Source organism: Pseudomonas sp. RP-B7 (assembly GCF_059803535.1).
In genome coordinates, this window is sequence record NZ_JAPFHC010000004.1 from 1 (window position 1) to 219,738 (window position 219,738).

195 protein-coding genes, 3 tRNA genes and 2 pseudogenes are annotated in these 219,738 nt (G+C 60.6%); 102 read left to right on the top strand and 98 right to left on the bottom strand.

The features are described 5' to 3' along the window. Nucleotides 1-151 precede the first annotated feature (151 nt). The 8 genes from OPU96_RS05800 to OPU96_RS05835 all read right to left on the bottom strand — a co-directional run bounded on the left by OPU96_RS05800 (nucleotide 152) and on the right by OPU96_RS05835 (nucleotide 7,046). The gene (locus OPU96_RS05800) at nucleotides 152-2,269 is read right to left on the bottom strand and encodes a TonB-dependent receptor family protein (protein WP_498558829.1); all 2,118 of its coding nucleotides are present in this window, start codon (nucleotides 2,267-2,269) and stop codon (nucleotides 152-154) included. Nucleotides 2,270-2,420: 151 nt separating this feature from the next. Next, the gene (locus tag OPU96_RS05805) at nucleotides 2,421-2,690 is read right to left on the bottom strand and encodes a hypothetical protein (RefSeq protein ID WP_192296449.1); all 270 of its coding nucleotides are present in this window, start codon (nucleotides 2,688-2,690) and stop codon (nucleotides 2,421-2,423) included. Nucleotides 2,691-2,805: 115 nt separating this feature from the next. Then, nucleotides 2,806-3,702 carry an aromatic amino acid DMT transporter YddG gene (gene yddG / locus OPU96_RS05810; RefSeq protein ID WP_192296450.1) on the bottom strand — a complete coding sequence of 299 codons (897 nt, stop codon included), beginning with the start codon at nucleotides 3,700-3,702 and terminating at the stop codon, nucleotides 2,806-2,808. Between the two features lie 144 nt (nucleotides 3,703-3,846). Further along, nucleotides 3,847-4,527: a hypothetical protein gene (locus OPU96_RS05815; protein ID WP_192296451.1), complete on the bottom strand. Its 681-nt coding sequence runs from the start codon at nucleotides 4,525-4,527 to the stop codon at nucleotides 3,847-3,849. Between the two features lie 165 nt (nucleotides 4,528-4,692). Further along, entirely contained in the window at nucleotides 4,693-4,989 is a 297-nt protein-coding gene (locus tag OPU96_RS05820) for a putative quinol monooxygenase (protein WP_498558830.1), read from the bottom strand. Between the two features lie 259 nt (nucleotides 4,990-5,248). Beyond that, the gene (locus OPU96_RS05825; RefSeq protein WP_226456338.1) at nucleotides 5,249-5,632 is read right to left on the bottom strand and encodes a hypothetical protein; all 384 of its coding nucleotides are present in this window, start codon (nucleotides 5,630-5,632) and stop codon (nucleotides 5,249-5,251) included. Nucleotides 5,633-5,715: 83 nt separating this feature from the next. Continuing rightward, nucleotides 5,716-6,249, bottom strand: coding sequence for an ATP-binding protein (locus tag OPU96_RS05830; protein ID WP_498558831.1), 534 nt, complete (start codon nucleotides 6,247-6,249; stop codon nucleotides 5,716-5,718). A gap of 164 nt (nucleotides 6,250-6,413) precedes the next feature. Next, complete coding sequence (locus OPU96_RS05835) at nucleotides 6,414-7,046, bottom strand: hypothetical protein (RefSeq protein ID WP_498558832.1); 633 nt, start codon at nucleotides 7,044-7,046, stop codon at nucleotides 6,414-6,416. A 99-nt stretch (nucleotides 7,047-7,145) separates the two neighbouring features. Between OPU96_RS05835 and OPU96_RS05840 the strand changes: the two genes are divergently transcribed. The 3 genes from OPU96_RS05840 to OPU96_RS05850 all read left to right on the top strand — a co-directional run bounded on the left by OPU96_RS05840 (nucleotide 7,146) and on the right by OPU96_RS05850 (nucleotide 9,861). After that, a complete protein-coding gene (locus tag OPU96_RS05840; RefSeq protein ID WP_305391066.1) occupies nucleotides 7,146-7,583 on the top strand; it encodes a GNAT family N-acetyltransferase in 438 nt (145 codons plus the stop codon). A gap of 180 nt (nucleotides 7,584-7,763) precedes the next feature. Continuing rightward, the gene (locus OPU96_RS05845; RefSeq protein WP_226456342.1) at nucleotides 7,764-8,651 is read left to right on the top strand and encodes a nitrilase family protein; all 888 of its coding nucleotides are present in this window, start codon (nucleotides 7,764-7,766) and stop codon (nucleotides 8,649-8,651) included. Between the two features lie 13 nt (nucleotides 8,652-8,664). Then, on the top strand, nucleotides 8,665-9,861 hold the full coding sequence (locus tag OPU96_RS05850) for a hypothetical protein (RefSeq protein WP_498558833.1): 1,197 nt from the start codon (nucleotides 8,665-8,667) through the stop codon (nucleotides 9,859-9,861). 80 nt (nucleotides 9,862-9,941) lie between these two features. On the opposite strand, the gene OPU96_RS05855 is transcribed toward OPU96_RS05850, so the two are convergent. From OPU96_RS05855 to OPU96_RS05865, 3 genes are all read right to left on the bottom strand, one after another. Continuing rightward, nucleotides 9,942-10,367 (bottom strand): GNAT family N-acetyltransferase, encoded by a 426-nt coding sequence (locus tag OPU96_RS05855; protein ID WP_226456344.1) that lies wholly within the window; start codon nucleotides 10,365-10,367, stop codon nucleotides 9,942-9,944. A gap of 27 nt (nucleotides 10,368-10,394) precedes the next feature. After that, nucleotides 10,395-10,670: a hypothetical protein gene (locus OPU96_RS05860; RefSeq protein WP_498558834.1), complete on the bottom strand. Its 276-nt coding sequence runs from the start codon at nucleotides 10,668-10,670 to the stop codon at nucleotides 10,395-10,397. Between the two features lie 104 nt (nucleotides 10,671-10,774). Continuing rightward, complete coding sequence (locus OPU96_RS05865) at nucleotides 10,775-11,332, bottom strand: YuaE family lipoprotein (RefSeq protein ID WP_463983608.1); 558 nt, start codon at nucleotides 11,330-11,332, stop codon at nucleotides 10,775-10,777. A gap of 606 nt (nucleotides 11,333-11,938) precedes the next feature. Between OPU96_RS05865 and OPU96_RS05870 the strand changes: the two genes are divergently transcribed. The 7 genes from OPU96_RS05870 (at nucleotide 11,939) to OPU96_RS05900 (ending at nucleotide 23,557) form a co-directional block, all read left to right on the top strand. Continuing rightward, nucleotides 11,939-14,368: a winged helix-turn-helix domain-containing protein gene (locus OPU96_RS05870; RefSeq protein ID WP_498558835.1), complete on the top strand. Its 2,430-nt coding sequence runs from the start codon at nucleotides 11,939-11,941 to the stop codon at nucleotides 14,366-14,368. Between the two features lie 171 nt (nucleotides 14,369-14,539). After that, nucleotides 14,540-16,624, top strand: a complete 2,085-nt coding sequence (locus tag OPU96_RS05875; RefSeq protein ID WP_192296460.1) for a hydantoinase/oxoprolinase family protein — start codon at nucleotides 14,540-14,542, stop codon at nucleotides 16,622-16,624. A 13-nt stretch (nucleotides 16,625-16,637) separates the two neighbouring features. After that, on the top strand, nucleotides 16,638-18,296 hold the full coding sequence (locus OPU96_RS05880; protein WP_498558836.1) for a hydantoinase B/oxoprolinase family protein: 1,659 nt from the start codon (nucleotides 16,638-16,640) through the stop codon (nucleotides 18,294-18,296). Between the two features lie 64 nt (nucleotides 18,297-18,360). Further along, on the top strand, nucleotides 18,361-19,251 hold the full coding sequence (locus OPU96_RS05885; protein WP_226456348.1) for a hypothetical protein: 891 nt from the start codon (nucleotides 18,361-18,363) through the stop codon (nucleotides 19,249-19,251). A gap of 33 nt (nucleotides 19,252-19,284) precedes the next feature. Beyond that, on the top strand, nucleotides 19,285-20,106 hold the full coding sequence (locus OPU96_RS05890; RefSeq protein WP_226456349.1) for an aspartate/glutamate racemase family protein: 822 nt from the start codon (nucleotides 19,285-19,287) through the stop codon (nucleotides 20,104-20,106). 21 nt (nucleotides 20,107-20,127) lie between these two features. Beyond that, complete coding sequence (locus OPU96_RS05895; RefSeq protein ID WP_192296464.1) at nucleotides 20,128-21,471, top strand: MFS transporter; 1,344 nt, start codon at nucleotides 20,128-20,130, stop codon at nucleotides 21,469-21,471. A gap of 142 nt (nucleotides 21,472-21,613) precedes the next feature. Then, on the top strand, nucleotides 21,614-23,557 hold the full coding sequence (locus tag OPU96_RS05900) for an avidin/streptavidin family protein (protein ID WP_498558837.1): 1,944 nt from the start codon (nucleotides 21,614-21,616) through the stop codon (nucleotides 23,555-23,557). Here the strand turns inward: OPU96_RS05900 and OPU96_RS05905 are convergent. Beyond that, the gene (locus tag OPU96_RS05905) at nucleotides 23,554-24,957 is read right to left on the bottom strand and encodes a heavy metal sensor histidine kinase (protein WP_498558894.1); all 1,404 of its coding nucleotides are present in this window, start codon (nucleotides 24,955-24,957) and stop codon (nucleotides 23,554-23,556) included. The genes OPU96_RS05900 and OPU96_RS05905 overlap by 4 nt on opposite strands. Further along, nucleotides 24,954-25,625: a heavy metal response regulator transcription factor gene (locus OPU96_RS05910; RefSeq protein ID WP_192296466.1), complete on the bottom strand. Its 672-nt coding sequence runs from the start codon at nucleotides 25,623-25,625 to the stop codon at nucleotides 24,954-24,956. The genes OPU96_RS05905 and OPU96_RS05910 overlap by 4 nt, the downstream gene beginning before the upstream one ends. A gap of 147 nt (nucleotides 25,626-25,772) precedes the next feature. Here OPU96_RS05910 and OPU96_RS05915 point away from each other — a divergent pair, with 147 nt between their 5' ends. After that, nucleotides 25,773-26,276, top strand: a complete 504-nt coding sequence (locus OPU96_RS05915; protein WP_498558838.1) for a GlcG/HbpS family heme-binding protein — start codon at nucleotides 25,773-25,775, stop codon at nucleotides 26,274-26,276. Between the two features lie 10 nt (nucleotides 26,277-26,286). Continuing rightward, the gene (uraH, locus tag OPU96_RS05920) at nucleotides 26,287-26,697 is read left to right on the top strand and encodes a hydroxyisourate hydrolase (protein ID WP_226456352.1); all 411 of its coding nucleotides are present in this window, start codon (nucleotides 26,287-26,289) and stop codon (nucleotides 26,695-26,697) included. Nucleotides 26,698-26,754: 57 nt separating this feature from the next. On the opposite strand, the gene OPU96_RS05925 is transcribed toward uraH, so the two are convergent. Then, on the bottom strand, nucleotides 26,755-27,915 hold the full coding sequence (locus tag OPU96_RS05925; protein ID WP_226456353.1) for a cytochrome P450: 1,161 nt from the start codon (nucleotides 27,913-27,915) through the stop codon (nucleotides 26,755-26,757). A gap of 74 nt (nucleotides 27,916-27,989) precedes the next feature. On the opposite strand from OPU96_RS05925, the gene OPU96_RS05930 reads away from it, so the two are divergent. The 3 genes from OPU96_RS05930 to OPU96_RS05940 all read left to right on the top strand — a co-directional run bounded on the left by OPU96_RS05930 (nucleotide 27,990) and on the right by OPU96_RS05940 (nucleotide 29,690). Then, nucleotides 27,990-28,757 carry an ArsR/SmtB family transcription factor gene (locus OPU96_RS05930; RefSeq protein ID WP_498558839.1) on the top strand — a complete coding sequence of 256 codons (768 nt, stop codon included), beginning with the start codon at nucleotides 27,990-27,992 and terminating at the stop codon, nucleotides 28,755-28,757. Between the two features lie 142 nt (nucleotides 28,758-28,899). Further along, the gene (locus OPU96_RS05935; protein ID WP_498558840.1) at nucleotides 28,900-29,439 is read left to right on the top strand and encodes a hypothetical protein; all 540 of its coding nucleotides are present in this window, start codon (nucleotides 28,900-28,902) and stop codon (nucleotides 29,437-29,439) included. A 53-nt stretch (nucleotides 29,440-29,492) separates the two neighbouring features. Next, nucleotides 29,493-29,690 carry a hypothetical protein gene (locus OPU96_RS05940; protein ID WP_226456356.1) on the top strand — a complete coding sequence of 66 codons (198 nt, stop codon included), beginning with the start codon at nucleotides 29,493-29,495 and terminating at the stop codon, nucleotides 29,688-29,690. Between the two features lie 70 nt (nucleotides 29,691-29,760). Here OPU96_RS05940 and OPU96_RS05945 read toward each other — a convergent pair. Then, nucleotides 29,761-29,851 (bottom strand) — tRNA-Ser (locus OPU96_RS05945). A 152-nt stretch (nucleotides 29,852-30,003) separates the two neighbouring features. On the opposite strand from OPU96_RS05945, the gene OPU96_RS05950 reads away from it, so the two are divergent. Continuing rightward, nucleotides 30,004-30,675, top strand: a complete 672-nt coding sequence (locus OPU96_RS05950; protein WP_192296518.1) for a Bax inhibitor-1/YccA family protein — start codon at nucleotides 30,004-30,006, stop codon at nucleotides 30,673-30,675. A 62-nt stretch (nucleotides 30,676-30,737) separates the two neighbouring features. On the opposite strand, the gene murB is transcribed toward OPU96_RS05950, so the two are convergent. Genes murB through OPU96_RS05990 form a run of 8 tightly spaced genes read right to left on the bottom strand, consistent with a single transcriptional unit; the run spans nucleotide 30,738 to nucleotide 37,559 of the window. Beyond that, a complete protein-coding gene (gene murB, locus OPU96_RS05955) occupies nucleotides 30,738-31,757 on the bottom strand; it encodes a UDP-N-acetylmuramate dehydrogenase (protein ID WP_305391077.1) in 1,020 nt (339 codons plus the stop codon). Then, entirely contained in the window at nucleotides 31,754-32,218 is a 465-nt protein-coding gene (locus tag OPU96_RS05960) for a low molecular weight protein-tyrosine-phosphatase (RefSeq protein ID WP_226456358.1), read from the bottom strand. Before OPU96_RS05960 ends, murB begins: the two co-directional genes overlap by 4 nt. After that, a complete protein-coding gene (gene kdsB, locus OPU96_RS05965) occupies nucleotides 32,218-32,982 on the bottom strand; it encodes a 3-deoxy-manno-octulosonate cytidylyltransferase (protein ID WP_498558841.1) in 765 nt (254 codons plus the stop codon). Before kdsB ends, OPU96_RS05960 begins: the two co-directional genes overlap by 1 nt. After that, nucleotides 32,979-33,164 (bottom strand): Trm112 family protein, encoded by a 186-nt coding sequence (locus OPU96_RS05970; RefSeq protein WP_192296522.1) that lies wholly within the window; start codon nucleotides 33,162-33,164, stop codon nucleotides 32,979-32,981. Before OPU96_RS05970 ends, kdsB begins: the two co-directional genes overlap by 4 nt. Nucleotides 33,165-33,188: 24 nt before the next feature. Beyond that, on the bottom strand, nucleotides 33,189-34,199 hold the full coding sequence (gene lpxK, locus OPU96_RS05975; RefSeq protein ID WP_226456359.1) for a tetraacyldisaccharide 4'-kinase: 1,011 nt from the start codon (nucleotides 34,197-34,199) through the stop codon (nucleotides 33,189-33,191). Continuing rightward, nucleotides 34,199-34,627 carry a flagellar polar localization protein PocB gene (pocB, locus tag OPU96_RS05980; protein ID WP_192296524.1) on the bottom strand — a complete coding sequence of 143 codons (429 nt, stop codon included), beginning with the start codon at nucleotides 34,625-34,627 and terminating at the stop codon, nucleotides 34,199-34,201. The genes lpxK and pocB overlap by 1 nt, the downstream gene beginning before the upstream one ends. Continuing rightward, entirely contained in the window at nucleotides 34,624-35,259 is a 636-nt protein-coding gene (gene pocA / locus OPU96_RS05985; RefSeq protein WP_185706715.1) for a flagellar polar localization protein PocA, read from the bottom strand. Before pocA ends, pocB begins: the two co-directional genes overlap by 4 nt. Before the next feature lie 47 nt (nucleotides 35,260-35,306). Beyond that, entirely contained in the window at nucleotides 35,307-37,559 is a 2,253-nt protein-coding gene (locus OPU96_RS05990) for a DNA internalization-related competence protein ComEC/Rec2 (protein WP_498558842.1), read from the bottom strand. Nucleotides 37,560-37,694: 135 nt separating this feature from the next. On the opposite strand from OPU96_RS05990, the gene OPU96_RS05995 reads away from it, so the two are divergent. Further along, the gene (locus tag OPU96_RS05995) at nucleotides 37,695-38,210 is read left to right on the top strand and encodes a DUF2062 domain-containing protein (RefSeq protein WP_192296526.1); all 516 of its coding nucleotides are present in this window, start codon (nucleotides 37,695-37,697) and stop codon (nucleotides 38,208-38,210) included. On the opposite strand, the gene OPU96_RS06000 is transcribed toward OPU96_RS05995, so the two are convergent. Both OPU96_RS06000 and OPU96_RS06005 read right to left on the bottom strand, forming a co-directional pair. Continuing rightward, on the bottom strand, nucleotides 38,196-39,584 hold the full coding sequence (locus OPU96_RS06000; RefSeq protein WP_305391079.1) for a sensor histidine kinase: 1,389 nt from the start codon (nucleotides 39,582-39,584) through the stop codon (nucleotides 38,196-38,198). The two genes, OPU96_RS05995 and OPU96_RS06000, sit on opposite strands and share 15 nt — an antisense overlap. After that, nucleotides 39,571-40,299, bottom strand: coding sequence for a response regulator transcription factor (locus OPU96_RS06005; RefSeq protein ID WP_498558843.1), 729 nt, complete (start codon nucleotides 40,297-40,299; stop codon nucleotides 39,571-39,573). Before OPU96_RS06005 ends, OPU96_RS06000 begins: the two co-directional genes overlap by 14 nt. A gap of 205 nt (nucleotides 40,300-40,504) precedes the next feature. Here OPU96_RS06005 and OPU96_RS06010 point away from each other — a divergent pair, with 205 nt between their 5' ends. The 4 genes from OPU96_RS06010 (at nucleotide 40,505) to OPU96_RS06025 (ending at nucleotide 45,250) form a co-directional block, all read left to right on the top strand. Beyond that, the gene (locus OPU96_RS06010) at nucleotides 40,505-43,258 is read left to right on the top strand and encodes a response regulator (protein WP_192296529.1); all 2,754 of its coding nucleotides are present in this window, start codon (nucleotides 40,505-40,507) and stop codon (nucleotides 43,256-43,258) included. 89 nt (nucleotides 43,259-43,347) lie between these two features. Further along, nucleotides 43,348-44,337 (top strand): 2-hydroxyacid dehydrogenase, encoded by a 990-nt coding sequence (locus tag OPU96_RS06015; RefSeq protein WP_226456363.1) that lies wholly within the window; start codon nucleotides 43,348-43,350, stop codon nucleotides 44,335-44,337. A 71-nt stretch (nucleotides 44,338-44,408) separates the two neighbouring features. Then, nucleotides 44,409-44,849 carry a hypothetical protein gene (locus OPU96_RS06020; RefSeq protein WP_192296531.1) on the top strand — a complete coding sequence of 147 codons (441 nt, stop codon included), beginning with the start codon at nucleotides 44,409-44,411 and terminating at the stop codon, nucleotides 44,847-44,849. Further along, nucleotides 44,846-45,250, top strand: a complete 405-nt coding sequence (locus OPU96_RS06025; RefSeq protein WP_226456364.1) for an META domain-containing protein — start codon at nucleotides 44,846-44,848, stop codon at nucleotides 45,248-45,250. Before OPU96_RS06020 ends, OPU96_RS06025 begins: the two co-directional genes overlap by 4 nt. A 141-nt stretch (nucleotides 45,251-45,391) precedes the next feature. Here the strand turns inward: OPU96_RS06025 and OPU96_RS06030 are convergent, their stop codons facing one another. Further along, entirely contained in the window at nucleotides 45,392-45,853 is a 462-nt protein-coding gene (locus tag OPU96_RS06030) for a TlpA family protein disulfide reductase (RefSeq protein ID WP_192296533.1), read from the bottom strand. A 115-nt stretch (nucleotides 45,854-45,968) separates the two neighbouring features. Between OPU96_RS06030 and arsC the strand changes: the two genes are divergently transcribed. The 3 genes from arsC to OPU96_RS06045 are packed head-to-tail and all read left to right on the top strand — an operon-like array spanning nucleotide 45,969 to nucleotide 47,321. Continuing rightward, nucleotides 45,969-46,322: an arsenate reductase (glutaredoxin) gene (arsC, locus tag OPU96_RS06035; protein WP_192296534.1), complete on the top strand. Its 354-nt coding sequence runs from the start codon at nucleotides 45,969-45,971 to the stop codon at nucleotides 46,320-46,322. Next, nucleotides 46,319-46,933, top strand: coding sequence for an NAD(P)H:quinone oxidoreductase (gene wrbA, locus OPU96_RS06040; RefSeq protein WP_192296535.1), 615 nt, complete (start codon nucleotides 46,319-46,321; stop codon nucleotides 46,931-46,933). The genes arsC and wrbA overlap by 4 nt, the downstream gene beginning before the upstream one ends. Next, on the top strand, nucleotides 46,917-47,321 hold the full coding sequence (locus tag OPU96_RS06045; protein ID WP_192296536.1) for a DUF2069 domain-containing protein: 405 nt from the start codon (nucleotides 46,917-46,919) through the stop codon (nucleotides 47,319-47,321). Before wrbA ends, OPU96_RS06045 begins: the two co-directional genes overlap by 17 nt. A 138-nt stretch (nucleotides 47,322-47,459) precedes the next feature. Here the strand turns inward: OPU96_RS06045 and OPU96_RS06050 are convergent, their stop codons facing one another. Further along, nucleotides 47,460-48,131: a DNA-3-methyladenine glycosylase I gene (locus OPU96_RS06050; protein ID WP_192296537.1), complete on the bottom strand. Its 672-nt coding sequence runs from the start codon at nucleotides 48,129-48,131 to the stop codon at nucleotides 47,460-47,462. A gap of 67 nt (nucleotides 48,132-48,198) precedes the next feature. Continuing rightward, nucleotides 48,199-49,023, bottom strand: a complete 825-nt coding sequence (ttcA, locus tag OPU96_RS06055; RefSeq protein WP_192296538.1) for a tRNA 2-thiocytidine(32) synthetase TtcA — start codon at nucleotides 49,021-49,023, stop codon at nucleotides 48,199-48,201. Between the two features lie 313 nt (nucleotides 49,024-49,336). Between ttcA and OPU96_RS06060 the strand changes: the two genes are divergently transcribed. Both OPU96_RS06060 and OPU96_RS06065 read left to right on the top strand, forming a co-directional pair. Beyond that, nucleotides 49,337-49,939, top strand: a complete 603-nt coding sequence (locus OPU96_RS06060; protein ID WP_226456366.1) for a Yip1 family protein — start codon at nucleotides 49,337-49,339, stop codon at nucleotides 49,937-49,939. Between the two features lie 128 nt (nucleotides 49,940-50,067). After that, the gene (locus OPU96_RS06065) at nucleotides 50,068-50,562 is read left to right on the top strand and encodes a SprT family zinc-dependent metalloprotease (protein ID WP_192296540.1); all 495 of its coding nucleotides are present in this window, start codon (nucleotides 50,068-50,070) and stop codon (nucleotides 50,560-50,562) included. A 102-nt stretch (nucleotides 50,563-50,664) separates the two neighbouring features. Here OPU96_RS06065 and OPU96_RS06070 read toward each other — a convergent pair whose 3' ends face one another. Continuing rightward, nucleotides 50,665-51,846: a CaiB/BaiF CoA transferase family protein gene (locus OPU96_RS06070; protein WP_498558844.1), complete on the bottom strand. Its 1,182-nt coding sequence runs from the start codon at nucleotides 51,844-51,846 to the stop codon at nucleotides 50,665-50,667. 157 nt (nucleotides 51,847-52,003) lie between these two features. Here OPU96_RS06070 and tusD point away from each other — a divergent pair, with 157 nt between their 5' ends. From tusD to OPU96_RS06100, 6 genes are all read left to right on the top strand, one after another. Continuing rightward, a complete protein-coding gene (gene tusD / locus OPU96_RS06075; protein WP_192296542.1) occupies nucleotides 52,004-52,396 on the top strand; it encodes a sulfurtransferase complex subunit TusD in 393 nt (130 codons plus the stop codon). A gap of 1 nt (nucleotide 52,397) precedes the next feature. Continuing rightward, entirely contained in the window at nucleotides 52,398-52,748 is a 351-nt protein-coding gene (tusC, locus tag OPU96_RS06080; protein ID WP_498558845.1) for a sulfurtransferase complex subunit TusC, read from the top strand. Further along, nucleotides 52,748-53,026, top strand: coding sequence for a sulfurtransferase complex subunit TusB (gene tusB / locus OPU96_RS06085; RefSeq protein ID WP_192296543.1), 279 nt, complete (start codon nucleotides 52,748-52,750; stop codon nucleotides 53,024-53,026). The genes tusC and tusB overlap by 1 nt, the downstream gene beginning before the upstream one ends. Further along, the gene (locus OPU96_RS06090; RefSeq protein WP_192296544.1) at nucleotides 53,023-53,358 is read left to right on the top strand and encodes a TusE/DsrC/DsvC family sulfur relay protein; all 336 of its coding nucleotides are present in this window, start codon (nucleotides 53,023-53,025) and stop codon (nucleotides 53,356-53,358) included. Before tusB ends, OPU96_RS06090 begins: the two co-directional genes overlap by 4 nt. Continuing rightward, nucleotides 53,355-54,356, top strand: a complete 1,002-nt coding sequence (locus OPU96_RS06095; protein ID WP_305391084.1) for a glycosyl transferase family protein — start codon at nucleotides 53,355-53,357, stop codon at nucleotides 54,354-54,356. Before OPU96_RS06090 ends, OPU96_RS06095 begins: the two co-directional genes overlap by 4 nt. An 88-nt stretch (nucleotides 54,357-54,444) precedes the next feature. Continuing rightward, complete coding sequence (locus OPU96_RS06100; protein ID WP_226456370.1) at nucleotides 54,445-55,440, top strand: glutathione S-transferase family protein; 996 nt, start codon at nucleotides 54,445-54,447, stop codon at nucleotides 55,438-55,440. Nucleotides 55,441-55,544: 104 nt separating this feature from the next. On the opposite strand, the gene cysG is transcribed toward OPU96_RS06100, so the two are convergent. Genes cysG through OPU96_RS06130 form a run of 6 tightly spaced genes read right to left on the bottom strand, consistent with a single transcriptional unit; the run spans nucleotide 55,545 to nucleotide 63,047 of the window. Beyond that, nucleotides 55,545-56,939, bottom strand: a complete 1,395-nt coding sequence (cysG, locus tag OPU96_RS06105) for a siroheme synthase CysG (RefSeq protein ID WP_192296547.1) — start codon at nucleotides 56,937-56,939, stop codon at nucleotides 55,545-55,547. Continuing rightward, entirely contained in the window at nucleotides 56,940-58,220 is a 1,281-nt protein-coding gene (gene serS, locus OPU96_RS06110) for a serine--tRNA ligase (protein ID WP_192296548.1), read from the bottom strand. A gap of 16 nt (nucleotides 58,221-58,236) precedes the next feature. Then, nucleotides 58,237-58,611 carry a fluoride efflux transporter CrcB gene (crcB, locus tag OPU96_RS06115; protein ID WP_065872076.1) on the bottom strand — a complete coding sequence of 125 codons (375 nt, stop codon included), beginning with the start codon at nucleotides 58,609-58,611 and terminating at the stop codon, nucleotides 58,237-58,239. Further along, complete coding sequence (locus OPU96_RS06120) at nucleotides 58,611-59,933, bottom strand: replication-associated recombination protein A (RefSeq protein ID WP_305391085.1); 1,323 nt, start codon at nucleotides 59,931-59,933, stop codon at nucleotides 58,611-58,613. The genes crcB and OPU96_RS06120 overlap by 1 nt, the downstream gene beginning before the upstream one ends. A 27-nt stretch (nucleotides 59,934-59,960) precedes the next feature. Continuing rightward, on the bottom strand, nucleotides 59,961-60,584 hold the full coding sequence (lolA, locus tag OPU96_RS06125) for an outer membrane lipoprotein periplasmic chaperone LolA (protein ID WP_498558846.1): 624 nt from the start codon (nucleotides 60,582-60,584) through the stop codon (nucleotides 59,961-59,963). 54 nt (nucleotides 60,585-60,638) lie between these two features. Next, complete coding sequence (locus OPU96_RS06130; RefSeq protein WP_192296551.1) at nucleotides 60,639-63,047, bottom strand: DNA translocase FtsK; 2,409 nt, start codon at nucleotides 63,045-63,047, stop codon at nucleotides 60,639-60,641. 498 nt (nucleotides 63,048-63,545) lie between these two features. Between OPU96_RS06130 and aat the strand changes: the two genes are divergently transcribed. The 3 genes from aat to infA all read left to right on the top strand — a co-directional run bounded on the left by aat (nucleotide 63,546) and on the right by infA (nucleotide 65,312). After that, on the top strand, nucleotides 63,546-64,229 hold the full coding sequence (gene aat, locus OPU96_RS06135) for a leucyl/phenylalanyl-tRNA--protein transferase (protein WP_192296552.1): 684 nt from the start codon (nucleotides 63,546-63,548) through the stop codon (nucleotides 64,227-64,229). A gap of 56 nt (nucleotides 64,230-64,285) precedes the next feature. Next, the gene (locus OPU96_RS06140; RefSeq protein ID WP_226456373.1) at nucleotides 64,286-64,993 is read left to right on the top strand and encodes an arginyltransferase; all 708 of its coding nucleotides are present in this window, start codon (nucleotides 64,286-64,288) and stop codon (nucleotides 64,991-64,993) included. A 100-nt stretch (nucleotides 64,994-65,093) separates the two neighbouring features. After that, the gene (gene infA, locus OPU96_RS06145; RefSeq protein ID WP_002553999.1) at nucleotides 65,094-65,312 is read left to right on the top strand and encodes a translation initiation factor IF-1; all 219 of its coding nucleotides are present in this window, start codon (nucleotides 65,094-65,096) and stop codon (nucleotides 65,310-65,312) included. A 203-nt stretch (nucleotides 65,313-65,515) separates the two neighbouring features. On the opposite strand, the gene clpA is transcribed toward infA, so the two are convergent. Continuing rightward, nucleotides 65,516-67,786, bottom strand: coding sequence for an ATP-dependent Clp protease ATP-binding subunit ClpA (clpA, locus tag OPU96_RS06150; RefSeq protein ID WP_192296554.1), 2,271 nt, complete (start codon nucleotides 67,784-67,786; stop codon nucleotides 65,516-65,518). Between the two features lie 29 nt (nucleotides 67,787-67,815). After that, nucleotides 67,816-68,184 (bottom strand): ATP-dependent Clp protease adapter ClpS, encoded by a 369-nt coding sequence (gene clpS / locus OPU96_RS06155; RefSeq protein ID WP_005789091.1) that lies wholly within the window; start codon nucleotides 68,182-68,184, stop codon nucleotides 67,816-67,818. A gap of 218 nt (nucleotides 68,185-68,402) precedes the next feature. Between clpS and cspD the strand changes: the two genes are divergently transcribed. Next, a complete protein-coding gene (gene cspD, locus OPU96_RS06160) occupies nucleotides 68,403-68,675 on the top strand; it encodes a cold shock domain-containing protein CspD (RefSeq protein ID WP_305391087.1) in 273 nt (90 codons plus the stop codon). Between the two features lie 81 nt (nucleotides 68,676-68,756). Here the strand turns inward: cspD and icd are convergent, their stop codons facing one another. Next, entirely contained in the window at nucleotides 68,757-70,013 is a 1,257-nt protein-coding gene (icd, locus tag OPU96_RS06165; RefSeq protein WP_226456374.1) for an NADP-dependent isocitrate dehydrogenase, read from the bottom strand. A 493-nt stretch (nucleotides 70,014-70,506) separates the two neighbouring features. Here icd and OPU96_RS06170 point away from each other — a divergent pair, with 493 nt between their 5' ends. The 22 genes from OPU96_RS06170 (at nucleotide 70,507) to nuoN (ending at nucleotide 96,739) form a co-directional block, all read left to right on the top strand. Continuing rightward, nucleotides 70,507-72,732, top strand: a complete 2,226-nt coding sequence (locus tag OPU96_RS06170; RefSeq protein WP_226456375.1) for an NADP-dependent isocitrate dehydrogenase — start codon at nucleotides 70,507-70,509, stop codon at nucleotides 72,730-72,732. A gap of 200 nt (nucleotides 72,733-72,932) precedes the next feature. Continuing rightward, nucleotides 72,933-73,379, top strand: a complete 447-nt coding sequence (locus OPU96_RS06175; RefSeq protein ID WP_226456380.1) for an NUDIX hydrolase — start codon at nucleotides 72,933-72,935, stop codon at nucleotides 73,377-73,379. Nucleotides 73,380-73,438: 59 nt separating this feature from the next. Then, nucleotides 73,439-74,563 carry a tRNA 2-thiouridine(34) synthase MnmA gene (gene mnmA, locus OPU96_RS06180; protein ID WP_498558847.1) on the top strand — a complete coding sequence of 375 codons (1,125 nt, stop codon included), beginning with the start codon at nucleotides 73,439-73,441 and terminating at the stop codon, nucleotides 74,561-74,563. Then, nucleotides 74,560-75,183, top strand: coding sequence for a high frequency lysogenization protein HflD (gene hflD, locus OPU96_RS06185; RefSeq protein WP_176999529.1), 624 nt, complete (start codon nucleotides 74,560-74,562; stop codon nucleotides 75,181-75,183). Before mnmA ends, hflD begins: the two co-directional genes overlap by 4 nt. Before the next feature lie 125 nt (nucleotides 75,184-75,308). Then, complete coding sequence (gene purB / locus OPU96_RS06190) at nucleotides 75,309-76,679, top strand: adenylosuccinate lyase (RefSeq protein ID WP_010209589.1); 1,371 nt, start codon at nucleotides 75,309-75,311, stop codon at nucleotides 76,677-76,679. An 84-nt stretch (nucleotides 76,680-76,763) separates the two neighbouring features. After that, nucleotides 76,764-77,930 (top strand): ribosomal protein uL16 3-hydroxylase, encoded by a 1,167-nt coding sequence (locus OPU96_RS06195; RefSeq protein ID WP_226456382.1) that lies wholly within the window; start codon nucleotides 76,764-76,766, stop codon nucleotides 77,928-77,930. Next, nucleotides 77,923-78,345: a GNAT family N-acetyltransferase gene (locus OPU96_RS06200; protein ID WP_192296561.1), complete on the top strand. Its 423-nt coding sequence runs from the start codon at nucleotides 77,923-77,925 to the stop codon at nucleotides 78,343-78,345. The genes OPU96_RS06195 and OPU96_RS06200 overlap by 8 nt, the downstream gene beginning before the upstream one ends. Nucleotides 78,346-78,576: 231 nt before the next feature. Next, nucleotides 78,577-79,311: a secretin N-terminal domain-containing protein gene (locus OPU96_RS06205; protein ID WP_226456383.1), complete on the top strand. Its 735-nt coding sequence runs from the start codon at nucleotides 78,577-78,579 to the stop codon at nucleotides 79,309-79,311. Between the two features lie 490 nt (nucleotides 79,312-79,801). Continuing rightward, entirely contained in the window at nucleotides 79,802-81,127 is a 1,326-nt protein-coding gene (gene aceA / locus OPU96_RS06210) for an isocitrate lyase (protein ID WP_016969250.1), read from the top strand. Nucleotides 81,128-81,790: 663 nt separating this feature from the next. Continuing rightward, on the top strand, nucleotides 81,791-82,204 hold the full coding sequence (locus OPU96_RS06215; protein ID WP_003219575.1) for an NADH-quinone oxidoreductase subunit A: 414 nt from the start codon (nucleotides 81,791-81,793) through the stop codon (nucleotides 82,202-82,204). A 10-nt stretch (nucleotides 82,205-82,214) separates the two neighbouring features. Next, nucleotides 82,215-82,889 carry a NuoB/complex I 20 kDa subunit family protein gene (locus tag OPU96_RS06220; RefSeq protein WP_012724951.1) on the top strand — a complete coding sequence of 225 codons (675 nt, stop codon included), beginning with the start codon at nucleotides 82,215-82,217 and terminating at the stop codon, nucleotides 82,887-82,889. Nucleotides 82,890-82,962: 73 nt separating this feature from the next. Continuing rightward, nucleotides 82,963-84,747 (top strand): NADH-quinone oxidoreductase subunit C/D, encoded by a 1,785-nt coding sequence (gene nuoC / locus OPU96_RS06225; RefSeq protein ID WP_192296564.1) that lies wholly within the window; start codon nucleotides 82,963-82,965, stop codon nucleotides 84,745-84,747. A 2-nt stretch (nucleotides 84,748-84,749) separates the two neighbouring features. Then, nucleotides 84,750-85,247 carry an NADH-quinone oxidoreductase subunit NuoE gene (nuoE, locus tag OPU96_RS06230; RefSeq protein WP_192296565.1) on the top strand — a complete coding sequence of 166 codons (498 nt, stop codon included), beginning with the start codon at nucleotides 84,750-84,752 and terminating at the stop codon, nucleotides 85,245-85,247. Next, nucleotides 85,244-86,599, top strand: coding sequence for an NADH-quinone oxidoreductase subunit NuoF (gene nuoF, locus OPU96_RS06235; RefSeq protein WP_135307454.1), 1,356 nt, complete (start codon nucleotides 85,244-85,246; stop codon nucleotides 86,597-86,599). Before nuoE ends, nuoF begins: the two co-directional genes overlap by 4 nt. A gap of 134 nt (nucleotides 86,600-86,733) precedes the next feature. Next, a complete protein-coding gene (gene nuoG, locus OPU96_RS06240; RefSeq protein ID WP_305391090.1) occupies nucleotides 86,734-89,448 on the top strand; it encodes an NADH-quinone oxidoreductase subunit NuoG in 2,715 nt (904 codons plus the stop codon). Then, entirely contained in the window at nucleotides 89,445-90,452 is a 1,008-nt protein-coding gene (gene nuoH, locus OPU96_RS06245; protein WP_017137518.1) for an NADH-quinone oxidoreductase subunit NuoH, read from the top strand. Before nuoG ends, nuoH begins: the two co-directional genes overlap by 4 nt. 11 nt (nucleotides 90,453-90,463) lie before the next feature. After that, the gene (gene nuoI / locus OPU96_RS06250) at nucleotides 90,464-91,012 is read left to right on the top strand and encodes an NADH-quinone oxidoreductase subunit NuoI (RefSeq protein WP_003174725.1); all 549 of its coding nucleotides are present in this window, start codon (nucleotides 90,464-90,466) and stop codon (nucleotides 91,010-91,012) included. 9 nt (nucleotides 91,013-91,021) lie between these two features. After that, a complete protein-coding gene (gene nuoJ / locus OPU96_RS06255) occupies nucleotides 91,022-91,525 on the top strand; it encodes an NADH-quinone oxidoreductase subunit J (protein ID WP_003174726.1) in 504 nt (167 codons plus the stop codon). Nucleotides 91,526-91,527: 2 nt separating this feature from the next. Continuing rightward, nucleotides 91,528-91,836, top strand: a complete 309-nt coding sequence (gene nuoK / locus OPU96_RS06260) for an NADH-quinone oxidoreductase subunit NuoK (RefSeq protein WP_003174727.1) — start codon at nucleotides 91,528-91,530, stop codon at nucleotides 91,834-91,836. Then, nucleotides 91,833-93,686, top strand: coding sequence for an NADH-quinone oxidoreductase subunit L (nuoL, locus tag OPU96_RS06265; protein ID WP_498558848.1), 1,854 nt, complete (start codon nucleotides 91,833-91,835; stop codon nucleotides 93,684-93,686). The genes nuoK and nuoL overlap by 4 nt, the downstream gene beginning before the upstream one ends. Before the next feature lie 49 nt (nucleotides 93,687-93,735). Further along, nucleotides 93,736-95,268, top strand: coding sequence for an NADH-quinone oxidoreductase subunit M (gene nuoM, locus OPU96_RS06270; protein ID WP_010209575.1), 1,533 nt, complete (start codon nucleotides 93,736-93,738; stop codon nucleotides 95,266-95,268). 7 nt (nucleotides 95,269-95,275) lie between these two features. Then, complete coding sequence (gene nuoN / locus OPU96_RS06275) at nucleotides 95,276-96,739, top strand: NADH-quinone oxidoreductase subunit NuoN (RefSeq protein WP_192296567.1); 1,464 nt, start codon at nucleotides 95,276-95,278, stop codon at nucleotides 96,737-96,739. A 398-nt stretch (nucleotides 96,740-97,137) separates the two neighbouring features. Here nuoN and OPU96_RS06280 read toward each other — a convergent pair whose 3' ends face one another. Next, nucleotides 97,138-97,890 (bottom strand): outer membrane beta-barrel protein, encoded by a 753-nt coding sequence (locus OPU96_RS06280; protein WP_226456387.1) that lies wholly within the window; start codon nucleotides 97,888-97,890, stop codon nucleotides 97,138-97,140. A 133-nt stretch (nucleotides 97,891-98,023) separates the two neighbouring features. Continuing rightward, on the bottom strand, nucleotides 98,024-98,851 hold the full coding sequence (locus tag OPU96_RS06285; protein WP_226456388.1) for an arylamine N-acetyltransferase family protein: 828 nt from the start codon (nucleotides 98,849-98,851) through the stop codon (nucleotides 98,024-98,026). 120 nt (nucleotides 98,852-98,971) lie between these two features. Here OPU96_RS06285 and OPU96_RS06290 point away from each other — a divergent pair, with 120 nt between their 5' ends. Together OPU96_RS06290 and OPU96_RS06295 are read left to right on the top strand one after the other, a co-directional pair. Next, nucleotides 98,972-99,208 carry a DUF6555 family protein gene (locus tag OPU96_RS06290; RefSeq protein WP_226456389.1) on the top strand — a complete coding sequence of 79 codons (237 nt, stop codon included), beginning with the start codon at nucleotides 98,972-98,974 and terminating at the stop codon, nucleotides 99,206-99,208. A 79-nt stretch (nucleotides 99,209-99,287) separates the two neighbouring features. Beyond that, the gene (locus OPU96_RS06295; RefSeq protein WP_192296570.1) at nucleotides 99,288-99,809 is read left to right on the top strand and encodes a DUF3087 family protein; all 522 of its coding nucleotides are present in this window, start codon (nucleotides 99,288-99,290) and stop codon (nucleotides 99,807-99,809) included. A gap of 1 nt (nucleotide 99,810) precedes the next feature. On the opposite strand, the gene OPU96_RS06300 is transcribed toward OPU96_RS06295, so the two are convergent. From OPU96_RS06300 to OPU96_RS06310, 3 genes are all read right to left on the bottom strand, one after another. Next, on the bottom strand, nucleotides 99,811-100,929 hold the full coding sequence (locus OPU96_RS06300) for an MFS transporter (protein ID WP_192296571.1): 1,119 nt from the start codon (nucleotides 100,927-100,929) through the stop codon (nucleotides 99,811-99,813). A gap of 67 nt (nucleotides 100,930-100,996) precedes the next feature. Further along, nucleotides 100,997-102,364 carry an MFS transporter gene (locus tag OPU96_RS06305; RefSeq protein ID WP_305391092.1) on the bottom strand — a complete coding sequence of 456 codons (1,368 nt, stop codon included), beginning with the start codon at nucleotides 102,362-102,364 and terminating at the stop codon, nucleotides 100,997-100,999. Nucleotides 102,365-102,466: 102 nt separating this feature from the next. Continuing rightward, nucleotides 102,467-103,327 (bottom strand): Dyp-type peroxidase, encoded by an 861-nt coding sequence (locus OPU96_RS06310; protein WP_498558849.1) that lies wholly within the window; start codon nucleotides 103,325-103,327, stop codon nucleotides 102,467-102,469. A 139-nt stretch (nucleotides 103,328-103,466) separates the two neighbouring features. On the opposite strand from OPU96_RS06310, the gene OPU96_RS06315 reads away from it, so the two are divergent. Both OPU96_RS06315 and OPU96_RS06320 read left to right on the top strand, forming a co-directional pair. Continuing rightward, nucleotides 103,467-105,083, top strand: coding sequence for an NADP-dependent glyceraldehyde-3-phosphate dehydrogenase (locus OPU96_RS06315; RefSeq protein ID WP_498558850.1), 1,617 nt, complete (start codon nucleotides 103,467-103,469; stop codon nucleotides 105,081-105,083). A 166-nt stretch (nucleotides 105,084-105,249) separates the two neighbouring features. Next, the gene (locus OPU96_RS06320; protein WP_226456393.1) at nucleotides 105,250-106,311 is read left to right on the top strand and encodes an FUSC family protein; all 1,062 of its coding nucleotides are present in this window, start codon (nucleotides 105,250-105,252) and stop codon (nucleotides 106,309-106,311) included. A gap of 52 nt (nucleotides 106,312-106,363) precedes the next feature. Here OPU96_RS06320 and OPU96_RS06325 read toward each other — a convergent pair whose 3' ends face one another. Together OPU96_RS06325 and OPU96_RS06330 are read right to left on the bottom strand one after the other, a co-directional pair. Further along, nucleotides 106,364-109,768, bottom strand: coding sequence for an immunoglobulin-like domain-containing protein (locus OPU96_RS06325; RefSeq protein WP_305391095.1), 3,405 nt, complete (start codon nucleotides 109,766-109,768; stop codon nucleotides 106,364-106,366). 289 nt (nucleotides 109,769-110,057) lie between these two features. Beyond that, on the bottom strand, nucleotides 110,058-110,810 hold the full coding sequence (locus tag OPU96_RS06330; RefSeq protein WP_192296577.1) for a TetR/AcrR family transcriptional regulator: 753 nt from the start codon (nucleotides 110,808-110,810) through the stop codon (nucleotides 110,058-110,060). A 357-nt stretch (nucleotides 110,811-111,167) separates the two neighbouring features. On the opposite strand from OPU96_RS06330, the gene OPU96_RS06335 reads away from it, so the two are divergent. Genes OPU96_RS06335 through OPU96_RS06350 form a run of 4 tightly spaced genes read left to right on the top strand, consistent with a single transcriptional unit; the run spans nucleotide 111,168 to nucleotide 115,752 of the window. Beyond that, complete coding sequence (locus OPU96_RS06335; protein WP_498558851.1) at nucleotides 111,168-111,875, top strand: ABC transporter ATP-binding protein; 708 nt, start codon at nucleotides 111,168-111,170, stop codon at nucleotides 111,873-111,875. Next, the gene (locus tag OPU96_RS06340; protein WP_498558852.1) at nucleotides 111,872-113,071 is read left to right on the top strand and encodes an ABC transporter permease; all 1,200 of its coding nucleotides are present in this window, start codon (nucleotides 111,872-111,874) and stop codon (nucleotides 113,069-113,071) included. The genes OPU96_RS06335 and OPU96_RS06340 overlap by 4 nt, the downstream gene beginning before the upstream one ends. Further along, on the top strand, nucleotides 113,064-114,527 hold the full coding sequence (locus OPU96_RS06345; RefSeq protein WP_192296580.1) for a TolC family protein: 1,464 nt from the start codon (nucleotides 113,064-113,066) through the stop codon (nucleotides 114,525-114,527). Before OPU96_RS06340 ends, OPU96_RS06345 begins: the two co-directional genes overlap by 8 nt. After that, on the top strand, nucleotides 114,517-115,752 hold the full coding sequence (locus OPU96_RS06350) for an efflux RND transporter periplasmic adaptor subunit (protein WP_305391096.1): 1,236 nt from the start codon (nucleotides 114,517-114,519) through the stop codon (nucleotides 115,750-115,752). Before OPU96_RS06345 ends, OPU96_RS06350 begins: the two co-directional genes overlap by 11 nt. A 132-nt stretch (nucleotides 115,753-115,884) precedes the next feature. Here the strand turns inward: OPU96_RS06350 and OPU96_RS06355 are convergent, their stop codons facing one another. Genes OPU96_RS06355 through OPU96_RS06385 form a run of 7 tightly spaced genes read right to left on the bottom strand, consistent with a single transcriptional unit; the run spans nucleotide 115,885 to nucleotide 123,027 of the window. Then, nucleotides 115,885-117,282: an FAD/NAD(P)-binding protein gene (locus OPU96_RS06355; protein WP_498558853.1), complete on the bottom strand. Its 1,398-nt coding sequence runs from the start codon at nucleotides 117,280-117,282 to the stop codon at nucleotides 115,885-115,887. A gap of 12 nt (nucleotides 117,283-117,294) precedes the next feature. Beyond that, nucleotides 117,295-118,062: an ABC transporter ATP-binding protein gene (locus tag OPU96_RS06360; protein ID WP_192296583.1), complete on the bottom strand. Its 768-nt coding sequence runs from the start codon at nucleotides 118,060-118,062 to the stop codon at nucleotides 117,295-117,297. A 3-nt stretch (nucleotides 118,063-118,065) separates the two neighbouring features. Continuing rightward, nucleotides 118,066-119,406, bottom strand: coding sequence for an ABC transporter substrate-binding protein (locus OPU96_RS06365; protein ID WP_498558854.1), 1,341 nt, complete (start codon nucleotides 119,404-119,406; stop codon nucleotides 118,066-118,068). 19 nt (nucleotides 119,407-119,425) lie between these two features. Beyond that, the gene (locus OPU96_RS06370) at nucleotides 119,426-120,475 is read right to left on the bottom strand and encodes a branched-chain amino acid ABC transporter permease (protein WP_226456400.1); all 1,050 of its coding nucleotides are present in this window, start codon (nucleotides 120,473-120,475) and stop codon (nucleotides 119,426-119,428) included. Between the two features lie 4 nt (nucleotides 120,476-120,479). After that, on the bottom strand, nucleotides 120,480-121,361 hold the full coding sequence (locus OPU96_RS06375; RefSeq protein ID WP_192296586.1) for a branched-chain amino acid ABC transporter permease: 882 nt from the start codon (nucleotides 121,359-121,361) through the stop codon (nucleotides 120,480-120,482). Continuing rightward, nucleotides 121,361-122,131, bottom strand: coding sequence for an ABC transporter ATP-binding protein (locus tag OPU96_RS06380; protein WP_498558855.1), 771 nt, complete (start codon nucleotides 122,129-122,131; stop codon nucleotides 121,361-121,363). The genes OPU96_RS06375 and OPU96_RS06380 overlap by 1 nt, the downstream gene beginning before the upstream one ends. Then, on the bottom strand, nucleotides 122,128-123,027 hold the full coding sequence (locus OPU96_RS06385) for an AMP-binding protein (RefSeq protein WP_305391099.1): 900 nt from the start codon (nucleotides 123,025-123,027) through the stop codon (nucleotides 122,128-122,130). Before OPU96_RS06385 ends, OPU96_RS06380 begins: the two co-directional genes overlap by 4 nt. A gap of 327 nt (nucleotides 123,028-123,354) precedes the next feature. Between OPU96_RS06385 and OPU96_RS06390 the strand changes: the two genes are divergently transcribed. Continuing rightward, nucleotides 123,355-124,233, top strand: a complete 879-nt coding sequence (locus tag OPU96_RS06390; protein ID WP_498558856.1) for a DUF6252 domain-containing protein — start codon at nucleotides 123,355-123,357, stop codon at nucleotides 124,231-124,233. Between the two features lie 66 nt (nucleotides 124,234-124,299). On the opposite strand, the gene OPU96_RS06395 is transcribed toward OPU96_RS06390, so the two are convergent. From OPU96_RS06395 to OPU96_RS06410, 4 genes are all read right to left on the bottom strand, one after another. Continuing rightward, nucleotides 124,300-125,694, bottom strand: a complete 1,395-nt coding sequence (locus tag OPU96_RS06395; protein WP_498558857.1) for an LLM class flavin-dependent oxidoreductase — start codon at nucleotides 125,692-125,694, stop codon at nucleotides 124,300-124,302. After that, a complete protein-coding gene (locus OPU96_RS06400) occupies nucleotides 125,694-126,020 on the bottom strand; it encodes an acyl-CoA dehydrogenase (protein WP_192296590.1) in 327 nt (108 codons plus the stop codon). The genes OPU96_RS06395 and OPU96_RS06400 overlap by 1 nt, the downstream gene beginning before the upstream one ends. Nucleotides 126,021-126,031: 11 nt before the next feature. Further along, nucleotides 126,032-127,228 (bottom strand): SfnB family sulfur acquisition oxidoreductase, encoded by a 1,197-nt coding sequence (locus tag OPU96_RS06405; RefSeq protein ID WP_498558858.1) that lies wholly within the window; start codon nucleotides 127,226-127,228, stop codon nucleotides 126,032-126,034. A gap of 154 nt (nucleotides 127,229-127,382) precedes the next feature. Further along, on the bottom strand, nucleotides 127,383-127,946 hold the full coding sequence (locus OPU96_RS06410) for a helix-turn-helix domain-containing protein (protein ID WP_226456405.1): 564 nt from the start codon (nucleotides 127,944-127,946) through the stop codon (nucleotides 127,383-127,385). A 92-nt stretch (nucleotides 127,947-128,038) separates the two neighbouring features. Here OPU96_RS06410 and OPU96_RS06415 point away from each other — a divergent pair, with 92 nt between their 5' ends. From OPU96_RS06415 to OPU96_RS06445, 7 genes are all read left to right on the top strand, one after another. Beyond that, nucleotides 128,039-128,968: a DMT family transporter gene (locus tag OPU96_RS06415; protein ID WP_226456406.1), complete on the top strand. Its 930-nt coding sequence runs from the start codon at nucleotides 128,039-128,041 to the stop codon at nucleotides 128,966-128,968. A gap of 299 nt (nucleotides 128,969-129,267) precedes the next feature. Next, nucleotides 129,268-132,189, top strand: coding sequence for a monovalent cation/H+ antiporter subunit A (locus OPU96_RS06420; RefSeq protein WP_192296595.1), 2,922 nt, complete (start codon nucleotides 129,268-129,270; stop codon nucleotides 132,187-132,189). Further along, complete coding sequence (locus tag OPU96_RS06425; protein WP_003192163.1) at nucleotides 132,189-132,533, top strand: Na+/H+ antiporter subunit C; 345 nt, start codon at nucleotides 132,189-132,191, stop codon at nucleotides 132,531-132,533. Before OPU96_RS06420 ends, OPU96_RS06425 begins: the two co-directional genes overlap by 1 nt. Then, on the top strand, nucleotides 132,530-134,212 hold the full coding sequence (locus tag OPU96_RS06430; protein ID WP_192296596.1) for a monovalent cation/H+ antiporter subunit D: 1,683 nt from the start codon (nucleotides 132,530-132,532) through the stop codon (nucleotides 134,210-134,212). The genes OPU96_RS06425 and OPU96_RS06430 overlap by 4 nt, the downstream gene beginning before the upstream one ends. Then, nucleotides 134,209-134,697: a Na+/H+ antiporter subunit E gene (locus OPU96_RS06435; protein ID WP_192296597.1), complete on the top strand. Its 489-nt coding sequence runs from the start codon at nucleotides 134,209-134,211 to the stop codon at nucleotides 134,695-134,697. The genes OPU96_RS06430 and OPU96_RS06435 overlap by 4 nt, the downstream gene beginning before the upstream one ends. Beyond that, nucleotides 134,694-134,972 (top strand): K+/H+ antiporter subunit F, encoded by a 279-nt coding sequence (locus tag OPU96_RS06440; protein ID WP_105522735.1) that lies wholly within the window; start codon nucleotides 134,694-134,696, stop codon nucleotides 134,970-134,972. Before OPU96_RS06435 ends, OPU96_RS06440 begins: the two co-directional genes overlap by 4 nt. Next, nucleotides 134,969-135,307, top strand: a complete 339-nt coding sequence (locus tag OPU96_RS06445; protein ID WP_192296598.1) for a Na+/H+ antiporter subunit G — start codon at nucleotides 134,969-134,971, stop codon at nucleotides 135,305-135,307. The genes OPU96_RS06440 and OPU96_RS06445 overlap by 4 nt, the downstream gene beginning before the upstream one ends. Nucleotides 135,308-135,536: 229 nt before the next feature. On the opposite strand, the gene cysS is transcribed toward OPU96_RS06445, so the two are convergent. Both cysS and OPU96_RS06455 read right to left on the bottom strand, forming a co-directional pair. Further along, on the bottom strand, nucleotides 135,537-136,925 hold the full coding sequence (cysS, locus tag OPU96_RS06450; RefSeq protein WP_192296600.1) for a cysteine--tRNA ligase: 1,389 nt from the start codon (nucleotides 136,923-136,925) through the stop codon (nucleotides 135,537-135,539). A 43-nt stretch (nucleotides 136,926-136,968) separates the two neighbouring features. Then, nucleotides 136,969-138,669: a glutamine--tRNA ligase/YqeY domain fusion protein gene (locus OPU96_RS06455; RefSeq protein WP_498558859.1), complete on the bottom strand. Its 1,701-nt coding sequence runs from the start codon at nucleotides 138,667-138,669 to the stop codon at nucleotides 136,969-136,971. A 259-nt stretch (nucleotides 138,670-138,928) separates the two neighbouring features. On the opposite strand from OPU96_RS06455, the gene OPU96_RS06460 reads away from it, so the two are divergent. Next, complete coding sequence (locus tag OPU96_RS06460; protein WP_010209496.1) at nucleotides 138,929-139,432, top strand: peptidylprolyl isomerase; 504 nt, start codon at nucleotides 138,929-138,931, stop codon at nucleotides 139,430-139,432. Then, nucleotides 139,429-140,178, top strand: coding sequence for a UDP-2,3-diacylglucosamine diphosphatase (gene lpxH, locus OPU96_RS06465; protein WP_498558860.1), 750 nt, complete (start codon nucleotides 139,429-139,431; stop codon nucleotides 140,176-140,178). The genes OPU96_RS06460 and lpxH overlap by 4 nt, the downstream gene beginning before the upstream one ends. Nucleotides 140,179-140,339: 161 nt before the next feature. On the opposite strand, the gene OPU96_RS06470 is transcribed toward lpxH, so the two are convergent. The 15 genes and pseudogenes from OPU96_RS06470 to OPU96_RS06540 form a co-directional block, all read right to left on the bottom strand. Further along, complete coding sequence (locus OPU96_RS06470) at nucleotides 140,340-143,666, bottom strand: ImcF-related family protein (RefSeq protein ID WP_498558861.1); 3,327 nt, start codon at nucleotides 143,664-143,666, stop codon at nucleotides 140,340-140,342. Further along, nucleotides 143,653-144,789 (bottom strand): KPHS_23130 family T6SS system protein, encoded by a 1,137-nt coding sequence (locus OPU96_RS06475; RefSeq protein WP_498558862.1) that lies wholly within the window; start codon nucleotides 144,787-144,789, stop codon nucleotides 143,653-143,655. The genes OPU96_RS06470 and OPU96_RS06475 overlap by 14 nt, the downstream gene beginning before the upstream one ends. Next, on the bottom strand, nucleotides 144,786-145,049 hold the full coding sequence (locus tag OPU96_RS06480; protein ID WP_305391106.1) for a PAAR domain-containing protein: 264 nt from the start codon (nucleotides 145,047-145,049) through the stop codon (nucleotides 144,786-144,788). Before OPU96_RS06480 ends, OPU96_RS06475 begins: the two co-directional genes overlap by 4 nt. Next, the gene (locus OPU96_RS06485) at nucleotides 145,049-147,367 is read right to left on the bottom strand and encodes a T6SS phospholipase effector Tle1-like catalytic domain-containing protein (RefSeq protein WP_498558863.1); all 2,319 of its coding nucleotides are present in this window, start codon (nucleotides 147,365-147,367) and stop codon (nucleotides 145,049-145,051) included. The genes OPU96_RS06480 and OPU96_RS06485 overlap by 1 nt, the downstream gene beginning before the upstream one ends. Then, a complete protein-coding gene (gene tli1a / locus OPU96_RS06490) occupies nucleotides 147,355-147,858 on the bottom strand; it encodes a Tli1a family immunity protein (RefSeq protein WP_498558895.1) in 504 nt (167 codons plus the stop codon). Before tli1a (OPU96_RS06490) ends, OPU96_RS06485 begins: the two co-directional genes overlap by 13 nt. A gap of 137 nt (nucleotides 147,859-147,995) precedes the next feature. Further along, nucleotides 147,996-150,320 (bottom strand): T6SS phospholipase effector Tle1-like catalytic domain-containing protein, encoded by a 2,325-nt coding sequence (locus tag OPU96_RS06495; RefSeq protein WP_498558864.1) that lies wholly within the window; start codon nucleotides 150,318-150,320, stop codon nucleotides 147,996-147,998. Beyond that, nucleotides 150,308-150,799: a Tli1a family immunity protein gene (tli1a, locus tag OPU96_RS06500; RefSeq protein WP_498558896.1), complete on the bottom strand. Its 492-nt coding sequence runs from the start codon at nucleotides 150,797-150,799 to the stop codon at nucleotides 150,308-150,310. The genes OPU96_RS06495 and tli1a (OPU96_RS06500) overlap by 13 nt, the downstream gene beginning before the upstream one ends. A gap of 138 nt (nucleotides 150,800-150,937) precedes the next feature. Next, a pseudogene (gene tli1a, locus OPU96_RS06505) lies at nucleotides 150,938-151,446 on the bottom strand (Tli1a family immunity protein). A gap of 80 nt (nucleotides 151,447-151,526) precedes the next feature. Beyond that, nucleotides 151,527-152,048, bottom strand: a complete 522-nt coding sequence (gene tli1a, locus OPU96_RS06510; protein WP_498558865.1) for a Tli1a family immunity protein — start codon at nucleotides 152,046-152,048, stop codon at nucleotides 151,527-151,529. Further along, nucleotides 152,045-152,794: a toxin Tle1 chaperone Tla1 gene (tla1, locus tag OPU96_RS06515; protein ID WP_498558866.1), complete on the bottom strand. Its 750-nt coding sequence runs from the start codon at nucleotides 152,792-152,794 to the stop codon at nucleotides 152,045-152,047. The genes tli1a (OPU96_RS06510) and tla1 overlap by 4 nt, the downstream gene beginning before the upstream one ends. 15 nt (nucleotides 152,795-152,809) lie before the next feature. Then, on the bottom strand, nucleotides 152,810-155,203 hold the full coding sequence (locus OPU96_RS06520) for a type VI secretion system Vgr family protein (protein ID WP_498558867.1): 2,394 nt from the start codon (nucleotides 155,201-155,203) through the stop codon (nucleotides 152,810-152,812). A gap of 192 nt (nucleotides 155,204-155,395) precedes the next feature. Continuing rightward, nucleotides 155,396-156,925 (bottom strand): DHA2 family efflux MFS transporter permease subunit, encoded by a 1,530-nt coding sequence (locus OPU96_RS06525; protein ID WP_498558868.1) that lies wholly within the window; start codon nucleotides 156,923-156,925, stop codon nucleotides 155,396-155,398. Beyond that, entirely contained in the window at nucleotides 156,925-158,124 is a 1,200-nt protein-coding gene (locus OPU96_RS06530; protein ID WP_305391112.1) for an HlyD family secretion protein, read from the bottom strand. Before OPU96_RS06530 ends, OPU96_RS06525 begins: the two co-directional genes overlap by 1 nt. Nucleotides 158,125-158,139: 15 nt before the next feature. Then, nucleotides 158,140-159,591 carry an efflux transporter outer membrane subunit gene (locus tag OPU96_RS06535; protein WP_498558869.1) on the bottom strand — a complete coding sequence of 484 codons (1,452 nt, stop codon included), beginning with the start codon at nucleotides 159,589-159,591 and terminating at the stop codon, nucleotides 158,140-158,142. Beyond that, on the bottom strand, nucleotides 159,588-160,061 hold the full coding sequence (locus OPU96_RS06540) for a MarR family winged helix-turn-helix transcriptional regulator (protein ID WP_226456416.1): 474 nt from the start codon (nucleotides 160,059-160,061) through the stop codon (nucleotides 159,588-159,590). The genes OPU96_RS06535 and OPU96_RS06540 overlap by 4 nt, the downstream gene beginning before the upstream one ends. A gap of 444 nt (nucleotides 160,062-160,505) precedes the next feature. Here OPU96_RS06540 and OPU96_RS06545 point away from each other — a divergent pair, with 444 nt between their 5' ends. The 3 genes and pseudogenes from OPU96_RS06545 to OPU96_RS06555 all read left to right on the top strand — a co-directional run. Then, entirely contained in the window at nucleotides 160,506-161,210 is a 705-nt protein-coding gene (locus OPU96_RS06545; RefSeq protein ID WP_498558870.1) for a fimbrial protein, read from the top strand. 54 nt (nucleotides 161,211-161,264) lie between these two features. Beyond that, nucleotides 161,265-161,477: a hypothetical protein gene (locus tag OPU96_RS06550; RefSeq protein ID WP_498558898.1), complete on the top strand. Its 213-nt coding sequence runs from the start codon at nucleotides 161,265-161,267 to the stop codon at nucleotides 161,475-161,477. Continuing rightward, nucleotides 161,408-163,768 (top strand): annotated as a pseudogene (locus OPU96_RS06555) (fimbria/pilus outer membrane usher protein); the annotation flags it as partial. The gene OPU96_RS06550 and the pseudogene OPU96_RS06555, both read left to right, overlap by 70 nt. 113 nt (nucleotides 163,769-163,881) lie before the next feature. On the opposite strand, the gene OPU96_RS06560 reads toward OPU96_RS06555, so the two are convergent. The 3 genes from OPU96_RS06560 to OPU96_RS06570 all read right to left on the bottom strand — a co-directional run bounded on the left by OPU96_RS06560 (nucleotide 163,882) and on the right by OPU96_RS06570 (nucleotide 169,995). Then, entirely contained in the window at nucleotides 163,882-167,553 is a 3,672-nt protein-coding gene (locus OPU96_RS06560) for a translocation/assembly module TamB domain-containing protein (RefSeq protein ID WP_498558871.1), read from the bottom strand. Beyond that, on the bottom strand, nucleotides 167,553-169,280 hold the full coding sequence (locus OPU96_RS06565) for an autotransporter assembly complex protein TamA (RefSeq protein WP_226456419.1): 1,728 nt from the start codon (nucleotides 169,278-169,280) through the stop codon (nucleotides 167,553-167,555). The genes OPU96_RS06560 and OPU96_RS06565 overlap by 1 nt, the downstream gene beginning before the upstream one ends. 64 nt (nucleotides 169,281-169,344) lie before the next feature. Beyond that, nucleotides 169,345-169,995, bottom strand: coding sequence for a GNAT family N-acetyltransferase (locus OPU96_RS06570; RefSeq protein WP_192296614.1), 651 nt, complete (start codon nucleotides 169,993-169,995; stop codon nucleotides 169,345-169,347). A 170-nt stretch (nucleotides 169,996-170,165) separates the two neighbouring features. Here OPU96_RS06570 and xthA point away from each other — a divergent pair, with 170 nt between their 5' ends. Then, nucleotides 170,166-170,978, top strand: coding sequence for an exodeoxyribonuclease III (xthA, locus tag OPU96_RS06575; RefSeq protein ID WP_192296615.1), 813 nt, complete (start codon nucleotides 170,166-170,168; stop codon nucleotides 170,976-170,978). Between the two features lie 352 nt (nucleotides 170,979-171,330). Further along, the gene (locus OPU96_RS06580) at nucleotides 171,331-172,662 is read left to right on the top strand and encodes a substrate-binding domain-containing protein (protein ID WP_498558872.1); all 1,332 of its coding nucleotides are present in this window, start codon (nucleotides 171,331-171,333) and stop codon (nucleotides 172,660-172,662) included. Nucleotides 172,663-172,786: 124 nt separating this feature from the next. Here OPU96_RS06580 and OPU96_RS06585 read toward each other — a convergent pair whose 3' ends face one another. Next, on the bottom strand, nucleotides 172,787-174,016 hold the full coding sequence (locus OPU96_RS06585; protein WP_226456421.1) for an acyl-CoA dehydrogenase: 1,230 nt from the start codon (nucleotides 174,014-174,016) through the stop codon (nucleotides 172,787-172,789). A gap of 151 nt (nucleotides 174,017-174,167) precedes the next feature. Between OPU96_RS06585 and OPU96_RS06590 the strand changes: the two genes are divergently transcribed. The 3 genes from OPU96_RS06590 (at nucleotide 174,168) to OPU96_RS06600 (ending at nucleotide 176,517) form a co-directional block, all read left to right on the top strand. Continuing rightward, nucleotides 174,168-175,103: a LysR family transcriptional regulator gene (locus OPU96_RS06590; protein WP_192296618.1), complete on the top strand. Its 936-nt coding sequence runs from the start codon at nucleotides 174,168-174,170 to the stop codon at nucleotides 175,101-175,103. A 105-nt stretch (nucleotides 175,104-175,208) separates the two neighbouring features. After that, nucleotides 175,209-175,601 (top strand): MerR family transcriptional regulator, encoded by a 393-nt coding sequence (locus OPU96_RS06595; protein ID WP_017737716.1) that lies wholly within the window; start codon nucleotides 175,209-175,211, stop codon nucleotides 175,599-175,601. Between the two features lie 16 nt (nucleotides 175,602-175,617). Beyond that, entirely contained in the window at nucleotides 175,618-176,517 is a 900-nt protein-coding gene (locus OPU96_RS06600) for a hydroxymethylglutaryl-CoA lyase (RefSeq protein ID WP_305391125.1), read from the top strand. Nucleotides 176,518-177,189: 672 nt separating this feature from the next. Here the strand turns inward: OPU96_RS06600 and OPU96_RS06605 are convergent. Then, the gene (locus OPU96_RS06605; RefSeq protein ID WP_498558873.1) at nucleotides 177,190-178,833 is read right to left on the bottom strand and encodes an AMP-binding protein; all 1,644 of its coding nucleotides are present in this window, start codon (nucleotides 178,831-178,833) and stop codon (nucleotides 177,190-177,192) included. 152 nt (nucleotides 178,834-178,985) lie between these two features. Between OPU96_RS06605 and OPU96_RS06610 the strand changes: the two genes are divergently transcribed. The 4 genes from OPU96_RS06610 to OPU96_RS06625 are packed head-to-tail and all read left to right on the top strand — an operon-like array spanning nucleotide 178,986 to nucleotide 184,511. Continuing rightward, entirely contained in the window at nucleotides 178,986-180,149 is a 1,164-nt protein-coding gene (locus tag OPU96_RS06610; RefSeq protein ID WP_226456424.1) for an isovaleryl-CoA dehydrogenase, read from the top strand. 11 nt (nucleotides 180,150-180,160) lie between these two features. Continuing rightward, nucleotides 180,161-181,768, top strand: a complete 1,608-nt coding sequence (locus OPU96_RS06615; protein WP_498558874.1) for a carboxyl transferase domain-containing protein — start codon at nucleotides 180,161-180,163, stop codon at nucleotides 181,766-181,768. A gap of 14 nt (nucleotides 181,769-181,782) precedes the next feature. After that, nucleotides 181,783-182,589, top strand: a complete 807-nt coding sequence (locus tag OPU96_RS06620; RefSeq protein ID WP_192296623.1) for a gamma-carboxygeranoyl-CoA hydratase — start codon at nucleotides 181,783-181,785, stop codon at nucleotides 182,587-182,589. Then, the gene (locus OPU96_RS06625; RefSeq protein ID WP_498558875.1) at nucleotides 182,586-184,511 is read left to right on the top strand and encodes an acetyl/propionyl/methylcrotonyl-CoA carboxylase subunit alpha; all 1,926 of its coding nucleotides are present in this window, start codon (nucleotides 182,586-182,588) and stop codon (nucleotides 184,509-184,511) included. The genes OPU96_RS06620 and OPU96_RS06625 overlap by 4 nt, the downstream gene beginning before the upstream one ends. On the opposite strand, the gene OPU96_RS06630 is transcribed toward OPU96_RS06625, so the two are convergent. Continuing rightward, on the bottom strand, nucleotides 184,508-185,143 hold the full coding sequence (locus OPU96_RS06630; RefSeq protein ID WP_192296625.1) for a LexA family protein: 636 nt from the start codon (nucleotides 185,141-185,143) through the stop codon (nucleotides 184,508-184,510). The two genes, OPU96_RS06625 and OPU96_RS06630, sit on opposite strands and share 4 nt — an antisense overlap. A 131-nt stretch (nucleotides 185,144-185,274) precedes the next feature. On the opposite strand from OPU96_RS06630, the gene OPU96_RS06635 reads away from it, so the two are divergent. Continuing rightward, nucleotides 185,275-185,625 (top strand): DUF6124 family protein, encoded by a 351-nt coding sequence (locus OPU96_RS06635; RefSeq protein ID WP_498558876.1) that lies wholly within the window; start codon nucleotides 185,275-185,277, stop codon nucleotides 185,623-185,625. 152 nt (nucleotides 185,626-185,777) lie between these two features. Here the strand turns inward: OPU96_RS06635 and OPU96_RS06640 are convergent, their stop codons facing one another. Then, nucleotides 185,778-185,990 carry a hypothetical protein gene (locus tag OPU96_RS06640; protein ID WP_192296627.1) on the bottom strand — a complete coding sequence of 71 codons (213 nt, stop codon included), beginning with the start codon at nucleotides 185,988-185,990 and terminating at the stop codon, nucleotides 185,778-185,780. 102 nt (nucleotides 185,991-186,092) lie between these two features. On the opposite strand from OPU96_RS06640, the gene OPU96_RS06645 reads away from it, so the two are divergent. Continuing rightward, nucleotides 186,093-187,244 (top strand): M14 family metallopeptidase, encoded by a 1,152-nt coding sequence (locus tag OPU96_RS06645; RefSeq protein WP_498558877.1) that lies wholly within the window; start codon nucleotides 186,093-186,095, stop codon nucleotides 187,242-187,244. On the opposite strand, the gene OPU96_RS06650 is transcribed toward OPU96_RS06645, so the two are convergent. Together OPU96_RS06650 and OPU96_RS06655 are read right to left on the bottom strand one after the other, a co-directional pair. Then, a complete protein-coding gene (locus OPU96_RS06650; protein WP_498558878.1) occupies nucleotides 187,228-187,773 on the bottom strand; it encodes a cytochrome b in 546 nt (181 codons plus the stop codon). The genes OPU96_RS06645 and OPU96_RS06650 overlap by 17 nt on opposite strands. Continuing rightward, on the bottom strand, nucleotides 187,770-188,852 hold the full coding sequence (locus tag OPU96_RS06655) for a catalase family peroxidase (RefSeq protein WP_305391131.1): 1,083 nt from the start codon (nucleotides 188,850-188,852) through the stop codon (nucleotides 187,770-187,772). Before OPU96_RS06655 ends, OPU96_RS06650 begins: the two co-directional genes overlap by 4 nt. 171 nt (nucleotides 188,853-189,023) lie before the next feature. Between OPU96_RS06655 and OPU96_RS06660 the strand changes: the two genes are divergently transcribed. The 4 genes from OPU96_RS06660 (at nucleotide 189,024) to OPU96_RS06675 (ending at nucleotide 192,845) form a co-directional block, all read left to right on the top strand. Continuing rightward, on the top strand, nucleotides 189,024-189,530 hold the full coding sequence (locus tag OPU96_RS06660) for a sigma-70 family RNA polymerase sigma factor (protein ID WP_498558897.1): 507 nt from the start codon (nucleotides 189,024-189,026) through the stop codon (nucleotides 189,528-189,530). Continuing rightward, nucleotides 189,527-190,264, top strand: coding sequence for an anti-sigma factor family protein (locus OPU96_RS06665; RefSeq protein ID WP_226456429.1), 738 nt, complete (start codon nucleotides 189,527-189,529; stop codon nucleotides 190,262-190,264). The genes OPU96_RS06660 and OPU96_RS06665 overlap by 4 nt, the downstream gene beginning before the upstream one ends. A 156-nt stretch (nucleotides 190,265-190,420) precedes the next feature. Further along, nucleotides 190,421-191,491, top strand: coding sequence for a cell division protein ZapE (gene zapE, locus OPU96_RS06670; RefSeq protein WP_498558879.1), 1,071 nt, complete (start codon nucleotides 190,421-190,423; stop codon nucleotides 191,489-191,491). Nucleotides 191,492-191,543: 52 nt separating this feature from the next. Continuing rightward, the gene (locus OPU96_RS06675; protein ID WP_498558880.1) at nucleotides 191,544-192,845 is read left to right on the top strand and encodes a protein kinase; all 1,302 of its coding nucleotides are present in this window, start codon (nucleotides 191,544-191,546) and stop codon (nucleotides 192,843-192,845) included. Nucleotides 192,846-192,905: 60 nt separating this feature from the next. Here the strand turns inward: OPU96_RS06675 and OPU96_RS06680 are convergent, their stop codons facing one another. Together OPU96_RS06680 and OPU96_RS06685 are read right to left on the bottom strand one after the other, a co-directional pair. Further along, nucleotides 192,906-193,613 (bottom strand): YebC/PmpR family DNA-binding transcriptional regulator, encoded by a 708-nt coding sequence (locus tag OPU96_RS06680; RefSeq protein WP_498558881.1) that lies wholly within the window; start codon nucleotides 193,611-193,613, stop codon nucleotides 192,906-192,908. 99 nt (nucleotides 193,614-193,712) lie between these two features. Further along, on the bottom strand, nucleotides 193,713-194,570 hold the full coding sequence (locus OPU96_RS06685; protein ID WP_498558882.1) for a LysR substrate-binding domain-containing protein: 858 nt from the start codon (nucleotides 194,568-194,570) through the stop codon (nucleotides 193,713-193,715). Between the two features lie 111 nt (nucleotides 194,571-194,681). Between OPU96_RS06685 and OPU96_RS06690 the strand changes: the two genes are divergently transcribed. From OPU96_RS06690 to OPU96_RS06700, 3 genes are all read left to right on the top strand, one after another. After that, on the top strand, nucleotides 194,682-195,803 hold the full coding sequence (locus OPU96_RS06690) for a 2-aminoethylphosphonate--pyruvate transaminase (RefSeq protein WP_498558883.1): 1,122 nt from the start codon (nucleotides 194,682-194,684) through the stop codon (nucleotides 195,801-195,803). Continuing rightward, entirely contained in the window at nucleotides 195,800-196,627 is an 828-nt protein-coding gene (gene phnX, locus OPU96_RS06695; protein ID WP_498558884.1) for a phosphonoacetaldehyde hydrolase, read from the top strand. Before OPU96_RS06690 ends, phnX begins: the two co-directional genes overlap by 4 nt. A gap of 233 nt (nucleotides 196,628-196,860) precedes the next feature. Next, nucleotides 196,861-197,418 (top strand): cytochrome b, encoded by a 558-nt coding sequence (locus OPU96_RS06700; RefSeq protein WP_498558885.1) that lies wholly within the window; start codon nucleotides 196,861-196,863, stop codon nucleotides 197,416-197,418. Here the strand turns inward: OPU96_RS06700 and OPU96_RS06705 are convergent. Together OPU96_RS06705 and OPU96_RS06710 are read right to left on the bottom strand one after the other, a co-directional pair. Beyond that, nucleotides 197,408-198,292, bottom strand: coding sequence for a 1-aminocyclopropane-1-carboxylate deaminase/D-cysteine desulfhydrase (locus tag OPU96_RS06705; protein ID WP_498558886.1), 885 nt, complete (start codon nucleotides 198,290-198,292; stop codon nucleotides 197,408-197,410). The genes OPU96_RS06700 and OPU96_RS06705 overlap by 11 nt on opposite strands. 42 nt (nucleotides 198,293-198,334) lie before the next feature. Next, nucleotides 198,335-200,374, bottom strand: a complete 2,040-nt coding sequence (locus OPU96_RS06710) for an oxidoreductase (RefSeq protein WP_498558887.1) — start codon at nucleotides 200,372-200,374, stop codon at nucleotides 198,335-198,337. A 212-nt stretch (nucleotides 200,375-200,586) separates the two neighbouring features. Between OPU96_RS06710 and OPU96_RS06715 the strand changes: the two genes are divergently transcribed. Both OPU96_RS06715 and OPU96_RS06720 read left to right on the top strand, forming a co-directional pair. Beyond that, nucleotides 200,587-201,717, top strand: a complete 1,131-nt coding sequence (locus OPU96_RS06715) for a carbon-nitrogen hydrolase family protein (protein WP_498558888.1) — start codon at nucleotides 200,587-200,589, stop codon at nucleotides 201,715-201,717. Beyond that, nucleotides 201,714-202,748, top strand: coding sequence for an AraC family transcriptional regulator (locus tag OPU96_RS06720; protein WP_192296642.1), 1,035 nt, complete (start codon nucleotides 201,714-201,716; stop codon nucleotides 202,746-202,748). Before OPU96_RS06715 ends, OPU96_RS06720 begins: the two co-directional genes overlap by 4 nt. An 8-nt stretch (nucleotides 202,749-202,756) precedes the next feature. Here the strand turns inward: OPU96_RS06720 and OPU96_RS06725 are convergent, their stop codons facing one another. Continuing rightward, nucleotides 202,757-202,936 carry a hypothetical protein gene (locus OPU96_RS06725; protein WP_305391137.1) on the bottom strand — a complete coding sequence of 60 codons (180 nt, stop codon included), beginning with the start codon at nucleotides 202,934-202,936 and terminating at the stop codon, nucleotides 202,757-202,759. 129 nt (nucleotides 202,937-203,065) lie between these two features. Between OPU96_RS06725 and OPU96_RS06730 the strand changes: the two genes are divergently transcribed. Continuing rightward, complete coding sequence (locus OPU96_RS06730; RefSeq protein WP_498558889.1) at nucleotides 203,066-204,070, top strand: transketolase-like TK C-terminal-containing protein; 1,005 nt, start codon at nucleotides 203,066-203,068, stop codon at nucleotides 204,068-204,070. An 18-nt stretch (nucleotides 204,071-204,088) separates the two neighbouring features. Here OPU96_RS06730 and OPU96_RS06735 read toward each other — a convergent pair whose 3' ends face one another. After that, entirely contained in the window at nucleotides 204,089-204,541 is a 453-nt protein-coding gene (locus tag OPU96_RS06735; protein ID WP_226456440.1) for a MarR family winged helix-turn-helix transcriptional regulator, read from the bottom strand. Nucleotides 204,542-204,686: 145 nt separating this feature from the next. On the opposite strand from OPU96_RS06735, the gene aceE reads away from it, so the two are divergent. After that, on the top strand, nucleotides 204,687-207,347 hold the full coding sequence (gene aceE / locus OPU96_RS06740; RefSeq protein WP_498558890.1) for a pyruvate dehydrogenase (acetyl-transferring), homodimeric type: 2,661 nt from the start codon (nucleotides 204,687-204,689) through the stop codon (nucleotides 207,345-207,347). A gap of 1 nt (nucleotide 207,348) precedes the next feature. Here aceE and OPU96_RS06745 read toward each other — a convergent pair whose 3' ends face one another. Beyond that, nucleotides 207,349-208,128 (bottom strand): DUF2242 domain-containing protein, encoded by a 780-nt coding sequence (locus OPU96_RS06745; protein ID WP_192296646.1) that lies wholly within the window; start codon nucleotides 208,126-208,128, stop codon nucleotides 207,349-207,351. An 89-nt stretch (nucleotides 208,129-208,217) separates the two neighbouring features. Further along, a complete protein-coding gene (locus OPU96_RS06750) occupies nucleotides 208,218-209,117 on the bottom strand; it encodes a LysR family transcriptional regulator (RefSeq protein WP_498558891.1) in 900 nt (299 codons plus the stop codon). 115 nt (nucleotides 209,118-209,232) lie between these two features. On the opposite strand from OPU96_RS06750, the gene OPU96_RS06755 reads away from it, so the two are divergent. Beyond that, the gene (locus OPU96_RS06755; protein ID WP_498558892.1) at nucleotides 209,233-210,390 is read left to right on the top strand and encodes an MFS transporter; all 1,158 of its coding nucleotides are present in this window, start codon (nucleotides 209,233-209,235) and stop codon (nucleotides 210,388-210,390) included. Nucleotides 210,391-210,438: 48 nt separating this feature from the next. On the opposite strand, the gene OPU96_RS06760 is transcribed toward OPU96_RS06755, so the two are convergent. The 8 genes from OPU96_RS06760 to OPU96_RS06795 all read right to left on the bottom strand — a co-directional run bounded on the left by OPU96_RS06760 (nucleotide 210,439) and on the right by OPU96_RS06795 (nucleotide 219,609). Next, nucleotides 210,439-212,313 carry a SurA N-terminal domain-containing protein gene (locus OPU96_RS06760; RefSeq protein WP_498558893.1) on the bottom strand — a complete coding sequence of 625 codons (1,875 nt, stop codon included), beginning with the start codon at nucleotides 212,311-212,313 and terminating at the stop codon, nucleotides 210,439-210,441. Nucleotides 212,314-212,541: 228 nt separating this feature from the next. Continuing rightward, on the bottom strand, nucleotides 212,542-212,814 hold the full coding sequence (locus OPU96_RS06765; protein ID WP_003174819.1) for an HU family DNA-binding protein: 273 nt from the start codon (nucleotides 212,812-212,814) through the stop codon (nucleotides 212,542-212,544). Nucleotides 212,815-212,965: 151 nt separating this feature from the next. Beyond that, nucleotides 212,966-215,362, bottom strand: coding sequence for an endopeptidase La (gene lon, locus OPU96_RS06770; RefSeq protein ID WP_192296650.1), 2,397 nt, complete (start codon nucleotides 215,360-215,362; stop codon nucleotides 212,966-212,968). Nucleotides 215,363-215,537: 175 nt separating this feature from the next. Then, the gene (gene clpX / locus OPU96_RS06775; RefSeq protein ID WP_003238279.1) at nucleotides 215,538-216,821 is read right to left on the bottom strand and encodes an ATP-dependent Clp protease ATP-binding subunit ClpX; all 1,284 of its coding nucleotides are present in this window, start codon (nucleotides 216,819-216,821) and stop codon (nucleotides 215,538-215,540) included. Nucleotides 216,822-216,932: 111 nt separating this feature from the next. Beyond that, the gene (gene clpP / locus OPU96_RS06780) at nucleotides 216,933-217,568 is read right to left on the bottom strand and encodes an ATP-dependent Clp endopeptidase proteolytic subunit ClpP (RefSeq protein ID WP_071487154.1); all 636 of its coding nucleotides are present in this window, start codon (nucleotides 217,566-217,568) and stop codon (nucleotides 216,933-216,935) included. A gap of 91 nt (nucleotides 217,569-217,659) precedes the next feature. Next, entirely contained in the window at nucleotides 217,660-218,970 is a 1,311-nt protein-coding gene (tig, locus tag OPU96_RS06785) for a trigger factor (protein ID WP_226456446.1), read from the bottom strand. A gap of 399 nt (nucleotides 218,971-219,369) precedes the next feature. Then, nucleotides 219,370-219,445: transfer RNA gene (locus OPU96_RS06790), tRNA-His, on the bottom strand. A 79-nt stretch (nucleotides 219,446-219,524) separates the two neighbouring features. Continuing rightward, nucleotides 219,525-219,609 (bottom strand) — tRNA-Leu (locus tag OPU96_RS06795). Nucleotides 219,610-219,738: the final 129 nt, after the last annotated feature.

Below are 219,738 nucleotides of genomic sequence, written 5' to 3' on the forward strand. Positions count from 1 at the left end.
TAGCGGTGTTGGCTGAACCACCGCTTTCGCGGGCAAGCCCGCTCCCACAGGTGATTGGTGTTGATGGATAGTGAGTGCTCGGCTGGAGATCGCCCAGGCACTGCCAATCCCCTGTGGGAGCTGGCTTGCCTGCGATGACGGTCTGTCAGCCTCAGCGCCAGCTCCAGGACACGCCGGTGTAGATGCCGCGACCATCGCCCGGTGTGGAACGCGCCATGTCTGCGCCCTTGTCGTCGTAACCCGGCGTGACGGTATTGGCGTAGCGACGGTTGGTGAGGTTGCGCAGGTCAACCCAGGCTTGCCAGTCGTGCTTGGGGGCGTCGTAACCGAAGGTTGCACCCAAGAGGGTGTAGGACGCAGCCGTGTAGGAATTGGCATAGTCCACTGCCACTTTTGACGAATGCTCGGTGTTGAAGCTGGTGTAGAAACCGGTCGGATGGCTGTAGCGCAACTGCCCCTGGTAGTAGTGCCTGGGGATACCCGGCAAGGTGTTGTCGCCGAAGCGCTCATCGTCGCGGTAGTGGAAGTCGCTGAAGGTATATGCCTGGCGCAGGTCGAGCTTGCCACTGCCGCCGCCGTCCCACAGCGGGCTGAGCAGGCTCAGTTCGATGCCTTGGTGGATGGTCGGGCTGGCGTTGTTTTCGGCGACGATGGCGTTGGTCGTGGCAGTCTGCGCCTGGGTTTCGACGGTGAGCAGTTCGTGGCGCACTTCGGAGCGGTACAGCGCCAGATCCCACTGGCCGAACCAGTGTTCGCCACGCCCACCGACTTCCAGGGTGGTGGCGGTCTGGTTTTTCAGGCTGACACCTTCGCGCTGCAAGCCTGTAGCCGCGCCGCTGTGGTCGGGAAAGTACTTGTTGGAACCCCAGATCATCGACCACGCATGCGGCGGCTCCACCGAGCGGCTCAGGTTGCCGTAGACCTGCAATTGCGGCGTGAAGTCGTAACGCAGGCCGACCCGTGGTGCGTAGTCCCAATCGTGCTGGCTCAGCGGTGCGTGGGTCTCTGGGTAAGTGACTTCGGTTTCGCGGCGGGTATAGATTGCCGCGAGGCCGGTGGTCAGCCACAGGTCCGGCACCAGCTCCATCTCGTTGCCGATGTGCAGCACGGTGTCGGAGCCCAGGTAGCTGTAGTCGCGGGTCTTGGTGCCGGGGGCATAGGTTGCGGTGTTGCCGGCCGGTATACGCACGTATTCCGCGCCACCGTTATTGGGCATCGCCTGGGTAGTACGCAGGCCGATGGTGGTCTTGCTGTCGTGCCCGAACAGCGTGTCCTGGCGGATGTAATTGAGGGTGCTGCTGATGTCGGTGTAGGCGACTTTCAGGCGGATGGTGCCTTCGCGCAGGTCCATCGGGTAATCGTGGTAGGCCAGGCCGAATTCGACGCGGGAGTTGTCGTCCAGCTGCAAGGTGGTCTTGTTGGCGATCCAGGTCGAGCCCGGTTGCAGGCGCTTGGAGTCACGGGCGGCGTTGAGGCTGTTGGCGGCACGGGGGTCGTGGCTGATCTGGTCGCGCGTCAACTTGCCGGGGGTATCGTTGGTGGTTTCGCGGTAACGGATGTAAAAACGCGTTTCCAATTCCGGGCTGAAGCGGTAGCCGAAGTTGGCGGCGAAGCCTTTGCCGGTGGCTGCGCTCTGGCGTTGGTAGCCGTCGGATTCGGAGTCGGTGAGGCTGATGTAGTAGTCGGCATCCCCCAGCACCTGGCCCGAGCTGATCTCGCGCTGGGCGTAACCTTTGCTGCCCACTTCATAGCGCAGTTGCAGTTTGGGCGCATCGTAGCCGGTGCGGGTCACGTAGTTGACCGCGCCCCCCAGGGCCAAGGCGCCCTGGTCGAAACCATTGGCGCCGCGCAGCACTTCGACGCGGCTTTGCCACAACGGGTCTTTCAATTCATAGGGCGTGCCGCCGGGGCCGGTCAGCGGCAGGCCGTCGAACATTTCATACAGGCCCGAGCCATGGGCACCGGGGCTGCGGTTCAAGCCCGAGCCACGGATCGACAGTTTGATCCCTTCGTTGTTCGCTGCCTTGGCGTACACCCCGGCCTGGTACTTGAACACGTCCTCGTTGGTGCTCACCCTGCCCTGCTGCACGCTGTCCATGTCGATGTAGTTGGTGCCGCCCGGCACGCTCTTGAGCTGGGCCTCGGCGATTTCGCCAGCGCTGGCTTCGCTGCTGGTGACTTCGACCGGGGCCAGTTGCAGACCTTCGGCGTGCACCAGTGAGCCAAAGGTCAGGGCAGCGAAAAGGAGCGGAGGTTGACGCAGCAACATGGGGTGGGTCCTTGGAAATCGGGGAGGCGAAAATGGCGGGGCCCAGATGGGAAGACAAGGATCGCGCTCAAGTCACGCCTGATTAACCGGGTATTTACCTGTGGCGTACAAGCGATCAGCAATGGCGGCCTGTCAGAAGGAAAGGATCGATCTAACCGCGGCTGAGATTCAGCGTCTGCAACAGCTCATCGGCCTCTGAACCGGGAGGAAACCGCAAACCATACATTTCATCGGTCGCCAAAATCTCGGCCAGGGTGTCGTGCAACTGCGCCTCTGTCGGCGATTCCCGCAGCAGTTTGTGCGCGGGCAATAACAACTCCGCAGAAACGCCTTGAACGCTCGCGGCATTGATGACGGCAAACAGGATAAATCGCAGGCGAATCTCGCGATCAGTCGGCCAACGCGTTTTTTGCTTACCCAAGGCAGCCACTCATGTTTAAGAAAAGTCCGAGGCTATTGCCGAGCCGAGAGCGTTTCAAGCAGCGTCCGTGCACTTAGGCCCGTTCCTACACTGGAAAGCGAAACAACGTACTGGCTCAGGCCGTTGAACGCGCCCGCGTTGCCTGCCAGCACATCAGCGAGCCCAGCGTTACCAGGACTGCGCCTTGCCAGAACTGTGCAGTGAGATGCGCACCCAGCCACACAGCGGCAAATGCCGAAGACAACACCGGCGCAGAGTACGAGGCAGTGGCGAGCAACGTCAGGTTGCCGCGCAGTATTCCGACGTTCCACAGCGCATAACCGCCGGCCATGGCCACACCGGCCGCACCCAGTTGCAGGCTGCCATTGAAAGTGAATGCCGGCAGCACTTCGCTGCTCAGCGCGTATTTCAACCAGAGCACACTGGCGGCCAGGATGAAAAACAGCATCACCAGATTTTGCCCGCCGGCGTAGCGTCGGGTGACATTGCAGTAAAGCGCAAAAGTGACTGCACAGCCGAGCGCGAGGCTATAGCTCAGGGGGTTGCTGTTCACATTGGCGACGATGGTGGCCAAGGCCAGGCCATCGCCGCTCACCACCCACACGATGCCGAACAACGCCAGCACGGTGCCAGGCAGGATCAGCCAACGGGCCTTTTGCCCATTCATGACGATGGCGAGCAGTACGGTCAGGCATGGCCACAGGTAATTCACCACACCCAGCTCAATCGCCTGGTTGTGATTGCTTGCGTAACCCAATGCCAGCGACAGGCACAATTCGTACGCCACAAACAGCGCACTGCCCACAATCAGGTAGAACCAGGAGGTGGCGCGCACCCGCGGCCGTCCCAGGAACATCACCAGCAGCACCGCTCCCAGTGTGTAGATCAACGCCGCACCGCCCAATGGGCCGAACAGTTCACTGACGCTGCGGATAAGCCCGGCGGCGGTACTCCACAGGAGAATCGCTACCAAACCGCATGCAGTGGCTGCACGCTCGCTGTTGATCTGCATTGAGGCCTCTTGGGCAAAGCGGATGGGGTGCTAGGCGGCTGAAACCGTCTATCACGGGGCAATTGGACATTTTTAGCCACAAGGATGTAAAGCAAGACGAGGATAACGCCATGCTTTTTCCCTGCTATGGCGTACGCATGTGGCTCACTGTACCGGCAGAAAATTCATCAGCAACAAGCTCTGCGCATAGTTGACCCCGATCCGCCGGTAGCGCTCATCCAGCAGTTGGGTCAACAGGTCGAGGCGCGCGACGACCTTGCCAAACTCCACGGCAAAACTGAGGTTGCTGCCCTCCTCCGAGATTTCGTTGGAGAACAGCAGCAACACGCCATTGGCATCCTGGCGCTGGCTGAGCAGCCAGGTGGCCTTCTCGATGTTGCGTGCGGCGTTGCTGACGAATTGCGGGTTGATTGAATCGGTGAGGTAAAACTCGGTGCGCCCGCCGTGGGCGGTAACGATCATGCTGCCGATGGCATAGATAAACGCACCGACACGATCGCCGCGAAACTCCGGGCTCAAGGAGTAGCTCAACGCCGCCAGGTCGCGCCGCTCGCCAAGGGCTGGCAACGGGCGACGGTTTTCGATCGCCAGGCGGATTTCCCGGGCCGCGCTCACCGCATCCGGGTATCCCGATTGCCGCCATTGGCTGGGGTTGCGCAGGTAGAGTTTGTTCATCAGCAAATACAGACTTTGCAGATTGGCGCGCATGCCCAGCGTCGCCATGCGATCAACGCTGGTCTGAAAGAACTCATCCGGCTTGCCGTTGCTCAATTGCTTGGCCACATCTCGCGCCTGCTGCTGGCTGCAACCGACAGTACAGAGCATGAACGCGGCAGCCAGTAGCAGAGGCTGACGCGTCCAGCGACGCTTGCATGAAGTAAACAGACGAACTATCGGCACCAGGTCTCGCTCTTGTGACCACAGGGAGTATTTATGTGGTGGGGTCAGAGATAGAGCGAGGAAATGCAAAAAAGTGCGATAGGCGCTTGCTTAAACAGCGGCCTCAAGCAAAAAGACCGTGGAAGGCCCGGCGCGGAACGTAGGATTGTGCCGGCTCGCCGCGATCATATGGGGCGTGGCGTGGTGGGCTTCGAGCGCAGCTTTGGACGCCCACTTCTCGATCAGCACGAAACTGTCCGGGTTGCCGGAGACGGGGTGCAGGTCATATTGAATACAGCCTTGCTCGGCCCTGACCAGCGGCGCCAGTTGCGCGAACGCTGCCAACTGGTCCGGCCCGCGGCCGGGTTGGGTCTGGATAATCACGACAAGCCGTACTTCATCTGACATGGATAACACCCTTCACTGTGGGAAAAATGAACCGACACAGTACGCCAGCTGACCAGCGAGGCACAGTCCTACAAAAAAGCTCGTATTGCAGGCTTTCCTTTCACGCCGTTTTCACAGACGGAGGCTTATGGTTAATCCAGCTCCTAATGAACATCCCTTTAGCCCGTGCCCCCATCGCGGGCTTTTCTTTGTCTGGGATTTATCAGGCAATGTGCGGCAGCGCCGCGAGCCGGCTGGCCCATCAGCGGCGGATGGCGGCCTACGGTTCCTTGCTCGATGGAAGCGAGGTGACCAGGCCTACGCAGCGATTCAGCATCTGGACGCCGAAGGCTTCGGAAACTGCCACGTGCTCTTTTTCGGTGTTGGCAACCTGAACATTTTTTGCCTCTCGAATGAAATAGGCTCGCATCTTTTTTTGCTCATCGGAGGGCTCAGAGTAGGCGTCATCAGGGTAAGTCGGCGTGGGTTCCCCCTTCTGCCTGGCGTACATCACCAAAGTGCCGTCGTTCTGCCAGGTCCGACAGAACGCGATTTCGCCCTCGGTCAACTTGATCTTGTCTCCGTCGCTGCTCCACGCCCAGGTGTTGGAAGCGCAAATCAGGCTGGTGCCGGCGAGCAGGAGGCTGGCGGTCAATCGTTTCATCGGGTGTGATCCTTCACGGTAGAGGGTCGATGCCATCGCGGGGCGCAGTCGTTCGGACCGCGTGTTCGACAGTGGGTTCCGGGCTAACGTGGCAGCGCCTGGATGACATCCGCCGCCATCTTTTGCGCATCCCGCGTTCCATCAATGCGCAACACCTGCGCCGTTTGCTCCGACAGCCACCTCTCGTGCCACGCGCGGTTGCGCCCTGAAAAGCCCGGATCGTCATACTGCGAAGCCCACTCCCGAAAGGCCACATGGATCTGGTGCATGTCGCCACCGGGCGCGATCCGATCGCCAAAGTGCTGTTTTTCACGGGCCGCCAGGCGTTCGAGACGAACGGGCGTGGGTGTCACCACGAACACGATCAGGTCGACAGCAGCCATCAGGGCGTCGCCCCAGCCCATGCAGGAACCGGTCAACAGCCAAGCTTCGCCACTGAGTGTTTGCTGAATCAATGACACACGTTCATCGGCGGGTCGCTTGGTCGTAAACGGCGGGTTTGTGGGCATCCAGTAGAAGTCATCGACGTCGACGTGTTGCACATCGAGCCGCGTGGCAAGGTTCTGGCCCAGGGTGGTGACACCTGCGCACGAGGCGCCAGTGATGTAGATCCGCATGTTTTCCTCCGTGAACGAGCGACCAGCCTACTGCAGATCGCCGAGGGGGATTGTTCACGGCTAACTACGCGATCCACTTTCGCACGCCTATCAAGGTTCGTATCGCCTTAGAGGCGTTTGAAAAGCCGAAATGGAAAACCCGTAAATGGATGGATGTGCTTTGCTCATTTGTCCAGATTCAGTAGTTCGTGCATCCGTTCGCCGATGATTCCCCGCAACCACTTCGCATGAAACTCCATGTTTTCCAGAGAAGTGCCCTGCGCAAACCGGAACTCGAATACCTTGTTCTTTTGTCCCTGAAACACCACGCTAAAATGGCCATCGCGGTCAAACGCAGCGACCACATAGGGGCAGATGTAAATAATGTCGCTGAATGGCACGCGCCATTGAGTGGGTTTACGTCCGCGCCGAGTGACCGTGAGGGTCAGCAGTCGCTGGTTTTCGTCGAACGTGAAGGCCTCCACGCTAGGCTCAGAAAATATCCACGCAAAGACCAAGCCCATAAGCACGACAAAACCAAGCAGGAACAGGATGAACGACGACGTTGTGAAACTCGACTCATCCCCGGATGGCACGTCCTGCATCGCGCCGAGCCCGACAAAAAGCAGTATCGCCAGGCAGAAGGCCGGCAACAGCATAAGCACCGCGCAGCAGAAGCCCAAAATGGCCGAACCGGTGTTGCTAATGGTCAAGAAGTCCGGACCGCTATGCCAAACAGGCGGATGGGCGGCGGTGCTTTCAGTGCTTGGTGCGGCAGGAGGTGTTGCGAAGTGATCAGGTGGACGTTGACGGTTCATCCAGCAGGCTCCAAGGGTGCGGCGTAGACATTTTCGCTGCACTAGCACCGATATATGTAAGGATACTTTCCATCACACGGATGAAAAAAGGAAGACGCCATGGAAGCAGTAGTCCGGCTTGCCAAACTTGCCGATGTCGATGCGATTTTCAAGATTCGAACCAGCGTTCAGGAAAATCACTTATCTGAAGATCAGTTAGCGGATATGGGGATAACACCTGAAGCCATAAGTCAGGCAATTTCAGAGACTCCGTGCGCTTGGGTCGCGCAGGTCTGTGGTGTTCCAGTAGGTTTTTCGATGGTCGATATTGAAGATGGCTGCGTATTCGCGGTCTTCGTCCTACCGGAATTCGAAGGGTACGGGTTGGGACGTAATCTGATGCACAAAGCAGAGTCTTTCCTGTTTCAACGCCATCAGAAGATATGGCTAGAAACCGCTGAAGCAAGCCGTGCGAGCGGATTCTATAGAAACCTTGGCTGGCAGCCCGTGAAGAATCTAGGGCAAGGGGACATTCGTTTTGAGAAGCAACGGAAGTAAAGCCTGCAAAAGATCAAGATTTTACTCTTGACGACTACCCGAGCTACCAGACCCAGCCTTTATGGCAAGAGCCTACATCTCTAGCGGAAACAGACTACTGACGAGCACACCGAAAAGACCTCCTACTTAAGCATCCGCCTACCGTAGCGGAGCCATAACAATAAAAAGAGGTCATGATCCATGAACGAAGCTACCAGTCTCGCCCGCGTCGCCGTTGTGCAATTCGATCCGCAAGTCGGCACACAAAATCGCCAGTCCAACCTCGCCAACAGCCTTAGCCTGGCCCTGCAAGCGGTGAACAATGGCGCCAACCTGATTGTGTTGCCGGAGCTGGCCAATACCGGTTACCTGTTCAGCAATCGCCAAGATGCGTTCGAGCATGCCGAGTCCATTCCGGACGGCCCAAGCATCCGAGCCTGGATGGATTTTGCGCGAGACCGGCAGGTATACCTCGTCGCCGGGCTGGCGGAGCGCGAGGGCATGCAACTGTTCGACACGGCGGTGCTCTTGGGCCCGGATGGTTTGATCGGCAAGTACCGCAAGGCCCACCTGTGGAACAAGGAAAAGCTGTGGTTTACGCCGGGCAATCTAGGTTTCCCGGTGTTTGAGACGCCCATCGGCCGCGTCGGCTTGCTGATTTGCTGGGACATCTGGTTCCCTGAAGTCCCTCGCATACTGACCCAGCAAGGCGCCGACATCATTTGCAGCTTGAACAACTGGGTGTGGACTCCGCCGCCGCTGTTCGATGAAGCGGGCAAATGCATGGCCTCCTACCTGACCATGACCGCCGCCCACGTCAACAACGTATTCATCGCCGCTGCCAACCGGATCGGTGAGGAACATGGGGGGCGGTACCTTGGTTGTTCGCTGATCGCTGGCACCAACGGTTGGCCAATCGGCAAAGTCGCCTCGCCGAATGAGCAGGCCATTTTGTATGCCGACATCGATCTGTCCAGCGCCCGCAGCGCACCGATCTGGAATGATCTGAACGACCTGCAGCGTGATCGCCGCATCGACCTGTATGACGGCATGCTCGGCTATCGCCACCACCCGTGCCTGCCACGTTGATGGGGGCAGGATCATGGACTTTATCTCGACGAAACCGTCATCAGACTCGGCTGCTCGCCATCTAACGATCCTGATTGCTTTTACACTCGTCACCATCGGAACGATCACCGCACTGTCGGTGATGTATTCATCGTCCGCGCCGGGCTACTGGCCCGCCTATAACGACATGGTAGCCGGCCTGCCTTCACCGACTGCCTGGTTGCGCTGGGTGGTCGGTGATGTCAGCGAGGTGGCGTTTTACAAACATGAGTTTGCATCTATAGGCTTGCTGCTTGGCGGTGCATTCGGTTACTGGACCAGCCGTTACGCCCAGCGCTGGCAGGGTTTCAGCATCAGCTATGGCACGGGTCTTTGGCCTTGGCTGGTGACTAGCTCATTGCTTGGGCTCTTGCTGAGCAATGCACTGTGGGGCTGGACGGTTAGTTCCGAATCCTGGCAGCCCACGTTTGCGGCATTTGTGTCGTTACCGGCGGCCATGGTGTTGCTGTTTGGAGGTGGCTGGAAGGTCACACTGAATGGTGCCCTACTCGGTGCGACTCTAGTGACGCCAAGTTGTCTGTTGTTCGTGAATTACTTATGCCTCCCGTTGGGATTGCCGGTGGTGATCGGGAATGTCCTGGGTATGGCACTGGGCAGCGTGGCGGCGTTTTTGCTGTGTCGGGCATTGCCAGGGTTGGTTAGCCGTAAACCTGAGAGCAGGGTCAATGTCCCCCCTACCACGACCGTTGCTCCACCGGACTACGGAGTTCGCTGGACATTGCGCCGAGTGTTGGCCGACTTTTCGGAAGCGCCGTTTTTTGGCAATGAATGGGCGAGCCTGGGGTTGCTCGCCGGGGTTTTGCTGGCCTATGCGTTGAATCCCTTAAGCCCTGCCTACGGGTCGGGATGGTTGCCCCATTTGGTCACGGGTCAGGCGCTGGCCTCACTGCTGGGCGTCCTGTTGTGGCGTCAGCAATGGCGAAAGCGTGGGTGGTATCCGACCTATGTGCCGTTGGTGTCCGTAGTACCTGCGGCGGTGTTGACCCATGGAGGGAGCGCGAGCGTGATTGTGCTCAGTGCTTTGCTGGGGGCGCTGATCGCACCGCCATTGGCCTGCGCGATTGCCGGGAGGCTGCCAAAGCACATGCATCCGTATATTGGCAATGTGTTGTCGATGGCGATCAGTACCGTGTTGATCGTGCCGGTAGTTGGTGCTCTGACTGCTAACTGACTCTGGGGAAATGACGGGTGTCTTTGTCAATGCACTCGTCATCCGGAAGGTCTCAGCCTGCCTGGAAAAACCGGGCCGATTCAATCAAATCGCTTCTGCATAAAAAACCGGCTGTATCCAGCGACGGGATAATCCTTAAGTTCTCCAAATAGGCTGAAGCCCAAGCGGCGGTAAAAGTCCGGAGCCTGGAAAGAGAATGTGTCCAGCCAGATACCTTGGCAGCCTTTCTCACGCGCCTGAGCTTCCGCCCTGGCCATCAATTTTGCGCCCAGACCCTGCCCTCGCGCCGCTTCGGGCACCACCAGCAATTCAACGAATAACCACTGTCCAGAAATTCTCGCGTATAGCCCACCTTGAGTGGCGCCCACGTCATCCTTGATTAAAAGCGCAAACTTTTCAGTTTCGATAAGGCCCGCTTGGGCTTGGTTGTATTCTTTCAATGGCGCCAGAATCGCCTGGTAGTCGACCTCTTGCGGCGCGTCATTCAGCTCTATCCGTAAGCCCACGGTGTTCTCCATTCAAGTAGTTTGTGGTTAAACGACTGCCCAACCATTGCTCCGGTTGCGTTTCGACGACACACGCGAAAAAACAATTACGAAAACCAGAGAAAGGAGACAGGGGAGATACGCATCCAGCATCCGCTGGTGTGCAGTTCCCACGACATTCGCCCGAAAACGCGCAAGCGGATTCCAGATATGGGCGATGCCAGCGGCATTGGGAGAAGCCGCCTGACCTCTCTGGACCAAGAAGCCGATCAGGCGCTTATATTTACCCGCCAATTCGGCAGCAGCGAAGGCACTCTGCGTCATTGGCGCTTAACCGTGCGATTCCCGTGAGGCGAACATTTCATCAGAGATGGAAACCTTTCTAGTGCTTCCGTGACTGGTAAAAGACGCCTCCGAACATCAAATCGTTATTTGGCTTGGCGAAGCACAAGCTCTGACAGACGGGTCTTAACCCGGAAGCAGAATTCACGGATTTGAAATTGATAAGCCGGCATAACCATGTAGTTCAAATCAGGACCCAGCGAGTCTTTGATTTCCATGTATTTTGCAGTCTTGGCCGCAATGCCTTGGTATTCCGCTTCGTATTTGGCGTAAGACGCTTTGTTGTAAACCTTCAAAACATCCAACTCTTTACGGCATTGCTCAGCGCGATTTTGGTTCAAGTTTGTTTCAGAGTCTGACTGATCGGCCTCAGCAGAAGCGTGGGCTTGCGCGTCAGCACTGGCGGCGGGTGCAGCCTCATATCGCACAGTATAGGGTGTCGAAGGTGCGGCTTCAGGTGGTGCTTGTTGAACTACGGCAGGAGGCGGCGTCACTTCTTTAGGTTTTTCTGGAGTTTTCGTAGCGCATCCCGAGAGGGCAAGTCCTACCACTACAACGATGCCACACATTTTATCCATCGGTTCCACCAAAAAGTAATTACGGCTGGCTGAGTCGTTAGGTTCTGGGTAAAAGTAAAAACTCACTCAATGATCGAGTGTAAATTTTCTACCAGCCTCAAGGCGCTCAGCCCCTCTTCCTTGAGTACACAGATGAAGGATAGTAGTAAAAAAACAAAGACATGACGAGAAAAAGCTCGCCAGAAAAGCCACAGAGTTAGTGGGACATTTTCGGTGGGACCAAGCTGCGCATATACCCTGATTGCATCGCGCCTGGTTCCCACATTTGCGAGCATCACCATCGTCAGTGATCGGGGATGGTGGGCGTCCACGACCACGAGTCTGCAAAGTGTCTGGAGAATTCGGGGCGATTTACTTAGAAACTGCGGGTAACACAGTCAATCAACAACTCGCGTAGTTTGCTGTTAAAACGGCCCCAACAGCTCTTCATCGGTGCGCCTCACCATGAAACAACAGTCCCCCGCTCATTCATCCAATGCTTGGTATTGGATCGGTAAACTCACCCCTCCACAGCCAATGCTCACCTCAGTTGTGCGTGAGGCCTTGCTGGCTTCCATGCAAACGAACGCCCTTGTCCCATTGACACTGCTGACGGCCCCCGCTGGTTACGGTAAAACCACGCTGCTGATGCAATCGCACGCAGCCATACGGCAGCAGACACCCAAGGCAATAGTGGCCTGGTTGTCACTGGACGAGTCTGACGCAGACCCCAATCGCTTCCTCGCGTACCTGATCCTTTCGCTGGACCATGCCGGTGTTGCGCTGGCGCACTTGCCGCGCCTGGCAGCCTTGCAAGCCTTGGATGTACAACCACAACGCACGATCCAGGCGCTACTGCGCGCGCTTGCCGAGGAAGATCGGGCGATCACGCTTTTTTTGGATGACTATCACCTCGCCGCCAGCCCGGAAGTGAGTTCGATACTAGGTGTATTAACAGAGCAAGCTGCGTCGGGCTTGCGTTGGGTGGTCGCCAGCAGGACCCGTCCGGACTGGCCGCTGTCACGCTGGAAAGCCAAAGGCTGGGTACACGAGATCAGCGCCCGGGAGTTGATCCTGTCCTTGCACGAGGTGCGTGGCATTCTAGGCAATGGATTGGATGAGAACGACCTATGTCGCGTACACATCGCGACCGAGGGATGGGCCGTGGCAGTGCAATTGGCACGCCTCTGGCGTACCAGCATTGACGGCTCGGTGTATGGCTTGACAGCGTTCTCCGGGGGAGTGACGGACGTTGCGAACTACCTCACCGCGCATGTATTCAACAGCCTGTCCGCGGACTGCCAATCACTGCTGCTGCAGACCTCTTTGCTGCAACGGTTCAATGCCGATTTGGCAGATGCGGTGCGCGGCCGCCATGACAGCGCAGACCTCTTCAGGCAACTATCGCACCTCGACACGCTACTGATTCCCCTGGACCCCGAACGCCAGTGGTTTCGCTATCACGCATTGCTACGTGACTTCCTGCGCTTGCGTATCGACAGTCATCAAGCCCAGGCAATTCACCGCGCCGCCGCACATTGGTTGGCGCAGCAACAGGACTGGAGCCAAGCCATTCATCACGCGCTCAAGGCGGGGGACATCCCACTGGCGGTGAACCTGGTGGTCCGCGCAGGCGGCTGGGAACTGGTGCTGCACCATGGCATTCGTTACGCCCAGGGTTTGTTGAGTCAGTTCGACGCCGTTACCTGCAATACCCAGCCGGACCTCCTGCTGCTCCAAGCCTACCTGCACGCCAAGCTGGGCGATCACAAATTGTCCACACAGCTGTTGCACCTGGCCCGTGGCACGGTGGTCGGGGATGCACGACTGGCCCGAGACTTTCATGTTATCCAAACCTTGGCGAATGCTTACCAGGACTGCTTTGAGTGCCTTGATGCTGATGTTACGACGTTCCATAGCAGCCCCTATCCCCTTGACCAGACCCTCGCGCAAGCCACGCTGGAGTGCGTGCACGCACTGGCGGACCTGACGCGCGGCGAGTTGGTTTCGAGCCTGCGCACCATCAGGGACGCTCACGTCAAAATGCGCGTGATCGCCAGCCCGCGTGGCGAAAACTACTGCCGGATCCATGAAGCCCAGGCCCTGGCGTTATCAGGGTCTATCAACGAAGCCACTACATTGGTGGACGAGGCCCTGGCATTTGCCGACGGCCATTTTGGTCAGGAGAGTTCGCTGCGGGCCCTGGTCGGCTGCTTCAAGGCACGCCAGCTCTATTGGCAAGGTACTTGGTCCGAAATCCAGCCGTGGCTGGACGACGGCTGGGCTGCATTGGAACACGCCGATGGCTGGCTCGATGTGGTTGCGATGACGGCGGAGGTAGCGTGGCGTTCGCGGTTACGCAGCCATGGGTTGCATGCCGCACTGCAGGAGTTGGACCATGCCGACCACCTGGCGCACGCGCGCCAGTGGCCACGGCTATTGCGTCTGGTACAGGCCTGGCGCATCGATGCCCAGGTACAGAGTGGGCAACTGCATGCCGCTCGCCAAGCGCTCCTGCAGGCCAATCTGGAACAGATTGCAGGTCAGCGCGAAGACTGGCGTAGTCAGGAAGCTGCCAGCCTGGCATTGGGCCGCTTGCGGTTGCTCAGCGGTCACTCGGGCGCCGCATGGACCGACCTTCAACGAACCGCTGAAGAGATGGAGAACAAAGGTCTGCGTCTACCCGCCTGGCGCTTGAGGTTGATGGCCCTGGCCGCGGCGAAAAACGGCCGGCAGCTCCAAGCAGAAGAACTCGACATGGCCCTTGCCCCGATCATGCAGTACGCCCTGCCCGGCCTGTTGCTGGAAGTCGGCCCCAGCCTGCTGCCGGCACTGGAGGCCTACCCCAAACCCACAACACTACTGACCACAGCCATCACGCGACTGCGCGGCTGGCGCTCGCACCCAACGCCGGCGCACATGGCCCTGAGTGGCAAGGAAGCGCAGATACTGGAGCTGCTTGTCAGCGGTCAATCCAACAAGGCCATCGCCCTCGCCCTGGACATCTCCGAGAACACGGTAAAGTTCCACCTCAAACACCTGTTCGCCAAGCTGGGCGTGGACAACCGCACCGCGGCAATCAGCGCTGCAATACGCCAAGGGCACCTCGACACCACTTTCTAAGCCACCAACCCACCCAGGCGGGTAGGTCTTGCCACCTACCGGCCTGCGACCTACCCGCCCCATCTGTGGCCCCCCGCCCAGCGCCCTGCCTAGCATCGTGACCATCAGCAATGAGGGGCGCCATGCCGTCCTTCTCCTGCTTGCGCCAAGACACGACCCAGGAGACGAACCGTGCAGAAAAGCCGAAAAACCGTACGCGTAGCCACCGATGTGGGCGGCACCTTTACTGACCTTGTGTACTTCGAAAGTGATCCCGTCACCGGCCAGCAGACTCTGCGTACGGCGAAGGTGGACACCACGCCACCGAACTTTGCCCAAGGCATTCTCAATGTCATCAAAAAGGCACGGGTAACGCTTTCGGAAGTCGACTTCCTCGCCCACGGCACCACTGTTGTCATCAACGCGCTTACCGAACGGCGTGGGGTCAAGACCGCGCTGATCACCACCCGAGGCTTTCGCGACATCCTGGAAATTGCCCGGGCCAACCGCCCAGACTATTTCAACCTGAAATGGGTCAAACCTGCGCCGTTTGTGCCGCGCTACCTACGCCGGGAAATCACCGAGCGCCTGCACACCGACGGCCGTGAGCGCGAGCCTGTAATACTCGATGAGCTGCCCGCCATCATCGACGCCTTGCGCGCCGATGGCGTGCAAGCCATTGCTATTTGCCTGCTGCATGCCTACGCCAACCCCAGCCACGAGCAGGCGGTATTGGCCGAAGTGAAGCGGCTGTGGCCTGAAGTATCGGTGGTCGCTTCACATCAGATCACCCGTGAATGGCGCGAGTACGAGCGCTCCAGCACCACCGTGCTGTCGGCCTACGTGCAACCGATAGCGGCGCGCTACCTCGATGAACTGGAGGCGGGTCTGCGCAGCGCAGGCTACGAGGCGCCGCTGTATATCATGCAGTCCAATTGCGGCGTTGACAGTGTGGCCCACGCCAGGGACATCCCGATCACCATGGTCGAGTCCGGGCCGGCCAGTGGTTTCTGGGCGGCCGCCGAGTTGGGACGCTTGATTGGCGAACCCAACTTGCTGGGGCTCGACATCGGCGGCACCACGGCCAAATGCGCACTAATCCGCGATGGCCAGGTCGCGATCAAGACGGACTACTGGATCGAACGAGACCGCCTCAATGCCGGTTACCCCATCATGGTGCCCGTGGTGGACCTGGTGGAAATCGGCAACGGCGGCGGCTCCATTGCCTGGGTCGACGGGTTTGACAAGCTGCATGTCGGCCCGCAATCAGCGGGCGCTCTGCCCGGCCCGGCGGCGTACGGTAACGGTGGCACCGACATCACCACCACGGATGCCAACCTGGCACTCGGCCGGATCAACCCGGCGTACTTCTGCGGCGGCGAAGTGGTAGCCGACCTACAAGCAGTAGCGGACGGCTTCAGCCTGCTCAGCGAACGCTTGGATCTGCCTGCCGATGAAATTGCCCGTGGTGTGGTGCGCCTGGCCAATAACAACATGGTCAACGCCCTGAAGCTGGTGTCGCTTAGCCGTGGTCACGATCCCCGGGACCTGACCCTGATGGCCTTTGGCGGCGGTGGCGCGCTGCATGCGGTCGCCTTGGCTCAAGAGCTGGGCGTCAAAAAAGTCATCGTCCCGCGCGGCGCCTCGGTGTTTTCAGCCTGGGGCATGACCCTGTCGGACTTACGCCGCGACCTGTTTATCAATCGTTTTGTCGACACCACCCAGCCACAGGCACAGGCGCACACCCAGGCGTTCCTGAACGAACTGATGGCCTCGGCCCGCGAGCAGTTCATCGCCGAGGCTGTGCCCCCGGAGCGGGTCGAATTGAAGGTCAATTGCAAGCTGCGCTACCAGAACCAGGAACACTCGGTCGAAGTGCCGCTGGACGCCGATGAACACCTCGAACGTGACTGGGCACACATCGAGCATCGTTTTCATACCCTGTACGAACAGCATTACACCTACTGCCTGGACGCTCCCGTGGAGATCGTCGGCTTCCACCTGGTCGCCATCGCGCAAATTGACAAGCTGATTCCCGAATCGCTTGCAGTGACAGGGCGAACGCTTGAGGCCGCACGCAAGGGCCACCGCGTCGTCGACTACGCAACCGATGGCATCCACGACGCGGCCATCTACGACTACGCCCTGCTGGAACCCCAAATGTGTTTCCACGGCCCCGCCATCATTGAAGACGCCGGCACCACCGTCGTCGTTCATCCACAAAACCGGGTGCATGTGGATCGCTTCGGCAATCTGCACATCACGATCAACGGCTGACGGGAGTCTCGCCATGCATACGCTCGACATCTTCACCCGAGACATTATCCAAAATTCGCTTCAAGCCATTGCTGACGAAATGTTCGTAGCGATGCGCAAAGCTGCCATGAGCCCCGTCATTTATGAAGTGCTGGACATGGGCACCGGCATCACCGACGCCAATGGCGAGATTGCCAGCTCCGGCGCAGGTATCCCGGCCTTCGTAGGCGTGCTGGACAAGGCCGTCAAACAGATCTTGCTGCAACATGCCCGCCCAGGGGAAATCGAAGACGGCGATGTGTTCATCTGCAATGACCCCCACGGTGGCGCAGTCACTCACCTGAACGATGTGGTGCTGGCCATGCCCGTGTTTGCCGAGGGCAGGCGCGTGGCCTGGACCGCGAATATCGCCCACTGGAACGATGTCGGCGGCATGGTCCCCGGGTCGATGTCCACTGAGGCTACCGACATCTTTCAGGAAGGGCTGCGCCTGTGCTCGGTCAAGCTGATCAGCCGTGGCCAACCGATCCGCTCAGTGCTGCAGATACTGCGGGCCAACACGCGCATGCCGGATTTCATGGAAGGCGATCTATGGGCTGGCGTAGCGGCGGTGCGCGGCGGGGCCTTGCACCTGCGTGAGTTGACCGCCAAATACGGTACTGACCTGTTTTTGCTGGCGATGCAGGACTTCATGGACCTGGGCGAAAAGGTATCGCGCAAAGCCCTGGCCGAACTGCCCAATGTCAACCTTTCTCTGGTGGAGCCGCAAGACGACGGCAGCCTGTATTCGGTGTCGGTGCAGATCCATGACCGTGCAATGACCGTGGACCTGCGCGACAACCCCGACCAGTGCACCGGGCCCACTAACCTCAGCCGGGATGGCGCGGTGGTTGCCGCCCAAATGGCGTTCAAATCCCTGACTGCCCCGCAAGGCATTACCAATGGAGGCACGTTCCGGCCGTTGAATGTACTGACACGCCCCGGTTCGCTATTCGATGCGCAACTGCCCGCCGCAGAGGGGTTTTACTTTGAAAACCTGATTCGCGTACACGATCTGATCTTGCGCTGCCTGGCCCAGCATTTTCCCGACCGCTTGCCGGCGGGCAATTTCTCTTCGGTATGCGCCACTGTTATCGGCGGCCGGCATCCGGATACCGGTCGGCTGTTTACCCTGGTGGAGCCGGAAATCGGTGGTTGGGGCGCCGAGCCCGGACGTGACGGCAACAACGCCGTTTATTGCGGCCTGCATGGCGAGACCTTCAACTGTCCAGTGGAAGTCTGTGAGGCCCGTTACGGCCTGTATGTCGAGCGCATGGCGCTGAATGACGAACCCGGTGGGCACGGCCAGTTCCGCGGCGGACGAGGCATCTGCATCGACTATCGCGTACGGGCCGATGACAGCTTTCTGACCTGTGGTTACACCCGCTCGGTCGTTCCACCCTGGGGCCTGCAACAGGGCCAGGATGGCACCCCCAATTACGTCGAAGTGCTGCGCGGCGACAACCCGCCGGAACGCTACGCCATGGCCAGCAGCATCCCTCTCAATGCCGGCGACCTGGTGCGGGTACGCACGGGGGCCGGCGGTGGCTACGGCGCACCCGCAGCCCGTGACGCGGCGGCCGTGCGCGACGACTTGAAGAATGGCTACCTCGACGCGCAAACCGCCCGCGCCGTGTACGGCGTCATGCCCTGATCCCAATACACCGCCGTGCGGCGGCTTTCCATGCGTTGACCTACAACAATAAGAGAGAACCGTCATGTTGCAACTTCCACTCTCGCGCTTCGGCGCTGCGTGCTCGCTGGCGTTGGTGTTGGGCAGCAGCCCTTCAACCCAAGCCGAACAATTCATCGGCTTCGGTCAACCAGGGCTGCCGGGACGCTGGGCTTTGGAAACCTTCCCGGTCTTCAACCGCAACACCGACGGCAATGTACGTGCCGGTGGCAATACGGTGCTTGCGTACTTTTCCGAGACCGGTTTTACCGACACCACCCGCGACCAATTGCAGTTCTGGGTCGGCGCCGTTCCGGGATACGCCAGCACCAACGACGCGAAAAACGTCAGCCCCTGGGGCATCGCCTCACCCAATCTCGGCTTTGCCTACTACTACAACGTGGTCGAGCCCGCCAGCGCCTATGGTTCAGAGGACTACACCACGTTCTGGACCAACCCGACGCTGACGGTCGAGTTCCCCAACGGTAACAACGAAGTTGCCGGTTACGGTGCCTTTGCCAACCGCTATGCGCTGAGTTTCAGCCTCGCCAATTACCTGCGTGTCGGAAAATTCGCCGCGACCTTCACCCCAGTTGGCATCCATTACGCCGCACGTAACCGCAACACCACAGATCTCGGCAGCGGCGATCCCAAGCGCTTGCAAGGCGGTGTCAGCCTATGGCTGGCCAACGTCGCCGCCGGCTACCTCGTCACCGATGACCTGTGGCTGGGCGCGCATCACGTCTACCACATCAACAATCGAACAGCCTCGGACTATGCCGAGTCGCGGGTTGGAAAAATCGGACCGTCGATGACCTACACAGGCTTTTCCCAACAGGGACTCTACCTGTCTGCAAATCTGAATTTCGACTACTACCACAGCGCCAACCTGCCCCATTCCAATGAGCTGACCATGGCGCTGGTGAAGTTTTTCTAGCGCCAATTGGCCCCCTATCCGAGGAAATAACCGATGCAAACCCCAACCCCCACTCCCCCACCACACGATGTGCCGGTGACAGTGCGCTGGCTTAACCCGATTGGTTGCTCGATGTTCGACGCACCGATCGCCGAGTTGCTGCACGGCATCAAGCACCCCTCGACACACCTGGAAGTGGTGTCGTTCGATATGCAGCCCAGCCCGACACACCTGGAGTACCGGGCCTACGAGGCAATGACCTACGAGCGCACGGTACGCATTGCCCGCGATTGCGCCCAGCAAAACATCGATGCCCTGGTGATCGGCTGCTTCTACGATCCGGCCCTGGAGGATGCCCGGGAAATCTCCGGCAACTGCCTGGTGGTTGCTCCCTGCCAGGCCAGCCTGCAGATCGCCGACCAACTGGCTAACCGTTATTCGATCATCGTAGGGCGAGATAAATGGATGGAGCAAATGCGCGAGCGCGTTCGCGGCTACGGCTCGGCGGATCGACTCGCCTCTATGCGCGCGCTGGGCATGGGCGTCGATGAGTTCCAGAAAGACCCGGCCCTCACCCGACGCCGAATCATTGAACAAGCGTTTTTGGCGGTCGAGGAAGATGGCGCGGAAGCGATCATTTTGGGCTGCACCATCGAATTCGGTTTCTTCGAACAGGTGCAGCGTGAGGTCGGCGTACCTGTGATCGACCCGGTGGTCGCCGCGTTCAAGATGGCCGAAGCCATGGCGGGGATGAAGCAGCGCTTCGGCTGGAGCCCCAGCCGTGTCGGCAGTTGCGAGCCTCCACCGGAAGCCGAAATCAAAGCCTTTGGCCTGTTTCAGGGCCCGGTGCCCATCGGTAACCGTGTGCAAGCCTAGCCCTTACTTGGAGCAATCCCTATGAGCGACGTCACGCCAATGCCCGCACAAGCCAACTACACCTCCACTCGGCAAGTGGGCGATGTATTCAGAGACGTACCCCTGACCCGCGAGCACCTCAAGTGCTGCTTGGCGCTGTTTTTTGTGTTCGCCATTGAGGCGTGGGAGATGATGATCATCGTCTACACCGCGCCGCTGATCGCCCAGGATTTTTCCCTGGATGCACTTGCCGTCGGCCACCTGATCGGCGCCATGTTCATCGGCATGCTGTTGGGCTCGTTAGTCTGGGGCAAGCTCGCCGAACGTATCGGCCGCAAGGGCGCGGTGGTCTGGAGCCTGGCCATTTACGGCGTGATCTCGTTGGCGAGTGCGTTTGCCCCCGACTACGCCTCGCTCTACGCGTTACGGCTGTTCTCGGGCGTGGCCGCAGTTGGCATGATGGTGGTGACGTTTGCTCACTATCAGGAGCTATTGCCCGTGCGCCATCGCGGCGCGCTAACCGTGTACCTGGCCTCGGGATGGCCAATCGGCATGCTACTGGCACTGGGGGCGACCGTATGGCTGATGCCCTATGGTTGGCGCACAATCATTGCGGTGAGTTCACTGGGTGGGTTGTGGGCTTTGGTGGTGGCGCTCTGGGTGCCGGAGTCGCCGTACTGGCTGGCCAACGCCAAGCGCCAAGCGCAGGCCCGAGCGGTCATCACGCGATTAAGCCGAGGTACCGTGCAAGTGCCTGAGGATTGCCTGCTGCAAGTGGACCAAACGACGTCAGGGCGCCAGCGGGAGCTGTTTTCACCGGCGCTGTTGAGGATCAGTGCGTTGCAGATCCTGGTGAATTTTACGTTCTCCTGGGGTTACTGGGGCTTGCAGACCTGGCTGCCGACGCTGTTGCAACAACGCGGGCTGAGCCTGCCGCAAAGCTACGGTTTTATTGCACTGTCGGCACTGTGCATGATCCCCGGCTACATGGCGGCGTCGTGGCTCACCCATCGTTATGGCCGCAAACACGTCATTATCGGTTTCATCAGTGCCTCGGTGCTCGCTGGCTACGGCTTTGCCAACGCTCAAAGCCTGGAAATGCTGTACCTGAGCAACTTCGCCCTGGCGTTCTTCAGCCTGGGGGCATGGGGGGTGTGGGGCACCTGGATCGCCGAGCTGTACCCGACCCCATTGCGTACCATCGGTTACGGGTGGGCGATTTTTGCGCAACGCGTGGCCAATATCCTGGCACCGTCTTTGATCGGCGCACTGGTGGCTTACGGCGCCTCCTTCAATATGACCACCACCTTTATCAATGCCTTCATGCTGGTAACCGTGTTGCTCGCACTGTTCATTCCTGAAACCGAGGGCAAGGCGTTGGATTAGCACAATGCCCATCGTGCTTTCAGGCATATGTGATCCATCGTGACTGACAGCCCACGCCCTGCCCCCTGCGTTTGAATAACCCCAGACCTCGAGCGGGTCATCCAACCGGATGCCCCATCAAATTGCAGACACGGAATTCACTATGGACAGTCAACAATGGAGTGACGGATTCACCTTCACCATGCAACGCGGTCCCTTTCAGAACAACGGCGCCACACCTTGGTACACCCGTGTACAGGTAGGCACACCAGGGCAATCCCTGAAGGTGTCGATGGACACCGGAACCAATATCACCTGGATAACCTCCAGCCTGTGTTCGCCCGACCGATGCCAGCACTTCAGCGCAGGCCGGTTTGACCATCAGGCGTCCAGCACCTTCACCTTTACGGATTGCCTGCAACGGCCCTACAGCTTCGGGCCCTGGGGCACGATGCAGGTAGAATCCGGTTCGGATGTATTGACTCTGAATAACACCGCATTGCCCATTCAACTTCTACTGGCGGCAGACTACACCGGAACGCAGTTTCGCCAATTGGACTGGGACGGCGGCATGGGCTTGCCCAGCAGCAGCGCCTATGTCGACGGGAAAAGCTCGTTTGTGTTTCAGGCGTTGATGAATGCTGGAAAAATCGATCCCCATCAACCCTTCGTTGCCTTCGACTGGGACCCTGCTTCGCGTCGGGGCGTGTGCCAGATGGGGGCAGTGGATGCGGCTAAAACCCATGGTCCGCACCTGTTTCTTCCGTGGTCGCTCTACAGCAAAGTGCGTGGTGTGGAATACACCTGGTCGACTCCGCTGACGTCCTACACCGTAGGCGGCGACGTTTTGGCCAGGAACGTAACCTTCGCGCTGGACTCTGGCTCATCCCGATTCAAAGGGGATGACCGGCTGATGCGCCAGACCCTTGAGCGTATTGCCCAGGGCGGCAGTCCAACGGTCGTCCTGGGCTTCGCCGATGGCGAAATCACCCTGGGTGCCGACCTGTACAACGTTTTGATCGAGGACGGTCCAGACAAGGGTAAAACCCTTCCTCAATTCGAGCCGCTGGGACTGACCGACCTGGTGTTGGTGGGTTCGCTGGTGATGGAGTATTGCTACACCGTCTATGAGTATCGTGTGGTGCAATGTCGAGCAGGCACTTACTCACTCGCGCCGGTTGGGATATGGCTGTTTAACCGCCCGCAGGGGCCCCAGATTATCAGCCGCTCATCTTCACGGCGCTTTGAGGCAAAGCCGCGCACGCTTGTCAGTGGAAAGCTGGTGCTCCGCCCGCCCCTAGCGACTGCCCATACAGCGCCGCCGCTTTGCGCCGCTGGCACCTGGAAAAATGACTACGGCTCGACAATGACGTTGACGGTCACCGGCAATGTCATTACCGGTTCGTATCAGTCATCCACGGGCTCAACGGGCCGATACGCAGTGACGGGTTATCAAGCGAGTACAAGTCCTTCACGGGAAAAAGGGCTACCTGTGGCATTGGCTATAGACTGGCACTCGCTGGATGAGCAGCAGGCCGACCCGAGCTGGCATTGGGTGTCGGGGTTGTGCGGACAGCTCCATCGGATCGCAGGCGAGGATCGGCTCAATCTATCGCACGTGCTCATCGCCACCGAAGATTTTCCCGATCTGGCTAAACAAGGAGCGTATCTGGACAAACTGAGCTATCGACGGGTTGCAGATGAGGCCATAGAACTACGTCCTATCACCCCCACCTTGGCTTCGGAGCACGACAACCGGTTAAATGGCACTTGGATGGCAGTGCAAGGATATAACCTGAAACTGCACGTTAGAGCGTCAAGCCAGCATGCTTTAGGTTGTGTCAGCGGCACGTTGACGACGCCTACCGGGCGGGTCGAGGTATCCGGTTTTACTGACATCAACGCGAACTCGGGCGGGCTGTCACGGCAATCGGTAAGCCTCGCCGCACCGCAAAAGAGCGGTGAAGCGGTACTGGCCCTGGCCGGTTCGCTGGATCTTCAAGTGGATGAATTGACCTTGCTGGCGCTGCTCACGTCATCCAAAACAGCGTCACAACGTTATGTGCAAACACAGGTCCAGTCGATCATGTTCAGGAGGACTCACTAAATAATCCGCTTGGATTCAACCTGGCTTGCTACCGGGCCCATTGGAGGAAACTCCAAACGAAAGCTCGTTCCGGATGAATTGCTGTCTACGCTGACCCGACCACCATGCAACTGCATAATTGAGCGAACGATGGCTAAACCTAGCCCACCAGAATCGTCCGGCTGACTACGTGACGGATCGCACCGATAGAAGCGCTCAAACAGTCGAGGGAGATGCTGCGCTGAAATCGGCTGGCCTTGGTTATGCACGATAATTTCAATCCTGTCCCCTAAAGCCATACTGCTAATGGTTACCGGCGTAGCAGGAGAGCCATAACGCAGTGCGTTGGCCAGCAAGTTGGCCAGTGCTCTGCGGATCAAAGCAGGATCAGCACGCAATTGATCATGGGCCTGATTGATCAGCGCGACATCACGTTCTTGCGCAACACCTTCAAAATACTCACACAGTTGCTCCACCAGGTCGTGCAGGTTGATAAGCTCATCACTGACACATGCATGCGATTGCTCGGTGCGCGCGAGAAACAGCATGCTATCGACCATTCGCGCTAGACGCTCATACTCTTCCTGATTCGAAACCAGCAAGTTTTGATAGTCTTCGATTGAACGACAATGCCTCAGGGCCTGCTGGGTGTGCCCCATCAGATTGGTGAGCGGAGTGCGCATCTCATGGGCGAGATCCTCCGAGAATCGTGATAGCTGGGCGAACCCCTCTTCGAGGCGTGCAAGCATCTGGTTAAGCGCTTGGCTGAGTGCTTGTAGTTCACTCAGTTCGTTGAACTCATCCAGCCGCAGATGCAGATGGTGTACATCAATTGCGGCAGCGCGCTTCGCCAGTAAGCGCACAGGTCGTAAGCCTCGCTGACTTACCCACCCGCCGAGCACAAAAGCCAGCAGCGCACCGACCGACATCGCGAGCCAGAGCTTGAGTCGGTAAGCCCCCAGCATCTGCTCGCGCTCGCTCAACAACTTGCCAGCAATCAGGGTCAAGCCGCGATCACCTTGCATGACATGCTGCCAGGCAAAGCGCACTGCCACCGAAGAGTTACCGTCACTCAACTGAGCCTGGGCTACAGCCGGTAACGCGGGCAAGCTCATGCCGACGGGGTTGATTTCGATCAGCACCTGACCTGTGTCATCGATGATCCACAGCAAGTTGTCGCGATTGCCCAGCATATTTTCGTATAGCTTGGGCCGCTTTCTGAGTTGCTCGACGCTGATACTGTCGTTGATCAACGCATGCATCCGCTCCAGGCGCCCGAGCAGGGCCTGGTCATCGCGCCAAGCGATTTCTCGCTGTAACGACTGATAAAGATAAAAACCAATGGACCCCAGCAGCAGCGCACTGACTAACGCGAACATGAGCGCCAGGCGCAAGCTCAGGTTACGCGCAAACAGTTTCAGGATTGCACCTCAAGCATGTAACCGATGCCACGCACTGTATGTATCAACTTTAGTGGGTAAGGATCGTCAACCTTGGCGCGCAGTCGTCGGATGGCGACATCGACCACATTGGTATCACTGTCAAAGTTCATCTGCCAGATTTGCGAAGCAATCGAGGAACGCGATAGCACCTCTCCTTCCCTACTGACTAACAGGTGCAACAGGGCAAACTCCTTGTTGGTCAGGGTCAGGCGTTCACCCTGGCGCGTGACCTTACGGCTCAACAGATCCACGCTCAGGTCTGCAACCAGGAACTGTTCGACCTCACGGGGCGGCCCCCTGCGCAGGAGCGTACGTACACGCGCCAATAACTCGGCATAGGAAAAGGGTTTGACCAGGTAATCATCGGCCCCTGATTCAAGCCCCTTGACCCGATCCTCCACAGAGTCCCTAGCAGTTAGAAAAAGCACCGGGGTTTGCCACTTGCGTCGAATAATCTGAAGCAATTGCCAACCGTCCAGGCCCGGCAGCATGACATCCAGGATGATCAAGTCGAACTCACTTTCCTGTGCCAGATACTGGCCCTCCAGGCCATCTAAGGCGACCTCCACCACGTAGCCCGATTCAGTCAGGGCTTTGTGGAGGTAATCCGCTGTTTTCGCTTCATCTTCAACGACCAGGATACGCATCTTTTCCTCCAGAATTGGAGCATAGGCTAGCGCGCTTGGTCGTTTTGGCACATTACATCTTGGTAATCATGAGGCAATCATTCTGACGGTGTGCACGGGGCATCATGCCTGGCGATGACTCAGCCAGACAAAACAAAGGAAAAAAGCATGCGTATACGCCTGTCAGCTTTATTGCTCAGCTCACTTGCAATGAGCTCTGCGCTCGCCGTTGCAGCCCCGGGTCAAGTTGTGCAGCGCAACGACGTTTCATTGGCAATGGCCAATGATTTGCTAAATACCGCGCTGGCAGCGTGTCACGCCGAAGGCCGCACAGGTGTTGCTGCAATTGTCGACAGTGGCGCAAATCTAGTCGCCTTGCAGCGTGACGATAACGTGGGCCCACACAATACATTAGCCGCCCAACGCAAAGCCTATACCGCCCTATCGACCAAGACGCCCACACGACTGTTGGCAGAGCGTGCTCGCAGTACCCCCGATGCGGAAAACCTCAACACCCTGAATGAGCTATTGCTGCTAGGCGGCGGCGTGCCGTTGCTGTTTGAAGGGCAAGTCATTGGCGCGATCGGAGTGGCCGGTGCCGGCGGAGCAGCAAACGATGAAGGTTGCGCATTGGCCGCTATCAACAAAATTTTACCTACCGTCAAAAACTAAGGACATCATCATGACTGGATTGAAAACATTCTTCGCTGGCGTTGTATTGAGTGTCGTATCGTCACTGGCATCAGCGGCAGGAAACCCGCTGAGCGTGCATGTCCTCAACTTACAAGATGGCCTGCCCTCCCCTGGTATCAATGTCACATTGGAAAAACAAGACGGTAAGAACTGGGACATGCTCAACAGCGCTTCGACAAATGAACAAGGTCGTATTCCCGGGCTATACCCCGAAGGTCAGGCTCTGGAGAAAGGCATCTACCGTGTAACCTTCAAGACAGGTGAGTGGTTCAAAGCGCATAAGATTCCAAGTTTCTTCCCTGAGGTACCGGTAATCTTTGAGGTAGACGGTGCCGTTGCGCACTACCACATTCCATTACTGCTCAGCCCCTATGGTTTCTCTACCTATAGAGGTAACTGAGCCTCTAACGGGGGCAGTCCAATGAGCTTGCAAGGTGTCTAGAGAATACGGGGCGATTCATTGCTGAGTTTCCCGATCACGATAAAAATGAGGTATGCGACCATTAAGGGAGGGCAAATAACTCCACCGATAAGGACGCGCAGAGGAGGCTGGTTGTCGATGCAGCCATGCCAAAATCGCCTCAGCGGCGATAGTCAATGCAAGTTGCTGGCCTGGACATTCATGTCGTCCTGATCCGAAGCTGAAGGTTCGTCGTTGCGTTCGTTTGACCAAGAGTCTATCGGGGTCTGGGTTCGCGTAGGAATCCCTATTGGCTGAAGCGAGTAACACTAGAACGGTATCGCCCGCCTCCAAGACGCTGCCCCCGATAGTGCATCGCTTAGCAACGAATCGCCGGGTGTTTTGCACGGGCGAGTCGTAACGCGCTACCTCTTCCACCAAGTCTGCAACGAGCATCTGCGTAGGTAGCATGTCTTTAATCAGATCAGGGTTACGATGGAGCGCTACAAGGGTATTGCCGATCAGGCCTGCGGTGGCTTCGCAGGTCTGTGACAACAGGCCGATCAGGTTAGCGATCAATTCATCATGATCTCTCCAGGCGGTGGCTTCGCATCCACTCCAGATATGGCTCAAGAAGCGGCTACTTTCATCGTCGTTGCTCAGCAGCGCGCTGACTAATTGACTAAGTCGGGTGGCCCCGGAATCAGCTTCACCGAGTTGAATTTCGTCGCTTAACGGCGACAGGCAGGCGACGAAATCCCTCGTCAGCCTCGCTACTTCCTGTAGCCGGTTGGATGGAAAGCCTATCAAAGCGGCAATAACGGAAACCGGTAACGTGAACATCAACTCATCTAGGTTGTCGACCGGGTTATCGAGGGTCTCGACCACACGTGACACGATGTCTGCGATGCTATCTGTTTGGACAGAGGCCAAGGCAGGTTCGATAACCATCCTGGGGCACAGGTGCTGTGGGCCTTCGTTCATGCGCATCAAACGACCGAAAATCATTCCTGCCACGCCTTGCGCAATGGCAGGAGGTATCGGCTCGTTTAGCGGACGCACCCGACAGTCTGGATGCCCCAGAATGGCTTCGACAGCTTCGGCACTACTTGCAATCCATAAACGAAGATCTGCATCGAATAGCAGGCCGTTTTGTCGCCTGAGACCTGAGTAATAAACGTAGGGATCAGTATGGGTAGCGGCTTCAAAAGGCGTCATTGCGTAAGTCCTGTTCACAAAGAACGGCTACTATCGAGCACCCCTCATGGTGACGATTCGCTCAGGAACGAAATATGGACGCTCGAAGCAATGACACCGCGATTTCTCGGGTAGCCGGCGCTATTGCCGAACCAGCGAGGACGAAAATGCTGTGTTCGCTGATGGACGGCCACGCCCGTACCAGTACCGAAATGGCCGTCATCGCCGACGTCAGTGCGTCCACGGCGAGCGCGCATTTGGCAAGGCTAAAAGAGGACGGGTTGGTAAAGTTGCACACGCAAGGCAGGCATCGTTACTACAGTCTGGCTGACGCGCAAGTGGCCCAGGCTATTGAGGCCCTCATGGTGATCAGCCAAAACGCACCTACACGATATGTGTCCACGACCCCAACCCGACTGCAGTTCGCGCGTACCTGTTATGACCACATGGCAGGAACACTGGCTGTACAACTGCACGATCATTTCGTGGAGTCAGGCTGGTTAACCGTGCCAGTTTCCGGGGAGTTGTATCAGCTTACGATGAGCGGCGAAAAAGCCATGACCGGGCTCGGTATCGAGATAGAAAAGGTAAGGGCACAGCGGCGTCGTTTCGCGTGCTCCTGCTTGGACTGGAGCATGCGGCGCCCTCATCTTGCCGGAGCACTCGGAGCGGCTTTTCTACAGACGGTCATAAGCCGCAAGTGGGTTATCCAAGACCTTGATAGTCGGGCACTCGCATTGACATCCAAGGGACGAAAGGAGCTGTCTGGCCTATTCGGGATCATTCTGGAAAACGATGAGAGGGAGAGATCAGTCGTGCGGAATGCGACACGACCCGCCGAACCGGCTTTGCCGGCACGATAATTACTTATTCCTTCAACTAAGCATCTATCGAGAAGCAGGCATTGCTTCGCGTGCCATATCGAAAATCAAGGTGTCTTGGCGGGACGCTTACCTTTTTCTGGATTTAAGCACCACCGGAGCTTCAACATCGAAGGATAGGGACATGAATCACATCTACAAAACGTTTCTACTACTTATGGGTATCGGTATTGCGGTGTTGTGCTCGATGAATGTCGAAGCTATAACGCGGGAAGAAATGCTCAAGCTCAATGCCGCGTACCCGCCCGGTAGTGTGGTTAGCTGTGAGACGCGGCTTGAAGGAAACGGGGAAAATTTATTGCCAACGCTCCTGAAAACTCGCGCGCACATCGAAGAAAGAACGGGGAACCTGACCCGTACTGATGTGAGCGTAACGTTTGTCCCACAGGGATCATCAACCACCACAATGACCGTGAATTACCAGTCGCGAGCAACCATGGAAGATGACGGTGAGTTAGTTGATATTGACCCAGATAGCCTAACTGTCTCATTCAGCCCTTCAAATCCAGCCAGCGAGTCCATTGTGGCGAACAAAATGCGCAGTACTCTCCCCCCTACTGGAAGCGATCTAAGGCTATACAAGACGGTAACAATCACCGATTTCCCTTCCTTCATAATCACTCCCCAAGATCAGCCTCCGATCTACTGTTTTAAGGAAGAATAAGCAGTGACACTTTGCATCATCGATGCCGTGTCAGACTTGGAATACGCTAGCCCTTGGTCGATCTGATGGAGTGGTCTGGGATTACTGAGCAGAGCGAGGCGATGACGCTGATTATTGGCGACGCGAACCTGCTGCTGGCACAGCGGACAGGAAATTACCAAGCGGGTTTACAGGAGGATCGGCGCGACCGCGAAGCCATCAAAATAGGAAAGTTCTGGGACACTTCCACAATAGTTATGGAATACCTATGAAAAGACGCCTCCCGCTTCCCGAATGCCAGAAACACAAAAGCCCCGCATTGCGGGGCTTTCGTATGAATCTTGGCGGGAAACCAGGGATTCGAACCCTGGGAACGCTATTAACGTTCGCCGGTTTTCAAGACCGGTGCATTCAACCACTCTGCCAATTTCCCTTTTGCATCACAGGATTAGAATAGACCATCCCGTCTCAGCGGGCGCCATAATACCCGAATGAAACACACTGTCAAACTCTCGCCATCGCTTGTTACAGAGCGTCTGTTATGATCTTTGCGACTGAACGTTTCAAAACTCAAGGAGTGTCGCCATGCGCGAACAGAATTACGCAGTGAATGGCAATGCGCAGGCTGAGCAGCTTGAAGTCAGCCGCGTATTGCGCAACACGTACGGCTTGCTCGCCCTTACCCTCGCATTCAGCGGCGTGATGGCGTTCGTGGCGCAGCAGATGCGTGTTGGTTATCCGAACATTTTTGTCGTGCTGATCGGCTTCTATGGTCTGTTTTTCCTGACCAACAAACTGCGCGATTCGGCCTGGGGCCTGGTGTCGGCGTTTGCCTTGACCGGTTTCATGGGCTTTATCCTCGGCCCGATCCTTAACCGCTACCTCGGCATGGCCGGCGGTGCGCAAGTGGTCAGTTCGGCGTTTGCCATGACCGCGCTGGTGTTTGGTGGCCTGTCGGCCTACGTGCTGGTCACCCGTAAGGACATGAGTTTCCTGGGCGGTTTCATCACCGCAGGCTTCTTCGTGCTGCTGGCAGCGGTGGTAGCTGGGATGTTCTTCCAGATCAGCGGCCTGCAGTTGGCGATCAGCGCGGGTTTTGTGCTGTTCTCCTCGGTGTGCATCCTGTTCCAGACCAGTGCGATCATCCACGGCGGTGAGCGTAACTACATCATGGCGACCATCAGCCTGTATGTGTCGATCTACAACCTGTTTATCAGCCTGTTGCAGATCTTCGGCATCATGAGCCGCGACGACTGATTTCAGCCGACACAAAAAAAGCCCCGTATCGAAAGATGCGGGGCTTTCTTGTTTTCAAGGGATCAGTACTGGTTGGGCTCCATCTCCAGGTCCACCTTGAAGCGTTCGGCAATGTCGCGCTGGATACGTAGCGCCAGGTCTGCAATATCGTGCCCGGTGGCGGCACCATAGTTGACCAGCACCAGCGCCTGCAGCTTGTGCACGCCCGCATCGCCATCCCGAAAGCCCTTCCAGCCAGCCTTGTCGATCAGCCAACCGGCAGCGAGTTTCATCTGCCCATCTGCCTGCGGGTAGGCCACAAGATCGGGGTATAAGGCTTGCAGTTCAGCCGCAAGGGCTTGGGAGACCAACGGGTTCTTGAAGAAGCTGCCAGCATTGCCCAGCTCTGCCGGGTCTGGCAGTTTTTCGCGGCGGATGCTGCAAATGGCGCGGCTCACATCGCTCGGTGTCGCCTCGGTGATCCCTTGCCCGGCCAGGCGCTGCTGCACCGGGCCGTAGTCGAGTTTCAGGTGGCTGACGCGGCTCAGGGCGAAACGCACGCGCAGGATCAGCCAGCGCCCGACTTCGTGTTTGAACAGGCTGTCACGATAGGCGAAGTTGCATTCCTCCAGGCTGAAATCCCGCAGTTCGCCGGTTTGGCGATCCAGGGCGGTCAGGCCGGCGAATACGTCTTTGATTTCTACGCCATAGGCGCCGATATTCTGCATCGGCGCGGCACCGACGGTGCCGGGGATCAGGCTGAGGTTTTCCAGGCCACAAAAGCCTTGCTCCAGGGTCCAGAGCACAAAGGGGTGCCAGGCCTCGCCTGCTTCGGCTTCAACGATCACCTGCTGGCCATCGTCCTGCAACACCCGAATACCTTGGGTGGCCATGCGCAACACCAGCGCCGGTATGTCCTGGGTCAGCAGCAAATTGCTGCCGCCGCCAATCACCAGCAGTGGCAGCGCCTGCGCGGCGGCGTAGGCCAGGGCCTCACGAACATCGGCGTCACTGCGGGCTTCGGCGAACAGTCGCGCGCGCACATCGATGCCAAAGCTGTTGAAGGGCTTGAGCGATACCTGCGCAAGCACGTGCAAGGTCATAACCGCCCCTTAATTTCGATCACCAATAGGTCACAGGCTTGCTCGATCAGGTCAAGGACCCGCTCAAAGCCTTGTTCGCCTTCGTAGTATGGGTCTGGCACCTCGTCGACCTCAGCGTCATAGCGGCGCAGGAACAAGTCCAGCTCTGCCTTGCCCTGCCCCGGCTGCAGCGCCTTGAGGTTGCGCAGGTTGCTGTGATCCATGGCCAGGATCAGGTCGTAGCGCGCGAAGTCGGCTCGACCGACCTGCTGCGCACGCTGTGCCGACAGGTCGTAGCCGCGCGCCAGCGCCGCACGCTGGCTGCGCTGGTCCGGCGGGTTGCCGACATGCCAGTCACCAGTGCCGGCGGACGCGACTTCAACCTGCCCGGCCAGCCCCGCATCGCGCAACTTCTGGCGCAACACGCCCTCGGCCGTTGGCGAGCGGCAGATGTTGCCCAGGCAGACGAACAGGACTTCCATCAGGCCCCCAACAGGCGACGGACGCGCTCAAGGTCTTCCGGCGTGTCGACACCGGCGGGCGGCGCTTCCAGGGCGTCGCCGACGTGGATGCGCACGCCGTGCCACAAGGCACGCAGTTGTTCCAGGGATTCGGTGTTTTCCAGCCAGCAGGGGCCCCAGCTGACGAAGTCATGCAGGAATCCGGCGCGGTAGGCGTAGATGCCGATGTGGCGGCGATACGGCACACCCTCCGGCAACGCGTCAGGATGCTTGGCGAAGGCGTCGCGCGCCCAAGGCAAGGTCGAGCGGCTGAAGGTCAGTGCCAGGCCGTTGATGTCGCTGACCACTTTCACCACGTTCGGGTTGAACAGCGTAGCGATGTCTTCAATCGGCTCAGCCAGCGTCGCCATGCGTGCTTCGCCGTGGGCAGCGAGGTTGGCAGCCACCTGGTCGATGACGCTTGGCGGGATCAGCGGCTCGTCGCCTTGTACGTTGACCACGATGGCATCGGGCGCCAGGCCCAGCTGCGTGGCCACTTCGGCCAAACGGTCAGTGCCGGAGTTGTGGTCTTCGCGGGTCAGCACTGCTTCGGCGCCGAAGCCTTGGCAGGCTTCGATGATGCGTGAGTCATCAGTGGCCACCACCACCCGCTCGGCGCTGCTCTTGCAGGCCTGTTCCCACACCAGCTGGATCATCGGCTTGTTGCCGATCAGTTGCAGCGGTTTGCCCGGCAAGCGGGTTGAGGCAAAGCGCGAAGGAATGACAACGGTAAAGGCGGTGGTCATTTATCCAGGCGCTCATCGGAGGTCAGGGTACGGGCTTCGCTTTCCAGCATGACCGGAATGCCATCACGGATCGGGAAAGCCAGGCCGGCGCCTTTGCTGATCAGCTCGGTTTTGTCGGCGCTGAGCTTGAGCGGGCCTTTGCAGATAGGGCAAGCGAGGATGTCGAGCAGTTTGGTGTCCATGAGTGTTTCCTGGAAAGAAGCGTTTTAAGGCAAGAGACGGGCGGGCAACAGACGCATCAGTTGCGTGTCGAACCAGGCGACGAACGCCGGCGACGGCACCGCATCCACCGCAAGATACCACCAGTCGGGCTGGGCAAAGGCGCGGCACTTGACCGCGTCCTTCTCGGTCATGACCAGCGGCAATGATGGCGTGAAATTCAAGACCTCTGCGCTGTAGGGCGCATGGTCGGCAAAAGCATGGGGGATCGGCTGCCAGTGTAGCGATTCAAGCGTGTTGAAGAAACGTTGCGGGTTGCCGATGCCGGCAACCGCGTGAACCTGCTGGCCAGACGAAAAATACTCGACCGATTGACGCTCACCGGTCTTCAAGTTGATCAACGCCGTGGGCTGTAGACGGAAGGCAAAGCCATCTTCGCGATCAGCGGTGGCACCGTTATAGAGCAGCGCATCCACGCTCTCAAGACGCTCCACCGGCTCGCGCAACGGCCCGGCAGGCAGGCAGCGGCGGTTGCCAAGGCCGCGCGCGGCGTCGATCAGCACCAGTTCCAGGTCGCGGGCCAGGCGATAGTGTTGCAGGCCGTCATCGGACAGGATCAAGTCCAGGGTTTCACTGGCCAGCAGCGCCTTGACTGCACGGCTGCGGTCGGGATCGATCATCAGCGGCACGCCACAACGCTGCACGATCAGCAGTGGCTCATCGCCAGCCACTGCAGCACTGTGACTGGCCTCGACCCGCCACGGCAACTGCGGTGGCTTGGCGCCATAACCCCGGCTGACCACCCCCACACGCAACCCGCTGCGACGGCAGTGCTCGATCAACCACAGGATCAACGGCGTCTTGCCGGTGCCGCCCACCGTGATATTGCCGACCACCACCACCGGCACCGGCGATTGATAGATCTCGCCCTCGCCCGCCAGGAAGCGCGCGCGCTTGCCCTGCACGACGCGGCGATACAGCGACTCCAGCGGGCGCAACAGCGACAGCGCCGGGTGCCCTTCATACCAGGCCTTGAGTAAACGATCGGACATAGCCATCAGGGTTGGCTCGCCGCCTCGACGGTACTCATTCGCAGATGGCTGAAACCGAGCTTGCCAGCAGCGTCCATCGCCGTGATCACCGCCTGATGCTGGGTCTTGCCATCGGCACTGATCGACAGCGGCATCTTGGTATCGCCGCCGGATTCTCGCTGCAAGGCATCCATCAGGCTGGCCAGGTCGTTTTTCTCCAGCACCTGGTTATTCACCGAAAACACCCCCTCGGCACTGATGGCGATGTCCAGTTGCTTGACCTGCTGGTCTTCTGCCGGCGAGCCGCTGACCGCTTCGGGCAAGTCGACGCGCAGCTCGGTCTGCCGGGTGAAGGTGGTGGTGACGACAAAAAACAGCAGCAGGATAAACACTACGTCGATCAACGACGCGAGGTTGATGTCGACGTTTTCCCGTTGCTTGCGGCGAAATTTCACGCTCGACCCTCGACCAGATCCACATCACGGTCGCCCTGTACCACTTCCACCAGCTTGATCGCCTCCTGCTCCATGCCCACCACCAATTCATCGATGCGCCGTTGCAGGAAACGGTGGAAGAACACCGAAGGAATCCCGACCATCAGGCCGGCGGCCGTGGTTATCAGTGCCTTGGAAATACCACCGGCCAGTACGGCAGCGTTGGTGGTCATGCCCGAGCCCATGAACGAACTGAAGATGTCGATCATGCCCAGCACGGTGCCCAGCAAACCGAGCAACGGGGCCATGGCGGCAATGGTGCCGAGGGCATTGATATAGCGCTCCAGCTCATGAATGACCCGGGCGGCGGCCTCCTCGATGCACTCCTTCATGATCTCGCGACCATGCTTGGAATTGGCCAGGCCGGCGGCGAGGATTTCACCTAGAGGTGAGTTGGCGCGCAGTTCCTTGAGTTTTTCCTTGTCGAGCTGCTTGTTCTTGATCCAGCCCCACACCTGCCCCAGCAGATGTTCGGGGGTGACGCGACTGGCGCGCAGGGTCCACAGGCGTTCGGCGACGATGCCGAGTGCGGCGATGGAGCTCATGATGATCGGCAACATCATCCAACCACCGGATTTGACCAATTCCCACACAGTGAATGTCCCCTCGAAAAAGTGCGCCACTTTACCATATCGGTTCGTCAGCGGGGTTCGCCGACCTTAGGCTCAAAGGGTAATGCATCACGCCAGAAACGACGTTGACTGCGCGCAACAATCGGCGGTGCGAAGGCGCCCAGTCGCAGACGCACGGCCCCTTGCTCGGCGCTGTCGTAGATCCGGCTACCCAGCGCCTGGTAGCGCTCCAGCACTTGCGGATGAGGATGGCCAAACGCATTGCCACGGCCGCGGGAGATCAACACCGAGTGGGGCGAAAGCCTTTGTACAAAGGGCCAGGACGAAGAACTGCGACTGCCATGGTGGGGTGCCTGCAGCCAGTCGGTCGCCACCGCCAGGGGTGACTCAAGCAAGGCCCGCTCGGCGGCGCGGTCAATATCGCCGGTCAGCAACAGGCGCTCGCCATTGGCCTGGACCTGCAACACACAGGACTTCGCGTTGCCTTCAACCGCGTCCGACCATTGCCACAACTCAAACGCCACGCCGTCCCACTCCCAACGCTCGCCGCTCACGCATGGCTGGGTCCCGAGGAATGTCGGCAACCTTTCGGTCTCGCCGCCCACTACCCGGCGGATGGCCAACCCACGGGCAACCGCGGCCGCACCACCGGCGTGGTCGACGTCGGCATGGCTCAGCAGCAGCATGTCCAACCGCCCTACCCCGAGCTTTTTCAACGCTGGCAACACCACGCTGGCGCCCAGATCGGACGCACCCGAACGCGGCCCCGCATCGTAAAGCAGGGTGTGCCGACGGGTGCGCAGGATCAATGCCTGACCCTGCCCGACATCCAACTGCAGCACCTCGACCTGCCCATGGGGCACTGATTCCCTGGGTGGAAACACCGCCAGCAACAGCATCGGCCAGCCCAGCAGCCGCAACGGCACGCCCTTGGGCAACAGCAACAACACCGCGCCCGACAGGCTGATCAGCCAGCAGCCCAGCGGCACCTCGGCCGGAGTCCAGGCCGGCAGTTGTTCCGCCAGCAACGCGAGGCCGCGAAACAGTCCGTCCAACGCAGCACCGGCCAGCCACAATAGATGCTCGCCCACCCATGGCAGCGGCAAGAGCGCAGTCCCGAGCAGCGCCAACGGCAACACCACCAGGCTGATCCAGGGCACCGCGAACAGGTTGGCCAACGGCGCGCTCAGGCTGATCGGCAGCCCCAGCGCCAGCAATACCGGAAACAAACCGAGTGCAATCAGCCACTGCGCACGGGTCCACGCCTGCCACACACTCCAAGCGCCCAAGCGCCCGCTGAACGCCAGCACCAACACGGCAACGGCCGCGAACGACAACCAGAATCCAGGCTGCAAACTGGCCAACGGCTCCAGCACCAATACCCCATTGAGCGCGAGCAGCAGCGGCCACCAGGCACCCAGATGGCGAAACCGCAAGCGCCACAGCAGCACCAGCCCGACCATCACGCAGGCACGCTGCACGGGCACACCGAACCCTGCCAGCAAGCCGTAGCCCAGCGCAGCGGCAAACGCCAAGCCACACGCCCACGGCAGCCAAGGCAGGGCCCGCGGCCAATAGCCGTAGCGCGCCAACCCGGCGACCAGCGCGTAGATCAACCCCGAGAGCAAACCAATGTGTTGGCCGGAAATCACCAGCAGGTGCACCGTGCCGGTGGCTTGCAATACCTGCCAATCCTGCGGCGCCAGTGCCGAACCGTCCCCCAGCACCAACGCCGCCAACCCAGCCTCGCGCCCCTGGGCATCCACGCTCGACAGGCGTTGGCGCACGCTGTCGCGCCAAGCGTTACGCGCAGGCGACAGGCGCATGCCATCCTTTACCGAGCCCGTGGCGCCAATACGATGGGCAAGCAACCAGGCCTCGCGGTCAAAGCCATGAAAATTAAGCAACCCCGCCGGCCGCTTGAGCGTGACCGCCACGCGCCAGCGTTCACCGCTGTGCACCGCCGGCCCAGCGTGCCAGGACACTTGGATACGCTTGGGCAACCGGGCATTGCGCGAGCGACTGTCGGCCAGCTCGAACCGTACACCGCTGCCAGTCTGCTGCGGCAACCCGACGACACGCCCTTCCAGCCAGCGTGTCTGCCCATCCAGTGCCGGCCTAAGGCGATCATCCAGCGCCCACTGCGCACTCAGGCACGCCCAACTCAAGCCGAATAGAAAGAACGCCAGGCAATAGGTGCGAAATGGCAACAACATCAACGCCACCACTGGCATGGCCAGCAGCAGGCCGACAGACGGCAACACCGGTAAAAAGCGCAGGGTCAACAACCCCAGTGCAAACGCGAACATCCCTGCTCTCATGGATCATCCCTTTCAAGTGATCCATTCAGTCTTAGCCGAGCGCCCGGTACTGCCTTTGATGTTTTGTCACAAAGTCTGAATTTTCTGTTTATAGAATGTGGGCATACTTGCCCCTCGATCTGACCTGGAAGCCTTATGCCTCGGCGCTTATTCAAACGGTACATGCCCGACCCCAGCAGTATCAGGGAACACAAGTCCTTACGATTCCTCGGCACGTTGCTGCATGACCCCAACCTCTGGCACCTCAACCGGCACTCGGTGGCACGGGCCATGGCCGTGGGTTTATTCGCGGCGTTTATCCCGATTCCGTTGCAGATGTTGTTGGCGGCGGTCCTGTCGATCACGGTGCGCGGCAACATGCCCATCGCCGTCAGCCTTGTGTGGCTGACCAATCCGATCACCATGCCGGTGGTGTTCTTTTGCACCTATTTGACCGGCGCCTGGCTGATGAATGTGCCGCCACGCAGCCTGCCCGACGACCTGACCTGGGAGTGGATCAGCGGCCAGCTGAGCACCCTGTGGCAGCCGTTCCTGCTGGGTTCAGTGGTATTGGGGTTGGTGTTGGGCGCGCTGGCCTATTGCCTGACCATGGGCTACTGGCGCTGGTGGGTGGCCCACCAATGGAAGAAGCGCAGACTACGTCGCGCTTGAGGCCTGGCGCGCCTGCAGGCGCAGGTGAATGCGCAGGCCTTGTCCGGTGTTTTGCGCCCACAGGCTGCCGTCCTGACGCTGCACGGCGTTGCGTGCGATGCTCAGGCCCAGGCCAAAGCCGCCGTCGCCGGGCCGCGAGCCATCCAGGCGGGTGAACGGCGCAAAGATACGCTCCAGATCGCGCTCATCGATACCACCGCCCTGATCCTCCAGCCACAAGTGCCAGTAATCCCCCTCGCGCCGCCCATCCAGGCTGACTGCACCCTCGGCGGGCGAATGGCGTATGGCATTGCGCAGGATATTCTCCAGGGCCTGGGCCAACGCGTTGAGGTTGCCGCGCACCCAGCAATCGGCGCCCAGCAGGCACGGCAGGCGCGATGCCGGCCAATCACTTTCAAAACAGGCGTTCTCACGCAACATGTCCCACAACGCCTGCACCTGAATGTCTTCCCGGGGCAGCGGCGCACGCTCGGTATCCAGCCAGGCGAGTTGCAGACTGTCCTCCACCAGGCGCTGCATTGCGTCGATCTCCCGGCTCAAGCGCTCACGCAGCTGCGTCAGATCCTGTTCGCTGTCGCACGCCACCCGCAGCCGGCTCAGCGGGGTGCGCAGTTCGTGGGACATGTCCCGCAGCAGTTGTTGCTGCAAGACCACCGTGCCCTGCAGGCGTTCGGACATGTGATCAAACGCACGCCCCAATTCGCCCAGCTCATCCTGGCGACTGATGGCCGCCTGGGACAACCGTGTATTCAACTGGTCGGCGCGCCAGGCATTGGCCTGCTCACGCAGTTGATTGAGGGGCATGATCAGCAGGCGATAGAGCCCGATGCACAGCAGCAACGTGAATAAACCGGGGATGACCCCATTGGTCACCACTCGCCAGAACACCTGGTAGCGCCCCGGCATAAAACGTTGCGGCAACTCGATCACCAGCGAACCCGCCTCCGGGTTCACCGGGAAGGGAATTTTCAACCACGGCAAGCCTTTCACATGCCGGCTGACCGGCCAGTCCAGCCCACGCAGGAACGTCAGGCGTTGACTTTCCTTGTCGCTCAACGGGTAGCTGCTCAAGGACTGCAAGTCATTGCCAATCACCCCGATCCAGGTGCGCTCACGCGTGCCCATCTGCTGCAGCCACGCATCAACCCCGGCGTGCCCACCGCGGTTCCAGGCCTGTTCGGCACCGACCGCGTAACCACTCAAGGTGATCCTCGCTTCGTCGGACAGGTACTGGTTCTTCTGCTCCATGTACCGACCCCAGGACCAACTGAGCCAGATCATCAACAAACAGAAGGCGATCAACAGGCACGCCAGTTTCCAGAATAACGAGTGCTTGCCCGGCAACCGCTGCAACGGACGTTCAAAGGCTGTCATCGGCACCGCTCAGCACATAGCCCTTGCCCCACACCGTGCGTACTTCGCGCTCGCCGTAGCCAACGGCCTTGAGCTTGCGGCGGATCTGGCTGATGTGCATGTCGAGGCTGCGATCATGGGGCGCATAGCCGCGCTGCAACACGTGCTGATAAAGGAAGGCTTTACTGAGGACTTCTTCACCGTTGCGGTGCAGGGTTTCCAGCAAGCGGTATTCGCTGCGCGTCAGCCCGGCCCACTGCTCCTGATAGAGAACGTCGCACAGCTCGTCGTCAAAACGCAGGGTGGGCGCATCGTCGCGCAGCGGTGAAAGGCTCGGCAACGGGCGGCGGTCGAGGGCCACCCGGCGCAGGATGGCTTCGATGCGCACGCGCAATTCGACCATACTGAACGGCTTGGGCAGATAGTCGTCCGCCCCCAGGCGAAAGCCACTGATACGATCGGCCTCGGCGCCCAGGGCCGACATCAGGATGACCGGGATCGAGTGGCTCTGGCGCAAATGCGTGAGGATCGACAAGCCATCCATCCCCGGCAGCAGAATATCCATCAGCACCACGTCGAACGCCTGGTCACGGGCCATTTGCAAGCCCTGCTGACCGTTCTGGCACCACGTCACCTGGAAACCACAGCGCCCCAAATGCTCGTGGACATAGGCGCCGAGCACAGGGTCATCTTCAATGGTCAGGATACTGGGTAGGCCAACTGCTGCGGGATTCATTAGCGTCTGCAAGTCATTCTCAATGACCGATTATTCAAGATTAACCCGCCGCAGGCAATCGCCATCCGCCCCCCAATGGCCCGAAGATTGCCTCATATCATTAATTTGCAAGATCCGACGCCGCTCAAATGGCTACACTGCGCAGGTGGCGCGGCCCGGATGCTGGCGTGGTTTATCGATAACAATGTGGTAGCAGGAGAGTGGCGTGCTTAGAAGAATGGGGATAAAAGGCCGCGTACTGTTGCTGACCTTATTACCGACCAGTCTGATGGCCCTGTTGTTGGGGGGCTATTTCACCTGGATGCAACTGTCGGAATTGCAGACCCAATTGCTGCAACGCGGCGAAATGATCGCCGAGCAACTGGCGCCGCTGGTCGCCCCGGCCCTGAGCGCGAAGAACACCGAGCTGCTGGAGCGCATCGCCACCCAGTCACTGGAGCAGCCGGACGTGCGCGCCGTGTCGTTCCTCAGCCCGGACCGCACGCCCCAAGCCCACGCCGGCCCGACCATGCTCAACCAGCCGCCCATCGGCAACAGTTCGCACCTGCTGCAACGCACCGGCAACGATGCAACGCGTTACCTGCTGCCAGTATTTGGCCGTCATCGCAACCTCGCGGGCGAGTTGATCCCCGACGAAGCCGACCGCCTGCTGGGCTGGGTCGAAGTCGAACTGTCCCACAACGGCATGTTGCTGCGTGGCTATCGCAGCCTGTTCGCCAGCCTGCTGTTGATCGCCATCGGGCTGATCTGCACCGCAGCCCTGGCCCTGCGCATCAGCCGCACCATCAACTCGCCGATTGGCCTGATCAAGCAAGCCGTAGCCCAGCTCAAGGACGGCAACCTGGAAACCCGCCTGCCGCCGCTGGGCAGCCAGGAGTTGGACCAGCTCGCCTCGGGCATCAACCGCATGGCCGAAACCCTGCAAAACGCCAGGGAAGAACTGCAGCACAGCATTGACCAGGCCACCGAAGACGTGCGCCAGAACCTGGAAACCATCGAGATCCAGAACATCGAGCTGGACCTGGCGCGCAAGGAGGCCCTGGAGGCCAGCCGCATCAAGTCCGAGTTCCTGGCCAACATGAGCCATGAAATCCGCACTCCGCTCAACGGCATCCTTGGTTTCACCCATCTGCTGCAAAAAAGCGAATTGTCGCCGCGCCAGCTGGACTACCTGGGCACCATCGAAAAATCCGCCGACAACCTGCTGGGCATCATCAACGAAATCCTCGATTTCTCGAAGATCGAGGCCGGCAAACTGGTGCTCGACAGCGTGCCCTTCAACCTGCGGGATCTGCTGCAGGACACCCTGACCATCCTCGCCCCTGCGGCCCATGCCAAACAGTTGGAGCTGGTCAGCCTGGTCTACCGCGACACCCCACTGGCGTTGGTGGGCGACCCGCTGCGCCTCAAACAGATCCTGACCAACCTGATCAGCAACGCAATCAAGTTCACTCGCGAAGGCACCATCGTCGCCCGGGCAATGATCGAAGACGAACAGGAAGACAGCGTGCAACTGCGCATCAGCGTGCAGGACACCGGCATCGGCCTGTCCAGCCAGGATGTGCGCGCGTTGTTCCAGGCCTTCAGCCAGGCCGATAACTCGCTGTCGCGCCAGCCTGGCGGCACCGGCCTGGGCCTGGTGATTTCCAAGCGTTTGATTGAACAGATGGGCGGTGAAATCGGTGTCGACAGCACGCCTGGGGAAGGCTCGGAATTCTGGATCAGCCTGAACCTGCCCAAAACCCGCGACGACCTCGAAGACCTGCCGTCTGCGCCATTGCTCGGGCGCCGCGTGGCGGTGCTGGAGAACCACGAACTGGCGCGCCAGGCCCTGCAGCATCAGCTGGAAGACTGCGGCCTGGAAGTCACGCCGTTCAACAGCCTGGAAAGCCTGACCAACGGCATCACCAGCGCCCATCAGACCGAGCAGGCCATCGACCTCGCCGTGCTTGGCATCACCGCCAATGACATCCCACCGGAGCGCCTCAACCAGCACCTGTGGGACCTTGAGCACCTGGGTTGCAAGGTTCTGGTGCTGTGCCCGACCACCGAACAGATGCTGTTCACCCAGTCGGTACCCAACCCCAACAGCCAGTTGCAGGCCAAGCCTGCCTGCACCCGCAAACTGCGCCGCGCCCTGGCCGACCTGATCAGCCCGCGGCCCTCGCGCAGCGAGCCCGGCGAGCCGCTGTCCAGCCGCGCGCCACGGGTGCTGTGCGTGGACGACAACCCGGCCAACCTGCTGCTGGTGCAGACCCTGCTGGAAGACATGGGCGCCAAGGTCCAAGCGGTAGAAAGCGGGTTCGCCGCCATTGACGCGGTCAAACGGGAAACCTTCGACCTGGTGCTGATGGACGTGCAGATGCCTGGCATGGACGGACGCCAGAGCACCGAGGCGATTCGCCAGTGGGAAAGCGAGCGCCACGGTACGCCGCTGCCGGTGGTCGCCCTCACCGCCCACGCCATGGCCAACGAAAAACGTGCCCTGCTGCAAAGCGGCATGGATGACTACCTGACCAAACCGATCAGCGAGCGGCAGTTGGCCCAGGTGGTGCTCAAGTGGACCGGCCTGGCCCTGCGCAACCAAGTACCGGAGCGTGCCACCGACGGCCTCGCCCCAGCCGTGAAGCTGCTGGTGCTGGATCATGAAGAAGGCCTGCGCCTGGCCGCCGGCAAGACCGACCTGGCCGCCGACATGCTGGCCATGTTGCTGGCCTCACTGGAAGCCGACCGCCTGGCCATCACCGTGGCCCGCGAAGCCAAGGACCACAACGCGCTGATCGAACGCGTCCACCGCCTGCACGGCGCCACCCGTTATTGCGGCGTGCCGCAACTGCGCGCCGCCTGCCAACGAGCCGAGACCTTGCTTAAACAGGACGATGCAAAGGCCTTGCATGCCCTGGACGAACTGGACATGGCGATTGCGCGGTTGGCGAGCGAAGCGCGGGTCAGCGCCTGAAGCAACGCTTCAGGAAACCGCCTTATGTGGGAGCCCGCTCCCACAAGGGTCATGTGTTTTCAAATGATTAATCGCAGGGAGCATTTTTTATGCGCGTCATACTTTTCAGCAGCCAGACCTACGACCGCGACAGCTTCCTCGGCGAGGCGCTACCGTCCGGCGTGGAGCTGCAATTCCAACCCGCCCGCCTCAACCTCGACACCGTGGCACTGGCCGAACACCACGAAGTGGTTTGCCCGTTTATCAACGATGACCTCAGCGCCCCGGTGCTGGAACACCTGGCCAAAGGCGGCACCCGCCTGATCGCGCTGCGCTCGGCCGGTTACAACCATGTCGACCTGGCCGCCGCCAAGCGCCTGGGCCTGACTATCGTGCGCGTGCCCGCCTATTCGCCGCACGCCGTCGCCGAACATGCGGTGGCGCTGATCCTCGCCCTCAACCGCCGCCTGCACCGCGCCTACAACCGCACCCGTGACGGCGATTTCAGCCTGCACGGCCTGACCGGCTTCGATCTGGTCGGCAAGACCGTCGGAGTGGTCGGCACCGGGCAGATCGGTGCGACGTTCGCCAAGATCATGGCCGGTTTCGGCTGCCAGTTGCTCGCCTACGATCCGTACCCCAACCCGCAGGTGCTGGCCCTCGGCGCCCGCTACGTGAGCCTGCCCGAACTGCTGGCCCAAGCGCAGATCATCAGCCTGCATTGCCCGCTGACAGCCGACAGCAAACACCTGATCAACGCCGACTCCCTGGCGCACATGCAGCCAGGCGCGATGCTGATCAACACCGGGCGCGGCGGCCTGGTCGACACCCCGGCACTGATCGAAGCGCTCAAGGATGGCCAGCTCGGTTACCTGGGGCTGGATGTGTACGAGGAAGAGGCGCAATTGTTCTTCGAGGACCGCTCCGACCTGCCCCTGCAAGACGACGTACTCGCACGCCTGTTGACCTTCCCCAATGTGATCATCACCGCACACCAGGCGTTTCTTACCCGCGAGGCGCTGTCGGCGATTGCATGCACGACCCTCGCCAACATCGCCGCGTGGGCCGAGGGCCGCACGCAGAACCTCGTTGAAGGATGATCAGCGGTCATATACCAGGCTCATGATGGGCCAGCACCCGTGATAGGATGCCGCGCCTATTTGGAGGATCCATGGCCGAACACGATTTCCGCTTCAGCTTGCTGAGCCCGCAACACACCCTGATCGAATGCCGCGCCCTGGTGCCGGGCCGTTACCAGATCACCGGCAACGGTGGTTCGATCAAGCACGGCGACGTGCTGATCGTCACCCTGCGCGGCAGCAAAACCCTGTCGATGCGCCTCACCGTCGAAGGCGACGCGCGCTACTCCATCCGCCCGGCGGGTCAATGGGTCGCCATGGCCCACGGGCCGAAATTCGGCGAATTGGAAATTCACACCTGGAAGGTCAACTGCGACAGCTGCGACACCGTGCTGGAGTTTGAATTCGCGGTGGAAACCAAGCTGAGCAAAGAGCCGCTGCAACCGGCCGCCAACGCGCGCATCAAGGAGCTGGGCTGGGCCAGCCAGGGCGACAAGCACCGCTGCCCGAAATGCCAGCAGGCCGCACAATGAAAGGCCTGCTTCTGCTCGCCGCCGCAGGTGCGGCCCTCACGGGTTGCGCCGCTGATACGGCCAAGCTCAAGCGGGATCACAGCTACGTGGTGGAATGGATCGGTGAGCGGCCACTGATGGACTACGCGCACCTGACGGTCACCCTCGGCGAGGACGGTCGTGCCTATGGCAACGGCGGCTGCAACCATTGGTTCGCGCCGTACACCCTCGAGGGCGACAAGCTCAGCTTCGGCCAGATCGGCAGCACCCGCAAACTCTGCGCCGAGGCCTTGATGGAGCAGGAACACCGCTTCTTCCAGGCCCTGCAAGGCGTGCAGCGCTGGGACATCTCGCCGATCGAGCAGACGCGTTTCTGGCCGGCAGAAGGCAAGCCGATTCGCCTGTGGCTTGAAGAGGGCTGACAGCAACCTTTTCAGGATTGAACGAGGTCAAAATGTGGGAGCGGGCTTGCTCGCGAAAGCGGTGGATCAGTCACAGATGTGTTGTCTGATCCGCCGCTTTCGCGAGCAAGCCCGCTCCCACATTGGTTTGGTGTTGTTGCTTTAACCGCGTAGTGCCTTCAGCTTTGCAATCACGCCTTCCGCCGTTTGCTCCCCCATCAACTGTTCACGCACCTTGCCCTTGTCATCAATGATGTAGGTTACCGGCAGCGCCTCGCTGCGCGGTATATCAAAGATCCCTTCCGGGTTCTGCGCCAGCACCGTGAACTTGATCCCCAGCTTCTCGCTGGCGGCCTTCAACTCCTCACCCTGCACATTGTCGAAGTTGACCCCGAACACCCCGACGTTCTGCCCTTTCAACTGATCCGCCAGGGCGTTCAGTTCAGGGATCTCGGTACGGCACGGGCCACACCATTCGGCCCAGTAATTGACCACGACCCATTGTTTATCCAGGCGTTCAGCCGCGACTTTCTTGCCGTACTGGTCAACGCCGTAGTCATTACCGCAGCCGCTGAGCAGCAGGGTTGTGATGATCGCCAATGCACCGATCAGTCGACTTGTCATGGGGTAATCCTTCGTAAAAATGAACGTTGGCTGCGACCTATCGCCTCTTACGGTTTAAGGACGGGACGCTGCGCAGGTAGAATACCTGCCACCTTACGCAAGATGCGACCCGCACATGACCGATCTGACGCTTTATCACAACCCGCGCTGCTCGAAATCCCGCGGTGCGCTTGAACTGCTCGAAGCCCGTGGTCTCACCCCGACCGTGGTGCGTTACCTGGAAACCCCGCTGGACGCCGCGCAACTGAAGGCCTTGCTCGCCAAGCTGGGCCTCAGCGCACGCCAATTGCTGCGCACCGGCGAAGACGAATACAAGACCCTCAACCTGGCCGACGCCAGCCTCAGCGAAGCACAACTGATCGCCGCCATCGCCGCGCACCCCAAGTTGATGGAACGGCCGATCCTGGAAACCGCCGACAAAGCCATCATCGGCCGCCCGCCAGAGAACGTGCTGGAGATCCTGCCGTGACCACACCGTATGTGCTGGTGCTGTATTACAGCCGCAACGGCTCGGTCAGCGAAATGGCCCGGCAGATCGCCCGGGGTATCGAGCAAGGCGGCATGGAAGCGCGCCTGCGCACCGTTCCGGCGATCTCCACCGAGTGCGAAGCCGTGGCGCCGAGCATCCCGGAGGAAGGCGCGCTGTATGCCAGCCTCGACGACCTGAAACACTGCTCGGGCCTGGCCCTGGGCAGCCCGACCCGCTTCGGCAACATGGCCGCGCCGCTCAAGTACTTCATCGATGGCACCAGCAACCTGTGGCTGACCGGCGCCCTCGTCGGCAAACCGGCCGGGGTGTTCACTTCCACCGCCAGCCTGCACGGCGGCCAGGAAACCACGTTGATGTCGATGCTGCTGCCATTGCTGCACCACGGCATGTTGATCACCGGCTTGCCCTACAGCGAACAGGCATTGCTCGACACCCAAGGCGGCGGCACGCCCTACGGCGCCAGCCACCACGCCGGGCCGGACGGCAAGCGCCTGCTTGATCAACATGAGATCGCCCTGTGCCGCGCCCTGGGCTTGCGCCTGGCGAACACCGCCACATTGCTGGAGAGCGGCCGTGGCCAGAAAGCCTAAGGTCTTGCCGCCCCAGGCGTGGTTGGAGCCACGGGTCAAGGTTGCACGGGCGTTGAGCCTGCTGGCGTTCTTTGGGCTGGTGGGGTTGCTGTGCGGCTATTACCTGTTCGTCGCCGACCTGCACGGCGCACGGCCGTGGGTGATCCTGCTGATCGAACTGGTGCCGCTGCTGTTGCTCGCACCGGGAATGCTGCTGGGCAGTGCGCGCGGGCATTCGTGGATGTGCTTTGCGGTGAACCTGTATTTCATCAAGGGCGCGCTGGCGGCGTATGACCCGAACCGCCAGTGGTTCGGGGTGCTGGAGATGCTGGCAAGCCTGGCGGTGTTTTGTACGGCCTTGCTATATGTGCGCTGGCGGCATCAGCTCAACCGACAGCTCGCACCTTGACCTGTAGTGAGCGGGCTTGCCCCGCGCTGGGGGGCGAAGCCGCCCTAAATCCAGACACCGCGGTCTTGCTGATACACCGCGGTGTACCGTTTGGGGCTGCTTCGCCCCCCGGCGCGGGGCAAGCCCGCTCACTACAGGCTAGTGATTGACGGTGTAAGCCAGCATCATCGACAACTGGCACATCGGCCGCCCACTCTCGGCATGCCACTCGTTGAACGCCGCCTGCACCGTCGCCAGGTCCCGCAGGCTGGTGGGTGCCTTGTCGACGATCTTCTGTGCGTTCAACGCCGCCACCACGTCAAAACTCGGCACGAACGTATCCTTGCCGACCATGCGCAAAAAGCGCGGTGCCGATAGCCCGCCCAACTGGTGGCCGTGCTTGCTCAGGTACTTCCACAGCCCAACGATGTCGGTCACCGGCCAATCGGCGATAAACGCGCCGAAGCTGCCGTGTTCATGGGCGATGTCCAGGATCATCTGCGCATTGCGCGGCACACTCTTGAGCTTGCCCAGGTGGCGGATGATGCTGGTGTCCTGCATCAGCCGCTCCAGGTGCTCGGCGCCCATCAGCACAACTTTTTCCGGGTCGAAGCCGAAGAACACTTTCTCGAACGCCGGCCACTTGGCATCCACCACGCTGTGTTTCAAGCCCGCACGGAACACCCGCAGGGCCAGGGTCGACAGGTAGCGGTCGTCGCTGATCTGGCGCAACTGCGCCGCAGTATTCGGTACGGGTAGGTGGGCTTCCAACTCGGCCGCCGAACCGAAGCGGTTCAGACAGTATTCGTGCAGCCACTTGTAATCGCGCATGCCCTCTCCCGGGATTCGAATTGAAAACGGCGCCCGCGAGCGCCGTGTGTCAGAGCATTGAAGTCGCTTAGAGGTTCACTATATTGACGAAACGCGAAGCGGCGCTTTCGTCGATCTTGAGACTGGTGAAATCGAACAGGTTGCGGTCGGCCAACTGCGACGGCTGCACGTTCTGCAGGCTGCGAAAGATGCTCTCGGTGCGGCCCGGTGTCTTGCGTTCCCACTCCACCAGCATTTCCTTGACCACCTGGCGTTGCAGGTTTTCCTGGGAGCCGCAGAGGTTGCACGGGATGATCGGGAATTGCTTGAGGTCGGAGTAGGCCTGGATGTCCTTCTCGTTGCAATACGCCAGCGGGCGAATCACCACGTTGCGCCCGTCATCCGCGCGCAGCTTGGGCGGCATGGCCTTGAGCGAACCGTTGAAGAACATATTGAGGAAGAAGGTCTCGACGATGTCGTCGCGGTGATGGCCCAGGGCCATTTTGGTCGCACCGATTTCATCGGCAAAGGTGTAGAGCGTGCCCCGACGCAGGCGCGAGCACAGCGAGCAGGTGGTCTTGCCTTCCGGAACCAATTCCTTGACCACCGAATAAGTGTCTTTTTCGACGATGTGATACTCGACACCCAGCTCTTTGAGGTAGGCCGGCAGCACATGCTCGGGGAAGCCCGGTTGTTTCTGGTCCATGTTGACGGCAACGATCTCGAACTTGATCGGCGCGACCTTTTGCAGGTGCAGCAGCACGTCGAGCATGGTGTAGCTGTCTTTGCCGCCGGAGAGGCAGACCATGACCTTGTCGCCGTCCTCGATCATGTTGAAATCGGCGACCGCTTCACCGGCCAGGCGACGCAGGCGTTTCTGCAGTTTGTTCTGGTTGACTGTAAGAGTGCCCATGGCGCTTGAATCCGCAAAAGGTGTGTGACGAAAAGCGCAGCATTTTACGCAAAAATGCTTCAATGGGCGACGCCGATCCAATGTGGGGGCTGGCTTGCCTGCTCCCACACCGACCATGGCAGTCCCGACAGACTTCACCGCGATTAGGGCCAATGTTTACAGCGCGATTTGCTCTAAAGGCCCTACAGTCATTCCGGTCATCCCTTCCTATACTGCGACTTGAGGTCGCACGTATATATCCAGACCTTTCAGGCCAATTGGCCCGTGGGCGCTCCGATGGGGGGCGATGGTAATAACAACAGGAGTGACTGGCATGATCCATCACGTCGTGGGGCTGTTTACCCATCCTGACCAGGAATGGCGGGAAATCCGTGGCGATAAAGAAGAAAGCATCGGCCACATGTACCTCACTCACACGCTGATTCTCGCGGCGATCCCCGCCGTATCAGCCTTTATCGGCACCACCCAGGTCGGCTGGGTCATCGGCAACCGCTCGCCCGTGATGTTGACTCAGGAAAGCGCCCTGTGGATGACCATCATGTCGTACGCGGCCATGCTCGCCGGCGTGGCGGTGATGGGCGCCTTCATCCATTGGATGGCCCGAACCTACGACGCCAACCCCAGCATGTCGCGCTGCGTCGCGTTTGCCACCTATACCGCGACACCGCTGTTTATCGGCGGGCTGGCGGCGCTGTACCCACATATGTGGCTGGGCATGGTCGTGGGCACGGCGGCGATCTGCTACACGGTGTACCTGCTGTATGTGGGGCTGCCGACGTTCATGAGCATCGATCCGGACGAGGGCTTCCTGTTTTCCAGCTCGGTGCTGGCCGTGGGCCTGGTGGTGCTGGTGGCAATCATGGCGTTTACCGTGATCGTCTGGGGCTTGGGCGTTGGGCCTATCTATACCAATTGAGCGTTTCAGACCGTGAGCAAGGCCACCGCAAGGTGGCTTTGTGCGTTATGCATGACCATTCGGCGCCTGAACCATTCGGAAACACTCGGCGTTGCGGCATACTGGGCGCCTCTGGAGATACGTACAGCATGCCCGAGCAACTCAATACCCGCGTCGAAGATTGTTTCCTGCAAGCCGAATCCTTTTTCAAACGAAGCTTCAAACGCCCCCAGGTCAGCCTCAAGCTGCGGGGCCAGAAGGCCGGTGTCGCGCATTTGCACGAGAACCTGCTGCGCTTCAACCCCCAGCTGTACCGTGAAAACAGCCAGCATTTCCTGAAACAGACGGTGGCCCATGAAGTGGCGCACCTGATTGCCCACCAATTGTTTGGCGAACGCATTCAGCCCCATGGCGAAGAATGGCAATTGATCATGCGCGGGGTGTACGAACTGCCGCCGGACCGTTGCCATACGTATGCGGTAAAGCGGCGTCAGGTGACGCGGTATATCTACCGTTGCCCGTGTGCGGACAGTGACTTTCCCTTTTCGTCGCAGCGCCATGGGTTGGTGGCTCAGGGGCGGCGGTATTTGTGTCGGCGGTGTCGGCAGACTTTGGTGTTTACTGGAGAGACCCGGGTGGAGTGACAGCCTCTTCGCAGGCAAGCCAGCTCCCACATTGGATCGGTGATCGACATGACAACCCGGTCAAATGTGGGAACGGGCTTGCCCGCGAAGGCGCCGGATCAGTCAACCAATAACCCTGGCCTGCCGCAAAGCCTCAATACGCTGATTACTGAAGCCCAATTCAGCCAACACTTCATCACTGTGCGCGCCCACCGCCCCGCCAATATGCCGAGGCGCTGGCAACCCCTCAGAGAACTTCAACGGACACGCCAACTGCAGCTGGGTCGAACCATCGCCCCGGGGCACCTGGCTCAACAATTCCCGCGCCTTCAACTGGGGATGCTCAAGCGCCTCACTCAAACTCAACACAGGTTCGACGCAGGCATCCACCTCGGCAAATAACGCGCACAGCTCCTCAAAACTGCGTTTCTCAAACTCAACCTGCAAAGCCTGCTTGAGCACTTTTTGCCGCTCCGGCTCCGGCGACAAGCCTTGCGCCGCCAACTCCGGCCGTCCCAGCGCCGCACACAGCGACTGCATGAAAGCCGGCTCCAGACTGCCCACCGACATCCATCGTCCATCCCGGGTCCGATAGTAATCGTAGAAACTGCCACCGTTGAGCACGTGGTTTTCCCACTCCGGCTCCACCCCGCACGCCAGGTAGCCCGCTGCCGCCATGGCGTTCAGGCTGAAGGAGCAATCGGTCATGCTCACGTCCAGATATTGCCCCACCCCGCTTTGCTGCCGCGCAATCACTGCCGCGAGCAACCCCACCACCGCATGCAACGAGCCACCGCCCACATCCGCCAACTGCACGCCCAACGGCAGCGGCCCACTGTCCTGGCGCCCGGTGTAGCTGGCCACACCGGACAACGCCAGGTAGTTGATGTCGTGCCCGGCGCGGTCCTTGTAGGGGCCGGTCTGACCGTAGCCGGTGATCGACACATAAATCAGCCGGGGGTTGATCGCCTTCAGCGCTTCATATCCCAGGCCCAGGCGCTCCATGACCCCGGGGCGGAACTGTTCGAGAATAATGTCGTAGTCCTTGACCAGCGCCCGCACGATCTCCAGCGCCTCGGCTTGCTTGAGGTCCAGGGCCAGGCTGCGCTTATTGCGATTGAGGTAGGCGTGGCTCGCCGAAGTCCCCCGGTCATGGGGCGGCAGCACCCGCAGCAGGTCCATGCGCGTTGGCGATTCGATGCGCAGCACTTCGGCGCCCATGTCCGCGAGCATCAAGGATGCAAACGGGCCAGGCAGCAAGGTGGAGAAATCCAACACTTTGAGGGACGCCAAGGGACCTGACATGGGCACTCCAATTCCGTTTCGATTGCCCACAGACTAGGCAGCCTTGGTCCTACGGGCAATCGTCAGAACGATCAGCAACAGTGACCGTTTTGATCACGGCGGGCTTTTTCCTGGCGGCGGCTTTATCATTGGCCCACGTTTGCTTGCCGAGTGTGCCATGAAGTTTGCGATAGCCCTGTTTTCCGCAGCCCACGCGCCCTCCTCGCGCCGCGCCTTGCTGTTCGCCCAGGCGGCGTTGGCAGGCGGGCATGAGATTGTGCGGCTGTTTTTCTACCAGGACGGCGTGTACAGCGCGTCCAATAACATCGTCACCCCGCAGGATGAGCAGGACATCGCCCGCCAATGGCGTGAGTTTGTCAGCCAGCACCAGCTTGACGGCGTGGTATGCATCGCCGCCGCCCTGCGTCGCGGGGTGCTCAACACCGAGGAGGCCACGCGTTATCAGCGCAGCGCGGTCAACCTCGATGCACCGTGGGCGTTGTCTGGCCTGGGGCAACTGCACGACGCCGCACAAACCGCCGACCGCCTGATCTGCTTTGGAGGGCCGTGAGATGTCCAAATCCCTGTTGGTGATCAGCCGCCAGGCACCTTGGTCCGGCGCGAGTGCACGGGAAGCGCTGGATATCGTGCTGGCCGGTGGCGCGTTCGATTTGCCCATCGGTTTGTTGTTCATGGATGACGGCGTGTTCCAGCTCGCACCGCACCAGAACGCCAAGGCCGTGCAACAAAAGGACCTCAGTGCCAACCTGCAGGCCTTGGGGCTGTTCGGTATCGACGATGTATTTGTCTGCCGCCACAGCATGGCTGTGCGTGGCCTGACGCCGCCCACCGAGGCACAACCATTGAGCAACGACGCTATTTCCCAATTGATTGACCGTTACGACCAGGTGATTACCCTCTGATGTCGACTTTACATGTGGTGTCTCACTCGCCGTTTTCCGACAGTCGCCTCGACAGCTGCCTGCGCATCTGCGGCGCCGAGGACGCGATCTTGCTGTGCGGCGATGGCGCCTACGGGCTGCACGCCCCCGCCCTGCACACCAAGGGTGTGAAGGTGTTTGTGCTGGCCGAAGACATGCAGGCGCGCAACCTGCCATTACCCGACTGGGCCGACAGCGTGGACTATCCCGGCTTCGTGCAACTGTCTATCGACTATGACAAGGTCAACAGCTGGCTATGAACACCTTGACCGTAGGCGAACGCACCTATGAGTTGGACAAGGACGGCTACCTCGTCGACTTGAACGACTGGTCCACAGAAGTCGCCAGCGCCCTGGCTGCCGCCGAAGCGCTCGATCTGACGCCCGACCACTGGGAAATCCTCGAACTGCTGCGCGGCTTCTACGCCGAGTTCCAACTGTCCCCGGCCACGCGCCCGCTGATCAAGTACACCGCCTTGAAGCTGGGCCCGGAAAAGGGCAACAGCCTGCACCTCAACAAACTGTTCAACGGCACTCCCGCCAAACTCGCCGCCAAGCTGGCGGGCCTGCCCAGGCCGACGAATTGCTTATGACCGACTTTGCCCCGCTGACCCTCGAAACTCCCGCCGAACACCCGTTTGCGCCATTCGTGCGCATCCTGGGCAAAGGCAAGCGCGGCGCACGCAATCTCACCCGTGAGGAAGCCCGCGAAGCCATGGGCATGCTGCTCGACGAAAAAGTCGAAGACACCCAGCTCGGCGCGTTCCTGATGTTGCTGCGCCACAAGGAAGAAAGCCCGGAAGAACTCGCCGGTTTCACCGAAGCCGTACGCGAACGCCTCAACGCCCCGGCGCTGAACGTCGACGTGGACTGGCCGACCTACGCCGGCAAGAAGCGCCACCTGCCGTGGTTTCTGCTGGCGGCCAAGTGCCTCGCGCAAAATGGCGTACGCATCCTCATGCACGGCGGCGGCGCGCATACCGAGGGCCGGTTGTACACCGAGCAACTGCTGGCAACCTTGCAGATCCCGCTTTGCCGCAACTGGCAGCAGGTCGAAAGCGCTTACCAACACGGGAACCTGGCATTTATCCCGCTGGGCGACTGGGCGCCACAACTGCAACGCATGATCGACCTGCGCAACACCCTCGGCCTGCGTTCGCCAATCCACTCCCTGGCACGTCTGCTCAACCCGCTGAATGCACGCCTGGGCCTGCAAAGCATTTTCCACCCCGGCTACCAGGGCGTGCACCGCGATGCCAGCGGCCTGCTCGGCGACAATGTGATCGTGGTGAAGGGCGACGGCGGCGAGATCGAGATCAACCCCGACAGCGCCAGCCACCTCTACGGCACCACCGGCGGCGAGAGCTGGGACGAGGAGTGGCCCGCCCTCTCCGCCCAACGCCACGTCAAACCGGCGACCCTGGAGCCCGAGCATTTGAAAGCGTTGTGGCGCGGTGAAGTCGAGGACAGCTACCCGCAACTGGCGCTGATCGCCACCATGGCGCTGGCCTTGCGCGGTCTTGGCCATTCGCGGGAGCAGGCTTTCGTGTTGGCCCAGCAATACTGGGACGCACGGAACAAATCGATTTAATCGATAATTCACCCGCAGTCTTTGCGCTTTTAAATCGAACCCATCCCTTTAGACTGGGCTCCAACGCTTATTAGTTGAGGAGCCAGTCATGGGTTTGCTGATCGAAGGACGCTGGAAAGACCAGTGGTACGAAAGTAGCGCAGATGGCGCTTTCCAGCGTGAACAGGCGCAGCGCCGCCACTGGGTGACTGCCGACGGTTCGCCCGGCCCGAGTGGCGAGGGTGGATTCAAGGCCGAAGCCGGTCGCTACCACCTCTACGTGTCCCTCGCCTGCCCTTGGGCCCATCGCACCCTGATCATGCGCAAGCTCAAGGGCCTGGAAAGCCTGATCGATGTGTCCGTGGTCAGCTGGTTGATGCTGGAAAACGGCTGGACCTTCGACAAGGCCCACGGCTCCAGCGGCGACGCCCTCGACGGTTTTGCCTTCATGCATCAGCGCTACACCGCCGATACCGCCGACTACACCGGCCGGGTGACGGTGCCCGTTCTGTGGGACAAGAAGCTCAAGCGTATCGTCAGTAATGAATCGGCGGAAATCATCCGCATGTTCAACAGCGCGTTCAATGGGCTGACCGGCAACACCCTGGACTTCTACCCCGAGGCGCTACGCCCGAGCATCGACGCACTGAACGAACGCATCTACCCGGCCGTGAACAACGGCGTGTATCGCGCAGGCTTTGCCACTTCGCAGCAGGCATACGAAAGTGCGTTTGATGATGTGTTTGCCGAATTGGATCATCTGGAGCAGCACCTGAGCGACCATCGCTACCTGGCCGGCGAGTTCCTGACCGAAGCGGATGTGCGCCTGTTTACTACGCTGATCCGTTTTGATGCGGTGTATTACGGGCACTTCAAATGCAATCTGCGGCGGATTGCGGATTATCCGAACTTGTCGAACTGGCTGCGGGAGCTGTATCAGTGGCCGGGAGTGGCCGAGACGGTGGATTTTGCGCATATCAAGGGGCATTACTACGCCAGTCACCGCACGATCAATCCGACGGGGATTGTGCCCAAAGGCCCGTTGCAAGCATTTGATACCCCGCATGATCGCTTGAAATTGAAGGGCAACGCAGTTTGGAGCTGATCCGGGCTGCTCGCTGAACTTGAAGGCCTCATCGCGGGCAAGCCCGCTCCCACATGGAATGCGATCCCCTGTGGGAGCGGGCTTGCCCGCGATGCTTTTAGTTTTCAGACCTGGGACTGGGCGCCTTCAAACCACTTGAGCTTCTCGCGCAACACCACCACTTCACCGACGATCACCAGTGTCGGCGCATGCACTTCATGCTCCGCCACCATGCGCGGCAAGTCGGCCAGGGTGCCGGTAAACACGCGCTGGTTGGACGTTGTGCCTTGCTGGATCAATGCCGCCGGGGTATCGGCTGCGCGTCCATGCTTGATCAGCTGTTCGCAGATGATCGGCAAGCCGATCAAGCCCATGTAGAACACCAGGGTCTGCGACGGCCCCACCAGGTCATGCCAGGGCAGGTCCGAAGTTCCGTCCTTCAAATGCCCGGTGATGAAGCGTACCGATTGCGCATAGTCGCGGTGAGTCAGCGGAATCCCGGCATACGCCGCGCAGCCGCTGGCCGCCGTGATGCCCGGTACCACTTGGAACGGGATGCCGTGGGCCGCCAACTCTTCGATTTCTTCGCCACCACGGCCAAAGATGAACGGATCGCCACCTTTAAGGCGCAACACCCGCTTGCCTTGCTTGGCCAAGTCCACCAATTGCTGGTTGATCTGGTCCTGGGGCACGGCGTGGTCGGCGCGACGCTTGCCGACGTATACGCGCTCGGCATCACGGCGGCACAGTTCGAGAATCGCTGGCGCGACGAGGCGGTCGTACAGCACCACATCGGCTTGCTGCATCAGGCGCAGTGCGCGGAAGGTCAACAGGTCCGGGTCACCAGGACCGGCGCCCACCAGGTAAACCTCACCCGGCGCATGGGGCGGCTTGCCGTTGACTTTCTCCACCAACAAACGCTCGGCTTCAGCACCCTGCCCGGCCAATTGGCGATCGGCAATCGGGCCCTGGAACACCTCTTCCCAGAACGCGCGACGTTGCTGTACATCCGGGTACAAACCTTTGACCTGGGCACGAAAGCGCGCCGCCAACCCGGCCAATTGGCCGTAGGTGGACGGAATCCAGGTTTCCAGCTTGGCCCGGATCAGCCGCGCCAGTACCGGCGCATCGCCGCCACTGGACACCGCGATCACCAAGGGCGAGCGGTCGACAATCGCCGGGAAGATCACGCTGCACAAGGCCGGCGCGTCCACCACATTGACCGGCACGCAACGGCGCTTGGCGTCGCTGGACACTTGCGCGTTCAGTGGCTCGTCGTCCGTTGCCGCGATGATCAGGGTGCAACCGTCGAGGTCGGCCTCCTGATAACCGCGCAAAATCAGTTCCCCGCCACTGCCCAGTACCAACTCGCGGAGTTGGTCTTCGATCTGGGGAGCAACCACCCGCAGCAACGCACCGGCGTCGGCCAGCAGCCGGGATTTGCGCAAGGCAATCTCCCCGCCACCGACGACCAACACACGACTGCCGCGCAGGTTATGAAACAGCGGCAGAAATTCCATTTAGCCGATGACCTCAACGCCCGCCATATAAGGCTTGAGCACCTCGGGTACACGGATGGAACCGTCTGCCTGCTGGTAGTTTTCCAACACGGCCACCAGGGTACGGCCTACCGCCAGGCCCGACCCGTTGAGGGTGTGCACCAGCTCCGGCTTGCCGGTTTCCGGGTTGCGGAAACGCGCCTGCATACGGCGGGCCTGGAAATCGCCGCAGTTGGAGCACGACGAGATCTCGCGGTACTTGTCCTGGCTCGGCACCCACACTTCGAGGTCGTAGGTCTTCACGGCGCTGAACCCCATGTCGCCGGTGCACAACGCGAGTACACGGTACGGCAGCTCCAGCAGTTGCAGGACGCGCTCGGCGTTGGCAGTCAGGCCTTCGAGGGCTTCCATCGAGGTCGACGGCTCGACGATCTGCACCATCTCGACCTTGTCGAACTGGTGCTGGCGGATCATGCCGCGGGTGTCGCGACCCGATGCACCGGCTTCGCTGCGAAAGCACGGCGAGTGGGCGACGAACTTCAATGGCAGCGCTTTGGCGTCGAGGATCTCGCCGGACACGATGTTGGTCAGCGACACTTCCGCCGTCGGGATCAGGTACAGGTCGGCTTCGCCTTCGCGGCTGATCTTGAACAGGTCTTCTTCGAATTTCGGCAGCTGGCTGGTGCCCATCAGCGCCGGTGCCTGCACCAGGTACGGCGTGTAGGCTTCTTCGTAGCCGTGCTCGGCGGTGTGCAGGTTGATCATGAACTGCGCCAGGGCGCGGTGCAGACGGGCCACCGGGCCGCGCAGCAACGAGAATCGCGCGCCGGACATCTTGGCGGCGGTTTCAAAGTCCAGGCCGCCGGTCAGTTCGCCCAGGGCGACGTGGTCCTTGATCTCGAAATCAAAGGCTTTTGGCGTACCCCAGCGGCGCACTTCGACGTTGCCGTCTTCGTCTTCGCCCACCGGCACGGATTCATGCGGGATGTTGGGGATGCCCAGCAGGATCGAGTCCAGTTCGGTCTGGATCTTGTCCAACTCGACTTTACCCTCGGACAGCTCAGTGCCCATACGCTCGACGTCCGCCATCAACGGCGCAATGTCTTCGCCGCGCTGTTTGGCCTGACCGATGGATTTGGAACGCGCATTACGCTCAGCCTGCAGTGCTTCGGTGCGGGTCTGGACGGTCTTGCGCTGTTCTTCCAGCGCTTCGATGCGCGCAACATCCAAGGCAAAGCCACGGGATGCCAGGCGGTCCGCTACGTCCTGAAGGTTGCTACGTAACAGTTTGGAATCGAGCATGTCGGTCTCTCGTTTATCAAAGTTTGGTCAAGGACAGGCCGGCCCAGGTGGCGAGCAGCCCGCCGAACACGCTGATACCCAGGTAACCGAACGCTACCAGGGCCTGCCCGCTTTCCAGCAAGCGCAGCGTATCCAGTGAAAAGGATGAAAAGGTCGTCAGACCGCCTACAAAGCCGACAATCAAGCCGGCGCGAATTTCAATCGGTACTTCCGGGCGCAACAGGAACCAGCCGTACAACAGCCCGATAATCAAGCAGCCGACCAGATTGACCGCCAGGGTCGCCGCATAAAAATGCTTCGGCCAGTTGGCACTGACCCAGGTGCTGGTGGCGAAACGCAATAATGTACCAGCGATGCCGGCTGCGGACACGGCAAGAATCGTCTTGAGCACTACTTTCTCCGCTGTTTGGGGCTGAGTCGATCAAGTTGGGCGAGGTGATTGAGCTTTTCCCCGATCTTCAGCTCCAGGCCACGGGGCACCGGCTGATAGAGCGCCAGCGGTTCAAGCGCGTCGGGGAAGTAATCTTCGCCGGCCGCATAGGCGTCTGGCTCATCATGGGCGTAGCGGTATTCATCACCGTAGCCCAATTGTTTCATCAGCTTGGTCGGCGCGTTGCGCAGGTGCAGCGGCACTTCCAGGGAGCCGTATTCGGCAGCGGCGCGCAGGGCAGACTTGAAGCCCATATACACCGCGTTGCTTTTTGGCGCACAGGCCAGGTAGGTGATGGCCTGGGCCACCGCCAGCTCGCCTTCCGGGCTACCGAGGCGCTCCTGCACCTCCCACGCCGCCAGACACAAGCTCAGCGCCCGCGGGTCGGCGTTGCCGATGTCTTCACTGGCCATGCGCACTACGCGACGCGCGAGGTACAACGGGTCGCAACCACCGTCGATCATGCGCGCGAACCAGTACAGCGCACCGTCCGGGTTGGAACCGCGTACGGATTTATGCAGCGCGGAAATCTGGTCGTAGAACGCTTCACCGCCCTTATCGAAGCGTCGGCGCGTGTCGCCGAGCAGGCTTTGCAGCAGGTCGACGCCAATCTCGCTGCCGTCTTCGGCCAGGTCGGAGGCGTTTTCCAGCAGGTTGAGGAAACGGCGCCCATCACCATCGGCGGCGGTGAGCAGGATCTTGAAGCCTTCGTCGCTGAGACTCAGCCGGCGCTTGCCCAGGCCCTTGTCTTCGCTCAAGGCACGGTGCAGCAGCTTTTGCATCGCCGCTTCGTCCAGGCTCTTGAGCACATAGACCCGCGCCCGCGACAGCAAGGCATTGTTCAATTCGAATGAAGGGTTCTCGGTGGTGGCGCCGATAAAGATCAGCGTGCCGTCTTCCACATATGGCAGGAACGCGTCCTGCTGCGACTTGTTGAAGCGATGCACTTCGTCGACGAACAGGATGGTGCGCTTGCCGTATTGCCCGGCCTGCTGTTTGGCGACGTCGACGGCCTGGCGGATTTCCTTGACCCCGGCGAGTACCGCCGAGACCGTTTCGAAATGCGCATCCGAGACCTTCGCCAGCAACCGCGCCAGGGTGGTCTTACCCACCCCTGGCGGGCCCCAGAAGATCATCGAATGCAGCGCACCTTGCTCCAGGGCTTCGCGCAGGGGCTTGCCACGAGCGAGCAGGTGTTCCTGGCCGACGTACTCATCCAGGTTGGTCGAGCGCAAGCGCGCGGCCAGGGGTTGAGCAATCGGGTCACTTCGAAACAAGTCCATGGGCAGCGTTTGAAACCTCTGGGCAGATTATTCCTGGATCACGTCGGCACCCTTGGGGATGTCGAACTTGAACTTGGATGCGGCGACCGGCTCGTTGGCCTTGACCCCGGAGAACAGGATGTCGGTGCGCTGGCCGACGCTGTCGATCAGGCGCATGTTGTTGATCACGCCGTTGCCGAACGACAGGTGCAGGCTGTCGAACAGCGTGTCCTTGGATTTTGGCTTGAGGGTGAACTCGATCACGTTGCTGGTCTGCTTGGAGGTGATCTCGAAGCTGTCGCTGATCTTCGACACATCGCCCGACAACAGCAGCGCCGGGGTCTGGTTCAGGCGCGGGTCGAGCTTCTTGATGGTTACCTGCTCCAGGTCCGGGTCCCACAGGGTGACTTTCTGGCCGTCGGAGACAATGGTCTGATCGTTCGGCGCGTCGGTTTTCCAGAAAAACAGGCCAGGACGCTGCACGGCCATTTCGCCAGCGGTTTCCTGCAATTGGGTGCCGCCGCCGTCCAGGGTCAGTTGGGAGAAACGCGCGGTCAGGGTCTTGGATTTGTCCAACAGGTTGGTCAGGCTGGCGACCGAGGCCGGATCAGCGTGCGCCGAAACAGCAGTCAGGGCCAGTGCCGGCAACAACAGCATGCGGATAAGACGCATGGGAGTCCTCATTGAGTAGTCAGGGCGCGCCGTGTGCTGCCACACGGCGCGGGATCAGTCGCGCATCTGCCCGGGGGCAATGATTTCACGCGAGCCGTTGGTGTTCATCGCGGTCACGACGCCGGCCATTTCCATGGCTTCGATCATGCGGGCGGCGCGGTTGTAGCCGATTTTCAATTTACGCTGCACGGCAGAAATGGAGGCGCGGCGGCTTTCCAGTACAAAGGCCACGGCTTCGTCGTAGAGGGCGTCGGTTTCCGCATCGTCGTCACCGCCACCGCCGCCGCTCTCGAAGCCGCTGCCGGCTTCTTCGACGCCGTTGAGGATGTCGTCGTTGTATTCCGGGGCGCCACGCAGTTTCCAGGCTTCCACCACACGGTGCACTTCATCATCGGAGACAAAGGCGCCGTGTACACGGATCGGCAGACTGGTGCCCGGTGGCATGTAGAGCATGTCACCGTGGCCCAGCAGTTGTTCGGCGCCACCCTGGTCGATGATGGTCCGCGAGTCGATCTTGCTCGATACCTGGAACGCCATGCGCGTCGGGATGTTGGCCTTGATCAGACCGGTGATCACATCCACCGACGGACGCTGGGTTGCAAGGATCAAGTGAATACCGGCCGCACGGGCTTTCTGGGCGATACGGGCGATGAGCTCTTCAACTTTCTTGCCGACGATCATCATCATGTCGGCAAATTCGTCGACCACCACCACGATGGTCGGCAGCTTGGTCAGCAGCGGTGCTTCGTCGTGGATGCTTTCGCGCTTGTACAGCGGGTCGGCCAGCGGAGTGCCGGCGTCCTGGGCTTCCTTGACCTTGGCGTTGAAGCCCGACAGGTTACGCACGCCCATCTTCGCCATCAGCTTGTAGCGGCGCTCCATCTCGGCGACGCTCCAGCGCAGGGCATTGGCGGCGTCCTTCATGTCGGTGACAACCGGGCACAGCAGGTGCGGGATGCCCTCGTAGATCGACAACTCCAACATCTTCGGGTCGATCATGATCAGCTTGGCGTCATCCGGGCCGGACTTGAACAGGATCGACAGGATCATCGCGTTCACACCCACCGACTTACCCGAGCCGGTAGTACCGGCGACCAGCAGGTGCGGCATCTTCGCCAGGTCGGTGATCACCGGCTTGCCGCCGATGTCGTGGCCCAGGGCCAGGGTGACCGGCGACTTGAAGTTGTCGTATTCCGGCGTCGACAGCACTTCGGAGAAGCGCACGATCTGGCGGTCTTCGTTGGGAATCTCGATACCCACGGTGGTCTTGCCGGGAATCACCTCCACCACGCGGACGCTGGTCACGGCCAGGGAACGGGCCAGGTCTTTCGCCAGGTTGGAGATGCGGCTGACCTTGACGCCAGCGGCCGGCTGAATTTCGTAACGGGTAATGACGGGGCCGGGGTGGATCGAATCCACCGTCACTTCGACGCCGAATTCCTTCAGTTTGATTTCCAGCAGATGGCCGACAGCAGCCAGCGACTCCGGGGAATAGTTGAGCTGTTTCTTTTCGGCCGGGTCGAGGATCGAGATCGGCGGCAAGGTGCCTTCGACGGCGCTGTCGACAAACAGCGGCGCCTGTTTCTCTTTCTGCACACGGGCGCTCGGCTCGGGGGCCTTGGTCGGCACTGGAGCGATCACCGGCGGCACCTGCTTCTCGCGGTCCGACATGTGCTTGCTCAGGGCCTGTTCGCGCTCGATCAGGCGCTCCTTGACCTTGGCCTGCTCGCGGCGGTCAGGCGTGCTTGGTGCCACCACTTCGTTGACGCGTGTGTCCACCTCACGCAACTGGGCCACCATGCGCTTGCGCTCGACCCGGGCAGCCCACCAGCGATTGGCGGCGCCCTGGAACAGCTCCAGCAGGTCGAGGGTGATCTTGCCGGTCACATCCATCACCTTGAACCACGACAGGTCGGTGAACACCGTGAGGCCGAACAGAAACAGTGCGATAAACATCAGGGTGCTGCCCTGGATGTTCAGGGTCTTGCGCGCCAGGTCACCGAGGCTTTCGCCCAGCGCCCCCCCCGCGCCCGCCGGCAGGCCGGTAGGCGCATGGAAATGGATATGCGCCAGCGCCGCGCCGGACAGCACCAGGAACACCAGGCCGATCAGGCGCCAGGAGAACAGCCAGCCGCTCCACTGCCACGGCTCGTGGCGCTGGCGGAAGATCTGCCAGGTCTTGATCGCCAGCAGCAATGGGAAGATATACGCGAAGTAACCCAGCACCATGAACAGGATGTCGGCGCTGTAGGAGCCGGCAGGTCCGCCGAAGTTCTGCACGTCGTCGATCTTGCTGTTGTGGCTCCAGCCCGGATCGTCCTTGCCATAGGTGAGCAAGGCCATCATCAGGAACAGGCACAGCGCGCCGATAGCGATCAGCGCGCCTTCCTTGAGGCGGTAATGCAGGTGCTGGCGCCAGGCCGGCACGACTGCTGCTTTGGGTGTTGCGGCGGATTTCTTCAAAACGGGTCTTTTCCTGCGCCTTTGGCGCGTCCATCTATTGAATGACTGCAACTACTGCCCAATCCGAGCAGCTGAAAAATGAACGAACGTCGTTGATTCTACGTTTAACACTGGGTAATGGATCGATGAAACGGCGATAACGCCACAATGGCCGCATTGTACGGGTTTGTGTCCCCGATGCCACGCCCTTGCCCTTCCCCCAGCAGCATAGACAATTGAAGTGTCACATCAGGGTCAATTTGAGCATGCATTGTCTTTGCTGACAAAGGCTTATGGGTTGTTTTTACCAATCAGCGCAAGCTCGGCAAATGGCCTGCATGGCGCCGACCCGATTACGACCACATCCCCGGCAGAGAGTTGCAGAAACACCTGCTCACGCTAATCCCGACCGCCACCCGATTCGGGCTGGCCCTGAGGCGCTGCGTCGACAATAATCACCGCCACGTGCGGCAGGTGTCATACCTGCCACTCCCCTCCCCTTCCATAAGCCTGGATGCCATGCTGACCTGGTTGCAACGTGATTCCCTGACTTTCCCGCCATTGGCCAAGGCCATGCGCGAACCCAATGGCCTGCTGGCCGCCGGTGGTGACTTGTCGGCCGAACGGCTGGTGCAGGCCTATCGGCACGGTTGTTTTCCGTGGTTTTCGGATGGCCAGCCGATTCTCTGGTGGTCGCCGGACCCGCGCACGGTGATTTTCCCTGAAGAGCTGCATGTATCCCGCAGCCTGGGCAAACTGCTGCGCCAACAACGTTACACAGTGACCTTCGACCAGGACTTCGCCGCCGTGATCCAGGCCTGCGCGGCGCCGCGCGCCTATGCCGATGGCACCTGGATCACCCAAGGCATCCAGAGCGCCTACCTGGAGCTGCACAGGCGCGGCTACGCGCACTCCGTCGAGGTGTGGGACGCTGGCGAACTGGTGGGCGGCCTGTACGGCCTGGCGATGGGGCAACTGTTCTTTGGCGAGTCCATGTTCAGTCGTGCCGACAATGCATCGAAGTTCGGCTTTGCCACGCTTACCCGGCAATTGCAGGCTTGGGGCTTTGTACTGATCGACTGCCAGATGCCCAACGATCACCTGCACAGCCTGGGCGCCCGCGCCATACCGCGCAGTGAGTTCGCAGATTTCCTGCGCAACCACTTGGATCAACCCAACAGCGGACCCTGGGTGGTTTCCTAGGCGACTTTCGCGCACGTGGCTTACACTTGTTTCAAAGGCTATCCCGAGGGTTGATCATGACCGAGCTGGCACGCTTGAAGTTCTATGCCACTCAAGCCCACTCTTGCAGCTACCTGCCCGACGAGCAGGCTACCACTCTGTTCCTCGACCCCAGTCAGCCGATGGACGTGCACGTGTACGCCGACCTTTCGGAAATGGGGTTTCGCCGCAGCGGTGATCATCTGTACCGCCCCCATTGCCAGAACTGCAATGCCTGCGTGCCTGCGCGCATTCCTGTGGGGCAGTTTTTGCCGGATCGCAATCAGAAGCGCATCCTCAAGCGCAATGCCGACCTGACGGTCACAGCTACCAAGCCGCGCTTCAGTGAAGAGTATTTTGATCTTTACCAACGCTACATCGAACAACGCCATGCCGACGGCGACATGTTTCCGCCCAGCCGCGACCAGTTTTCCACGTTCCTGGTGCGCGACCTGCCGTTTTCGCGTTTCTACGAGTTCCGCCTCGACGGCCGGCTGCTGGCTGTCGCCGTGACCGACCTGCTGCCTAACGGCCTCTCGGCGGTCTACACCTTCTACGAGCCGGCAGAAGAGCGCCGCAGCCTGGGGCGCTTTGCAATCCTGTGGCAAATCGGCGAAGCCCTGCGCCTGGAACTGGAGGCGGTGTACCTCGGTTACTGGATCAAAAACTGCAAAAAGATGAACTACAAGACCCAATATCGCCCCATAGAACTGCTGATTAATCAAAGATGGGTCACGCTTAACTAGAACCCCTTGGCTTAAACACCCTTTTTCGGGCACAATGCACGCCGCTTTTGCCTGGCGCAGTTGCACCGGGCCATTCACTGGATACCGAGGGCTTTACTGCATGTCGAAAGAAGACAGCTTCGAAATGGAAGGCACTGTCGTCGACACCCTGCCCAACACCATGTTTCGTGTGGAGTTGGAAAATGGGCACGTCGTAACCGCGCATATCTCCGGCAAGATGCGCAAGAACTACATTCGTATTCTTACCGGTGACAAAGTGCGCGTCGAGCTGACGCCCTATGACTTGAGCAAAGGGCGCATCACTTACCGCGCTCGCTAAGCAAGTCAATACAAAACGCCCGGTTATGCCGGGCGTTTTTGTGTGGGAGCGGGCTTGCTCGCGAATGCGGTGGATCAGCCAATGAATCTATTGACTGACACTGCGCATTCGCGAGCAAGCCCGCCCCCACATTTGCTCCTCATGGTTTTCAAGACAGCAAAAAGGCGCCTTTCGGCGCCTTTTCGTTTTGTTGCAGCTATCGATCAGGCCATTTCAGCCGTGGTTTCGAACTCGAAGGTCAGCTCGCCATCCTTCAAGTCGATGTGCACCACACCGCCATGGTCGGACAGTTCGCCGAACAGGATCTCTTCGGCCAACGGCCGTTTGATCTTGTCCTGGATCAGGCGCGCCATCGGGCGTGCGCCCATTGCCGCGTCGTAGCCACCTTCGGCCAGCCAACTGCGCGCCGCATCGGTCACTTCCAACTGCACGCGTTTGTCTTCCAACTGCGCCTGCAACTCGGTAAGGAACTTGTCCACCACGCTTTTGATGACCTCGTGACTGAGGCGACCAAACTGGATAATGGTGTCCAGGCGGTTGCGGAACTCCGGCGTGAAGCTCTTCTTGATCACTTCCATCGCATCGGAAGAGTGATCCTGATGACTGAAGCCGATCGAAGCCCGCGCGGCCGTTTCAGCACCGGCGTTGGTGGTCATGATCACGATCACGTTGCGGAAATCCGCCTTGCGCCCGTTGTTGTCGGTCAGGGTCCCGTGATCCATGACCTGCAACAGCAGGTTGAAGACTTCCGGGTGGGCCTTTTCGATTTCATCGAGCAGCAATACGCAATGCGGTTGTTTAGTGATCGCTTCGGTCAGCAGGCCGCCCTGATCGAACCCGACATAACCCGGAGGTGCACCGATCAAGCGCGACACGGTGTGACGCTCCATGTATTCGGACATGTCGAAACGCACCAGCTCGATCCCCATGGCCTTGGCCAACTGCCGCGCCGCTTCGGTCTTGCCGACGCCGGTAGGGCCGGCGAACAGGAACGAGCCAACCGGCTTGTCCGGCGACTTGAGGCCCGCACGGGACAACTTGATCGCCGTGGACAGCGCGTCAATGGCAGCATCCTGGCCAAACACAGTGAGCTTGAGGTCGCGCTCCAGGTTACGCAGCAGCTCCTTGTCGGAGCTGTTGACGTGCTTAGGCGGAATACGCGCGATTTTCGCGACGATGTCCTCAACCTGAGCCACATCAATGCGTTTCACACGCTTCTCGACCGGTTGCAGGCGCTGATAGGCACCCGCCTCGTCGATCACATCGATAGCCTTGTCCGGCATGTGCCGATCGTTGATGTAGCGCGACGCCAGTTCGGCCGCCGCACGCAGCGCCTCATCGGTGTATTCGATGCCGTGGTGCGCTTCGAAACGCCCCTTGAGCCCGCGCAGGATGCCGATGGTGTCTTCGACCGAAGGCTCGGACACGTCGACTTTCTGGAAGCGACGCGCCAGGGCGCGGTCTTTTTCGAAGATGCCGCGGAATTCCTGGAAGGTGGTCGAGCCGATGCAACGGATATCACCCGAGGACAGCAGCGGCTTGAGCAGGTTGGAAGCATCCATCACGCCACCCGACGCCGCACCTGCACCAATGATAGTGTGGATCTCATCGATGAACAGGATCGCTTGCGGGCGTTTCTTCAGTTCGCCGAGCAATGCCTTGAAACGCTTCTCGAAATCGCCACGGTACTTGGTTCCGGCGAGCAATGCGCCCAGGTCCAGGGAGTAGACGACGCTATTGGCCAGCAGGTCCGGCACCTGGTTATCGACGATACGCTTGGCCAGGCCCTCGGCAATCGCGGTTTTACCCACGCCCGCCTCGCCCACCAGCAACGGATTGTTCTTGCGACGACGCGCTAGGATCTGCGCTACGCGCTCGACTTCAAGCTCACGCCCCACCAGCGGATCGATCCGCCCCTGGCGCGCCAGTTCGTTGAGATTGCTGGCATAGGCATCCAGTGGATTGCCCGAAGAAGAAGACTCACCGCCCTCGTCGTCCTGCATATCCTGCTCACCCTCGGAATGATCGCCGTGCCCAGGCACCTTGGAGATACCGTGGGCGATGTAGTTGACGACATCAATACGGGCAACGCTCTGCTGCTTGAGCAGGAACACTGCCTGGCTTTCCTGTTCGCTGAAGATCGCCACAAGCACATTGGCGCCCGTGACCTCACGCTTACCGGAGCTCTGCACGTGGAAAACCGCACGCTGAAGCACCCGCTGGAAGCCCAGGGTCGGCTGGGTTTCACGGTCTTCATCGTGGACTGGAATAAGTGGCGTTGTGGAGTCGATAAACTCCTGCAGGTCATGCTTGAGTTTGTCGAGGTTGGCGCCGCACGCACGCAAGACGGTGGCGGCAGCTTCGTTATCCAAAAGTGCCAGCAGCAGGTGTTCGACGGTCATGAATTCATGACGTTTCGAACGAGCCTCCTTGAAGGCAAGATTGAGGGTGACTTCGAGCTCGCGGTTTAACATAGCTTCACCTCATACCCAAGTGGTCGGCGTTAACCGTCCTTCTCGATTTCACAGAGTAGCGGATGCTGGCTTTCCCTGGCGTACTGGTTGACCTGCATGGCCTTTGTCTCGGCGATGTCGCGGGTAAACACTCCACATACTGCCCGTCCTTCTGTATGAACGGCCAGCATTACCTTGGTCGCCAACTCGCGGTTCAGGTTAAAAAACACCTCGAGCACTTCGACGACGAAATCCATCGGTGTGTAGTCATCATTGAACAAAACCACCTTGTACATCGGCGGCGCCTGTAGAGCAGGCTTGGCCTCCTGAACAGCAATGCCTGCAGAACCGTCGTCGTCATGTTCCTGATCCGGGCGATCCTGATTGAATGTTAGTCGAATCTGGCTGTTTGCATGCATGGAAAGAAAGGTTCGTCAGTGGTTCAAATACAGTGGTGGGGGCGACCTGTCAGAATTTCAACTCTGACCGACTGGTCGCCTTGACTATCGGCAAATCGGTGTTACAACCAATAGAACCCACAGTGGGTAAAAAAGGTCCGCGCAGTCAACCTTATTTATTCGGGTTAGGACGGATAAACTGGATGATACTCCAGTGATGGAGTCTGGTGCAGAGGGATATGGAGATGGCAAGCGGTAAGGTCAAGTGGTTCAACAATGCCAAGGGATACGGCTTCGTCAACGAAGAGGGCAAGAGTGACGATCTTTTTGCCCATTACTCAGCAATCACCATGGAAGGTTATAAAACGCTGAAAGCCGGCCAACCTGTGAGTTTTGACATAATTCAAGGACCTAAAGGGCTGCATGCCGTAAACATCTCTGCGGTTACGGCGGACACCCCTGCAAAACCTGCAACAACCACGGCTCACAAAGAAAAGAAATTAACGGCTTAACCGCCACTGAGCCTGGGGGTTGCAGTAAAAAAAACGGCCATCCCACTCAAACCGGGATGGCCGTTTTTGTGTGCCCGTCTTTTACATATGCGAAATCAACGCATCGCCAAAGCCCGACGACGACACCAACTTCGCCCCTTCCATCAAGCGCTCGAAATCATAGGTCACAGTCTTGGCCGAAATCGCACCATTGGTCCCCTTGATGATCAGGTCTGCCGCTTCCGTCCAGCCCATGTGGCGCAACATCATTTCCGCCGACAGGATCAGCGACCCCGGGTTGACCTGATCCTTGCCCGCGTACTTGGGCGCGGTGCCGTGGGTGGCTTCGAACATCGCCACGGTATCGGACAGGTTGGCGCCCGGCGCAATACCGATACCGCCCACCTCTGCCGCCAGGGCGTCGGACAAGTAATCGCCGTTCAGGTTAAGCGTGGCAATCACATCGTACTCAGCCGGACGCAGCAGGATCTGCTGAAGCATGGCGTCAGCAATGGCATCTTTAACCACGACATTCTTGCCAGTCTTTGGATTCTTGAACTGCATCCACGGGCCGCCATCGAGCAGCGTGGCACCAAACTCCTCAGCTGCCACTTCATAGGCCCACTCCTTGAAGGCCCCCTCGGTGAACTTCATGATGTTGCCTTTATGCACGATGGTCAGGGAGTCGCGGTCGTTATCCACGACATACTGAAGCGCTTTACGCGCCAGACGCTTGGTCCCCTCTTTGGACACCGGCTTCACACCGATCCCGCAATCCTGGTCGAAACGGATCTTGGTAACGCCCATTTCCTCCTTGAGGAACTTGATGACCTTGATCGCTTCCGCAGAACCGGCCTTCCACTCGATACCGGCGTAAATGTCCTCGGAGTTCTCGCGGAAGATGGTCATGTCCACATCTCCCGGCTTCTTGACCGGGCTCGGCACGCCTTCGAACCAGCGCACCGGACGCAGGCACACATACAGGTCGAGCTGTTGGCGCAAGGCCACGTTCAGCGAACGGATGCCACCGCCGACCGGCGTGGTCAACGGCCCCTTAATGGAAACCACGTAATCCTTGACCGCATCCAGGGTCTCCTGGGGCAGCCAGGTGTCCTGGTCGTAGACTTGAGTCGCCTTCTCGCCGGCATAAACCTCCATCCACGAGATCTTGCGCTTGCCGCCGTAGGCCTTTTCAACAGCTGCGTCGACCACCTTGATCATCACCGGGCTGATGTCGACGCCGATACCATCACCCTCGATAAAAGGGATGATCGGATTATTAGGAACATTGAGAGAATGGTCTGCATTGACGGTGATTTTGTCGCCGACGGCTGGAACCTGAATCTTCTTGTATCCCATGCTGAACTCCATCTTTGGATTGAACATCTGGCTGCGTTCGAGCCTACTCCAGATACATGACGACTGAAACCTCACGCCACGGTCATTTGCGTCGAAAACAGCACATTTTGTCGTCTACAAGCCTGAAATCTAAGGCAAATTCGCCAATCTTGAGCACGCCATACGACTTTGGGCGCAATGGGGTACCTGCGACCTTTAGACCAATGGACGACACACCTTTTGTATGAAGGCTCGGCGTAAGCATAGCGACCTATGTATAATGCCGCCGCTGACCCAAGAGTCACGACGGCGGACCGCTCTAGAACACAGCCTTCCGCTACAAAGCAGGACTATTACAATAGCCCACCCGCTTGACGCTCGACTGATGCAACCCAACATCACCGCGAAGAAACCTCGACATTTCGCTCATGGATGGCTTTGAACGAACGCGCTCCACCCGGCGCATCTCGAGTTTCTGCGCACGCTTTCAGCAAAGAAGAGAGTTAATCCGAATATGCCCACCCGCTCGAAGATCATCTACACCTTCACCGACGAAGCCCCGGCCCTCGCCACCTATTCACTGCTGCCTATCGTAGAGGCCTTCACCGCTTCCGCTGATATTGCCGTGGAAACCCGCGACATCTCCCTCGCCGCGCGCATCCTCGCAAGCTTCCCCGAGCAATTGGGCGCCAAGGCCATCCCGGACCACCTCGCCGAACTGGGCGACCTGGCCGTTACGCCTGAAGCCAACATCATCAAGCTGCCTAACATCAGCGCCTCGACCCCGCAGCTGCAAGCCGCGATCAAGGAACTGCAGGCCCAGGGCTACGCCCTGCCGGACTACCCGGAAACCGTAACCACCGACGCGGAAAAAGAAACCCGCGCACGTTACGACAAGGTCAAGGGCAGCGCCGTGAACCCGGTACTGCGCGAAGGCAACTCCGACCGCCGCGCACCGCTGTCGGTCAAGAACTACGCACGCAAGCACCCGCACAAAATGGGCGCCTGGGCTGCCGACTCCAAGTCGCACGTTGCCCACATGAACAGTGGCGACTTCTACGGCAGCGAAAAAGCCGTACAGATCGAAGGCGCCGATGCTGTCAAAATCGAGCTGATCGCCCAGGACGGCACCGCCACTGTCCTGAAGGAAAAGACTTCGGTACAGGCCGGCGAAATCATCGACAGCGCCGTATTGAGCAAGAATGCACTGCGTTCGTTCATCGCCGCTGAAATCGAAGACGCCAAGAAACAAGGCGTGCTGCTGTCGGTCCACCTCAAAGCCACCATGATGAAGGTCTCCGACCCGATCATGTTCGGCCAGATCGTTGCCGAGTTCTATAAAGACGCCCTGGCCAAGCACGCCACCGTGCTGGAACAGATCGGCTTCAACCTGAACAACGGCATCGGCGACCTGTACGCTCGCATCAAGGCCCTGCCGGCCGACCAGCAGGCGCAGATCGAAGCTGACATCCAGGCGGTCTATGCCGCTCGCCCTTCCCTGGCGATGGTCAACTCCGACAAAGGCATCACCAACCTGCACGTGCCGAGCGACGTGATCGTCGACGCCTCGATGCCAGCCATGATCCGTGACTCCGGCAAAATGTGGGGCACCGACGGCCAGCTGCACGATACCAAGGCCGTGATCCCGGATCGCTGCTACGCCACCATCTACCAGGCCGTCATCGAAGACTGCAAGGCCCATGGCGCTTTCGACCCGACCACCATGGGCAGCGTGCCAAACGTTGGCCTGATGGCGAAGAAAGCCGAAGAGTACGGCTCCCACGACAAGACCTTCCAGATCAAGGCCGACGGCGTAGTCCGCGTCACCGACAGCAAGGGCAACCTGCTGATGGAACAGAAAGTCGAAGCCGGCGACATCTTCCGCATGTGCCAGACCAAAGACGCGCCGATCCAGGACTGGGTCAAACTGGCCGTCAACCGCGCCCGCGCCAGCGCCACTCCAGCGATCTTCTGGCTGGACCCACAGCGCGCGCACGACGGCGTCGTGGTCGAGAAAGTCCAGGCTTACCTGAAAGACCACAACACCGAAGGCCTGGACATCCGCATCATGGCTCCGGTCGACGCGATGAAGTTCACCCTGGAACGCACCCGCAAGGGCCTGGACACCATCTCGGTGACCGGCAACGTGCTGCGCGACTACCTGACCGACCTGTTCCCGATCATGGAACTGGGCACCAGCGCCAAGATGCTGTCCATCGTGCCACTGATGAACGGTGGTGGCCTGTTCGAAACCGGCGCCGGCGGCTCGGCCCCGAAACACGTGCAACAGCTGGTGGAAGAAAACTTCCTGCGCTGGGATTCCCTGGGTGAGTTCCTGGCCCTGGCGGCCTCCCTTGAGCACTTGGGTGTGACGTACAACAACCCGAAAGCCCTGGTACTGTCCAAGACCCTGGACCAGGCTACCGGCCAGTTCCTCGACAACAACAAGTCGCCATCGCGCAAAGTCGGCAACATCGACAACCGCGGCAGCCACTTCTACCTGGCACTGTACTGGGCTCAAGCCCTGGCAGCCCAGACCGAAGACACCGCACTGCAAGCGCAGTTCGGCGAACTGGCCAAGACCCTGACCGAGAACGAAGCGACCATCGTTGCCGAGCTCAACGCCGTACAGGGCAAGCCAGTGGACATCGGCGGCTACTACGCGCCGAGCCCGGAACTGACCAGCAAGGCCATGCGCCCAAGCAACACCCTCAACGCGGCGATTGCCAAGTTGAAGTAAGGTTGTAAGGATGCAAAGAAGCCCCGGCCCAGCGCCGGGGTTTCTGTTTGCACTACCCCCGATTGCATTGAAGAAACCCAATCAAATGTGGGAGCAGGCTTGCCTGCGATAGCTGTCTGCCCACTGAGACAGCTGTAGCTGACCCACCAGCTCCCACATTGACCAGGTTTCTCCGGCCACATCATCCTTGAGACTCGCTTATGACCTGGCAACCCCACATCACCGTCGCCACCATCGTCGAAGACAACGGCCGCTTTCTTATGGTCGAAGAACTCAAAAACGGCCGCGCCGTGCTCAACCAACCCGCCGGCCATCTCGACCCGCACGAAACCCTCACCGAAGCCGCTGTGCGCGAAACCCTCGAAGAAACCGGGTGGGACGTCGAAGCCACCGGCATCGTCGGCATCTACCTGTACACCGCGCCGAGCAACGGCGTGACCTATCAGCGGGTTTGCTTCATCGCCAAGGCACTCAAACACCACCCCGACTACCCACTCGACGAAGGCATCCTGCGTGCCCGCTGGCTGAGCCGTGAGGAACTGCTGGCCGTGCGTGACGACTGGCGCAGCGAGCTGATCATCCGCTGTATTGATGATTATCTGGCCGGCCAGCATCACAGTCTCGAATTGATCCGCCCTTCTCTTTAGCCTTGAAGGCCCGAGCCTGATAGAATCGCGTCCTTTTTCAAGACACCCGTTGAAACCCTATGCGTGATCCAGCCCCTTCTGACACACAAAAGAAGCGCGTCATCGTCGGCATGTCCGGCGGCGTGGATTCTTCCGTTTCCGCCGCTCTGCTCATGGAGCAGGGTTATGAGGTGGAAGGCCTGTTCATGAAGAACTGGGAAGAAGACGATGGAACGGAATATTGCACCGCCATGGACGACCTGGCGGACGCCCAGGCCGTGTGCGACAAGATCGGCATCAAGCTGCACACCGCCAACTTCGCCGCCGAGTACTGGGATAACGTGTTCGAGCACTTCCTGGCCGAATACAAGGCCGGTCGCACGCCGAACCCGGACATCCTGTGCAACCGCGAAATCAAGTTCAAGGCGTTCCTCGACTACGCCATGATGCTTGGCGCCGACCTGATTGCCACTGGCCACTACGTGCGCCGCCGCGATGTCGACGGCCGCACCGAACTGCTCAAGGGCCTGGACCCAAACAAGGACCAGAGCTACTTCCTTCACGCCGTCGGCGGCGAACAGATCGCCAAGACCCTGTTCCCGGTGGGTGAGCTGGAAAAGCCCGAAGTGCGCAAGATCGCCGAGCAACACGGCCTGGCCACCGCCAAGAAGAAGGATTCCACCGGGATCTGCTTTATCGGCGAGCGCCGCTTCAGCGACTTCCTCAAGCAATACCTGCCAGCACAACCTGGCGAAATCAAAACCACCGACGGTGAAGTGATCGGCCGCCACCACGGCCTGATGTACCACACCATCGGCCAGCGCCAGGGCCTGGGCATCGGCGGCCTGAAAGACGCCGGCGAAGAGCCGTGGTACGTGCTGATCAAAGACCTGGAGCACAACGAGCTGATCGTGGGCCAGGGCAATGAACATCCATTGCTGTTCTCCGGCGCCCTGCTCGCTTCGGAAATCTACTGGGTCAACCCGATCGACCTGAGCACCCCACGCCGCCTGACCGCCAAAGTGCGCTATCGCCAGAGCGACCAGGCATGCACCCTGGAAAAAACCGCTACAGGCTACCGCGCAACCTTCGATGACCCACAGCGTGCGGTCACTCCGGGCCAATCCGTGGTGTTCTATGACGGCGAAATCTGCCTGGGCGGCGGCGTGATTGAAATCGCCGAAGCCTGGAGCCAAAAGGCATGAGCCCGACCCAGGAGCAATTGACGGCACTGGGCGGGGTTTTCCTCGCCGCTGTATTGGTGGACAAGATCGCCAAGACCGGCCAGGTCACCGAGGCTGGCCTGACCTGCATGCTCGGCAGCCTGCTGATCCGCGACCCCAAGGACACCCTGGAAGTCTACGGTGGCGACGACCTGGCACTGCGCGAAGGTTATCGCGCGCTGATCGGCGCCCTGGAACGCGACCCCAGCACCCTGCAGCGCGAACCGTTGCGCTACGCCCTGTCGATGCTCGGGCTGGAGCGTCAACTGGCCAAGCGCGAGGATATGCTGGAGATCATCGGCAAGCGCCTGCCGCAAATACAGTCCCAGGTGGAACACTTCGGCCCCGCCCACGAAAACGTGATCGCGGCCTGTGGTGCGCTGTACCAGGACACCTTGAGCACCTTGCGCCAGCGGATCCAGGTGCACGGCGACATGCGCAACCTGCAACAACCGAACAACGCCTCGAAAATCCGCGCCCTGCTCCTGGCCGGTATTCGTTCGGCGCGGCTGTGGCGCCAGTTGGGCGGTCATCGTTGGCAGTTGGTCATCAGCCGTCGCAAATTGCTCAAAGAGCTTTACCCGTTGATGCGCAACGAATAAGTCGCAGCAACAAGCGTTTTTCAAGCCGTTACGCGTAATACGCCGGTCAGTTGGCGACGGACCGGCGGATTTTTTCATGTATGATACGCGCCCCATTTCGTTGCCCGACTGTCCGAGAACACCCCATGCAGCTCTCTTCGCTCACTGCGGTTTCCCCTGTTGACGGCCGCTACGCCGGCAAAACCCAGGCCCTGCGCCCTATTTTCAGCGAATACGGCTTGATCCGTGCTCGTGTCCTGGTTGAAGTGCGCTGGCTCCAGCGCCTGGCCGCTCACCCTGCCATCAGCGAAGTGCCGGCGTTCTCCGCCGAAGCCAACGCTGTATTGAACACCCTGGCGGAAAACTTCTCCCTGGAGCACGCCGAGCGTGTAAAAGAGATCGAGCGCACCACCAACCACGACGTAAAAGCCATCGAATACCTGCTCAAAGAGCAAGCGGCCAAGCTGCCAGAGCTGGCCCAGGTCAGCGAGTTCATCCACTTTGCCTGCACCAGCGAGGACATCAACAACCTGTCCCACGCACTGATGCTGCGCGAGGGCCGTGATGACGTGATGCTGCCGCTGATGCGCCAGACCGCCAATGCCATCCGTGAGCTGGCGATCCGCTTCGCCGACGTGCCGATGCTGTCGCGCACCCACGGCCAGCCGGCTTCGCCGACGACCCTGGGTAAAGAACTGGCCAACGTGGTGTACCGCCTGGAGCGTCAGATCGCTCAGGTCGCAGCCGTGCCGTTGCTGGGCAAGATCAACGGCGCCGTGGGCAACTACAACGCCCACCTCTCGGCCTACCCGGAGATCGACTGGGAAGCCAACGCCCGCGCCTTCATCGAAGATGAGCTGGGCCTGGGTTTCAACCCGTACACCACGCAGATCGAACCGCACGACTACATTGCCGAGCTGTTCGACGCGATCGCGCGCTTCAACACCATCCTGATCGACTTCGATCGCGACATCTGGGGCTACATTTCCCTGGGTTACTTCAAGCAGCGCACCATTGCCGGTGAAATCGGTTCGTCGACCATGCCGCACAAGGTCAACCCGATCGACTTCGAAAACTCCGAAGGCAACCTCGGCATCGCCAACGCCCTGTTCCAGCACCTGGCCAGCAAGTTGCCGATCTCCCGCTGGCAGCGCGACCTGACCGACTCCACCGTACTGCGCAACCTCGGTGTGGGCTTCGCTCACAGCGTGATCGCGTACGAAGCCAGCCTCAAAGGGATCAGCAAACTGGAACTCAACGAGCAGAAAATCGCCGCTGACCTGGATGCCTGCTGGGAAGTGCTGGCCGAGCCGATCCAGACCGTGATGCGCCGTTACAACATCGAAAACCCGTACGAGAAGCTGAAAGAGTTGACGCGTGGCAAGGGCATCAGCCCTGAAGCGCTGCAAACTTTCATCGACGGCCTGGACATGCCAGCCGCCGCCAAGGCCGAGCTGAAACTGCTCACCCCGGCCAACTACATCGGCAACGCTGTAGAGCAAGCCAAGCGCATCTGATCATCGCAAGACCCTTTGAGACGCCCGGCCGCGCCGGGCGTTTTTATTCCAGTCTGAAAAGTGCTTTATTTCAATAGGTTACACATGAATCCTGACATCCCTCTTCAACTTCTGGGCGGCATCACGGCACGGGAATTCCTGCGCGACTACTGGCAGAAAAAACCGCTGCTGATCCGCCAGGCCATTCCTGATTTCGAAAGCCCGATCGACGCCGACGAACTGGCCGGCCTGGCCCTTGAAGAAGAAGTCGAGTCGCGCCTGGTGATCGAACACGGCGAGCGTCCGTGGGAGCTGCGTCGCGGCCCGTTCGCCGAAGATGCCTTCAGCGCCCTGCCCGAGCGCGAGTGGACCCTGCTGGTGCAAGCGGTTGACCAGTTCGTACCGGAAGTCGCCGAGTTGCTGGAGCAGTTCCGTTTCCTGCCAAGCTGGCGCATCGACGACGTGATGATCAGCTTCGCCGCGCCGGGTGGCAGCGTCGGCCCGCACTTCGACAACTACGACGTGTTCCTGCTGCAAGCCCAGGGCAAGCGCAACTGGAAGATCGGCCAGATGTGCAGCTCCGAAAGCCCGCTGCTGCAGCACGCCGACCTGCGCATCCTCGCCGAATTCGAAGAAAGCGCCGAGTGGGTACTGGAACCGGGCGATATGCTCTACCTGCCACCGCGCCTGGCGCACTTCGGCATCGCCGAAGATGACTGCATGACCTACTCGGTCGGCTTCCGCGCACCAAGTGCCGCCGAAGTGCTGACCCACTTCACCGACTTCCTCGCCCAATACCTGACCGACGAAGAGCGCTACACCGACGCCGACGCCCAGCCGGTCAGCGATCCGCACCAGATCCAGAGCGACGCCCTCGACCGCCTGAAAAGCCTGCTGGCCGAGCACATGAGCGATGAGCGCATGCTGCTGACCTGGTTCGGCCAGTTCATGACCGAGCCGCGCTACCCTGAACTGGTTGCCGGTGAGGAACTGGGTGAAGAAGACTTCATCAGCGCCCTGCAAGACGGTGCGATCCTGGTGCGCAACCCGAGCGCGCGCATGGCTTGGTCGGAAGTGGACGACGATGTACTGCTGTTCGCTAGCGGCCAGAGCCGTTACCTGCCGGGCAAACTGCGCGAGCTGCTGAAACTGGTGTGCTCCGCCGACGCCCTGCACGCCGAGAACCTCGGCCCATGGCTGGCCGACGAAGACGGCCGCGATCTGCTGTGCGAACTGGTCAAGCAAGGGAGCCTGGGGTTTGCCGATGAATAAGATTCACGTAAGTGTCGCGGACTGGCAAAAGGACATCGCTGAGATACGGCGCATTCGTGAAGCGGTATTTATCGCTGAGCAATCGGTTCCACCTGAGCTGGAATGGGACGCGGACGACGCTGATGCGGTGCATTTCCTCGCATTTGAAGGCGACTTTCCGATTGGCACCGCTCGCCTGCTGCCCAGCGGCGAGATTGGCCGCGTCTCGGTACTCAAGGACTGGCGCGGGCTGAAAGTCGGCGACAAGCTGATGGAAGCGGTGATCGGCGAAGCCGAGAAACGTGGCCAGACCAAGCAGTTCCTCAGTGCGCAGGTGTATGCGGCGCCGTTTTACGAGCGGCTGGGCTTCAAGATCGTCAGTGACGAGTTTCTTGAAGTCGGGATTCCGCATGTGGATATGGTGCGCGAGGGCTGACTCCAGACCGCGCCGCCTGCATCGCAGGCAAGCCAGCCCCCACATTTGACCGAGGCCTTCCCTTGGAATGCGGTCAAAATGTGGGAGCTGGCTTGTTCGCGAAAGCGATATCAGCCGCACTACAAATGCCCTGCACTGCCAGGGCATTTTGCCGTCTACGATTCAACAAGCACCCCATCCAGCCGACAAACTGGCACTATCCAGCCTAAATGACTCGCAGAGATAACGGACATGTCCCTACGCACCCTGCTCACCGCCCTGCTCCTGACCGCCAGCGTCACGGCCATGGCCGACACCGAAGTCGTCAACCTGAGCAACCGTACCAGCGCCGACCTGCTGCCAGTGGCGCAGAATTTCATTGGCAAGGACGGCACCGTGAGCGCCTACGGTAACCAACTGATCGTCAAGGCAGACCCCGCCAAGATCCAGGACCTGCGCGCCCTGCTCTCGCAGCTCGACACCCCGGCCAAGCGCCTACTGATCACTGTCGACACCAACGAGAACAACCAGCAGAGCGGCGACAACCAGACCCGCATCATCAGCTACGGCACCGCCAGCCGTGAAGGCGGCGTGCAGCAGATCCAAGCCAGCGAAGGTGTACCCGCACTGATCCAGGTCGGCCAGAGCGTTCCGCTGACCACAACCCAGCCGGATGCCTACGGCCGCCCGCAAAACCAGACCCAATACCGCAACGTAACCCAGGGCTTCTACGTGACCGCCAGCGTCACCGGCGAGACCGTGCACCTGGCGATCAGTACCAACCGTGACCGCATGAGCCAGGAACGTCCCGATGTAGTGAACGTACAAAGTACCGACACAACTGTCAGCGGGCGCCTGGGTGAGTGGATCACCCTGGCCGGCATCAACCGCGAGACCCAGGCCGACAAATCCTCCACAACCCGCACCTACTCTACTCAGGGCCGCGATGACCTGACTTTGCGGGTCAAGGTCGACACCCTGAACTGAAGCACCAAAAACTGACTGATGAGTCGTCTTAGACTAAAGATGTAGTGCTTGAAAAATAGCACTACAAAACATTTGACGATCCAAAAAAGCATGGGCATGATGGCCTCGCTCCCGCTAATCAGGGGCCCTGGCAAGGGCCTTCGGATCGCGCTCCAAGCTACCCACCCGAGCCGATTCGTGTCTGTACCGCCCACAAGGTGTGTTTGACGAGGTTGCGACTGGAACGAAGTTGTCCCGAGGGACGGAAGCCAACCAGGTAACCCGGCAATACACTGATGGATCGTACAAAGGCCCACGACGCCCGAAGACCGCCCGCAGTTCGCCTCTACCTGCTCAACTCCTCCTTGAGTCTATCGTTCATCCCGTCGCATTCCCCCGCCAGACCCGACATGACCGCCTAGGCTTCTGGTCAGCGAGCAGCCCTGCCCATGCATTGAATGCACGGCTGGAAAACGGATCTTCTAAACAAGACGCGACGAGGTTTACTCCCATGGCACTGACACGCGAACAGCAAATTGCAGCCCTCGAAAAAGACTGGGCTGAAAACCCACGCTGGAAAGGCGTGACCCGCGCTTATTCCGCTGCTGACGTCGTCCGCCTGCGTGGCTCGGTTCAACCTGAGCACACCTTTGCAAAACTCGGCGCCGAGAAGCTGTGGAACCTGGTCACCCAAGGGGCCAAGCCTTCCTTCCGTCCCGACAAAGATTTCGTCAACTGCATGGGCGCCCTTACTGGCGGCCAGGCAGTCCAACAGGTAAAAGCCGGTATCCAGGCGATCTACCTGTCCGGCTGGCAAGTGGCAGCAGACAACAACTCCGCTGAATCCATGTACCCCGACCAATCGCTGTACCCGGTGGACTCGGTTCCAACCGTGGTCAAGCGCATCAACAACTCGTTCCGTCGTGCCGACCAGATCCAGTGGAAAGCCGGCAAGAACCCGGGCGACGAAGGCTACATCGACTACTTCGCACCTATCGTGGCTGACGCAGAAGCCGGCTTCGGCGGCGTACTGAACGCCTACGAGCTGATGAAGAGCATGATCGAGGCTGGCGCTGCCGGCGTGCACTTCGAAGACCAACTGGCTTCGGTGAAGAAATGCGGCCACATGGGCGGCAAGGTACTGGTCCCAACCCAGGAAGCCGTACAGAAACTGACTGCTGCCCGTCTGGCGGCTGACGTTGCCGGCACGCCAACCATCATCCTGGCGCGTACCGACGCCAACGCGGCTGACTTGCTGACCTCGGATTGCGACCCGTACGACAAGCCGTTCGTCACTGGCGAACGTACCCAGGAAGGCTTCTACAAAGTCCGCGCCGGCCTGGACCAAGCCATTGCCCGTGGCCTGGCCTACGCCCCGTATGCCGACCTGATCTGGTGCGAAACCGCCAAGCCGGACCTGGACGAAGCCCGTCGCTTCGCTGAAGCGATCAAGAAGGAATACCCGGACCAACTGCTGTCCTACAACTGCTCGCCTTCTTTCAACTGGAAGAAGAACCTGGACGACGCGACCATCGCCAAGTTCCAGCGCGAACTGTCCGCCATGGGCTACAAGCACCAGTTCATCACCCTGGCCGGCATCCACAACATGTGGCACAGCATGTTCAACCTGGCGCATGACTACGCCCGCAACGACATGACTGCCTACGTGAAGCTGCAGGAGCAGGAATTCGCTGACGCCGCCAAGGGTTACACTTTCGTGGCGCACCAGCAGGAAGTGGGCACCGGCTACTTCGACGACATGACCACCGTGATCCAGGGCGGCACCTCGTCCGTGACCGCACTGACCGGCTCGACCGAAGAAGAGCAGTTCCACTAAGCACCGCCTACACGGCCACTGCAGCCCCAAGGAAGACCTAACCGCAGTGCCGCACAAAGATCACGCCCCGACCTGTTCGGGGCGTTTTTTTGCACAGCTGAAAATCCGACTGACACAACACAGATCAAAATGTGGGAGCTGGCTTGCCTGCGAGGGCAGTACACCAACCAGCCACCGCATTCATTTGCTGACACACTGCCATCGCGGGCAAGCCCGCCCCCACAAGGGAAATGCATTCAGCCCGGAGATTTTCGGCAAAACATTGATCCAGAGCGGTATTTGCGCGCGAAAAAACGGTTAAAAGATCCCCGCCGACAACTAAGCGACAATCAAGCAAGTAACGCTAACTTTCCGCGCCGCACGAGAAACATTCGCTTAAACCCCACGCAAACAATATTCATTATCATTTGGCGCATAAAAACTTCGTTACAGGCTAAACAAAACACATTTGATAAAATGCCCGCTAATGCCCGCTACACAAGGGCTACAGCCCCATCGAGGTGCACTATGTCCTTATTCCATCGAATAATTTCGCCATAGGAATTTTACTTGCCCGGTGTTTAGCCATAAAATCACCGCGATTGATTGCAGTGCGACATATCGTCACTGCATCGTTACTTTTTCGAGCTCAGAGACCTTTGCTCTCTGTTAAGGATTTCCAGCATGACCGAAGCGACAGGACTCATGGCCCACAACTGGGGCTTTGCCATTTTCCTCCTCGGTGTTGTCGGCCTCTGCGCCTTCATGCTCGGCGTCTCCAGCCTCCTCGGGTCAAAAGCCTGGGGCCGCAGCAAGAATGAACCGTTCGAGTCCGGCATGCTGCCTACAGGTGGCGCCCGCTTGCGGCTCTCAGCCAAATTCTATCTGGTCGCGATGCTGTTCGTGATCTTCGATATCGAAGCCCTCTTTCTCTTTGCCTGGTCTGTGTCCGTCCGCGAAAGCGGCTGGACCGGATTCGTCGAAGCTCTCGTTTTCATAGCAATTCTGTTGGCAGGCCTTGTCTACCTATTCCGAGTGGGCGCCCTTGATTGGGCTCCGGAAGCTCGTCGTAAGCGGCAAGCGAAGCTGAAACAATGAGGCTTTGGCGATGCAATACAATCTCACCAGGATCGACCCGGATGCTCCTAACGATCAGTACCCCATCGGCGAACGGGAAACCGTCTCCGATCCGTTAGAAGATCAAGTCCACAAAAACATCTACATGGGCAAGCTGGAAGACGTGCTGAGTGGCGCGGTCAACTGGGGGCGTAAGAACTCCCTGTGGCCGTACAACTTCGGTCTTTCGTGCTGCTACGTAGAGATGACCACCGCCTTCACGGCTCCCCATGACATCGCGCGCTTCGGCGCCGAGGTTATCCGGGCATCACCGCGCCAGGCGGATTTCATGGTTATCGCCGGCACCTGCTTCATCAAGATGGCGCCGATCATCCAGCGCCTCTACGAGCAAATGCTTGAACCCAAGTGGGTGATCTCCATGGGTTCGTGCGCCAACTCCGGTGGCATGTACGACATCTACTCCGTAGTCCAAGGGGTGGACAAGTTCCTGCCCGTGGATGTCTACGTGCCTGGCTGCCCGCCTCGCCCTGAAGCGTTCTTGCAAGGCTTGATGCTGTTGCAGGAATCGATAGGCAAGGAACGTCGCCCACTGTCCTGGGTTGTCGGAGATCAAGGCGTGTATCGCGCCGAGATGCCTTCGCAAAAGGAACAGCGCCGCGAACAGCGAATCGCAGTCACCAACCTGCGCAGCCCTGACGAAGTCTGATCCAGCACCGCTTCTTTTATAGAACGATACCCTGGCTTCATTCTTTACGTTGACCGAAAGCGATAAAAAAACCATGACTACAGGCAGCGCTCTGTACATCCCGCCTTATAAGGCAGACGACCAGGATGTGGTCGTCGAACTCAATAACCGTTTCGGCCCTGACGCCTTCACCGCCCAGGCCACACGTACCGGCATGCCGGTGCTGTGGGTGGCGCGCGCCAAGCTCGTCGAAGTCCTGACCTTCCTGCGTAACCTGCCCAAGCCGTACGTCATGCTCTATGACCTGCATGGCGTGGACGAACGTCTGCGCACCAAGCGTCAAGGGCTGCCGAGCGGCGCCGATTTCACCGTGTTCTACCACTTGATGTCGCTGGAGCGTAACAGCGACGTGATGATCAAGGTCGCGCTGTCCGAAAGCGACCTGAGCGTCCCGACCGTAACCGGTATCTGGCCGAATGCCAGCTGGTACGAGCGTGAAGTCTGGGACATGTTCGGTATCGACTTCCCCGGCCACCCGCACCTGACGCGCATCATGATGCCGCCAACGTGGGAAGGTCACCCGCTGCGCAAGGACTTCCCTGCCCGCGCCACCGAATTCGATCCGTTCAGTCTCAACCTCGCCAAGCAACAGCTTGAAGAAGAGGCCGCGCGCTTCCGTCCGGAAGACTGGGGCATGAAACGCTCCGGCACCAACGAGGACTATATGTTCCTCAACCTGGGCCCGAACCACCCTTCGGCCCACGGTGCCTTCCGTATCATCCTGCAACTGGACGGCGAAGAAATCGTCGACTGCGTACCAGACATCGGCTACCACCACCGTGGTGCCGAGAAGATGGCCGAACGTCAGTCGTGGCACAGCTTCATCCCGTACACCGACCGTATCGACTACCTCGGCGGCGTGATGAACAACCTGCCGTATGTGCTCTCGGTCGAGAAACTGGCCGGCATCAAGGTGCCAGACCGCGTCGACACCATCCGCATCATGATGGCCGAGTTCTTCCGGATCACCAGCCACCTGCTGTTCCTGGGTACCTACATCCAGGACGTCGGCGCCATGACCCCGGTGTTCTTCACCTTCACCGACCGTCAGCGCGCCTACAAGGTCATCGAAGCCATCACCGGTTTCCGCCTGCACCCGGCCTGGTATCGCATCGGTGGCGTGGCCCACGACCTGCCGAACGGCTGGGAACGCCTGGTTAAAGAGTTCATCGACTGGATGCCAAAGCGTCTGGACGAGTACCAAAAGGCCGCGCTGGACAACAGCATTCTCAAGGGCCGTACCATCGGCGTCGCCCAGTACAACACCAAGGAGGCCCTGGAGTGGGGTGTCACTGGTGCTGGCCTGCGTTCCACCGGCTGTGATTTCGACGTGCGTAAAGCCCGCCCGTACTCCGGCTATGAGAACTTCGAGTTCGAAGTACCGCTGGCAGCCAATGGCGACGCCTACGACCGTTGCATCGTGCGCGTCGAAGAAATGCGCCAGAGCCTGAAGATCATCGAGCAGTGCATGCGCAACATGCCGGCAGGTCCGTACAAGGCGGATCACCCGCTGACCACGCCGCCGCCGAAAGAGCGCACGCTGCAGCACATCGAAACCCTGATCACGCACTTCCTGCAGGTTTCGTGGGGTCCGGTCATGCCGGCCAACGAATCCTTCCAGATGATCGAAGCGACCAAGGGTATCAACAGTTATTACCTGACGAGCGATGGCGGCACCATGAGCTACCGCACCCGGATCCGTACCCCAAGCTTTGCCCACTTGCAGCAGATCCCTTCGGTGATCAAAGGCGAGATGGTCGCGGACTTGATCGCGTACCTGGGTAGTATCGATTTCGTTATGGCCGACGTGGACCGCTAAGCATGAACAGCACGCTTATCCAGACAGACCGTTTCACCCTGAGTGAAACCGAGCGCTCGGCCATCGAGCACGAGCTGCATCACTACGAAGACCCGCGCGCGGCGTCGATCGAAGCCTTGAAGATCGTCCAGAAGGAACGTGGCTGGGTGCCGGACGGCGCCCTCTACGCCATCGGCGAGATCCTCGGCATCCCTGCCAGCGACGTTGAAGGCGTGGCTACGTTCTACAGCCAGATCTTCCGCCAGCCAGTGGGCCGCCACATCATTCGCGTGTGCGACAGCATGGTCTGCTACATCGGCGGCCACGAATCGGTGGTCGACGCGATCCAGACCAAACTCGGCATCGGCCTCGGCCAGACCACTGCAGACGGGCGCTTCACCCTGCTGCCGGTGTGCTGCCTGGGCAACTGCGACAAGGCGCCGGCGTTGATGATCGACGACGACACATTCGGTGACGTACAGGCAGCTGGCGTGACCCAATTGCTCGAGGGCTACCCATGACCCTGACATCTTTCGGCCCGGCCAACCTGATCAAGCGTTCGCCTGAAACCCACCCGCTGACCTGGCGCCTGCGTGACGATGCCGAGCCGGTATGGCTCGACGAGTACCAGGCCAAGAACGGTTACGCGGCGGCGCGCAAAGCCTTCGCCGACATGGCCCAGGACGACATTGTCCAGACCGTGAAGGACGCCGGCCTCAAAGGTCGCGGCGGTGCAGGCTTCCCAACGGGGGTTAAGTGGGGCCTGATGCCCAAGGACGAATCCATCAACATCCGCTACCTGCTGTGCAACGCGGATGAAATGGAGCCGAACACCTGGAAAGACCGCATGCTGATGGAGCAACTGCCCCATCTGCTGATCGAAGGCATGCTGATCAGTGCCCGCGCACTGAAAACCTACCGCGGCTATATCTTCCTGCGTGGCGAGTACACCACCGCCGCCAAGCACCTCAACCGTGCCGTGGAAGAAGCCAAGGCCGCGGGCCTGCTGGGCAAGAATATCCTCGGTTCGGGCTTTGACTTCGAACTGTTCGTGCACACCGGCGCCGGGCGATACATCTGCGGTGAAGAGACCGCACTGATCAACTCCCTCGAAGGCCGCCGCGCCAACCCGCGCTCCAAGCCGCCCTTCCCTGCCGCCGTAGGCGTGTGGGGCAAGCCGACCTGTGTGAACAACGTAGAAACCCTGTGCAACGTGCCGGCGATCATCGCCGACGGCGTGGACTGGTACAAATCGTTGGCCCGCGAAGGCAGCGAAGACATGGGCACCAAGCTCATGGGCTTCTCCGGCAAGGTCAAGAACCCTGGCCTGTGGGAACTGCCGTTCGGCGTGACCGCACGCGAGCTGTTCGAGGACTACGCCGGCGGCATGCGCGACGGCTACACCTTGAAAGCCTGGCAACCAGGCGGCGCCGGCACCGGTTTCCTGCTGCCCGAGCACCTCGACGCCCAGATGTATGCCGGCGGCATCGGCAAGGTCGGCACCCGGATGGGTACGGGCCTGGCGATGGCGGTGGACAACACCGTGAACATGGTCTCGCTGCTGCGCAACATGGAGCAGTTCTTTGCCCGTGAATCCTGCGGCTTCTGCACCCCATGCCGCGATGGCCTGCCGTGGAGCGTCAAGCTGCTGATGGCCCTGGAAAAAGGCGAAGGCCGCGAGGGTGACATCGAGACCCTGCTGGGCCTGGTCGGTTTCCTCGGCCCGGGCAAGACCTTCTGTGCTCACGCACCGGGCGCCGTAGAGCCATTGGGCAGCGCAATCAAATACTTCCGCTCGGAGTTCGAAGCCGGTATCGCGCCTACCAGCGCCGCCGTCCCGCCTCTGGCGAAGCCGATCGTAGTCGGCGCGTAACGCTTAAAAAGCGAAGGGTCCGTGCCCTTCGCTTTCTCATGTGCTGACGCCTTGATGGCTGTGTAGATGCACATGAATAACAAGATTCCATTAGCCACGCCCGCTGACAACGGGCCAACGAAGAACTTTGAACCATGGCCACTATCCACGTAGACGGCAAAGCGCTCGAAGTCGATGGGGCAGACAACCTGTTACAGGCGTGTCTGTCACTCGGCCTCGATATTCCGTATTTCTGCTGGCACCCCGCACTTGGTAGCGTCGGTGCCTGTCGCCAGTGCGCGGTCAAGCAATACACCGACGAAAACGACACCCGTGGTCGTATCGTCATGTCCTGCATGACCCCAGCCACCGACAACACCTGGATTTCCATCGACGATGAGGAATCCAAGGCGTTCCGCGCCAGTGTCGTCGAATGGCTGATGACCAACCACCCTCACGACTGCCCGGTCTGTGAGGAAGGCGGTCACTGCCACCTGCAAGACATGACAGTGATGACCGGCCACAACGAGCGCCGTTATCGCTTCACCAAGCGTACCCACCAGAACCAGGACCTCGGCCCGTTCATTTCCCACGAAATGAACCGCTGCATCGCCTGCTATCGTTGCGTGCGCTTCTATAAAGACTACGCCGGCGGCACCGACCTCGGCGTGTTCGGCGCCCACGACAACGTGTACTTCGGTCGCGTTGAAGATGGCGTGCTCGAAAGCGAGTTCTCCGGCAACCTCACCGAGGTCTGCCCGACCGGTGTATTCACCGACAAGACTCACTCCGAGCGCTACAACCGTAAGTGGGACATGCAGTTCGCCCCGAGCATCTGCCATGGCTGCTCCAGCGGTTGCAACATCTCCCCGGGCGAGCGCTACGGCGAACTGCGTCGGATCGAAAACCGCTTCAACGGTTCGGTCAACCAGTACTTCCTGTGCGACCGTGGCCGTTTCGGCTATGGCTACGTCAACCGCGAAGACCGCCCACGCCAGCCACTGCTGGCCAACGGCGGCAAGCTGAGCCTGGACGAAGCGCTGGATAAAGCCGCCGACCTGCTGCGCGGCCGCAATATCGTCGGTATCGGTTCGCCCCGCGCCAGCCTCGAAAGCAACTTCGCGTTGCGCGAACTGGTCGGTGCCGAGCACTTCTACAGCGGTATCGAAGCCGCTGAGCTGGAGCGCATCCGCCTGGTCCTGCAAGTGCTGAACGACAGCCCGCTGCCAGTCCCGAACATGCGCGACATCGAAGACCACGACGCGATTTTCGTGCTCGGCGAAGACCTGACCCAGACCGCTGCCCGCGTGGCCCTGTCGCTGCGTCAGTCGGTCAAGGGCAAGGCCGAAGAAATGGCCGACGCCATGCGCGTCCAGCCATGGCTCGACGCGGCGGTGAAAAACATCGGCCAGCACGCGCTGAACCCGCTGTTTATTGCCAGCCTGGCTGAAACCAAGCTCGACGACATCGCCGAAGAATGTGTGCACGCCGCACCAGACGACCTGGCCCGCATCGGTTTTGCCGTGGCCCACGCCCTCGACGCCAGCGCGCCTGCCGTCGAAGGCCTGGACAGCGAAGCCGTCGCACTGGCCCAGCGTATCGCCGACGCCCTGCTGGCCGCCAAGCGTCCATTGATCATTGCCGGCACCTCGTTGGGTTCCAAGGCGCTGATCGAAGCCGCCGCCAACATCGCCAAGGCTTTGAAGCTGCGCGACAAGAACGGTTCCATCAGCCTGGTCGTGCCGGAAGCCAACAGCCTTGGCCTGGCCATGCTCGGTGGCGAGTCCCTGGACGCCGGCCTGCAAGCGGTGATCGACGGCAACGCCGACGCCATCGTGGTGCTGGAAAACGACCTGTACACCCGCACCGATGCCGCCAAGGTTGACGCGGCACTGGACGCTGCCAAGGTCCTGATCGTCGCCGATCACCAGAAGACCGCCACCAGCGACCGTGCCGACCTGGTGCTGCCAGCCGCCACCTTCGCCGAAGGCGACGGTACCCTGGTCAGCCAGGAAGGCCGTGCCCAGCGCTTCTTCCAGGTGTTCGATCCGAAGTACATGGACGCCAGCATCCTGGTTCACGAAGGCTGGCGCTGGCTGCATGCCCTGCGCGCCACCCTGCTGAACCAGCCGATCGACTGGACCCAGCTCGACCACGTGACCGCTGCCACCGCCGCGAGCGCGCCGCAACTGGCCCGCATCGTCGACGCCGCGCCGTCCGCCGCGTTCCGCATCAAGGGCATGAAACTGGCCCGTGAGCCGCTGCGTTACTCCGGTCGTACCGCCATGCGCGCCAACATCAGCGTGCACGAACCGCGTACTCCGCAAGACACGGATACCGCGTTCGCCTTCTCCATGGAAGGTTACTCGGGGTCGGCCGAACCGCGTCAGCAGGTGCCATTCGCCTGGTCGCCGGGCTGGAACTCGCCGCAGGCCTGGAACAAGTTCCAGGACGAAGTCGGTGGTCATATCCGCGCTGGCGACCCGGGCACCCGCCTGATCGAAAGCACCGGTGATTCGCTGAACTGGTTCGCCGCCGTCCCGCGTCCGTTCAACCCGGCCCAGGGCACCTGGCAGGTTGTGCCGTTCTTCCACCTGTTCGGCAGCGAAGAGAACTCTTCCAAAGCCGCGCCGGTGCAAAGTCGCATTCCTGAAGCCTACGTGTCGCTGGCCAAGTCCGAAGCCGACCGCCTGGGCGTCAACGACGGTGCCCTGCTCAGCCTGACCGTGGCCGGCCAGACCCTGCGTCTGCCGCTGCGCATCAATGAAGAGCTGGGCGCTGGCCTGGTTGCACTGCCTAAAGGCATCGCCGGCATTCCAGCGGCGATCTTCGGCAAAACCGTTGACGGTCTGCAGGAGGCAGCGCAATGACTTGGTTCACTCCTGAAGTGATCGACGTGATCATCTCGGTGGTCAAGGCCATCGTGATCCTGTTGGCCGTGGTCGTTGCGGGCGCCCTGCTCAGCTTCGTCGAACGTCGCCTGCTGGGCTGGTGGCAGGACCGTTACGGTCCGAACCGCGTTGGCCCGTTCGGCATGTTCCAGATCGCGGCCGACATGCTGAAGATGTTCTTCAAGGAAGACTGGACCCCGCCCTTTGCCGACAAGGTGATCTTCACCCTGGCACCGGTGGTGGCCATGAGCGCCTTGCTGATCGCCTTCGCGATCATCCCGATCACCCCAACCTGGGGCGTGGCGGACCTGAACATCGGCTTGCTGTTCTTCTTCGCCATGGCCGGTTTGTCGGTCTACGCGGTGCTGTTCGCCGGTTGGTCGAGCAACAACAAGTTCGCCCTGCTGGGCAGCTTGCGGGCCTCGGCCCAGACCGTGTCCTACGAAGTGTTCATGGGCCTCGCGCTGATGGGCATCGTGGTGCAGGTCGGCTCGTTCAACATGCGCGACATCGTCGAGTACCAGGCGCAGAACCTGTGGTTCATCATTCCGCAGTTCTTCGGCTTCTGTACCTTCTTCATCGCTGGCGTCGCCGTGACTCACCGTCACCCGTTCGACCAGCCGGAAGCGGAACAGGAACTGGCCGACGGCTACCACATCGAATACGCCGGCATGAAATGGGGCATGTTCTTCGTTGGTGAGTACATCGGCATCATCTTGATCTCGGCCCTGCTGGTCACGCTGTTCTTCGGCGGCTGGCACGGTCCGTTCGGCATCCTGCCGCAGTTGGCGTTCTTCTGGTTCTTCCTGAAGACCGCGTTCTTCATCATGTTGTTTATCCTGCTGCGCGCTTCCATTCCGCGTCCACGATACGACCAGGTGATGGATTTCAGCTGGCGCTTCTGCCTGCCGCTGACCCTGATCAATTTGCTGGTGACGGCTGCCGTTGTGTTGTTGAACACGCCCGCCGGCGCGGTTCAGTGAGGATTTGACCCATGTTCAAATATATTGGCGACATCGTTAAGGGTACCGGTACCCAGTTGCGAAGCCTGGTGATGGTGTTCGGTCACGGCTTTCGCAAACGCGACACCCTGCAATACCCGGAAGAAGCGGTGTACCTGCCGCCGCGCTATCGCGGCCGTATCGTACTGACCCGCGACCCCGATGGCGAAGAGCGTTGCGTAGCCTGCAACCTGTGCGCCGTGGCGTGCCCGGTGGGTTGCATCTCCCTGCAGAAAGCTGAAACCGAAGACGGTCGCTGGTACCCGGACTTCTTCCGCATCAACTTCTCGCGCTGCATTTTCTGCGGCCTCTGCGAGGAAGCTTGCCCGACCACCGCAATCCAGCTGACCCCGGATTTCGAGATGGCCGAGTTCAAACGTCAGGACCTGGTGTACGAGAAAGAAGATCTTCTGATCTCTGGTCCCGGTAAAAACCCTGATTACAACTTCTATCGTGTTGCAGGTATGGCCGTTGCCGGTAAGCCGAAAGGCGCCGCACAAAACGAAGCCGAGCCGATCAACGTGAAGAGCTTGCTGCCTTAAGGAAGAAAGATGGAATTCGCTTTCTATTTCGCGTCCGGTATTGCAGTGGTGTCCACGCTTCGCGTGATCACCAACACCAATCCTGTGCACGCCCTGCTCTACCTGATCATTTCGTTGATCGCCGTGGCCATGACCTTCTTCAGCCTCGGCGCGCCGTTCGCCGGTGTACTGGAAGTGATCGCCTACGCTGGCGCCATCATGGTGCTGTTCGTGTTTGTGGTGATGATGCTCAACCTCGGGCCGGCTTCGGTCGCCCAGGAGCGCGTCTGGCTCAAACCCGGCATCTGGCTCGGCCCGGTCGTACTGGCAGCCTTGCTGCTGGGTGAACTGCTGTATGTGCTGTTCGCTCACCAGAGCGGCCAGGCCATCGGCCACACCACCGTAGACGCCAAGGCCGTGGGCATCAGCCTGTTCGGCCCATACCTGCTGGTGGTCGAACTGGCTTCGATGCTGCTGCTCGCTGCAGCCATCACCGCCTTCCACTTGGGCCGCAACGAAGCCAAGGAGCAATGACGATGCCTGCTATCCCTTTGGAGCATGGTCTGGCGGTCGCCGGCATCCTGTTCTGCCTTGGCCTGGTCGGCCTGATGGTCCGCCGTAACATTCTGTTCGTGTTGATGAGCCTGGAAATCATGATGAACGCTGCGGCACTGGCCTTCATCGTTGCCGGCGCACGTTGGGGCCAGCCGGATGGACAAGTCATGTTCATCCTGGTGATCAGCCTGGCAGCCGCCGAGGCCAGTATTGGCCTGGCGATCCTGCTGCAACTGTATCGTCGCTTCCACACGCTTGATATCGACGCTGCCAGTGAGATGCGCGGATGAACATGATCTTTCTGACTTTCGTATTTCCCCTGATCGGTTTCCTGCTGCTGTCGTTCTCTCGCGGACGCTGGTCGGAAAACCTCTCGGCCCTGGTGGGCGTGAGTTCCATTGGCCTGTCGGCGATCGTCGCCGCCTATGTCATCTGGCAATTCAACGTCGCGCCGCCGGAAGGCGGTCACTACACCCTGGTGCTGTGGCAGTGGATGTCGGTGGAGGGCTTCAAGCCCAACTTCGCCCTCTACGTCGACGGCCTGTCGATCACCATGCTTGGCGTGGTCGTCGGCGTGGGCTTCCTGATCCACCTGTTCGCGTCCTGGTACATGCGCGGTGAAGCGGGCTACTCGCGCTTCTTCTCGTACACCAACCTGTTTATCGCCAGCATGCTGTTCCTGGTGCTGGGCGATAACCTGTTGTTCCTGTACTTCGGCTGGGAAGGCGTAGGCCTGTGCTCGTACCTGTTGATCGGTTTCTACTACAGCAACCGCAACAACGGCAACGCGGCACTCAAGGCCTTTATCGTCACCCGTATTGGCGACGTGTTCATGGCCATCGGCCTGTTCATCCTGTTCCAACAGGTGGGCACGCTGAACATCCAGGAACTGCTGGTACTGGCGCCGCAGAAATTCCAGGTCGGCGACTTCTGGATCACCCTCGCTACCCTGATGCTGCTGGGCGGCGCCGTGGGTAAATCCGCGCAACTGCCATTGCAAACCTGGCTGGCGGATGCGATGGCCGGTCCTACCCCGGTTTCCGCACTGATCCACGCCGCAACCATGGTCACCGCCGGTGTCTACCTGATCGCCCGTACCCACGGCCTGTTCACCCTGGCGCCGGACATCCTGCACCTGGTGGGCGTCGTTGGCGGCGTGACCCTGGTACTGGCCGGCTTCGCCGCGCTGGTACAGACCGACATCAAGCGGATCCTCGCCTACTCGACCATGAGCCAGATCGGCTACATGTTCCTGGCCCTGGGCGTTGGTGCCTGGGACGCGGCGATCTTCCACCTGATGACCCACGCTTTCTTCAAGGCCCTGCTGTTCCTTGCTTCCGGTGCGGTGATCGTTGCCTGCCACCACGAGCAGAACATCTTCAAGATGGGCGGCCTGTGGAAGAAACTGCCACTGGCCTACGCCAGCTTCATCGTCGGTGGTGCCGCCCTGGCCGCCCTGCCGTTGGTGACCGCCGGTTTCTACTCCAAGGATGAAATCCTCTGGGAAGCCTTTGCCAGCGGTAACCAGAACCTGCTGTACGCAGGCCTGGTGGGTGCGTTCATGACCTCGCTGTACACCTTCCGCCTGATCTTCATCACCTTCCACGGTGAAGCCAAGACCGAAGCGCATGCAGGCCACGGCATCTCCCACTGGCTGCCTTTGTCGGTGCTGATCGTGCTGTCGACCTTCGTCGGCGCCATGATCACCCCGCCCCTGCACGGTGTACTGCCGCAAAGCGTCGGCCATGCCGGCGGCGAAGCCCAGCACAGCCTGGAAATCGCCTCGGGCGCCATCGCCATCGCCGGTATCCTGCTGGCAGCCCTGTTGTTCCTCGGCAAGCGTCGCTTTGTGACGGCCGTGGCCAACAGTGGCATTGGCCGCTTCCTGTCCGCCTGGTGGTTCGCTGCCTGGGGCTTCGACTGGATCTACGACAAACTGTTCGTCAAGCCTTACCTGGCCATCAGCCATGTACTGCGCAAAGACCCGCTCGACCAGACCATCGGTTTGATCCCGCGCGCCGCCAAGGCCGGTCACACCGCCCTGAGCCGCAGCGAAACCGGGCAACTGCGTTGGTATGCCGCTTCCATGGCTGCCGGTGCTGTGCTGGTTATTGGTGCCATCGTCGTGGTAGCGGTCTGACTATGAACACTGCCAACTTTGCGAACTTGCGAAAGGAAACGAGCCTGTCATGATTCTGCCCTGGCTAATCCTGATCCCCTTTATCGGCGGCCTGCTCTGCTGGATGGGTGAACGCTTCGGCGCCACCCTCCCCCGCTGGATTGCGTTGCTGACCATGTCCCTGGAACTCGCTCTCGGCCTCTGGCTGTGGGCCCATGGCGACTATTCATTTGCTCCGGCACCGGGCGTCGATCCCACCTTCGCGCTTGAATTCAAGCATGTGTGGATCCAGCGCTTCGGCATCAACGTGCACCTGGCCCTCGACGGCCTGTCGCTGTTGATGATCCTGCTGACCGGCCTGCTGGGTATCCTTTCGGTACTCTGCTCCTGGAAAGAGATCCAGCGTCACGTGGGCTTCTTCCACCTGAACCTGATGTGGATCCTGGGCGGTGTGGTTGGCGTGTTCCTCGCCCTCGACCTGTTCATGTTCTTCTTCTTCTGGGAAATGATGCTGGTGCCGATGTACTTCCTCATCGCGCTCTGGGGTCACAGTTCTTCGGACGGCAAGAAAACCCGGATCTATGCGGCGACCAAGTTCTTCATCTTCACCCAGGCTTCCGGCCTGATCATGTTGGTGGCGATCCTGGGTCTGGTACTGGTCAACTTCAACAACACCGGCGTGATTACCTTCAACTACGCCGACCTGTTGAAAACCAAGATGTCCCTGACCACCGAGTACATCCTGATGCTGGGCTTCTTCATCGCCTTCGCGGTGAAGCTGCCGGTGGTGCCGTTCCACTCCTGGTTGCCTGACGCTCACGCCCAGGCACCGACCGCGGGTTCCGTGGACCTGGCCGGTATCTTGTTGAAGACTGCCGCTTACGGCCTGCTGCGTTTCGCCCTGCCGCTGTTCCCGAATGCCTCGGCCGAGTTCGCGCCGATCGCCATGACCCTGGGTCTGATCGGGATCTTCTACGGTGCGTTCCTGGCCTTCGCCCAAACCGACATCAAGCGCCTGATTGCCTTCTCGTCCGTTTCCCACATGGGTTTCGTACTGATCGGCATCTACTCCGGCAGCCAACTGGCGCTGCAAGGCGCGGTGATCCAGATGCTGGCCCACGGTGTCTCGGCCGCTGCACTGTTTATCCTGAGCGGTCAGCTGTACGAGCGCCTGCACACCCGTGACATGCGTGAAATGGGTGGCGTGTGGTCGCGCATCGCCTACCTGCCGGCGATCAGCCTGTTCTTCGCCGCCGCGTCCCTGGGCTTGCCGGGTACCGGCAACTTCATCGGCGAGTTCCTGATCCTGATGGGGGCCTTCGTGCAGACGCCATGGATCAGCGCCATCGCAACGTCCGGCCTGGTGTTCGGTTCGGTCTACTCGTTGATCATGATCCACCGCGCCTACTTCGGCCCGGCCAAGTCCGACACCGTCCTGCAAGGGATGGATGCTCGCGAACTGATCATGGTGCTCGGCCTTGCGGTACTGCTGATCTACATCGGCGTGTACCCGCAACCGTTCCTGGACACTTCTGCCGCAACGATGCATGGCGTGCAGCAGTGGTTCGGCACCGCCTTCTCTCAACTCGCTTCGGCCCGGTAAGAGCGCTATGGAATTCACGATCCAACACTTTATCGCGCTTGCGCCGCTGCTGATTACCAGCCTCACCATCGTGGTGGTGATGCTGGCCATCGCCTGGCGCCGCAATCACTCGCAAACGTTCCTGCTGTCCTGTGCCGGTCTGAACCTGGCCCTGCTGTCGATCATCCCGGCCCTCAAGGTCGCGCCACTGGCCGTAACGCCACTGATGATGGTCGATGACTTCGCGCTGCTGTACATCGCACTGATCCTGGTGGCGACACTGGCCTGCGTCACCCTCGCCCACGCCTACCTCGGCGAAGGCGGCACCGGCTACCCAGGCAACCGCGAAGAGCTGTACCTGCTGATCCTGCTGGCTGCGGCCGGTGGCATCGTGCTGGTCAGCGCACAGCACCTGGCGGGCCTGTTCATCGGCCTGGAACTGCTGTCGATCCCGACCTACGGCCTGGTGGCCTACGCCTTCTTCAACAAGCGTTCCCTGGAAGCCGGCATCAAGTACATGGTGCTGTCGGCCGCCGGTTCCGCGTTCCTGTTGTTTGGTATGGCCCTGCTGTACGCCGAAGCCGGCAGCCTGAGCTTCACCGGTATCGGTCATGCCCTGGCCACCACCAGCATGCCTGCGCCGATTGCCCAACTGGGCCTGGCCATGATGCTGATCGGCCTGGCGTTCAAGCTGTCGCTGGTGCCGTTCCACCTGTGGACCCCGGACGTGTACGAAGGCGCCCCGGCGCCGGTGGCTGCGTTCCTGGCTACCGCGTCGAAAGTCGCCGTGTTTGCCGTGATGGTGCGTCTGTTCCAGATCTCCCCTGCCGCCAACACCGGCGTCCTGAGCGACGTACTGACCGTGATCGCCATCGCGTCGATCCTGTTCGGTAACCTGCTGGCACTGACCCAGAACAACCTCAAGCGTCTGCTGGGTTACTCGTCCATCGCACACTTCGGCTACCTGCTGATCGCCCTGGTGGCGAGCAAAGGCCTGGCCGTGGAAGCCATGGGCGTGTATCTGGTCACCTACGTGATCACCAGCCTTGGTGCGTTCGGCGTGATCACCCTGATGTCCTCGCCGTTCAAAGGCCGTGACGCCGACGCCCTGTACGAATACCGCGGCCTGTTCTGGCGCCGTCCGTACCTGACCGCCGTACTCACTGTGATGATGCTGTCCCTGGCCGGTATCCCGCTGACCGCAGGCTTCATCGGCAAGTTCTACATCGTCGCCACCGGCGTTGAAGCCCACCAGTGGTGGTTGGTTGCCTCGCTGGTACTGGGCAGCGCCATCGGCGTGTTCTACTACCTGCGCGTGATGGTCACCCTGTACCTGATCGAGCCAAACCTGCGTCGCGTGGATGCCGAGCTGCATTGGGAACAGAAGGCAGGCGGCGTGATGCTGCTGGCCATCGCCCTGCTCGCGTTTTTCCTGGGCGTGTACCCACAACCGTTGCTCACTCTGGTGCAGCACGCGGTGTTGGGCGTTTGATCGCTTAGCAAGATGCGGTAAACAAAACGGCGCCTTCGGGCGCCGTTTTGCGTTTTTAGCAGTGAGTGCATTCCAACAGGCATTCCTGTGCCCGAATCGTCACACGGCCCTCCGACACTTGAACGGATTGTTCTGACGAATGCGGTCAAAAATAGGGGAGCGGGCTTGCCCGCGAATGCGCAGTGTCAGTCACAGATACTTCGACTGATCTGACGCTTTCGCGGGCAAGCCCGCTCCCACAGTTGGTCGGTGTTGATGCGCAGTAGGTAATTCCCTGTGAGAGCTGTCGAGCTTTAGCGAGGCTGCGAAGGCGGTGGCACTGTTGGTGGAGATATTGCCCTCCACCATCGAACCTCCCACACAGGTCGGTGCTCCCACAGGGGGGACTCGGTGTGGCGTTAGAACGCGATACCGACCTTCACTCCATACTCATCACGCTTGAGCCTGGTGTTATCCGCCAGTTCCGAATCGTCATCCAGCTTGTACTCGGTACGGGTGTAGTACAGGCCAGCAACCACCGGCAGGTCGCCCTTCTGGTTCATCAGCAGGCTGACCTCCGCGTAGGGGTTGGTGCGATCCTTGAGGTCCACGGTATCGCTGCCAAGGCCGTCCACCTTGATCTTGGCGCGGCCGTCGAGGGTATGACGGGCACCGGCTTCAACGCGCAAGGTCATGTCGTTGAACTGGTGGTTATAGCCCAGGGCGGCCTTGGCAAATGGCGATTTGCTGGTCAGTTCCAGGTCGTAGTCATTGGAGTCCAGCTCATAGCGGGTCCAGCTGTAGCCGCCACCGACAATCACGTCGACCGAGTTGCGCGCATCCAGCGCGGCACGCCAGCCGAGATCGAGGTCGGCCTGGCCTTCCTTGAGCTTGTTGTCGCTTTTTTTGCCGTATTTGGCTTCGACACCGGCCTGGTAGATGAAGCCGGATTCAGCGGTGAGCTTGTTGCCGAAGTTATAGAACAGGCCCGCTTCGGGCATGTCGTCCTTGTCACTGCGGCTGCCGCCTTCAAGCTTGAAATCGTTATAGCTGCCCAGCAGGCCGAAAGTGGAAATCGGTGCTGTGGACGGTGCGGCAAACACCACGGCCGGCGCTGCGACTAGCGCGAATACCGAGGTGTTCTTGAGGATTGTTCCGAATAGCCTGGACATCGTTTTACATCTCCTTGTCATTTGAACAAATCATTCCGGAACCGATTCGAGCCTGAATGTAGGAAAAAGGTTCGAATTGATTTGCTCGGATCTGGAGATAAAACGGTTCAGCGAAGGCTCTATTTCAATATTTTCAGCAACCCGCCAACACCAGGCCCTCAAGTACCGGGCGAAGTTGCGGATGCGCTGGCAAGCGAATGCCAAAGGTCTCGTGCAGCAACGTCAGCAACTCATCAGCGCTGGCGACCACCTGTTTTTCGCTCGACCTATCCAGGTAATGCACCGCGTAGTGGCCGTTGTTCAGCGTATAGCGTTTGCCCACGGCCAACAGCGCCGCCTTCAACTGGCCCACGAACGGCGACCCCGGATGAGTGGACACGTACCAGTTGCCGATTTCGTAGTCGATGTCCGCCTGCACCTGCAGGTCGAACACATACAAACCACGCCATTGCCCCGCGACTTCGGCCCATAACGTGTAGCTGCCGTCTGCATTGTGCGTCAGCCGATACGGCTCGTGCGCCGTGGCCTGCACGGCCTCGCTGTCCAACTGCAATGGGCTGCTGGGCACCATGCCGCCAAAACCGACATCGGTGATGTAGCGCACGCCGTCCACGGTCACCAGGCTCAAGCGATGGGTGCGTGCGGTGCGCGCATCCGGCGGCCCGCCCATCACCACCCGGCCGGTAATGCCGCGTGCGTCGAAACCGAGTTCCTGCAACAGCAACAGGAACATCTGGTTCAACTCATAGCAATAACCACCCCGCCCTTCGATCAACACCTTCTGCTCGACACTCGCCAGATCGATGGGCACCGGCAGGCGCAGCAAGGTCGACAGGCTTTCAAAGGCAAACGTGCACACATGACGCAACTGCAGGTCACGCAGGGTTTGCAGGGTCGGCGCGGGTGGAGTGTCATAGCCCAGGCGTCGCAGGTACAACTGTCGATGACTCAGGTGGGACATGGCGCACTCCTTGGGCACGTGGCAGAGGCGTCACTATGCCGCGCCGACGTGCGGATTGTCATTTTGAATGAACCTTTTTGAACGCCGCCCTATCCATTTATAACAACACAGGGAGGCAACATGAGTACCGCAAAAATCTACACGATCAATTACCAGCTGCACGGACAACCGAAGTCCTTTGTGGTGCGCGCCGAAGTGATGAACAACGCCGAGGCCTGGCACTGGGCGGCGGTGGATGCCGACATCGCCCATGTAAGCCGCATTGGCCGGGTCGGACACGAACAAGTGAAGAAGACCACGCGCCCTTGGGCGGAAAAGTTCGGTATCACCGAGGTAACTTGGCTCGCACCCAAGTAAGTAAAAGCCCCGCTGAAGCGGGGCTCTTTCTATCCAGTGTGCGAAGATGCCCGCCTACGCCACTGGAGACTGCACCCGGATGTTCGAGCTCAAACCCTGCGACCCCGTCACCTACCGCCGCCAAACCCGCCGCAGCACACTGATTGTGGCGGTGCTGTTCCTGGCCCTGGCGATGCTCTTGTCCAGCCTCGCGGTGATGCTGTTCGGCGAACCCGGCGGCGACAACTTTCGCTTCAACGTCGGCGGCGTATTTGCTGGCGTACTGATCACCCTGGCACTGGTGCGCGGTCCTTTCTGGAGCCAAACCTGGCTTGCACCGGCCGTATATGGCTGGCAACTCAAGCGCAGCCTGATGAGCGTGACCAACGTGATGCACAAGGTCACGGAACGCGTGCAGGCGAATGACCCCAGCGCAATCAAGCTGCTGCGTTTCTACCATCTGGGCCTGACGCAAATGCATGCACTGGATGCCAACTCCAGCGCGCAAGTGCAGTTGATCGGCGAGATCGAGGCGCATAAGGCGAAGATGCAGGCACTGGGGATGGATACCGAACAAACCCGTCTCGATCCGGCCTGGCTGGACCACGTCAAGGCAGCCTGAGTCAGCGCGCCCGCCAGCAAAACAACGCACTCAGCGCAATCGCCGCGCCGGCCAGGCCAAACACCAGCGGTGCCGAGGCTACCGGCAGCAGTAAACCCGCCAGCAACGGTCCGAGGCCCGCGCCGATGTCACGCCACACGGCATTTGACGCGAGCGCCGAGACGCGCATCGAACCCGGGTTGCGCTCGGCCACCAGGGTGGTCACCAACGGCAGTTGCAGCGCACGCAGCACCAGCACCGCGGCCGCGCCCGCAATCACCCAGTAGCTGGAAAACGCCGTCAGGGCCAAGGCACTCAGGAACGAAAACAGCAGCAACATCGAGGTCGCGCCAAATCGCTGGGCCGCGCGACCGCCCAACGGGCTCAGGAGCATTTCCGAAAGATAACGCAGCGCCATCAAACCACCGGCGATCAGTACCGCGTCGCCGCCGAGAATCTTCTGCGCCTGGATCGACAGACCGAAAATAAACAACCCATCCAACGCCACGCCTTCGATAAACGACCACATCGCCACACTGTCGGGCCACTTGAAGCGGCGCCCGGTGCTGTGCAGATCATGGCCCGCAGTGGGCAAGCCGCGCGCCATCCACAGGCCCACCAGGCAGGCGCCAGCAAGAATAAGGAAGATCGGCCGCGGCCCGGCCCACAGCGTCAGCCAACCGCCCAGTGGCAGCGCCAGCATCGGCCCCAGGGCGATCACCGCCCGCGAGCGCCCGGCACGGCGTGCGGCACCGGCTGGCTCTGAGGTGGCGAGTACTTGGGTCGACAGGTTCAGCGCGGCAAAACACAGGCCCCAGATCAGCCGCAGCCCCAACAAGGCGGCGAAGCCCGACAACATTGAATTGCCCAGGGCGCACAGCGTCGCCGCAGCGGCGGCGATCATGCAAGTCAGACGGTCGCCGTTGCGTGCGTAGAAGTTCAGCACATGCCGGTAACCGAAAATCCGCACCAGGCGATTGGCCGCCAGCAACACCCCGGCCTGGGCCAGGGTAATGCCAAACGCTTGGGATTCCATTGGCAGCAACAAGTACAGCAGCACGTCACTGGGCAGGCAGAAAGCGAGGGTCAGTGCAGCCCGGCGAGAGGTCGTGTCAGCAGTACGTTGGGCCAGGCTGGTCATAAAACTGAAACATCCCGAAATATCCAGGTCGCCACGGTAGCCTTCCACACGCGTGTTTTACAACGCCCTACCCGGCCTTTTTTCCGTAGGGCAACAGACGCAGGCCGCTGGCCACCGCCCCCACCAAGGCAAAGCCACAGCCCAGCCACAATGCGACTTGCGGGCCGCTGTCGACGAACAGGTGAAAACACAATGCCACCAACGACGCGCCCAATGTCTGCCCAAGCAAGCGTGAAATCGCCACGATGCCACTGGCGCCGCCGCTGCGGGCCAACGGCGCACTGGTCATCAAGGCCTTGAGGTTGGGTGACTGGAAGAAGCCAAAACCGGCGCCACACAACGCCATCCGCCAGCCAATATCGAACGCCGACGCCCCATCGCCCAGGCTGGCCAATGCGGCCATACCGGCACTGAGCAGCAACAGGCCAATGCCGCACAACAGCCCCAGTGACACCCGGTCCGCCAAGCGTCCGGCCACCAGCGCCATCACCGCGACCACTGCCGGCCAAGGCGTCATCAGGAAACCGGTTTGCACCTGGCTATGGCCCAACACCGCCTGCAGCAGGAAAGGCAACGACACAAAGGCCAGGCCTTGGGCACTGAAGGCGCAAATCGCCGTCAGGGACGACAAGGCAAACAGCGGCCGCTTGAACAGATCCAGGGCCAGCATCGGCGCGGGATGCCCGGCCTGACGCCGCAGCAGTAACACACCGCAGACCAGCGCCAACGCAATCAACCCCAGCGTCAACGCCCCCTGGGCACCATGCACCGCCGTGCCCAGGCCAAGCACCAACAGGGCGAACAATCCAGCACACAACAACGCCGCGAGGCGGTCGAACGCGTGCCCGGTCATCGGCAAGGTGGGCAACGAACGCAGGCCCAGGACCAAGGCCAACACCCCCAGCGGCACGTTGATCAGGTACAGCCAGTGCCAGGTGCTGACCGACAAAATCGCCGACGCCGCCGTCGGCCCGAGGGTAAACGCCAGCCCCACCACCAGCGAGTTATAGCCCAGGCCGCGGCCAAGCATGTTGGACGGGTAGATATGCCGCAGCAACGCGGTATTCACGCTCATGATCGCCGCGGCGCCCAGGCCCTGCACCACCCGCGCGGCGGTCAGGGTTTGCAGCGAACCGGCCAGGCCGCAAAACAGTGACGAGACGATAAACAGCAGTAAGCCGCCGAGATACACCCGGCGGTGCCCCAGTACATCGCTCAGCGACGCGAACGGCAGCACGGTGGCGATGATCGCCAGTTGGTAGGCGTTGACCACCCAGATCACCGACGCGGAATCCGTGCCGATGCCTTCCGCCAAGGTCGGTAACGCGGTATTGACGATGGCCGTGTCTAGGGTCGCCATGCCGATCCCCAGGGAAATCGCAATCACGGCAGGCAGGCGTTTATTGAGGGGCAACCCATCGGCAACAGAAGACATGAACGATCCGCGCAGGTGACAAAGGTGTCTAGAGTAAGGGCTGCGCGGAGTTTTTTCAGTGGCTGATTACAGGGCTGTCAGCATTTTCATGTTAAGCCGTGCTCAACGCGCCAGCGCGCTCAGGTCCAAACGCCCTTCGTTGATCGGCGGGCACCAGTAATATCCGCCGGTCAACGGCGTACTGATGCGATACAGGCCATCGACAATCCCGTCTTCCAGGCCGCTCATGCGGCGCAGTTGCGCTTCGAACGCATCGAACGAATGGCCGAACGCAAGGAACATCAACCCTGCCTGGCCGTTCTCGGCCCAAGGCATCGAGCGGCGGACCACAAAGGCTTCCGGGGTGAAGCTTTCCTGGGCGGTGCGTTTGGTGTGGGCAGATTCCGGGGCGTCGTCGAGTTCTTCGTTGTCGCCATGGCGGCGGCCGATGATGTGGTCGCGCTCCTGGGCCGGCAACGCGGCGAAGCCATCGAGGTCATGCTGCCATTGCTGGATCGCGGCGAAGCTGGCGCCGCTGTCGGTCAAGGCGGCCTCGACGGCAGCGTCGTCGTGGGGGTTTTCGGTGCCGTCTTCGTAGTCGGTGAGGTCGAAACCGGTCTTGTAGCGGAAGCCTTCGGTCGACTGCACAAGACTGAACGCCGGGGCCAGGGCTTTTTCCAGCGCGCGGCTGCGCAGCAGCAGTTCACCGCGATCCACGCCATGCAGCCAGACCCACAGCGCATGCTGGGTGGACGGGTTGTGCGCGCCCGGGCCGCTGACGGTCGGGAACGTACGCAGGCCATCGATCTGCGCACCGAGCGCAGTCACCAGCGGCTCACCGAAACCGACCACTGCCGAATCCCTCAACTGCACCAGTGCGTCCAGCGCAGCGGGCACAGCGTCCAGGGAAGCCACGGCAAAAAACAGATGGCGTGCCTGTAAAGGCACCGGTGCGGCAAGAATGCCCGGCTGGTACTGACTCATGTGAACTCCTTCAAAATAAGGCGCGCAGTTTAACCGCCGCGCGCAAGCGTGAGTACAAGAATGCGCACAAGCCTTGCCTTAGAGCCTGTTGATGGGTGACTCTCTAGTCATGTTTTGCAACTATTCCAGGGGTAGCGACATGACCACCAGCAACCTGCTCGCCCAGCTGTTTCCCGCCTCCGCCGCCGAGATTCCCGAGCAATACCGCCTGGCGGCGCCTATTGAACAGCGCGAGTATCTGGTCGATGGCCAGTTGCGGATCTGGAATGGGCCGCTCGCCCAGGTGCAGAGCCCGGTGCAACTGGGTGAAAAACGCGTGCATATCGGCAGCACGCCGTTGCTGGACGCCGACACCGCCCTCACCGCCCTCGACGCCGCCGTGCGCGCCTACGACCGTGGCCAGGGTGAATGGCCGACGATGCGCGTGGTCGAGCGCATCAGGCACGTCGAAGCGTTTTTGCACCGCATGCGCGAACAGCGCGACGCTGTGGTCAAGCTGCTGATGTGGGAAATCGGCAAGAACCTCAAGGACTCGCAAAAAGAATTCGACCGCACCTGCGACTACATCACCGACACCATCAACGCCCTCAAGGAACTCGACCGCCGCTCCAGCCGCTTCGAACTGGAGCAGGACACCCTCGGCCAGATCCGCCGCGTCCCCCTGGGCGTGGCACTGTGCATGGGCCCCTACAATTACCCGCTCAACGAGACGTTCACCACGCTGATCCCGGCGCTGATCATGGGCAACACCGTGGTGTTCAAGCCGGCCAAGCTTGGCGTGCTGTTGATTCGCCCGTTGCTCGAAGCGTTCTGCGACAGCTTCCCGGCCGGGGTGATCAACGTGATCTACGGCAGCGGCCGCGAGACCGTCAGCGCGCTGATGGCCAGCGGCAAAATCGACATCTTTGCGTTTATCGGCACCAACAAGGCTGCCAGCGACCTGAAAAAGCTACATCCAAAACCCCACCGCTTGCGCGCGGCGCTGGGCCTGGATGCGAAAAACCCTGGCATCGTGCTGCCCGAGGTGGACCTGGACAACGCCGTGAGCGAGGCCGTCACCGGCTCCTTGTCGTTCAACGGCCAGCGTTGCACCGCGTTGAAAATCCTCTTTGTACATGAAGACGTAGTCGCCAGCTTTATTGAGAAATTCAACCAGAAGCTGACCACCCTCAAACCCGGGATGCCGTGGGAAGACGGCGTTTCGCTGACGCCGCTGCCGGAAGCCGGCAAGGTCGACTACCTCAACGGCCTGGTGGCCGATGCCGCGCAACACGGCGCCCAGGTGGTGAACGCCCATGGCGGCGAAAGCCGCGGTTCGTTCTTCTACCCGGCGGTGCTGTACCCGGTGAACCCGCAGATGCGCGTATACCACGAAGAACAGTTCGGCCCCGTGGTGCCGATCGTGCCTTACCGCGACTTGGAGACCGTGATCGACTACGTGCTGGACTCGGATTTCGGCCAGCAGTTGAGTATTTTCGGCACCAACCCCGAAGCCGTCGGCAAGCTGGTGGACACCTTCGCCAACCAGGTCGGCCGCATCAATATCAACGCCCAGTGCCAGCGCGGGCCGGACACCTTCCCGTTCAACGGGCGCAAGAACTCGGCCGAGGGCACGCTGTCGGTGCATGACGCCTTGCGCGTGTTCTCGATCCGTACGTTGGTGGCGACCAAGTTCCAGGAGAGCAACAAGGCATTGGTCAGCGACATCCTGAAAAACCGTGACTCCAGCTTCCTGACGACCGACTACATCTTCTAAACACACCGCTGGCCAGTCTTGTGTGGGGCTGGCTTTTGTGGGAGCTGGCTTGCCTGCGATGCAGGCACCTCGGTCTTTCAGTCAGACCAGGGTGATGCAATCGCAGGCAAGCCAGCTCACACAGTTGACTGCACGCGTCCTGACTATTGAGGCCATTTTAGTACCGATGAACCTGCCCCTCTTCGCCCGGCGCCTGCTGCGCCCGCTGCTCGACCCGTACCGCCGCTATCGCCACGCCAAGCTGATCCACGCCGTGCGCGTGTCCATCGGCCTGCTGGCGACGATCCTGCTGACCACCGGGATCAACCTGCCCCACGGCGAGTGGGCGTCGGTGACCATGCTCATCGTGATCGGCGGCTTGCAGCACCACGGCAATATCGGCAAGAAAGCCGTGGAGCGCGCCTACGGCACCTTGATCGGCGCCAGCGTGGGCTTGCTGCTGGTGCTGCAACAGGCGTGGCTGGGCCAGCCGCTGCTGACCTACTTGCTGATGTCGGTGGTGTGCGGGTTCTTTTCCTATCACGCCATCGGCAAGGGCGGGTACATCGCGCTGCTGTCGGCGATCACGGTGTTTATCGTCGCCGGGCATGGCGACAACCCTATATCGGATGGCTTGTGGCGCACCGTCGACATCCTCATTGGCATCGTGCTGGCCCTGGCCTTCTCGTTCGCCCTGCCGTTGTATGCGGTGTATTCGTGGCGCTACAACCTGGCCAGTGCGTTGCGTGATTGTGCCGAGATTTATAGCCGGATTATCAGCGGGCGGTCGGTCACCGATGATGAGCATTTCAAACTGCTTAACCGCCTGAATGCGGCGATGCTGCAATTGCGCTCGCTGATGCCCTCGGTGTCCAAGGAAGTCAAAATTTCCATGACCGAATTGGACGCTATCCAGCGTCATCTGCGCCTGTGCATCAGCACCCTGGAGATTCTTGGCAACACGCGTCCCGATCCTCGCGATGAACAGGCGATGGCGCGGATGCAAGTGATGTTGAAGGCCGAACATCGACAGATTCGCGTGCAGTTGGTGGGGATGGCGCGGGCGTTGAAGTCGGGGGTGGTGGAGCGCTTGGAGCGGCACGGCAACATCACAGCAGCGGAGCCTGTGCTGGATACACCGGTCTATAGTGCTCTGGATGGGTATCAGTTGTTGACGTTGCAGTTGTTGAGCAATGTCGATGCGATGCGTGCGCGGCTAGCAAAAACGTCAATCCGGTGGAGCATCTAAACAAGCGAAAACCGGAACAGATACAAAAGCATCTGCTCCGGTTCACCACCTGTCAGAAAATAACCAACGTCAACAAATTCCCCAGTTCAGACGCATTGATCTCACCACCGCTATAAAGGTTCTTACCGTAACGAGCCAAGAAGCCGGCACTGTCAGTTGACCAGAACGCTTGGTGAGCTTGCCCCCGCCAGCTCCCGCCACCATACACATCATAGATCTCCCGAAGCTCACCCAAGCTCGGCAACCGCCCTCCTCGGCCACTTGCCTGGCTGCCACTCTCGTGATAACCACCACCACCGCCAAAGTCCATGAAGTACTTCACACCGCCTACGCTAACGGTATAACCCAGTACATTGCCATCAGCATCAGTCACCGTGATGTACGCGCTTCCATTACCACGGACGCTGACTGCTCCCGTCTGCGAATTCACCCGCGCACACGCTTCATTGTTTGAGCGGTAGGTGTAAGGAGTGCGGCCGCCAGTGGCAGATCGCGTAAAGACACCTGGACCGCTGTGAGGTGCATAGTTTGGGTCATCTCTCCATAACCAGATACGTTGGTTCAGTGTAACTGCTCCGGTATTTATGGAGAGGGCAGCCCCCCGCTGAATGGTCGTGGTGCCAGACGAAGGCTGGGTGTCATATAACCCCACTGCCCTGTATGCATAACTGCGAACCTGAGCAAGAGTACGCGTATAGCTCCAGTCCCCACTCGCGTTTACCGGACGATCGATCAGCTGAACGTTGTTTTCATATAGCCGGACTTGCTGGTTGGCCGTGGCTTTGCCCTTAAGCGTCACGCTAGTGTCGTAGGTAGTAGCGTTGTTGGCCAGCTGGCCCCGTGAGTCGTGTACGGTCAGAGTAGGCGTAATGAAAGTTAAATGCTGAACGGTGTATTTGCGCACTGGAAACATCAATGCATCGGTCTTGTTTGCGCTGCGGTTGAAGCTGACCCAGCAACGTAACTCCAGTTCCGAAGCATTCTTGAGCGTACGCAATTCAGACACCAATGCCGGGGTGCTAATGCCACTCGTCACGCCGCCGCTGCCAACAAGTTCACCATCCAACAACACGCGCTCGTAGTCAGTGTCATCAGCATTTTTGCCGTGATACTCCAGCCAAACCCGTTGGAATTCTTGGGCAAAGTGCCAGGGCCCTGCCATCACCAGTTCCGTGCCAACAAGTGCACCCGTGTTGAGCGTATCGCCGCTATGCCCTTGGATGACGGGTTGCTGAAACGTCGGTGGCAACAGTTCCAGACTTAGTGCCGGCGACGGTGTTTCCCGCCCTCCGCGGATCAACCAGTACTGCACGGTGATGAACCTTCCGCCAGCCTGAATGTTAGCCCCCACCGTTTCCGCCGGCACATCAAAGTCAACAGTTTTGAATGTATTGCCAGGCTTGGTTTCGCAATAGGTCCCAACGCCATCATCACCTGTAAAGCACATTTTAATTTCATCAGAGGGCAGGATCTGCGGGGTCGTAACCCGGACTGTCGCGCCGTTTAGTGCCGCCTCGGCTTGCAACTTGTCGGGGTTTTTCTGCGCTTCCAGTACCTCTGGGCGGAGCAACGTGCCTATCGGGCTACCAACGGTTACTTCAAGCACTTCAGAATGCAACGGCCGCGAGCCATTCGCAGGAATCAGGGAATAACTCAGGCGGATAGTCCCGCCGAGATTGGCGTCTGCGTAGTGCCTGTCCAGTGAAAATAGAACAGGTCTACCCGCTGTCGCTGTGCTGAGACGGATTTCACCGTTGGTACTGCCGGTCGGGGCGCTTCCTACCAGGCGCCATTGAAAGAGGTCGCCGGGGGCGGTCCTCAGATAGGGCAGTGTGATATCGAGCTGACCAAACAGGTCACGCGGGTCCAAGTTGTCCTGATCATCGACCCTATCGATTTCCGGCCGTGGCATTTCAGCTAATCGAGGGCCGAACTCCACGAACGTCGATTCGGACTCGCGAACGGTTTGCGTGCCCGCCCCCAGCAGGCGGACCACGCCATCGTCGACCTTATAGAAAACCCTCACTGGGCCCAACCCAATGAACCGCGAAAAAATGGCGTTAGAGACCGTGCGAAAACGCGTTGGCGGCGGTGGATCGCCTGCGATGTGGCTGACTTCATAGGAGACAATCCCCCCGCCCGGCAAGTAAGCCTCCATACAGAGGGTGACCAGGTAACCGGGGTCGTAGGGGGTGAAGGACGGGTTGGGATACTCAACGGTGACGAAAGGTTCGCTGGGGTCTACCACGCCCCCCAGGGCTTGCACCACATTGACCGCCGGCATATTCGCAATCGTGCCGGAGATCAGGACCGTCAACGACTGGGAGGTGGCTATTGATGTTCCCAATGGGAAATCCAGCCGCCAGGTAATCTTCATCGAGCCCTGGACCAACTGTTTGATAATGTCCTCATCTACATTGAAAAAACTGGACCGGCCCGGATTAACCAAGGCATCGGGCAATTCCACTGTAAAGGTGGAACTATCGGCGCGGGTACAGCTCAACGTCACTACGATACGAGCGCCCGCAGGCGTCAAGCTTCCATCTGGCAGCCGACGAGGAGTAACAACCTCGACCCGGAAATTGCTTCCCGCCTCTTCGTCATAGTTGACTGTTGTCGCGTCCATAAAGTTGACTTGGAAGTACGCGCGCTCAAGCAGGCTCGGATCTAGCTCGGCTAGCAGGTTCACAGCTTGAGAAAAGTGTTCAACATGCCCCGAGCGATTTTCAACCTCATCAAAAACCTGATAGCGGATAGATATCAGCCCGCTGCCGGTACCAATGATCGCAGGGGGGACCTCCACCTCAATCGGTTTCAGGCCTTCAGCATGCTCATCATCGAGCTCAAAGATCACCAAATTCAAGATTGTGTCCCAGTACAGATACACCTTATCGCGCACACGTTTGCCGGGGTAATCGATGGTCAGCGTCACACCTAGCGCCGCACGCTCTGGCGTCAAGACTGCACCAGGGCCTGCCAGGTCAGCAGGCAAACTCAACTGCAGTTTATCGTGGTAGCCCAGCCCAGGCTGCTCGTCGAGACCTGGCCTTTCCACCTTGGCGAAAACAGTCAGATTGTCCGAGGTGCTAGGGGTGCCGGGGCCATTTCGAACCACACGTGAAAACACCGGAAATGTGAGGCCTAGCGGAAACCGTTCTTCTTCTATGACAAGCCGGAAGAAGCTATTGGTTTCCTCGCCGGACCTGACAAAGTCCGACGCCAGTGGGATGACACTATTCTGCGCGTAAATCTCAAAAGTATCGCCGATGCTTAATCCGGTCCATCGGGAGAGCGTGACAAGCAAATAGGGCTGAAGATGGCGTGCGCCCAAGCCTATATCTGCCCCCACTACACCTAGTACCGGGTTGGAAAAAATCGGCGGTTCAAGATCATTGACGTGCGTGGAAGGCTGGCAACAAACAGGCAGGTGCGACTGCACCGCTGGTTCTTTAGACATGATTGAACTCCTTGAACGCGGGCCTTTCAGGCCACGAGACAAGGAAATCAAACTCCTGGAGAGTCTTAGCGTCTACCTGTCAGAACTGACAGTCACGACGAGTGGTACTGCATTGCGTGGTCATCTTGCGAGCGTGACATTTGTGCTTTGCAAGTGGGTTCACATCTTTCCCTACATATTTTTCACGATTTATTCACATCTGCAGCCGTAGTGTGAAGCCTCATCCGTTACAAATGTTGCATATCAAGCCCGCCGCCCCAGCGGGCTTTTTTTTTGCCTCGGATCTGCTTTAACGCGAAGCCTTGGCGACCGGCGCCGCCGCCTGTTCACGAATCGCACGCTGGGTATCCAATACCCGCGCCAACGCGGTTTCAGCCTCGGGGCTCTGTTGCGGGACACGAATGGCCGCCGACACCAACGTGATCAACTTGGCCATCACCTCGGCATCCGTCGCCGGGCGGCCCAGGCTCATGGAGTTCATCAGCAGGCGCAGTTCCGTGCCGGCCATCACTCCGGAAATCGCCTTGAGCGCAAATTGCAGGCGTACGCCCAGTTCATTGCGCGGCAGGTCCGGCAAGGCCAGGGCGAAGGCTTCGAAGAAACGCTGGAACACCGGCTGGTAATGCACCTTGAGGTATTCCTGGATAAACGGCGAGGTGTCGCTGTACACGCGACCGAGGAAGCGGATGAACGAACGGCCTTCCCCACTGGCTGGGTCGCTGCGTTCCAGGCCCATGGCCGGGGCGAACAGCACGCCGAGCAGGGTGTCGCAATCGAGGGGGCCGTCGGATTCGGCCTCGCAGCGGGCCAGCAGCTCCAGGCGCTGCTCGTTGAGCGGCTCCAGGCGTTGCATCAACAGGGTTTTCATCAGGGAATCCTTGTCCCCGAAGTGATAGTTCACGGCGGCCAGGTTGACTTGGGCACGTTCGGTAATCTGGCGTAACAAAACCGCGTCATATCCGTACTTGATAAAGAGGGCCTCAGTCGCATCCAGCAATCGAGTTTTGGTAACGTTTGGAGCGCTGAGTTTCTTCGCGACCATAAGAGTTCCACGGCGGAAATATTGTTTTAAAAAATAATTTGATTTTTTATACCGGGGCCGCCCGTCGAAAGCAAGTAGTGACACACCACCATGCTATCCAAAGCCTTTGAAAACGGGGACATGGAGGCTGGTCAAAGGGGTTGATGGGGGCTCGAAACGGCCAGCGGGAACTTCGTTTCAAAGGGTAAAACCGCTCTACATCCATGGCTGGCGAAGCGCATTGAACGCGGTTACTATTCAAAGAATATTTTAAAAACAAGAAATAAAACCGGTCCATGACGCCTACCCGGCAGCACCCGATCTTGTTACAAGGCTTTACCGGGAGTACGGGGTAGCGTCGAGACTGAAGGCGTAGTCATGATGACAGATACCCCCGCGCACCCAGGCTTGATCTCCCTGCAAGGCATCGGCAAACGCTACCAGTTGGCCGGACAGCCATTGTCCATTCTCAATGATGTGTGCCTGTCCATCGCCCGTGGCGACAGCTGCGGTATTCTCGGCGCCTCCGGTTCCGGCAAAAGCACCCTGCTCAATATCCTCGGCCTGCTCGACTTGCCCAACTGTGGCAGGTACCACTTCGCTGGCCACGACATCTTCAACGCCACGCCCGATGAACTGGCCGCGATCCGCAACCAGCAGATCGGTTTTGTATTCCAGAGTTTCAACCTGCTGCCGCGCCTCAGTGCCCTCGATAACGTCGCCCTGCCCCTGAGTTATCGCGGCGTGTCCCGCCATGAATCGGTGGCGCAGGCGCTGCGCATGCTTGAACAGGTCGGCCTGGCCGACCGCGCTCACCACCGCCCCGCCGACCTCTCCGGCGGCCAGCGCCAACGGGTCGCCATCGCCCGGGCGCTGGTGGGCAACCCCTCGGTGATCCTCGCCGACGAACCCACCGGCAACCTCGACAGCAGCACCGCCCAGGACATCATGGACCTGCTCCTGGCCCTCAACCGCGAGCAGCACGTCACCCTGATCATCGTCACCCATGACCCGCAGATCGCCGCACGCCTGGAGCGCAAGATCCTGGTGCGCAACGGCATGGTGCAAGAGGCCGCGCACCCATGAGCCTGCGGGTCGAGCAGAGCCTGAGCCAACTGCTGCATGAAGCGTTCCTCAGCCTGCGCACCCTGGGCAAGCGCTCGGTGCTGGCGTTGCTCGGCATCGTGATCGGCAGCTCGTCGGTGGTGGCATTGATCAATATCGGCCACAACGCGGCGGTGGATGCCGCGATGATCTTCAAGGACATGGGCACCGACACCCTGATCGCCGGGTTCCCGCCCAAGGGCAGCAACGCGGTGACCATGCGTGCGCGCCTCGACCTCGACGCCGTCCGCCAGGCCGTGCCGGGCATCGCGCATATCGGCGCGCTCAGCCTGTTCAGCGGGCCGGTGGTGTTCCATGGGCGTACGGCCAACGCCAACTACGTCGGCAGCACGCCGGGCCTGCCAGATGCGATGCGCTTGAGCCTGGCCGAGGGGCGTTTTTTGTCGGAATTCGATGCCAATGAAACCTACGCGGTGATCGGCGACCAACTCGTGCAGGCCCTGAGCGCCCCCGGCGACCCGCTGCAACTGGGAGATCGGGTACGCATCAACGACTACCTGTTCCTCATCGTCGGCATCCTGCACCGCCAACCGCGCGCGATGTTGATGCCGGTGCAGGGCGGCGAATCGCTGTTTATCCCGGCCGAAGGCATGCGCCGCATCTACGCCACCCCGCAGATCAACAACGTGGTGATCCGTGCCGCACCCGGCCAGGACATGGAGCACATGGCCGCAGCCGCCAGCGCCGCGCTGCAACCCCAGCTCAGCGAACACAGCGTGGACATCACCGTGCCCCAGCAAATGATCGACGGCATGACCCGGCAAAGCCGCACCTTCGCCTACCTGCTACTGGCGCTGGGGGCGATCTCCCTGGTGGGCGGCGGGGTCGGCGTGATGAACGTGATGCTGATGAACGTGTCGCAGCGCCGCCGCGAAATCGGCATCCGCATGGCCCTCGGCGCGCGTCAGCGTGACATCCGCAACCTGTTCCTGCTCGAAGCCATGACCCTCACCGCCGTCGGCGCGCTGTGCGGCGCGGTGCTGGGCATGGGCGCCGCGTGGCTGTACGCCTGGCTGTCCGGCTGGGAGTTTGCCCTGGCCGTCGCCGCCCTGCCCCTTGGGGTCGGCAGTACGTTGTTGGTGGGTCTGTTCTTTGGTATCTACCCGGCGGTCTCGGCCTCGCGGTTGCAGCCGGTGGAGGCCTTGCGCGATGAATAAATGGCTCGCCGTCGTCGCCCTGATCAGCCTGCCGTGCATGGCCGCCGACGTGCTGATCAACCCTTCGGCGCCCAGCAGCGCGCGCAGCGTCTCGTTGAATGCCCAGGTCACCGCCCTGACCCTGGGCGATGCGGTGTACCTGGGCCTGCGCAATAATCCGGCGATCCGCAGCGCGTACCTGCAACGGGTGGCGCAGAAGTTCGACCTGCGCGTGGCCGAAGACGTCTTCAGCCCCAAGCTCACCCTCAACAGCTACTACCGCAGCACCCGCGGTTCGGCCGACAACGCACGCAACGCCAACGTGGCACCGGCCACCAGCCTGCTCGGCGAGTACGGCACGCGCCTGAGCATGGCCTGGACCCAGCAACTGAACAACGCCAATCGCGCCGGCCGCTACCGCAGCGACGGCCTCGACCTGGCGCTGATCCAGCCGCTGATGCGGGGTGCCGGCTGGGACGCCACCACCGCCCCGCTGCGCCTGTCGCGCCTGGCGGAACAGGCCAACCGCCTCAACCTCAAGGCCACCGTGGCGCAGACCATCAGCCAGATCATCGCCACCTACCGCGAACTGCTGCGCGCCCAGGAACAACTGAGCATCGTGCAAGATGCGCTCAAACGCTCCGGCACCCTGCTGGAAGTGAACAAAGCATTGATCAGTGCCGGGCGCATGGCCGAGTTCGAAATCGTGCAGACCGAAGCCGACATCGCCACCCAGCAACTGGGCGTCGAAGAAGCCCGGAACCAGCTCGACACCACCCGCCTGGCGTTGCTGCGCCTACTGGCCCTGGACCTGTCCACGCCGATTCGCGCCACAGAAGCCCTCGAGGCCAGCCCCATGCAGATCGACAAGGGCCAGGCCTTCAACCTCGCGCAAAACCAGCAGCCGGAATACCTAGCCGCCCTGCTCGGCAGCCAACAGGCCGACCTCAACCTGGTGATCGCCAAGGATTCCGGACGCTGGCAAGTGGACCTGGTCGCCGGCGCCAACCAGATCCGTGACGCTTATAACAACGACGCCGGCAGCCGCAACAACCGCACCTGGGACAGCTACGCCGGGGTGCAGGTGCAGATCCCCATCGGCGACATCAGCACGCGCCAGGCCGAAGTGCGCGCGCGGGTGAACGTGGAAGACCAGCAGATCCGCATCACCGACGCCCGCCAGGCCCTGGAGCGCAGTGTCAACGATGTGGTGCGCGACCTCGGCACCCGCTGGCGCCAATATGAAATCTCCCAGCGCGCCGTGGAGCTGTCGCGGCGCAAGATCGAGATCGAACGGGAAAAACTCAGCGCCGGGCGCTCCACCAACTTCCAGGTGCTGAGTTTCGAGGCCGATTTGCGCAATGCCGAAAACGCGCAGCTCAATGCGCTGATCGCTTATCTGAACGCCCAGACCCAGCTCGACTTGACCCTGGGCATGACGCTGGAAAGTTGGGAAATCGCCCTCAATGACTACTAATCAAAAACGCCTGCTGGGCGCCGGGTTGATCGTGCTGTTGGTCGGCGCCGGGCTGACCTGGCGCAGCACCGCCGAAAGCCCGGCCACCGCCACCGAGCAATGGCTGGCGGTGAACCCCGAGCCGCTGGTGCATCAGATCGGCCTGGTGGGCAAGATCGAGCCCGACACCACCCTCATCCTCACCGCGCCCTTCGATGGCAATGTCGAGGCGAACCTGGTGGAGCAAGGCCAGCGGGTCGACGCGGGCCAGGTGTTGCTGCGCATGGACCCGGCGACCCTCGAAGTGCAACTGCGCGAAGCCCTCGCTGCCCAACTCAAGGCACGTCGCACCGTGCAGGAGATGCAGGACTGGGACAGCAGCCCTGCCGTCAGCCGCGCGCGGCGCAGCCTGCGCACCGCCGAAATGAACGCGGGCAACACCCAACGCAAACTCAGTGAAAGCGAAAACCTGTTCCAGCGCGGCATCATCCCGCGCAACGAACTGGACGACCTCAAGCAACAGACCCGCCAGCAACAACTCGATCTCGCCGCGGCCCGCAGCGAACTGCAACAGGCCATCGACCAGGGCAAGGGCGAATACCGCCAGATCGCCGACATGGAACTGACCAATGCCACGGTCAAATACGACGCCCTGCGCACGCTGCTGGCAGGCCGCGAGGTCAAGGCGCCGTTCTCCGGAATCGTGGTGCCCGCCCCCGGCAATACCTCGACGCCAGGCAGCAACAACGCGCCGGTGCAGGCCGGCAGCAAGGTCAACCAGGGCCAGGTGTTGTTTGGCCTGGCGAATATCGAGCGGTTGAAGATCGTCGCCAAGGTCTCGGAATTGGACATCAACAGGTTGCATCAAGGCCAGGCCGTGGAGGTGCTCGGCGACGGGTTTGATGGCGAACGGCTCAACGGCGTGGTCAGCGTGGTCAGCGGCTTGGCGATTGCCGGTGACAGCCAGGGCAGCGCGCAGTTTGCGGTGAGCCTGTCGATTCCCAAGCTCACGCCACAGCAGTTGCAGCGGGTGCGATTGGGCATGAGTGCGCGGTTGACCATTGTCACTTACAACAATGCACAGGCCATCGTCGTGCCGGCGCAGGCGCTCGCTGGCGGTGAAGTGGAGTACCGGGAGGCGCTGGACAAGCCGGTGGAACGGGTCAAGGTCACGACCGGGCAAGCGACGGCGCAAGGGGTCGAGGTCTTCGGCCTAAAACCCGGCTTTATCAAAACCCCCAGATAACCTTGTAGTGAGCGGGCTTGCCCCGCGCTGGGGGGCGAAGCCGCCCCAAAACGGTCCGCCGCGGTGTATCAGAAAGACCGAGGTGCCGGGATTTGGGGCGGCTTCGCCCCCCAGCGCGGGCAAGCCCGCTCACTACAAGGTCGGGGTCAGTTTTGAGGCGAGGGCTTTGGCTTGGAGTGCTACGTCGGTGACGGCCGTGCTTTCCCACCACAGCCCCCGCAACGGCGGGCCCATGGCGAACAAACGGCTGCTGACTTGCCCTTGCGAGTCCACCACCGCCCCACCCGCATCTGCCGCAATCCCCAATGCCAGCGGCCCGGGCCGGATCAAGCCGCGCTTGAGCAATTGCTGTGGCAGCGGCCGGGCTACGCGGCGCCAGTCATATTCGATGCCGCTGGAGTTGATCAGCGCCGCCCCCCGAACCCGAGTGATTGCCTGCTCGCCGCGATAGCGCACGCGAATGCAAACGCCGTCTACCGACGGCTCCAGGCCTTTGTACGACGCCGCCTGAATACGCAAGCGCCCCGCTTCATGCAAGCGCACCACCAACTGCGCGCTCAACGGCGGTGAGCGGTGGTGATGACTCTCCCACCACGGCCGCACATGCCTCACGAACTGACGCTTTTGCCGCTCACTGGCCTGGCTCCACAACCGGCCGATATGCGCACGCACGGTGTCCAGCGGCGCTTGCCAATCGATGCCCTGGGCCTGTGCGATCCGGCATTGGCGGCGCACCTCGCGCAGCAGTTGCCGAGGGCTGCGCAGGCTCGGGTCTTCGGCGAGAAAGTCCACCCAGGCCGGCGGCTGCCGACGCACATGGGGCAACAACCCATGCCGTGAAAAAACCTCGATAGGCCCGCGATGCCCGGCCAGTTCCAGGGACACCACGGCGTCGACCATGGTCAGCCCGGAGCCGATGATCAGCACGCTGGCCTGCGGGTCAATCTGGGTCATGCTGCTCACGTCCCATGGGTCAACCGCCGCCGCGTTCAAACCGCTGGACTCGGTCTGCGGCGTACGCGCCGCCGGAAACATTCCGGTGGCCAGCACCGCAAAGGCGCCGCGCAGTTGCTGGCCGTTATCCAGGGTCAACAACGTCGCCGCTTCATCCACTTGCACATCGACCACTTCGCCGCGCACATGCTCGACCGTCGACGCCGACAACGCCTGGGCCTGCGCCAACCGCTGCTGCGCATACAAGCCAAAGATCCCGCGCGGTGGGAACAATTCGCTGATCGGCACGCGCTGCTGGTGCGCCTGCGGCCAGCCACCGGCAGCGATGTAGTCGGTGAGCCATTGGGTCAGGTCATCGGCGTTGTCCGGGTCGACGCTCATGCGTGCGGCGTTGCCGTTCAACGTGTGGCCCAGCTCAACTGCGCTGTAGGCCTCGCCACGGCCGAGTTCGGCGCGCGGTTCGATCACCAGAATCCGCCGCTGGCCCGGCCGGCGCAGTAGTTGCACCGCGAGCATCGTGCCACTTAGCCCGCCGCCGATGATCAAAACATCGGCGTTGCGGATGGAGTCAGTCATGCCTGTTCGCCTTTACTGTTTACCCAGATAAATGTCGTGCAAGTCGCCCCGCGCCAGCAGCTGCGCCGCGTTGCCACTCAAGGCCACGCGGCCAGTATCCAGCACGTAACCGTGGGACGCATAGGTGAGCGCGACGTTGATGTTCTGCTCGGCGATCAGGAAGCTCACCTGCTGCTCGCGGTTGAGCTGAGCGATGATCGCGAAAATCTCCTGCACGATCATAGGCGCCAAACCCATGGACGGCTCGTCGAGCAGTACCAAAGTAGGACGGGTCATCAACGCCCGGCCAATGGCGACCATCTGCTGCTCGCCGCCGGAGGTCAGCCCGGCGCGGGTGTGGCGCTTGGTCTTGAGCCGGGGAAACCAGCTGTAGATACGCTCCAGGTCGTGCTCCATGTCCTGGCGACTCAGGCGCCGCACAAAGCCGCCGCTGCGCAGGTTGTCTTCCACGCTCAGTTGGCCGAACACATGGCGGCCCTCCAGGACGTGAACCATGCCTTGGCGCACGCGCTGGCTGGGGTCGACACCGGCCAGGTCGGCGCCGGCGTACTCAATCACCCCCCGGCTGACTTCGGCGCGCTCGGCGCGCACCAGGCCGGAAATCGCCTTGAGCGTGGTGCTCTTGCCTGCGCCATTGGCGCCGAGCAAGGCGACGATGGCGCCCTTGGGCACGTGCAGCGAAACCCCGGCCACCGCCAGGATCGCACCGTCGTAGATCACTTCGATGTCGTTGACCGTCAGCAACGACGGGGTGGCGGATGCAGCGGCGGGCTGGTGCATGGTTTATTCATCCCCGATGCAGGTGCGCGGCGTCAGGCCTTTTTCCTTGGCGAAGGCGGCGGATTTTTCGTCGATCAACGGCCGCAACAGTGCACGGTCGGCCGGGATCCATTCACTGACCAACGTCCAGTTGGCGCCGTCCCATTGCTGTACCCGCGCCGAACCGCCGCCTTCGTGGTCACGGCACGACAGCTTGAGGTTTTGCATCAGGCCCAGGTAGCCCATGTCCTTGAGGCGAGCGTCGTCGATATTCAAGTGCTCCAGGCCCCAGCGGCCTTCTTCGCCGTTGAGCGGGCGCTTGCCGAACTTGGTCTGGGCGGTACGTATGGCTTCCACCGCCACGGCGGCATTCACCAGGCCGGAGTTGTAGTAGACGCTGCCGAAGTTTTTCAGGTCCTTGAGGTCGCTGTGGCCCTTGTCGAGGATGTAGTGCTTGAGGCGTTTGTGGATCTCGAAGTCGGCACCGGCCGGGTAAGGCGTCAGCGCCAGGTAGCCTTTGGCTGAGCTGCCAGCGGGCAACACGTCTTCGCTGGAACTGGCCCAGATGTCGCCGATGATGTGGTCGACCGGAAAGCCGAAGCGTGCGGCAGTCTTCACCGCCACCGGGGTGGATACGCCCCAGGTGCGCAGGAACACCCAATCCGGGTTGGCCTGGCGCACCTGGCGCCATTGTGCCGATTGCTCGTTGCCTGGGTCGGCCACCGGGATCTGGATATTTTCAAAGCCGTACTTCTCGGCGAGCAGCTTCAGCGGGCCGAGGGTTTCGCGACCATAGGCCGAGTCGTGGTAGACGGTGGCGATCTTCTTGCCCTTGAGTTTGTCGAACCCGCCCTCGCGCTGAGCAATGTAGTTCACCAGCGTCGACGCCTCACTGTAGAAGGTCAGCATCACCGGGAAGTTGTACGGGAACACCGTGCCGTCGGTGGCCTCGGTGCGCCCGTAGCCGAGGGTGATCAGCGGGATCTTGTCCACTTCCGCACGCTCGCTCAGGGCATACGCCGCCGGTGCGCCGTTGGGCTGGTACACCGCCACCGGCGCGCCATCCAGGCCGTTCTTGAAGCGCTCGTAGCACTCGATGCCTTTCTCCGCCGTCCACTCGGTCTCGCACTCTTGCCACACCAGCTTGACGCCGTTGATGCCGCCTTCGACCTCGTTGATATAGCGCAGATAGTCGATCATTCCGGCCCACACCTGCACGCCGCTGGACGCATAGGCGCCGACGCGATAGGTCGCCAGGGGAATAAATTGCTGATCGGCCGACGCCACGGCCTGGGGCACAGCACCGGCCAATGCCGCCAGTGCAAAGGCAGCACCGGCGAAAGAACGTTTCAAGGATGCACGCATGAAGGATTCTCTTGGGAAGTTAGAAACGCAGCGGCCACTGCCGCACACGGTCACGCAGGTTGTGCAACAAGCGAATCAAGCCCTCGGGTTCCTTGATCAGGAACACGATGATCAACACGCCAAAGATGATTTTTTGCAGGTTCTGCAACTGCCCCGCATCCACCGCGCCGCCGAACAACGCCTGCCCGGCATGACTGAGGAAAATCGGCAGCAAACTGATAAAGGCCGCACCGACAAAGTTGCCGGCGATGCTGCCCATGCCGCCGATAATGATGATGAACAGGATCTGGAATGAGCGATTGATGTCGAAACTGCTGGCGCTCGCCGTGCCCAGGTAGGCAAAGGCCCACAGCGCACCGGCGATGCCGAGGTAGAACGAACTGACGGCAAACGCCAGGCGCTTGTAGCGCACCACCGGGATGCCCACCACGGCGGCGGCGGTGTCCATGTCGCGGATCGCCATCCAGTTGCGTCCGACCTGGCTGCGCACCAGGTTGATCGCGGTCCAGGTCAACACCACCACCGTCACCAGCGTCAGCAGATAGCGGCCCAGCGGCGTGTTGAGGTCATGGCCGAACAGCGCCAGCTTCGGCGCGGAGATGGTCCCGGAGGACCCGTAGTTGTAGAACCAGGGGAATTTGACGAACAGCCACTCCAGGAAAAACTGCGCGGCCAAGGTGGTGACCATCAAATAGAAGCCCTTGATCCGCGCGCTGGGCAGGCCGAACAACAGCCCGACCAGCGCGCTGATAATCCCACCGCCCAGCAGCGCCACCGGCAAGCCCAGTTCCGGCAGACGCAGCAGAAAGCCATAGGTGGCAAACGCGCCGACGGCCATGAAACCCGCCGCGCCCACCGAAGTTTGCCCGGTGTAGCCAGTCAGCAAGTTCAGGCCAAGCCCGGCCAGCGACAACACCAGGAACGGAATCAGGATCGCGTTCAGCCAGTAGTCATTGCCCCACAACGGCACCACGATGAACGCCAGCGCCAACAGGCCGATCAGGCCCCAAGGGAGGCGCCGCTGGATCAGCACCAACGGCGCGCAGTGTTGCGCAACAGGAATCGACATGGTTTCAGACTCGCTCGATGGCGCGCTCGCCGAACAGGCCGGCGGGACGGATATACAGGAAGGCCAGGGCCAATACGTAGGCGAACCACGGCGTGATGCCGCCGCCGATCAACGGGCCGATATACACCTCGGCGAGGTTCTCCGCGGCACCGACAATCAGCCCGCCGACAATCGCCCCGCCAATCGAGGTAAAGCCGCCGATGATCAGCACCGGCAGGGCCTTGAGCACCACCAGCGACAGCGAAAACTGCACGCCCTGGCGCGCGCCCCACAACAGCCCGGCGACCAGCCCGACCACCCCGGCCACGGCCCAGACGATCTGCCAGATACGGTTGAGGTTGATACCGATGGACAGCGCCGCCGTGGTGTCATCCGCCACCGCGCGCAACGACACACCGATGCGGGTCTTGTTGAACAACAGCGCCAACACCGTCACCAGCACCACCGCCACCGCCGCCGCGATCAGGTCAAACTGGCTGAGCATCAGCGGGCCGACGAACAGCGGCACATCGTCGATGCCCAGATCCAGAGCGCGCACCTGCGAGCCCATCAGGCCCTGGGCGAGGCCTTCGATGATGAACGAGAGGCCGAGCGTGGCCATGAACAAGGTGATCTGCGAACGGTTCACCAAGGGCCGCAGCACCAGGCGCTCGATCAGCAGCGCACCGAGGCTCATCACGATCACCGTGAGCAGCAACGCCAGGGCAAACGGCACCCCCTGATCATGCAGGCTGACGAAGGTCAGCGCGGCGAACAGCAGCATCGCGCCCTGGGCAAAGTTGAACACGCCGCTGGCCTTGTAGATCAGCACAAAGCCGATGGCGACCAGCGAGTACATGGTGCCGGCGAGCAGGCCGCCGAGCAGGGTTTCGAAGAAGAACGTCATCAGTGCGCCGCTCCCAGGTAGGCCGCGATCACTTCGGGGTTGGCTTGCACTTGCGCGGGCGTGCCGTCGCCGACTTTACGTCCGTAGTCGAGCACCACCACGTGGTGGGACAGGCCCATCACCACGCCGATGTCGTGTTCGATCAACACCACGGTGGTGCCCAGGTCACGGTTAACGTCGGCGACGAAACGTGCCATCTCCTGTTTTTCCTCGGCGTTCATGCCGGCCATGGGTTCGTCGAGCAGCAACAGACTGGGCCCGGCGATCAGCGCCCGGCCCAACTCCACGCGCTTTTGCAGGCCGTAGGACAGGTTGCCCACCAGCACATCGCGGTGGGCTTGCAGTTCGAGAAATTCGAGCATGCCCTGGGCGCGCCGGCGGAACGCTTCGGCCTCGCGGCGTGCGCGGGGCAGGCCCAGGGCTTGCTCGATGAACGTGCTGTGCATATGCCGCGAGAGGCCGGTGAGGATGTTGTCGAGCACGCTCATTTTCTTGAACAGCGCGTTGTTCTGAAAGGTGCGGCCGATGCCGCGGCGCGCCGCACCCAATGGGTCGATGCGGTGAAAGTGCCGGTCTTCGAAGACGATCTCGCCGGCATCGAAGCGATACACGCCGTTGAGCACATTGAGCAACGAACTCTTGCCCGCGCCGTTGGGCCCGATCAACGCGCAGATCTCACCGCGCTGCACGTCAAAGGACAAGGCATTGATCGCCTTGACCCCTTTGAACGACAGCGAGATGTCGCGTACCTGGAGAATGGTTTGGCTCATGCGATGTCCCGTTTGAATTCAGCCAGCCACGTAGGCGAAGCGGTGGCTTTCAGGGGTTGCCAGATGTAGGCCAGGCGCTGGAAACCGAGCAGCTTGCGCACGCGGTTTTTCAGCAGCCGGCGCAGGCCGCTTTGCGGGTGCGCGATGGCCCACTCGCACAGGCGTCGGCGCCAGGTACCGTGGGGCGCGAGGCGGCTTTCGATTTCCGCAGCCAGGTGCTGCAGGCGTTCGGCAGACAACAGCAAGCCGGTGGGCGCGACTTCGCGGCGGTCGCGCTGCGCCGAGGCCAGGCTTTCCGGGAAAGCCAAGCCGTGGCCGGTGTTGAGCCACTGCTCCAGCAGCACCGCCAGGCCGCCCTGCCAGTGGGTGCCCTCTTCGCTCCACAAGGCGGTTTCGCCGGCCGGTTGCCACCAACGCACGAGGTGTTGCGCGGGGTCGACCGGGCCGAGCAACTGGACGAAATCCAGCGGGTTGGCGCACGCCCAGTGCCGTTGCTGACGGCCTTGCACATAAGAATGGCTGGGGCGGATACGCCATAGTTGGTGCTGCACCGCTTCCGCCTCCAGGTCATCGGCCAAGGTCAGCACCTGCCCGTCGACGGCTTGGGCGGCCAGGGCCAGCAGCAACAGGTTCGGCTCAAACGCACCGCACAAGACCAAGCGCGACTGCTCGTTGAAGCCTTGCTGGCGCAAACCATCGGCCAGGCGCTCAACGTCACGCAAGGCGTCGATCCAGCGCCACGCATACCACTGGCCCTGGCGCTTGTGACGCAAGGCGGTGTGCAGCGGGGTGATCTGCGCCCAGTGGTGCAGTTGTTCAAGGGCCTTGGGCAGGTTGCCAAGCAGTTCGGCGGGCCATTCCACGGCCAGCGGGCGTTTTAGTTCATGCACGCTCATAGGGAGTATTCCTATAGAGGGTTAAGCGTGCGGTGGTCCGCTGGCTGAGAGTGGTGTGTATCGATGCAGTGCAGGAGTCGTGCCTACAGGCACATCCGCCGAAACCCTGCTGTTTCTCACCTATCATCGCCCCGGCGCTCGGTGCGGATTGAACAAAGTGTGTGTTCGCTGTTGCGAGAGCAACATTTTAGCCAATGACTGATTGCCCTCCGTAATTGCTATTTATTCTAAACAAATCACGGATTAAACCTGTCACCTTTGACAGTATAAAAACCCCATCGCCCCCGATAACCTACTCTTCCCTTTTTCACACAGTGGACATTCGGTATGACGCTCTTCAGAAAAAACCATCCCAATGACACAATCGGAACTTGCACAGCCTCCCTTAACAACGATCCTGATTTCGCATCCTTTTCTGCCAATAGGTTCACCTTTTACCCCAATGACACGTTCAATACATGGACCGTGATTGCAGAGGCACCAGAAAACGGCACCGGCACCCACCAACTCTTTACGTTCTCTATCCCGATGGAAGGCAACGTCAACCAAAAAAAATATTTATTGGGTGGCCACTCTGCTGGCGATGCCAGCGCCTATTATGTCAAGTCCATATTTGGAACCTGGCATAACTATCTTGCGAAAAGTGGTTCAATAACCGTTACCGTCAACGAGCAGAATCAATCGCTCACAGCAGACTTCAACTTTGACGCACAGAGCGGTTCCCATGCCATTGGTGTAACCAATGGCGCACTGAATGTAATGGGTTATAGCGAAGAGCAAAAAACCGATGATGAGGGTTCGGTGTCGGCCATAATCACCGGCGCGATTGACTGGGACTATCGATCCACCGAGGTCGAGTACACCTACGAAGTCGACTCCGATATGCCTTCTTCAATCCTGGCCTGGTCACGTCAATATGTAGATAGACCCAATACCTCCACCCACATCCTCAGCATACGAATCGCCGACAACCTTACCGCTGGCATTTATCCAATAAGCGCAACCAGCCAGCAAGTCAGAGCCTTCTTTTACGACATGAATCAGAGATTCATAGCCTATCAGGCTGTGAGCGGGACATTGAAACTTACTTCTGTACCCGACTCAAACAACAAATTACTCGACGGTACTTTCGACTTTATAGGAACTACTTCCGACGGCGCGGACACTATCAACGTAAGTGATGGAGTTTTGCACATTCAAAAATAGGTTATCCGTCACTAGCAAGAGGCTTGCCGTTAGGCGGTCAGCAAGCCTCACTATCAGGTCGATGTATTACGCCCTGCTGGCGCGCCCTTCAACATGGCCTAACGTGCGATACGCCGCACCGGGATGAGCGGCCGTCAATCGCGCCCCGTCGCCAAACAGCTTCTCGCGCAACGTGCCCTCGGCGTACTCGGTCTTGTACACACCGCGCCTCTGCAACTCCGGCACCAGCAACTCCACGGCGTCGATAAAGGTCTCGTGGGTCAATGCGTAGGCCAGGTTGAAGCCGTCCACGTCGGTCTCGTCCACCCATTCCTGAAGCAGATCCGCCACGGTTTCCGGGCCGCCGACAAACAGCGGGCCAAAGCCACCAATGCCAACCCAGTCGGCCAGTTCATTGGGTGTCCACACCTTGTTCGGATCAGCGGTGGAAAACGCTTCCACCGCCGACTGGATCGCATTGGTGTGCACATGCTTGAGCGGTTCATCCGGCTTGAACTGGCTGAAGTCGATACCGGTCCAGCCGGAAATCAGCGCCATCGCGCCTTCGTAGCTGACGTAGGATTTGTATTCGTCGAACTTGGCCTTGGCCTTGGCATCGGTCTCGCCGACGATCACCGTCTGCAAGTTGAAGATCAGGATTTTCTTCGGATCACGCCCGGCCTCCGCGGCACGGCGGCGGATGTCGGCGACGGTCTTTTTCAGCAGCACCTTGGACGGCGCAGCGACAAATACGCATTCGGCCTGTTCGGCGGCGAACTGCTTGCCGCGACTGGATGCACCGGCCTGGTAGAGCACCGGCGTGCGCTGCGGCGACGGCTCGCACAGGTGAATGCCGGGCACCTGGAAGTGTTTGCCGACGTGGCGGATCTCGTGGATTTTGCTCGGGTCGCTGAAGATGCGGCGTTCACGGTCGCGCAGCACCGCACCCTCCTCCCAACTGCCTTCCCAGAGTTTGTAGCAAACCTCCAGGTATTCCTCGGCGTAGTCGTAGCGAGCGTCGTGCTCGGTCTGGGCTTTCTGGCCGAGGTTCTTGGCGCCGCTTTCCAGGTAGGAGGTGACGATGTTCCAGCCGATGCGACCCTTGGTCAGGTGATCGAGGGTGGAGAGACGCCGCGCAAACGGATACGGGTGCTCAAAGGACAGCGAGGCCGTAAGGCCAAACCCCAGGTGTTCAGTGACCAGGGCCATCGGCGCGATCAGCGACAGCGGGTCGTTGACCGGCACTTGGGTGGCCTGGCGGATCGCCGCTTCACCGTTGCCCTGGTACACGTCGTAGATCCCCAGCACGTCGGCGATGAACAGGCCGTCGAACTTGCCGCGCTCAAGGATCTTGGCCAGGTCGGTCCAGTATTCCAGGTCCTTGTACTGCCACGAACGGTCACGCGGGTGCGCCCACAAACCGGGAGACTGGTGGCCGACGCAGTTCATGTCGAAGGCATTCAAGCGGATTTCACGGGACATCACAGCACTCCGTTGAGGTGGTAGTTGCCGACGATCTGGTACTTCGCGCGCAACGGATCATCCAGGGTCGAGGGCAGCGCGGTGCGTTGGCCGGTGAGTTCGAATTCGGCGTTGCTCGCGGCGATCAAGGCTTCGGCGGCGGCGATCTGCGCTTCGGTGGCCGCCACCGGGCCGGGATGGGTTTCGGCGCGTTCCAGCAAGGCGGCAGCCACGTCCACGCGGATCTGCAAGTCGCCGAAGCGGCTGATCACATAAGGGTCTTCGCTTTTCTCGACATGGCGGCGGGTGCTGTCCAGCAGTTGGCGCGCAAGGTTCAATGCGGTCATGGGTGAGTTCCTCAGTTCCAGGCATGGCGCGCGGGCTTCACGCCGTTGAGCACGAAGTTGCCGATCAGGTGGTACTTCCAGCGGGCCGGGTCGTGCAGGGTGTGGGTGCGGGCGTTGCGCCAGAAGCGGTCGAGGTTGTGTTTGCCGGTGACCGAACGGGTGCCGGCCAGTTCGAACAGTTTGCTGCTGGCCAGCAAGGCGGTTTCGGCGGACAGCACTTTGGCCTGGGCGACGACCAGCGAGGCGTGGGCGACGCTGTCTTCGCTGGGTTCGGCGAGGGCGTGGTCGACGGCGCGGCCGGCCTTGGCGAGGATGGCTTCAGTGCCGTGCACACGCCATTCCAAGTCACCGATGGCGGCGATGGTGAACGGGTCTTGCCAGCCGTGCTCCTGCTGGCTGTCGATCCACGGGCGCGCCTGGCGGGCGAAGATTTTCGCTTGCTCAAGGGCTCCGAGGGCGATGCCGGTGTCGACCGCCGCCTGGATGATCTGCGAGATCGGGCCGTTGGCGGTGGGCTGGTCGAACGCTTGGTGCGCAGGGATGACGGCAGACAGGGGCACGCTGACGCCATCGAGGGTCACGCCGCCGCTGGCGGTGGTGCGCTGACCGAAGCCGTCCCAGCTGTCGATCACGTTCAGGCCCTGGGCATCACGCTCGACGAAGGCGATAAATGCCTGACCCTTTTCGTTATTGGCGACGGTGGGCACGATGTGGGCGAACAGCGCGCCGGTGCAGTAGAACTTTTCGCCATTGATTTGCGCGCTGTCGCCATGGAAGCGGATTTGCGTATCAAAGGTGCCGGCGTTTTTGCTTTTGGCTTCGGAGAACGCATTGCCAAAGCGATAACCGGCCAGGACCTTGCCGAAGTAGTAACGCTTTTGTTCCTCGCTGGCGGTTTGCAGCAGGATGTCGACCACGCCCAAGTGGTTTTGCGGGATCTGCCCCAGGGACGGGTCGGCAGCGGAGATCAACTTGATCACCTCCGCCACGGTCACATAGGACACCTCGGCGCCGCCGTAGGCCTTGGGAATGGTGATGCCCCACAGGCCGCTGGCAGAAAAATCTTCAAGCTCGGCGACGGGCAGGCGTCGCTCACGGTCGCGCTCGCTGGCCTCGACGGCAAAGCGGGCGGCCAGGCGCGTGGCGATCTCGATGGCTTGCGCGTCCGAGCGGATGATATGGGCAGGGTGTAAAGGGTGGGCAGACATGGGCCGACTCCAGGCTCCGATGGGATAACGGAGTGATTGCAGGAGTCGTGCCTGAATTTAATCGCCAATAAAATCAGCGGCTTGCTGAGGAAGTCCTGGGATGAAGCGCGTTTCAAACCAGCAAACTGTGCATCCACTGTTGCGTGGCAAACAGTTAGATCACCACGTTGCGGATAAAGCGCACCGCGACGTCACCGTCATTGCGATAGGTGTGCTGCTGATGACTGGCGAACATGAAAAACTCGCCGGCGCCGATGCGGTTTTCTACGCCAGCCACGACCAGGGTCAGGCTGCCCTCGAACACAAACAGTTGCTCACTCCAGCCTTCGAGGTCGGGGTCCGGGCAGTAACGGTCGCCGGGCTCCAGGCGCCACTCCCACAGTTCCACTTCGCGCCGCGCGGTGGCCTTGGCCAGCAACACCGCCTTGCTGCCGTCGATCTCACCGGCCCAGGCCAGCTCGTTGATGCGGCTGTGGTCGCGCACATCCGGGGCCTGGATCAGGTCGCTGAATGCCACATCCAAGGCTTCGGCCACCCGGTCCAACGTGGACAGGCTGACATTCTTCTCCCCCGCCTCGATGGCCACCAGCATGCGCCGGCTGACTCCGGATTTTTCCGAGAGCGCGGTCTGGCTCAAGTCGGCGGCGTGGCGCAGGCGGCGCACGTTCTGGCTGACGTGCTGCAGGACCGAGGCCCGTTGTGGATTTTCTTTGTGCACTATATTGCTCAATGGGTGGGTGTGCGCAGTATACTGCCCAGCGTGCGGCGCATTGTGCGGTCCGTGCCTTCCCCTTGCAAGACCGAGCCGCCATGACCACCGCCAAATCCCCCTCGCGTTTCAACCGTTTCAGCAAAGCCGAATGCATCCTGGTGTTCATCACCATGATCTGGGGCGGCACCTTCTTGCTGGTGCAACACGCCATGACCGTCAGCGGCCCGATGTTTTTCGTGGGGCTGCGCTTTGCCGCCGCGGCGATTGTGGTGGGCTTCTTTTCCTTGCGGACCTTGCGTGACCTGACCTTGTTCGAGTTCAAGGCCGGGGTGTTTATCGGCGTGGCGATCATGTTTGGCTACGGTTTGCAGACCATTGGCTTGCAGACGATCCTCAGCAGCCAGTCGGCGTTTATCACCGCGCTGTATGTGCCCTTTGTGCCCTTGCTGCAATGGCTGGTGCTGGGCCGGCGCCCAGGGTTGATGCCAAGCATTGGCATCATGCTGGCGTTCACCGGCTTGATGCTGTTGACGGGGCCTGCGGGCGCATCGTTGAACTTCAGCCCTGGCGAAATCGCCACATTGATTGGTGCAATAGCCATAGCCGCCGAAATCATTTTGATCGGCGCCTATGCCGGGCAGGTGGATGTGCGCCGGGTTACGGTGGTGCAACTGGCAACGGCCTCGGTGCTGTCGTTCATGATGGTGGTACCGATGGGCGAGGCCTTGCCGGGGTTCTCGTGGTTGCTGCTGTTCAGCGCGGTGGGCCTGGGCTTGACCAGCGCGGTGATCCAGGTGGCGATGAACTGGGCGCAGCAGAGTGTTTCGCCAACGCGGGCCACGCTGATTTATGCCGGGGAGCCGGTGTGGGCCGGTGTGGTCGGACGGATTGCCGGGGAGCGTTTTCCACCGATTGCGATGGTAGGAGCGGCGTTGATTGTAGCGGCGGTGATTGTGAGTGAGATGAAGACCAAAGGGCAGAAGGCAGCCGAGTTAGAGAGTGACTTGGAGCAGGAGCGTCTGGGCTAAGACCCGTCAACACGCCTTTGTAGTGAGCGGGCTTGTCCCGCGCTGGGCTGCGAAGCGGCCCCAATCCAGTCACTGCATTCTTTCAAGCAAACCAAGCTGTCTGGGTTTAGGGCGGCTTCGCCACCCAGCGCGGGACAAGCCCGCTCACTACGGGGATTGCATTCCAACATTGGTTGCTGCGTATAAGTGCGTATTGGGAGTTTTCGGCCTACCTTGTAGGATCCTGCCACATGTTGCCGTTTGGTGATCGAGAAAGCGGCACGTATGATGCATCCCAAACTCCCGCAGATTAGAAGCCTATGTCCCTGATAGTTCTACTGCTGCTGCCGTTTCTTGGCAGCTGTCTGGCAGCCTTGCTGCCGCATAACGCACGTAACACCGAATCCCTGCTGGCCGGCCTGGTGGCCCTGGTCGGCACCGTTCAAGTCGCCCTGCTCTACCCCCAGATCGCCCACGGTGGCGTGATCCGCGAAGAATTCATGTGGTTGCCCAGCCTGGGCTTGAACTTCGTGTTGCGCATGGACGGGTTTGCCTGGCTGTTCTCGATGCTGGTACTGGGCATCGGCACGCTGGTGTCGCTGTATGCGCGCTATTACATGTCGCCGGACGATCCGGTGCCACGCTTCTTTGCGTTTTTCCTGGCTTTCATGGGCGCGATGCTCGGGCTGGTGATCTCCGGCAATCTGATCCAGATCGTGTTTTTCTGGGAACTGACCAGCCTGTTCTCGTTCCTGCTGATCGGCTACTGGCACCACCGCGCCGACGCGCGACGCGGTGCCTATATGGCGTTGATGGTCACCGGCGCCGGCGGTTTGTGCCTGCTGGCAGGCGTGATGCTGCTGGGGCATATCGTCGGCAGCTACGACCTCGACCAGGTGCTGGCGGCGGGCGAGCAGATCCGCGCCCACGCGCTCTACCCGATCATGCTCGCCCTGGTGCTGATCGGCGCGCTGAGCAAAAGCGCGCAGTTCCCCTTCCACTTCTGGCTACCCCACGCGATGGCGGCCCCCACGCCGGTGTCGGCCTACCTGCATTCGGCGACGATGGTGAAAGCCGGCGTGTTCTTGCTGGCCCGCCTGTGGCCGTCGCTGTCCGGCAGCGAAGAATGGTTCTACATCGTCGGCGGCGCCGGCGCGATCACCCTGCTACTCGGCGCGTACTGCGCGATGTTTCAAAACGATCTCAAGGGCCTGCTGGCCTATTCCACCATCAGCCACCTCGGGCTGATCACCCTGCTGCTGGGCCTCAACAGCCCGCTGGCCGCCGTCGCTGCGGTGTTCCACATTCTCAACCACGCCACCTTCAAGGCTTCGCTGTTCATGGCGGCGGGCATCATCGACCACGAAAGCGGCACCCGTGACATTCGCAAACTCAGTGGTCTGGTGCGTTTGATCCCGTTTACCGCGACCCTGGCGATGGTCGCCAGTGCGTCCATGGCGGGCGTGCCGCTGCTTAACGGTTTTCTGTCCAAAGAAATGTTCTTCGCCGAAACCGTGTTCATCTCGGCGACCAAGTGGGTGGAAATCACCCTGCCGGTGATCGCCACCATCGCCGGTACGTTCAGCGTGGCCTACGCCCTGCGCTTCACGGTCGATGTGTTCTTCGGCCCGACAGCCACCAACCTGCCCCATACGCCACACGAACCGCCGCGCTGGATGCGCGCGCCGGTGGAACTGCTGGTGTTCACCTGCCTGCTGGTAGGGATCTTCCCGGCGCAGATGGTCGGCTCGATCCTCGCTGCCGCCGCACTGCCCGTGGTGGGCGGCGTGCTGCCGCAGTACAGCCTGGCGATCTGGCACGGCTGGAACGCGCCGATGATCATGAGCCTGGTGGCGATGTCCTGCGGCGTGGTGCTCTACCTGTTGCTGCGCAAGCAACTCAAGCGCGGGCGCTTCGATTACCCGCCGATCATCAGCTACTTCAACGGCAAGCGCGGCTTCGAGCGCTGCCTGGTTGTGATGATGCGCGGTGCACGCAAGATCGAAAAACGCATCAGCACCAAACGCCTGCAAACCCAGCTGTTCCTGCTGGTGTTGGCGGCGGTGGTCGCAGGCCTCATCCCGATGCTGCACAGCAGCCTCAGCTGGGGCGACCGGCCGAAGATCCCCGGTTCCATCGTGTTCGTTACCTTGTGGCTGCTGGCGATTGCCTGCGCCGTCGGCGCCGCGTGGCAAGCCAAGTATCACCGGCTGGCAGCCCTGACCATGGTCAGCGTGTGCGGCCTGATGACCTGCATCACGTTCGTGTGGTTCTCCGCGCCGGACCTGGCCTTGACCCAACTGGTGGTGGAAGTGGTGACCACCGTGCTGATCCTGCTGGGCTTGCGTTGGTTGCCACGACGGATCGAAGAGGTTTCGCCCCTGCCGGGCAGCCTGCGCAAGGCGCGGATTCGCCGGGTGCGCGACTTCCTGCTGTCCACCGTGGTAGGCGGCGGCATGGCGTTGCTGTCCTACGCGATGCTGACGCGCCAGACGCCCAACGATATTTCCTCGTTCTACCTCAGCCGCGCCCTGCCCGAAGGCGGCGGCAGCAATGTGGTCAACGTGATGCTGGTGGACTTCCGCGGCTTCGACACCCTCGGCGAAATCACCGTGCTCGGCGCCGTGGCGCTGACGGTGTACGCGCTGCTGCGACGTTTCCGCCCGTCCAAGGAGAGCATGCAACTGCCCGCGCAACAGCGCCAGTTGGCACCGGACGTGGCCACTGACCTGGTCAACCCACGCCAGGCCAGCGACACCGCGCTGGGCTTCATGATGGTGCCCGCAGTGCTGGTGCGCCTGCTGCTGCCGATTGCGCTGGTGGTGTCGTTCTACTTGTTCATGCGCGGCCACAACCAACCGGGCGGCGGGTTTGTCGCCGGGCTGGTGATGTCGGTGGCGTTTATCCTGCAATACATGGTCGCCGGTACGCAGTGGGTCGAGGCGCAGATGAGCCTGCGGCCGATGCGCTGGATGGGCTTCGGCCTGCTGTCGGCGACGCTGACCGGGCTGGGTGCGCTGTTTGTCGGCTACCCGTTCCTGACCACCCACACCTGGCATTTCAGCCTGCCGCTGCTGGGCGACATTCATGTGGCCAGCGCGCTGTTCTTTGACGTCGGCGTGTACGCCATGGTGGTCGGCTCGACGCTGCTGATGCTCACCGCCCTCGGTCACCAATCGGTGCGCGCACACAAACCAAGCAACCAGGCCAAAGTGGTTGCCGCAACGGAAGGAGCCGCCTGATGGAAGAAGTCATCGCAATTGCCATCGGGGTCCTCGCGGCCTCCGGTGTGTGGCTGATCCTGCGGCCACGGACATTCCAGGTGGTGATGGGCCTGTGCCTGCTGTCGTATGGGGTCAACCTGTTCATCTTCAGCATGGGCAGCCTGTTTATCGGCAAGGAGCCGATCATCAAGGACGGCGTGCCGCAAGACCTGCTCAACTACACCGATCCGCTGCCCCAGGCCCTTGTGCTGACGGCCATCGTAATCAGCTTCGCCATGACCGCGTTGTTCCTGGTGGTGCTGCTCGCCTCCCGGGGCCTGACCGGCACGGACCACGTCGACGGCCGGGAGCCCAAGGAATGAATTGGGTCAACCAACTGATCATCGCGCCGATCCTGCTGCCGCTGCTCACCGCTGCACTGATGTTGATGCTCGGCGAAAAACGCCGGCCGCTGAAAGCCAAGATCAACCTGTTCTCCAGCGTGCTGGGCCTTGGGATTGCGGTGCTGTTGCTGTACTGGACGCAAAAAGGCGGCCCCGGTTCGATTGGCGTGTACCTGCCGGGCAACTGGCAGGTGCCATTCGGCATCGTGCTGGTGGTGGACCAACTGTCGGCGCTGATGCTGGTACTCACCGGCATCATCGGCGTGAGCGCGCTGCTGTTCGCCATGGCCCGCTGGGACCGTGCCGGCACCAGTTTCCACGCCTTGTTCCAGGTGCAGATGATGGGCCTGTACGGCGCCTTCCTCACCGCCGACCTGTTCAACCTGTTCGTGTTCTTCGAGGTGCTGCTGGCGGCGTCCTACGGCCTGATGCTGCACGGCTCGGGCCGCGCGCGGGTGTCGGCAGGGCTGCATTACATCGCAATCAACCTGCTGGCCTCGTCGCTGTTCCTGATTGGCGCGGCGATGATCTACGGTGTCACGGGTACGCTGAACTTTGCCGACCTGGCGCTGAAAATTCCGCTGGTGCCGGAGGCGGATCGTGGCCTGCTGCATGCGGGGGCGGCGATCCTCGCCACCGCGTTCCTGGCCAAGGCCGGCATGTGGCCGCTGAACTTCTGGCTGGCTCCTGCCTATTCCTCGGCGAGTGCGCCGGTGGCGGCGATGTTTGCGATCATGACCAAGGTCGGCGTATACACCGTGCTGCGCTTGTGGACGCTGCTGTTCTCCGGCCAGGCCGGTGCGTCGGCGCTGTTTGGCGGTGACTGGTTGGTGTACGGCGGCATGGCAACCATTATCGGCGCGGCGCTGGCGATGGTCGCGGCACAACGGCTGGAGCGCATGGCCAGCTTGAGCATCCTGGTGTCGGCGGGGATCTTGCTGTCGGCCGTGGGTTTCGCCCAGCCGAGCCTGACGGCAGGCGCGCTGTTTTATCTGGTCAGCTCGACCCTGGCGTTGAGCGCGCTGTTCCTGCTGGCGGAGTTGATCGAGCGTTCGCGTTCGGCCAACGACTTGCCGCTGGATGAGGAAATCGATGCGCTGCCCAAGGCCATGGAATCCCTGCATCCGCGTCCGGGGGTGAACCTGGATGATGAACAGCAAGCCGTGGTCGGCCAGGTGATCCCCTGGACCATGGCGTTCCTCGGCTTGAGCTTTATCGCCTGCGCGTTGCTGATCATCGGCATGCCGCCGTTGTCCGGGTTTATCGGCAAGCTGAGTTTGCTCAGCGCGCTGATCAATCCACTGGGCCTGGGCGTGAGCGTCGACGCGCCGATCCGTCCGGCAGCCTGGGGCCTGGTGGTGCTGCTGGTGCTCTCTGGCCTGGCCTCGTTGATCGCGTTCGCGCGCCTGGGCATCCAGCGCTTCTGGACCCCGGAAGAGCGCCCCTCGCCGCTGCTGCGCCGCTATGAGTGCGTGCCGATCTTCTTCCTGCTCGGGTTGAGTATCCTGTTGACCTTCAAGGCCGAACCGCTGATGCGCTACACCCAGGCCACGGCCGTGAGCCTGAACAACCCCGAGCACTACGTGATGGCGGTGATGGCCACGCGTCCGGTGCCGAGCCCCGAAGCGAAGAGCGCCGCGCTGGAGGTGCAGCCATGAAACGCCTGTTCCCTGCCCCGTGGCTGTCGTTGGCTCTGTGGTTGTTATGGCTGGTGCTGAACCTGTCGGTGAGCCCCGGCAACCTGCTGCTCGGCGCGTTGTTGGGCGTTCTCGCGCCGTTGCTGATGGCGCCGCTGCGGCCGTTGCCGATCCGCATCCGCCGCCCCGGGGTGATCATCCGCCTGTTCTTCGTGGTCGGCCGCGACGTGATCGCGTCCAACCTGCAAGTGGCCTGGGGCGTGCTGACCTGCGGCACACGCCCACCGCGTTCGCGCTTTATCAAGATCCCCCTGGACCTGCGCGACGCCAACGGCCTCGCCGCGCTGTCGATGATCACCACCGTGGTGCCCGGCACCATCTGGTCGGAACTGGCGCTGGACCGCAGCATCCTGCTGTTGCACGTGTTCGACCTGGAGGATGAAGCGGCGTTTATCGAGCACTTCAAATCCACCTACGAGCGGCCCCTGATGGAGATCTTCGAATGAGCGCCCTGCTCTCCAATGCGATCCTGTTCAGCCTGTTCCTGTTTTCCCTGGCCATGGTGCTGACCCTGGTGCGCCTGTTCAAGGGCCCCTCGGCCCAGGACCGGGTCCTGGCGCTGGACTACCTGTACATGCTGGCGATGCTGATGATGCTGGTGCTGGGCATTCGTTACGCCAGTGACACCTACTTTGAAGCGGCGCTGTTGATTGCACTGTTTGGCTTCGTGGGCTCGTTTGCCCTGGCGAAATTCCTGCTGCGTGGCGAGGTGATTGAATGATGCCGTTATGGGTGGAAGTGATCGTGGCCGTGCTGCTGGTGTCGAGCAGCGTGTTCGCCTTGATCGGCGCAATCGGCTTGTTGCGCATGAAGGACTTTTTTCAACGCATGCACCCGCCGGCGCTGGCTTCGACGTTGGGCGCGTGGTGTGTGGCATTGGCGTCGATTGTGTACTTTTCGGCACTCAAGTCCGGGCCAGTGTTGCACGGCTGGTTGATTCCGATTTTGTTGTCGATCACGGTGCCGGTGACCACATTGCTGCTGGCGCGCACGGCGCTGTTCCGTAAGCGCATGGCGGGTGATGATGTGCCTGCCGAAGTCAGCAGCCGCCGCTGATCGCTCAAGTGAACACAGTATAAATGTGGGAACGGGCTTGTGTGGGAGCGGGCTTGCTCGCGAATACGGTGTATCAGTCGCCAGATTTGTTGACGGACACTCCGCTTTCGCGAGCAAGCCTGCTCCCACACAAGCCAGCTCCCACAGTGGATCGAGTGAGCCGTTAAAACGATGTGCAAAAAAAAACGCCCCGAACCAGTCGGGGCGTTTTTTATTCAGCCTTTAGCAATCAAGCCTGATCAGCCAAGCGCCACGTCGTCCCACCCTTGCCGTCTTCCAACACCACGCCCATGGCGGTGAGTTGGTCACGGATACGGTCGGATTCCGCCCAGTCCTTGTTGGCCCGTGCGTTCAGGCGCGCCTGGATCAGCGCATCGACTTCAGCCGCATCCACACGCCCTTCGGCGCCGGCCTGGAGGAAGTCATCGGCTTGCATCTGCAACACGCCCAGCACGCTGGCCAGTTCTTTCAGGCGTGCGGCAAGGCCAGCGGCGGCGTCGAGATCGCTCTCGCGCAGGCGGTTGATCTCGCGCACCATCTCGAACAGCACGGCGCAGGCTTCTGGAGTGCCGAAGTCGTCGTTCATCACCTGGGTGAAGCGCTCAACGAACGCTTCGCCACCGGCCGGAGCAACCACCGGCAAGCCTTTCAACGCGTGGTAGAACCGCTCCAGCGCGCCCTTGGCGTCCTTGAGGTTGTCTTCCGAGTAGTTGATCGCACTGCGGTAGTGGCTCGACACCAGCAGGTAACGCACCACTTCCGGGTGATACTTTGCCAGCACGTCGCGGATGGTGAAGAAGTTGTTCAAGGACTTGGACATCTTCTCGCCATTGATGCGAATCATGCCGCAGTGCATCCAGGCATTGGCGTAGGTCTTGCCGGTGGCGGCTTCGCTCTGGGCGATTTCGTTTTCGTGGTGCGGGAACTCGAGGTCGCTGCCGCCGCCATGAATGTCGAACGTCTCGCCCAGGCAGCAGGTGGACATCACCGAGCATTCGATGTGCCAGCCCGGCCGCCCGGCGCCCCATGGCGATTCCCAGCTCGGCTCGCCCGGCTTGGTGCCTTTCCACAGCACGAAGTCGAGCGGGTCTTGCTTGGCCTCATCCACTTCGATACGCGCGCCGATGCGCAGGTCTTCGATTTTCTTGCGCGACAGCTTGCCGTAGCCCATGAACTTGGCGACGCGGTAGTACACGTCGCCATTGCCCGGGGCGTAGGCGTAACCCTTGTCGATCAGGGTCTGGATCATCGCGTGCATGCCCGGGATGTGGTCCGTGGCGCGTGGCTCCATGTCCGGTTTGAGGATGTTGAGGCGCGCCTCGTCCTCGTGCATCGCGGCAATCATGCGCTCGGTCAGCGCGTCGAACGACTCGCCGTTTTCATTGGCACGGTTGATGATCTTGTCGTCGATGTCGGTGATGTTGCGCACGTACGTCAAGTCATAGCCGCTGAAACGCAACCAGCGGGTGACCAGGTCGAAAGCCACCATGCTGCGGCCGTGGCCGATGTGGCAGTAGTCGTATACGGTCATGCCGCACACGTACATGCGCACCTTGTTGCCATCCAGCGGCTTGAAGACTTCTTTGGTCTTGCTGAGTGTGTTGTAGATCGTTAGCACGACAATTCCTTCTCTCTAGGCAAAGCCGGTCAGGCCTGCCTGATCACTGGCCCCACGAATCACGCAAGGTCACGGTACGGTTGAATACCGGAGCGCCTGGTTTCGAGTCCTTGATATCCGCGCAGAAGTAACCTTCGCGCTCGAACTGGAAACGGTCTTCCGGCTGTGCTTCGCCCAACGAGGGTTCGGCACGACAACCAGTGAGTACTTGCAGGGAGTCAGGGTTGATGTTGTCGAGGAAACTGGCGCTGTCTTCCGCCTTTTCAGGGTTCGGCGAACGGAACAGGCGATCGTACAGGCGCACTTCGCACTCGATGCTGGCGGCGGCCGGCACCCAGTGGATCACGCCCTTGACCTTGCGGCCTTCCGGGTTCTTGCCCAGAGTTTCCGGGTCGTACGAGCAACGCAGTTCGACGATGTTGCCATCGGCGTCCTTGATCGCTTCGTCGGCACGGATCACGTAGCTGCCACGCAGGCGAACTTCGCCATTCGGCTCCAGGCGCTTGTAGCCTTTTGGCGGCTCTTCCATGAAGTCATCGCGGTCGATGTAGATTTCACGGGCGAACGGCAGCTTGCGCACGCCCAGTGCTTCGTTCTGCGGATGACGCGGCAGCTCAAGGTTGTCGACCTTGTCTTCCGGGTAGTTGGTGATCACGACTTTCAGCGGGCGCAGCACGCACATGGCGCGTGGGGCGTTCGCGTCGAGGTCCTGGCGGATGCTGAATTCGAGCATGCCGAAGTCGACCACGCCGTCGGAACGGTTGGTGCCGACCATGTCGCAGAAATTGCGGATCGAAGCCGGCGTGTAGCCACGGCGGCGGAAGCCCGACAGCGTGGACATGCGCGGGTCATCCCAGCCGTGTACGTGCTTTTCATCCACCAACTGCTTGAGCTTGCGCTTGCTGGTGATGGTGTAGTTCAGGTTCAGGCGGCTGAACTCGTACTGGCGCGGGTGCGCAGGCACCGGCAGGTGCTCCAGGAACCACTCGTACAATGGGCGATGGCTTTCGAACTCCAGGGTGCAGATCGAATGGGTGATGCCTTCGATGGCGTCCGACTGACCGTGGGTGAAGTCGTAGTTCGGGTAGATGCACCACTTGTCACCGGTCTGGTGGTGATGGGCGTGGCGGATGCGGTACATGATCGGGTCGCGCAGGTTCATGTTCGGCGAGGCCATGTCGATCTTGGCACGCAGCACGCGGGCGCCGTCCGGGAACTCACCGGCACGCATGCGTGCGAACCAGTCCAGGTTCTCTTCCACCGAACGGTCGCGGAACGGGCTGTTCTTGCCCGGCTCGGTCAGGGTGCCACGGTATTCCTTGGCCTGTTCCGGGCTCAGGTCGTCGACGTAGGCCTTGCCGGCCTTGATCAGCTCGACGGCCCAGTCGTGCAACTGGTCGAAGTATTGCGAGGCATAGCGCACTTCACCGGACCATTCGAAGCCCAGCCACTTCACGTCGCTTTCAATGGCGTCGATGTATTCCTGGTCTTCCTTGGCCGGGTTGGTGTCGTCGAAACGCAGGTGCGTGACGCCACCGAATTCCTGGGCCAGGCCGAAGTTCACACAGATCGACTTGGCGTGACCGATGTGCAGGTAGCCGTTTGGCTCAGGCGGGAAACGGGTGACGATCTGCGTGTGCTTGCCCGAATCCAGGTCCGCCTGGATGATCGGGCGCAGGAAATTGACCGGGACGGCAGGTCCGGCCTTGGAATTCGAGGTAGGGTCGACAGTGGGCTTGCTCATAGGATCCTTGAACAGACAGGTACGTGGCCGGTTGAGGCCAGATAAAACAAAGCGCTCATAATAGCCGAAGCGGTCAAGACACTGACAGGCCACGACCCAAAACTGCTGCTTTAATTACTGCTTTAATGACGAACGCGATAAAAAACCACCTCGAAATTCCTGCCGGGCACGCTAAACTGCGCGCCTTGGCCGAAGTTTCGCCAAACCGGTAAGGCGCCCGGGCGTCCGTACCTACGAATTCCTTGAAAGAGAAACGACCATGACTCAAGTCAAACTGACCACCAACCACGGTGACATCGTCATCGAGCTGAACGCCGAGAAAGCGCCGATCACCGTCGCCAACTTCATCGAGTACGTAAACGCCGGCCACTACGAAAACACCGTTTTCCACCGTGTCATCGGCAACTTCATGATCCAGGGCGGCGGTTTCGAGCCAGGCATGAAAGAAAAGAAAGACAAGCGCCCAAGCATCCAGAACGAAGCGGACAACGGCCTTTCCAACGACAAGTACACCGTCGCCATGGCCCGCACCATGGAGCCGCATTCAGCCTCCGCGCAGTTCTTCATCAACGTGGCCGACAACGCCTTCCTGAACCACAGCGGCAAGAACGTGCAGGGTTGGGGTTACGCGGTATTCGGTAAAGTCACCGAAGGCCAGGACGTCGTTGACAAGATCAAAGGCGTACAGACCACTGGCAAAGCCGGTCACCAGGACGTTCCGGTAGAAGACGTGATCGTCGAGAAAGCCGAGATCGTTGGGTGATATTGCTGATTTCAGATTTGCATCTGGAAGAGGAGCGCCCGGATATAACCCGGGCGTTTCTGGATTTACTCCACGGCCGCGCCCGTGGCGCCCAGGCGTTGTACATTCTGGGGGACTTCTTTGAAGCCTGGATTGGCGACGATGGGATGACCCCTTTCCAGCGCTCGATTTGCGCAGCCCTGCGCGAGCTGAGCGACAGCGGCACCCCGATTTTCATCATGCATGGCAACCGCGACTTCCTGATCGGCAAGGCGTTCTGCAAAGCTGCAGGTGCCACCTTGCTCAAGGACCCGAGTGTCGTGCAACTCCATGGCGAGCCGGTGCTGTTGATGCACGGCGACAGCCTCTGCACCCGCGACGTCGGCTATATGAAGCTGCGGCGTATCCTGCGCAACCCGGTCGTGCTGTTTATCCTGCGCCACCTGCCCCTGCGCACCCGCCACAAACTGGCGCGCAAGCTGCGCAGTGAAAGCCGCGCACAGACACGCATGAAGGCCAACGAAATTGTCGACGTCACCCCCGAGGAAGTGCCACGGGTAATGCAACAGTTCGGCGTACGCACCCTGGTCCACGGCCACACCCACCGCCCCGCCATTCACAAGTTGCAGATTGGCGAGCAAGCGGCCAAGCGCATTGTGCTGGGGGACTGGGATAAACAGGGCTGGGCGTTGCAGGTGGATGAGCAAGGGTTTCAGTTGGCGGCGTTTGATTTCGTCAATCCGCAACTGGCGCTGCCTGGCGCCTGAACCTCAAACACCACTGATCCAATGTGAACACCGATCCAAATGTGGGAGCTGGCTTGCCCGCGATAGCGGGGGGGCAGTCAACTCATGTATCGACTGAACCACCGCTATCGCAGGCAAGCCAGCTCCCACAGGGGCTTGCATTCCACACTCGCGTTTTGTGCCTACGACTCATCAGCCAGAAATATCTGTGGAGGCAGCGTGAAACCGCGCAGCTTGAGCAGTGCCAATGGCCCTGCATCCAGTTCGGTGCGCAGATGCCAAGTCAGGTAGATACCGTCAGGCGCCTTGAGCTCCATGCGATAGAGGCTGTCGCCATCGTCCAATGGCGTGACGCGGGCTTTTTCCAGTAAACGGATCAGCCCCCAGATGCCTTGGTAATCACCCAACAGACGTTCGCCGGCATGCACACTGGTCCAGCTCAGGCTCACCCCGGGGTAATCGCTACGGCCTGGCCAGTTGAAGCGCTGCCAACGTTCTTTTTGGTTGAAGTAGTGGTGTTTTTCGCCATTGAGAACAAAGGTGGTTTGCACCACGTCTCTGACCGCCTTGCCCTGGAGCTCGAAGCTCAGCCCCATGCTACCGTCGGTGTAGAGCACGTCCGCCAAGTTGCTGAGCTGGTTGATGGCTGACAGAAACTGCGGATTGAAACGCAAGCCCTGGCTATGCAACGGATCGACCACCCAGCGATTGCCCTCCTTGCGCAACACGCCGCTCAGTTGATGCTGCAAGAACTGCTCGATCCGCCCTGAGTCAGCACGAATCATTTGTCCCAACATCGGCAACGAGGCGTCACTGCCTGTGGCGGCAAACGGGTAGCGGCTGGCAAACGCGCTGTGCCAGGGCGTCACGATCGCGCGTTGCCACTGGCGGTTAAGACTCGCCGCTGAAGGTTGCAGCACCCGCCGCCAGGCCTGGTCCATTGGACGCACGAACAGCGCCTCGCCGAACCCGGCCCACTGCGCACCCAGGCTGGCAGCAATCAGCCTGCCGTAGGACTGGGTGTCGGTCAGATCGATACTTTTTCCCTGGAAGACCGTTTGCGCCAGGGTCTGGGTCATGGCCTGCGGGTCCGGGGCGTGACTGACTTGCTGCAGTTTCAGACGAGCGCGGGTGATTTGGGTGAGAAAAGCATGCAAGGAGAGCTTATTACCGTCGTCGTTGCTCATCAGTGAAAGCAGCGGACCGAAAGTGGCATCCAGGGGGCTGCTCGGCTCATGCGTCAATCCGTCGGTCACCGGCGTCTCGTCCCGGCCGATCAACTGTTGCGCCGACTGGATCAGAGAGTCTCCAAGTGTGCGGCCACGGTGACTTGCATGCGCTTGGTATGCCACCGTGCTCATCAGTGCGATCAATGGCGACTGGCGCACATCGCTCATCAACGTCAATTGGTCGATGACATCGGCCATCCGTTCGGATTGTTGCCAACGCAGACTGTTGAGGAAGTCCAGCCACGCGCGGGCATAGTCCTGGAAGTAGCGCTCGGTAAGACGCTCGCGCAGTTTTTCTGGCGTCAGATCGGGATCAACATCGATGGGCTTGTCGCTGAGCACCCAGTCGATTTCCTCGCGTCGGGCGCTGGCAATATCGTCAATGGCCTGGCGCACATGGCCCTCCCAGGCTTGGCGGGTGAACACCCCCGCGACCCTGGCGTCGGTGGAAAACAGTGCCAATGCATCGGTATCGGCGACCATCTGGTGCAGGCTCATGTCCGGCGAATGATTGGCGGCGACATCGAGCACCTGTTGGTACAGGCTGGCTTCGGCGTTGCGTCGACCCAACTGGCCTAGCAAGACCTGCCGAACCTGAGCGACCCGCTGCCAGTCAGCCGCGATTCGCCACTCGGGATGTACAGCCAACTGCACGCTGTAGAACTGCCAAAGCGTCGGCGACAGGCTCTGCCAAATACCGGGTGACAAACCGGCGCGCAGTGGCTCAGCCTCGCTCAAGGTCTTGGCCAGGAAGACAGAATCGGTTTTTTCCGGGCGGGCCATCATCAGGTAAGCCTTGAGTTGATCGTAGGCAACACGGGCGTAGCGGGCGCGGTCCGGGCTGTCCGGTGCAAGGTTGATCAACGTGTCGAGTTGGCGTTGCAAATTCTCGACCGCCGGGTCGCGCATCAATCGGTTATTGCTTTCGACGTAGTGCGGCCAAAGGGCTTCAAGCAAGGCTTGGTTCTGGTTCAAGCCAAAACGTTGATACCACGGCATGCCGTGCTCGGCGCGGTAGTCCAGCCGGGCGAGGACGCGAGTCAGCTCGTTGAGGGCCTGAAATTGCTGATCGCCTTGAGCCGATTGCTGCAGCGCAGCGAGCGACGCGTGTACTTGAGCGACCTGCGCGCGGTTACTGGCGAAGGACAGCCACAAGCCCATTGCCCAGACCAGCATCAGCATCACCGTCACGGCGTAACCCACGCGAGCGACGCTCCAGCCCACTCGACGCCGTACGGGCTTGTCCGCCAGTACGCCGTTCCAGGCGGGGTCCGCCGGCCAATAATGGCCCGTCTGCTCATGCTGCACCGGCAGGCTGAACCACACGCCACGCAGAGGTACTCCACGGGCGGACTGGCCCAGCAACGGCGCGAGCGCCTGGCGCCAACGGGTAATGCCTTCGACCTGCAAATCGCGAGACAGCCGGAGCAGGAAATCATGGGTAGTCTGATCATGCATCTGTGCCAGACCTGCTTGTCGCAGGGGCTCGATCAAGCCTTGCAAGCACGCTTGCAGGGCGCCGATGGTCAGCTTCGTCGGCAACACACTGCCAACCGGCCCGACTCTGCGCTGGGCCTGCGGCCATGGGCTGGCACAGACTTGCCACATGTGCAGGGGAATCTGCCAGCGCAACTCACGGGACAGTTCGCACAAGTGCCGAACGCCCTCACCCATCGCGGCATCATCGAGGCTTTGCTCCCTGCCCAGCGCCCAGACCACAGCGTCAAACGCACGCTGGCGGCTCAACTCGCGCCACTGTGCAAGGGCTGCCTTGTCCAGCCCGCAATTGACACTGCCACCCCATAACAACACTGTGCCCTGCCCTTCCAGCCAGTTTTGTGGCGTCAAGCCAGGGGCGATAGCGTTGATCTGATCCGGTTCGCCAAACACTAAAAACCAGCGGACTTTGCTGCGCCAGAAGTACCCGTGCTGTGTGCGAAGAGACTTACGTAGCGCCTCCAGCCACGGTTTTTCTTCAGGCTCGACAGGACTCGGAAAAGCCCCCCAGGGCTCAGCCACTGTCGCCACCAACCCCGTTGCCCAGCCAACTGCAACACGGTCCCAAGCCAATACAATCAGCGGGCAAAACCAGCAAAGCGCGAGCCCGATGAACAGGCCTCGTAGTGCCAGATCCTTGAGCGCCAGCGCTGGCCAAGCGAAATAGTCGCTGCACAACGCGTAGAGCAAGCAGCCGAGCATGACCAGCAACCACGCGACCACCAGATAACCCAACCCCACGCCGACCAAAGAGGCCTTACGTCCACCCTTAATGATTGCCATGAGGTACCACCACTCCAATCGCCAGTCGCTTCTCGGCGTCCTGACTCAACCAGCCGCAGGGCTGAGCTGCCACCTTCGCCTGCAACAGCGCCAGCGACATACCGATGAAAGGCGCCAGGTTCCCCAGCAGGCCCCAATGCATGCTCAGTTGGTGCTCGGCTGCGCACCAGCCTCCCTGCGCAAACGTTAGCTGGCTGGTTGTATCCAATGCCAAACAGCTGGGTGGCGACCCATCAAGGCCGGCATAACATTGCACCTGCGCGCACAGTTGAGCCGGCGACTCATGCGTTTCGCTCAATAGATACTCACCTCGATGCAACAACTGCCTGCCTTGCCGATCCACCACCCACAGAAAGCCCGCTTCGCCTGGCAGCTCAGGGTCTTCGGCGCGTTCCAAAGACACTACGCCGGCACACAAGAACCAATCCCCCGCCTCCTGGCAGCGCGGGTAAAAGCCTTCAATCAGCGCATCGAGGTCGGCCAGATCGGCCAATGGCACGCGGGTATCGGGCAGCCTCACGCCGGCCTTGACCAACTGTTGAGTGAACGCGCGCTCGCTGCCCGTATCACCCGCCCAGGCAACGCCGCACAACCTTGGCCAGCGCGCAGATAACTCAGGAAGTGCAAGGGTCAACCGGGCAAGGTGGCGGGCCAAGGCAGGGCCGCGGTCGGTGAGATTGCTCAGTGACAATCGACACCGTAGCGCAGGCTGCGTCGCCCCCGGTATCAGCGACGGTTTCGGGACGGGCGTGGCGGCCATCAGCCCGCGGTACTGCGCCTGCTCGTCGCCCACCGGCCCGAGCAACAACACCTGTTGCACCGGCAACCCCAAACCACGCCGCCGCCACCAGCGCTGCAGGTCGCCATCACGGGTGCGGCGGTACACATCCGTCTGGAACTGAGCGATCTGCCAAATCAATACACGCAGCGCCAATACCAACGCCCAACTCAATGGCAGCACTGCACTCCATAACCACAGTTCTACCTGAGGCTGGCCTTCGGGCCATAGCGCAAACAGGGTTGCCGCCTGCACGCTCAAGAGCACCAGCAACGCCAGCCACCAGCGTCGCCAATGGGGTGCTCGCGGCGCGATGACCTGCGGATACAGCGGTGGCCGAGTCATGGCGACACCCCCATCGATGAGGTCGCAAGGGTGCTCACCAAACGGCAGCCGCACTCACACCGATGCCCGTGCAGCGCCACAGGTTTGCCGTCCATCGTGGAACCCGCAGTGCCTTCACTGATTTTGTTCAAACCGTGCTTTTTACAGCGGACGGGGTCGCCCAGGCAGGCCACCGGTTTGCCGAAGGCCAGGAAATGGCCTTGCAAAACCTCGCCGCCAAAGGGCTGCAAAGGATCACCGACACGCACTAAAGGCAACATCAGGCCACCTCCCCGTCGATCTCAAACAAGCTGCCCGCCGCGCGCAACATGGCAGTGGTGCGTTCCAGGCGCTCAGCCAGATCCTCCTGGGCGATTTGAGTTTTCAACTCGGCGGCCACCAAGCCGATATGCGCGGTTGGCTTGAGGATTTGCTCGGCCCCTGGCAGAAACGGCACCACCAAGCCCGTGGCCTTGTCGATGACCTGATAACCGATGGTCGCGCCGCCGATGCCGGCGGCAAGGCCACCCAGGGCATTTTTTCGCTTGATGCCATACACCGTGGCCCCAACCACCATCGCCACACCCAGCATCCGCCCCGCCACTACCACCGGGGAAAGTTCACGGCTGTTTTCATTGCCGAAATAGGTCATGCGGTAGAAAAAATAACCGGCCCACAGCTCGCGGGTTTTCAATGCGTCGTGCATAAACCAGGCGCGGGAATCGTGGATTTGGTCGTCGAACAGCGCGACCAGCAGGGCCATATTGGTTTGCGTACTGGGTGTACCTCGGTCATCCCGGAACAGCTGTTTGCAACGTCGCTCGCCCGCCGCCTTGAGTGCGGCGTGGTCCTTGGCTTCGTCATCTTCGTTGAGCAGGTAGATCGCGTCGCGCAGCACCACGTCCAGCACGTAACCCTTCAAGCTGGTTTGTTCGCGTTTGCTGCCGGTGTAGTCGGCCTTGAACTCGGCAGCGGCCTGACTCAGTTGGGTCTGGTCGATCTTCGGTTCGTAGATGGGCGGGCCGGGATAATTTTTGGCGGCCTCGGGGGCTTGTTGACGGTCTTTTTTTAGACCGCTTATCAACGCTTCATAGTGTTCGCGTTGCTGGCCCTCATCGTAGGCTGTGGTCTCGTGGGCTTGAGTGAAAAAGGGTTGGTGTTTGTAGCTGTCATTGGCAAAACGGCCGATGCGCCAGCCAGTGATCCAGCCCAGTTGGTCGGCCAGGGTGTCTTCGACGGTAGTGGTGAGCTGGATAGGTTGGTAGGACCAGGGGGGAGTGGCGGTGGGTGGGTCGGAAGGGATGCCTGGGAGGGTTTGGCGCCAGGCGTTGAAGCGTTCGATAACGAGGGGGCTTATTCCAAACTCAGTACTGGTCGCTTCAGACATGACGCGCCAGGATTTCTCGTCGGATAGCAATTGAGACAGAGCAGCTTCTGGCACTTGCAACGGTGCGCCCGCAGCGAAGGCTTCGGCATATAGGTCGTGCAGGGCGATCTGTGAAACTAGTTCATCGGTGCCACCGCGTGCCTTGCCCTGATCATTTTTTGGGTAGCCACCCCCCACATCGGAATGAACACCGGGGTAGACCACTTCGATGGTGTTGGCTGGGTACTTGCCATCTTCATTGCGTATCGAATCCAGCGGGAAACACGAGCGCTGTTCGAATCCCGCGACGAAATGGCGGCAGCACTTGACCAGATCAGGGAAACGTTGGGCGTCGGGCAATAACTGAGTGTTATCGGCCCAATCCATGTGCCCTGCAAAAAACGGCGCGGCGTGAGCGATGCCGACCGAGGCCACGGTATCCAGCAGGCCGAGAAACTCGACGCTGATTGGCAGACCAATCAGGCTTTGTTCGGGGCGCTCGGCGCCTTCTGGGGTGTCGAATAGCTGGCTTAGCCAAGAGACAAAAGTGCGGGCCTCTGCGGCGCCTCGGGAGAAACCGTATACGAAGAGTTTGATGCCAAGGACTTTGGGCTGCGCTACCGGCACGCGCGCTTTCAAGGGGACAAGCAGGCTGGTCATTACGGAGCGACGATTGCTTGGGCCAAGGGTACTCATCATTGGTGCTTTCCAGGTACTCATGGCCTCAATTTTCGTTTTCGCTACGGCATCATCAATTTCGGTTTTATTGAGTGCGAAAGACAATGCGTTGGCTAGCTGTACCAAGGCCCAATTGATGCGATCCTCTCCGCCAGTGGCGTACTTCAACCCAGCCTCGCTGTAATCCAACTCACCAACTTCGGGAAATGCGGTTCCTACCCCTGGCATGTAGTAAGAAAAATAGCCGCCCCTTTTTGCCTTATCGTCTTGAATCGACGCATGATAGAGCTTAGCGATATTACTGGGATGATTCCTCCTCGTGTCATTGTTGTCATTATTATTGGTGCCATCGAAAAATAGACTTACGTGCATACTGTGACAACATACAAAGCGCTGACTCCCCCCTACAGAATCACGTTGCCGACAAAATAGGATTTCTTCAGCAGCTTGCCTACGATAGTTAGCGCCCACCACTGAAATATCTGTAGGCAAACGCCCGCAAAAAGGGAAAGCTGGAGGTCCGAAAGCCATATCTTTCATATTTATTCTGGACATACAATAGGCTCCTTTACATCTCTAGACTCTTTAATTGGATTATTGGGGTGCCCGTACATCCAACATGAACTTGTAACCTTGACTTTATTACAAGCGAGAAAATGCACAGACAAACCACAGCGCTCAGTCCCCGACCATTCTGGAATATCTACCGTTGCGCTATAATGCCGATATTTAGCTTTATGCTTAACTTGCTCAGCCCTGTAACCATCGCTACCTAAAGGGGGCCACTTCGAATAAGCATAAGGGTCCGCATCCACCTCCCACTCAATATCCGCCCTCAATCCCGGCCGCCATTTAATAGGCATAACAATGCAACACGAACTACCCCCTCCACCATGTACCCTATAGCCATTTACCGAAAACCAATTAATCGCAGTGCCCTCAACATGATTGATCGCCTTCAAACTTCCGCCTACCATTTCGTTTTCAGTAGCTGCACACCCCAACAGTATGAAACTCGCCAATGCACATCCAACGCACCTAAACATATGCAACACTGCTTCAAAGCTTTCAAACCGACATAGATAACCACGAGCCACCAACTTACTTATTCCTGAAAAACAATTCTCCGACGTCTTATAACTAGAGAAACATAAAGGTTCGCCGATACACACTAAAGGCAACATCAGGCCACCTCCCCGTCGATCTCAAACAAGCTGCCCGCCGCGCGCAACATGGCAGTGGTGCGTTCCAGGCGCTCGGCCAGATCTTCCTGGGCGATTTGAGTTTTCAACTCGGCGGCCACCAAGCCGATATGCGCGGTTGGCTTGAGGATTTGCTCGGCCCCTGGCAGGAACGGCACCACCAAACCCGTGGCCTTGTCGATGACCTGATAACCGATGGTCGCGCCGCCGATGCCGGCGGCAAGGCCACCCAGGGCATTTTTTCGCTTGATGCCATACACCGTGGCCCCAACCACCATCGCCACACCCAGCATCCGCCCCGCCACTACCACCGGGGAAAGCTCGCGGCTGTTTTCATTGCCGAAATAGGTCATGCGGTAGAAAAAATAACCGGCCCACAGCTCGCGGGTTTTCAATGCGTCGTGCATAAACCAGGCGCGGGAGTCGTGGATTTGGTCGTCGAACAGCGCGACCAGCAGGGCCATATTGGTTTGCGTACTGGGTGTACCTCGGTCATCCCGGAACAGCTGTTTGCAACGTCGCTCGCCCGCCGCCTTGAGTGCGGCGTGGTCCTTGGCTTCGTCATCTTCGTTGAGCAGGTAGATCGCGTCGCGCAGCACCACGTCCAGCACGTAACCCTTCAAGCTGGTTTGTTCGCGTTTGCTGCCGGTGTAGTCGGCCTTGAACTCGACAGCGGCCTGACTCAGTTGGGTCTGGTCGATCTTCGGTTCGTAGATGGGCGGGCCGGGATAATTTTTGGCGGCCTCGGGGGCTTGTTGACGGTCTTTTTTTAGACCCCTTATCAACGCTTCATAGTGTTCGCGTTGCTGGCCCTCATCGTAGGCTGTGGTCTCGTGGGCTTGAGTGAAAAAGGGTTGGTGTTTGTAGCTGTCATTGGCAAAACGGCCGATGCGCCAGCCAGTGATCCAGCCCAGTTGGTCGGCCAGGGTATCTTCGACGGTAGTGGTGAGCTGGATGGGTTGGTAGGGCCAGGGGGGAGTGGCGGTGGGTGGGTCGGAAGGGATGCCTGGGAGGGTTTGGCGCCAGGCGTTGAAGCGTTCGATAACGAGGGGGCTGATATCGAACTCCTCTTTTGTGTCCGGCCCCAACCTCCGCCAAGACTCGTTGCGCTGCAAGCTTTCAGGCAATGCCTGCTCCGGAACCTGCAACGGTGCGCCCGCAGCGAAGGCTTCGGCATACAGGTCGTGCAAGGCGATCTGTGAAACTAGTTCATTGGTACCACCGCGTGCCTTGCCCTGATCATTTTTTGGGTAGCCGCCCCCCACATCGGAATGAACACCGGGGTAGACCACTTCGATGGTGTTGGCTGGGTACTTGCCATCTTCATTGCGTATCGAATCCAGCGGGAAACACGAGCGCTGTTCGAAGCCTGCAACAAAGTGTCGACAGCACTTGACCAGATCAGGGAACCGCTGGGCGTCGGGCAATAATTGAGTGTTATCAGCCCAATCCATGTGCCCTGCAAAAAACGGCGCGGCGTGAGCGATGCCGACCGAGGCGACGGTATCCAGCAGGCCGAGAAATTCGACGCTGATGGGCAAGCCAATCAAGCTTTGCTCGGGGAGTTCGGCACCTTCTGGGGTGTCGAATAGCTGGCTTAGCCAAGTGACAAAAGTACGGGCCTCTGCGGCGCCTCGGGAGAAACCGTATACGAAGAGTTTGATTCCCAGAACCTTGGGCTGTGCTACCGGCACGCGGGCTTTCAAAGGGGCAAGCAGGCTGGTCATTACGGAGCGACGATTGCTTGGGCCAAGGGTACTCATCAAGGGCAGAGACCACGTGCTCATTTTGGTGACCGCTTTCGCACGATCATCCTGCGACAAAGGAACACCAGCCAACGCCGAATACATGGCGTCGGCTACAGATACCAAAGCCCAGTTGATGCGATCCTCGCCTCCGGTGGCGTACTTCAACCCGTCCTCGCTGTAATCCAACTCGCCCACTTCCGGAAATGGGGTGCCAACACCGGGCATGTAGTAAGAGTAATAGCCGCTCCCTTTAGCTTCATCATCCTGAATCGACGCATGATAGAGCTTGGCGATATTACTGGGATGGTTCTTTTTGGTGTCATTATTGTCGTTGTTATTGGTCCCATCGAAAAACAGGCTTACGTGCATGCTATGACAACATACAAAGCGCTGACTCCTCCCAGCAGAATCAGGCTGTCGACAAAAGAGGTTCTCTTCAGCAGTTTGCCTACGATAGTTAGCATCCACCACTGAAACATCTCTAGGCAAGCGCCCGCCAAGAGGAAAAACAGGCGCACCAAAAACTTTATCTGCAAGTTGATTTTTTATTTCGGACATACAGCTGGCTCCTTTGCGCGCCTAGGTTCTTTGATCGGATAATTTGGTCGACCATATATCGCACAAGCCGTAGTAACTGCAACGCGATTGCACGTTAAGAAATGCACCTTTAGGTCGCAAGATTCTCTTTCTGGCCATTCAGGAACATCGACTGTAACTCGGTACTGTCGAAATTTAGCCTTGTGACTGGCCCAGGCTTCCTCATCAAACCCAAACCCGATTGTTTTTCTTTTTATTTTCGCAAAGCGATCAGGATCAACCTCCCACTCAACATCCACCTTCAAACCCGGCCGCCATATAACCGGCATAATGATGCAACACGAACTCCCCCCTCCGCCGTGAGCTCTATAGCCATTCACCGAAAACCAATTAATCGCAGTACCTTCAACATGATTGATCGCTGCTATATTCCCGGCCACCATTTTATTTTCGGTAACCGCACATCCCAACAACACTAAAGTCGCCAGGCCGCCCCCCATAAAACCAAAGCAAAGCAAGCATCTCTTCAGGCTCATAACCTGCTCCTTACACACTCACTCAAATTACCAATATAATTTCCTCGACTGGCCGCCAAGACTAATGAGCCGGACCAAAAACGTTATTATTTGAGTTATTTTCTAATTGGGGCATACAGCTGGCTCCTGCATATCAAGTGGTTCTTGGATGGGATAACTTGGGTGACCGTACACCCAGCACGAGGTCGTCACCTCCACTCGATTACAAGTCAAGAAATGAACATTCAGGCTACACAATTTTTTTCCGGCCATTCTGGAACATTAACTGTCGCCCTGTAATGCCGATAATTAGCTTTATGCTTAATTTGCTCGACCCTATAGCCATCACTCCCCAACGGCGGCCACTTCGAATAAGCATAAGGATCCAAGTCGACTTCCCACTCAACATCCACCTTCAACCCCGGGCGCCACTTAACCGGCATAATGATGCAACACGAACTCCCTCCTCCGCCGTGCGCTCTATAGCCATTCACCGAAAACCAATTAATCGCAGTACCTTCAACATGATTAATCGCCGCTATATTCCCGGCCACCATCTTATTTTCAGCGAACGTACACCCCAACAATGTAAGCACCAATAACCCACACAGGCATTTCAAAACCGCGCTTATCTTTCCAATAAAACACACTACCGACCCCAGCAACGAGAAAAACAAACTCTGCCCCCTAAAAAAATTAATCATGAAACGCGTCACTTCGCACATACAACTGGCTCCTTTGCGCGCCTAGGTTCTTTGATCGGATAACCTGGTCGACCATATATCGCGCAAGCAGTAGTAACTGCAACGCGATTGCAAGTTAAGAAATGCACCCTCAGGTCGCAAGATTTTTTTTCAGGCCATTCCGGAACATCAACAGATGCGCTGTAACGTCGATAGTTGGATTTATGCTTGACCATAAAGGCTTTGAACTCCTCCGTCCCTAACGGAGGCGTAGCAGCATTGCTATTCGGATCAACTTCCCATTCAACATCCACCTTCAACCCCGGCCGCCACTTAACCGGCAAAATAATGCAACACGAACTCCCTCCTCCGCCGTGCGCTCTATACCCATTCACCGAAAACCAATTAATCGCAGTACCTTCAACATGATTAATCGCGGCTATATTCCCGGCTACCATCTTATTTTCGGTAAACGCACACCCCAACAACATTAAAGCCGCCAGGCCGCCCCCCACAAAACCCAAGCAAAGCAAGCAACGCTTCAACCTCATAACCGGCTCCTTACATACTCATGAAAATCACCAAAATAATTTTCCCGACTGGCCTTCAAGGCTAATGAGTAGAACAAAGAAAAACGCTGCTCCCGGCCTCCAAGTGCTTGATAAAACTCTCCGCTGTTCATTAATTCCTGCGCATCGCTGATACACCCCATCAACTCGAACTGTTCGTCGCTCAATTCCAGAAAAGGTGAAACGTGAACGGCGCTCTTTCCACCCAATGCATGTCCCTTGAGCCACTGCATTTGCTCATCGCGATCAAACCAGCCCCAAAAAAAAGCCAGTTGCCGAAACTCAGTGCGTTGTTGGTCGGTAAAAATCGAAGACATCAATAAGGGAAAGCTGCGCGGGTCGTAGTAACGCAACAGTCCGGCTTTACCGCCCCAGCGGATTTGCGAAAGTGCTCGCAGCGCGTGACTCAGGGTTTCAAAGGCCAGCGGCGAGATCACCACCAACACGCGTGCGTCGGCTGCGCCGTGAGTCAGTAGTTCCTCCAGCCAGGCTTTATGCCGCCAATGGGTCAAGTCCAGGCGCATCAATAGGGGGGCCTGGTCCAGCATGTGTTCCTCGGGGGTTCCCGTGAACAGTGAAAACCAGGGGATCGCTGGCCTTATTTGCTCCAGCGCCCCGATAAGGTCGGTGTGCCAGGCGGCCTGATCAAACAGCAGATCTACAGAGTGCACACCGGCGGTGGCACATACGTGTTCGACCTGGTCCTGCCATGAGATAGGTGCTGACATTTCACTCTCTCCTGATCAACCTTCACGCATCAAAAGGGTGATGGCCTTTGCGCGTGCTCTCTTGAGGCAGTCCTCACACACCGACTGCGGCAACTCACGCAACGCAAAGCTCTGGCCCGCAGGCTGCTCCCACACATGCAGCCCCTTGAGGAGCAACTTGCCGGGGCTGTGGATGTCGATTGCGCCACTCGGGTGGATCCGCAGGTAACCGCCACCACACCCCAGGGTGATGCCGTTCCTGGCGGTCAGGTGCACTTGCCCCTGCACCGACTGCACGCTGATGTCCTGCTGTGCGATCAAATTGAGCAAATCACCGTGGGACTCGATTTCCAGCGGCCCCTTGCCCGAAACCAGGCGCATGCCGTGTTGCTGAGCCAGCAGGGAAATGCCTCTGTTGGCGTGGGCCGAGAGTTGCTGGGCGGCGGCTAGATGGATGGCGTCGTGGCTTTGCAGGTACAGCGCGTCGCCGCTTTTGAGCAGCAGGCTGGACGGCGTAACCGCGCCAATACCTTGGGGAGCGCTGAGCAGGATGGCCGGGGCTGCCAGGTCTTTTGCGTCAGCCTGCAACTGCTGTAAACCGTTGATGGACGGTTGAGGGCTTCGGTGGGCCTGGGCGATGGTCTGCCAGTCGGCCATTTGCTGCGCAGCCCCCTGTATCAGCTGCGTGGCCGGGGCCATCGCCAAGACTGCGCCAGAGGCTTTGCTCTGTTGATCCGCACTGATCAGCAGGCCTTTTGCGGCCCGCATCGCGCCCCAGCCGTCAGTGCGCAGTTCGAACCCCTCGCCGCGCTTGTTCTTTCCGGCATCTACGATATGACCGAGGTTTAGCTGGCTCTTGCCGCTGTATTCGGTGCTGAGCTTGATGTGCTCCTCACCCCGGGTGTCATCCATGCGCAATTTGTTATTGGCCGGCGTGCGCAACACATTGCGTTTGTAGTTGCGCAGGGTGACGTGATCGGGGCGTGCGCTGTCGTGCAGGGCGTGGGCGATATAAGGGCGGTCTGGGTCACCTTGCTCGAACGCCACGGCCACTTCGGTGCCCGCGATCAGTGGCAGGTGCAAGCCGTGAGTATCCCCCGCATAAGGCCGGGCCAGGCGCAGCCAGAGGCTTTCCTCGCCGCGCGTCCAAGTGTCGCGATCAAACAGGAAATTGACCTTGTAGCGCCCCTCCAGGTCGATATGCGCGTAAGGGTCGTTCACCCCCGGGTTGGAGACACGAGCCGGGACGGTGCCGGCGATACTTGGCTTGGGTTGCAACGGCGGTCGGTAACACACGGTTTCCGAATAGGGGATGGCGCCGAAGCTGACCTCAAGGCTGCGATCGCGGGCAGCACGGGTTGTCAGTTGGGTGATCACCACCCTCGGCATGAACGCCTTGGGCGCGCCGCCGGTAATGGTCAGTACCTGGCCTGGCGCCAGCGTTGCACTGGTGCTAAGCCCGCTGAGCCGGGTCTGGTTATTGAGGTAGCGTTCATGCCGCAGGCGCGCGTAGCTGTAGCCGCTTTCGGTGGGCAGGTCCTCGTCGGTATCCAGCCTGTTCCCGAGCACGCTGTAGGGTTCGGCATAGTGGTATGCCTCGCCATAAGTGGTGGTGGCACCACGGGTCTGGTCGATGTCGCCGTCGAGACACGCATTGGCATCCCGGTATTGATAAGCGCGAACGTTGACGTGTTGCTCTACAACCTGATGGTGGGTTTGCAGTTTCCACACACAGTCCTGATCGCTGCTAAGCCCGGAGGGCGGTCGATAGGGCAACTCGACGTCGAACTGGTAGTAACGCTGGTGATCGTGAAACTCCACGACATCAAGATTCAATCGCTCATCGCGGACGAAGCGATACCAGATGCCAACGTCGGCCAGCAGCCGTGAAATAAAGGCCAGATCACTTTCGTCGTACTGCATGACCTGCTCGCGCCTGGGGTAGTCGCGCAGCAGTTGGAAGTAAAAATCTTGCCCTTCAAAACCGTGACGGCTACGCAGGATGTACTCAACGATCTGCGGCACGGATTGCTGCTGGTAAATGCGAAATTGCTTGCCCTGCGCCAGCAGCGCCAAACGTGGTTCGAGGATGATTTCGTAGCGGCCTTCATCACTGGAACCAGACAGGCGTTTGAAGCCGGTGACAACGCCGGTCAGGGTGCGAAGTGGCTTGTTTTTTGGAGGTGGCTGCCAAACCAGGACAGGCTTGGGCGGCAAGGAAAAAAGGCTGAAAGTTGCGGGTTTGCCCAGCACTCGGTCGACCGCCAGATCGCGCTCGGTGCAGGTGAATTCGATGTGGTACTTGAAGGGAAGGCTCAGCTGCTCTTCGCCGCGAAAAGCCAGCACGTCGAGCAACGGATCGACACCGTAGACCCTGAGCCTGTGTCGGCTGTGATCAAAGAAAGCGCTCGGCAGTACGCTCGTATTCATACCTTGTCATCCCTGGACGGTGCGAAAGTCCAGAGAGTAAAGATTTGTTATCGGCGAATAATGTCGGAAAGGTCCTCTTTAAAAGCAGGGCACTTCCCAACCTATAGGGTCAGTTGCCGATGTGAGCAGAGACGCAAATGTGGGAGCTGGCTTGCCAGATCCCACAGGGGCTTGCATTCCACATTTCCTCGATCAGTGGCCTGACGCCGCCGGCCCCGCCTTCGCCGTAAACGGCGGCTTCGCCAGCCACACCAACAGCATCAACCCCATGAACATCCACCCCAGCAACGTGAAGTAATCCACGGTGGACATCATGTATGCCTGGCTGGTGAGGATCTGGTCCAGCTGCGTGTAGGCTTTCTGCCCTGCCCCGCCCAAGGCATCCAGCGCATTGCGTGTGGCCGGGTCGTAGGTGGTCATGTTTTCACTCATGTAGGCATGGTGCTGGTCTGCGCGGCGAATCCAGATCCAGGTGGTCAGCGACGCCGCGAAGCTGCCGCCCAGGGTCCGCAGGAAGGTCGCCAGGCCGGCGCCGTCGGCGATCTGGTGCGGCGGCAGGTCGGACATGAGGATGCTCAAGGTCGGCATAAAGAACAGCGCCACGCCGATGCCCATGAACAGCTGCACCAGGGCGATGTGCTGGAAGTCCACCTCATTGGTAAAGCCCGCCCGCATGAAGCAGCTCAAGCCAATTGCCAGGAACGCCAGGCCCGCCAGCAGACGCAGGTCGAACTTGTGCGCGTACTTGCCCACGAACGGCGACATCAGCACCGGCAAAATACCGATCGGCGCCACCGCCAGCCCGGCCCAGGTGGCGGTGTAGCCCATCTGGGTTTGCAGCCATTGCGGCAGGATCAGATTGATGCCGAAGAAGCCTGCGTACCCCAGGATCAACACGATGGTGCCGATGCGGAAGTTGCGGTAGGCAAACAGCTTCAGGTTGACCACCGGGTGTTTGTCGGTGAGCTCCCAAATGATGAACACCGCCAGGGCAATCACCGAAATCGCCGCGCCGATGATGATGAAGTTGGATTCGAACCAGTCCAGGTCATTGCCCTTGTCGAGGATGATCTGCAAGGCGCCCACACCGACGATCAAGCTGAGCAACCCAACGTAATCCATCGGTTGGTGGCTGGTGACCACCGGGCGTTTCTTCAGCTGCGAACGCACCACCATCACTGCAAAGATGCCGATCGGCACGTTGATAAAGAAGATCCACGGCCAGCTGTAGCTGTCGGTGATCCAGCCACCGAGGATCGGCCCGGCAATCGGCGCCACCACCGTGACCATCGCCAGCAACGCCAGGGCCATGCCGCGCCTCGCGGGCGGGTAGACCGCGATCAGCAGCGTCTGGGTCATCGGGTACAACGGCCCCGCGACCAGGCCTTGCAGGACCCGGAAGGCGATCAGCTCGGGCATCGACGTGGAAATACCACAGAGGAACGACGCCAGCACAAACAGGATGGTTGCCCACAGGAACAGCTTCACCTCGCCAAACCGGCGGCTGAGCCAGCCGGTCAGCGGCAAGGCGATGGCGTTGCTCACCGCGAAGGAGGTGATGACCCAGGTGCCCTGCTCCGAACTCACGCCAAGGTTGCCGGAAATCGTCGGCAACGCCACGTTGGCGATGGTGGTGTCGAGCACCTGCATAAAGGTCGCCAGCGACAGGCCAATAGTGGCCATCAACAGGCTGGGTGGCGTGAAGGAGGCGTTATTGCTCATCAGCGTTGCACAGCCTTGGGCGCGGCGAGGCTGTTGTCATGGATCAACTGGGTGATCATGGCATCGGCCTCGGCGAGCTGGCGGTCATACACGTTGGTGCTGAACGAGGCTTTTTGCGGCGCCTGTTGCGCCAGCACCGGGCCGCTCTGGTCGTGCAGGTCAACGCTGACCTGGGTCGACAAGCCCACCCGCAGCGGGTGCTTGGCCAGCTCGGTGGCGTTGATGTGGATGCGCACCGGTACCCGCTGCACGATCTTGATCCAGTTACCCGTGGCGTTCTGCGCCGGCAGCAAGGCAAATGCACTGCCGGTGCCCGCGCCGAGGCTATCGATGGTGCCGCTGAATTTCACGTCACTGCCATAGATGTCCGACTCGATGTCCACCGGCTGGCCGATGCGCATATCGCGCAGCTGGGTCTCCTTGAAGTTGGCGTCGATCCACAGTTGGTTCAGCGGGATCACCGCCATCAACGCGGTGCCTGGTTGCACGCGCTGGCCCAGTTGCACGGTGCGCTTGGCGACGTAGCCGGTGACCGGCGCGATCAGGGTGCTGCGCGCATCGGTCAGGTAGGCCTGGCGCAGTTGCGCGGCGGCGGCTTGCACGTCCGGGTGGGAGCTGATCACGGTGTCATCCACCAGCGCGTTGGTGGTTTTCAGTTGTTGCTCCAGGTTGGTCAGGGCGTTCTTCGCGGCGGTCAGGCTGTCGCGGGCGTGGGACAGTTCTTCCTGGGAAATAGCGCCACCCTGGGCCAGGGTTTTACGCCGGTTGAAGTTGTCCTGGGCGGTTTGCACGTCGGCTTTCTGCGCGTTGACCTGGGCTTTCATGCCGTCGACGTTGCTGTACAGGCCGCGCACCTGGCGCACGGTGCGGGCCAGGTTGGCCTGGGCACTTTGCAGGCCGACGGCGGCGTCGTTCGGGTCGAAGTTGACCAGCACCTGGCCTTCGTGGACCAGGTCGCCATCGTCGGCGCCGATGCTGACCACGGTGCCCGTGACCAGCGGGGTGATTTCCACCACGTTGCCGTTCACATAGGCATCGTCGGTGCTTTCGCTGAAGCGCCCGTAAAGTTCGTGCCAGGCCCACACGCCGACGACGCTGAGGATGACGATCAGCGCCAGGCCGATCAGCATCACTTTGCGTTTGCGTGGGTTGTTGTCTTTCGGTTGTTCGGTTGCGTTGGTGTTTTCGGCAGTGGCCATGACAAGTACCTCAAATTATTCCGTGCGTGTGGCTGGGGTGGTCGCTGCCACGTTGTCGGCGCTGTAGCCGCCGCCCAGGGCCTGCATCAGTTGAATCGAAAGATCGATCTGCGCGGCGTTCAGCGTCGCCAGCTGGCGCTGGGCCTGCAGCAATTGCTGCTCGATGCTCAGCACGTCCAGGTAGTTACCGATCCCGGAGCTATAGCGCTGCACGCCGGTGTCGTAGGACTGCTGGGCAATGTCCGCGGCATGTTGCTGGGCCTGGATCTGCCGGCCGGTGTCGCGCAGTTGCGAAAGGGTGTTGCCGATATCGCCCAGGGCTTGCACCAGGGTTTTGTTGTACTGGGCCACCGCCAGGTCGTAGTCGGCGTCGCGGGCGTCTAGGTCGGCGCGCAGGCGGCCGCCGTCGAAGATCGGCAGTGAGATCGTCGGTGCAATGTTGAAGAAGCGGCTGGCCGACCCGAACATCGCATCCCCCAGCAACGACTCGGCGCCAGCGCTCGCGCTCAGGTTGAGGTTGGGGTAGAAGCGCGTCTTGCTGGCATCGATGTTCCTGCCCGCCGATTCGACCCGCCAGCGTGCGGCGATCAGGTCCGGGCGCCGCCCCAGCAGCTCGGCCGGCAGCACCGAGGGCACGGCGACCGCGCTGGGTTTCAGCACAGTGGGCCGGGCCAATTCATTGCCACGGTCCGGGCCTTTGCCGAGCAACACGGCCAGGGCGATCTTGGCGCTTTTCAGCTGTTTTTCCGCGTCGATCAATTGCGACTGCGAGCTGGCTTCCAGGCTTTCGGTCTGCTGGTACTGGTATTGGCTGTCGATGCCCGAGTTCAGCCGGCGCTTGCCCAGGTCGAGCATCTGCCGGGTGCGCTTGAGGTCGTCATTGGCCAGGTCGCGCACGATATGGGCCTGGCCCAGGTCGCTGTAAGCCTTGGCCACGTTGGCGGCCAGGGTCAGGCGCGCGGCCTGCTGGTCGACCTGGGCGGCACGCGCCTCGCCCAACGCGGCTTCCCAGGCCGCACGCTTGCCGCCCCAGAGGTCGAAGGTGTAGTTGAAGCTGGCGCCAATATTGCGCACGGTCGAGTAGGCATCGCCCTGCCCGCGTGGGTCCTGGTCCTTGGCCAGGCGCGAGCGGGTCACACCGGCGCTGGCATCCAGGGTTGGCATACGCGCCGCGTCGGCGGCGTAGGCGGCGGCTTCGGCCTGATGGGCACGGGCGCTGGCGACTTGCATGTCCGGGCTGTTTTGCAGGGCTTCCTGGATCAGGCCGTCGAGTTGCGGGTCGCCGAGGCTTTTCCACCAATCGGCGCTGGGCCAGGCGGCACTCGACAGGGTCACGTCGCTCAAGGTCTTACCCGTTTGCAAAGTGCCGGCGTCGAGGCGTTTGCCTTGGGTGTCGAGGCCGCTGTAGTTGGCGCAACCGGCCATGCTCATGGCCACCAGCACCAGGCTGAGTGCACGTGTGTTCATTGATTACCTACCCGCTGGATGACGATGGCGTCACCGGCAGCTACCAGAATTTTCTTGAGGATGCGCTCCAGGGTCTGCAGCTCGCCGGGCTCCAGGGCGCCGGCCAACTCGTTCATCGACTGGGCGCCGATGTGCGGCAGCATGTCGGCCAGGCGCTGGCCGTCTTCGGTGAGCACCAAGCGCACTTGGCGCCGGTCCTGCTCGGAACGCTGGCGCGCGAGCAAGCCTTTCTGTTCCAGGCGGTCGAGCATGCGGGTCATGGAACCGCTGTCCAGGGACAGGTGGCGGCACAGCTCTGCCGGGGTGTCCACGTCGAACTGGGCAATGATGATCAACACCTTGAACTGCGCGGCGGTGACGCCGTACGGCTCCATATGGGTGTCGATAATGCGGTCCTTGAGCAGCGCCGCCCGGCCAAGGAGCAGGCCGAGGTGGCAGTTGCGAAAGCTGTCAGGGGTGAAGTGGGGCATCGAAAGTCACCTTATTACTGCCTAGGCAGTGAATGTATGACAAGATGTTACTGCCTAGGCAGCGAATGTCAAAAGAAATTATTAGCTTGCTTGGTAATTGGCGGATGAATGGTGGGGTTCTAAGGATTGCCTGATGGGGTGTGACGCCTTCGCTGAGTACTCTGAGTAGCCTTTTGGCCAGTCGACACCCCCTTTCCCATGACTTCCTTAAAACAGTTTGCTTGCCTCGCGGTCATCACCCTGGCGGGCGCATCAGCCGCCTCTGCGGCTAATTGCACAGCCACCGTCAACACCAATGAAACCCTTAATTTCGGCGCAAGTCTGTCCAGCGGCAGCCTGACAGTTCCCGCTGACACTCCCGACGGCACCGTGGTTTACCAGGACACGGTGCAATCGGGTCAGAACAGCTGGAAATGCACAGGTTCCTCCCAATACGGTATCGTGATGAACCCTGCGTTAGGCTCGGTCACCAGCGGCTCGACCTACCCTATCGGCAAGACAGGCCTTTCGTTCCGCATCTGGGTCGACAGCCTGGATTACTATCTGAATGCACCTATTTCCCTTAAGCCGAGTGGTTACGGCATCTCCCCAGGCTCGGTACGCCTGGAAATCGTCAAGTCAGGCCCGTTGTCTCCACAGGTCAAGGTAGCTGCCGGCCACCTGGGCAACTTGCAAGTTGACGATCTGATCATCAGCAAGTACAACCTGACCAACCCCCTGGTGCTGAACGCTGCCTCCTGCCAGACCCCTTCCGTGCCCGTCGCCATGGGCGACGACTATCAGCTGTGGGAATTTCGCGACGCAGGCGCAACCCCTCGCACCATTCGCTTCAACATCGGCTTGAACCAGTGCCAGACCGGTATCAATAAAGTCACCTATTCGCTCAAGGCCACCACCCCCGTCATCGACGCGGCAAAAGGTGTCGTCGCGCTCAATGGCGGCTCCACCGCCAAAGGCATCGGCCTGCAATTGATGGATGATGCCGGGCAACCCATCGCGTTTGATACCACCTACACCTTCAGCGGTTTCACCACCTCGGGCGCCAACTTCAAGATCCCCTTGTCGGCCTCGTATTACCGCTTGCCCACCGGCAACGTCCAGGCTGGCAGCGCCAACACCGAAGTCACCTTTATCGTGAACTACCTGTAGCAAACTAAGGATCGTCTGATTTTTCCTACGCCCGGCCACGCCTAGAGTGCCGGGATGCGATTAAAGAACTATCTCCACCAGATCAGCCCCGTCCTGTCCACACCCCATGCCGCACGCCGGCTGCTGCGGATTTTTGCGCTGGTGCTGCTGGTGGGCATGCTGGGCGGCGTGTACAGCTTCCTGCTGTTTACGTTCACCTGCTGGCCAGCAGCAGCGTCCTGCCCGGCAATTACCGGGTGGACCTGTATGGCAACGACACCCTGGTAGGCCGCCGCGACATCGACTTCCGGCACAATACTGGCAGCGGCAAGATCGAGGCGTGCCTGACCCTGGAGATGGTCCAGCAATTGGGTGTGGACATCGCCAAGCTACAGGCCAGCGGCAAGTTCGACGGCAACGACCCGAACGCCTGCATCGACCTGCCTGCACTGATCAAGGGTGCCAGTGTGCGCTACGACGTGCCGCGCCTGCGCCTGTTGGTCAGCGTGCCGCAAAGCGCCATGGAGCGTGGCCGCCGTGGTTACGTGGACCCGGCGCTGTGGGATGCCGGCGTGTCGGCGGCATTCATCAACTACCAGTTGAGCAGCAACCGCAACAGCACCGAGGCGCAAAATACCCTGTCCAACAACCTCGGCCTGCGCAACGGGATCAACCTGGGCGGCTGGCGGTTGCGCAACGAATCCAACTTCAACAGCAGCACCGACCGCCCCAGTACATTCAAGAGCAACCGCAGCTACCTGCAACATGACGTGACCGCGTTGAAGGGCCAGTTCAGTGCCGGGGATATTTTCTCGGATGCCGACTTGTTCGACAGCGTGCGCTATCGCGGGGTCAAGCTGGGTTCCGACGACGGCATGCGCGCCGACAGCGAGCGCGGCTATGCGCCGATCATCCGGGGAATCGCGCAAACCAGCGCCACCGTCGAGATCCGCCAGAACAACTACATCCTCTACACCGCCAACGTGCCGCCGGGCCCGTTCGAGATCAGCGACATCTACCCCAGCGGTTCCAACGGCGACCTTGAAGTGACCGTGATCGAAGCCGACGGCCGCCGCCGGGTCACCGTGCAGGCGTTTTCCAGCCTGCCGATCATGGTGCGCGAAGGCCAACTGAAATACAGCCTGTCGGCCGGCCAATACAACAGCAACACCGACGGGCAACAATCGCCTCAGTTTGTCAGCAGCACCCTGGCCTATGGCATCAGCAGCAACTTGTCCGGCATCCTTGGCGTGCAGGCCAGCCAGGACTTCCAGGCGATGTCCGTGGGTGTGGGGCGCAACACGCCGATCGGCGCCGTGTCGCTGGACATGACCCACTCCGCCAGCCGCACCTTCGGCCAGGCCGTCACGGGTAACAGCCTGCGCGCCTTATATGCCAAGACCTTTACCGGCACCGACACCAGCTTCACCCTCGCGGCCTACCGCTATTCCACCGAGGGCTATCGCACCCTGACCGAGCACGTAGAAGAGTTGAGCAGCGACGGCCAGCCACGCATCGGCAACTCGAAAACCCGCACGGACCTGACCGTCAACCAGAGCCTGGGCCGCAACCAGCAATATGGCAGCCTCTACGTGAACGCCAGCGACCAGCGCTATTGGAGCCGTGGCGGCTCGCAAAGCCTGTCGGCGGGCTACAGCAACTATTGGGGTGAGGTGAGCTACAACGTTGCCGCCACCTACACCAAGGATGTGGGCAACGCCGGGCCGTCGAACAATGACACCCTGGTCAACCTGTCGCTGTCGTTTCCGCTCGGCTCGGCCCCCCGCGCCCCGAGGGCCTTTGTCTCCGCCAGCACACAGAAAGACAACAACACCGCACAAGTCGGTATCAACGGCTACCTCACGGAAAACAGCGACACTTATTACTCGCTGCAAGGCGGCAACAGCAGCACCGGCGGCAGCACTGGCTCGGCCAACCTCAGCACGCGCACTTCGGTGATGGATGTCAGCGCCAGTTACAGCCAGGGCCGTGGCTATAACTCGCAGAGCCTCAACCTGGCCGGCTCGGTGGTAGGCCACGGCGGCGGGATCAACCTGGGGCAAACCGTGGGCGAGACCTTTGCGCTGGCGCAAGTCGAAGGCGTGAGCGGAGTGAAGATCGGCAGTTTTTCCGGGGCCAAGACCGGCAGCAATGGCTACGCGGTAGTGCCCAATGCGCAGCCCTATCGGGTCAACTGGATCAGCCTTGACACCCGTGACCTGGGCGCCGATATCGAGATCGACAACGCCACTCAACAAGTGGTGCCGCGACGCGGTGCCGTGGTGTTGGCGCGCTATGTCAGCAAGACCGGGCGCCGCGTGCAGTTCGCGCTGTTCGATGCCAAGCAACAGCCGATCCCGTTTGGTGCTTCGCTGGAAGACACGGCGGGCAAGCAGATGGCGATTTCCGATCCCAACGGCAAGGCGCTGGCCCTGGTCGAGCAGGATACCGGCACATTGGTGATCAAATGGGGCGAGCAGCAGTGCCAGGCGAACTATGCGTTAGGGGAACGCAACAAGGCGCTCAATTATGAGCGGGTGGACTTGAAGTGCACCCCACAATTTCCAGAACACCAATAACTAAATGTGGGAGCGGGCTTGCTCGCGAATGCGATATGTCAGTCAACAGATTCATTGGCTGATCCACCGCATTCGCGAGCAAGCCCGCTCCCACATTTTTTACTGTGTATGACTCAAAAGTCGCGTTTGTAGAAGATGTCCAGGGAGCTGGCCACGCCACTCGCCACTTCCAGGTACACCTTCTTGCTCAACAGATACCGCAGCGCAATCGTGCTCGCCGGTTCAAACACCCCCACCCCGTAGCGCAGGCTGAGTTTCTCGGTGATCTTGCCGCTGGCCACCACCGCCGTGGTCGTGCCGCTGCCTTGGGTGTCGAGTTCAAAGTCCTGGATACCCAGGTTCTTCGCCAGGTCCGACGTAACCCCGGCGCTGCCCATCAAGCCCAGCCCCAGTGCGGCTTGGGCGAGCATATTGTTGTCTTCGCCGGTGGTGGTCAGCGGACGCCCCAGCACCAGGTAGGACAACGCCTGCTCCTGGCTCATGGCCGGCTCGGAGAAGATTTGCGTGGTGGGCTGCTCGGCGCTGCCGCTCAGACGGATACCGGCGATGATGTCGTCGGTCTTGCGGATCGCTTCGATGTCCAGGTACGGCTGATCCAAGGGGCCTGCGAACAGCAACCGCGCGCGACGCACATCGAGCTTCTGCCCATAGGCACGGTAGCGACCATCGTTGAGCCACAGCTCGCCACGGGTGTCGAGGTTGTCGCCGATGTGCACGTGCCCCTGCACCTTGGCGGTGAGGCCAAAGCCGGAGAAGTTGAGCTTGTCTTCGCCCACCGCCACATCAATGTCCATCGCCATGGCCATCGGCGGTTTGCCCTCTTCGGTCTGGCTGCCGATGATCACGGTGTCGCCGGAGACCTTGACCGTGGACGGCGGCAACTCCCGCACGGTGATGTCACCGCGTGGGATCTGCACCTTGCCGGCGATGGCCAGCTTGTCATCCTTGAGGCTGATTTTCAGGTCGGGCGCCACTTCGAGCACGGCGTAAGGCTCCACCGTGACCGGCAATTGCGAGCCTTGCAGGCTGAGGTCCACCGCCAGGGCGCGACCCCAGTCGATCCGGCCCTTGAGGCTGCCCTGCCCGGCCTTGCCACTGCGCCAGCCACCGTTGAGTTGCACGCTCTCGCCAGCAATCAGCGCCTGCACGTTGAGGCCCTCAAGGCTGATCGGCAGTTCCGGGCCGGACACTTCGCCCCCCACCAGATTGACGTTGCCGTTGACCTGCGGCGCGAGCAGGCCACCGGAGATACGTCCGTTGCCGTTGAGCTTGCCGCTGAGGGTTTCCACCATCGGCACAAACGGCCGCGCCACCGCCAGATCCAGCCCGACCAGGCTGAAGTTGCCGGTGATCGGCTTGTTTTTCGGCAATGGGTTGATCTGCGCCTGCACCGTCAGTTCACCGAGTTTGCCGCCATGGAAGTTCAGCTGGGTGTCGATGCGCTTGGGGTTGAGGGTGGTTTCCAGCTTCAAGGTGTCGTAGGGGAAGTCCAACCACTGGTCTTTGTCCTTCACGCGCAAGGTGCCGCTGCCGGCATCCACCGCGATCACGCCCTTGGGGCCGCTGTTGGGCAGGTCCAGTTGCAGGTCGGCGTTGAGCTTGCCTTGCCAGGCGAAGTCCTTGGGCAGAAACGCCGCCAGGCTGTCGATGGGGAATTGCTTGAGGTGATAACGCAGCTTCGGCTCGGGCATCAGGCGCTGGTCTTCACCGCACAGGCTGGCAGGGCCGGACACCCAGCAGTGCGCGGCGAAGGTCAACTTGCCGTCGGCCATGCGCTCGATTTTCGCCGGGGCTTGCAGCTTCCAGTCCTGGCCGCCGGCTTGCACATCGCCACTGGCCAGGCGCCCGCGCCAGTTGCCTTTGTCGAGGTTGCCGTCCAACGCCAGGGCCAGCTTGACCAGCGGGCCGGCCAGGTCGAGTTGGACCTTCTGTTTCTTGATGTCGCCTGCGGCGCTGGCGGTCAGGGTGCCGACCTGGGTGTCACCGGATTGGATGCCGCTGCCCTTGAGGTCGATCTTCGCGCGCTGGACGCTATCCAATGTGGCGTCGAGGCTCAGGCTTTGCAGGCGATTGTCGGCAAAGGCCAGTTGCTGACCCTTGAGGCCGAGTTTGCCTTGCGGTGCCTTGACGCTACCGGCCACGTCGAGACGCCCGTTGATTTGCCCCCGCAACTGCGGCCACAGCTGGGCCAGGCGCGCCAGCTTGATGTCGATCTGCCCGGCGAGGCGTTGTTGCAGGCTGCCGCTGCCGTTGATGCGGTTGTCGCCCAGGCGTATATCCAGGTTGGCCAGGGTCCATTGATCAGCGGCACCTTCGGCCTTGGCCGCGAGTACGGCGGTTTGCCCACGCAGGCGCCCCTTGAGGTCAAGGTCGGCGTTCAGCTTGAGCTGCTCGTTCTTGAACTCGCCCTTGCTGCGCAACGGTCCGGCGAGGGTGCCGGGCAGTTCCGCGACCCAGTACGCCGGGTTCAGCGCCGACAGGTCGAGTGCGGTGTCCCAGGCGATGCCGTCGGCGAACTGCACGTTCAAGTGGCCTTCGGCCTTGCCTTGGCCGGCGGTGAGCTTGAGTTCGGGCAGGAAGATTTGCTGGAGGTCGCCACTGAACGGCGTGACCACATTGAACTTGCCGGCGGGACCGTCGAGGTCGGCCTTGAGGTTGCCGAGGTAGTTGCCGTCCTTGTAGGAAATCTCACCGTTAAACGTACGCAACGCCACCTGCGGTTCGTCGATCACCGGGTACAGGCGATGCCACGGGAAGTCCAGCCAATCGATCTTGGCGTCGGCACTGAAGCCTTGCTGCCAATCCAATTGGGCCGTGAGCTTGAGGCTTTGTTTATCGCCTGCCGTCAGGTCCAGGCCGGCGATCTGCGCGCCCTTGGCGTCGACCTTGCCTTGCAGCAGCAGGTCCACCGGGCCTTTTTCCGCGGGCAGTACGGCTTTGCCCAGCAGTTGGTAGCCGCTTTTCAGGTCGCCCTTGGCCGTGAGCTCGAGTTGATTGAGTTGCAGGGTGTCGGGCAAGTCGGCGCTGGGCTTGAAGCCATCGGCGGTGATCTGCACCTGCGCCGGGAGGTTGTCCGCCAGGGGTTGCAGCTCGCCGTTGAGCTTGGCGGGCAGGTAACCGCTGCTGTCGGCGTCGAGCTTGAGGGTCTTGAGCAGGTCGCCTTCGACTTTCAGCGCGACAGTCCAGGGCGCGCCGCCTGGCGCGTAAGGCAGGCTCAGGTTGCCGGTAACGCTCAATGGCCAATCGCCGGTGGGTTGCAGCAGGCCGGCCAGGTCCAGTACCAAATCGTCGCGTTGCAGGTGCACTGAATCGATCTGCATACCTGCGACGGTCCAGTGCGCCGCCAGTTGCAGGCCCTTGAGTTCTTCGCTGCCGTTGAACAGCAGGCTGCCGACACGAACGTCGCCCAACTGGATCGCCACGGGCAGTTTCAACTCGGGCAATTGGATCGGCCCGCTGCTTTGCTCGGTGGAGGGTGGAAATTGCAGGCTGACCTGCTCCACGTCCAGTTGGTTGACACACAAGGTCATGCGCAACAGGCACGCGGGCGACCAATCCACTGTCGGCGCCTTGACCTCGACGCGGCTGCTGTCCTGTTGCCACAACAGGTGTTCGGCGCTCCAGCGACCACCCAAATGGCCCTGGAAATTCTCCACGGTCAAGCCCGGCACACGGCCCAAGGCCCAGCGGCTGCCCGCCTGGGTGCCGAGTACCGCCCACAGGGCCAGCAACAGCACGGCGAGGATCGCCACTATGGCCAGCCCCGCTATTTTCACACCACGCATCACAACTCAGGCCCCATGGAAAAGTGCAAACGAACGCCGCCCGGATCTTCGAGGGCATGGGCCAGGTCAAGGCGGATCGGCCCCACCGGCGAAACCCAACGGATGCCGACGCCCACGCCGGTCTTCAAGCTGGGCATTTCCAGGGTATTAAACGAGTTGCCCTGGTCGATAAACGTTGCGATCCGCCATTTCTCGGCGATGGAATATTGATACTCGGCGCTCAGGGCCACCATGTAGCGGCCGCCAATGCGGTCGCCGCGGTCGTTTTCGGGGGACAACGTCTGGTACTCGTAGCCGCGCACGCTCTGGTCGCCACCGGCAAAGAAACGCAGCGACGGCGGCACCGATTTGTAGCCATTGGTGGCACTGCCGCCGACCTGGGCGCGCGCAAGGAAGCGATGGTTGTCCCACAAGGTGGTCAGGCCTTTGACCATGGCCGTGCCGTAAAGCAGGTTGGTGTCGGAGCCCAGGCCTTCTTTGGCCACCTTGGAATCAAATTGCAGGCGGTAGCCGTGGTGCGGGTCGATGCGGTTGTCGCTGCGCAGGTAGGAATAGCTGATGCCCGGCATCACCAGGTTGCTGAGGCCGGAATCATTGCCCAGGCGATATTCTTCGCGCTGGTATTTGAGCGAGATCACCCGGGTCCAGCCGCTGGGCAGCTTGCTGTGCCATTCGGGGCCGAGGGTGAGCAATTTACTCAGGGTGTCGGTGTTGGCCAGTTCTTCGTTCTGATAGCCACCGGCGAAGCGCAGTTTGTCGGTGAGGGGCGGGTCCAGCGGGATGTCGTACCACAGCCCGACGTTCTGCCGAGGAGCCGACAATTCGGCTTCCCAGCCGTAACTGTGGCCCTGGGGGTTGACCCAGTGACGTGTCCAGTTGGCCTTGCCACGTGGGCCGACGTCGGTCGAAAAACCCAGGCCAAGGCCCATGGTGCGTGGCTTGCGGGTCTGCAGTTGCACGGCTACCGGAATCACATCGTTGGCCGAGGCGGCGGGCGCGGCGTCCACGCGCACGCCTTCGAAAAAGCCGCTGGCTTGCAGGTTCTGGTTGAGCTCGGCGATCAGTTCGGAATCGTAGGGAGCGCCGCTTTTGAACGGCACCATGCGTTGCAGCAGTTCTTCGTCGAACGGCGTGTCGCCCTTGAAGTTGACCTGGCCCAAGGTATAACGCGGACCGCTGTCATAGATCAGTTCGATGTCGGCGACACCCGCCTTAGGGTCCACCGCGAGTTTCTGGCTGGTAAAGCGCCCACTGAAAAAGCCGTAGCGCGAGGCCTGGTTCTGGATCAGACGCTTGGCGTCTTCGTAATGGCCGTGGTTGAGCACGGCGCCGGGTTTGAGGTCGTCGCTGGCGGGCACGCGAAATGCCTTGAGGTTCGCGGCCTGGCCGTCGACCCGAATGGTCACGTCGCGCAAATGCACCGGTTCGCCGGGGTCGATGGTGAGGATCAGGCGCGGGTTCTTGCCGCCCTTCACGTCGCTCTCGATCTGTGGCTGATAGAAGCCCAGGGCCTGGGCCGCTTTACGCGCCTGCTCCTCGGCGCCACGGCTGAACCGCAGCAAGGCCTCTTCATCACGATCGCCCACCCCGCCGATGTAGCCTTCGATGTTGGCTTTCAACGCGTCGTTTGAGGGCTTGATGCGCACGTCCAATTCGCTTTGCGCCAACGCGCCGCAGCTTGTGAACAGCAGAATCAAGCCGCTGGTAAATCTTCCTGGAAACTTCATAGGCGCGGATGCTACACGAGCTTGGGAGTTTCTTAGAACTCGGATGAATCTGAAAAATTCTGCGCTAAGCCGTTGCAGCATGTAACGCCTGGGGATTGGGGTGGAAAAAAACATGTTCCAGCACAGGTCCTACGGCGACTTCACCAATCTCCTCATAGCCCTGGCGTTTATAGAACTCCAGATAGCGAGAATTCCCAGTGTCCAGCACCACACCGGATGAGTGCGGGTCTTCGGCGCACCAATTGTGCACCGCCTCCAGCAGTTGCTCGCCGTAGTGTTTGCCCTGGAATTGCGGGTGAATGCCCAACAGCGGCAGCATATGCACCGCCTCGCCGGGCAGACAGGCCAGCACCGCGTGGTGGTAGTCGAGGTAACGCCGGGTGCCACGCACCCCGGTGCTCAGCCACATGCGGATCTGCCAGGCCCAGCTCTCGGTGATCCCCAGGCGGCGCTGCGGGGGGGCGATCAGCGCGATGCCGATCAGGCGGTCGTTGACGAACAGGCCGATGGCGGGAAGCTTCTGGAAAAAATGCTGCTTGACCAGTTCGCGCACGGTGGCGCGTACCCGCTGTTCATAACCGGGACGTTCAGCTTCGAAGATGTAGGCGAACGTCGGCTCATGCCGATAGGCCTGGTACAACAGGGAGCGGGCCTCGCGGGAATAGCCGCTGTTGAGCAGGCGAATTTCGGCGGTGGCAGTGGACGTGTCCGGCATACAGTTGATCTCCCTGGGCGCCATTGAAAAGGATGGCGTTCTTATGGGTACGAACCTACGCGACTCCAGTCGTTCCCAGACATTAGCAGTGCATCCATCCTACCGCCACGCTGGCCCCCGTCCGACTTGTCGGCTAGCATCGCCCTTTTGCCCAGACTGGACTGCCGACCATGAAAATCGTCTCCTTCAATATCAATGGGCTGCGCGCCCGCCCACATCAGTTGGCGGCGCTGATTGAAAAGCATCAACCGGATGTGATCGGCCTGCAGGAAACCAAGGTCCACGACGACCAGTTCCCCCTGGCCGAAGTGCAGGCTCTTGGCTATCACGTGTACTACCACGGCCAAAAAGGCCACTACGGCGTGGCCCTGCTTTCGCGCAAGCCGGCATTGAGCCTGCACAAAGGTTTCGCCAGCGATGAAGAAGATGCCCAGCGCCGTTTTATCTGGGGCACTTTCGCTGACGAGCACGGCACTCCGATCACCATCATGAACGGCTATTTCCCACAAGGTGAAAGCCGCGACCACCCGACCAAGTTCCCCGCCAAGCAGCGCTTCTATGAAGACTTGCAACAGTTGCTGGAAAGCCAGTTCAGCAATGACCAGCCGTTGGTGGTGATGGGCGACATCAACATCTCGCCGGAAGACATCGACATCGGCATCGGCCCGGACAACGCCAAGCGCTGGCTGAAAACCGGCAAGTGCAGCTTCCTGCCGGAAGAGCGTGAGTGGATGGCGCGCCTGAAGAACTGGGGCCTGGTGGACAGCTTCCGTCACCTGAACCCGGATGTGGCCGATCGTTTCAGCTGGTTCGACTACCGTAGCCGAGGGTTCGAGGATGAGCCCAAGCGCGGGCTGCGGATTGACGTGATCATGGCGTCCAATGGTTTGCTGTCACGGGTCAAGGATGCGGGGGTGGATTACGAATTGCGCGGGCTGGAAAAGCCGTCTGATCACGCACCGATCTGGCTTGAATTGAGCTGATCTCAGGTTGCACCCAGTCAACCCGTGGGAGCTGGCTGGTGTGGGAGATTCTATGGTGGAGGCAACATCTCCACCGACAGTCCCACCGCCTTCGCAGCCTCGCTAACTCGCACAGGGGATTGGCAGTGCCTGGGCGATCTCCAGCCGAGCGCCTATTGAGCATCAACACCAATCAACTGTGGGAGCGGGCTTGCCCGCGAATGCGGTGGGTCCGTCAGTGCATATTGTTCTGACATTGCGCTTTCGCGGGCAAGCCCGCTCCCACATTTTTGCCCTGTGAACACCTGTCATATTTACGCAATCTTACTGACTTATTCTCGCGGCACTCCCTTTGGCCCAAGAAGGTGCCGGCATGCGGCTGCGCGCTCTGTTCCTGCTGACTCTGTTTCCCCTCCACGCGGTGTGCGCCGCCCTGCCCGTCCCCGATCAAGGCCCCGCTTTGCGCATCCAGGGCTCCAACACCATTGGCGCGGCACTGGGGCCGGCGTTGGTCAAGGGGTTGATGGAGCACCAGGGCTTGCAGGCGGTGCACAGCGAACCCGGCGACGGCGCCAATGAGCTGCGGGTACTGGGCAAGAATCGCCAAGGCAAAACCGTATTGATCGAGATCGCCGCCCACGGCTCCAGCACCGGGTTTGCCGCGCTGAAAAAATCCAGCGCCGACCTGGCCGCGTCATCCCGCCCGATCAAGGACAGCGAACTGGTCGACCTCGAGCCCCTCGGCGACCTGAAAAGCCCCGACGCCGAGCAGGTCATCGCCATCGACGGCCTGGCCATCATCCTCAACCCACAGAACCCGTTGGCCAGCCTGAACACCGAGCAACTGGCGCAGATCTTCAACGGTGAAGTGACCACCTGGGAGGCCTTGGGCGGTGTCGGCGGCGCCATTCATTTATATGCGCGGGATGACCAGTCCGGCACCTACGACACCTTCAAGGAACTGGTGCTGCGCCTGCGCGGCAAACCGCTGGCGGCGTCGGCCAAACGCTTCGAGTCCAGTGAACAGCTGTCCGATGCCGTGAGTCAGGACCCCCAGGGTATCGGCTTTATCGGCCTGCCCTATGTGCGCCAGGCCAAGGCCGTGGCGATTGTCGATGGTGACTCGCAGTCGATGTTGCCGCTCAACAGCCTGATCGCCACCGAGGACTACCCACTGTCGCGCCGACTGTTTTTCTATCTGCCGCCGTCCAGCCACAACCCGTGGGCCAAGGCGCTGGTCGACTTTAGCCAGAGCAGCAAGGGCCAGGCGATTGTCGCCGCCAACGGGTTTATCGCGCAGCGGGTGCAGGCGATGGCCGTGGAACCGCGCCCGTCGATGCCTGAGGACTATCAACGTATCGCCCGTGAAGCCCAGCGCCTGACCGTGAACTTTCGTTTCGAAGAAGGCAGTGCCAGCCTGGACAACAAGGCACGCCAGGATTTGCAGCGAGTGGTGGCGTATCTCAAAGGCCACGACAAGCTCGACCGCCAAGTCACCCTGGTGGGCTTTGGCGATGCCAAGAATGACCCGCAGCGTGCGGCGCTGCTGTCGAAGTTGCGGGGCATGGCGGTGCGGCGCGAGCTGGTCAAGAGCGGCGTGGTGCTGAGGGATATTCGCGGGTTTGGCGCGCAGATGCCGGTGGCGGCGAATACGGCGGATGAGGGCCGGATCAAGAATCGGCGGGTGGAGGTTTGGGTGTACTGAACCCTGGTTTTGTGTTGTTAACACTGGCCTCTTCGCGAGCAAGCCCGCTCCCACATTTTGAATGTGTTCACAAATCAAAGTGTGGGAGCGGGCTTGCTCGCGAATGCAGGCGACTCGGTCCTTCTTACTGCCCGCTGCGCATCAACTCCCGGGGCACATACTTGCCAATCTCGAACTTGCCAATCGCCGCCCGGTGCACTTCATCCGGCCCATCGGCCAGGCGCAGGGTGCGTTGCATGGCGTACATGTAGGCCAGCGGGAAGTCGTTGGACACCCCCGCACCGCCATGGATCTGGATCGCGCGGTCGATCACCTTCAACGCCACGTTCGGCGCCACCACCTTGATCTGGGCGATTTCGCTTTTCGCCACTTTGTTGCCCACGGTGTCCATCATGTACGCCGCCTTCAAGGTCAGCAGGCGTGCCATGTCGATCTCCATGCGTGAGTCGGCAATCTTGTCGATATTGCCGCCCAGGCGCGCCAATGGCTTGCCGAACGCGGTGCGGCTGACCGAGCGTTTGCACATCAATTCCAATGCGCGCTCGGCCATGCCAATGGAGCGCATGCAGTGGTGGATACGGCCTGGGCCAAGGCGGCCTTGGGCGATTTCGAAGCCGCGACCTTCGCCGAGCAGGACGTTTTCGTACGGAACCCGCACGTTGTCGAACAGCACTTCGGCGTGGCCGTGGGGCGCGTCGTCGTAGCCGAATACCGGCAGCGGGCGCACGATCTTCACGCCAGGGGTGTCCACCGGCACCAGGATCATCGAATGCTGCTGGTGGCGCGGTGCGTCGGGGTTGCTCAAGCCCATGAAGATCAGGATCTTGCAGCGCGGATCACAGGCGCCGGAGGTCCACCATTTCTTACCGTTGATCACCCATTGGTCGCCCTGGCGCTCGGCGCGGGCGGCCATGTTGGTGGCGTCGGATGAGGCTACGTCCGGTTCGGTCATGGCGAAGGCCGAACGGATCTCACCGCGCAGCAGGGGTTGCAGCCAGCGTTGTTTCTGCTCTTCGTTGGCGTAGCGCACCAGCACTTCCATGTTGCCGGTGTCGGGGGCGGAGCAGTTGAACGGCTCCGGGCCCAGCAGGGAGCGGCCCATGATTTCGGCCAATGGCGCGTATTCGAGGTTGGTCAGGCCGGCACCCAGCTCGGATTCCGGCAGGAACAGGTTCCACAGGCCTTCGGCTTTGGCCTTGGCTTTCAGCTCTTCCATGATCGCGGTGGGCTGCCAGCGGTCGCCTTCGCTGACCTGGCGTTCGAACACCGGCTCGGCGGGGTAAACGTATGCATCCATAAACGCAGTGACGCGTTCACGCAGTTCCTGAACCTTGGGCGAATAGGCGAAATCCATGAGCAGCTCCCTTCTCTGAGAGGTTGTTTAGGTCATGCAATCGATGCTAGAACAGCGTTGATAATTTACCTAGCCTATTCTCGGCGTGTATTAACATTCATCACCGATATATGATCGACGTATGACCACCTAACAATAAGAGCGCAACGAAATGAATCTGAGCAAGGTCGACCTCAACCTCTTTATCGTCTTCGACGCGATCTACACCGAAGCCAACCTGACCCGCGCCGGGCAGATCGTGGGCATCACCCAGCCAGCGGTGTCCAACGCCCTGGCGCGTCTGCGCGAGACCTTCAACGACCCGCTGTTCGTGCGCACCGCCCAGGGCATGGTGCCCACACCGATGGCACAGAACATCATCGGCCCGGTGCGCAATGCGCTGTCGTTGTTGCGGGTGTCGGTGCAGGAAAGCCGCATCTTCAACCCGCAGCAAGCGGCCAAGACCTACCGCATCAGCATGACCGACCTCACCGAAGCGGTGATTTTGCCGCCGCTGTTCCAGCGCCTGCGCCGCCTGGCACCCACGGTGGTGATCGAGAGTTTCCTGTCCAAACGCCGCGAAACCACCAAGGAGCTGGCTGCCGGGCGCCTGGATTTCGCCGTGGACGCGCCACTCAACACCGACCCCCAGGTGCGCCACGTCAAGCTGATGGAAGACCGCTACGTGTGCGCGATGCGCAAGGGCCACCCGCTGGCGGGCAAGGACAAGCTGACCCTGGATGATTACCTGGGGCTGACCCACATTCATATCTCCAGCCGCCGCAACGGTTTGGGCCATGTGGACCTGGCACTGGGCAAGATGGGCTTGCAACGCAAGATCGCCCTGCGTTCCCAGCATTATTTGATGGCGTCGCAGGTGTTGCAGCAGACCGACATGGTCATGACCGTGCCCGAACGCTTCGCTCGCCGTCATGAATTGCACTGGTTCAACCTGCCGGTGAACGACGTGCCGCCGGTGGAAACCCATCTTTACTGGCACGAAAGCACCGACCAGGACCCGGCGAACCGCTGGATGCGCGAGCAGATGATCGAGTTGTGCCAGCAAGTGACGGCGCACGAAAAGAAATTGGATGGCAAGCAGGCTTGAGTGGCTTTTTTGTGGCAAGCGCTCTTGCTACGGACGGCGACCTGCTTGACGTTAACGTCAAGCAGCCATTAGCTTAGCGCCCAAGACTTCTTCCTGGGCACTGCCATGAGTACCACCTACAGCATCTCCGACCTCGCCCGCGAGCTCGACATCACCACCCGCGCCATTCGCTTCTATGAAGAACAAGGCCTGCTGGCCCCGGAACGCCGGGGCCAGGAGCGCATCTACTCGGCGCGGGACAAGGTCAGCCTCAAGCTGATCCTGCGTGGCAAGCGTATCGGTTTTTCCCTGGCCGAATGCCGCGAACTGATCGAACTCTACGACCCCACCAGCGGCAACCACATCCAGCTCAACAGCATGCTCAGCAAGATCGCCGAGCGCCGTGAGCAGTTGGAGCAGCAACTGCTGGACATCGAACAGATGAAACTGGAACTGGACACCGCCGAAGAGCGTTGCACCCAGGCCCTGGCCCACACCATGAGCCAGGTTGGCCATTGATCAGAAGGTAACTGCCATGTCCCTCCCCTCCCATGTGCGCCTGGTGGAAGTCGGCCCGCGCGACGGTTTGCAGAATGAAGCCCAGCCGATCAGCGTGGCCGACAAGGTCCAACTGGTGGACGCATTAAGCGCCGCAGGCTTGAGCTATATCGAAGTCGGCAGCTTTGTCTCGCCCAAATGGGTGCCGCAGATGGCCGGGTCGGCCGAGGTGTTCGCACAGATCCAGCGCAAGCCCGGCGTAACCTACGGCGCGCTCGCGCCGAACCTGCGTGGTTTTGACGATGCGCTGGCCGCGGGGGTGAAGGAAGTCGCAGTGTTCGCGGCGGCATCCGAGGCGTTTTCCCAGCGCAATATCAACTGTTCCATCAGCGAGAGCCTGGAACGTTTCGCGCCGATCATGGCCGCGGCCAAACAGCACGGCATCAGCGTGCGTGGTTATGTGTCGTGCGTGCTGGGCTGCCCTTACGAGGGCGAGATTGCGCCGGAGCAAGTCGCCGCGGTCGCACGGGAGTTGTATGCCATGGGCTGCTACGAGGTGTCCCTGGGCGACACCATCGGCACCGGCACGGCGGGGGCCACGCGGCGATTGTTCGAGGTGGTCGGCGCGCAGGTGCCACGGGACAAGCTGGCCGGGCATTTCCATGACACCTATGGGCAGGCCATCGCGAACATCTACGCCAGCCTGCTGGAAGGGATCCATGTGTTCGACAGCTCTATCGCGGGCCTCGGTGGCTGCCCCTATGCCAAGGGCGCCAGTGGTAACGTCGCCACCGAAGATGTGCTGTACCTGCTCAACGGCCTGGGTATCGACACCGGTATCGACCTGCAGGCGTTGATTCGCGCGGGTGAGCAAATCAGCCACGTGCTGGGTCGGCCGACGGGGTCGCGAGTAGCCAAGGCGCGTAGGGCCAGTTGAGTAGCATAGCCGTGACAATGTGTTACCGCACGACTACACATCGAGTAACACGGGAACATATTTTGTCGCATTAGCCGTAGGCTGTTGCCCACACAAAAACCAAGTAATTGATTTTAAAGGATTTTTAAAAGTTGGCACGGCTCCTGCTATCTCTATGGCATAACAAGAATAAAAAGCGCCAAACCTAATAAAAATAAGACGAAACGACTCTGACATAACAAAAACAACACGGCAGAGACGCAGCTAACAGATTTTTTTGGAGAAGATGTGCTTCGCAGGGAACGGCATCGCCGAAACCCGCGACCAGTAGAGAACAATAAAACTACCTTCAGGTAGCTACCCACTGGTTGGATCGCGTACGAAGAAGCAGATCAGCGCTCAAAAAAATACGTTTGCTCTTGACCCCGGATGGGGGTCGCCAAAAACAGCGGTAAAGGGTAACGGTTACCAAAAACAACAATAGACCGCCCCTCAATAATAAAAAAAGAGCACGTAACGACAAATTAAAGGGGACCTTTGGGTCCCCTTTGTGCTTTCTGCGATTCAGCGATTTGCCTGACACCGCGCTATTCAAAATGTGGGAGCGGGCTTGCCCGCGAAAGCGGCGGATCAGGCAACACACCTGTAACTGACAGACCGCTATCGCAGGCAAGCCAGCTCCCACATTGAGCCTCACTGTGACGGGGGCTGCATGCGCAACTCTTGCATCGAAATCTCGCGCATCCGGAATTTCTGGATCTTGCCCGTCACCGTCATCGGAAACTCATCCACGAATTTGAAATGCCTGGGCGTCTTGAAGTGCGCAATGCGGCCCTTGCACCAGGTTTGCAGCTCCAGCGCGTTGGCCACATAGCCGGGATGAAACTTGACCCAGGCGACGATCTCTTCACCGTATCGCTCGTCGGGAATGCCGATGACCTGCACGTCTGCCACCGCCGGATGGGTGAAGAAAAACTCCTCAAGCTCACGCGGGTACACGTTCTCTCCGCCACGAATGATCATGTCCTTGTTGCGCCCGGCGATGCACACGTAGCCGTGGGCGTCCATGCTTGCCAGGTCGCCGGTGTGCATCCAGCCAGCGTCGTCGATCGCTTCGCGGGTGGCGTCGGGATTATGCCAGTAGCCGAGCATGACGCTGTAGCCACGGGTGCAGAGTTCGCCGATCTCACCGCGCGCAACCGTGTTGCCGTCGGCGTCGATGATCTTGCTTTCCAGTTGCGGCTGGGTGCGGCCAACCGTGGTCACGCGGCGCTCCAGGTCGTCATCCGCACCGGTTTGCAAAGACACCGGGCTGGTTTCAGTCATGCCGTAGGCTATCTGCACCTCGCTCATGTGCATCTCGCTGATCACCCGGCGCATCACTTCGATGGGGCAGGTGGCGCCGGCCATGATGCCGGTGCGCAGGGTGGACAGATCAAAGTCGCCAAGCTGCGGATGATCGAGCATGGCGATGAACATGGTGGGCACGCCATACAAGCCGGTGGCACGTTCTTCGGCGACGGCAGTCAGGGTCAACAGCGGGTCGAAGCCATCATTCGGGTAGATCATGGTGGTGCCATGGGTGATGCAGCCCAGGTTGCCCATGACCATGCCGAAACAGTGATACAGCGGCACAGGGATCACCAGGCGATCCTGCGCGCTCAGGCCCAGGCTTTCGCCGACCATGTAGCCATTATTGAGGATGTTGTGGTGACTGAGGGTGGCACCCTTGGGAAAGCCGGTGGTGCCGGAGGTGTACTGGATATTCACGGCCTGATCGAAGCGCAGGCTGGCCTGGCGGGAGTGCAACTGTTCGGGCGGGATACCTGCCCCGAGCGCCGCCAACTGCGACCACGGCAGGAATCCCGACGGCGGGCTGGGGTCGAGACTGATCATGCCACGCAGGTCCGGCTTCAAAGCCTGCAGCATCCCGTGGTAATCGGAGGTCTTGAACGCCCCGGCGCACACCAGCCACTGACAGCCGGATTGCTTGAGCACGTATTCCAACTCGCTACTGCGATAGGCCGGGTTGATGTTGACCAGGATCACGCCCAGCTTGGCGCTGGCGATCTGGCTGATGCACCACTCGGCGCAATTGGGCGCCCAGATCCCCAGGCGGTCGCCGGTTTGCATGCCCAGGGCGAGGAAGGCCCGGGCGTGCAGGTCAACGGTTTCAGCGAGTTGGCGCCAGGTGTAGCGACGTTGTTGATGGCGCACTACCAGGGCTTCGCCATCGGGAAACTGTGCAGCGGTTTGATCAAAGGCCTGGCCAATCGTCATGGCCAGCAAGGTCTTGTCCTGAGAACCGCGGCTGTAGCTCGGATTCGGTTGTTCCATAACGACCCCTATTGTCTTTTTTGTTAGGTTGACGTTTACGTAAACTACGATTGACAGCGCCTTAACGCAAGCTTACGTTAACGTAAAGGTGAGCGCCCTCCTCCCGGCGTTGAACCCACACAAAAACAACGCTCACATTAAGGTGCCTGTCCATGAGTTACCCGTCCCTGAACTTCGCCCTCGGCGAAACCATCGACATGCTGCGCGACCAGGTGCAGTCCTTCGTCGCCAAGGAAATCGCCCCCCGCGCGGCACAAATCGACAGTGACAACCTGTTCCCCGCCGACCTGTGGCGCAAGTTCGGCGACATGGGCCTGCTTGGCATCACCGTCCCGGAAGAATACGGCGGCGCTGGGCTGGGCTATCTGGCCCACGTGGTGGCCATGGAAGAGATCAGCCGCGGCTCGGCGTCGGTGGCGTTGTCCTACGGCGCCCATTCCAACCTGTGTGTGAACCAGATCAACCGCAACGGCAATCACGCGCAGAAACTCAAGTACCTGCCCCAACTGATCAGCGGCGAACACGTTGGCGCCCTGGCCATGAGCGAACCGAACGCCGGCTCCGACGTGGTCTCGATGAAACTGCGCGCCGACAAGCGCGGCGACCACTATGTACTCAACGGCAGCAAGACCTGGATCACCAACGGCCCCGACGCCAACACCTACGTGATCTACGCCAAGACCGACCTGGAAAAGGGTCCCCACGGCATCACCGCATTTATCGTCGAGCGCGACTGGAAGGGTTTCAGCCGCAGCAACAAATTCGACAAGCTGGGCATGCGCGGCTCCAACACCTGCGAGCTGTTTTTCGATGACGTCGCGGTGCCCGAGGAAAACATCCTCGGCGTACTCAACGGCGGCGTGAAAGTGCTGATGAGCGGCCTGGACTACGAACGCGTGGTGCTGTCCGGCGGCCCCACCGGGATCATGCAAGCGTGCATGGACCTGATCGTGCCCTACATCCACGACCGCAAGCAGTTCGGCCAGAGCATCGGTGAATTCCAGCTGATCCAGGGCAAGGTCGCCGACATGTACACCCAACTCAATGCCAGCCGTGCCTACCTCTATGCCGTGGCCCAGGCCTGCGAGCGCGGCGAGACCACGCGCAAGGACGCCGCCGGCGTGATCCTCTACAGCGCCGAACGCGCCACGCAGATGGCCCTCGACGCGATCCAGATCCTGGGTGGCAACGGCTACATCAACGAATTCCCCGCCGGCCGCCTGCTGCGCGACGCCAAGCTGTACGAAATCGGCGCCGGCACCAGTGAGATCCGCCGGATGCTGATCGGCCGCGAACTGTTCAACGAAACCCGCTGAGGGAGCGCGCCATGGCCACCTTGCATACCCAGCTCAACCCGCGCTCGGCGGAATTTGCCGCCAATAACGCGGCGATGCGCCAGCATGTCGATGCCCTGCACACCCTGCTCGCCCACGTCAGACAAGGCGGCGGCGCACAAGCCCAGGAGCGGCACACCTCACGCGGCAAACTGCTGCCGCGCGAGCGCATCAACCGCCTGCTCGACCCAGGCTCGCCCTTCCTCGAACTCAGCCAACTCGCCGCCCATCAGGTGTATGGCGAGGACGTACCCGCCGCCGGCGTGATTGCCGGGATCGGCCGCGTAGAGGGCGTCGAATGCATGATCGTCGCCAACGATGCCACGGTGAAAGGCGGCTCCTACTACCCGCTCACGGTGAAAAAACACCTGCGCGCCCAAACCATCGCCGAGCAGAACCGCCTGCCGTGCATCTACTTGGTGGACTCCGGCGGCGCCAACCTGCCGCGTCAGGATGAAGTGTTCCCTGACCGCGAGCACTTCGGGCGGATCTTCTTCAACCAGGCCAACATGAGCGCCCAGGGCATCCCGCAGATCGCCGTGGTGATGGGCTCTTGCACCGCCGGCGGCGCGTATGTGCCGGCCATGGCAGACGAAGCGATCATGGTGCGCCAGCAAGCCACTATCTTTCTCGCCGGCCCTCCCTTGGTAAAGGCCGCCACGGGTGAAGTGGTGAGTGCCGAAGACCTCGGCGGCGCCGATGTGCACTGCAAGATTTCCGGGGTGGCCGACCACTACGCCGACAACGACGAACACGCCCTTGCGCTGGCCCGGCGCAGCGTGGCCAACCTCAACTGGCGCAAACAGGGCGAATTGCTGCAACGCACGCCCGTAGCGCCGTTGTACAGCGGCGAGGAGCTGTATGGCGTGATCCCCGCCGATGCCAAGCAGCCGTTCGACGTGCGCGAAGTGATCGCACGGCTGGTGGATGGCTCGGTGTTCGATGAGTTCAAGGCGCTGTTCGGCACCACCCTGGTGTGCGGCTTTGCGCACCTGCACGGCTACCCGATAGCGATCCTGGCGAACAACGGCATCCTGTTCGCCGAAGCCGCGCAAAAAGGCGCGCACTTTATCGAGCTGGCCTGCCAGCGCGGCATTCCTCTGCTGTTTTTGCAGAACATCACCGGTTTCATGGTTGGCCAGAAATACGAAGCCGGCGGCATCGCCAAGCACGGCGCCAAGCTGGTCACGGCGGTGGCCTGCGCCAAGGTGCCGAAGTTCACGGTAATCATCGGCGGCAGCTTTGGTGCAGGTAACTACGGCATGTGCGGCCGCGCGTATGACCCACGGTTCTTGTGGATGTGGCCGAACGCCCGCATTGGCGTGATGGGCGCCGAACAGGCCGCCGGGGTGCTGGTGCAGGTCAAGCGCGAGCAGGCCGAACGGGCCGGCAACGCCTTCAGTGCCGAGGAAGAACGAGCGATCAAGCAGCCGATCCTCGACCAGTATGAAACCCAGGGCCACCCCTACTATTCCAGCGCACGCCTGTGGGACGACGGTGTCATCGACCCGTTGCAAACCCGCGACGTGCTGGCCCTGGCCCTCTCTGCTGCGTTGAATGCCCCCATCGAGCCGAGCCGCTTCGGCGTGTTCCGCATGTAAATGGAGCTGTACCCATGAGCGATTTCAATACCCTCGAACTGATCACCGACAGCCGTGGTTTCGCCACGCTGTGGCTCAGTCGTGAAGCCAAGAACAACGCGTTCAACGCCGAGATGATCCGCGAACTGATCATCGCCCTCGACCGGGTACAGGGCGATCCAACCCTGCGCTTCCTGGTGTTGCGCGGGCGCGGCAGGCATTTCAGCGCAGGCGCCGACCTGGCCTGGATGCAGCAGTCAGCCGAACTGGATTACCACACCAACCTGGACGACGCCCGCGAACTGGCGGAGCTGATGTACAACCTGGCCAAGCTGAAGATCCCGACCCTGGCGGTGGTGCAAGGCGCGGCCTACGGCGGCGCGCTGGGCTTGATCAGTTGCTGCGACATGGCGATTGGCGCCGATGATGCGCAGTTCTGCCTGTCGGAAGTGCGCATCGGTCTGGCCCCCGCGGTGATCAGCCCATTCGTGGTCCAGGCCATCGGCGAACGTGCGGCGCGGCGCTACGCCCTCACGGCCGAACGCTTTGGCGGCCAGCGCGCGCGGGAAATTGGCCTGCTGGCGGAAAGTTATCCGGTTGCCGACCTCGACCTGCATGTCGAACTGTGGATCACCAATCTGTTGCAAAACAGCCCGGCGGCAATGCGCGCCAGCAAGGATTTGCTGCGTGAAGTGGGCAACGGCGCCCTCACCCCGGCGTTGCGGCGCTATTGCGAAAATGCCATCGCACGGATTCGCGTGAGTGCCGAGGGCCAGGAAGGCTTGCGTGCCTTCCTGCAAAAACGTCCGCCCAGCTGGCAAGCACAGGAGCCGCGTCCATGAGTCCATTGACCACCGTACTAGTGGCCAATCGCGGTGAAATTGCCTGCCGCGTCATGCGTACCGCCAAGGCCATGGGTCTGACCACCGTGGCCGTGCACAGCGCCACCGACCGCGATGCGCGGCATAGTCGCGAGGCGGATATTCGGGTCGACCTGGGCGGCAGCAAGGCCACCGAGAGTTACCTGCAGATCGACAAACTGATCGCCGCCGCCCAGGCCAGCGGCGCCCAGGCGATTCATCCGGGCTATGGCTTCTTGTCGGAAAACGCCGCATTTGCCCGTGCGATTGAGGCCGCAGGCCTGATCTTTCTCGGCCCGCCCGCCTCGGCCATTGATGCGATGGGTAGCAAATCCGCCGCCAAGGCGCTGATGGAAACCGCCGGCGTGCCGCTGGTGCCGGGCTATCACGGCGCCGCCCAGGACCTGGAGACCTTCCGCGACGCGTGCGAGCGCATCGGCTATCCGGTATTGCTCAAGGCCACTGCCGGCGGTGGCGGCAAGGGCATGAAAGTGGTCGAGGACGTCAGCGGGCTCGCCGACGCCCTCGCCTCCGCACAGCGGGAGGCCTTGTCGTCGTTCGGCAATGGGCAGATGTTGGTCGAGAAATACCTGCTCAAGCCACGCCATGTGGAGATCCAGGTGTTTGCCGATCAGCATGGGCATTGCCTGTACCTCAACGAGCGCGACTGCTCGATCCAGCGACGCCATCAAAAGGTCGTCGAGGAAGCCCCGGCGCCGGGCCTGAGTGTTGAACAGCGCAAGGCCATGGGCGAAGCGGCGGTGCGTGCGGCCCAGGCCATCGGTTACGTGGGGGCTGGCACCGTGGAGTTTCTGCTGGATGCGCGCGGCGAGTTCTTCTTCATGGAGATGAACACGCGCCTGCAAGTGGAACATCCGGTGACCGAAGCGATCACCGGCCTCGATCTGGTGGCCTGGCAGATTCGCGTCGCCCAGGGCGAAGCGCTGCCCATCACCCAGGAACAGGTGCCGCTGATCGGGCATGCCATTGAAGTGCGGCTGTATGCCGAAGACCCGGCCAATGATTTCCTGCCGGCCACCGGCCACCTGGCGCTGTACCGCGAATCCGCACCAGGCCCTGGGCGCCGGGTAGACAGCGGCGTCGCCCAAGGCGACAGCGTGTCGCCGTTCTACGATCCGATGCTCGGCAAGCTGATTGCCTGGGGCGAAGACCGTGAACAGGCGCGCCTGCGCTTGTTGAGCATGCTCGATGAATTTGCCGTCGGCGGGCTCAAGACCAACCTGGGCTTTTTGCGACGCATCATCGGCCATCCGGCGTTTGCCGCGGCGCAGTTGGATACCGGGTTTATCCCGCGTTATCAGGATGCACTGCTACCGGAGCCAGGCGAGTTGAGCGATGCATTCTGGCAGGCGGCCGGCGCGGCCTTCATGCAGAGCCTGCCCAAGGCTGATGGGCCGTGGGCCGACACTCGCGGCTTTCGTGCCGGGCTGCCAGCCGAGGTCTCCCTGCATTTGAGCTGCAATGGCCAGGATCGGCTGGTGACACTGTCGACAGACGCGCCGCAGTTAAGCGGCGAACAGTTGCTGATCGAACACCAGGGCGTGCGTCGCGCCCATCTGGCCGTACGCAGCGCCGACACCCTGTACCTGCGCTGGGACGGCCAGATGCATGCGGTCAGCCTGTTTGACCCGATTGCGGCGGTCGAAGCCGGTCAATCGCACCAGGGCGGCCTCACGGCGCCGATGAACGGAAGTATCGTGCGGGTGCTGGTCGAGGTCGGCCAAACCGTCGAGGCTGGCACGCAATTGGTGGTGCTGGAGGCGATGAAGATGGAACACAGCATCCGCGCGCCCCAGGCCGGGGTGATCAAGGCACTGTTCTGCGAAGAAGGCGAAATGGTTGCCGAAGGTTGCGCGCTGGTGGAGCTCGCCACGGCGGACTAAAACTTCACCGTGGCCTGCACCACCACGCCCAGGATGCGGCAATCCGCGCTGAACAGCTGCTTGGGATAGGTGGGATTGAGCGGCACCAGGTACAACTGGCCGCTCTCTTGCACCAACTGGCGGAAGGTGGCCTGGGGGCTGTCGGCCCATTGTGCGACCACCAGCTTGCCCGGTTCGGCGGTGATGGCCGGGTCCACCAGGATCAGCATGCCCGCGCTGATGCTCAAGCCGCTGGGCGCGGTCATGGCATCGCCCGTGACCGGCAGCCAGAAGGCGGCGCCCCGGGCGTGGTAATCCGTCGGTTCGAAGCGTGGCGCGGCATAGGTCCCGCGCTCCTCGCGCACTTCACACAGGCCTTTCCAATCGCTGACCGGGTAGCGGAAATACGGGTTGTACTTGCCGGTCGCGGCCGGTGCTTCAGCGCTGCGTTCGCGAATGTGCAGCGTCACCTCCAGGTCACCCAGGCCCAGCTCGGCCAGCACCCGATTCATATCTGCCACGCGCGGCGTACGACGCTTCGTCAACCAGTGGCCGACGCCCCCCTGGCTCATGCCCAGGCGCTTGGCCAGTTCGGTTTGGGAGACCTTGGCGTCTTCCATGTTGGCTTTGACCAACGCTATCCATTTATCCATGGGGCCTGAGCATACGGCAGGCATATTCCAGGGCAATAAACAGTTTGTAGTAATCCATAAAACGACATAAATACGATACGTACTATCATCGGACATAAGGTTTTCGCCCCCCACACGGAGTACCGCCCCTTATGACGACAAGCCTGTATTCACTGCCCGACACAACCGAAACCGACGACCCGCTGGACATGCACAGCAGCGGCGCCGCCCAGCGCGCGCTGGACTATTACTTGAAAGAAGATATGTCGACATCGATCCAGGACGACATCCTGTTCCGCGTCAAATCCGGCATCAGCCAGGAGGAAGCACTGGTGCATGCCTCGGATTTGTTGCGCAGTGCGGCCGCCACCGCGTATGAATCGGCGAACAGCCATCAAGGCAACCAGCGGGACCTGGCGTTTTCAGTGGTGTATTTGATTGATATGGCAAAGGCGATGGTGGAGCGGTCGTTGCAGGTGCCAGAAGCCCAGGCGAACGTTTAGCGGGCACGCGGGAAAAATATTTCTATCCCACGGATAAAAACATTTGACTTGCAAATGATAATGATTATTATTGGACCCAGCTGATCGCGAGATCAGTCGATAGACCAAGGGACCTTAGGTCGGACTCTTGGAATATCTCCTCATCAGGCTAATCACGGTTTTTGACCCGGCTCTTTGGCCGGGTCTTTTTTTTGCCAGTTTCCCTGGCATGGCTTCAGGCTAATGAAGACTGTGTGTTGCTTGATGGCGCGCATGGTAGCAAAAGACCATCGCGAAAAGAAAGCCGAACGAACGCCCTGCGTCGGATCTCTGCGAATTAGCGCTTGAGAATCAATCTCATAGATTCTAAGCTGCTGCGGCGTCATGGACGACGCCCCCCCTTCTCCATGCAACAATTTTGCATCAAGATTTTGCCCGACTCCTGTGTAAGATACCTGCCACAACACTCATACTCAGGCAATCAGACTATGACCGTGGCCTTGACCTCCATCCGGATCAGCACCGACTTCGACAGTGGCAATATCCAGGTGCTCGACGCCAGCGATTCCTATCAGTTGTTGCTCGCCATCAAACCCGACACCCGCAGCCCGCATTTCCAATGGTTCCACTTCAAGGCCGAAGGCATGCATGTGGGCCACACCCACACCTTCCGCCTGAGCAACGCGAGCCAGTCTTCCTATAAGCACGCGTGGAGCGGCTACAACGCCGTGGCGTCCTACGACCATATCAACTGGTTCCGCGTGCCCACGCGTTTTGATGGCGACCTCTTGCACATCAGCCTCGAAACCCGTGAGAAACACGCCTGGTTTGCCTATTTCGAACCCTACAGCCGTGAGCGCCACGACTGGCTGATCGAACAGGCCCTGACCCGTGCGGGCACCCAGTTGCTGGCCACCGGAAAAAGTGTCGAAGGCCGCGACATTCAGTTGCTGCGCCGTGGCAAAGGCGGCGAAGACCGACGCAAGGTGTGGATCATCGCCCAACAACATCCCGGCGAACACATGGCCGAATGGTTCATGGAAGGCATCATCGAACGCCTGCAACAGGACGGCGACATCGAGCTGAAAAAACTGCTGAAAGTCGCCGACCTGTACCTGGTGCCCAACATGAACCCTGACGGTGCATTCCACGGCCACTTGCGCACCAACGCCATGGGCCAGGACCTCAACCGAGCCTGGCAAAGCGCCAGCGAAGAACTCAGCCCGGAAGTCTTCTTCGTCCAGCAACAGATGGAGAAGTACGGCGTCGACCTGTTCCTCGACATCCACGGCGACGAAGAAATCCCCTACGTGTTCACCGCTGGCTGCGAAGGCAACCCAGGTTACACGCCGCGTATAGAAGCCTTGGAAAAACACTTTCGCAGTCACCTGAGCGCCCTGACCCGCGACTTCCAGACCACCCACGGCTACACCCGCGACCTGCCGGGCGAAGCCAACATGACCCTGGCCTGCAATGCCGTTGGGGAAAAGTACGACTGCCTGTCGCTGACCCTGGAAATGCCGTTCAAGGACAACGACGACGCGCCCAACCCGCACACTGGCTGGTCGGGCAAACGTTCGATGCAGTTGGGCAAAGATGTGTTGAGCACCGTCGCCGACATCGTCAGCGTTTTGCGCTGACGCCTGTCATGTTGCGCAGCACGCCATCGCGGCGGATCAGCCCGTGGAACAATGCCGCCGCCAGGTGCAACAGCACCGTCAGGAACAACAGGTAGGCGAGAAAGCCATGGGCCTTGCGCAGCACTGCGAACAACGGTGCATTTGCCGCCACCAGCGCGGGCAATTGCACCGAGCTGCCAAGCATCACCGGGTCGCCGGCGGCCGAGATCATCGCCCAGCCCAGCAGCGGCAACACCAGCATCAAGCCGTACAACATCCAGTGGGACGCCTTGGCTGCCAGCACTTGCCACATCGGCAAATCGGCAGGCAACGGCGGTTGGCGCGTGGAAAAGCGCACCACCAAACGCACGATCACCAGCGCCAGAATCGCTATCCCCAACGGCTTATGCAGATGGATCAACCACTCGTGCCGCTGCGACACTGACGCCGCCAGCCCCGCGCCGATAAACAGCATGGCGATGACCATCAGCGCCATCACCCAGTGCAGCAAGCGCGCCAATGGCGCAAAAAACCGCGGTTGGGCATTCATGGCTTCGACTCCTGAGGGGCACGGTGCAGCGGGCTGACTTCACCGGCACGGCGCAGATATGAACTGGCATACGCCGCCGAACGTGCGGCCAACAGCGGATCATTGGAGGCTTCGATACCGCTGGGCAAAATCAGCGGGTCGAAGTTGATGTCGCGACAATCGCCGTTCGCTTGCGGCTGGCTGCTCTGCAACACCAGCGTCCCGGCGTTCAGCACCTTGTGCGCGCCTGCCCAGGTCTTGCTCGCGTCGTCCAGCGGGTCGCCGGGGTTGGCCAGGGCCATGTTCAACTGCCAACGCAGGGGGCCAGCGCCTAGACGCTGCACCAGGTCCTGCTCAAGAAAATCAGGCCCCGCCGGCGCGGTATCACCCGCTGCATCCTGACTCAGCGGCACCATTGCCCAACGCACGGCCTGGCGCTTGCCATCGGCGTCCACCAGATAAAACGCATTGATCCCGTTGTAAGTTTCGGTCGCATAGCTGGCCGACGGCTTGGCCGTCTTGACCCACGCCAGAAACGCCGCCGTCTCCGGATGCGTGGCGAAAAATGCGGGCATGCTCGACGGGTTCGGCTTGCCGGTAGCCGGGTCCGGCGCGCCGGCCTTGAGCAGCGCGTAAAAAGCCTCGGGCGTACCCACCGGGAATACCGGCATGCTGTTCATCCCGGTGCGCCATTGCTGGCCGTTGGCCTGAGTGAATTGCACGGCAAAACTGCGGATCGGCACACTGCTGTCCGGCGCATACGGGTTGCCGCTGGGCAAGGCAAAACGGCCGATGACCGGAGTCTTGGCCGCACTGAATACCTGTGCGCTGGAATAGGCACGTGCCTCGGGGCTACTTTCGAAATAACCCGCAACGCATACGCCCTTGGCATGGTTACGCCGGAAACCCGGGTGCACACCGTTGTTGGTTTCCAAGGCATTCACCAAGGTTTTCGGACGCAGGCGTTGTGGGTCGAGCGTGCCGTTGACGTAGGCAAACGCCCCGGCCACCAGCGCGACCACAGCACCGATACCGGCGAGTCGCGCGATCAGGCTCGCCGTACTCAACGGGGGACGGGGTGGTGATGAGTGATCTACCATGAAGGAACTCCAGGGCCAGGGGCCTCAGGGGGGTGGAACATAAGGTCGGAGCATTAGGACGAACGCCAACCGCCTCTATTCCCTGGCCAATGACTTAATTTTCCGGCCCCGGGAATAACCGCCAACGCCGGACGTCTCTCTAGTCCCAGCGCAATGACCAGCCAGAACTCCATGCATGAACTCGACGCAGCGTTACGTGAACTCATCCCCAGGCTACGGCGCTTTGCCGTGTCCCTGACCCGTAACGCCAGCAGCGCCGACGATCTGGTGCAATCGACCCTAGAACGGGCGCTCACCCGCTGGGTCGGCAAGCGCAGCGAAGGCGATTTGCGTGCGTGGCTGTTTTCAATCCTCTACCGGCAGTTCCTCGACGCTCACCGGCGCACCCGACGCTATGCGCGCATGCTCGAATTGTTCACCGGCCGCGAGGATGCGCAGCCGTCGGTGGAACGCACGGTGATCGCCCAATCCACCCTGCAAGCCTTCGACCTGCTCAACACCGAGCAGCGGGCCCTGCTGCTGTGGGTCTCGGTCGAAGGCTTGAGCTACAAGGAAGTCGCCGACATCCTGGAGGTGCCCATCGGCACCGTGATGTCGCGTCTGTCCCGCGCGCGCCAAGCCTTGCGTCAACTCAGCGATGGCGAAATTGCCAGCCCTTCCCTGCGGATACTCAAATGATCAGCCTGCCCCCCAGCGAACGCGATTTGCATGCCTACGTCGACCACCAATTGGCGGACAGTGACCGGCGCCTCCTCGACACCTGGCTGGCCGCCCACCCCGACGTCGCGGCCCAGGTCCACGCCTGGCAGCAGGACGCACAATTGCTGCGCGCCGCACTCGGCGCAGGCCTGCAACAGCCGAGCAACCCCGCGCTGGACCCGGCGCTGATCCGCCAACGCCGCAAACGCCAGACCCGCCGACACTTCGCCACGGCAGCGCTGCTGTTGCTCGCCGTCAGCCTCGGCGGCATAGGCGGCTGGCAGGCCCGCGAAGCAACGCAAACGCCCCTGCTGCCCATGGCCGACGCCATGCAGGCGTATCGCTTGTTTGCCAGGGACGGCGTGCTGCCCGCCGACTATCACGTGCAGGACGGCGGCAGCATGCAAGCCTGGATCGACCGCTACTTCAGCCAAGCCAGCCGCCTGCCGGACTTGAGCGCAGCCGGCTACACAGCGGTCAGCGGGCGTTTGCTCACGACCGACCAAGGCGCGGCGGCGATGGTGTTGTATGAGGATCAACAAGGTCGGCGCATCAGCTTCTATATTCGCCCGCCGGGCCCGGACAACGGTTTCCTGCCCCGTGGCAGCCGCAGCGCCGATGGCTTGCAGGCCGAGTACTGGTCCGGCGGCGGCTACAACTATGCGATGGTCAGCCCAGAGGGCGAGCCCACCACGGCACTGTTGAAGTTCTAGAAGCCCCCGCCCGGAGTCATGTTGCGCAAGTCGATACCGGCCGGCGGCGGGAGCTGGCCATCTGCTTTTGCGATCGCTGGCCAGCGCATTTTGTATTGGTTAAATTGGCGCGCTTTCCCGCAAAATAGCGCCCCTCATTAGACGGAACCCGCCCCATTGGCCCTACCCAGCACCCTGCGCCGTTTATTCGCCAAGCCTGCCGCGGCCGCGGTTGACGAGGTGTCTGCGTATTTTCAGGACAAGGCCCGACGCCAAGGCTACACCCTCAGCCCCAGCCAGCAGCAGGTCATCGAACGCATGACGCTGCTGGCCGGGGCCTTGCAGCAAGCGGGGCCAGCGCCGCGCAGCCTGTATCTGCACGGCGCCGTGGGACGCGGTAAAAGCTGGTTGCTCGATGGTTTTTTCCAGGCACTGCCCCTGGCCGAGAAGCGCCGCGTGCACTTCCACGATTTTTTTGCCCGCCTGCACCAGGGTATGTTCCGCCATCGCCAGCAGCCCGACGCCCTCGCGGTGACCCTGGATGAATTGCTCGAAGACTGTCGCGTGCTGTGTTTCGACGAATTCCACGTCCATGACATCGGCGACGCGATGCTTATCACACGCCTGTTCAAAGCGTTGTTCGAACGGGGCGTGCTGGTGCTGGTGACCTCCAACTACGCACCGGCGGGGCTGCTGCCGAACCCGCTGTACCACCAGCGGTTCAAGCCGGTGATCGACCTGATCGATGCGCGCATGGACGTCATGGAGGTCAACGCGCCCCAGGACTACCGTGGCTTGGCGCAAAATCACGACCAACAGCGCTTCACCCAAGGCCGCTTCGTGTGCCCGGGCAGCCCGGCACAACGCCAGGCACTGGGCTTGCCAGCGGCCGATTGCGCCGCCCTCAGCCTGACCGTCGGCACCCGCCAGCTGCGAGTCCGTGGTCACGAGGGGCGCACCATCGCCTTCACCTTCAACGATGTGTGCGAGCAACCCACGGCGGTGCTGGACTACCTGCTGCTGTGCGACGACTTCGACCACTGGATCATCGACGGCCTGCCGGAGCTGGCGGAGTGCCCGATTGCCGTGCAGCAGCGTTTTATCAATCTGGTGGACGTGCTCTACGACAAGGACAAACACCTGATCCTGATCGGCGAACAACCGCTTGCGCACGCGCTGCGCGGCCAGGCCATCGACCTCTCCCGCACCGTCAGTCGCCTGGGGCAATTGCAACAGAGCGACGCGTAACCGTTATCATGGGCGCCGCTTGCGTCCCCACCGCCCAGAGACTGCGCCGTTCATGCATACCCTCGCCCAACTCAAGGCCGGCCAACTGGCTGGCATCACGCGCCTGGACCTGTCCTGCGGGCTGACCGAATTCCCCCGGGAAATCTTCGCGCTGGCCGACTCCCTGGAAATCCTCAACCTCAGCGGCAACGCCCTGAGCCACCTGCCTGAGGACCTGCACCGCCTGCCGCACCTGCGCGTGCTGTTCTGCTCGGACAACCGCTTCACCGAACTGCCGCCATGCCTGGGCCAGTGCGCCAAGCTGAGCATGATCGGCTTCAAGGCCAACCAGATCACGCAGGTGCACGCCGCCGCACTGCCGCCACTGCTGCGCTGGCTGATCCTCACCGATAACCAGATCAGCCAATTGCCCAGCGAATTGGGACGGCGCCCCTTGCTGCAAAAACTGATGCTGGCCGGCAACCAACTGACGCACCTGCCGGAAAGCCTGGCCGGCTGCCACAACCTCGAACTGCTGCGCATCGCCGCCAACCGCTTCACCCGCCTGCCGCAATGGCTGCTGGCGCTGCCAAGCCTGACCTGGCTGGCGTATGCCGGCAATCCGGTGGAAATGGCGGTGGAGCTGCCTGGCGATGACAGCACGCCGAATATCCCCTGGTCCGAACTGGAGCTGGCCGAAGTGCTGGGCGAAGGCGCCTCGGGGGTGATCCATAAGGCGCTGTGGAAAACCACGGGGCAATCCGTCGCGGTGAAGCTCTACAAAGGCACCATCACCAGCGACGGCTCGCCCCTGCATGAGATGCAAGCGTGCATCGCCGCCGGGCTGCACCCCAACCTGATCAAGGTCGAAGGTCGCGTGATCGGCCACCCTGAGGGTCAAGCAGCGCTGGTGATGGACCTGATCGACCCGAGCTACCGCAACCTCGCCGCCCTGCCGAGCCTGGCCTCGTGCACCCGTGACATCTACGCACCGGGCACCGTGTTCAGCCTGGAGGTGGCGTTGCGCATGGCACGGGGCATCGCCTCGGTCGCCGCGCATCTGCACCGGCATGGCATCACCCATGGCGACCTGTATGGCCACAATATTTTGTGGAATGAAGCCGGTGATTGCCTGCTTGGGGATTTTGGCGCGGCGTCGTTCCATGCCACGACGGATACCGAGGAGACCCGGGCGTTGCAGCGCATTGAAGTGAGAGCGTTTGGGGTGTTGTTGGGGGAGTTGTTGGCGCGGGTCGAGACCCAGGTGAGTGACGCGCTGATCGGGTTGCGCAAGCGTTGCTGCCAACCTGATGTGCTGGCGCGTCCAGGTTTCGCAGAAATCGAAACCTTGCTAGGCGCTATCGGACACCACTAACCCCATGTGGGAGCGGGCTTGCCCGCTCACACATTTCGGACTGCATGTGGTCTGCTGGAATCAGCCAGCCAGGCCGACGAACATGTCCTGCACGTCGTCGTGGTTGTCCAGGCCTTCGAGGAAAACCTCGACTTCGGCCATCTGCTCATCGCTCAAACCGCTCACTGGGTTTTTCGCGAGGTAGCCCAACTTGGCCGACAACACGGTGAAACCCTGCTCCGGCAGTGCTTTCTGTACCGCATCCAGGTCAGTGGTCTCGGTGATGAACAGGGTGGTGCCCTCTTCTTCACCGGCTTCGAAATCCTGGGCACCGGCTTCGATCGCGGCCATTTCAGGATCAGCGTCCGGCGTGTCCGCCGAGGCTTCGATCAGGCCGACATGGTTGAAGTCCCAGGCCACGGAGCCGGAAGCACCGAGTTGGCCCTTGCGGAACGCCACGCGGATTTCCGCCACAGTGCGGTTGATGTTGTCGGTCACGCACTCGACGATCAGCGGCACCTGGTGCGGCGCGAACCCTTCGTAGGTCACGCGGTGGTACTGCACGGTTTCACCCAGCAGGCCTGCGCCTTTCTTGATCGCGCGGTCCAGGGTTTCCTTGGGCATCGAGGCCTTTTTGGCCTGTTCCACCACCAGACGCAGGTGGGCGTTGGTGGAGGTGTCGGCGCCGTTGCGGGCGGCGATGGTGATTTCTTTCACCAGCTTGCCGAAGATCTTGCCCTTGGCATTGGCTGCCGCTTCTTTATGTTTGACTTTCCACTGTGCGCCCATGACTCACTCTCTTCTGTCCATCGCGCCCAAACGTCTACTGGCGGGCGCTTTGGGGGCAGAGTTTATAGGGCAAAAACGCAACGTTCCACCAAAAAACCGTCAGGGCGCCAACTCGAAAAACGCCTGGATCAGGCGCAATGAGCGACGCCGCTCCAGGCAGCCGAGCAGATGGCGGTTGACCAAGCCGTCGCCTTGCAGGGGAATCGCCCGCACCCGTGGGTCGGGGCTGACTTCCATCGACGACACCACCCCCACGCCCAGTTCAGCGGCGACGGCCTCGGTCACCGCCTCGCGGCTGTCCAGTTCCAGCAACACCTTGGGCTGCACAGTGGCCGCCTGACAGGCCTCATCAAAAGTGCGCCGGGTGGTGGAGGTCGGCTCACGCAGCACCATGATCACTCCGTGCAACTGCGCCAGCGCAATGCCCGCGGGCTGCATCGCCCAGGGGTGGCTGACCGGCACCAGCGCGCAGATCCGCGATTCACTCAACGCTTGCAGATGCAGGCCGTTGCGCGGTTCCACTTCGGTCAACACCGCCACATCCGCGTGCTCCGAGAGTAACGCCGCCAGGGTTTCCTGGGCGTTGCCCAGGCGCAGGTTGACGGTGATGCCGGGGTAGCGCGCGCGCAGGCTGGCGAGCATCGGCATCACCAGATGCGGGCCGTCGGCTGCCACTTCGAGGCGCCCGCTGAGCAACTGGCGATTGGCTTCCAGCATCGTCTGCGCCTCGTCCACCAGGCCGAAAATCGCCCGGGTGATCGCCGCCAAACGTGCGCCCTCTTCGGTCAATTCCACCCGTCGCGCGGTACGGCGCAACAAGGGGATCTGGTAGTGCTCTTCCAGGGCCTTGATGTGCCCGGTCACCGCCGGCTGGCTGATAAACAGCCGCGCCGCCGCCCGGGTAAAGCTGCCCTCGCGGGCCACGGCATCGAATGCACGCAGTTGGAACAGGTTCATGGTTATCGGCCTCACTGATAGCTCGCATAACAACAAACAATTTGATTGATAACAAGCCAAACTGCAATTTAGGCGCCGTAGCTTGAATCGATGGCTTGACGAGGATTTGCAATGACCGCGCCTGTACTGCTCACCCCTGGCCCCCTGACCACCTCCGCCCGCACCCGCCAGGCGATGCTGGTGGACTGGGGTTCATGGGATGAGCGCTTCAACCAACTGACCGCCAGCGTCTGCGAGCAATTGCTGGCGATCATCGACGGTGCCGACAGTCACCACTGCATACCGTTGCAGGGCAGCGGTACCTTCGCCGTCGAAGCCGCCATCGGCACGCTGGTGCCCCGCGAGGGCAAGGTGCTGGTGCTGATCAACGGCGCCTACGGCAAGCGCCTGGCGAAGATCTGCGACGTGCTGGGCCGTGCCGTCAGCACCTTTGAAACCGCCGAAGACCAACCCACCACCGCCACCGATGTCGACCGCCTGCTGCGCGCCGACCCGCGCATCAGCCACGTTGCCTTGATTCACTGCGAAACCAGCACCGGCATCCTCAACCCGCTGGCCGCGATCGCCGACGTGGTCAAGCGCCACGGCAAGCGCCTGATCATCGACGCCATGAGCGCCTTCGGCGCACTGCCCATTGACGCCCGCGCCGTGCCGTTCGATGCGCTGATCGCCGCCTCGGGCAAGTGCCTGGAAGGCGTGCCGGGCATGGGCTTTGTCTTTGCCGACAAACAGGCCTTGGCCGCCGCCCAGGGCAACTGCCACTCCCTGGCGCTGGACCTGTTCGACCAGCACGCGTACATGGCCAAGACCGGCCAATGGCGCTTCACCCCGCCGACCCACGTGGTCGCCGCACTGCATGAAGCGCTGGTGCAATACGCCGAAGAAGGCGGCCTGCCCGCACGCCATCAACGCTATGCGCGCAATTGCCAGGCGCTGCTGGACGGCATGGCCGACCTGGGCCTGCGCAGCTTTCTGCCGGCGGCGATCCAGGCGCCGATCATCGTCACGTTCCACGCCCCGCACGACCCGCGTTACCAGTTCAAGGACTTCTACGAACGGGTCAAGGCCAAGGGTTTCATCCTCTACCCCGGCAAATTGACCGAAGTCGACACCTTCCGCGTCGGCTGTATCGGCCATGTCGACACCCCGCAAATGCGCGCCGCCGTCACCGCCATCGGCGACGCACTGCGCGCCATGGGCATCACCCCTTCCTCTATTGGATCGCCAGCATGAACTATCAGACCCCCAACACCCTCCAGGCCGTGATCCTCGACTGGGCCGGCACCGTGGTCGACTTCGGCTCCTTTGCGCCCACGCAGATCTTTGTCGAGGCATTTGCCGAGTTCGACGTGCAAGTCTCCATCGAAGAAGCCCGCGGCCCGATGGGCATGGGCAAGTGGGACCACATCCGCACCCTGTGCAACCAGCCGCAGGTGGCCGAGCGCTACCGCCAGGCATTCGGGCGCACGCCAACGGATGATGACGTGACGGCCATCTACCAGCGCTTCATGCCTTTGCAGATCGAGAAGATCGCCGAGCACTCGGCACTGATCCCCGGCGCCCTCGACACCATCGCCCGCTTGCGCCTGCAAGGGCTCAAGATCGGTTCCTGCTCCGGCTACCCCAAGCAGGTGATGGACAAGGTAGTCGCGCTGGCCGCCACCAATGGCTATTACGCCGACCATGTGGTCGCCACCGACGAAGTGCCCAACGGCCGCCCCTGGCCGGCCCAGGCCCTGGCCAACGTGATCGCCCTGGGCATCGATGACGTGGCCGCCTGCGTGAAGGTCGACGACACCGTGCCGGGCATCCTCGAAGGCCGCCGCGCCGGGATGTGGACCGTCGCGCTGACCTGCTCCGGCAACGCGCTGGGCTTGACCCATGAGCAGTTCCGCGCTCTGGACGCCAGCATCTTGGCCAGTGAACGCAGGCGCATCGAAGCACTGTTCGCAGGCTCGCGCCCGCACTACCTGATCGACACCATCGCCGAGTTGCCGGCGGTGATCGCCGAGATCAACGCACGGCTGGCCCGTGGGGAAATTCCGCAAGGTCACTGATAGAAGTCAAGACAACGGCATTTACCCCAGGCAAAGCGCTCAAAACCGGCATACAGTTAAGTCACTGCGTCACTGAAGAACGCAATGCTGTTCCGTGAAGAAACTGTAGCTGTGGCGAGGGGGCTTGCTCCCATCGGGGCGCGAAGCGGCCCTGAACAGAGGGACTGCTGCGCAGCCCAACGGGAGCAGGCGCCCTCGCCACAGGATTGCCCTGATGAGTGAGGAACACAGCGATGCCGTGGAAAAACTCCGATACGCGTTACAGCACCATGTCGATTGCGTTGCACTGGTTGATGGTGGTGCTACTGGCGGTGGTCTACGCCTGCATTGAATTGCGCGGCCAGTTCCCCAAAGGCAGCGGGGCGCGAACCCTGATTGTCGAGATGCACTTCATGTTGGGCCTCACCGTGTTTGTACTGGTGTGGCTACGCCTGTTTGCACGCAGCCTGGGGGTGGCGCCGAAGATTGTGCCAACGCCGCCGAAATGGCAGAGCCTGTTGGCGACGCTGATGCACGTCGCACTGTACGCACTGATGATTGGCATGCCGATCGCCGGTTGGCTGGTCGTCAGTGCCGAAGGGCACTCGGTGATGTTCTATGGCGTTGAATTGCCGCCGTTGATCGCGGAGAACAAGGCACTGGCCAAAGAAATCGAGGGCTGGCATGTGTGGTTCGGCAAGGTCGGGTATTGGTTGATTGGGTTGCATGCATTGGCGGGGATTTTTCACCATTACATCCTGCGCGATAACACGGCCTTGCGCATGATACCCGGCAAGCGCGCTACCCCATGAAGTCCCGGCGGCCCTGAAGGCCGCCAGTGTGGATGAAGATCAGACGGGTGCCGGGCCGAAAACGCCCGGCTTCGATCTGCTGCTTCAAGGCCAGCAGCGCTTTGCCGGTGTAGAGCGGTTCCAGGGGCAGGCCGCAGGCCTTTTCTGTTTGCTCGATAAAGTCCAGCAGCAGCGGATCGACCTTGGCAAAACCACCTCGGCTGGCGTCCAGCAGTTCATAACCGCCCCGCACGATAGCCTCCACGTTCTGCGCCACACCATGGTCGTCCGGTACCGCCATAGCGCCGTACACCGGGTGTGCGCCCGTCTCCGCCAATGCCAATCCGGCCAACGTGGTGCCGGTGCCCGCCGCCAGCCACCAGGCGTCGTAGTCGGCCCAGCCCAGCACGTGCAACTGCGCGCGAACCTGCTCGATGAGCACGCCGCAACCTGTTGCACCGGCGAGCCCGCCGCCACCTTCGGGCACCGCATGCAGATCGGGATATTGCTCACGCCACGGCGTCCAGAACCCCGGCTCATGCCGCGCGCGATAGCCGCCATAACCCAGCCAGTGCAGTTGCATGCCGAAGGCTTTCAGGTCGAGTACGGTGGGCGTGTCCTGGGGATGGCCGCGCAGCAAGCCCACAGTCGGAAAACCAAAGCGCTTGCCCGCCGCCGCCAGCGCATGCAGATGGTTGGAGTAGGCGCCGCCCAGGCTGATGATGCCTTGGGCGTTGTGCGCTTGCGCCAGGTGCCCGCTGAGCTTGAACCACTTGTTGCCGCTGATCAGCGGGTCGATGCGATCCAGGCGCAGCACGGCCAACTCGACGCCTTGCAGCCAGTCCAGGCGCAAGGGCTCAAGGGGAGCGTGGGGAAGCCAGTCAAACGGGCCCATCAGGTGCATCTCTGTGCGCAAAGGGCCCGTAGTCTATGTGCCTTACAGCTCGGCGGCCAGTCGCGAGCCTTGGTTGATCGCGCGTTTGGCGTCCAGCTCGGCCGCCACATCTGCGCCGCCGATCAGGTGCACATGCTGGCCCGCTGCGAGCAAACCGTCCTGCAACTCGCGCAGCGGGTCCTGGCCGGCGCAGATGACGATGTTGTCCACCGCCAACACCTGGGGCTCGCCCTCGGCGCCGATGCGGATATGTAAACCTGCATCGTCGATCTTCAGGTATTCGACGCTGTTGAGCATCTGCACCTGCTTGTTCTTCAGACCGGTGCGGTGGATCCAGCCGGTGGTCTTGCCCAGGCCGTCGCCGACCTTGGAGGCCTTGCGTTGCAGCAGGAACACTTCACGCGCCGGCGCATGCACTTGCGGCTTGATCCCGGCTACGCCACCACGGGCCTGCAACTGGGTGTCGATGCCCCACTCTTTCCAGAACGCTTCGCGGTCAAGGCTGGTGGATACCCCCTGATGCACGAGGAATTCCGAAACGTCGAAACCGATACCGCCCGCACCGATCACCGCCACGCGCTTACCTACCGGCTTGCGTTCCAGGATCACATCCAGGTAGCTCAACACCTTGGCATGCTCGATGCCCGGGATCGACGGGGTGCGCGGCGCAATGCCGGTGGCCAGGATGATCTCGTCGTAACCGCCGGCCTTGAGTTGCTCGACGTCGACGCGGGTATTGAGGCACACCTCCACGTGGGTGGTCTGCAATTTGCGCTTGAAGTAGCGCAGGGTTTCGAAGAACTCTTCCTTGCCCGGTACACGCTTGGCGATATTGAACTGGCCGCCGATTTCGCTGGCGGAATCGAACAGCGTCACCTGATGCCCCCGCTCGGCGGCCACCGTCGCCGCAGCCAGACCGGCAGGCCCGGCGCCCACCACCGCGATCTTCTTGATCTGCTTGACCGGCAGGTAGTTCAGCTCGGTCTCGTAGCACGCCCGCGGGTTGACCAGGCAAGTGGTCAACTTGCCGCCAAAAGTGTGGTCCAGGCACGCCTGGTTGCAGCCGATGCAGGTGTTGATTTCATCGGCACGTCCAGCGGCGGCCTTGTTGACGAATTCCGGGTCGGCCAGGAACGGCCGCGCCATGGAGACCATATCGGCATCGCCTTCAGCAAGGATCTGCTCGGCGATTTCCGGGGTGTTGATACGGTTGGTGGTGATCAGCGGGATCTGCACCGCGCCACGCAGCTTGGCGGTGACTTTGCTGAACGCGCCACGCGGCACCTTGGTGGCGATGGTCGGGATCCGCGCTTCGTGCCAGCCGATGCCGGTGTTGATAAGCGTCGCACCGGCCTGCTCGATGGCTTTGGCCAACTGCACGATCTCTTCCCAGGTGCTGCCGCCTTCTACCAGGTCGAGCATCGACAGGCGGAAAATGATAATGAAGTTCGGGCCTACCGCCTCACGCACACGGCGCACGATTTCCACGGCCAGGCGCATGCGGTTTTCGTAGCTGCCACCCCAACGGTCGGTACGGTGGTTGGTGTGGGCGGCGAGGAACTGGTTGATGAAGTAGCCTTCGGAACCCATGATTTCCACGCCGTCGTACTCGGCGACCTGGGCCAGCAACGAGCAGTTGACGAAATCCTGGATCTGCTTCTCGATGCCCTCTTCGTCCAGCTCCTTGGGCTTGAACGGGTTGATCGGCGCCTGGATCGCGCTCGGTGCAACCTGCTTGGGGCTGTAGGCATAGCGACCGGCGTGGAGGATCTGCATGCAGATCTTGCCGCCGGCGTCGTGCACGGCCTGCGTCACGATCTTGTGCTTTTGCGCCTCGTCGTCGGTGGTCAACTTGGCCGCGCCGGCATACACCCCGCCTTCATCGTTCGGGCCAATGCCGCCGGTGACCATCAGGCCCACGCCGCCACGGGCGCGCTCGGCGAAGTAGGCCGCCATGCGCTCGAAACCGCCGGGTTTCTCTTCCAGGCCGGTGTGCATCGAGCCCATCAAGGTGCGGTTGCGCAGGGTGGTAAAACCCAGGTCCAAAGGGGCCAACAGGTGCGGGTAGGCAGCAGCGGTCATGGTACAGCTCCACAACGGATCATCACGGGACGTGGCGCACTCGAACGGTGTGCCATCGGTTTATGTCCCACAGACTAAGAGGCACTGGACTACGGCTCAATGACCGAAACTGACAAGTTATTGATCCAAATGCGCAGCGCCCCTTGGCAAGCCGCCCCATGGGCCCTACCCTAGTCGGCGAACCCTGCACACGGTCTGTTGTCTGTTGCCCCATGCGTAAACTTCTAGCTTTTACCGTCTCCCTGGCCCTGGTTGCCGCCGTCGCCACGTATCTGGTCTGGACCCAGGAGCGCCCTGTGGCGCATTACCTGTCGGACCTGCGCATTACCCTTGCGGTGAACGAAGGGGTGCCGGCCGATCGTGGCAACCTGCTGGGCATCCAGCCGGAACTGTTCCCTGCCGACTACCAGAGCCTGGAACGCCTGCACCTGAAGCTGGCGGCCTATCTGCAAAATGCCCGGGATCAGGGGCTGATCAACCCCAAGACCATCGTGGTGCTGCCGGAACATATCGGCACCTGGCTGATGCTCACCGGCGAAAAAAATGAGGTCTACCAGGCCCTGCACGCGAAGGATGCGATGAACTGGCTATCGGCCAGCAACCCCTTGCTGTTCGCCCGTGCCTGGATCAGCGCCACCGGCGATAACCGCATGGACGATGCCTACCTGCGCATGAAAGCCTCCGGCATGGCGCGGGACTATCAGTTGGTGTTCGGCGGTTTGGCCAAGGAGTTCGGCGTCACCCTGGTGGCCGGCTCCATCGCCCTGCCCAACCCGAGTGTGAGCCAGGGGCAACTGCAGGTCGGCCATGGCGCGCTGTACAACGCCAGTCTGGTGTTCAGCGCCGAAGGCCTGCCGGTGGGCCAGCCGCAGCGCCAGCTCTACCCGATCTACGATGAGCGCGGCTTTATCACGCCAGGCGATGAGAACGTCGTCAGCGTGGTCGACACACCGGCCGGCCGCCTCGGCGTGCTGGTAGGCAGTGACAGTTGGTATCCGGACAACTACCGCAAACTCAACGAACAAGGCGCTCAACTGATCGCAGTGCCGGCCTTTGTGCTCGGTCGCGATACCTGGGACCGACCGTGGCGCGGGTTCAAAAGCGTGTCGACACCTCCGGAAATCAGCCTCAAGCCCGAAGAACTCAGCGAAGGCGAGGCCTGGCGCCGCCTCACCCTGATCAGCCAACAACCCATCAGCCAGGCAACCGCCGGCATGAGCGTGTTTTTGCGCGGGCAATTCTGGGACCTGGGCACCGCCGGCCACAGCTTCCTGAGCGACAACGGGCAGATCAGCGCCGACGGTGAAGCCCGTGGCGCGCGCATGTTGAATGTCTGGCTGTGAAACCGGTGCGCCTGGGGGATCTGTCGGTGGGCTTTGTGCACACCTTGGCAGATGCCATTCAAAGCCACGGACTGGACCCGCAACCGCTACTGCTGCAATACGGCCTGGACCCTGCGCGCCTCGCCGAAGCCGGTGCGCGGTTATCGATCCCCCGTTACATGCGCCTGGGCCACGCGGCCATCCAGCTCACTGGCGACCCGAGCCTGGGCCTGCGCATGGGCCAGCTCAGCCGGCTGAGCCAGGCGGGCCTGGCCGGGGTCACCGCCGCCCAGGCGCCCAACGTTCGTGAAGCCGCACGCACGCTGACGCGTTTTGAAGCGTTGTACGGCTCCAACTATCGCGGGCAATCGAGTTTTCATGAGGACGCCGAGGGCGCCTGGCTGCGCTTCTATTCCATCAGCCCCTACAACGCCTACAACCGCTTTGTGGTGGATTCGATCATCGCCGGCTGGCTGCACCAGCTATCGAGCCTGGCCCAACAGCCGGTGCAGGCACAACGCATTGAAATCGAATTTGAAGCACCGGACTACAGCGAACAATACAACCGGCTGGGCGACAGCCCGGTGCAGTTTGGTGCCGCGTCCAATCAACTGCGCCTGAACCAATCCACCCTGGCCCTGCGCAATCCACAACATTGCCCCAGTACCTGGCATTTGTTGTTGCAATTGTGTGAACGGGAATTGGAGCAGTTGACCCGCACCCGCAGCCTGCGCGAGCGCATTACCCGGTTGCTCGGGCCGATGCTCAATGGCGGCCGGGAACCCGACCTGGAAGAAGTGGCGGCACGCTTGAAGCTGCCGACCTGGACATTGCGCCGCAAACTGGCCGACGAAGGTACCCAGTTCCGCGCGATTCTCAACGACACCCGCCGCGACCTTGCCATGACCTACATTCGCGATACGGAGTTGGCGTTCGGCGAGATCGCCTACTTGCTCGGTTTTGCCTCGGCCCAGGCGTTTCAACGGGCGTTCAGGCGATGGAACAACCAGACCCCAGGGGAATTTCGCCGCAGTCAGCGGCATTCCGCCTGAAGTCGGTCTTACAGCTCGGTGGCATCGTCTGCGGGTTCCAGCGGGTCCAACTCAATCGCGTGGTACTCGAGCAGTTCTTCTTGGTAGTCGTCCATGGTGGGCTCCTTGTCTGATTGAAAGCGGTTGCAGATAAATGACCTGCCTGACCAGCCTAAAGTGCCGTTATGACGAAAAAAAGTCAGCGTCATGACGTTCCTGCACCTCAGGATTAAACGTAGCAGCGTTGTGTCGATTTAGCACTTGGGTTTTTAGTTGCAATTGCAATTATATGTGAAACTCCATTAGGGTACGGCCATCCGTCTTCAGGGAGCCCACCCATGCCCGCCTCTACTGCCCACGCCGCACAACTTTGCATCGCGGCGCTCGATAGCGCCGCGCACTCGCACAATTCGCCGCTATACACGGTGATGACCATGGCCAACACCCTGGAATCGAGCAGGCAGGCCTGGGTGATTCGCGCTCAGTCCCCCCCCCGGCGGGTAGGCAGCTGGCCCACCTGGTTCGCGCGCAATACCGCGGAAAAACCGCTGCTGTACCTGCACAGCGCCGCGTCGTCGGCGCAATTGTGTGCGCTGTCCGGGCAGACGGCACAGCGCGGCATTCTGTGCAATGACATCGAAAACCATCCTTCCGCCTGGCCCAAGGGCGCACAACCGTCCTTGCCGTTGTGGCTCGCCACCAACCCGCATTGCATGCCGTACGATCCGGCTTCGGGCGCAGAAACCCGGGCGATTGTGCTGGCGGGGTTGCAGGCACTGTATGTCGACGGCAAACCTGGGTTCTATTACCTGGCGCTGCATGATCAAGACGGTGCGCGCACCTTGAGCGAGCAAGACCGTGAGGACACGCTCAAGGGCATGTATCCGCTACAGCGAGGGCATACGGGTGATGTGCGCTTGCTCGGCGCTGGTCAGGCGCTTGAAGAGGTCGTCCACGCCGCGCGGCTGCTCAAGCAAGATTGGACTATCCGCGCACAACTATGGAGTTGCCCCAGCTACACGCGCCTGGCCCGTGAAGCGGCAGGCGCCGAAAGCTGGAACCGCCTGCACCCCACAGCGCCCCGGCGCGGTTGCCACTTGCGCAGTTGCCTGTCGGGGAGTGACGCGCCGGTGATCGCTGTCACAGGTTACCCGCAGCCGATCGTTGATCAGTTGGCGGGCTATGTGGATGCCCGGTTTGTACCGCTGGGGGCGGGAACGGTGCAGGCTTCGGCGCCGAGTCGGTATTGGATTGTGGCGGCGGCGCTCAGGGCTTTGGCCGATGAGGGGCGTATCGATTCACAGCAGGTAGAAACGGCGATGGCCCGCTATCGACTGTCATGAAGTGGACTGCAAGGTTCTTCAGATCTTGCTACGACTGCGCACTGCCAACGTGGCTGTGCGCTCCAGGGTATCGGCAAACACCTGGCGCTGCTCCGGTTCAATTTGCGACAGGAATAACTCATCCACCGTGCTTTCGTAGATCTTCCACATTTTCTTGCGCAGCACTTTGCCCGCCTCCGTGATGGTGGCGAATGACCCGCGGCCATCGCCGTCAAAACGCGAACGCACCACCAGCCCGTCTTTTTCCAGGCGGTCCACCAGCCGCGTGAGGTTGTAGCGCTCGATGGCCAGTACATCCGCCAGTTCATGCATGCGGCGGGTGCCCTCGGGGCCGCTTTCCAGGCCCCACAAGGCGTCGTACCAGGCATACGCCGGCAATCCGGCAGCGGCCAGGCGCCGTTCGATTTCACGGATGACGGTCCTGTGGGCCCTGACAAAACGGAACCATACATCCGGCTCTTTCGACGACATGCAACACCATCCGGGGAATTTCAAGAAGGTTGCAATAGTAGCTCATCCCGCGTTAGATTCGGCCATGTAGTTGCAATTGCAACTACATGGCCGACACTCCCACAAAGAGCCCGCCACCTGAAATCCGCCTACCCTGGAGCCTCACATGTCCCCGAACAACGCAGTCAGACACGACGACGACCCACAGGAAACCCGCGAGTGGCTGGAGTCCATCGAATCGGTGTTGTCCACCGAAGGCCGCCCGCGCGCCCACTACCTGATCGATCAGTTGCTGGATTTCGACGTTGCGCGCCATGGTGATTTCTACGGACGGGTGACCACCCCCTACGTCAACACCATTGCGGTGGACCGCCAATTGCCCTACCCCGGCAACCTGGCCATCGAGCGGCGCACCAATGCCTACATCCGCTGGAACGCCATGGCCATGGTGTTGCGGGCGGGCAAACACTCCGGTGTCGGTGGGCATATCGCAACCTATGCGTCAGCCGCCGTGCTGTATGACGTAGGTTTCGACCACTTCTTCCGTGGCCGAACCGACACTTTTGACGGCGACCTGGTGTACATCCAGGGCCACTCCTCACCCGGCATCTATGGCCGCGCCTATCTCGAAGGCCGCATCAGCGAGGCGCAACTGGACAACTTCCGTCGCGAGGCCGGTGGCGAGGGTATTTCCTCGTATCCGCATCCACGACTGATGCCGGATTTCTGGCAATTTCCTACGGTGTCCATGGGCCTCGGGCCGATCACCGCGGCGTACCAGGCGCGCTTTATGCGTTACCTGGAATTACGCGGCCTCAAGCAGCATCAGGGCCGTAAAGTCTGGGCGTTCCTGGGCGACGGCGAGATGGACCAACCGGAATCCCTGGCGGCCATTTCCCTGGCCGGGCGCGAGAAACTCGACAACCTGATCTTTGTCGTCAACTGCAACCTGCAACGGCTGGACGGCCCGGTACGCGGCAACGCCAAAGTGATCCAGGAATTCGAAAGCCTTTACCGCGCCGCCGGCTGGAACGTGATCAAGGTCATCTGGGGCGGCGGCTGGGATGCCCTGCTGGAGAAAGACCAGACCGGCCTGCTGCGCCAACGCATGATGGAATGCGTGGATGGCGACTATCAAAACTACAAGTCCCAGAACGGCGCCTACGTGCGTGAACATTTCTTCGGCAAATACCCGGAGCTGCTGGCACTGGTTGCAGATATGTCCGACGACGACATCTGGAAGCTCTCACGAGGCGGGCATGATCCGGACAAGGTCTATAACGCCTACGCCGCCGCCATGCGTCACACCGGCCAACCCACGGTGATCCTGGCGAAAACCGTCAAGGGCTACGGCATGGGCGAAGCCGGCGAAGGCCAGAACATCAATCACCAGCTGAAGAAAATGGGCGCTGATGCCGTGAAGGCGTTTCGCGACCGCTTCGACCTGGAAGTGGCCGACGAACAACTCGCCGAGACTCCCTACATCAAACCTGCCGCCGACAGTGAAGAGGCGCGCTACTTCGCCGCCCGCCGCCAGGCGTTGGGCGGCTATGTGCCTGCGCGTCACAGCGCCGTGGAATCGCTGCAGATCCCTGAGCTATCGGCCTTCGGCGCTCAGCTCAAGGACACCGGCGAGCGCTCGATTTCCACCACCATGGCCTTCGTGCGCATCCTCGGCACGCTGCTCAAGGACCCGCACCTGGGCAAACTGATAGTGCCCATCGTGCCGGATGAATCGCGCACCTTCGGCATGGAAAGCCTGTTTCGCCAGATAGGCATCCACTCTGCCGTCGGACAGCTCTATACGCCGCAGGACGCCGGGCAATTGAGCTACTACAAGGAGAGCAAGGACGGGCAGATCATGCAGGAAGGTCTGAATGAGTCCGGCGCGATTTCCGCATGGATTGCGGCGAGTACGTCCTACAGCAACCACGGTTTGATGACCGTGCCGTTCTACATTTTCTACTCGATGTTCGGTTTTCAGCGCATCGGTGACCTGGCCTGGGCAGCAGGCGATGCGCGGGCACGGGGTTTCCTGCTGGGCGCCACCGCCGGACGTACTACGCTGATGGGCGAAGGCTTGCAGCATGACGATGGTCACAGCCATATCCTGTCGTCGGTGATTCCGTGCTGCGTGTCCTACGACCCAACCTTTGCCTACGAGCTCGCGGTAATTATTCGCGAGGGCATGCGGCGCATGTATGTCGAGCAGGAGGACATTTACTACTACATCACCCTACTCAACGAAAACTACCCGCACCCGGCGATGCCAGACGGTGTGGAGGATGGCATTCTCAAGGGCGTTTACCCGCTCACCCAACACGCGCAGGCGCAGGTACAACTGATGGGCAGCGGTTCGATCCTGCGGGAAGTGATTGCGGCTGCCGAGTTACTGGAGAAGGATTTCTGCGTGCACAGCACTGTGTGGAGCGCGACCAGCCTCACCGAACTGCGCCGTAACGGGCATGAGGTGGAACGCTGGAACCTGTTGCACCCGCAGAGCGAGCCCCGAGTGAGCTATGTCGAACAATGCCTGGCCGGTCAAACCGGGCCGGTGGTGGTGGCGACGGACTACATGAAGTTGTTTGCCGATCAGATTCGCCCGTTCGTCCCCGGCCGCCGCTTTGTTGCCTTGGGCACCGATGGCTTTGGGCAATCGGATACGCGGGAAACCTTGCGTGTGTTCTTCGAGGTGGACCGCCACTTCATCGCACTGGCGGCGCTCAAGGCGCTGGCGGATGACGGCGTGATCGGTCGCGATAAAGTCAGTGAAGCGATCAGACGCTACGGGATCAACGTCGACAAGGCCAACCCCGTGACGGTCTGATTTACGGCGCCGGTGTCGGCAGGGGCGCAATTGCTTCTGTTGGTGCCGGTAGCGCCGGGTTGCTGGTCGCCGGTGCGGCGGCAGGCTCTTGCTGCGGCGCAATCGGCGCGGGTTCCACAGGCGGCGCAAGCGGCTCTGAAACGGCAGGCTCTTCCTTCGGCGCCTCGACCTTCTCGGCAGCCGGAGCGACTTTAGGCTCTGGCACGCCCAAGTCAGCTTTCGGCTGCTCGGGAATATGCTCGGCCTTTTTCACTTCCTGGGGCAGGAACACATCCACCAGCGCAAAGTAACGCTCGTAGAACTTCGGCGCCGAAACGGTCTCGCTTGCGACTTTGACCATTGAGTCATCGGTGGAGCCAATCGGCATCGACACCGAACCCAGCACGCCAACTCCCAGGCTCGCGGAGTTGTTGACCTTCTTCAGCGCGTAGCGATCCTGCAAGGCGTTGGCGAACATCGTCGAGTGGTTGGTGCCTTTGCCATCATCGGCGCACACCACGTTGAAGCTGATCTGCAGATGGGTCTCGCCGGTCTGCTGGAAACTCTTGTTACCCACCACCAACTTCGGATCGCTGCTGGTGATGATGTAGCCCTGGCTGAGCAGGGCGCGTCGCGCCGCTTCGCACGCCGCCACATCACTGACCGGATAGGATCGGGAAAAGGTGCCGGAGTCGTCGAAATTCTCATGTTCATAAATAGCGGTCTTGGGTGACGAGCAGCCCGCGGCGCCCGCCAGCACCAGCGCCAACCCAAGGCTGCGCAAGTGAAATGATGTCGACATTGAAAATCCTGAGCAAAACAGTTCGGGCGGTATTGTGCAACAGAACGAGGCCTTGGCGCGCGCATTCCTGTCGGTAAAACGTCACAGCCTTACGTCGTGGGCCCCGCAGGAAAAAGCCCTGCGCACATATGATCAATAAATACGCGCAATTTGGCCGAGGCATGGCGACTTGATGGCCACAGCAGCCAGAAACTGCCACGGTGTTCCAGGTAGTCATCCAGCACCCGCTGCAAGCGCCCTTCCCGCACGGCGTGGTTGACCATGTAATCAGGCAGGCAGGCGATGCCCAACCCCTCGTGCACCACATGGTTGAGGGACTCGATGGTGGTGCTGACCAGCGGTGTACGCAGGATCGGTTCTGCCGCGCCGGCTTCGAGGCGCAAGGGCCAGGGCTCCAGCTTGCCAGTCGCACAGAACTTGTGCCGCAGGCACGCGTGATCGTTCAAGTGCCGCGGCTGTTGTGGGGTGCCGTGTTCCTGGAAATACGCCGGCGTACCCACCAGCACCAGTTGGTAATGCCCCAGGTGGCGTGCCATCAGGCGCGAATCTTCCGGCTTGCCGGTGCGAATCACCGCGTCGAACCCTTCCTCGATCACATCCACCATGCGGTCGGAAAAATCCACGTCCAGCTCGATCTGCGGATAGGCCCGCATGAAGTCGCTGAGCACCGGCATCAATAAACCGCGTACCTGCGGCACACTGATGCGTAGTTTGCCCCGAGGCGTGGCGCTGGCGTCGGTCAGCTCGCGCTCGGCGGCCTCGACCTCAGCCAGGATGCGCCGTGAACGCTCAAGGAACAGCGCCCCTTCGGCGGTCAAAGTAATACTGCGCGTACTGCGGTGGAACAGGCGCACACCGAGACGCTCCTCCATGCGTGCGATGCTTTTGCCTACAGCCGAGGAGGAAATCCCTAACACTCGACCGGCAGCGGTAAAACTGCGGGCCTCCGCCACCTGCACGAATACCGAAAGGCTGCCCAGACTGTCCATGATGTGGCCCTCAATTGCGGACACTGATGTCCGATAAGTTCGGAACCTTAGCCTGTTTTTCCGCGCCCCGCAGCCCCCTACCCTGTCTCCTGGCCTTTTGCAGGGATACAGCGTTATGACATCACTTACCGAGTCCACCCCAACAGCCCAGCATGACGGGTTGCCGCTGGGCGGTTTATTGGCACTGGCGTTTGCCGGGTTTATCACCATCCTCACCGAAGCCATGCCCGCCGGGCTGCTGCCACAAATGGGCGAAGGCCTGGGTGTGTCACCCGCGCTCGTCGGCCAATTGGTTACGCTTTACGCCTTGGGTTCCTTGCTCGCGACCATCCCGCTGACGATGTGGACCCGTGGCTGGCGCCGACGGCCATTGCTGCTGGTGGCCATTGGCGGCTTTGCCGTGGTCAACAGCATCACCGCATTCTCCAGCCATTACGGGCTGACCCTGGTGGCGCGCTTTTTCGCCGGAGTTTTCGCCGGGTTGCTCTGGGCGTTGCTGGCGGGTTACGCAAGCCGGATGGTCGCGCCACATCTGCAAGGCCGGGCGATTGCCTTGGCGATGCTGGGGGCACCGCTGGCGTTGTCGCTGGGGGTCCCCGCGGGGACTTTGCTCGGCACCGTCGTAGGCTGGCGCCTGAGCTTTGCGATCATGACCGGGCTGACGCTCGTGCTGCTGATCTGGGCCCGCTGGACCTTGCCGGACTTTGCCGGGCAAACCGCAGGCAAACGCCTGGGGTTGCGTCAGGTACTGACCCTGCCCGGGATTCGTCCGGTGTTATGGGTAACGTTTACCTACGTGCTGGCCCACAACATTCTCTATACCTACGTCGCCCCGTTGTTGGTGCCCGCCGGACTTGCGGGCGAGATTGACCGCGTGCTGCTGGTGTTCGGCTTGGCCGCGCTGTTGAGCATCTGGCTGACGGGCGTGTTGATCGATCGCTGGCTGCGCAAGCTGGTGCTGATCAGTTGCGCGTTGTTCGGGCTGATCGCCCTGGCGCTGGCGTTCTGGATCACTTCGCCGAGCGTGATCTACCTCTGCGTGGCCTTGTGGGGCCTGGCGTTCGGTGGCCTGCCAGCCCTGCTGCAAACGGCACTGGCCAAGGCAGCCGGCGACTCGGCGGATGCCGCACAATCGATGCTGGTCACCGTTTGGAACCTGGGCATCGCAGGTGGAGGATTGGTCGGTGGCGTGTTGTTGCAAGGCTGGGGCGTGATTGCATTTCCATGGGCGGTGGTGGTGTTGATGCTCCTGGCCCTTTGCAAACGCCCATGAAAAAGCCCCCGGTCTTTTCAGGCCGAGGGCTTTTTATTCAAGCGGGCATCAGAATTTCTTGATGTCAGCCTGGGTTTCCAACTGCTTGCGGTACGCAGCAAAGTCCTGCTGACCACTGCGGGAGGCGAGGAAGCGGCGAATTTGCGCCTTTTCTTCGTCCGTCGGGGCAACAGCCTCGTTGACGCCGTTCAAGCGCACGATCACCAGGCTGCCGTCAGCCAGGGTCACGGTGGTAAAGGTCGGCTTGTCCTTGGACGCAGGCTTTGGCATGCGGAACAGGGCTTGCAGCACGGCTGGGTCGATAGATTCCTGATTGCGGGTGGCCGCTTCAGTCACTTTCCACGCCTGGCCGTCGATGGCTTGATTCAGCGGGGTCTTGCCATCACGCAGGCTGGCGATCAACTCGTCAGCGTGGACCTTGGCCGCCGCACTGGCACGTTCCTTGGTCATCTGGGCGCGAATCGCCGCTGCAACGCTTTCCAGCGGCAGTTGCGTTGGCTTCAGATGCTCTTTGGCACGCAGTACGATGATGGTTTCCGGGTCCAGTTCGATGGCGCTGCTGTTGGCACCCTCATCCAGCACTTCCGGGCTGAACGCTGCGGTGATCACGGCACGGTTGGCCGCAATGCCTTCGCCACCTTCACGGCCAAACGGCGCGGAGGTGTGCACGGTCAGCTTCAGGTCGGACGCTGGCTGGGCCAGGTCGGAGGCTTCGAATGCCGCATCTTCCAATTGCTTGGTCGCTTCGACAAAACGCTGCTCAACCTGCTGGGTCTTGAGGTCGCGGGTCAGCTTGTCTTTCAGGCTGGCAAACGATGGCACTTGAGGTGCTTCAACGCCCAACAGCTTGATCAGGTGCCAACCGAAGGTCGAACGAACCGGCGCCGACACCTGATCCTTGTTCAACGCGTACAAGGCAGTTTCGAAGTCTGGATCGTAGACGCCAGGACCGGCAAAACCGAGGTCGCCGCCGTTGTTGGCCGAACCTGGGTCCTGGGAGAACTCCTTGGCCAGGGCTTCGAACTTCTCGCCCTTGGCCAGGCGTGCCTGGATGTCTTCGATCTTCGCCTTGGCTTGCGCGTCGGTGACCTTGTCGTTGACTTCAATCAGGATGTGCGCGGCACGACGCTGTTCAGCGAGGTTGGCGGTTTCTTTCTGATAGGCAGCCTGCAGATCTTCGTCCTTGACGCTGACTTGATCAAAGAACGATGCCTTCTTCAGCTCCAGATAGTCGATGACCACTTGGTCCGGCGTCATGAACTCTTTGGCGTGCTGGTCGTAGTAAGCCTTGACCTCGTCGTCGGTGAGCTTCACCGCGGCCGGGTTGGCCTTGATATTGACGGTGGCGAAATCGCGGGTCTGTTTTTCCAGACGGGCGAATGCCAGCACTTCGGCATCGGTGACGAAACCGCTGCCGGCGATACCTGCGCGAACCTGGCCGATGAGCATTTCCTGGGTCAGCATCTGACGGAATTGCATACGGCTGTAGCCCAGCTGACGGATCACCTGATCAAAGCGCTCGGGGCTGAACTTGCCATCCACCTGGAACTCGGGGGTCAGCAGGATCGTTTGATCCAGTGCCGCCTCGGAGAAGCCGAACTTGGAGTCGGCAGCGCCTTGCAGCAACAGCTTGCGATCGATCAGACCCTTGAGGGCCGCTTCGCGCAGCAGTTTTTCGTCCAGCAGTGAAGCATCGAAATCCTTGCCCAGCTGTTGCATCAGCTGACGGCGTTGCATGTCGACGGCCTGGCTCAATTCGGTTTGAGTAATCTCTTCACCGTTGACCTTGGCCACGTCCTGCTTGTTGTTACCCGATGCCTGGAAAATGGCCTCGATACCGGTGAACGCCATCAACGCGACGATGATCCCGATAATGGTCTTGGCAATCCAGCCTTGTGAATTGTCCCTGATATTTTGCAGCATGCGTCCCCCAGAAACGGTTGAACTTCAAAAATTGGCAACCGTGGAGCGTGGGTAGAGTACGGATATAAGAAAGGCGCATCCAAGGATGCGCCTTCTCGCAACTGGCGGAGCGGACGGGGTTGGTATCTGCCCCCGGCTTGGCGACCCGATGGATACATGGGTCTGCTGCCGCTCCGCTGCCAGGTCGAACCTGCGTTCGACCCGGGTAGGTAAAGGCTGGATCGAAGCTTAGTTAACGGCTTCTTTCAGGGCTTTACCGGCTTTGAAACCTGGTTTCTTGGCAGCAGCGATTTGCAGTGCTTTGCCAGTCTGTGGGTTACGGCCAGTGCGAGCTGGGCGGTCGGTCACAGAGAAAGTACCGAAGCCTACCAGTACTACGGAGTCGCCGGCCTTCAGAGCGCCAGTGACGGATTCGATTACTGCATCCAGCGCACGGCCAGCAGCAGCTTTCGGGATATCAGCGGATGCAGCGATAGCATCAATCAGTTCCGACTTGTTCACTCTAAGTCCCCTTATATATCTATTGAGTATGATTCTAAGTTTTTTGGTAAACAGCAAAAATCAGTGCTGAATGGCCTACAGACACTTATAAGAGCCGCTTTATAACAAGGGCTCTAAAAAGCTGTCAAGGAAGCCCCCAGGCTTATTCGCATTAATGCGTGCTAATTCTTTCCTTGGAATCAGACTCGCGCTTTTCATCCTTTGCGACTATCTCCGGAGCCACATCCGGCAAGGGCTCCGGCGCGTATTGCAGCGCAATTTGCAGGACCTCGTCAATCCATTTAACCGGTTTAATCTGCAGATCCTGCTTGATGTTGTCAGGAATTTCCTTCAAGTCGCGAACATTCTCTTCAGGAATGATCACGGTCTTGATCCCGCCACGGTGTGCCGCAAGCAATTTCTCTTTCAAGCCACCAATGGCCAGTACCTGACCGCGCAAGGTAATCTCGCCGGTCATGGCCACGTCAGCTCGCACAGGAATACCAGTCAACGCCGACACCAAGGCCGTGCACATGCCTACACCTGCGCTAGGACCATCCTTCGGGGTCGCCCCTTCCGGCATGTGGATGTGCGTATCGTGCTTCTCGTGGAAGTCCAGGGGAATCCCCAGGCTCTTGGCGCGGCTGCGCACCACGGTCTGTGCGGCGGTGATGGATTCGACCATCACGTCACCCAGCGAACCGGTCTTGATAAGCTGGCCTTTGCCAGGGATCACCGCGGCTTCGATGGTCAGCAATTCGCCACCCACCTGGGTCCACGCCAGGCCGGTGACCTGACCGACTTGATCCTGCTGCTCGGCCAGGCCGTAGCTGAATTTACGCACGCCGAGGAAGTGTTCCAGGGAGTCAGCCGTGACCTTCACCGAGAAGCGTTTTTCCAGTGCATGTTCCTTGACCGCCTTGCGGCAGATCTTCGCGATCTGGCGCTCCAGGCCCCGTACACCGGCCTCGCGGGTGTAATAACGCACGATGTCGCGGATGGTCCCGACCTCGAATTCGATCTCGCCCTTCTTCAGGCCGTTGGCAGAAATCTGCTTGGGCGCGAGGTATTTGACGGCGATGTTGATCTTCTCGTCTTCGGTGTAACCCGGCAGACGAATCACCTCCATCCGGTCCAGCAAGGCTGGCGGGATGTTCATGGAGTTGGAGGTGCACAGGAACATTACGTCGGACAGGTCGTAGTCGACCTCCAGGTAATGGTCGTTGAAATTGTGGTTCTGCTCAGGGTCGAGCACTTCGAGCAAGGCCGATGCCGGATCGCCACGCATGTCGCTGCCCATTTTGTCGATTTCATCGAGCAGGAACAGCGGGTTGCGCACACCCACCTTTGTCATCTTTTGAATCAATCTTCCTGGCATCGAACCGATGTAAGTACGGCGATGACCACGGATTTCCGCCTCATCCCGCACGCCACCGAGGGCCATGCGCACGAATTTGCGGTTGGTCGCATTGGCAATCGATTCGGCCAGGGAGGTTTTACCCACACCCGGTGGACCGACCAGGCACAACACCGGACCACGAATTTTCTTCACGCGCTTTTGCACCGCGAGGTATTCGAGGATGCGTTCTTTGACTTCCTCAAGACCGTAGTGGTCGGCATCAAGGATGTCTTCGGCACGGGCCAGGTCCAGGCGCACTTTGGTCTGGGCCTTCCACGGCACCTGCACCAGCCAGTCGATGTAGGAACGAACCACGGTGGCTTCGGCCGACATCGGCGACATCTGCTTGAGCTTGTTCAACTCGGCAGTGGCCTTGGTCAGGGCGTCTTTAGGCAGGCCGGCGGCATCGATGCGCTTTTTCAGCTCCTCGATTTCGTTGTGGCCTTCCTCGCTGTCGCCGAGCTCTTTCTGAATGGCCTTCATCTGCTCATTCAGGTAGTACTCGCGCTGGCTACGCTCCATTTGTTTCTTCACACGACCACGGATGCGCTTCTCGACCTGCAGCAGGTCGATTTCGGCATCCAGCAGCGCCAACACGTGTTCAACACGGGTCGACAGGTCGATGATTTCGAGAATGTCCTGCTTCTGCTCGATCTTCAGCGCCATGTGCGCGGCCATGGTATCGACCAGGCGGCTTGGCTCATCAATGCTGTTGAGGGACGACAGGACTTCAGCCGGGACCTTCTTGCCCAACTGCACATACTGCTCGAACTGCGAGAGCAGGCTGCGTACAAAGACTTCGGATTCGCGCTCCGGCGCTTCGACTTCGTCGATCAGCGCCACTTCAGCGCGCAGGTGGCCGTCCACCTCCATGAAGCGCTCGACCGCACCGCGCTGCTCGCCTTCGACCAGCACCTTGACGGTGCCATCAGGCAGCTTGAGCAATTGCAGGACAGTGGCAATGGTGCCGACGCGATACAGGGCATCTTCGCCCGGATCATCATCAGCGGGATTCTTCTGGGCCAACAGCAGGATTTGCTTGTCGCCCGTCATCGCGGCTTCGAGCGCCTCGATTGACTTCTCGCGCCCCACGAACAGCGGGATAACCATGTGCGGATAGACGACGACATCACGCAACGGCAGGAGAGGCAATTCAATGGTGGTCTTCATGATTTCGCCTCTATGACAGATGAAAAATAAACTTGAAACCAAGATGGGGGCTGCATGCAAAAAAAACAAGCTTAATGCCAGCAGGAAAACGCAGGAAAAATCCCGCAATTAAAAGTGAGTGCAAAAACAAAGGGGCCCCTAGAGGCCCCTTGTTTGTAAAGCAACTGCAAAACGCTTACGCGTCTGGCGCAGCCTTGGCAGTCGGCTCACTGTTTTCGTAGATATACAGTGGCTTGGACTTACCTTCTATAACGCTTTCGTCGATCACCACTTTACTCACCTCGGACTGCGAGGGGATTTCGTACATGGTGTCGAGCAACACGCCTTCCAGGATAGAACGCAGACCACGTGCACCGGTCTTGCGCTCCAGCGCCCGCTTGGCCACCGATTTGAGCGCGTCGGTACGGAACTCGAGGTCCACACCTTCCATCTCGAACAGCTTGGCGTATTGCTTGGTCAGGGCGTTTTTCGGCTCGGTGAGGATCTGAATCAGAGCAGCCTCATCCAGCTCGTCCAACGTCGCCAGGACCGGCAGACGACCAACGAATTCCGGGATCAGACCGAACTTGACCAGATCGTCAGGCTCGACTTCACGCAGGGACTCGCCAACCTTCTTGCCTTCTTCCTTGCTGCGTACTTCCGCACTGAAACCAATACCACCACGGGTGGAACGTTGTTGAATTACTTTTTCCAGACCAGAGAACGCACCGCCACAGATAAACAGGATGTTACGCGTATCAACCTGTAGGAATTCCTGCTGCGGGTGCTTGCGGCCGCCTTGTGGCGGTACAGAAGCAACTGTGCCTTCGATCAGTTTCAACAGGGCTTGCTGCACGCCTTCACCGGAAACGTCCCGGGTGATCGACGGGTTGTCGGACTTGCGCGAGATCTTGTCGATTTCGTCGATGTAGACAATACCCATCTGGGCCTTCTCTACGTCGTAGTCGCACTTCTGCAGCAGTTTCTGAATGATGTTCTCGACGTCTTCACCCACGTAGCCAGCCTCGGTGAGGGTGGTGGCGTCGGCGATGGTGAACGGAACGTTCAGCAGGCGAGCGAGGGTTTCTGCAAGCAGGGTTTTACCCGAGCCTGTAGGACCGATCAGCAAGATGTTGCTCTTGCCGAGTTCGACCTCGTCACCTTTCTTGTCACGCTGGTTCAAGCGTTTGTAGTGGTTGTACACCGCTACGGCCAGAACCTTCTTTGCACGCTCTTGACCGATGACATACTGGTCAAGGATGCCGCTGATTTCTTTAGGCGAAGGCAATTTATGCGCACTGCTCTCGGCCTGGGCTTCCTGCACCTCCTCGCGGATGATGTCATTGCACAGGTCGACGCACTCGTCGCAGATAAACACCGAGGGGCCGGCAATCAACTTGCGCACTTCATGCTGGCTTTTGCCACAGAAGGAGCAATAGAGCAGCTTGCCGTTGTCCTCGCCGTTGCGGGTGTCAGTCATTCGTTCGATCCAAATCCGATAGGCTTGCAACACAAGATGAAGGCTTATGCGGGCTTTTTCAAGCCCGCAAGTGGTCGGGCATGCCGACCAGCCCTATTTTGAGCGGCTTAATTAAGCTGGGCGACGGTCAATCACTTTGTCGATCAGGCCATAGGCTTGCGCGGCTTCGGCACTCATGAAGTTGTCACGGTTGGTGTCGCGCTCGATTTCTTCCAGGGTACGTCCGCTGTGCTTGGCCATCAGCGTGTTGAGACGCTCACGGATAAACAGGATTTCCTTGGCATGGATCTCGATGTCCGACGCCTGGCCTTGGAAACCGCCCAGTGGTTGGTGAATCATCACGCGCGAGTTCGGCAGGCAGAAGCGCTTGCCCTCGGCACCCGCGGTCAGCAGGAATGCGCCCATGCTGCAGGCCTGGCCAATGCAGGTGGTCGACACGTTCGGCTTGATGAACTGCATGGTGTCGTAGATCGACATACCCGCCGTCACCGAACCGCCTGGGGAGTTGATGTAGAGATGGATGTCCTTGTCCGGGTTTTCGGCTTCAAGGAACAGCAGCTGCGCACAGATCAGGTTGGCCATGTAGTCCTCTACGGGGCCAACCAGAAAGATCACTCGCTCCTTGAGCAGGCGCGAGTAGATGTCGTAGGCGCGTTCGCCACGAGCGGACTGCTCTACAACCATCGGGACCAGGCCGCCAGCGGCCTGGATATCAGAGTTCTGCTGAATATAGGAATTACGGAACATGCTCTGCAGTTACTCCCAAATAGTCATGTCTTGAAAACGCATAAGCCAGCGCGAGGCTGGCTTATGGTTGTATTTCCAACGAGTTGGACAATCAGTCGGCTTGTGCTGCTTCCGCCGGTTTGACTGCTTCTTCGTAAGAGACCGCTTTATCGGTCACCTTAGCCTTCTGCAGAACAGTATCCACAACTTGTTCTTCCAGCACAACCGAACGTACTTCGTTCAGCTGCTGGTCGTTCTTGTAGTACCAAGCCACGACCTGCTCAGGCTCCTGGTAGGCCGAAGCCATTTCCTGGATCATTTCGCGAACGCGATCTTCGTCAGGCTTGAGCTCGAACTGCTCAACCACTTTTGCCACGACAAGACCCAGTACAACGCGACGCTTGGCTTGCTCTTCGAACAGCTCGGCCGGCAGTTGATCAGGCTTGATGTTGCCACCGAACTGCTGAACCGCTTGAACGCGCAGGCGATCCACTTCGTTGGACAGCAGGGCCTTAGGCACTTCGATCGGGTTGGCGGCCAGCAGACCGTCCATGACCTGGTTTTTCACCTTGGACTTGATAGCCTGGCGCAGCTCGCGCTCCATGTTCTTGCGAACTTCGGTGCGGAAACCTTCCAGGGTCGCTTCCTTGATGCCGAATTGAGCGAAGAACTCTTCATTCAGCTCTGGCAGCTTAGGCTCGGAAACGCTGTTGACGGTCACGGTGAACTCGGCGGCTTTGCCAGCCAGGTCCAGGTTCTGGTAATCAGCAGGGAAAGTCAGGTTCAGAACACGCTCTTCGCCGGCTTTAGCGCCAACCAGACCGTCTTCGAAGCCAGGGATCATGCGGTTGGAACCCAGCACCAGCTGAGTACCCTTGGCGGAGCCGCCAGCGAATACTTCGCCGTCAACCTTGCCAACGAAATCGATGTTCAGCTGGTCTTCGTTCTGAGCGGCGCGATCGGTCACTTCAAAACGGGTGTTCTGCTTGCGCAGGATTTCCAGCATGTTGTCCAGGTCGGCATCGGCCACGTCAGCGCTCAGGCGCTCTACGGCGATACCTTCGAAGCCGGCAACTTCGAACTCCGGGAACACTTCGAATACGGCAACGTATTCCAGGTCCTTGCCAGCTTCCAGGGACTTAGGCTCGATCGACGGCGAGCCAGCAGGCTTCAGGTTCTGCGCTTCTACGGCTTCGTAGAAGGAAGCCTGGATCACGTCACCCACAGCGTCCTGGCGCGCATCAGCACCAAAACGACGCTTGATTTCGCTCATTGGCACTTTGCCTGGACGGAAACCAGCGATCTTGGCCTTCTGGGCAGTCTGCTGCAGACGCTTGTTGACCGCAGTCTCAATACGCTCTGCCGGCACGGTAATGCTCAGGCGGCGCTCGATAGCAGTAGTATTTTCAACAGAAACTTGCATGGATATTCCTCGTTGCACAGACGTTAGCCGGCCATTTCCGACCCCAATCAAGGGCATGCATTCTAGAGGGTCAAACTCAAGAAGTCACCCTACTGCAAATACGCCCGAAAACAGCCGGCAATTTATCGGTACGAAGGCACTGATGCACCCCGCCCCGGTGACAAATACACCCCATCACGCCAGGGCTCTGCGTCGCCCCTTCTATATATAGAAGAGGTCGTCATCCAACTCCCTGACGGCCCACCCCGCAAACAGGGCAAGCAGACAGCGCGGTATCATCGAGACACATAAATACGATGAAACGCCCTGCCGTTGCGGCCCAGCACCTGCGACCGCGAAAACCAGAACTGCCAAAACCAAAAAAGGCGCCAGACTGTTAAATCTGGCGCCTTTCGAATATGGGGTGGACGAAGGGGATCGAACCCTCGACAACGGGAGTCACAATCCCGTGCTCTACCAACTGAGCTACGCCCACCATATTGCATTAACAAAGAACTCAAACATCTTCTTTGTTGAACCTCACCTCACCTTGCGGCAGGGCGACGCCTTGAAATTGGTGCGGATGAAGAGACTCGAACTCTTACGCCTCGCGGCGCTGGAACCTAAATCCAGTGTGTCTACCAATTCCACCACATCCGCGCTGGAGCTCTTAAAGCAAAGGCGCCAGACGATTAATCTGGCGCCTTTTCAAAATATGGGGTGGACGAAGGGGATCGAACCCTCGACAACGGGAGTCACAATCCCGTGCTCTACCAACTGAGCTACGCC

Excerpts from the sequence above, each read along its gene's own strand:
- OPU96_RS05860 (WP_498558834.1), bottom strand. The coding sequence starts at position 10,670 with ATGACGCAGAGTGCCTTCGCTGCTGCCGAATTGGCGGGTAAATATAAG.
- nuoI (WP_003174725.1), top strand. The coding sequence starts at position 90,464 with ATGTTCAAATATATTGGCGACATCGTTAAGGGTACCGGTACCCAGTTG.
- lon (WP_192296650.1), bottom strand. The coding sequence starts at position 215,362 with ATGAAGACCACCATTGAATTGCCTCTCCTGCCGTTGCGTGATGTCGTC.
- OPU96_RS06735 (WP_226456440.1), bottom strand. The coding sequence starts at position 204,541 with ATGTCGTCGAAAGAGCCGGATGTATGGTTCCGTTTTGTCAGGGCCCAC.
- OPU96_RS06400 (WP_192296590.1), bottom strand. The coding sequence starts at position 126,020 with ATGACCGCATTGAACCTTGCGCGCCAACTGCTGGACAGCACCCGCCGC.
- OPU96_RS06650 (WP_498558878.1), bottom strand. The coding sequence starts at position 187,773 with ATGAATGCCCAACCGCGGTTTTTTGCGCCATTGGCGCGCTTGCTGCAC.
- OPU96_RS06455 (WP_498558859.1), bottom strand. The coding sequence starts at position 138,669 with ATGAGCAAGCCCACTGTCGACCCTACCTCGAATTCCAAGGCCGGACCT.
- OPU96_RS06745 (WP_192296646.1), bottom strand. The coding sequence starts at position 208,128 with ATGTCGACATCATTTCACTTGCGCAGCCTTGGGTTGGCGCTGGTGCTG.
- tli1a (WP_498558865.1), bottom strand. The coding sequence starts at position 152,048 with ATGAGGTTGAAGCGTTGCTTGCTTTGCTTGGGTTTTGTGGGGGGCGGC.
- OPU96_RS06700 (WP_498558885.1), top strand. The coding sequence starts at position 196,861 with ATGCCGTGGAAAAACTCCGATACGCGTTACAGCACCATGTCGATTGCG.
- OPU96_RS05825 (WP_226456338.1), bottom strand. The coding sequence starts at position 5,632 with ATGAAACGATTGACCGCCAGCCTCCTGCTCGCCGGCACCAGCCTGATT.
- OPU96_RS06520 (WP_498558867.1), bottom strand. The coding sequence starts at position 155,203 with ATGAATACGAGCGTACTGCCGAGCGCTTTCTTTGATCACAGCCGACAC.
- OPU96_RS06665 (WP_226456429.1), top strand. The coding sequence starts at position 189,527 with ATGATCAGCCTGCCCCCCAGCGAACGCGATTTGCATGCCTACGTCGAC.
- nuoM (WP_010209575.1), top strand. The coding sequence starts at position 93,736 with ATGATTCTGCCCTGGCTAATCCTGATCCCCTTTATCGGCGGCCTGCTC.
- OPU96_RS06395 (WP_498558857.1), bottom strand. The coding sequence starts at position 125,694 with ATGTCCCGTGAAATCCGCTTGAATGCCTTCGACATGAACTGCGTCGGC.
- OPU96_RS06620 (WP_192296623.1), top strand. The coding sequence starts at position 181,783 with ATGAGCGATTTCAATACCCTCGAACTGATCACCGACAGCCGTGGTTTC.
- OPU96_RS05900 (WP_498558837.1), top strand. The coding sequence starts at position 21,614 with ATGGACAGTCAACAATGGAGTGACGGATTCACCTTCACCATGCAACGC.
- OPU96_RS06380 (WP_498558855.1), bottom strand. The coding sequence starts at position 122,131 with ATGAGCCAAACCATTCTCCAGGTACGCGACATCTCGCTGTCGTTCAAA.
- OPU96_RS06470 (WP_498558861.1), bottom strand. The coding sequence starts at position 143,666 with ATGGCAATCATTAAGGGTGGACGTAAGGCCTCTTTGGTCGGCGTGGGG.
- OPU96_RS05835 (WP_498558832.1), bottom strand. The coding sequence starts at position 7,046 with ATGAACCGTCAACGTCCACCTGATCACTTCGCAACACCTCCTGCCGCA.
- OPU96_RS06215 (WP_003219575.1), top strand. The coding sequence starts at position 81,791 with ATGACCGAAGCGACAGGACTCATGGCCCACAACTGGGGCTTTGCCATT.
- OPU96_RS06315 (WP_498558850.1), top strand. The coding sequence starts at position 103,467 with ATGACCACCAGCAACCTGCTCGCCCAGCTGTTTCCCGCCTCCGCCGCC.
- OPU96_RS06535 (WP_498558869.1), bottom strand. The coding sequence starts at position 159,591 with ATGAACACACGTGCACTCAGCCTGGTGCTGGTGGCCATGAGCATGGCC.
- OPU96_RS05880 (WP_498558836.1), top strand. The coding sequence starts at position 16,638 with ATGCATACGCTCGACATCTTCACCCGAGACATTATCCAAAATTCGCTT.
- OPU96_RS06425 (WP_003192163.1), top strand. The coding sequence starts at position 132,189 with ATGGAAGAAGTCATCGCAATTGCCATCGGGGTCCTCGCGGCCTCCGGT.
- OPU96_RS06375 (WP_192296586.1), bottom strand. The coding sequence starts at position 121,361 with ATGACGTTCTTCTTCGAAACCCTGCTCGGCGGCCTGCTCGCCGGCACC.
- OPU96_RS06355 (WP_498558853.1), bottom strand. The coding sequence starts at position 117,282 with ATGACTGACTCCATCCGCAACGCCGATGTTTTGATCATCGGCGGCGGG.
- OPU96_RS06715 (WP_498558888.1), top strand. The coding sequence starts at position 200,587 with ATGCGTAAACTTCTAGCTTTTACCGTCTCCCTGGCCCTGGTTGCCGCC.
- OPU96_RS06100 (WP_226456370.1), top strand. The coding sequence starts at position 54,445 with ATGGGTTTGCTGATCGAAGGACGCTGGAAAGACCAGTGGTACGAAAGT.
- nuoJ (WP_003174726.1), top strand. The coding sequence starts at position 91,022 with ATGGAATTCGCTTTCTATTTCGCGTCCGGTATTGCAGTGGTGTCCACG.
- yddG (WP_192296450.1), bottom strand. The coding sequence starts at position 3,702 with ATGCAGATCAACAGCGAGCGTGCAGCCACTGCATGCGGTTTGGTAGCG.
- OPU96_RS06630 (WP_192296625.1), bottom strand. The coding sequence starts at position 185,143 with ATGGATAAATGGATAGCGTTGGTCAAAGCCAACATGGAAGACGCCAAG.
- OPU96_RS06030 (WP_192296533.1), bottom strand. The coding sequence starts at position 45,853 with ATGACAAGTCGACTGATCGGTGCATTGGCGATCATCACAACCCTGCTG.
- OPU96_RS06285 (WP_226456388.1), bottom strand. The coding sequence starts at position 98,851 with ATGTCCCACCTGAGTCATCGACAGTTGTACCTGCGACGCCTGGGCTAT.
- OPU96_RS06200 (WP_192296561.1), top strand. The coding sequence starts at position 77,923 with ATGAATAAGATTCACGTAAGTGTCGCGGACTGGCAAAAGGACATCGCT.
- icd (WP_226456374.1), bottom strand. The coding sequence starts at position 70,013 with ATGGGATACAAGAAGATTCAGGTTCCAGCCGTCGGCGACAAAATCACC.
- OPU96_RS06495 (WP_498558864.1), bottom strand. The coding sequence starts at position 150,320 with ATGTCCGAAATAAAAAATCAACTTGCAGATAAAGTTTTTGGTGCGCCT.
- OPU96_RS06605 (WP_498558873.1), bottom strand. The coding sequence starts at position 178,833 with ATGGAACAACCGAATCCGAGCTACAGCCGCGGTTCTCAGGACAAGACC.
- murB (WP_305391077.1), bottom strand. The coding sequence starts at position 31,757 with ATGACCTTGCACGTGCTTGCGCAGGTATCGCTCAAGCCCTTCAACAGC.
- OPU96_RS06675 (WP_498558880.1), top strand. The coding sequence starts at position 191,544 with ATGCATACCCTCGCCCAACTCAAGGCCGGCCAACTGGCTGGCATCACG.
- ttcA (WP_192296538.1), bottom strand. The coding sequence starts at position 49,023 with ATGGGCACTCTTACAGTCAACCAGAACAAACTGCAGAAACGCCTGCGT.
- OPU96_RS06640 (WP_192296627.1), bottom strand. The coding sequence starts at position 185,990 with ATGACGCCGCAGCAGCTTAGAATCTATGAGATTGATTCTCAAGCGCTA.
- hflD (WP_176999529.1), top strand. The coding sequence starts at position 74,560 with ATGAGCCCGACCCAGGAGCAATTGACGGCACTGGGCGGGGTTTTCCTC.
- serS (WP_192296548.1), bottom strand. The coding sequence starts at position 58,220 with ATGCTCGATTCCAAACTGTTACGTAGCAACCTTCAGGACGTAGCGGAC.
- tusC (WP_498558845.1), top strand. The coding sequence starts at position 52,398 with ATGTCCAAATCCCTGTTGGTGATCAGCCGCCAGGCACCTTGGTCCGGC.
- OPU96_RS06560 (WP_498558871.1), bottom strand. The coding sequence starts at position 167,553 with ATGCGTGGTGTGAAAATAGCGGGGCTGGCCATAGTGGCGATCCTCGCC.
- OPU96_RS06350 (WP_305391096.1), top strand. The coding sequence starts at position 114,517 with ATGACTACTAATCAAAAACGCCTGCTGGGCGCCGGGTTGATCGTGCTG.
- tla1 (WP_498558866.1), bottom strand. The coding sequence starts at position 152,794 with ATGTCAGCACCTATCTCATGGCAGGACCAGGTCGAACACGTATGTGCC.
- OPU96_RS06020 (WP_192296531.1), top strand. The coding sequence starts at position 44,409 with ATGGCCGAACACGATTTCCGCTTCAGCTTGCTGAGCCCGCAACACACC.
- nuoL (WP_498558848.1), top strand. The coding sequence starts at position 91,833 with ATGAACATGATCTTTCTGACTTTCGTATTTCCCCTGATCGGTTTCCTG.
- OPU96_RS06325 (WP_305391095.1), bottom strand. The coding sequence starts at position 109,768 with ATGTCTAAAGAACCAGCGGTGCAGTCGCACCTGCCTGTTTGTTGCCAG.
- OPU96_RS05800 (WP_498558829.1), bottom strand. The coding sequence starts at position 2,269 with ATGTTGCTGCGTCAACCTCCGCTCCTTTTCGCTGCCCTGACCTTTGGC.
- OPU96_RS05960 (WP_226456358.1), bottom strand. The coding sequence starts at position 32,218 with ATGGAAGTCCTGTTCGTCTGCCTGGGCAACATCTGCCGCTCGCCAACG.
- OPU96_RS05895 (WP_192296464.1), top strand. The coding sequence starts at position 20,128 with ATGAGCGACGTCACGCCAATGCCCGCACAAGCCAACTACACCTCCACT.
- OPU96_RS06365 (WP_498558854.1), bottom strand. The coding sequence starts at position 119,406 with ATGCGTGCATCCTTGAAACGTTCTTTCGCCGGTGCTGCCTTTGCACTG.
- nuoE (WP_192296565.1), top strand. The coding sequence starts at position 84,750 with ATGAACAGCACGCTTATCCAGACAGACCGTTTCACCCTGAGTGAAACC.
- OPU96_RS06015 (WP_226456363.1), top strand. The coding sequence starts at position 43,348 with ATGCGCGTCATACTTTTCAGCAGCCAGACCTACGACCGCGACAGCTTC.
- OPU96_RS06205 (WP_226456383.1), top strand. The coding sequence starts at position 78,577 with ATGTCCCTACGCACCCTGCTCACCGCCCTGCTCCTGACCGCCAGCGTC.
- OPU96_RS05840 (WP_305391066.1), top strand. The coding sequence starts at position 7,146 with ATGGAAGCAGTAGTCCGGCTTGCCAAACTTGCCGATGTCGATGCGATT.
- OPU96_RS06330 (WP_192296577.1), bottom strand. The coding sequence starts at position 110,810 with ATGGTCGCGAAGAAACTCAGCGCTCCAAACGTTACCAAAACTCGATTG.
- OPU96_RS06405 (WP_498558858.1), bottom strand. The coding sequence starts at position 127,228 with ATGTCTGCCCACCCTTTACACCCTGCCCATATCATCCGCTCGGACGCG.
- OPU96_RS05930 (WP_498558839.1), top strand. The coding sequence starts at position 27,990 with ATGGACGCTCGAAGCAATGACACCGCGATTTCTCGGGTAGCCGGCGCT.
- OPU96_RS06170 (WP_226456375.1), top strand. The coding sequence starts at position 70,507 with ATGCCCACCCGCTCGAAGATCATCTACACCTTCACCGACGAAGCCCCG.
- OPU96_RS06445 (WP_192296598.1), top strand. The coding sequence starts at position 134,969 with ATGATGCCGTTATGGGTGGAAGTGATCGTGGCCGTGCTGCTGGTGTCG.
- OPU96_RS06050 (WP_192296537.1), bottom strand. The coding sequence starts at position 48,131 with ATGCGCGATTACAAGTGGCTGCACGAATACTGTCTGAACCGCTTCGGT.
- OPU96_RS06440 (WP_105522735.1), top strand. The coding sequence starts at position 134,694 with ATGAGCGCCCTGCTCTCCAATGCGATCCTGTTCAGCCTGTTCCTGTTT.
- OPU96_RS06585 (WP_226456421.1), bottom strand. The coding sequence starts at position 174,016 with ATGGATTTCGCCTATTCGCCCAAGGTTCAGGAACTGCGTGAACGCGTC.
- OPU96_RS05820 (WP_498558830.1), bottom strand. The coding sequence starts at position 4,989 with ATGTCAGATGAAGTACGGCTTGTCGTGATTATCCAGACCCAACCCGGC.
- tli1a (WP_498558896.1), bottom strand. The coding sequence starts at position 150,799 with ATGGGGGGCGGCCTGGCGACTTTAGTGTTGTTGGGATGTGCGGTTACC.
- OPU96_RS06705 (WP_498558886.1), bottom strand. The coding sequence starts at position 198,292 with ATGGGCCCGTTTGACTGGCTTCCCCACGCTCCCCTTGAGCCCTTGCGC.
- OPU96_RS06570 (WP_192296614.1), bottom strand. The coding sequence starts at position 169,995 with ATGCCGGACACGTCCACTGCCACCGCCGAAATTCGCCTGCTCAACAGC.
- kdsB (WP_498558841.1), bottom strand. The coding sequence starts at position 32,982 with ATGACCACCGCCTTTACCGTTGTCATTCCTTCGCGCTTTGCCTCAACC.
- cspD (WP_305391087.1), top strand. The coding sequence starts at position 68,403 with ATGGAGATGGCAAGCGGTAAGGTCAAGTGGTTCAACAATGCCAAGGGA.
- clpX (WP_003238279.1), bottom strand. The coding sequence starts at position 216,821 with ATGACTGACACCCGCAACGGCGAGGACAACGGCAAGCTGCTCTATTGC.
- OPU96_RS06660 (WP_498558897.1), top strand. The coding sequence starts at position 189,024 with ATGCATGAACTCGACGCAGCGTTACGTGAACTCATCCCCAGGCTACGG.
- OPU96_RS06385 (WP_305391099.1), bottom strand. The coding sequence starts at position 123,027 with ATGAGCGTGCATGAACTAAAACGCCCGCTGGCCGTGGAATGGCCCGCC.
- OPU96_RS06065 (WP_192296540.1), top strand. The coding sequence starts at position 50,068 with ATGCCCGAGCAACTCAATACCCGCGTCGAAGATTGTTTCCTGCAAGCC.
- mnmA (WP_498558847.1), top strand. The coding sequence starts at position 73,439 with ATGCGTGATCCAGCCCCTTCTGACACACAAAAGAAGCGCGTCATCGTC.
- OPU96_RS06095 (WP_305391084.1), top strand. The coding sequence starts at position 53,355 with ATGACCGACTTTGCCCCGCTGACCCTCGAAACTCCCGCCGAACACCCG.
- OPU96_RS06005 (WP_498558843.1), bottom strand. The coding sequence starts at position 40,299 with ATGAATCCCGCAGCAGTTGGCCTACCCAGTATCCTGACCATTGAAGAT.
- OPU96_RS05850 (WP_498558833.1), top strand. The coding sequence starts at position 8,665 with ATGGACTTTATCTCGACGAAACCGTCATCAGACTCGGCTGCTCGCCAT.
- OPU96_RS05950 (WP_192296518.1), top strand. The coding sequence starts at position 30,004 with ATGCGCGAACAGAATTACGCAGTGAATGGCAATGCGCAGGCTGAGCAG.
- xthA (WP_192296615.1), top strand. The coding sequence starts at position 170,166 with ATGAAAATCGTCTCCTTCAATATCAATGGGCTGCGCGCCCGCCCACAT.
- OPU96_RS06725 (WP_305391137.1), bottom strand. The coding sequence starts at position 202,936 with ATGACGCTGACTTTTTTTCGTCATAACGGCACTTTAGGCTGGTCAGGC.
- OPU96_RS06655 (WP_305391131.1), bottom strand. The coding sequence starts at position 188,852 with ATGGTAGATCACTCATCACCACCCCGTCCCCCGTTGAGTACGGCGAGC.
- OPU96_RS06175 (WP_226456380.1), top strand. The coding sequence starts at position 72,933 with ATGACCTGGCAACCCCACATCACCGTCGCCACCATCGTCGAAGACAAC.
- phnX (WP_498558884.1), top strand. The coding sequence starts at position 195,800 with ATGAACTATCAGACCCCCAACACCCTCCAGGCCGTGATCCTCGACTGG.
- nuoH (WP_017137518.1), top strand. The coding sequence starts at position 89,445 with ATGACTTGGTTCACTCCTGAAGTGATCGACGTGATCATCTCGGTGGTC.
- OPU96_RS06565 (WP_226456419.1), bottom strand. The coding sequence starts at position 169,280 with ATGAAGTTTCCAGGAAGATTTACCAGCGGCTTGATTCTGCTGTTCACA.
- OPU96_RS06600 (WP_305391125.1), top strand. The coding sequence starts at position 175,618 with ATGTCCCTCCCCTCCCATGTGCGCCTGGTGGAAGTCGGCCCGCGCGAC.
- OPU96_RS06390 (WP_498558856.1), top strand. The coding sequence starts at position 123,355 with ATGACGCTCTTCAGAAAAAACCATCCCAATGACACAATCGGAACTTGC.
- OPU96_RS06280 (WP_226456387.1), bottom strand. The coding sequence starts at position 97,890 with ATGTCCAGGCTATTCGGAACAATCCTCAAGAACACCTCGGTATTCGCG.
- OPU96_RS05915 (WP_498558838.1), top strand. The coding sequence starts at position 25,773 with ATGCGTATACGCCTGTCAGCTTTATTGCTCAGCTCACTTGCAATGAGC.
- OPU96_RS06690 (WP_498558883.1), top strand. The coding sequence starts at position 194,682 with ATGACCGCGCCTGTACTGCTCACCCCTGGCCCCCTGACCACCTCCGCC.
- OPU96_RS05970 (WP_192296522.1), bottom strand. The coding sequence starts at position 33,164 with ATGGACACCAAACTGCTCGACATCCTCGCTTGCCCTATCTGCAAAGGC.
- OPU96_RS06485 (WP_498558863.1), bottom strand. The coding sequence starts at position 147,367 with ATGTCCAGAATAAATATGAAAGATATGGCTTTCGGACCTCCAGCTTTC.
- OPU96_RS06710 (WP_498558887.1), bottom strand. The coding sequence starts at position 200,374 with ATGACCGCTGCTGCCTACCCGCACCTGTTGGCCCCTTTGGACCTGGGT.
- nuoF (WP_135307454.1), top strand. The coding sequence starts at position 85,244 with ATGACCCTGACATCTTTCGGCCCGGCCAACCTGATCAAGCGTTCGCCT.
- OPU96_RS06120 (WP_305391085.1), bottom strand. The coding sequence starts at position 59,933 with ATGGACTTGTTTCGAAGTGACCCGATTGCTCAACCCCTGGCCGCGCGC.
- purB (WP_010209589.1), top strand. The coding sequence starts at position 75,309 with ATGCAGCTCTCTTCGCTCACTGCGGTTTCCCCTGTTGACGGCCGCTAC.
- OPU96_RS06530 (WP_305391112.1), bottom strand. The coding sequence starts at position 158,124 with ATGGCCACTGCCGAAAACACCAACGCAACCGAACAACCGAAAGACAAC.
- OPU96_RS06345 (WP_192296580.1), top strand. The coding sequence starts at position 113,064 with ATGAATAAATGGCTCGCCGTCGTCGCCCTGATCAGCCTGCCGTGCATG.
- OPU96_RS06300 (WP_192296571.1), bottom strand. The coding sequence starts at position 100,929 with ATGACCAGCCTGGCCCAACGTACTGCTGACACGACCTCTCGCCGGGCT.
- OPU96_RS06360 (WP_192296583.1), bottom strand. The coding sequence starts at position 118,062 with ATGCACCAGCCCGCCGCTGCATCCGCCACCCCGTCGTTGCTGACGGTC.
- lolA (WP_498558846.1), bottom strand. The coding sequence starts at position 60,584 with ATGCGTCTTATCCGCATGCTGTTGTTGCCGGCACTGGCCCTGACTGCT.
- clpP (WP_071487154.1), bottom strand. The coding sequence starts at position 217,568 with ATGTTCCGTAATTCCTATATTCAGCAGAACTCTGATATCCAGGCCGCT.
- OPU96_RS06680 (WP_498558881.1), bottom strand. The coding sequence starts at position 193,613 with ATGGGCGCACAGTGGAAAGTCAAACATAAAGAAGCGGCAGCCAATGCC.
- lpxK (WP_226456359.1), bottom strand. The coding sequence starts at position 34,199 with ATGGCTATGTCCGATCGTTTACTCAAGGCCTGGTATGAAGGGCACCCG.
- OPU96_RS05995 (WP_192296526.1), top strand. The coding sequence starts at position 37,695 with ATGCCTCGGCGCTTATTCAAACGGTACATGCCCGACCCCAGCAGTATC.
- OPU96_RS06220 (WP_012724951.1), top strand. The coding sequence starts at position 82,215 with ATGCAATACAATCTCACCAGGATCGACCCGGATGCTCCTAACGATCAG.
- OPU96_RS06635 (WP_498558876.1), top strand. The coding sequence starts at position 185,275 with ATGACGACAAGCCTGTATTCACTGCCCGACACAACCGAAACCGACGAC.
- OPU96_RS06685 (WP_498558882.1), bottom strand. The coding sequence starts at position 194,570 with ATGAACCTGTTCCAACTGCGTGCATTCGATGCCGTGGCCCGCGAGGGC.
- OPU96_RS06060 (WP_226456366.1), top strand. The coding sequence starts at position 49,337 with ATGATCCATCACGTCGTGGGGCTGTTTACCCATCCTGACCAGGAATGG.
- tusB (WP_192296543.1), top strand. The coding sequence starts at position 52,748 with ATGTCGACTTTACATGTGGTGTCTCACTCGCCGTTTTCCGACAGTCGC.
- OPU96_RS06140 (WP_226456373.1), top strand. The coding sequence starts at position 64,286 with ATGACCGAGCTGGCACGCTTGAAGTTCTATGCCACTCAAGCCCACTCT.
- OPU96_RS06625 (WP_498558875.1), top strand. The coding sequence starts at position 182,586 with ATGAGTCCATTGACCACCGTACTAGTGGCCAATCGCGGTGAAATTGCC.
- OPU96_RS06645 (WP_498558877.1), top strand. The coding sequence starts at position 186,093 with ATGACCGTGGCCTTGACCTCCATCCGGATCAGCACCGACTTCGACAGT.
- nuoG (WP_305391090.1), top strand. The coding sequence starts at position 86,734 with ATGGCCACTATCCACGTAGACGGCAAAGCGCTCGAAGTCGATGGGGCA.
- OPU96_RS06755 (WP_498558892.1), top strand. The coding sequence starts at position 209,233 with ATGACATCACTTACCGAGTCCACCCCAACAGCCCAGCATGACGGGTTG.
- OPU96_RS06595 (WP_017737716.1), top strand. The coding sequence starts at position 175,209 with ATGAGTACCACCTACAGCATCTCCGACCTCGCCCGCGAGCTCGACATC.
- OPU96_RS06305 (WP_305391092.1), bottom strand. The coding sequence starts at position 102,364 with ATGTCTTCTGTTGCCGATGGGTTGCCCCTCAATAAACGCCTGCCTGCC.
- OPU96_RS05910 (WP_192296466.1), bottom strand. The coding sequence starts at position 25,625 with ATGCGTATCCTGGTCGTTGAAGATGAAGCGAAAACAGCGGATTACCTC.
- aceE (WP_498558890.1), top strand. The coding sequence starts at position 204,687 with ATGTCCCCGAACAACGCAGTCAGACACGACGACGACCCACAGGAAACC.
- OPU96_RS06320 (WP_226456393.1), top strand. The coding sequence starts at position 105,250 with ATGAACCTGCCCCTCTTCGCCCGGCGCCTGCTGCGCCCGCTGCTCGAC.
- OPU96_RS06435 (WP_192296597.1), top strand. The coding sequence starts at position 134,209 with ATGAAACGCCTGTTCCCTGCCCCGTGGCTGTCGTTGGCTCTGTGGTTG.
- OPU96_RS06290 (WP_226456389.1), top strand. The coding sequence starts at position 98,972 with ATGAGTACCGCAAAAATCTACACGATCAATTACCAGCTGCACGGACAA.
- OPU96_RS06430 (WP_192296596.1), top strand. The coding sequence starts at position 132,530 with ATGAATTGGGTCAACCAACTGATCATCGCGCCGATCCTGCTGCCGCTG.
- OPU96_RS05830 (WP_498558831.1), bottom strand. The coding sequence starts at position 6,249 with ATGCGGATCTACATCACTGGCGCCTCGTGCGCAGGTGTCACCACCCTG.
- arsC (WP_192296534.1), top strand. The coding sequence starts at position 45,969 with ATGACCGATCTGACGCTTTATCACAACCCGCGCTGCTCGAAATCCCGC.
- OPU96_RS06475 (WP_498558862.1), bottom strand. The coding sequence starts at position 144,789 with ATGACTCGGCCACCGCTGTATCCGCAGGTCATCGCGCCGCGAGCACCC.
- OPU96_RS06025 (WP_226456364.1), top strand. The coding sequence starts at position 44,846 with ATGAAAGGCCTGCTTCTGCTCGCCGCCGCAGGTGCGGCCCTCACGGGT.
- uraH (WP_226456352.1), top strand. The coding sequence starts at position 26,287 with ATGACTGGATTGAAAACATTCTTCGCTGGCGTTGTATTGAGTGTCGTA.
- OPU96_RS05845 (WP_226456342.1), top strand. The coding sequence starts at position 7,764 with ATGAACGAAGCTACCAGTCTCGCCCGCGTCGCCGTTGTGCAATTCGAT.
- OPU96_RS06310 (WP_498558849.1), bottom strand. The coding sequence starts at position 103,327 with ATGAGTCAGTACCAGCCGGGCATTCTTGCCGCACCGGTGCCTTTACAG.
- OPU96_RS06540 (WP_226456416.1), bottom strand. The coding sequence starts at position 160,061 with ATGCCCCACTTCACCCCTGACAGCTTTCGCAACTGCCACCTCGGCCTG.
- OPU96_RS06760 (WP_498558893.1), bottom strand. The coding sequence starts at position 212,313 with ATGCTGCAAAATATCAGGGACAATTCACAAGGCTGGATTGCCAAGACC.
- OPU96_RS06070 (WP_498558844.1), bottom strand. The coding sequence starts at position 51,846 with ATGTCAGGTCCCTTGGCGTCCCTCAAAGTGTTGGATTTCTCCACCTTG.
- cysG (WP_192296547.1), bottom strand. The coding sequence starts at position 56,939 with ATGGAATTTCTGCCGCTGTTTCATAACCTGCGCGGCAGTCGTGTGTTG.
- OPU96_RS05890 (WP_226456349.1), top strand. The coding sequence starts at position 19,285 with ATGCAAACCCCAACCCCCACTCCCCCACCACACGATGTGCCGGTGACA.
- OPU96_RS05885 (WP_226456348.1), top strand. The coding sequence starts at position 18,361 with ATGTTGCAACTTCCACTCTCGCGCTTCGGCGCTGCGTGCTCGCTGGCG.
- OPU96_RS06335 (WP_498558851.1), top strand. The coding sequence starts at position 111,168 with ATGATGACAGATACCCCCGCGCACCCAGGCTTGATCTCCCTGCAAGGC.
- aat (WP_192296552.1), top strand. The coding sequence starts at position 63,546 with ATGCTGACCTGGTTGCAACGTGATTCCCTGACTTTCCCGCCATTGGCC.
- OPU96_RS06420 (WP_192296595.1), top strand. The coding sequence starts at position 129,268 with ATGTCCCTGATAGTTCTACTGCTGCTGCCGTTTCTTGGCAGCTGTCTG.
- OPU96_RS06580 (WP_498558872.1), top strand. The coding sequence starts at position 171,331 with ATGCGGCTGCGCGCTCTGTTCCTGCTGACTCTGTTTCCCCTCCACGCG.
- OPU96_RS06730 (WP_498558889.1), top strand. The coding sequence starts at position 203,066 with ATGCCCGCCTCTACTGCCCACGCCGCACAACTTTGCATCGCGGCGCTC.
- OPU96_RS06195 (WP_226456382.1), top strand. The coding sequence starts at position 76,764 with ATGAATCCTGACATCCCTCTTCAACTTCTGGGCGGCATCACGGCACGG.
- aceA (WP_016969250.1), top strand. The coding sequence starts at position 79,802 with ATGGCACTGACACGCGAACAGCAAATTGCAGCCCTCGAAAAAGACTGG.
- tig (WP_226456446.1), bottom strand. The coding sequence starts at position 218,970 with ATGCAAGTTTCTGTTGAAAATACTACTGCTATCGAGCGCCGCCTGAGC.
- OPU96_RS06090 (WP_192296544.1), top strand. The coding sequence starts at position 53,023 with ATGAACACCTTGACCGTAGGCGAACGCACCTATGAGTTGGACAAGGAC.
- OPU96_RS06610 (WP_226456424.1), top strand. The coding sequence starts at position 178,986 with ATGAGTTACCCGTCCCTGAACTTCGCCCTCGGCGAAACCATCGACATG.
- OPU96_RS06550 (WP_498558898.1), top strand. The coding sequence starts at position 161,265 with ATGCGATTAAAGAACTATCTCCACCAGATCAGCCCCGTCCTGTCCACA.
- OPU96_RS05990 (WP_498558842.1), bottom strand. The coding sequence starts at position 37,559 with ATGAGAGCAGGGATGTTCGCGTTTGCACTGGGGTTGTTGACCCTGCGC.
- OPU96_RS06295 (WP_192296570.1), top strand. The coding sequence starts at position 99,288 with ATGTTCGAGCTCAAACCCTGCGACCCCGTCACCTACCGCCGCCAAACC.
- nuoK (WP_003174727.1), top strand. The coding sequence starts at position 91,528 with ATGCCTGCTATCCCTTTGGAGCATGGTCTGGCGGTCGCCGGCATCCTG.
- clpA (WP_192296554.1), bottom strand. The coding sequence starts at position 67,786 with ATGTTAAACCGCGAGCTCGAAGTCACCCTCAATCTTGCCTTCAAGGAG.
- infA (WP_002553999.1), top strand. The coding sequence starts at position 65,094 with ATGTCGAAAGAAGACAGCTTCGAAATGGAAGGCACTGTCGTCGACACC.
- OPU96_RS06590 (WP_192296618.1), top strand. The coding sequence starts at position 174,168 with ATGAATCTGAGCAAGGTCGACCTCAACCTCTTTATCGTCTTCGACGCG.
- nuoN (WP_192296567.1), top strand. The coding sequence starts at position 95,276 with ATGGAATTCACGATCCAACACTTTATCGCGCTTGCGCCGCTGCTGATT.
- OPU96_RS06525 (WP_498558868.1), bottom strand. The coding sequence starts at position 156,925 with ATGAGCAATAACGCCTCCTTCACGCCACCCAGCCTGTTGATGGCCACT.
- OPU96_RS05815 (WP_192296451.1), bottom strand. The coding sequence starts at position 4,527 with ATGCTCTGTACTGTCGGTTGCAGCCAGCAGCAGGCGCGAGATGTGGCC.
- tli1a (WP_498558895.1), bottom strand. The coding sequence starts at position 147,858 with ATGTTTAGGTGCGTTGGATGTGCATTGGCGAGTTTCATACTGTTGGGG.
- OPU96_RS06340 (WP_498558852.1), top strand. The coding sequence starts at position 111,872 with ATGAGCCTGCGGGTCGAGCAGAGCCTGAGCCAACTGCTGCATGAAGCG.
- OPU96_RS06545 (WP_498558870.1), top strand. The coding sequence starts at position 160,506 with ATGAACCCTGCGTTAGGCTCGGTCACCAGCGGCTCGACCTACCCTATC.
- OPU96_RS05925 (WP_226456353.1), bottom strand. The coding sequence starts at position 27,915 with ATGACGCCTTTTGAAGCCGCTACCCATACTGATCCCTACGTTTATTAC.
- OPU96_RS06460 (WP_010209496.1), top strand. The coding sequence starts at position 138,929 with ATGACTCAAGTCAAACTGACCACCAACCACGGTGACATCGTCATCGAG.
- OPU96_RS06415 (WP_226456406.1), top strand. The coding sequence starts at position 128,039 with ATGACCACCGCCAAATCCCCCTCGCGTTTCAACCGTTTCAGCAAAGCC.
- OPU96_RS06370 (WP_226456400.1), bottom strand. The coding sequence starts at position 120,475 with ATGTCGATTCCTGTTGCGCAACACTGCGCGCCGTTGGTGCTGATCCAG.
- OPU96_RS06480 (WP_305391106.1), bottom strand. The coding sequence starts at position 145,049 with ATGTTGCCTTTAGTGCGTGTCGGTGATCCTTTGCAGCCCTTTGGCGGC.
- OPU96_RS06000 (WP_305391079.1), bottom strand. The coding sequence starts at position 39,584 with ATGACAGCCTTTGAACGTCCGTTGCAGCGGTTGCCGGGCAAGCACTCG.
- nuoC (WP_192296564.1), top strand. The coding sequence starts at position 82,963 with ATGACTACAGGCAGCGCTCTGTACATCCCGCCTTATAAGGCAGACGAC.
- OPU96_RS06750 (WP_498558891.1), bottom strand. The coding sequence starts at position 209,117 with ATGGACAGTCTGGGCAGCCTTTCGGTATTCGTGCAGGTGGCGGAGGCC.
- OPU96_RS05935 (WP_498558840.1), top strand. The coding sequence starts at position 28,900 with ATGAATCACATCTACAAAACGTTTCTACTACTTATGGGTATCGGTATT.
- clpS (WP_005789091.1), bottom strand. The coding sequence starts at position 68,184 with ATGCATGCAAACAGCCAGATTCGACTAACATTCAATCAGGATCGCCCG.
- OPU96_RS06615 (WP_498558874.1), top strand. The coding sequence starts at position 180,161 with ATGGCCACCTTGCATACCCAGCTCAACCCGCGCTCGGCGGAATTTGCC.
- tusD (WP_192296542.1), top strand. The coding sequence starts at position 52,004 with ATGAAGTTTGCGATAGCCCTGTTTTCCGCAGCCCACGCGCCCTCCTCG.